The sequence below is a fragment of the Blautia sp. LMAG:36 genome, from assembly GCF_008680535.1.
In the GTDB taxonomy this organism is placed as follows: domain Bacteria; phylum Bacillota; class Clostridia; order Lachnospirales; family Lachnospiraceae; genus Blautia_A; species Blautia_A fusiformis.
The window spans coordinates 115,344-295,000 of record NZ_NALB01000004.1; the positions used below are offsets into that span (position 1 = coordinate 115,344).

Below are 179,657 nucleotides of genomic sequence, written 5' to 3' on the forward strand. Positions count from 1 at the left end.
ATTCAAGGATATCTCTGAACATCTTCCAGGTGCATTCATCATATACAGAGCAGACAAAGAAGATGATGAACTAATTTTTGCAAATGATGAATTTCTTCATATGTCCGGATATAAAGATATAGATGAACTGTTCAGACTTACTGAGAAAAGTTTTCGCAACTTGATTCGTGAAGATGAACAGCAACAGATAGAATCAAGTATCTGGGAACAGATTGACAACGGCAATGAAAATGACTATATTCACTTTCATCTTCGAAAAGCTGACGGAACTTATTTTTCTGTTCTTGATCATGGAAGAATTGTAGAGAGCCCGCAATACGGGAAAGTATTTTATGTATTGTTCATGGATTGGGAAGATATGCATATTCGTTACAATGATAAATTCGCAAGATAAAATATTGCAAAAAACAGAGCGTATGATCTATTTTCATATAATGTTTATGTCGGCAAGCTCTATCAAAAGGAAATCGACTTTGTTGCTCAGAGAAGCAACGAGAAGTTTTATATTCAGATCAGCGACAACATTTCCGGGCAGGAAACATTTGAGAGAGAATGCTTTCCTCGGCTTCAGATTCGAGATGCTTATCCGAAAATGATTATTGCTAGAACCAAACATCCCCAATATAGCTATGAAGGAATCGTAATTCACGATATAGTCGATTGGTTACTACAAGAATAAGCAAGGCGAAATATCTCCAGCATTCTCTTTTGAAATGATGGAGATATTTTTATTATGACGGAGATTGCAGATGAATTCAGACAAAGCATCCTACGAAAAGAGTTTTATATGGATGTACTGAACTGTGATCCGATGTCTTTTGACAAGGAATGCGAACTGACTATTTGGTGGCTCCCCCCCCAAGCCCCTGTAGAATAAATAACGCCAGTACTGGATATCAAAAATCCCGCACCGGCGTTATTTATTAAAATATTTTGTTTTTTAATCTTCAACACTCTCTACTGAAACTTCTTTTTTCTTCCTACTTTTACCAGAAATCATCTTGTGTCCTGTATAAATAGCCATAATCATGCAAAGCAAAGAACTTGCTGCAAAGTACTTATGGCCTTCTTTTGATCCCTTATAACCTGTATAAAAAGTTCCAAGCATTGTAATCAGTGCACCGATAGACCAATATTTATGTGATTTCATTCAGATACCTCCTGCCGTTTTTCTTAATCATATACCTTTTAAAAGATATATACAGTCGAGTAGACTAAGACCTCTCAATCTTAGCCCCTCACAGATCCGTACGTGCGGCTTTCCCGCATACGGCTCCTCATAGTAACATTTGCTTCAATATAAACAATAGTACGTTTTAGGTTTTGCTAACGGGTAGTACTTGAGCATTTCCACAAATCCATTCCATGTGTATGCCCGTCTACAACCTCTCCGATTCATGGCTTTGAATAGAAACTGTTGTACTCTATGCAGGAATGTTGTTATCTTCCGAAAATTCCATGTAACACCATAATACCGATAGTGTCCAATTAGTTTTACGTTCAACTCTTTAATTATTTCTCGCATTGGTCGATTTCGATTATCGTAAATCCAGTTCTTGTATGCTCTAACCTTTTGCTCAAACTTCTTTCTTGAAGTCTGTACCTTTGGCACGAAACCTCCCTTTCGAGTTTTGCTACAGTAGAAGGTAAACCCTAGAAAATCAAATGTTTCAGGCTTACATTCTCCTCTTGCTCTACGATTCTGCTCTGCAAATCTCCCAAATTCAATCAGTCTGCTTTTACTACTTTCCAGCTCCAGTCCAAACTTTTCCATTCGTTCCTTTAACTCTTTATAGTATCTTTCAGCTTCTGACTTATATTGAAATCCTGCAACAAAATCATCCGCAAAGTTGACGAGAAAACACTCTCCCTGCATTTCCCTTTGCACCACCAGCTTAAACCACAGCGTCAGCACATGATGCATGTATATATTTGCAAGCATCGGACTCATTACTGAGCCTTGTGCCGAACCTTCCTCTGTTGGCTCGAATTTTCCTTGCTCCATTATTCCTGCTTTAAGGTATTTACGTATTAGCCACAATAAGTTCTTATCCTGTATATTCCATTCAAGGAACTTCATCATCCAATCATGGTCGATATGGTCAAAGAAACCTTTGATATCGGCATCTACGATATAGCTGATTTTTCCATAGCTTATCCGTTGGTATACTTCTTTTATTGCTTCGTGACACCCCCTATTCGGTCTGAATCCATACATGCAGTTTAGGAATCTCGGTTCATAAATAGCTCCCAGTATTTTCTTCACTGCCATTTGTACAATCTTATCTTCATAGGAAGCAATCCCTAATGGTCGTTTCTTTCCATTTCCTTTAGGTATATATACCCTCAGTGACGGAAGTGGCTTAAAGGATTTGTTTTTCAACCTCTGTACCAGTTCCTTGATATTTCTATCAAGGTTCTTCCCATACTCATCCTTAGTTACCTTGTCAATTCCGACTGCTTTGTTCCCATCTAATTCCTTATGGCATTGCTTTAGCATATCTTCATTTATCAAGTGGTACACTGATGTAAATATAGGATGTTTTGATGTTGCCGATATCTCAGCTATTCTCACTAATTTCGTTTCCATTATTTCCTCCGTCCCTGAGTACGGATAATGTGTCCTCAGTAAGACCTTTACTATGCAATCCCCTTCCCTCCATCGGCATTGCCCGATTTCCACAGTACTATGGGATTGTCCGACCACCTACCATTCATTTGAAATCCTCCGTTTTCAGTTGCAACTTCATACTCTTCTTCGAGAAATGGCAGGTTCTCCCCAGTTGATGTGTATTCATAATGTAAAACATGATTGGTTCTCTGACTCCGCAGTGCCACATAACACTCGCCATATCGCATTATATGATATTGTCTTCCGCACCAGTTAAGACGTCGACCGACTGAAGTTAACGTTTCGAAGCTCAATCACTATTCAACCCTGCTTTCTTGCTGTCTACGCTTGTCAGATGCCGTTACCGGCATCGTCCCAAGACTCGCTATTATCTGGTTGGCTAAACCTTGGATAAACCGGAATCCCACCGGCTTGACTACACACCCTTAGCTGGGCGCACAACTGGAAGTTAGCGATTTCTTTTTCCGGTATTCTCTGTCCCACGGATTTCCTCATGATAGAAATAATCTACGATCACCGGATGTCCCTGCGGGACTCTGCCATAAGGCATTTCATTATCCACAAAGGCACAATCATACTTCTTAGCCATTTTCTCAGCTTTTACTTCAAGTGCTTCAAAGTAGCTGCGGTTATGCTTGTTATAAATCTCGTCGTAAAGTGGTACAAGATCAGGATATTTTCCGGCGATATAATCCATAATTGTCTTTTTGAAACCGCCTCGAAGATTGAGATTTTCAAGCCAGAACAGATCGCACTGATCCTTTACCCGCTCAAAGATTGCTTCAAAATCCGTGATACCGGGGAATACCGGGGATACGAAACAGACTGTACGGATACCTGCCTCATATACCTGCTTCATAGCAGCGATACGGTGCTCAATGCTCGAAGCAGAATCCATATCGTTCTTGAAATTTTCATCTAGTGTGTTGATCGACCATGAAACGGTTACACGTCCAAACTTCTTCAACAGATCAATATCCCGTACCACAAGATCCGACTTTGTGCAGATCAGAATATCTGCGTCACTGCCGATCAGCTGCTCCAGAAGTTTTCTGGTATTCCCGAATTGCTCCTCCTGTGGATTGTAGCCATCTGTCACAGAACCGATGACCAACCTCTGTCCGGCATATTTCTTCGGATTTTTTATTTCCGGCCAATGCTTCACATCAAGGAAAGTTCCCCATTCCTCCTTGTGCCCGGTAAAGCGCTTCATAAAAGAAGCATAGCAATACTTGCAGGCATGTGTACAGCCCACATAGGGATTGACCGAGTAACCGCCTACCGGCAGACTGGACTTGGTCATGATGTTCTTTGTTTCCACCTCACGAATGAGGATTCCATTTATTACTTCTTCCATGATTTCTGTACCTCTAACACTTTATTAAATTCTTCCGGCATTTCCTGAATCATATTTTCATCCCCTATGATAGGGACAAGGTCTTCCTTCATAAACACCGGAATGCCGAGCTTATGTGCCTGGTCCGTCAGAGACCATGCCCATTCCGGCTCCGTATGAATCTTCCTGCTCTGAGCTCCGGTCATGGTGCCGACAACGATCCAATTGATTCCGGAAAGGTCAACTGTGCAGGGATCATCGAATAACGGCTCAAAGGTAACATGGTAATGTTTTGCTCTGACGTTTTTCCGAAGGGCGTCGATACGCCACAGTTCTGCTTTCCTCGTCACCGTAACGCCAAACCATGCGTTTTCCAGATCGGTATCAAAATCCAGCAAATCAGGTCGCTTGGTAAGGAACAGGAACTGATGCTGTGGATTTTCATGGATCTTTGCAAATACCTCGTCTCTCCATTCCGGCTTCCATCCGGAGAGATCGCTCATGCCGGTAAGAAGAAAGTTCTGCGGACGTTTCTTTTCCATCATCTTGAGCTTACCCGGAAAGAATTCAGGGTTAGCGAAGTCATCAATCATATGCCAGCGTTTCACGTTGTTGCGGGCATAGCAATATGCACACCCCACTGTGCAGCCAATGACGATATTCATGTTCTGAATCTGATCTTTGATACAAATACTCATGACTTCTGCCACTCCTCAAGATTCTTTCTGATGCGGTCGAGGCATTCCTCAAACCGGGTAATTTCTTCCTCAGAAAAACCTTTGTAATAAATACTGCCCATCTCATCAGATACAGAATCGTACTCGCCCTTTAAGGCATGTGCTTTCTCAGTCAGAAACAGGAGCGTTTTCCTTTTGTCCGTTTCAGACTGAACACGGCTTATCAGCCCTTGATTTTCCATTCTTTCCAGCATCGTAGTAAGAGATGTTATCGCTAATCCGCATTTAGTCGAAAGTGACCTGATTGAGATACCATCCTCCTGCCACAGCACATAAAGAATACGTCCCTGGGCTCCATTAAACGCATCAATATTCTTTTCACTGAGAATCTTCTCAAAAATCCGGTCTCCAAGCTGTTTTATTTTTGTGACAAGAAATCCTCCATTCATTTCCATGCAAAAGCTCCTATATAGTAGTTTATTAAAAACATACTATATAGGAGCTTTATTGTCAAGAGTTTATATGTCTTAATAGGTAAATTCCATTTTTTCAATTCTCCAAACTGGAATTTGACTTGCGGATTTTGATGATAATATAGTAAGAACAGAAGTATTTTATTTGCCAGAACGTCAATAACAAATATGGGAAAGAGATGGTACTACATGGGAATAATTAAATATTTTAGAAAAAAGTACTGGGAAGCAGCCATTTTCAGAGGTGGGCGACGTATACCATTTACCTGTGATGGATTAACAACTGTTCCTGATAGCGCCTATGCATTGTTTACTGAAAAAGAGTTAGAAAAAAGTTTACGAAGAAAGAGATATTTTTCATGAGCGGCTAATGCATATGATTGATTCTTTTTAATCACATGTACATCAGAGTTTTATATATTACTTATGATATTGTGCCGGCTTTGTCGCTTTGTATCAGCCGAATGAATACAAGAAAAGGAGCTGTCGGGAAATAGACAGCTCCTTCAAAGAAAATCTGCAGGATACCTTTCTTCTTTCCTTCTGTAAGTTCATTCCACCCACACTTTTCTCTGGATCTTTTCACCTGTTCACTTGTAAGCCCAGATTTCTTGCCATTCACCCTTTCAAGAACCTCTTCTACCGTCTGCTGATAAATTTCCTTCATCACTTCCGCCTCATCGTTTCTAAGTATTTACTACCTGAATTTCTTATGCAATGAAAGACCTCTTTGAAAAAAATATAAAAAAAAGACCTTCATTGCATAATAAAAAATGCAATAAAAGTCTCACCATTTCCTTATGATACCGGATGCTTCCACCGTACTGACAACATCACAAACGCAATTTGTTAAGCGCAGGTTACTCCCCTTTATTGGATCAAATCATATACCCAAAGTAACATGATTGTCAAGATACTTTATCATTACTTTTTCATTTTATGTTATACTTTTTACATCGTTAACACTATTAAAATAAATTCTCCGGAGGTGAATCAAATGGATCATACGAATAATTCCTGTTGTTGTGGTGAAGCGGAACATTTTTCCGGATGTCTGATTTGTGGTGCTTCTATTACGTATCGTGCTGAAAGCTCTATTCAGACGTGCAGCATCTGCCATAAAGAGCAATTAACCAATGCGGTCTGTGAAAATGGTCACTTTATCTGTGATGCCTGTCACAGCTATGGCACATATGCTCCGGTAATCACAACACTCAGAGACAGTACAGAAAAAGATGCTTTGCTTCTTCTGGAAAAAATTATGGATCTTCCATCTGTACATATGCATGGACCGGAGCATCATGCAATTGTCCCATGTGTTCTTCTGACAGCGTTTCGCAATAATGGAGAACATATGGATTACGATGCTGCACTATCTGAAATCTGTAAAAGAGCGAAGCAGGTTCCGGGCGGTACCTGTGGTTACTGGGGTGTCTGTGGAGCTGCTGCCGGAGCCGGTATTTTCATGTCCGTTATGACTGGATCCAGTCCACTTCACAAAGATGCATGGCCGTTTCCTCAAAAACTTGTTTCCATTATTTTATCCAGACTGGCAGATGTTGGTGGACCTCGCTGCTGCAAACGTACCAGCAGAATTGCCATTGAAGAAGCCGTTCATTTTTACAGTCAGTTTTGTTCTGTAAACATTCCGTTGTCTTCTATAACGTGTAAATACTGCGAAGATAATCGCGAATGTATCCAGGAAGATTGTCCATACTATCCTGAATAACAGGCAAGGCAGTGATTCCATGATACCACGAAATCACTGCCTTGTAACTCGTTTGCCAGGATACAGCGCCCCATCTTCCCACTTTGCTTTTTTGCAGTTCCATGAACGAATATCCTTCTCTTCCAAAACACTCCTGATTCGTTCTTCTCCATTGTCCGATGTAAAAAGCGCTGTAATTTCCTTTTTTCCATCTACAATTTTCACACAATAATCTACCAGTTCCGGAATCTCAAACAGTAATTCATCCATCTCTCTGATACTTCCCAATGGATCCATCCGCTTTACAAAGTCCAGGCGTTTTATTTCACTTCCACAGAGGCATCTTCCTGGAATGATCCTTGACCAGTCACCGGTTCGATATCGAATCAACGGCTGTGCTTCCATTCCAATGGTTGTAATCACCAGTTCTCCCCATTTACCGTCCGGCAGCACATTTCCGTTCTCATCTATAATCTCTGTAATACAATGGTTTTCCCGCATATGCATGCCCTCATGCGCCGTGCAGCAAATGGCACCTCCAAGCCCCATCTCTCTGGAACCATAGTGCGGCCAAAGTCGTGTTTGCAGAATTTCTTCGATTGCTTTCATGACAGTTTTCGGACAGGCATCTCCGGATACCAGTGCTCTTTTTATACTGCCTTTTCCGCACATTCGAAGCATGGACAGCAATGCCGTCGGCATTCCCACATACGTATCCGGCTGCTCCTCTTCCAGAATCCTGTTCAGTTCGCCATAAGTTCTTCCTGTCCCGGTTGAAAGAGGTTTTGCTCCCAGACGTCTGATTGCCTCCGCGATCAGTTCTCCTAATCCAAAAGGACCTGAAAATGGCATAGCCACCATCGTTATACTTCCAGGATAAATAAATTCACCCAGACCTGCCATAAAAAGTTCTATGGTGTGTTCACAGTCTCCCTCTGTATAGAATACACGTTTACCGGCACCGGTAGTTCCGCTTGTCTGTTCTGATATCACTTTCTGTACTTCCCCCTGGGAGCAAAGCAGCATCCTGCCTCCATCTCGTGCCAGATCTGTTTCTGTCGTAAAAGGAAGGCTTCTCAAATCTATCAGGCTTTCCAGTCTTTCCGGCAAATCTCGGTAAAAACCCTCTCGTTCTTTCTCTCTCTTCAGTACAATATTTAATTTCTCCAGCTGTATTCTGTGTATTTCATCTCTTGTAATCTCTGTAATACCTTCCTGCTTACAGATCATTGCATCTATATTCGATCGTTTCACTTTCTGTATAAATATATTCCTTTCGAATTCGTCAGATTATATGCACAAAACGGCACCATTCCATAATCAGAATCCACCTCGCAGATATAACATCTTTTCAGACGTTCAAGATCCAGATTCCATGCATCCTGAAAAATCATCCCTGATACTGCAAAAGTTTCATTATGAACCCGGATCAGGAATTCATCCAGCGCATCTGTCTGTGTCATTTCTCCATCATCAAATTTTTTTGTGCTATAGCTCCACTGATTTTCCACATACTGTCTGGAATTATCGCTGGTAGTACAACAACATCCTCTGCCTGATTTCTTTTCCAAAAGTTTCAGTTCCCTCTCACCTTTTTTCAGATAACTTGCATGAAAAGAACAGTATGGATTCTCTGCTCCACCACCGGCGAAATCCTTGCTTTTCATAAGCCCGTCAGTCTGTTCCTCGATCAGCTTCAACATCTTTGGTATGGTAATCGGAGCTTGTGGACGCTGCTGAGAACATCTGCCAAAATAGCTGATCGGCTGGAAATGTACTCCTCTTACAAATGGCATATAATCCATCGCAAACTTCAGAATATCTCCAACCTGCATGTCATTTACTCCTGGCGCAATGACAGGTACCAGGGCAATTCCCAGTTCCGCTTCCGAACAGTTTAACACAGCCTTTTCTTTCAGTTCTATCATAGAGCGTCCGCGCAATGTCTGATACACATCATCTGTGACACCGTCAAACTGAAGAAATACTGTATTCAGTCCTGCTTTTTTTAGTTTTCTGGCATATCCTGCTTCCTGCGCAAGACGGATTCCATTGGTATTCAATTGAAAAAATGTAAACCCTTTTTCTCTACCCATATGTATGATCTCCGGAAGATCCTCCCGCATGGTTGGTTCTCCACCTGAGAGCTGAATATTGAATGGTCCTCCATGATCCATCAGAAAATCATATTGCTTTTCTATTTCATCAATTGAAAGATCACCGTTTTCCAGACATTCTCCTGCCGAAGCAAAGCAGACCGGGCAGTGCATATTGCAGCGCTTTGTCACTTCCAGTATCATACAACAGCCTTTTCGTTCGTGCTCCTCACAGAGTCCACAATTATCCGGGCAGGATTTCTCTTTGATTTTGGGATTTACCGGAGTCTCCGCAGACAGGTTTTCTCTTCCCCAGGAAAGATACTCTGCTGCCGTTCCTTCCCAGATCAGTGTCTGAAACTTTCCGTGGATATCACATTCTTTCACCAGATAAATGCCATCTTCACCAATACATTTTTTTGCCGTAAGTACTTTCATACATATCGGGCATACACTTTTTGTTTTACCCAGCGTAATCATAGTTCCAATATTCCCCGTTCTGTCAGTATTTCTATCACTTTCGTATAAGTATCTGCAATCAGCGCAGGACATTGCTCCATAATCACTCCCCAATCCAAATTAGAAGTGATATCCTTACAATAAAAAGCACCAAATTCTTCTTCGGTCTTCTTATGGAACCACTGATATAATTCCTGCACAGCCGGTTTCATCTGTATATCTTCTTTCTCCTGCGGAGCCAGATTGCCAAGGAACAAACCTATCGCACAGGCTCCTCCTGTCAGGCAGCCACAGGTATCTCCACAGTAACCGATCCCACCGCCAAGACCTCCCAGAGCCTTTACAAGCTGTGGATTTTCCTCACCTATGGCTTCCAGTGTCATAATCATAACCATTTGTGAGCAATGATAACCCATACTGCTAAGTTCTATGATTCTTTCATAAAGATCCATGTGCTACTCCTTTCTGCCAACCAACATGGTATAGCGCAGCTTCTTTCCTTTATATTCTTTCTGCAGAATCGTATACTCTTCGCAACAGAACGAATCATTCCAGATTGCTTCCAGATAATATTCCCGCCAAAGTAACGTCTGATCCTCCTGCCGGAGAATGGTAAATCCTGTCTGTTCTGCCATTTCTGAAAGATTTCCAGTATCCAGATCTGACAATAATAGAAAACCTCCCTTTTTCAAAACACGCCAACATTCAGATAGTGCATTTTTCTGATCTCTGCTGACAAAAAATGCACACTGGCTGATGCAAAGATCTATACTGTCTGATGAATACTGCAAATGCAGAAAATCGCCAATTTCCACATCACTGCCCCGTGGGAAAAGATCCACGCCATGTGCTTCCAGCCCAAATGATTTCAGGATTCGAACCGTGTCTCCTTCTCCTGCTCCAAGATCCAGTGCTTTCATTTCTTTTTTCCATTCTATGTTCTCCAGAAGATGAAGCGTCTGCGCTTCCCCTCCCGGATGCCTGTTCATCTATTTATCCTCCAGTGCACGCTCCACCGCAAGCACTTTTCCAAGTGCGAGTTCTTCCGGAACATACACAAACCCACACTTTGGACAGACAGGCATTTCCACAGGAAACCCATTTTCCAGATACATAAATTTTGCTTTTCCTTTTACAAGAGGAACCTTACATTTCATGCAGGTCAGCTTTCCTTCCGGATCAATCGTATAATATGTTCTTTCTACTGCCATTACTGTCCCACCCTTTTCATAATATTCATTCGATGACTGTATGCTCTGTGTACCAGATATCCGTCTTCTGTTTCCACAAACCGCACCCAGAATGTGACATTTCCCAGTCTGCTTCTTGTCACCAGTTCTTTTGTTTCTTCATCCAGGATTGCTTCCCGATTTTCTCTGTAATCTGATAACACACGTTCCACATCACTTTTCAGTATCATGCGCTCATCCATCATATGGATTGCCTCTTCTGTATAGGCAACAGTATAGTCTTTTTTCTCCATGATCGGTTCCTCATTCCAGATGTTTTTTAAAAGTGTCTGTTTCAATATGAGCCTGTTGTAGCGTTTCTCACTGATATCAGGCATGTTGCTGGCATTTGCACCATACAGAAGTTCCATGATATGTCTGGATTCTCTTCCCTCTCTGGCAAATCGGTCTCTGCATGCCATGCAGTATGTAATATATGGTGCATCGGAACGTTCCAGACACTTTTCTGTCATTTTCGCTGCCATATCTTTATTGGCATATGCCGTCAGACCTCCATATCCACAACATGGAGACAAATCTCTGGAATATTCTGTATCTTCAACGATACATCCCATATCCGACAAAAGTTGTCGTATCGTATCTTGTGTCTGTGCATCCCCTCTGGCACCACAGGCATCATGTATGGCAACCGGTATCTCCAGTCCTTTTGCCTGCTGTGGAAGTCCGATTTCTTTCAAAATTTCCCAGATTCCTATAACATGCGCTCCAATACTTTCTTTTAGCTGCTTCATACAGGTTGGACAACCTGCTATGATGATCGGATCACCAAGCTTGGCTAGTTCCTGTTTCAGCTGCTCATTTACTTTTTCTGTCATTTCATAGCGGCCCGCCCATTCGCTGATTGCACCACAGCATCCCAGCATCAGAGCAACACCTCTATCTACCCGATTACTTAAATCTTCGTATGCCTGCATAACCACATCCGGCGCTATCGCCCCTGCCTGACAGCCCGGGAAAAATACATATCTGCAAGTTTCATATCCCGGCTGGGGTCTGCTTAAAAAAGCCTCTGAATTTGAAAATAACATGTCCATCAGTGCAAATTCATGTGGCGCCAGCGGCATCTTATCTGTAGATACCATATTTTCTCTTGCTGACTTACACACCTGACTCATATCAAATCCATTCGGACAGATCACCGTACACTGTCCACAGAGGGCACAGGCATTCATCGGTTTGTTCATCGGATGATCTCCCATGATAATCTGCGTATTATTATAGATCTCACGGGCTAATAAACCCGGATGTTTTTGATATTCACTTAAATACACACAGCCTTTCATGCATTCGTCACAATGACACTGAATACATCGTTTTGCTTCTTCTACAGCTTCTTCTTTTGAATACCCATCCTGACCACAGAAAATCTTATTCGATTCATGGATTCCTTCCATGTTCGTATAAAGCTTGGTAGTCACTGCTCCTTCACTGCCTCTGTTGCTGTGCGGCGATAAATTCTGTACCAGAAGATCCACTGTCAAAGCTGCCCGCTTTGCGGCAAAAGCCGCATCCATCACAGATTCCGCAGGTCCGCTGACAATCTTTGCCTGTTCTCTTAACATAATCTCGACATCTGCTGCTTCTTCCGGAGCTAACATTTTTGCCACTTCTTCTGATGCGCATACCACATCTGCCAGTTCCATTTTTTCTCTGATAAACGAAAGATTCAAACTGCATCCAAATTCAAAAGAAAGATCCATAGATTTCAGACGTTTCGCTTCATTGCTGCGGTCTGATTCCAAAAGATGTCCGGCTGCCGCTGCAATATAGCTTTCATAATCTTCTTCCTTACAATAAATTGTCGTAGGATACATTTTCTTTTCCAGTTCCCCTGCAAGAAACAGTGGAAATAATCCAGAACCAAAGATTGCTGCCCTTTTCTTCTTTCTCATGCGAAATACACTGCTTCGTCTTCCCGGTTCTCCATACCGGACAATCGCACGTTCTACTTCTCGTATGGAGACACCATCACCAAGTTCACAAAGCTTGCAATTATCTTCGCAAGGTGCCGTACATCCATCACAGAGAATCATTGGAAATGGTGTAATTTTCTCATAAATTGCCAACGCTTTCTTAAAATTTCCTTTTGCAGCATAATACAGCATCTCTTTTGTATCCATTTTGAAAGGACAGGCTGCAACACAATAGGCCGGCTGTTCATGGACGCAGAGACTGATCATATGATCCATCTCTTCTTTTGACATTCGATTTACATGATAAACGTGAGTAGAACCCCTCTCCTGTATGTATGTCATAACCTGATACTCCTTTCGTCTGTAAAGGGGAGGCAGTTTCCCGTCTCCCCTGATTATATCACAGTTGGCAGCTTTTACTCCAACCACATTATGAATTAAGCTTATTTCTCAAGTTCTTTTAATGCTGCAAGAACCCTTTCCGGACGGGCAGGGATACGTGTAATACGTGCACCTGTCGCATTAAAGATTGCATTCAGGATTGCAGGATGTGGAGCATCCAGTGGAGCCTCACCACAACCAGCCGCACCGTAAGGACCACTTGGACGATATGTTTCATTGAAGTGAAGTTCAATATCATCCGGAGCATCCTTTGGATATGGAATACCACAATTCTTCAAAGTGGTGTCATGGTTCAAATCTTCAAAATCTTCCGAAAGAGCAAGACCGATACCCTGTACAAGACCACCATAGAAATTACCTTCTACAAGAAGTCTGTTCATGATCGTACCTACGTCAGCTACGCAAGTAAATTTCTCAACGGTAACTTTACCTGTTTCTGTATTAACAGCAACTTCCGGCAGGAAGATAGTATACATATAAGTTGCAAATGGATCGCCCTGTGCGGTATCCTGATCGATCGGATGATCTGCACAGAATGTAGTTACCCAGTTACCTTCATATTTTGTTGCAAGCCCTTCTGCTACCATCTCATCATAAGTACGGAATGTTCCGTCTTCTTTCTTCATTGCTGCTACAAGATTTTCTGCAGCCAGACGACATGCATTACCTGACATAACCTGTGAGCGTGATCCTCCTGCAGGTCCTGCATTCGGACATGTCTTCGTATCATTCATAACCAGTTTAATCTGTTCCGGTCTGATTCCTGCCTGACGCAGTGTTTCATGAGATGATACAAGAACACCCATATCAGCCCCCTGTCCATGATCTTCCCATGCAGCATACATCGTAACGGTTCCATCCGGATTTAATTCTGCAAATGCATTTGATGTATCAACACCATCAAGACCACAACCGTATACTCCAAGAGATACACCGATACCATATTTCATCTTTCCGTCAGAAGCTGCATTCTTTTCGGCAACACGTTTTTTCGCCGCTTCATACAATGGACGTGCTTTCTTAAACAAATCTTCCTCACAATATACCTCCGGTGGATAACCTGTCGGGATGGTAGTGCCCTCTGATTCTTTATAGCAGTTCATTTCACGGATATCAAACGGATCGATTCCCATCTTAGCTGCCAGCACGTCAATCGCAATCTCAGATCCCATATAAGACTGTGGTGAACCATAAGCACGGAATGCGGAGCCCCATGCATGGTTTGTAAATACGGTTGTTGATTTATTACGAATAGAATTAATTCCATAACCTGCGCCTGTAAACTGAGAAAGTCTCATGGTAAGCAGATCGCCAAATTCTGAATATGGACCGTGATCTACATAGTTGTTACCCCAAAGTGCTAAGAGTTTACCATTTTCATCTGCTGCAAGCTTAATATTCATAAATGCAGGAGATCTCTTTCCTGTATAAGTAATGTTCTGGAACTGATTAAATACCAGCGATACCGGACGTTCCAGAATCTTAACAGCTGCACCAATCAGAGCCTCATTTGTCGGTGAGAACTTGTAACCAAATGTTCCGCCTGCATGGTTCTGAACAAGTCTTAAGTTTTCCATTGGTACACCGATACCATCTGCGATCATAGGCATATGAAGATGTATACCGATAGATTTGGAATGCACTGTTATCATACCGTCTTCATCAATATATCCATAACCACAGTCCGGCTCAAGGTGAAGATGAGGCTGGCGTGAACAGTAGGACTCGATCTCAACCTGCTGTGAATCCGGAATGCTGTCCCAGTCAAAGTCCGGTCCCTTGATACAGTTTGTCTCAAAAAATGCGTTTGGAGTACCAGGATGGATCTCTGCTGCATCCGGTGCGATTGCATCCATTGCGTTCATATATGCAGGAAGTTCTTCGATCTCCACCTTAACTGCATCTGCTGCTGCACGTGCATGCTCTTCTGTGTCGGCAGCTACGATCGCAATCGCATCACCAAACTGAAAGATCTTTTCGTCGCAGAGTACAGGACGCTCAAATCCGTCTGTCTTATTGTGTTTCGGAAGCATTACAAGACCATTGATCTTGTTGGTTCCGCCTGCTGCCTTAATGTCCTTCGCTGTAATAACACGAACAACTCCCGGCATACTCTCTGCTTCTGTTGTATCGATACTGAGAATATTTGCGTGAGAAACCTTGGCCTGTGTAAGTGCAAGACGAAGAGTTCCCTCCGGCATCTTTAATGCATCATCTGCACCGAAATCCCAGGTACCTGTTACTTTCTGTGCTGCTGATGGACGGATATAGTTTGTACCGACGATAGAATCACCTGTCTGCTTGAATACGAGGTCTTCTTTAGTCATCTCGCCACGCATAACTGCTGCTGCCGCCATGGTCGCATCGATAAGCGGCTTGTAACCTGTACAACGACAGAGATTACGCTGCTTGTTAAACCAGTCCCTCACTTCTTCACGGGTAGGGCTCGGATTATTATCGAGAAGAACCTTTGCTGAAATAATAAAACCTGGTGAACAGAAACCACACTGTGCACATCCATATGCCATCCATGCAACCTGTATCGGATGCATATCAGAAATTGTTCCCACACCCTCGATTGTTGTGATCTCTGCATTGTCCGGAACACGGCTCATCTTGTAAATACAGGATCTTGTAACTTTTCCGTTCATAATAACATTACATGCTCCGCAATGACCTTCTCCACAACCGATCTTACATCCTGTAAGAAGAAGATGCTCACGAAGTACCTGAGCCAGTGTCTCATCCTTATCAAGAATAAGGATTCGCTCCACACCATTGATCTTCAATGTCTTTTTAATCATGTTTCATTCCTCCTTTAAAAAATACACGTTCCGATGTTACAAATCTTCTGACTTATGTGTTCCACATGGATCATGATCGGCTCCCTTACCCGTCAGATCTTTAAGTCTTTCCATTCCTCTGACAGAATAGAAAACAATGGAAGAACTGCTTCCGTCCAGATTCTCACCGCTGAGTTTTAAAACATTCGCATTCTCATAATAATCAATCGGAAGTGTCCGACTGTATTGCTCTCCTGTGCGCTCATCTTTTACCTGTATCGTAACTTCTTTTGCGGTAATTTCAAAAATCTTATCCATGGAAACGTTCTCCTGTTTACATTATTTTGTATAATTTCATGTTATCATAATTTTGTACAGTTTTACAAATTGTAAATAATTATTAGTTGGCTATTTTTTGTTCTTTTTTATATTGTTTTATTACTTTGTCGAAAAATTTTACTATTTATTCCCACTTTTCATGCTATAATAATATCAAATTTGTACAATGTTATTTTTAGGAGGTATCTATGATGCAGACAGGTGCTCTCATCGTAGCTGCAGGGAAATCGTCACGAATGGGAGACTTCAAGCCCATGCTTCAGCTTGGATCCATTTCCATCGCGCAGCGTGTGATTAATAACTTCCGGCAGGCCGGAATCTCTAAAATAGTGGTGGTAACCGGATACAATGCGGATGCTCTGGAACGCCACCTTGCTTCCAATCATGTTATTTTTCTTCGAAATGAGGACTATGAAACTACTCATATGTTTGATTCTGTCAGGATTGGACTGGAATATTTAAAAGACAAAGTGGATACGGTACTCTTTACACCTGTAGATGTTCCACTATTCACAGCACATACCGTTACACAAATGCTTTCTCTTGGACAGCCTCTTGTCACTCCGGTCTGTAACGGAACTCCAGGTCATCCGATCCTGATTCGTTCCTCATTAATTGAGTCCATTTTAAGCAATGATGGAAACACTGGTCTGAAGGGTGCTGTAGAACATTGTGGAACTCCCATGTATTGTTTAAATGTAGAAGATCCTGGAATCATTCATGATGCGGATACACCAGAGGATTATGTAGAACTTCTTCGTGCACACAATCAAAGTCTGATCCGTTCAGAGATTCAGATTCAGCTGGCACGGGAAAAGGTCTTCTTTGATGAACAGCTTTATTCGCTGCTTACACTGATTCATGAAACAGGATCTGTTCGTGATGCCTGCGAACGCATGCACATTTCCTACTCCACCAGCTGGAATCTGATCCATACATTAGAATCTCAGCTTCATGAACCGCTGATTATTCGAAGTCAGGGCGGTGTAAAGGGCAGTCACAGTGAGCTGACACCATACGGAGAAGAATTTTTGAAGCGATATGCCCGTTTTTCAGAGGAAACACGTACCTGTTCCGAAGCAATATTTGAAAAGTGTTTCAGAGGATTTTTCAATGCGTAATCTTTATCTTATTCGACACGGAAAACCACAATATCCAGATGAACATTCTTACTGTATCGGTCAGACTGATTTTTCTTTATCTATGCTTGGACATCTGCAGTCAGTCCTTCTTCACGGAGAACTGGATGATAAAATAACTGCTGTTTACTGCAGTCCTTTGTCAAGAGCTATGGAAACGGCTGCACATATCACACCTGATCTTCCACATATCACTATCTCAGATTTAACAGAACGAAATCTGGGAGAATGGGATGGTCTTTCATTTGATGAGATACGCAAAAGATGGCCGGACATATATGAAGCACGTGGAATGAATCCTGATTACCCGATTCCAGGAGCAGAAACTCCTTTCGCATCTGGCATGCGTTTTTCGCAGGCAATTTATGAGATTCTTCGTTCTTCTGAGGGTGATATTGCGATTGTTGCTCATACAGATGTAATTTCTTCTTATCTGTATTTGCTTGATTCAAAACAGCATGCCAGACAGTATTTTCGTCTTCCATGTGGTTCCTATTATCATCTGAACGCAGACGATAACGATCATGTTGCCTTATCTGATTCGACTTACCTGCTGCCTCATCCTGACTTGCATGACGAACTATGCCGGATGCTTCGCGATTCGGTGTCTCTTCCTCATCATGTACAAGCGCACAGTGATGCAGTGACTGAATTGGCTTGCCATTTCTGCGATCTGCTGGAATCTCATGGTTACTTTTTTAATAAAAAACTGATTCGCTCCGGAGCACTCCTTCACGATATTGCCAGACTTCAAAAACATCACACCAAAACAGGTGGTGATCTTTTCTTACAATTAGGCTATACTGAAATCAGTCAGATTATTTCACAACATCATGGTTTACAGAAGACACTTCTGAATGAAGCGGCTATCGTCTTTTTATCAGATAAACTGATTCAGGAAACCGAACGTGTAACCATCGAAAAACGATTTGCGGACAGTCTGTGTAAGTGTAACAGTCCCGAAGCTTTGAAATCTCATGAACGACAGCTTAAACAGGCTCTTGATCTGCAAAATATGATACAGACCATCTGTCACATGACGATATGACTTATAGAAAATTACAGGAGGTGTTTTATATATGAGAACTTTATTTCAGATCATACAACAAGAATTTCAAAAAGGAAACGACCTTGTGCTTGCATCCATCGTTGCTTCCTCAGGATCAACGCCAAGAGGTGCCGGTTCCCGTATGTTGGTTGGAAAAAAAGGCCGAGTTGCCGGAACCATAGGCGGAGGTTCTGTCGAATATCGTGCAGAGCTTATGGCACTTGATATTCTTGAAAAGAAAGAATCCTGTGAACATGAATTCCGGTTGAATCGCAAAGATGTTGAGAATATCGGTATGATTTGTGGTGGTGATGTTACCGTATTTTTCCAGTATCTGGACCATAATGACCCTATTATTATGGAACTTGCAGTAACTGCTGAAACATTATATAAAGAACGAAAAGATTTCTGGCTGATCTGTGATCTTCATGCTACATCCGGTATGAGTCTTTACAGTGCATCCTATGGATTGACTGGAAATGCTGATGTTCCTTCTTCCATCTTATCTTCCTTATCTGCAAGACCATGCCGTCATCGCAATGAAACCTGTGACCTGTTTACAGAACAAATCGGTACATCCGGAACTGTCTATGTATTTGGAGGCGGGCATGTTTCACAAAAGCTGGTACCAATACTTGCAAGTGTTGACTTTCACTGCATCGTTCTGGATGACCGTCCGGAATTTACAGATCCTGCTCTTTTCCCGGATGCAGCGGAGACAATCCTTTGCGATTTTGATCATCTGGATCAGAGCATTTCTATCACAGATGCTGATTATTGCTGTGTCATGACACGAGGTCATGCCTATGATACGATTGTGCAGGCACAACTTCTTGCCACACCTGCATGCTATATCGGCGTCATTGGAAGTCTCGCCAAAAGAGCTGGTGTATTTCATCGTCTCGTAGAAGAGTATGGAATCGATGAGCGAGAATTAGACCGTATTATCACGCCTGTGGGACTTAATATTAAAGCAGAAACACCTGCTGAAATCGCAATATCTATCACAGGACAAATGATTCAGGTTCGAGCTGAAAGAAAGGCTGCTATGAAATGATGACAAAACATGTCTACAAAACTATTATATTCGGTGCCGGACAGATTGGGCAGATGACTGCCCGACTTCTTGGAAATGCCTATCAGATCATGTGCTTTGCCGATAATGATCCGCGCAAACATGGACAATTTATTGGTAATATCCCAATCTGTTCTCCATCAAAGGCCGCTGCTCTTCTTCCTGATCTGATTATTCTTGGTGTATTGGATGAAGAGCGGCGTGGTTCTATGATGCAGCAGATGGAGCACTTGGGCTATCACGGTTCATTTTGTGATCCTTCTGCACTTCGCATGTTCGATGCACGGGTTGCGGTTATGCGCCTTTTAGCCGAACAGATGCATCAACAAAATATCCCTGGAGATGTGGCAGAACTTGGTGTTTTCCAGGGTGATTTTTCTTGCCTGATCAGTACAGCCTTTCCAGATCGAAAAATACATCTTTTTGATACTTTTGAAGGCTTTTCAGAAAAAGATATTGCCGTAGAAACCTCCAGGCATCTGTCTCGCGCTAAAACAGGTGACTTTTCTTCTACAGATGTAGATTCTGTTCTTCGCATCATGCCTGATCCATCACATGTGATCATCCATAAAGGATGGTTTCCGGATACTTTTTCCGATATTACCGATGAAACTTTCTGTTTCGTATCATTAGATGCAGATCTCTATGCTCCAACTGCTGCTGCATTACCTCTGTTTTATGAACGTCTGTCTATCGGCGGAGTTCTCCTGATCCATGACGTATACAGTACCCAGTTTTCCGGATGTAACAAAGCTGTAGACGAATTCTGCCTGAAACACCACCTGTTTGCAGATCCTGTATGCGATCTGCATGGAAGTGCTATTATCCGAAAAATCATTTAAAACCTAATCGAAAGCCTTTCATAATCCTATACGCCTTCTGTATTATGCTATTTTACGAGATACCCTTCAGTCTTTAAATATGTATCAGAATCGTTAATATTCTGAAAATATCCCTCATTGGATTTCCGTATAACAAACAAAAATTCCTACAGTATTTAAAAATCTATAGTTTAACGGATTCCTTTGTGAAAATATCAGCAATTTCGCATTCCGTGCAGACTTTCTTATAGATTTCCGGATCATTGATATTCTGAAAATAGTTTTCCGGTGCACTGGTATGGTATAGGGAATATCCCACTGTATTTAAAAAACGATACACCGATGATTTTCCTGATTCCAGAAAATCTGTGATCTCTTTATAAAGTCTGGCATCATATACCGCTATCAGCGATTCTTCTTTTCCATTATGACACAGCATAGTCACCGGTTGGTCGGCTTTTTCCATTGCGAACTTCAACAGATTTTGAAGTTCTTCCACAGGTACCAGCGGCGTATCTACCCCCAGCACCAGGCATTTTTCTGTCTTTGCCCTTCGAAAACAGCTCTCCAGACCGCCAAGTGGACCCTGACCGGAAATTCGATCCGGCACAATCTCTTCCCCACACTGTGTTCCACGATATCCAGAAATTAAGATCTGTTTTGCTCCCAACTGACATCCTTTTCCGATCTGTATCTCCAAAAATGTCTGTCCATCTAAAAGCAGATCTGACTTCTCCCTTCCCATATGGCTGCTGGCACCACCTGCCAGGACTACCAGCGTAAAATCTGATGGCAATTGCTGTTCTGCCAACTGACCGTTTTCTAATTCAGATATATCAGTCTGCATTTTCCGATTATTTTCTGGCACAGTTCGTTGCCTCCCCGGTCAGGATCTGTAATCCATGTTCCAGCGCTGGAATAATATATTCCAGACTTTCTCTGACTGCTTTCGGGCTTCCCGGCAGATTCACGATCAGTGTTCCTTTTCGAATACCTGCTGCTGCACGACTGAGCATAGCTCTTGGTGTAATCGTCATACTATATGCTCTCATTGCTTCCGGAATCCCCGGCACTTCACGTTCTATAATATCCTTTGTTGCCTCCGGCATACAGTCTCTCGGCGAAAATCCGGTTCCACCCGTAGTTACAATCAGCTCTGCTATTCCCTCATCTGCTATACGAGCCATCTCATCTGCCAGCATCTTTCTGTCATCCGGCAAAAGAATGGTATGCACCACTTCGTAATCGTTCGCTTCCAAAATTTCCTGGATTACCGAACCACTTTTATCTTCTCTCTCTCCTGCATATCCGGAATCACTGGATGTGATAATCGCAGCTTTCATAATTCCTTATCCTCCTATCTGGGACATTAATTTACATTCATCTGTCTCAATCTCTTCCGATGTAAAATGATGACTGACCGGTTTTTCCCATATTACTTTCTGTATTGCCTCTGTCAGTTCATCATCTGTGCATCCTGAACGCATCAAATTCTTCAAATCCGTTCCAGTCTGATATTGCAGACAGGCTTTTAAAAATCCTTCTGCTGTCATACGCACACGATTACACTGGTCGCAAAACTTATGCGTCATCGCACTGATAAATCCTATTTTACCCTGAAATTCTTCTATTTTATAATAATGACACGGTCCATTCCCATATCGTTCTTTTATTGGAGTCATTCTTCCATATGCTTTCTCTAATATTTCGCATATTTCACTTTCTCCCCGAAACTGAAAATCCTTTCCATATCCAATCGGCATCATTTCAATGAAACGAACATGAATCGGATATTGCTTTGCAAGTCTCGCTATCGATACCAGATTTTCCTGCTCTTCCACTACCGGCACACAATTAATCTTCAATCCAATCTGCGGATACTGTAATGCCGCCTGGATTCCCTCCAGCACCCGATCCAGACTTTCTCTCCTGGTTACCTTTGCAAACTCTGCTGCATTTAAAGTATCCAGACTGATATTTATATCATCAAGCCCCGCTTCTGCCAGATCTGCTATCTGTTCTTCGAGCAATACACCATTGGTCGTTAATGTCACTTTTTCGATGCCAGGAAGTTCTTTTAACATTCGAACCAGTGTGGCACAATTCTTTCTAATTAACGGTTCTCCTCCGGTCAGTTTGATCTTACGTATACCTAAACCAGTCATACATCTGCTGATTCTGGTAATCTCATCATAAGTCAGAATTTCTTCATGCGGGATCTGCACAACTCCATTTTCCGGCATACAATAGACGCACCTGAGATTACATCGATCTGTAATGGATATCCGCAGATAGTCAATCTCTCTTCCAAATCTATCCTTCATACTATTCTTTCGGGTTTCGATATAACCCGCTTTTTCCTCCGCTTTTTTCTACCAGATGAATGTCCGTCAGCTCCATGGACTTGTCAATTGCCTTACACATGTCATAAATTGTCAAAAGTGCCACATTCACACCAGTAAGCGCCTCCATCTCCACACCGGTCTGACCTTCCATTTTGGCTGTACAGATTGCCGTAATTTCAAGATTTTCTTCATCCAGTTCAAAATCTACCGAACACTTCTAAATCATCAGCGGATGACACATCGGAATCAGATGAGATGTCTGTTTTACCGCCATAATGCCAGCCACTCTTGCTACTCCAAGTACATCTCCTATTTTCACAGTCCCCTGTTTCACTGCATCCATCACAGCCTGACAGACACAAATCTTGCCTTTTGCTACTGCTGTTCTGGATGTCGGTATCTTTCCGGACACATCCACCATAACAGCGTTACCCTTCTGATCAAAATGATTCAGCTTATTCTCCATCTGCCTCACCTGCTGCCTTCTCTATCACAATTTCATCGCCTTCTGTCAATACGCCACCATGAAGTACTCTGGTAAAGATACCTTCTCTTGGCATAATACAGTCACCCATAATTTTATAAATCTCACATCCACTATGACATTTTTTCCCGATCTGTGTCACTTCTAATAATACCTCTCCGCTGCGAAGTCTGGTGCCAACCGGCAATGCCTTCAGATCGTATCCACTTACAATCAGGTTTTCTCCAAATGCTCCGTCTTCGATCGGTGCTCCCTTTGCCTTGAATTCTTCTATTTTTTCATAAGAAAGAAGACTCACCTGGCGATGCCACTTGCCGGCATGGGCGTCCTTCTCGATTCCAAATTCTTCCATCAGTCTGGCACTATGTACATTCTTTTTCTGTGTACCTTTCTTCTCACTGATATTTACCGCCATAATCTTTCCCATTTTATTTCCTCCTTCATCCCTCAATTCACTCTTTCGAAATAAAGAGATGTCCGTTATACTAGATCTAGTATACCACATAGTAAACATGATAAAAGAATTGTTTTTTCAATTGGAGAAATTATGTATATTAACGAACAATAACAAAATCTGTCTCTGCTAGAGACAAAAACATATCAATATATCGGAAGAAATGGAGAATCCCGTACGGAACAAGAAGAAATATTGAACGAACATATGATGGATGTCTATATAAATGATCATCTGACTATGAAACTTGTTTGCCTGCCCCAGCATCTGACTGAACTGGTTCTTGGAAGATTGCTGACAGAACAAATCATCACGTCTTCCGAAGATGTAGATCATATCTATATCTGTGAATATGGAAAACGTGCAAAAGTCTATTTAAAAAATTCGGCACGCAGCACACAATCCTCATCGGATGCCTTTGTAGAAGTAACTCCTACCTGCTGTACCGGCAATCATATTTTAAATGATTACTTTGTTACATCCAAAGAGCCGCAGTCACTTACACCGATTTTCTGGAAACCAGAATGGATCTTTCATATGGCGGATGCCTTTGCGGATGGTTCTCCTCTCCATGGCATTACCTTTGCCACACATAGCTGCATTCTCGCTCAAAAAGATCACATTCTGTTTTCCTGCGAAGATATCGGACGGCACAATGCTTTGGATAAAGTGATCGGCTACGCTCTGCGGCACAATATTGACCTGCATCAATGTATGGTATATTCCAGCGGCAGAATACCTACTGATATGACTTTAAAGGTCATCCATGCAGGGATTCCAATTCTCTCCAGCAAGGCTTCTCCTACTTCTGAAGCAATTGATCTTGCAAAAAAATATCACCTGACCCTGATCTGTGCAGCCAGAAGGGATCGAATGAAAGTATTTACGAAATAATGTTTGACAACCGCATATTAAACCACCGGAACTGGATATTGAAAGCTTTTTCGCATTTTTCACGAAAGAATCACCGTATCATAGATTACCTCAACCTTGATACGGTGATTCTTTCATTTATTTTAATAACATCACATCTTTTTCATCTATCCCAATCCATATCTTATTTCCAGAAATATGCTTTTGGTACTGCTGCCATTGTTCTTTCGTCACATCTACGCGAATCCTGGCTTCTTCTTTCGTAGATACGATCAAGATATACGAAAACACGTCCTCAATCACTCTTTCCACTTTACATGGAAATACGTTTTTCGTTGTGCCATCTGCTTCCGGTAGTACCGGATGTATAAAGTGACTTCGCACTCCTACACTGCTGGCGTCTTCTTTTCCTGTGGTATCACACTGCAATGTAATTCCCCAGTCCAGAGCCATGACTTCGCCTGCTGCTGTCATAGCCTGCGGGCGATCCTCTATGGCTGCCACTTCCACCAGTTCTGCACCAAATTCTTTCATGCGAACCGCCAGAAGTCCCTGATTACAATCATAAATCTTCCCCGGAATCAATCTTTTTCCGGGTGCCATTACTTCATCTCCGATAGTCAGAACAGCTGCTCTTACCCGACGATAAACCTTCACTTTTATGACTCCCATACTGGCCAGTATACCTGCTTCAATAAATCCGATTTTGTCACCCTTTTTCAAAAGAACCGTTCCATTTTTAAAATTCTCTCCCTGATAACAGTAATTCTGCCACTGTCCGGTCGGACGGAAGATTCTGACAGTCTCTTCTCCATAATCTGTATCCTCCTGACGGACACAGCAGTCACAGCCTTTCGGAATAGCTGCGCCTGTCATAATCCGAACCGCCTGCCCCCTTTTCCACTGTGACTCTGGAATACTGCCCCGCATCAATCTCTTCCAATACCGTCAACTGTACCGGATGACTTTCTGATGCATCCGTTATATCCTCCGCTTTGCAGGCATAACCATCCACAGGTGATCTGTCAAACGGCGGGTTATCAAATCCTGCAATCATATCCTTTGCCAACACTCTTCCACATGCCTGCAAAAGTGGTACAGTTTCCGTTTCCTCTATTACTTTTGTATGTTCCAGCAGTGCTTCCAGTGCCTACTCTACCGTAAGCTTTTCCATGCTTATTCCTCCTGTCCTGCTCTTATACGCCCTTTCCAAAGCTGCAGTTCGGATAATGACATTCTTTGCAGCCAAGACAGAATCCGCCATTTCCCATATGTGCCAGATCTTTTTTTGTCACTTCTATACCTGCGATAATACGTGGCAGAACAAGATCAAATACGGTGGCTTTTGCATACATCACACATCCCGGCAGTCCCATTACCGGTGTGCCATCTTCCAGATAGGATAACAGGAACATCGCTCCCGGAAGTACCGGAGCACCATAAGATACGATTCTCGCTCCTGTATTTTTGATCGCGCCCGGTGTCTTATCATCTGGATCCACGCTCATACCACCGGTACAGACAATCAGATCTGCCCCTTCTTCTTTTAATTTCATAATAGCGGCAGTGATTTTTTCCATATCATCATTGCACAGAATATGTCCGTGAATTTCAGCACCGTAAGATTTCATTTTTTCGATGATTACCGGTGTGAAAGTATCCTTAATTCTTCCATAAAATACTTCATTTCCGGTGGTTACAATTCCTACCTTCCGTTTCTTATAAGGTGCCAGCGATACCAGCGGTTTTTCTCCTGCTGTTTTCTTCACCAAATCCATTTTTTCTTTTGCAATCACCAGCGGAATCACACGGGTTCCTAAAAGACGGTCACCTTTTTTTACCGGGAAATTTGTATGACGGGTGGCAATCATAATCTCATCGATCTCATTAATAGCATCCAGCCTCGGCACATCCACCTGAAATACTCCGTCACAATCTGCAATCAACTCAATTTTTCCTTCTTTTACATCCGTTGGATGCATATTCTCATTGATGCACACATCACACAGAATCTGCGCTGCTTCATTTTCATGCAAAGTATTTTCATCCTTCTCCCACACATAAAGATGGTCTTTTCCCAGAGATAGCAAAACCGGAATATCTTCTTCCTGTACAATATGTCCTTTACGAAAGGCTGTATCTTTTACCACATCCTTCACAATTCTGGTAATATCATGGCACAGTACATGTCCTACCGCGTCCGTTGTTTTAATACACTTCATGACGTTCCCCTTTTACTTTCTGTCTAGAAAAGTTATAAATTTATATGGAGTAATTGTAACATATTGCCAAGAAAAACACAACTTTCATAAACACGGGAGTTTGACACATTGAAATCCGAAAAAATACCGCAAAGCCTTGAACACGGGATGTAATTATTCTTCTACAGCGAATAAATATGGTTGCTCCTACGGACAAGTTTATGCATAGGTTAGAAAATATAAAGATAAAGGAATCGAAGGATTATATGATCGACGAGGTAAGAACAAAGCGATTTCTCAATTATCAGATATTGAGAAGTTGAAAGCTGAAAACCGACTACTAAAAGCTCAAACACAGCAGCAACAAATGGAGATTGATTTCTTAAAAAACTCGACGAAATAGAGAGGAGGTGAACCTGACCAAGACACGCAATACAACAAAATACCTTGCAATCAAAGAATTATAGATTATTTCTGGCTTTCCATACTGGCAGTCATAATTGTTATCTCCATAATCATCGCATATATCATAGTATGAACAGGATCTTTTTATAATGATTTATTTTCTATGTGAACTACTCGGCAACTGAGTTACCAGAGCATCTGAATTAAGGCGGGATACCGCCTTTTCAGGGTGCGTCCATGACACCACTACTGTTTGCTCTTTAGAGCTATACAGCTACTTTTATTATTTCTGGCGTTTTTAGTCCGGTTACGGACAGTTCCTTTTTCTCTCCGGATACGGAGAGATATTTTCTCAGGATGTTATATGCACCTACAGCATCTGCGTTATACTTCCGGTTTCTGTCCCTGTACAGTCCCCTTTGTTTTCGGTTGCATGGCTGTGCATATCTTTTTTCCACCTCTGGTGACAGCGGACTGCACTGGCTGGTATAGCTTTCTTCCTGTCTTACAAAACGGATCCCGTACATCTTAAGCTTATATTCCATCATGCTATAGAGCCTGTTATACGGCAGATTGTGGAACTTCTGGTTTGTTCTGTGTCCCAGGTCTTTTCCTTTCCGGATATTCCGGATATCCCCTGCCACAACACAGGTAATTCCCTGTTCACGGCAGTATTTTGCAAAGTATCTTGTGATCTTGTGCAGATAATCCGTTACCGAGTTCTGCTTTTTCTGATATAATCTGCGAATATGTTTTGATGTGACTGGATGTTTTATTTCCTTCACAGACTGCTGTCCATACCATTGTGCCTGCACCCTTGCAATCTCTTTATGAAAATATCTTTCCAATGCAAGATATCTTCTGCCCAGGATAAATGTATTCCCATTCCCGGAATCATAGCATGTCATAAGATTATGAAGTCCCAGATCAACTGACAGATAGTGTCCATTCTGCGAAAGTTCTTCCCTCTCTGAAATCTCATAAACAACAATAACTTTACATTCACCTTTTTCCGGTGGGTAGATCCGCAACTGTTTGATCTGATCCATGCCCCTGAAAATCTTATTTTCAAGATAAAGAAAGTTCTCATGGATCTGATACGTTTCTTCCATATATCTTTTTAATGCTTTTGGAAGGGACAGACGGACTTTTTCTGTGTCCCATTCATGTACAATTCCCATCTGCATATAGGTAATGGGGATACTTTCCTGTTTAAACCGCGGTGGTCTGGGATTCTCAATCCCTCCGGATCTTTTCAAGGCGTAAAAAGATTTCCATGCTTTATCCAGCAGCTTGCAGACTTCCTGGGCTGTCTGAGATGGAAGCTGTTTATACCACAGATCCTCTCTATGGGATTTTTTCTGATAATACCAGTCCGGGTATTTCTCCATTCCCATTTCTTTGTAATGCTGACGTTCGTAATTACAGACATTCCAGAGCTTGGATGCCGCATAACACATATGTCCGATGACGTTTGCATATTCCTGACTGACCTTTATGGATGTTTTCTTTGACAGCAGCATTTCCCACCTCTATGATCTCAATAAACTTTACTCTGATGCTCAATATATCTGCGGATGTTTTCTTCCGACACAGACCCGACCGTTTCCACATAATAGGAATGGTTCCACAGCTCTCCTTTCCAAAGCTGTTCTCTTATTTCCGGAAAACGTTCGAATAATTTCCTGCCGGTGATCCCTTTCAGATATTTCACGATCGCAGTTATGGATAATTTGGGAGGAGCAGACACAAAACAGTGCACATGGTCTCCTTCCCCGCATTCAAACAAATGGACGGTAAAACCTTTATCCGCTGCGATCTCCTGCACCAGCTCCTGAAGATATGCTTCAATCTCCGCATTCAATATCTTCCGCCAGTATTTCACTGACCATACCATATGGTAATTAATATTGCACACACAAGTGCGGTAATGTATAAGATTCTCCTTCATACATATAGTATAGCATAGTATTAAGAATATCACAATAAAATGCCGAACATATTTTCTTTTTTAATAAAGCTGGATACAGCATTTTTTAGTAAAAAAATAAATATATTTTACTTATAATGTGCAGATATGCACAGTTTACGCTTTCATCTCGGCAATTGAATTACCGAGGATTCCCGCTTATCTTCCTAAATATTTTTCTAGTCATTGTAATATAAAATTGCTTATACAGTCTCTTCCTTAAGAGTCCTGGTATTCTGGATAATATACAGAGCGACCGATATGACCATCATTATAGCGCACAAACCAATCAACAGATCTGATACCATCGGTGTAATGTGGAACCATATAATATGCACCGCTGCAGTTCCATATAATAAAAAGGTTACTATCTTTCCATGCCAGTCTGCACCATGTACTTTTCCTGTCTTTCGTATCACAAGACATCCACTGACTACCATATACAGCTCCTTACCTGCCATTATTACGATTAAAAGAAGCACATGCGGAAAACGAGTAAACAGACAGATTAACATCGCTGCCTGTGTCAGCTTATCAGCCACCGGATCAAGTATTTTTCCTAAATTACTAATCCTATGGAATCTTCTTGCGATATATCCATCAGCAAGATCCGTAAGACCAGACAGCAATAAGATTTCACCAGCTAACAGAGGATTTTTCTTTACACAATAACTCCATATAATTACCGGAATCAGACAAAGCCGAAAAAAAGAAAGAAGATTAGGAACCGTAATAATTCTATTCAAATTTTCTTCCTGATTCACTTCACTCTGCATGTACGGTCATCTCACTTTCCTTTTTTTTAGACATAAACCAATAAAATATAACACAAAATGCTAAAGCAAACACAACACCAAAAACATTTTGAATCACTCTAAGACTAACCGCTCCTTGTAGTCCATAAGTCTCTGCAGCAATGGCTAAAGCACCAAATGTGTTAAATACTGCCTGCCAGCCATATTGTGCTGAAAATCCTACACCGATTCCACCAAGAATTCCTATATATGCATAGATTGACGAAGGAAGCAGAAAATATAATACTGTAAAACATATAACACCTGCAATATTTCCGACAATCCTTTTACGGACTCTGTAGTGCATATCTTCCATAAACGGCAAAATCGCGGACATGGCCGCAATACCAGCCCACATTGCACGTGGCATATTACAAAGTTCTGCAATGCAAAGGACAATCGGTACGCATAAAATCTGACATATCTGCCATTTTGTTCTGGAAGAAGTGATATCAAATTCTTGTATCAGATCTTTCAGATTTCTTTTATAAGTTCTGTTTTTATGATTTCGATAAAATACGAAGCAGGTAAGTGCTGCACCTAAAGCCATTCCGACTAATCGCATCTGATAGCTTTTTCCCGTAACATCATAACCATATAGCAGCAGATACCCAAGAACCAATGTAGATTGATTAAACATGAATGGATTATGGCATCCGAACAGAATCAACACAGCCAGTGCCGCAATATTTAACAGCATTCCCAATACCGGTGAAAACTGATTTGCTAAATGCGGACATACAGTCATAATTACAAAGAACAAAGCCAAAAGCATCGTAGATTGTCCGGTGTGGATCCCCAGATCCGCATTTCTAAACACCATGAGACATAATAAGACTACTACACCTACAATGCTGTTCTCATTTCCAAATAGGATGCGGAAAATACTAACAAAGAAAAAACAAAATGCCATTGTAACAGCTATCTTCACCAGATATACCCACATATGATATAATTTTTCTTTTAGTGTTTCACTCTTTTTCAACAGGTTTTTAGAACCTGCCTGATTTAACTGCAACTCCTGATAAAATGTCATATAAATCCTCCCATCTTCTAATTTATCTTAAAACTATATAATCTCATCTTTCTGCTTTGGCAGCTCTATAACAAATCTGCATCCACCATATTCACGGTTTTCTGCTTTGATTGTTCCTCCGGCACTATCTACAATCCGTTTTACAAGTGCAAGACCTAGGCCATTTCCTTCTGCTTTATGAGATCCATCTACCTGATAGAACTTGTCAAATATTCTGGATTTTACATCATCCTCTATTCCGGGTCCTTCATCTTCCAGAATGAACTTAACAGAATCCTGTTCTTGTTTCAGAAACATCGTAATTGTCCCCTTTGAAGGGCTGAACTTAATCGCATTATCCAAAAGATTTATCCAGATATGCATAAAAAGTCCTTCATTCCCAGTATATTTAACTTCCTCCAATTCTACCTGAAAACCAATTTCTTTTTCTGTCCATTTTGTTTCCAATGAAAGAAATGCCTGGCGGATCTGTTCATCCAGACGATATTCTGTTTTTTTCATTGGTATATTCTGATTCTCTAACTTGGATAACAGCAAAATATTACCAACCAATCCGGAAAGTCTTTGGGTGTTAAATAAGATTTTTTCTACATATTCCTCTTGATCCGGAGACAGTTCTTCTCCCTGAAGTAGCATTGTATATCCTTCAATGGCATTAATCGGGGTCTTAAACTCATGAGAAACATTAGATACAAAATCCATCTGCAGCACCTCTGTTGCACGAAGTTCTTTTGTCATAACGTTAAAACTTTGATAAGATTCTCCAACTTCTGCTATACGGCTGTTCGTTTCCAAATGCTGTTCAAAATCTCCCTGAGAAACTTCCTTCATTGCTTTACTAAGTCTGGTAATTGGTTCCAGTAACTTTGCATTGATAAAGGAAGTGATCAGCCCTGCAATCAATGTATTGAAAATCAAAAGCCAGCCAAGCACAGGTATGCTGCCCGGCAGATTAAAAAAATGATTCAAAAAAGCAAATAATAAAGCAGATATGACTGTTGAAAATACAAGTGCCAGCCAGATTGCACCAGTCAGACAGGATCGGATCCGCAATCCTTTTTCTTTCTTTTGTTCCATTATTTTTTCACCACCTTGTATCCAATTCCACGCATTGTTACGATTTCAAAATCAGGGTTATCTTTAAAACGCTCTCTGATTCTTCCTATATGTACCTCTATCGTATGTGGGTCTGCCTCCGTCTCGTATCCCCATACTTCATCCATCAACTGTTGTTTTGTAAATGTTCTGCCTGGCGAAGCTGCAAGCTTATATAAAAGCAGGAATTCTTTTTTAGGCAAAACAAAACTTTCCTTATCAGTTGTAACCGTCATTGCATCATAATCAAACTCTGTTGAACCGATCACAATTTTGTGTTCATTCAGTATCTGTGCACGGCGAAGCAGTGCTACGACTCTTAAAACCATTTCATTCACATTTACCGGTTTTACCATATAATCGTCACTTCCCGAAAGAAATCCCTGGCGCATATCATCAAAGGAACCTTTCGCAGTGATCATAAGCACTGGTATCTGATATCCTGCTGAACGAAGTTCTGACACCAGTTCATAGCCATCCATAACCGGCATCATAATATCAGAAATGATCAGATCAATATATTCCTTATCCAATACTTCTAATGCCTGTGCTCCATCCGATGCACTTTTGACTTGATATCCATTCTTCTCAAGCACTTTTTGGAATAGCTGGCTTAATTCTTTATCATCTTCTACAATCAATATTTGAAACACGTTTTCCTTCCTCCTTATTAAAACAGATACCTTGCCCATCCAAGCAGATGCTGTACCAAAAATATTTTTCTCTGACGTTTCTTTGTTAATTCGATTGGCTCTACATGATATGGATCATTATAAGTTCCGCCTTCTAATATCTGGCGGGACACTTTTTCATATTCCATCATGCCCTCTTCCAACTGTTTATTAATATCTTTACTGCGAATTACAAGCATCAGTTCCGTATCCAGATATGCACTTCTCATGTCCATATTAAAGGAACCGATTACAGACAGATCATCGTCAATCAGAATACTTTTTCCGTGGTATGAATAACCGCCTTCATATTCCCAGATATTAATTCCTGTACTTAAGATTCTATTTCTGTTTTTCGCATAATCGGCAGCCCCAAATGGATTCCCATTATTCGCAACTGAATTTGTCATGATAGAAAAATCTGAAACGTTCTCTGCAATCTCCTCCCATGTATTATACATCATATCATTACAGATAATATATGGCGTGTGGATCTTCACACGATTTTTTGCATTTTTCATCAATTCTCCCAACTGATACCACACTACTGGTTCTTTGGAACCTGTGTGAATAGGATTTGACACTAATGTAATCTTTTCTGTCTCAAAAGTTTCGTCCGTATAATTGGTCTCGCAGATTCTTTCCTTATTCTCTTCAAAATATTTCTGATAGTTGTTCTGCAGCTCTAAAACTGCGTTCTTTACAGATTTTCTATTTGCCAGTTTTTTATTGTTATGAAAATAACCACTGTCTTCCTGATTCCATATGGTTTCAAAATACTCTGACAACTGGTTAACTGAATTTTCTTTCTCAGGTTCATCGCAAACCACTAACACGTCTCTGTCATAGTTCTTATGTCCCGGAAAATCACCCAGGAAATAATTGTATGTATTTCTTCCCCCAAGAATATATCTCTTTCCATCTGCAATCAAATATTTATCATGCATTCTACCCATCATTTTCCACGGTTTCAACGGATTGGCCTTATTATACAGTTTAATTTCAACATTCTCATGGGAAGATAATCCATAGAAATACGGATTTCCTTCCATATCAATCCAGCTCTCCATTCCATCTACTAACAGACGAATATGTACACCTCTGTCTGCCGCATCATGCAGTGCTCCTAAAATCAATTTTCCACTTTCATCGGATTGAAATGCAAAAGTAGAAAGAATAATTTCCTTTTTTGCATTCTTGATCAAACGCACTCTTTGTAAAAGTGCTTCTGGATTCTTTTCTATGATTACTGCCCGTTCTGTATTTTCACTGCATTCGTTCCATGACCCATTTTTTGTTTCTTTTTTGGTTGTATTGGACACTTCCGGCTGCTTTTTATATGCAACGCAGATTCCGAGCAATTCATAAAAAGCCACACATAAAAAAATTGCCAGTATAACAAGAAGGATTTTACATATTTTATGCTTTTTCATTGTACATCACCTGATTCCTTTTTATTTCATACTTATACAATACAAAGTCAATCTCAATTTAACCTCAACAAGGTTTGTTTTTTTCATCCATGCAAAATCTTCTTTGTACAACAGACTGTTAGATATAGCAAAAACGGCCTTTCAAAAACAGTTAACTTCTAAATCAACTGTTTTTTGAAAGGTCGTTTCATCAGATTCTTATAGCAATCCAGCAAATAATCTCATAAATAATTGTCCCAGTCGCAAATATGCACTTCGTCCGGTTTGATATTGGTCTGTCACATCACGACATTCTCCCATCGTTCTTATCAGATCATTTTTTATTTCCACAACTGCCTGACAATCTGCCATAAAACAGCCGTTTTCAAAATGGTGATATAAACTTCGATAATCCAGATTAATTGTTCCACAAGTTGCCATACAGTCATCTGCCACACTCATTTTTGCATGACAGAAACCAGGAGTCCACTCATAAACACGAACACCATGTTTAACTAATCCATGATAAAAAGAACGAGTTATATTATAAATGAATTTTTTATCAGGGATACCAGGTGTGATAATTCTTACGTCTACCCCTCGCTTAGCAGCCAGACATAACGCATGCGTCATTTCATCTGTTATGATTAGATATGGAGTCATAAACCAACAATATTTTTCAGCTTTATTTATCATACTGATATAAACTTCTTCTCCTACTTGTTCATTATCCATAGGGCTGTCTGCATAAGGTTGAACAAACCCAGTTTGCTGTGCCGCATAATCATAGTGGAAAAGGTATTTACTAAAATCAGAATCATTAGCAGCCTTATCACTTACTGCATTCCACATTTCCAAAAATGTCACCGTAAGCGACTGAACAGCATCTCCTTCTAAACGAATACCTGTATCTTTCCACTGTCCATACGGGTGTGTGTAATTAAAATATTCGTTTGCTAGATTATATCCACCTGTAAATCCGACTTTTCCATCAATAACTGTTATTTTTCTATGATCACGATTGTTCAAAAACAGATTTAAACCTGGCACAAACGGATTGAATACACGGCAATGAATTCCTATTGCCTCCATCTTTTTCACAAAATCTGTGTTAATAAAGCCTATAGAACCCATATCATCGTAGAATACTCTAACTTCCACACCTGCTTTTACTCGCTCTTCCAGAACATCTTGAATCTTATGCCATGCTTCAGCGTCTTCTATCGCATGATATTCCATAAAGATAAACTTCTGTGCTTTCTCCAAATCCTTAAGCTGTGCCTCTAATCCTTTCACTGCTTCATCAAAATACACAATATCCGTATTCTGATAGATTGGATACTGCGAATTTCTTTGTATGTAACTTGCTATATTTCCTGCTTTCGGAATTGTTTCTTTTATTTTGCTCAAACACTCCTGACTGTCCGGAAGCATTGGTAACAATTTGCTATCAATTTCTGCATATCGCTCACGCATTTTATGTGTGCCACCATTCAAACCAATCAACAAATACAGGCCTACACCCATAATTGGGAAAATTAGAATTAAGATGACCCAAGGCATTTTCATAGAGGATGTCTTATTTGATGCGTACAATCCCAAAACCAAGATCCCACTCAAAATCCTTGTAAATAAATTTATGATTTCTGCATATTCATTCAAGCGTGTTACGATAGTAATAATAAAAATCACTTCCAGAAGAATGCAGATTATAGAAAAACACAGTCGTTTTACCCCATTTTTTGTTTTTGCTTTGCCCTCTAAAGTATCTTGTTTCATATATATTCCACCTTCCTACTTGCTCAGTTTTCTCCCTAAATTTCGTGGAACATACCAATTTTGTCTTTTATTCTCTGCATTTCATTATCTGCTTCAATGATAGCTCTTGCAGAATGAAGTAATTCTTCACTTATCTCATCATAGCCAGGCATTTCTTCAATTCCTTTTTTATAGCGAAGTTGATGTTCCAATGTTGCCCAGAAATCCATACCATTGGTTCGAATCTGTAATTCTACACGCATAGGTGTTTTACCCTTAGCAAAAAATACTGGTATTTCGACAATCATATGATAGCTTCGATAACCATTCGATTTTGGATTTTTTATATAATCTTTTATTTCAATAACTTTAATATCATCCTGTTGGGTAATCAAATCTGATATCATATAAATATCGTCAATAAACGCACAAACTATTCGAACGCCTGCTACATCATTGAGATATGTCTGTATATTTTCTGTTGTAAATTCATATCCCATCTTCTGCAGTTTATCGTAAATACTATTGGGCTTCTTAATTCTTGTTTTTATAAAAGAAATAGGATTTCGATTGTTCTCAACTGAAAATTCATCATCCAAAACCTCAAGTTTAGTTTGTATCTCCCGAATAGCACAACGATACATCATCATTAAATTATAAAATTTTGTAGCATTATTTAAAAACTGTAGTGATTCCGGACTGTTCATCCTGAGTTTTTTTACTTCATCTTTTGTCATGGAATTTTCCTTTCTACCTCATCCCTGATTTCAAAACATTATTTATTTTGATAGTTGATTCGTTCTCCTTGAATTACTGGATAACAAATCATTTTATCACTATCCAGATTTTCTACATGCATATCTACTGCACTGATCTGATGGTTTTCATAAGTATTGTAATAATAAATACCTTTTGTAACATTACAACACGACGTATACAATGTGATTTCATATTTTCCATCCGCTACTTCGCAACATCCTCGTTGCTGATCCACAGATCCGAGAATGTGGAAGAATTGGCTAACGCTTTCTTCCTCTGATTCACCTGAAATTGCATTTACCTTTGTAAAAGCTACACGTACAAAGCGTGAGGAAGATGAGAGATCTCCCGGAAGACCTAATCCTCCCATACCTCTACTATATGCATCAAGAGCCAAATTTTCGCAGAAAGTATTTCTGGGCTGTTTAGGAGATAAATACATATAATTATTTAGTTGAAACATCTGCTGTGGAAATGGCGGATTATTCGTAAGCACTCCTACTGGATTGTCATAAATATGCAAACCATCTGACATAGATTCTACCGTAATTGACTCATTCTCATCAGAAATGATCCAGTGTAATTGTGCTAATGGTAATTGCTCGCTGAAAGGAGTATTAACAATATTAATTCGTTCAAGAAGCTCGCGAACTTCAACTAAAGAAGAACACTGACTTAAAATCCACGGAATAAATTCAAACTGTGCAATATTTTCCACATCTGGCTTAATCGCGTCATAAACAGCATTTCCGACAAAATTCAGTCCTGCCATTGCCACTCCTTTTTCATTCATAGCATCATAATACAAAGGATAATCCTCTGCAACATGAGCCATTCCAATAATTGCATAATGATTTTTCATATCGCCAACATGGCGAAAATTAAACGCATAATTACGTGGTGTAATTACTATCTGATCACCATAAGAGAATTCATAATCGAGGGTTCGTCCAAAGTAAAAATCTTTTGTTTTATAAGTTGCTGCTGTACACATGATCATTTATCCTCCTAAATAGATTGAAATATGTCAATGAGTTTTTTTCTTGAACAATAGTATAGCACAATTCTTTTATTTTGTTCCAACTTCATACATGATCATAACATGTAGACTTTAAACTATTTTCCTAGATTATTTCTCCATCAGTTTTTCAAACCAGGTATCCATAGCTAGGATGAATTGACCTACGTCTGGCAATTCTTGCAGCATTTCGTTTAGGGTTTTGTGCTTCACATATTTCTGCACATACACCCAACAGGCAACGCTACTGGCTTCTGATACAATGTCAGCTATGGTTTGGCGCATAAGCTCTTCAAATTCAGCAATTTCTTCTTTCGGAACAACATCATACAGTGTTGGTGCCTGATGACTTATTTTTACTCCATTTTCATTTGCATCTTTAAGCAGATTCTTAACTTTTTCTCTTGAATCCTCCGGTACTTTCATGTATTCCCACATAAATGCTACCACATCGGCTGGTGTGTCTTTTTTAAGTGGTGGTAGCTGAATATAATCATTGTTTTCGCTCATTTTCATATCCTCCTCACGATATAATAAAATCAATAATACATTCTCTTGTCATGTCCAGTACAGTATCTACGAACACTCCTGCAAACAGGATCAGATACAGAATAACACTCAGCGCAAACAGGAATGCAACCTGTACCCAGTCATGGTAACAGTATGCAGTTGCTATAATCAACAAAGTGAATATAAATCCAAGGATTCCTCTGACAACCGCATAAGTCTGTACTGTCATCTTCACTGCCAGGCCGATCACAAAAAGGATCAGCCATACCGGCAGTAATAATATCTTTCCAGCAAGTTTTAAAATAAACATGTGCACCTCCTATCTTACCAGTCCTGGCATATCATGGTTCACCTCTGCCTGATAATACCCGTTCATCGTTGACGGTGCATTAAACAGGGCTGCTAATAAATATTTCTTGATGTTCTTCACCTTTGTGGTGTTACCACTCATACAGTGTAAGACATACTCGATATGTGAATAGGTCAGCATCAGAAATTTTTTCTTCACCAGTGATGCCGGATACCAGTTGCTGGCAATCAAGATCTTGTCATTTTTACACATCACAGTCTCTACGATCAGGTTCACGATTTCATCTACCTGTCGCATATCGTCATGATGGGTTACTTCCAGTGATTCATAATCAACAGTCTCTTTGACCAGTTTTTCATAAGCCTGATATTCCTCAGTAGAATTATCGCCATCGGATCGATTCTCATCTGCAGATACGATTTGATTAGATTTATTATCATTCATTTCAGTATCACTAAGATTAGTATTATTAGGGTTTGAAATGTAAACTTCTTGAAGTTTGTTTTCGGGACTTCTAGAAGTTTGATTTTGGGACTTCATGAAGTTTGAAATGTAAACTTCTGTAGATTCCTCATTTTCCACAGAAGTTTGTTTTCTAAACTTCTTTAATTCCTCTTCAAATTTTTTCTTATCTGTTTTCTCAGGCATAAAGGTTTTCACGTAGATAACGTTCACCTTTCCAAATCCCTGTCTGCGTTTCTCAATCAGACCAATTCCTGTTTCGTCATCCAGTTCTCTGACATTTCTTTGTCCTCTTTTCTTTGAATTATGAAAGAAAGATTATCCCTTCATATAACGAAACGCTCAGAGCCTGTTTTACAGTGGTCAAAAGCAAATTTTTTTACTTTTTTTCTTACGAGTTTTCTTGCGAGTTTTTTTAATGCCACTCGTAAGAAACTCGTAACATTAGATTTCTGCATTTTCTTGAAATTAAGTAAAAGAAAAAGAGCATATGGAATTGAATCCATACACTCTATGATTACTGAAACTTTATTTCATTTTTAATTCAACAGTCGAGTAGACTAAGACCTCTCAATCTTAGCCCCTCACAGATCCGTACGTGCGGCTTTCCCGCATACGGCTCCTCATAGTAACATTTGCTTCAATATAAACAATAGTACGTTTTAGGTTTTGCTAACGGGTAATACTTGAGCATTTCCACAAATCCATTCCATGTGTATGCCCGTCTACAACCTCTCCGATTCATGGCTTTGAATAGAAACTGTTGTACTCTATGCAGGAATGTTGTTATCTTCCGAAAATTCCATGTAACACCATAATACCGATAGTGTCCAATTAGTTTTACGTTCAACTCTTTAATTATTTCTCGCATTGGTCGATTTCGATTATCGTAAATCCAGTTCTTGTATGCTCTAACCTTTTGCTCAAACTTCTTTCTTGAAGTCTGTACCTTTGGCACGAAACCTCCCTTTCGAGTTTTGCTACAGTAGAAGGTAAACCCTAGAAAATCAAATGTTTCAGGCTTACATTCTCCTCTTGCTCTACGATTCTGCTCTGCAAATCTCCCAAATTCAATCAGTCTGCTTTTACTACTTTCCAGCTCCAGTCCAAACTTTTCCATTCGTTCCTTTAACTCTTTATAGTATCTTTCAGCTTCTGACTTATATTGAAATCCTGCAACAAAATCATCCGCAAAGTTGACGAGAAAACACTCTCCCTGCATTTCCCTTTGCACCACCAGCTTAAACCACAGCGTCAGCACATGATGCATGTATATATTTGCAAGCATCGGACTCATTACTGAGCCTTGTGCCGAACCTTCCTCTGTTGGCTCGAATTTTCCTTGCTCCATTATTCCTGCTTTAAGGTATTTACGTATTAGCCACAATAAGTTCTTATCCTGTATATTCCATTCAAGGAACTTCATCATCCAATCATGGTCGATATGGTCAAAGAAACCTTTGATATCGGCATCTACGATATAGCTGATTTTTCCATAGCTTATCCGTTGGTATACTTCTTTTATTGCTTCGTGACACCCCCTATTCGGTCTGAATCCATACATGCAGTTTAGGAATCTCGGTTCATAAATAGCTCCCAGTATTTTCTTCACTGCCATTTGTACAATCTTATCTTCATAGGAAGCAATCCCTAATGGTCGTTTCTTTCCATTTCCTTTAGGTATATATACCCTCAGTGACGGAAGTGGCTTAAAGGATTTGTTTTTCAACCTCTGTACCAGTTCCTTGATATTTCTATCAAGGTTCTTCCCATACTCATCCTTAGTTACCTTGTCAATTCCGACTGCTTTGTTCCCATCTAATTCCTTATGGCATTGCTTTAGCATATCTTCATTTATCAAGTGGTACACTGATGTAAATATAGGATGTTTTGATGTTGCCGATATCTCAGCTATTCTCACTAATTTCGTTTCCATTATTTCCTCCGTCCCTGAGTACGGATAATGTGTCCTCAGTAAGACCTTTACTATGCAATCCCCTTCCCTCCATCGGCATTGCCCGATTTCCACAGTACTATGGGATTGTCCGACCACCTACCATTCATTTGAAATCCTCCGTTTTCAGTTGCAACTTCATACTCTTCTTCGAGAAATGGCAGGTTCTCCCCAGTTGATGTGTATTCATAATGTAAAACATGATTGGTTCTCTGACTCCGCAGTGCCACATAACACTCGCCATATCGCATTATATGATATTGTCTTCCGCACCAGTTAAGACGTCGACCGACTGAAGTTAACGTTTCGAAGCTCAATCACTATTCAACCCTGCTTTCTTGCTGTCTACGCTTGTCAGATGCCGTTACCGGCATCGTCCCAAGACTCGCTATTATCTGGTTGGCTAAACCTTGGATAAACCGGAATCCCACCGGCTTGACTACACACCCTTAGCTGGGCGCACAACTGGAAGTTGACTATCAACTGATAATCAAAAATATCATTCCTAAAATTGCAAATCCTTCACAGATCGCAATTATCTAAAATCTGTCGAGCTCTTCGTATAGAAAAACAGTAATTTCATTCTTTCGAAATTTTTAATTCTACCTCTCCGTTACTCAGCAATTCTACAACCTCACGCTCTGGCATATTCATTTTTCCCAGTCTTACCTCTTGTTTATCATCGTTCACGGAATCCTTGTTAGAACTACCACATGCAACCAGACAGGCTGTGAGGATAATTTCCAGAATAACTGATAAATATTTCTTCATATGGCTACACCTAGTTCTTTATTATTTCTTTTCATCAAGCAAAATAACACCTTGTGCCGGATTTTTATCAATTGCACCAACTATCTCATGTGGAACATATGGCTCTTCAAGATATGCAAGGTCTTCGGCAGTTAATTTAATGTCAAATGCTCCGGCTGAATCATCCAGATACTGCGTTTTGGTTGCCCCAATAATAGGCGATAGAATTCCCTTTGCCCACTGCCATGCAATGGCTATCTGGGACATTTTGCAGTTATACTTTTCGGCAAGCTCCGCTACACGTTTAACTATCTGCATGTCTTCCGCTTCAGTCTTATCATATTTTCCCATGGCAACCCTATCCGTGGTTCCACGAAGAGACTCTGATTTCCACTGTGGTCTTGCCAGATGTCCGGCTGCAAGAGGGCTATACGGCATTAACGAAACTTTCATTTGCTTACAAATTGGTAGCAATTCTCTCTCATCCTCTCTGTAAAGCAAATTATAATGATTCTCCATCGCAGAAAATGGTGTCCATCCATTGTCTCTTGCGGCTAACTGCATATTATAAAACTGATATCCATACATGGCAGATGCACCAAGTGCCCTGACCTTTCCTGCTTTTACCAGATCGTGCAGTGCCTCCATAGTTTCTTCAATTGGTGTATCATAGTCAAATCTATGGATGATATATAAATCAAGATAGTCGGTTCCAAGACGTGACAGAGTTCCATCTATTTCCCTCATGATTGCCTGTCTTGATAAACAACCTTCATTAAAATATACCTTGGATGCAATCACAACCTGATTTCTCGCTACATTTTTCTTCAATACTTTACCTAAATATTCCTCACTTGTTCCTGCTGAATATCCATTTGCTGTATCAAAAAAGTTATATCCCAAATCAAGTGCATGCTTGATAACATTCTCACTTTCAGCTTCATCCAACGTCCAGTCATGCATGGTTCCAGCTTTCCCAAAACTCATGCAGCCCACACATAATTTTGACACTTCTATATCTGTATTTCCGAGTTTACCGTATTCCATAGTGCTCTCCTTATCTTAATCCAGCGTACTCTTTCTCCGATACCGCCTCACACCACTCATTGGAACAATCCACTCCCGGCACCTCAATTGCCAGATGGGAAAACCATTCATCCGGAGCGGCCCCATGCCAGTGCTTTACATCTACCGGAATGTTAATACAGTCACCCGGTTTCATTTCTACCGCATCCCTGCCTTCTTCCTGATAAAACCCTCGGCCGGCTACACATACTAAGATCTGCCCGCCACCGCTTTTTGCATGATGAATATGCCAATTATTCCTGCATCCGGGTTCAAATGTCACGTTGAAAATGCCAACCTGAGAAGTGGAAATCGGTGCAAGAAAACTTCTGCCAGAAAAATACTGTGCAAAGCCATCATTTGGTGCACCAATTGGAAATACCATCTCTTTTGCATGCGCCCGCATTGCTTCCTCTTCGTATGGTAAATCTCCTTCACCTGCCTCCCACACTTCCTTTGCAAGATTGAAAACAGCCCATGCTTTTGGCCATCCTGCATAAAATGCGACATGTGTGATTACTGCGGCAATCTCTTTTTGTGTTACACCATGATTTTTTGCATTTTGAAGATGATATTTTAAAGAAGAATCTGTAATTCCGGAAGCCATCAGAGCAACCACTGTGATGATACTTCTTGTTTTTACGTCGATGTCCTGGTTATTCCAGTTTTCGCCGAAAAGTACATCATCGTTAAAATGTGCAAATTCCGGTGCGAATTCACCAAGTGTATTTCTTCCTGCTGTCTGTACTATTTTTCCCATTTTCTGTATACCTCCATAGCACTGTTATTTATAAAGATTTTACCCACTCACTGATTTCCTGTTTTGTTCCACGGTTTAACAGGCTGCCTTCTGTGATAACCGCATCCGGTGCAGATGGCTGTAATTCCTTTACAGTATTACCGAATCCACTTCCACCGGATGTTGCAAAGAGCACAATCTTTTTGCCACTGAAATCATAGGCTTCCAAAAATGTATTGACAATTGTCGGAGCTACATACCACCAGATTGGGAATCCCAGAAGGATCTCATCATAAGAACTCATATCCATCTTTTTCTTCATAATCTCCGGTCTGTATTTCTTATCACTCATTTCCACACTGCTGCGGGATTTTTTATTCATCCAGTCAAGATCAGCCTTTGTATATGGAACTTTTGGCTCAATCTCAAATAAATCCGCTTTTGCTTCCTCTGCAATCATTTCTGCTACTTTTTTTGTTGTCCCGCTTGCACTGAAAAATGCGACTAAATTTTTACTCATAATAAAAATCCCCTTTCTTTGCGAATTTTTCGTATAAAAATAGATGTATAAGATTTGAATTTCTCTTATACATCTATTTTATACCTGATATTTTTATTATGTCTAATGCTTATATTGAATTCCATTCTATGCCTGAAAAGCATTTATTTCTTCTATCATTTTACTGACCGCCAGAGAATATGGAATGTTTCGTCTCCAGGCAATCACAGTACTTGTTGTGATTTCAGGAGAAATTCTTCGCTGTACAAGAATATCCTCCCGCCAATACTTTGCAGCACCTTCGATGGATACCGGATAGCCCAGTCCATTTGCTGCCATAACTCCGGCATTCGTTCCAAGATTACTTGTAAAAGCAATCTGCAGTTTCGAAAAGTCTTTTCCAAACCAATTGGCAAGTTCACTTTGAACATTTACTCTTTCCGGCAGGATCAATGGTTTTCCAATAAGATCTTCTTTTCTTATAAACTCTTTTTCTGCCAGCGGATCATCCGGCCGCATTCCAACACACCAGTGATCGCAATCTGTGATCCGGATATAATCCAGCCCTTCGGTGTCCACCGGCTCCATGAATAATGCAATATCTACAAGTCCTTTGTTCATCATCTCATACACTGCATCTGCTGTTGCAGTATGCAATACAATCTGAACCAGCGGGTATTTTTCTTTATATGTTTTACATATCTCCGCCAATGTCTCCACCGCTGCAAATTCACCGCATCCAATGGTTATATTTCCCTCTACAACATCTTCTTTTCCTTTCAGTTCCTCAAGTGTTTTTTCCTCAAGATTAAGGATCTCCAGGGCACGCCTTTTTAATAAAATCCCCTCTTCAGTAAGCGAAATTTTCTTCCCGCTTCGAATAAATAATGTTACTCCAAGCTCCTCTTCAAATGCCGCCATTTGTCTGGATAGCGTTGGCTGGGTAATATGCAATTGTTCTGCTGCTTTTGTAAAGCTCTGTTCTTTTGCCACCGTCAGAAAATAGCGCAATAGTCTTAATTCCATATTTTTTATTCCCACAACTTCCGATTTCTATTTTTGTTTCCATAGCATAGTGTACTCTTTTTCACCAGTATCTTCATCCAAACCTTCACATTGAATAATGAACCCTTCTCTTTGGTAAAAAGAAATTGCTCTGGCATTCTTCTGATATACATTTAATCGTAAGCTGACTTTTTTATCCTTAATATAATCCAATAAAAGCTTACCTATGCCACATGACTGCATTTCATCAGAGACAAAAATACCTTCGATATATTCATCATTTAGTCCTACAAATCCTTGTATCATTTTATCTGCTTCAAACACATAAACTTCGGATTGTGACAGCATTTCTTTCACTAATTCATAATTACTTTTCCAGTATTGATTGGAAATAAAATAATGTGCTTTCAGATTTGTCTTTAACCATATGTCAGCGACTCTATCGATATCTCTGTTCAGCAACTTTCTAATCATAACAAATATTCTCCACAACAACATCCTTTATGCTTTTCTCTTTTATCTATTCTATCACAAGCTCACCATTAATCATCATTTTTTTGATATTTTTTCTTTTCCCCTACTGCAAAACAGCATCTGAGCGTTTCGTTATATAGAGGGGTACACATACAGAGCAAAACTAAAATGTTAGCTGGAAATTGATCCTTTTGAATGGAATTTTGTGTCACGAACGTGTTTAGAAAATAACAAAAGCGTTCGTTGTCAGCTAATCCAGCTAACATTTTCGAACGCTTTGAAGCCCGTCGCCAAGAGGATTTGAACCTCCGACCCCTCGCTTAGGAGAGCTCCAACCTATTGTCACTCTCTGTCAATCTGAGGTAAGGTAAACCCATATGGGACACTATTAAAAACTGTTTCCGATTCAATTTGAGTTATTCTGAATACCCCCTCTGTCAAGCTCTGTAAAGCTCTGAAAGTTAGCTGATTGTTTGCTCCAGCTAATAATTGGGGAATGCCTTGATATTACCATCGACATCTGTTATATGACCACCATGCTTCGTACGTTCGATCATGGTAAACAGTATTCAATTAAACTTCCTATCGAAAGCACAAGATATTTTCTTGTCTATAAATAATATAACGCATACGAGACGGTTTGTCCATGCGTTTTTGACTGGCAAATTTTATATTTTATTACGATATTTTTTCAAAATCTTTTTCGCATTTGTCTTTGAAAAATCACTTAACCGATAAGATCGGACTCTTGTCTTTACAATGATTGGAATTAACAAACCATTATTTACCAGCTTTGCACATCGATTAATAATCGTTTTGTTGGTTACACCTAGCATTTTGCTGACTTCAATTGGTGTAAACTCATATAATCGCTTTTTTAACAGAAATGCTAAGAATTCTTTTTCTTTTGCATTTAAATAAGATAGACTTCCATCTAACTCGTCGTTTTCGGATGTTTTTGATAATTCATATACCTTTTTAGAATACAATTCCATCATCCGCAAAAAATAATTGATCCAAATTTCCGGATGAGGAGGGTTTTCTCTTCCTGAATAATATAACGCCGGTAACCCCATTTGCAGTGATGCATAATACTCATCTGGATCATAGGCAAAATATTCTTCCAGAGAACCTATTCCATTAAAACCATATCCATAATAATCAAGAATATAGCCTGACATTAATCTGGCGGTTCTTCCATTTCCATCTTCAAAAGGATGAATGGTAACCAATTGATAATGAACTACAGCAGCAATAATCAGCGGATGATCATCTGTAGTATTTACATATTCAACAAGTTCATCCAACAAGTCTGGAATATCAATATACTCTGGTGGAATATATTCCGCTGCGCCTGTTTCGGAATCATATACTGCGAATAACATTCCAGGTGGCATAGGGCCTCTTAAGCCTATCTTTTCTTTTGACGCACCTTTTTCAACCATTGCCTGCACTTCTAAAATCATTTCTTTTGAAAAAGCTTCTTTCCTTTTCAGTTTTTCTTCTAAAAAATTTAAAGCCAAAAAGTAATTACGAACTTCCTGTTCTGGCTTTAAAAAATGTTTGTGAGGATCACTATCAATAGCCTCATTTGCCTGTTTTTCAGTTAATGGATTTCCTTCAATCTTATTAGAAGCATAGGAACTTTTTTTCTTAGAGTTTTTTCTAAGTCTGTTTTTTATAACAGGTGGCATTTCTATCGTACTAAGAGAAAAACGCTTTTCGTCTATTTCCGATATTTTTTTTAAAATTTCATTTGTTAACGTAACCTTAATCACATGATCCACCTCCATTTCATCCATATATTATATCGTTTTATGAATTGTTTTTCCACTAAAATTACACTATTTTTTCACTATTTTTCATTACTTCATTGTCTTCGCCAGCGAATTGAATAATGCCCGCATCTCTGGATTTGCCAACACTTTTGCCAAAAGTTCAGGATCGACTTCATCAGCAACAGTTGCATTATTATTTTCCTGCTGTACATGCATCTGTGGATCCAGATTCTTTTTCTCATAAAATGCTTCTTCAAAAAGCTCTGCATTTTTCCTTCTGTCATCATCCAGAATATGAGAGTACACATCTGTAACCATATTGACCTGAGCATGGCCAGAATCACCCTGTACCGCCTTGATGTCTCCACCATTCAGTTTCAGCTTATAAGTAACACTGCTATGACGAAAACTGTGAAATACAACCGGTGGGAGATTATAGTCCTCGATCAATTTCTTTAAAGGGCCACGGATTGCTCCATCACCAAGAGGAAGACCAAAGGTACTTGCCATAACCAGGTTATAGTCCATATATTCGTCACCCAGGATTTCTTTCATTTCATCCTGCTCAGCTTTCCAGTCTACAAGCATATTAGCAACGCTCTTCGGTAAGAATATCTTACGTACACTGCTTTCTGTCTTCGGTGTTTTCAGAATACGGACCGTAGAATTCTTCTTATGATTTGTCGGGAATACCAGCAACACATCTTTTCCATCCAGTGCGTTCAAAGATTCTTTTCTTATACGCTGTGATTCTTTATTGATGAAGACATATGCGCGATTTTCTTCAATTGCCTCAGGAGAGATATCTACACAATCCCAGGTAAGACCAAGCAGCTCACCAAGTCGTAAGGAACATGAAAAAGATAGATTAATTGCGAGTTTTAATCGCTCATCTTCACAGACACTGAGAGCATACATCAATGTATCCGCTGTCCAGATATCTCTTTTTTGGGATTTATGTTTTGGTACAGTCGCATGAATACAGGGATTCTTCTCCATCAGTTCCCATTTCACTGCCTGTTCAAAACAGTTTCTAAGCAGCTTGTTAACATCCCTGACCGTACTGGACGATACAAATTCATTTCGACTGGTTTTATTTAATGGATTGATAACTGCACGTCTCTTCAAAAGACTCTGATAATATCTTTCGATAAATCTGGTATTGATCTCTGACAGCTTTGCATCACCAATAACCGGAAGAATATAGTTATTGATAAGAGAGACATTTCCTTCATATGTAGAAAGTGCCCAGTTTTCTTTTCCATACAATGCAACATATTCTGTAATAAGCTCATCCAGTGTTTTGCATTTACGAACGACAAATGATCCCATCTCTTTTTTATATTCAATTTCTTTTTTTCTTCTCTTTGCTTCGGCTTTTGTTTCATAGGTTTCCCACTTCTGTTTCCTCTCGCCTTTTTCATTCGTATAGGAATAGATTACATTGAATTTTCCGTTTCGTTCTCTTATTGATGCCATATTATTGCATGCTCCTTTCCAAATCTCTTTGTTCCATCCAGTCCTCAAATTCATCCCGAAGGATCCTAACTCGACTGCCAACTTTTATTACTGTGAACTTCCCTTTATCCGCCCACTTGTTGATCATGCTTCTGCTGACCTTTGCCAAATAGGAAGCTTCATCAAAAGTAAGATACTTTATATTTCCATTGCTTCCTCGTATTCCGGTCTGTGATAATTTCTTCCGCCGGTAATTAGCCAGGGCAATATTTTGTTCCTGTGCAAGTTCTTCATAATCATTCGATGGATCCAGCTTATACCGATCCTGACCTTCCAGGAATTTTTGAAAACTCTCTTTTGTGATCCTTTTCTTTTCTGCAATCACAATGAATTCAAAAAAATGACTATACTTCGGATTATCAAGAATTGTATATACTGAGCTTCTGGTTGTTCCTAGCAGCTGTGCCATCTCTGGCATCGTAATAGTTGCATCTTCCAGAAGAGCGTCCTTTTCTCTGTCTTCCTTTGTCCGATACCGGGACTGGCTTTTATACCAGTTCTGAAAAGATTCTTTTGGTATTCGTTTCCAGTAATCGACAATAACAGCTTCCATTTGATTTTTCTTGAGTAAATCATAAACAAGATACTCATCAACACCCAACAGGTCCGCAACTTCCTTAACGGAATAGGACCAGAATTTCAATTCTTTCCCTGGTTCTTCTCCGGTAACTTTATGGTATTTAATCTGATTGGCGTACCATTTTTCAAAGCTGGTAATATTGATTCGTATCTTTCCGGCAATCTCTTTTGATTCAAAAACATTTTTATGCACCAGCCAGTATCGATCTGTCTTTTTTAATCCCAGTAGCTTTCCCATTTCCGGCACGGTCATCCAGGTCCTCTTTTGTGTTGGACGCCGTTTATAAGGACTTTCTTCTGATATCTTCGAAATGATTTCTTCAACATCGTCCGTTTCCGGAACTTCTTTTTGTTTCATAATTGCTGTTGCCATTTATTCTTCACTTCCTGTCTTTTTAGTGTTAGTGTTTTTTCTTATATCATATCTCAAATCCAGATAAAAATTTAGGATGTCGATTGCAGACAAAATCTGCCTGATCAACACCCTGTTTTTTACTGTTCCAAGTTATCGAGCCAGTCATCGAAACTCTTCTTAGAGATGCGATACTTTCCGCCATCCAACTGGATCCACCGGAATTCCTTTTTCTTCAAAAGGTTATAAATAGTAGGTCTGCTGACTCCTAAGATTTCCTGTAACTCCTAAACTGTATAACATCTTTTCTCTGACATTTCTTTATCCTCTTTTCTTTGAAATATGAAAGAAAAATTATCCCTTCATATAACGAAACGCTCAGAGCATGTTTTACAGTGGTCAAAAGCAAGTTTTTTGAAATTTTTAAATTTTTTTCTGAAATTCAGTAAAGAATCGGTTTGCCTTTACACAATTTCTACTTTCGAAAAATGAAAAAATTTTAATTTTTGAAAGTGGGTGGCTAAATGAAAACAATCACGAGAGCAGAATATCTTGATAGAATCATTGAACTGAATGGCACTCCTAATATCAAGATCATTACGGGGATTCGTCGATCTGGAAAGTCCAAACTGATGCAGGCGTATATTTTTATTATGACGGAGATTGTAGAACATCGTAACATTAGATTTCTGTGCTTTTTCCTGAAATTAAGTAAAGATAAAGAGCATATGGAATTGAATCCATACACTCTATGATTTCCCAAACTTAAATACATTTTTGACTCAACAATAAGCTTACTCAACCTGTCTTTCATACATTGTATGATTCGCTGTTAAGCCATGTGTAAATACTAATGCTCCCTTAGAATTATTATTTGGTCTTGAAATCCAATAATGTACTTTTCCACCTATTCCATTTATTGTCATCTGTTTCATTTTTATCATTTCTCTATCATCATCAATATTTTCCATAAGTTCGCCTCCACCGGCATACATTCCATTCTTCCAAGACCGCATAGCATCCTTTATAACATTGTTTATTTTTCAAGAGTTTGCGGATCAAGGAGGAAGTCATAAATGTTTACAGTCAAGATACCATAGTCATCATAATAGGGCTGTACAATATCTTTTGTGATAACAATCTTTTTGAAGGAATCATCAATTTTCCTGAATGGTCTGATTTCCTGAGTGCGTTTCGTTTCATCTGGCAGCGAGTATGCCGACTGGATATAGTATCTGGATGAACCAAGATTGCATACAAAATCAACTTCAAGCTGTTTACGGATAACCTTACCTTCCTGATTTCTTTCTGCAATCGGTATTACTCCCACATCCACACTGTAACCACGCATACGAAGTTCATTATAAATTACATTCTCCATAGAATGAGTCTGCTCAAACTGACGGAAATTGATTCTGGCATTGCGAAGACCAAGATCGGAAAAATAATATTTCTTAGGTGTTTCAATATATGCTTTTCCTTTAATGTCATATCTTTGTGCTGATTCAATCAGGAAAGAATCCTCAAAATAATCCAGATATTTCTTAATGGTAGCGGAAGTGATTCTGGATTTCTTTACCGTCTTGAAAGTATTTTTCAGTTTTTCCGGATTGGTCAGCGAACCAATGGCAGAGGAAAGAATATTCAGAAGATCTTCCAATTCTCCGATATTCCTCACTCGGTTACGTTTGGTAATATCTCGAAGATAAATCTCATTGAACAGATTCTGCAATGCAACTGCCTTATCGTTTGCTCCCTCACGAAGAACAACAAGAGGAATACCGCCATACAGCATATATTCAGATAATCCCATGTACTTATCACCGCTGTAAATGGTCATAAACTCGGCAAAACTCAGGGGATACATATGAACCTCGTCACCACGACCGGCGAACTCGGTGGCTATATCTTTAGACAAAAGTTTTGCATTACTTCCTGTCACAAATACATCCATATTATCTTTGCGAAGATAGCCATTCAAAACAGCTTCAAAACAATTCAACATCTGAATTTCATCAAGCAGCAAATAATACATTTCTTCACCTACAACTTTGGAACGGATATAAGCCATAAACTTTTCAGGATCAACTCCACGCTTTTCCTTTTCCATCTGAATCAGGCTTTCGCCAATCAGATAAAGATCATCAGCTGAATCAAAAGCAAAGCGAATGATGTGGTCAGTATCAACTCCGCTTTCCAATAAATGATGATAAAACAGATTATTCAGTAAATAGGATTTTCCACATCGACGAATACCAGTAATTACCTTAATCAATCCATTATTCTTTCTTTTTATCAATTTATCCAAATAAAAATCTCTGCGAATCTCCATCTTAAAACCTCACTGTAAAAGATTTTTGCAACATATTGCATTTTTCTATTCTAGTATATCCATATAGGCTTCAAAAATCAATATATCAGCCGGACATTGAAATAGATTTTTGTAACTTGTTGCATATTTCCATTCTATAATCATATTATATTCTTTAGAAGCAGTGTTTATCCCGCATTTTAATTGTGAACTTCCAGTTTTTTTCCGCCTTAATCGAATATCGCTATATCTGCGACTCAAAATAATTCTATTTTTCCGTCTTTTCTCCATCTGATCCTGCATTCAAAAAGTTCATGATTTCCTCATATGACCGCCCACTTTTTACAACCGCTGACAGGATTTCTTCTTTTCTTATGGCATCCCGCTTGTCTAACAGTTCTTTCAGATTTGCTGTTGCCTGGTCATACTTTTTCTTCGCTGCGACCACATCAGCCTCTGCTTTTTCAATCTTTTCTTCCAATGCTTCCGTAAACTCCATATTCATAGATATTGTTCACCCGCTTATTTTCGAATGTCCCTTTATTTCCCAGGATCAATACATTCACAAGGGCAGACATCCCTTTCACCATGATAACAAAACTATACCCACATTTATCCATTCCTTTGATGCATGTATAATAAGAGCCGGCTCAATCGAGCCGGCCCATACAAGTCTTATTAATTTCTTCTCTGTTTTGTTCGTGTCTAACTTGAATTTGAAAACCACGATTTTATTTACATTTCATCCCAGATTTTGTGCAAAGCACGAATTCTGCCGTGTTTTTAATCAAGATTGCGAACGAGCATCGCGAGTTTCACAATTACCTGATTTATCTTTAAAATCAGAAGAAATCGACATTAACTGATTTCCCCCTTACCCAGTTTATACTTGGAGAAATTCAAGAATTTCTTGTTTTGTCCAATGATTAAATCCTATCTTCTCCAACGTACGTCCTGTTTTACGATAGTCTACATCGTTATAGAGATTCGCTAAAGTAATTAATGCTTCAGCAGCTGGAACTTGAACACCGCAGATTTTAGCCAATTCACAGAAAGGAACAAATAAATATGGAATATCTTCTGTAATATAACGATTTTTTGAATTAGCAGGAGCATTTTTGATTTTTCCATGTGCACTTGAGCCTCTGTTAAATTCATAAATAGAAGAGCAATCACTTGCATAAAGAGCATTCATTGCCTCTAATTCGGTACGTAGATGCAAATGCAAGCTTTCTCCAACAGTTAATCGTTCCCGATCCAAAGCATCCTCCACTTTTGCAATGGATGGTGAACAGCAGTCACGATAGAAGTTGTATCCACCTTCAAAATTCTCCAATAATCCCATATTTAAAATCGTAAAAAGCGGATGTGCACCAAAATTAATATTTTCTAAAGCTGCTACTACCGGATTCTCCAAAATTTCAACAGGAATCGGGAAAATTTCCCTCACAAATTTTATCATATCCTCTGTTTGCTTCGCCTTTGGGAAAATACTCAATGGCATAAATTCTTTTACACCCATAATAGAAATCGTTCCGGCATCAACAGCACGAGTAGCCCATGGCAAACTGATTGTATCGATAAAAGTAATATCTGTTCCACGCTTGTCAGAATTTTGTAGCATCTTATTCAATACAAGACCACCATAATTTCCAGGGATAATAAAAATTTTCATTCCATCTTTTACATATGGAAGCATGGCTGAAAACATAATTTCCTGTGCAAAAGACGGACAAACCATCATAAACGTGTCTGAAAATCCCATTGCTTTTTCAATGTCTGTTGTAGCCAAAGCAATTTTTTCGACTCCCGGGAACAGCATTTTCATGCCATTATCCTCTGATAACGCTGTAATGCCACCTTTTTCTTCAACTGCATTTACTTGTGCCGGGAATTTTGGAGAGTCATAAATACAAACCTCATTTCCATTCTTCGCCAAAACATACGCTGCAGTAAGACCACCATTTCCAGCTCCAATTACAGTAACTTTCATCATTCATTTCCTCCATTTCTTTCTTAAATATGCATCCTTAAAAAAATATACATCCAACAGTAAGCACGCTACAGGTAATCGCAATAATACCAAAGAAAAACGGTAATATATGCTTCAACCATCTTTCGTATGGAACATTTGCAAGTGTCAGTGCTCCAATTAACACAGCCTGCGTAGGCGAAATAAAGTTCATCGTTTCACTTCCCGCCTGACATGCCATTACAATAAATTCACGTCCTACATTCAAAAAATCTCCTAGCGGTGCTAAAATAGGGATTGTTGCAGTATGTAAGCCAGAAGAAGACGGAATTAACAATGACATTGGAATATACAAAATATATGCAATGGCAGGAAAAATCACACCTGAAATGTTAGACAGTAGCATTTCTCCATAATGCAGAACAGTATCTATGATTAATCCATCTGTCATAATCACTGACAATCCTTTTGCAACTCCCAAAATCAATGCAACGCTCAAAATATCTTTCGCCCCATAAATAAAAAGATCTACTATTTTCTTTTCATTAAATCCATATACAATTCCTATTAAAACAGCACCTGCTAAAAATAGCATGGTCATTTCTGTAAAGAACCAATCTCCTAAAGGAACGATGTGACCTAAAATACTTCCCAAAATAGGAATACCTGTCAAAAATTCATGAAAATCTTCAAAAATGTGAACTCCAAATTTACTTCCCCATGGAATAATGGCAATAATCATCAGCAAAAACATACATCCAAAAATTGTAATAACTTTCTTTCGCTTTGGAGTAAATTCTATAATCTCGTTCGTATTGTTTTTTTCAAATGGTGCATTTGTAATATCTCGAATATCATAAACAATAGATTTTGTAGGATCCTTTCGAACCTTCTCCGCATAATGCATAACAAAAAAAACTGCAAATATAAAACAAGCTATAAATAACACCAATCTCGTAAGAATACCATCTCCCAGAGAAATACCTGCTATGTTTGAACCAATTCCCACTGAAAAAGGATTAGAAATACCTCCTACAATTCCTACTCCGGCACCCAAAAGCACTACCATAATACCTGTTACAACATCGTATCCTGCCGTTAAGAGAACAGGTATTAGTATGGGATAAAATGCAATAGTTTCTTCTGCCATGCCATAAGTGGTCCCACCAATTGCACAAATTCCCATTACTATTGGTATTAACATTTTTTCTCTTCCTTTTGATTTTTCAACCACCTTAGAAAGAGCCGCATCAATAGCCTTTGTCTCAAATAGAACACCAAGACAACCGCCCAAAACCAAAACAAACAGAATGATATCTATAGCACCTCTGAAACCTTCTATGGGAGCTTTTAAGATATCCCATAATCCCTGTGGATTCGATGTGACAACCTGATAAGTTCCTGCTACTGGCATTCCTTCTTTATATTCATACTGTCCTGCTGGAATGATAAATGTCAAAACAGCAACTGCAATGGTCAGTATGATAATGGTTGTAAATGAAGTGGGCATTTTAAATTTTTTACACTTTTTCCTTTCCTGCATATCTCTAACCTCCTTACAGTGTAATTGTATTTAAGAATTTTGTGAAAAACGTGCATATTTCCTATAAAATTGTATTGAATTGTGTTAAAATGTATAATTAAGGAATTAGCACAATAACACAAGGTGGTTTTATATATGAAATGGATATGTATCGTAGAAGATGAACCGGATTTAAACCGTTTAATGCAATTTTATCTTGAAAAGGAAGGTTATTCCGTGATATCTTGTAGTAGCTTTGCTGAAGCACGACAGCAATTAAATTCTGATATTTCTGTTTGGGTTGTGGATATTATGCTTCCAGACGGAAGTGGACTTGATATTTTAAAATTATTAAAGGCACAGAATTCCAATGTCTCCGTAATTATTATCTCAGCGAAAGGAGACCGTTTTGATCGCGTCTCTGGATTTGAACTAGGATGTGATGATTATATTGCGAAACCGTTTCTTCCCGCAGAGCTTATTTTTCGCATAAAGAAACTTTTACAGCAAAAGCAAAGCACAGAAAAGCAGAATGACAATATTATCTCTCTTGGATGCTACGAAATATATTTATCTCGTCGGATTGTGTTAAATTCTGGTGAAAAAGTAGACATTACCAGCCGTGAATTTGATATTATCCTTTTTTTTCTCCGCCACAAAGGACAGGCCATTTCACGGGAACAGCTTCTTCAGGATGTCTGGTCAGATGAATACTTTGGAAGTGACAGAATTGTCGATAATTACATAAAAAATATTAGGCGCAAGCTACCGAAACTGCAAATTGAAACTATTTACGGCTATGGATACCGTTATAACTAATGAAAAAATTACAAGGATTTCGAAAACGGATGCTCATTAGCTCCGCATTTTTCATACTTATTGTTACACTTTTATGTCTTGGAGTTGTATATTATTGGTCATTTTTTCACTTTAGTCATTTATTTGAAGATCGTGTTATTGATCAACTTACCTTCCAAAAAAATCAGGATATGGGAATCAAAAACGAATGGATTTTAGGTGTTACCACTGACAGTATTGATGTGGTAGAGGGGATTCATGGCGCAAAAGTAGCTCAACAAATTCAAGAGCATGCTCATGAACAAGAAGAAGTCAAAGAGTTATATCGAGAAACAATTGATGAAAAACATCTTTTGTATACTATAGAATTAAATACCAAAAATGGAGAAACACTATACAAATACTCTATTATCAAAGATATTTATACAGAGACTTTTCCTCAAATAGTTGCCTTCCTGTTTGTATTTGCAATTATTATTGTTGGAATATCGTTCATATATTCCAATAGTTTAAGTCGTGACTTTTATAAAGGAATTTCCCGATTACGTAGTTATTCAAAAGAAATTGCTCAAGGGAAGCATATAGCACCTATTGATATTGAAACCTGCGATCAGGAATTTCGAGCACTTGCAGAAGATTTAGAAATTATGAGGTGTTCTTTAGAAAAAAATGATGAAAATCGACAGCAAGTTCTCCAATATATTTCTCATGAATTAAAAACACCGCTTATGATTATTGAGGGATATGTAAGCTCTGCTTTAGACGGATACTATCCAAAAGGGACTCTTGAGGAGTCTTTAAACACCATTCTTATGCAATCTGATAGAATAAAGGAACGTGTTCAAGATCTTCTTATGATTGTCCACTTAACCTCATTAGATGCATCTGAAGATTTGCAGGAAATTGCAATTCTTCCTTGTATTCAAGAAATAGTTGCACTTTTGGGTAACGATTCTCATATTAAACACTGGAATATCGATATAAAACCAGATCTGACTGTATATGGAAGCTGCGAGCACATCAGGATTCTGTTTGAGAATCTTATTTCTAACCAAGTAAAATACGGAGATTCTGTTTCTGTAATTTCTCAATCAGAAACCAAGACTCATCATATTATTAAATTTTACAATGATGGTTCACAGATACCAGAAAAAATCCAGCAGGAGCTTTTTAAACCCTTTGTTAAGGGAAGTTCACAAGGCAGTGGTTTGGGTCTTCCTATTTGCCAACGGATTATGGAACAGTTGCATGGTAACATCCGGTTAGAACCTTCTTCAGAAGGAACTGTTTTTATTTTAGAATTTCCTAAAACAGTTCTTCGATAACTTCTATAAAATTATTATACGGAATAGAATATCTGGAATTTCTGAAGATTTGAGTTTGCTGACTGCGGCACACAATCTCAAAGAAATAATATCCCAGGTACCGAAGTGCTGCCTACATGCAATTTTATAACTGTTATATATAAAGCAAGGGCGAAAAGCTGATTTTATTCAAGCCTTTCGCCCATTCTTATCATTATAGAAGATCTTCTTTACAGACTTTTCTTCATAGTCTCTGTTAATCCGTCTCAAACCTCAAAATATCATGAGTTGTATCAGCTCTGACATTTAATAATCTTACCGCAAATGATTCAATCTTTCTTTGGTCTCTAATCTTTTTTCCCACATTTCCTGTTCAGTCTGATATCCGCGCGCTCCCTCCTGATCCTTTGTATATTTTTGACCAAAAAGCAAATCCAGGATATGTACAGCATCTTTTCCAGCCGCCTGCATGGTTCCTCTGCAGGATCCGCAATACGTTACAATATTGTGCTGATCAAAGTCATTCGCTCTTCTTGTATAAACACGCTCATATAATTCCGGATTTGAACTGCATACCATACCGCCAACACCACAACATCTGGTGTTTTTGCCGTTTCGTTCTATTTCTGTCCAGTTATAACCCAGTTCATCCAAAACCCATCTCACACTCTCGTGATGAGATGTCTCATCTCGAGTTACACAGGAATCATGAATGTTGAAAACTACGTCAGAGCCTTTTCCGATTCCTCTTGCTGTTTCCGGAATACCGATCAGATTCTTCATCAGATCCCAATATGCGATCACTTTCTGATTTTTAGCAGTTTCTTTAAATACTTTGTAACAGGAAGGACATACTGTTATGATCACTTCTGCTCCCATATCATCTAAAATATCAATAGCTTTTTTATTTCGTTCCTCAAACTTTTCTGTTTCGCCAATAAAGCGGGTGACTTTTCCACAACATTGTAATAATGCGCCTACATTTTCATGTCCCAGACATTCTTTAAGGTGTTTCACAATGTTTTCTACTCCCTTTGGAGAGTATGCAGACACGGTACATCCAGGAACAAAAACATATTTTGTTTTCTGCTTCTTATGTACTTCTTTTTTCTGCAAACTGCCATCTACTCTGGTACAGTATTCGTCTCCACACTCCTTTTCCTGCGTACGATCACTCTCTTTTAAGATTTCCAACGGGACAAGACCGTTATTTTTCTCTGCATAATCTTCTTTTAGCGCCGTGAATATTCCCTTCATGTTAAATTCTTTCGGGCACTTCAGTGTACATTGACTGCACTCATTACAGGAATATGCAATCATATGATCCAGATTTTCATATCCCTCCTCCAGATACTTTTTAAATAAAGATTTCGGGCACTCTGTGTAATCATTCAGCATGATACATTCTTTCATACAGAGCTTACACTCGCACTGTCTGCACCTGGCGGCTTCTCTTTCTGCTTCTTCTTTTGTATATCCCAGAGCCACCTCATCAAAAGAATGAATTCTCTTCTTTGGATCCAGCTCCTGCATATCTTCTCTTTGACCGGTAATCGCATCCCAGTCAACCGGCATTTGCAATTTTGTTTCATATGTCCAGGTGTCTTTTAATTCTCTTCCGGACCGCAGGTCTTCTCCTCTCAAAAATCGAATTACAGATTGAGCAGCTCTTCTTCCGGTTGCAAGAGCCTGAATAGCAATCACAGATTCACCGGAAGCATCTCCTGCAACAAAAATCTTTTCGTTCTTTGTTGACTGCAATGTATCCTTGTCACAGGCGAAGGTAGAATTAGGACGCTGTTCCAAAATCTCCCCTGCAAATTCAGCTTCCACTCCCTGTCCAATGGCAAAGACAATGGTATCCACCTTCAGTTCCCTTGTATCCTCTTCATCATATGTAGGAGCAAACCTTCCGTTTTCGTCAAACATAGATAAACATTTTTTAAGTGTAACACCAGATACCCTGCCATTTTCGTCTGTATGAATTCTCTGGATAGCCTGAGCATGATTAAATTTTACTCCCTCTGCCAGTGCCCCTTTTATTTCGTGATTTGAAGAAGCCATGGTATCATAACTGTCCTCAAGACAGACAGAGTAAACTTTTTCTGCTGCGTTAAGACGCCGTGCAGTTCTCGCGCAGTCCATGGCCACATCTCCGCCTCCTACAACAAGAACAACTTTTCCGGACTCTTTCACATCTTGAGACATGGCAGCTTCCTTCAGAAATCCCGCAGCGCTGAAAATTCCTTTTGCATCCCAGTGGTCCAGGCTTCTGTCAACACGCCCCTGCTGTTTTCCCACTGCAACAATGACACTGTCAAAATTTTCCAGAATTTCACTAAACGGTTTATTCTTTCCGATTTCACAATTTAATTCAAATTTTACTCCCAGACGATCCAGGTAGCTGATCTCTCGTTCCAGAATTGTTCTTGGAAGACGATATGCCGGAATGCCGATTCGAAGCATTCCTCCTCTTACAGGCATTTTTTCAAATACGGTCACCTGACAGCCTTCTTTCCTCAGTTCCAATGCTGCCTGCAATCCGGATGGTCCGGCACCGATCACTGCTACTTTTTTCCCATTTTCGTCCTTACAGGAAAGATTCCAGTCTTCTTCCCGGTCAAAATGATCTGCTGCATATCTTTTTAAGGACGCAATCGCCATAGGGCTCTTCCCTTCGTTCCATTTGCATTTTCCTTCGCAAGGGTGCGCACAGATTCTTCCCAGAGTTCCCGGTAAAAACAGCTGATCTCGGATAACTTTTATTGCCTCTTCTCCTTTTCCTTCCCGGATTAATCGAACATATTCTTTTACATTTGTGTGCATAGGACACGTTGCAACACATGCAGCTGTTTCTTCTCCCATACAGTGTTCTGCAATTTCTTTCATATTATCAATTACGCTCTGCTTTAACATAATATACCTCCTCGTTTCTTACTTCTGCTTCTTATTTGATATATTTTTCTTCCATGTTTTCGGATCAATCGCAAAAACAAACACACCTGCAACGATAACCACGCCCCATATTGCAAGCCACAATGAGATTTTACTCCCAAATAATACTGCACTGAATATAATTGTCCAAAGAGCGGCCGTGCTGTTTAATGCGGTTCCCATAGCACACCCCACTAAGTCCACTGCTTTATACCAGGATAAATATGTAATCGCTCCTAAAATTGCAATCATTGCATATCTCACTACCAGACCTGATGTCACAATTTCCTTTGCCATCGGATATCCCTGAATTGCCGGAAGAACTACCAGTGCATAAGCAATCATCGAAATAAAATATCTTAGGCAAAGACATTGCTGTGGTGTTGCTTCCACATGATCCTCTCCCTTGCTGTATTTCATAACAAATCCTATGATAACTCCCTCGGAAGCCCATCCGAATACTGCAATAACTGCAAATAGAATTCCTTTCAGAAAAGTATCTGGAATATCTCCCGTCGGACGGAAACCCAGCATAAATGAGCCTGTCAGGCTGATCGCTATTCCTGTAACTGCCCTAAGGGATAAACGTTCTTTCAGAATCAGATAAGACAATATCGCACCAACGCCCGGATAAACTACAGAAATACTGGAAGCATATGGTGCAGTTGCATACTTGATAGCCAGCAGATATGCACTCATTCCGATCGGAGAACCAACCAGCGCCGCAATTGCTGTTGCCTTCCCTTTTTTTGTTGTAAACAGCAACTGAAATACCTGTTTTAATTGTTTGTGATACAGCAGGACCACTGCAACCCATAGAAAGCAGAAGCTTTCATGAAAAAAAGCTGTCACTAACGGAGAATAAAGAAAACTTTTTTCTGAAATCCCCTTAGAAAATGCATAGGCAGAATCCGTAAAAATCGAATTCAGTCCGAGTCTCCCCATTAATACACCGTCCAGTCCCCATGCAATTCCTACCAGAATACCTAACAATAATCCTTTCCTTAATTTCTTTTCTGTGTCCATTTTACCTTCTCCTTTTTTATTTTTGCACGAAAATACACACCCTGTTTATTTGGACATAAGGTGTGTATTTCTTGGTTTGTTATTATTTTAACTTATTATTCTTATTTGTGAAGAAGGCACTTTTTAGTATGAAACGCACTTTTTGGTAGGATATGAGACAAAAAAATTATTCATCATCTTTATTTTTATGATATTCCTTCACATATTGCTTTCCCCAGTGATCCATGGCTTCCATGATGGGAATCAGTTCTTTACCTATTTCTGTCAGTGAATATTCCACCATTGGCGGTACAGTAGGATAAGTTTTTCTGGAAATAATTCCATACTTCTCCAATTCTCTTAACTGCTGTGTTAACATTTTTTGAGTGATCGAGGGAATCTGCTTTCTGAATTCATTGTACCGGATGGTCCCCTTTTGATGAAGATTCCATATAAGAAGCGCCTTCCACTTTCCGCTCAGTATTTCCACAGTCAGTTCGATCTCACACTGATAATTAGAACAGCTGATCTTGTTTCCTCTAGCATCTGGCATTTTTTTACCTCCAAAAGATTTTCTATATCCTATTATACTATCTTGTCTTTGAGATTACATCATGAAATTATTTATATCCATACTATACTCAGAAACCGCACGTTCACCTGAACCTGCAAAAATTTTATAAAGTACTCCATAGAACTCTTTCAGATTGGAAAATAACACAAAAAGGATGCACTATGGTAACTTCTCCATTACCCTGGTGCATCCTTCGTATTATTATTTTTGTTATTCTTCTTAATGACAGCTGTGGCTTCCGCATCCATGCTCGCCACGTGTATCATCATTTTTTGATATTTCTTCTTTTCCCCCACTGTAAAACAGCCTCTGAGCGTTTCGTTATATAGAGGGGTACACATACAGAGCAAGATCCACCCATGTTTAACAGTATTGCCATTTGGCATCCTGTCATCCTATGGGATTTATCTTGATGGGGATCTCCCCATACCCTCTCAATAACAGACGCTTCACTTGTCTGTTGGTTCCACCTAAAGGTGTTCACAGCACTATTTCTAATATCGGAAGGGACAGCCGATATTGAAATACGTGGACTCCCGGCGGGAGGAATAGTCTCAGCGGAAGGAGGAGTATGAGAACAAAAAACGAAGATAAAGAACTGAATCACAGACATTTTATAGGATTACGTCTTACAGATGTCGAACTGGATTTATTAGACCAAGGCGCTGCTTGTTTATCTATTAGCCGATCAGAATATCTGAGAAAACTCCTGCTTGAAAAGCAAATAAATCACCAGATTGAAGTTGTTGCAGACATGAACGATCTCAGAAAACTGGTCAGTGAATATGGAAAAATTGGATCGAATCTCAATCAGATTGCCAAGTATTTTAACAGTGGCGGCAGTCAGTCACGTGCTATAGAAAATCAAATCCATCAGTGCATCACGGACTTATTCCTATTGAGAAAAGAGGTACTGAAACTGGCAGGTGGTATGAATGGCAATCGTAAAACACATTAAAAGCAGAAATGCTAATTACTCGGCTGCTATCAATTACCTTCTGTTTGAACATGATGAAAAAACCGGGAAAAAGATTGTAGATGAATCCGGTCGAAGCATCTTGCGAAAAGAGTTTTATATGGATGGACTGAACTGTGATCCGATGTCTTTTGACAAAGAATGCGAACTGACAAATGCTCATTTTCATAAGAATAAGAAACGTGAAGACATCAAAAGTCATCACTACATTATCAGCTACGATCCAGCCGATGTTACAGAAAACGGTCTTACCGGAAAGAGAGCACAGGCAATCAGTTTGGAACTTGCAAAGCAAATGTTTCCTGGATATCAGGCACTGGTGGTTACTCATACCGATGGTCACAATGAATCCGGAAATATCCATACCCATATCGTAATAAACAGTGTGAGAAAATCTGCAGTGGAAAGGCAGCCTTATATGGATAAACCACATGAAGAAGCCGCCGGATACAAGCATCGTTCCACAGATAAATTCATGAACACTTTTAAGAAAACTGTCATGGATCGGTGCCAACAGGAAGGACTTCACCAGATAGATCTTCTTGCTCCGACTGAAAGAAAAATCACTCAGAAAGAGTATATGGCACAGAAACATGGTCAGCAAAAATTAGATGAGATCAATCAGAAAATCATCGAAGATAGTCTCAAACCAACATCCTCCGTGTTCCTTACACAGAAGGAATATTTGCGACAAGCGATTGATGAATGTGCTGTCACTTCCAGTAATTTTGATGAATTCCAATCTAAACTTCTGGAACTATTTCAGATCTCTGTGATTGAGCATCGTGGCAGATACAGCTATCTTCATCCTAATCGACAGAAGCGGATTACTGAACGTGCACTTGGAACACGATATGGAAAAGAGCACCTGGAACAGACCTTCTTACGCAAGGATCCATTGGCCATTCTCTACGTCAGATCTCACCTACGCCTGGTTGTAAATCTCCAGACAAATGTGAAAGCAATGCAGAGCCCGGCTTATGCTCATCGGGTAAAACTTTCTAACCTGCAACAAATGGCAAATACTATTATCTATGTGCAGGAACATGGATTTGATACGCAGTCAGATTTGAAAAACACACTGCTTGCATCAAAGCAGGAACTGAAAGAAATGCAGACACAGTTTGCTCAGCATCGGTCCAATCTAAGGACTCTCAACGATCAGATCCGCTACACCGGACAGTACTATGCAAACAAGGAAGTTTATTCCCAATTTTCAAATGCAAAGTACAAAGGAAAGTACCGGAAAGAACATGCGAAAGAAATTCAGAAATATGAAGAAGCCAGAGATTGGCTGAGATCCTTTTATCAGGATGGAAAGATGACAAGCCTAAAAACCCTGACTTTACAAAAAGAAAAACTGCAACAGCAGATAGCTTCCGAAGAAGAAGCAATAAGCAGCTTGAAAGAAAAATTAAAAGATCTGGACACTGCCGATCAGAATGTTGATGCCATTCTTCAGATGCAGATTCCAGAACCAGTGAAATCAAAAACCAAAGATCTCGAACGATAACTATTACAAAACAAAGGAGGAACTATCACATGACACAAGAAGAATTTAATGTTGTATTTGAACTTCAGATGAGAAAGTGTGCCGATATTCTGGCACATAAAAAGAAAGAATATACCGGTGATAATATTGACCGCCTCAGTGCATTCAAGATTGCTACCGCTTTACAGAACTGTGATCCAAAAGCAGCACTGGCCGGCATGATGTCGAAACATGTCGTATCCCTTTACGATATGTGTTATTCCACTCTGTTACATTTTGACATGGAACAGTGGGATGAAAAAATCACAGACTGCATCAATTATCTGATCCTTTTAAAAGCTCTGGTAAAGGAGGAACAGGCCTATGGATCACATTGAAACAGCTATCTTAAACTGCTATGGAATCCGGGAAGCAGAACAAAATATGGTCTTTGCTGCCAGGCTCACACAACACGGTCATACGATTCAGAGCATGGCAGATCTGATGGACCTTTACCATCAATCCTACAGTCAGAAGACCGTAGAAAACATTGCGGGGCTTCCACATCCAACCGTACAGAAATTCATGGTCATTACCGTGGCTGTTGTTGGTGCAAGCAGACGCTTCCTGGCACAGATCACAAGGCATCAGAACTAAGTAAAGTACATGAGTGCATCTCTGCAGTACAGCAATTATTCCGGTCACGCTGCATTTGCTATTCCATATGGGATCATGAAAGCAGATAAAGAAATCCAGGATATTTACAAGAAAAGCTGTCAATCAGATCTGGATCATTATGCAGAACTTTGTGCATTAGGCATTGATCATGATTCAGCCGGATATTCTACACCTCAGGGACTTCGAAACGTACTGATTATCAGTGCAACACCATACCAGTGAAAGCATATGATTGGCCAGAGAACCTGCAGAAGAAATACAGACGAAACCAGGATTGTAATGCTCCAGGATTCAGGAAATAAAAAATGCCTGCCTGGAACTTTTGTTGTAGGTAAAGTTCCAAACAGACATTGCTGTTTGACCATTAGCTGTAGCTAATAGAATTGTATACTGTTTCAGCTAATTAATGTTTGCAGGTTTCGGAGAGATTGTTTCTTTTCCCGCCTTTTCTCTGATTTACATCCCCAAATAAGGGGTGACAACAGAGTGGAACCCAAATGTTAGCTGGACTCTTGAAAAACCATGTTTGCAAACCGGTGATTTTGATTAGCTGTCAGCTAACAAAAATCGGATTGTGTTAGCTGGAAATGGATCATTTTGAATGGAATTTCATGTCACGAACGTGATTAGAAAATAAGAAAAGCGTTCGCTGTCAGCTAATCCAGCTAACATTTTCGAACGCTTTGAAGCCCGTCCATAAGAGGATTTGAACCTCCGACCCCTCGCTTAGGAGGCGAGTGCTCTATCCAGCTGAGCTATATGGACATATATGGTTGTGAAACATTTCGAACACTTCCAAAAGTTTCACAACCATTATTTTACTATATTTATTTTGAAATTACAAGAATTAATTCTAAATTTGAAAACTTAATAGTGCAGCTGACCCTGCAGCCAGATTGTTCCTTTGAAGCGGCGTCCAACTGCCGGTTCACCGAGAAGATCTTTGCTGTTGATGCAGATATCAAACTGTATATCATTGCTCTCTATAGTCATCTGGCAGATTTCTTCACCTGTCAGGATATTCTTAAATTTCATGATATCCAGAATCTCACCAAGAACATTATACTGATCACATTCAATTCCATAAGGCATGAAATAAGAGTCCACGATCGTGAGAACATCATCTGTAACAATTCTCTGGGAAATCATGGAGTAAGTATCCATATCCTCCATTGTAAGGCTCTCCATAGCTTCCTCATCACCATTACGCGCTGCTGCGATCAGATTAGTCCTGTTTTTGGAAAGCTCTCTCTCCACCTTTACCGCTTCCTTATCCTTCTGCAGCGGAAACAGGATCTTTCCCTCAGAAGCCAGACCGGAAACCGTCACCGGACGGTCCCCCGGGTCTTTCAGGCCTTTGTATTTCTCCTGCATATATTCTGCCAGATTCTGCAGATAAAAGATCATAGTCACGCCAATACGCAAATCATCACATGCTCCTGCATAAGATTCCTTATCTGTATGACGTTCAACAGTCACTTTTTCCCTGGATGTGATTCCTGTTCCCCTGAAAAATGGGAAATAATATTCCACGTGAAACTCACCGTTCTCATCGTACTGACCACAAACGCTGATTCCACAGTCACAGCCATAATTCTTGGAAAACTGTACAAATACGCCTTCCGGATGATTTTCCACGCAAACCTTTTCATCGTAGCTTGCGATCACATCACGGATGATCTCTTTTATTTCACTTCTTCTGGTAATCTGTGAAAAACCAACGGTCTTTAAATAACTGTGCACAAGAACACCTCCCTGAAAAAGCCTGCGTTTCTCTTACGCGCGTGTCTTTTTCTCAATCTTTGTCATACCGCCCATATATGGCTGCAGAGCTTTTGGAATGTTTACAGATCCATCTGCATTCAGGTTATTCTCCAGGAAAGCAATGAGCATTCTCGGAGGTGCTACTACTGTATTGTTTAATGTATGAGCAAGGTATTTCTTGCCATCTTTGCCGTTTACACGGATTTTCAGACGACGTGCCTGTGCATCTCCAAGGTTGGAGCAGCTTCCTACCTCAAAGTATTTCTTCTGACGTGGAGACCATGCCTCAACATCGAGGGATTTTACCTTAAGATCAGCAAGGTCACCGGAGCAGCACTCAAGCGTACGAACCGGAATATCAAGAGAACGGAACAGATCTACTGTATTCTGCCACAGTTTGTCGAACCACATCTTACTCTCCTCTGGCTTGCAGACAACGATCATCTCCTGTTTCTCGAACTGATGGATACGGTAAACACCTCTCTCCTCAAGTCCATGAGCACCTTTCTCTTTACGGAAGCACGGAGAATAGCTTGTAAGTGTCTTCGGAAGCTCTTCCTCCGGGATGATCTGGTCAATGAATTTACCAATCATGGAATGCTCACTTGTTCCGATCAGGTAAAGATCCTCACCTTCGATCTTGTACATCATAGCATCCATCTCCGCAAAGCTCATAACGCCTGTAACAACGTTGCTTCTGATCATGAAAGGCGGTACGCAGTAAGTAAATCCCCGGTTGATCATGAAATCTCTTGCATAGGAAATTACTGCGGAATGAAGGCGTGCGATATCACCCATCAGATAATAGAATCCGTTACCGGCAACACGTCTTGCGCTGTCAAGATCGATTCCATCAAAATTCTCCATGATATCTGTATGATACGGAACTTCAAAATCCGGAACAACCGGCTCACCAAATTTCTCAATCTCTACGTTCTGGCTGTCGTCTTTACCGATCGGTACAGAAGGATCGATGATGTTCGGGATCACCATCATATCTTTCAGAAGCTCTTCCTCAACCTCTTTCTCTCTCTGAGAAAGTTCCTCAATACGAGTTCCGGATGCAGCAACCTGTTTTTTAACCTCTTCTGCCTCTTCTCTTTTTCCCTGGCCCATAAGAGCACCGATCTGTTTGGAGATCTTGTTTCTCTCAGCACGGAGAGCCTCAACCTCCTGCTTGATCTCTCTGTTTTCTTTATCAAGTTCGAGAACCTTGTCAACCAGCTCCAGTTTGCTGTCCTGGAACTTATTGCGGATATTCTGCTTTACAACCTCCGGATTCTCTCTCACAAACTTAATGTCTAACATGATATTCCTCCTGTATTAAAAATATTCTTACTCTTTGCAGTTTTTTATTCCTTCTCAATCTCACCAAGTCCAAAGTTTACTGCTTTTCTCAAAGCTTCCACTTCTTCCTGACTAAGTACAACATAGGACTCACCTTTTACGATCTCCTTTAAATAAAGGAAACAGTTATCGCGGCTGTGAACCGCATTCAAGATCAGACCCGTATTGTTTTTATCAAGAAGCGCCAGTGCAAAGCTGAGTTTTCCACCTACATCATCAAATGCATCATACTTTTCAACACCATATTTGCTGAACATTACATTCATATTTTTTTTGATAAAGCTGATGTCATGATCATGATCTTCCTTTGCTTCATACAGCCGGTCGATCTGTGCAAATTTTCTTACAAAAACTTTTTCCAGTGACTGTGCATCTCCGCCTCTCATAAACATCTTGTACTTCCGTTCCAAACGGCTGAGACGCATATTGCTACTCACCACATTGATCAGAAGAATGATGGTAAGGATCAGCAAAACAATGATCACAATCCCGGAATCAATTCCCATGCTTTCAAAAATCCCGCTCATTCTGCCTCCTATCTGATAGATTCGAACAGATCAATGATCCTCTCCAGTTCATCTCTGGAATAATATTCAATTTCAATTTTACCTTTGTTGTTTTTCTTTCGCTGAATGGATACCTTTGTTCCCATGATACCTTTCATTTTTTCTTCCAGGCTCTCATAAATGGCATCTTCTGCTGTGTTTCTCTCTGTTTTTACTTTTTTCGCAGGAGAAACCAGATTCTTTACAAGTTTTTCCGTCTCACGAACACTGAGTTTTTCATCAAAAACCTTCATGGCTGTTGTTTCCTGAAGAGCTTCATCAGAAATTCCCAGAAGTGCTCTCGCATGACCAGCTGAGATCATATCTGCAATTACCATTTCCTGAACTTTTGAAGAAAGCTTCAGAAGACGCATGGAATTAGTTACTGCAGTTCTGCTTTTGGCAACTCTGTCTGCGATTTCATCCTGTTTCAGGTGAAACTCTTCCATCAGACGTTTGTATGCCATCGCTTCCTCTATAGGATTCAGGTCTTCCCGCTGAATGTTCTCGATCAGGGAAATTTCTACGATTTCCTGGTCTGTAAACTCTTTTACAACAACAGGAACTTCCTTGAGCCCTGCCATCTTGGCAGCTCTCCAGCGGCGTTCGCCTGCAATGATCTCAAAATAATCCTTCTTATCGGATACCAACAACGGCTGAAGAACACCGTACTGTTTAATGGATTCCGAAAGTTCCAACAGCGCATCCTCATCAAAATGTCTTCTGGGCTGATTCAGATTTGGTTCTACGCTGGAAATTTTCACAAGTCGTTCTGCGGCCGGATTATCTTTTTCAGTTGGTTTGTCTTTTTTTACAACTGCAGATCTTGTCTTTTTTGCAGGTTCCTTTGACGGACCGCCTGCTTTGTTCGGGATCAGTGCGTCAAGACCCTTTCCAAGGCCTCCTGTTCTTCTTCCAGCCATCACTCGCCCTCCCTGCCTATAACTTCTTCTGCCAGGAGGCGATAACTCTCTGCTCCTGTAGATCGTGAATCGTACAGATTGATCGGTTTTCCATAGCTTGGTGCCTCTGCAAGTCGTACATTTCTCGGTATGATCGTTTTGTATATATTCTGGTCCAGGTTTTCTTTTACATTTTCTACAACCTGAAGTGACAGATTTGTTCTGGCATCATACATAGTAAAGACCACGCCTTCGATCTTCAATCTCTTATTCAATCGGTCTCTTACCAGTTCGATGGTATGTATCAACTGTGACAAACCTTCCAATGCATAATACTCACACTGAATCGGCACCAGAACGGAGGTTGCGGCTGTCAAAGCATTAATTGTAAGCATACTCAGTGACGGCGGACAATCCATGATTATGTAATCATATTTCCGACGAAGTTTATCCGTGATCTTTTTCAGAATAAATTCTTTATCCTCAAGATCAACCAGTTCAATTTCTGCACCGGAAAGATTCATATTCGATGGTATCAGGTCAACATTATCTACAACGTTCTTTATAATGGTATCCTTGGTCTCTGCTTCTCCAAGCAGCAGCTCATAAAGGGTGTTTTCTACTGCATTCTTGTCTGCGCCAAGTCCACTGGTCGTATTTCCCTGCGGATCAATGTCGATGGCAAGAACCTTTTTCCCTTTTTCAGCAAGGCAGGCCGATAGATTGATGGCTGTCGTTGATTTTCCAACCCCGCCTTTCTGATTGGCAACTGCAATGATTCGTCCCATTGTACCCCTCCTTTTTATTTTTTTAAGGGATTTTTACTCATTGGATATCATTATAACACTTTTATTTTTAAACTGCCACATAATGTTTCACGTGAAACAATAGAAAATAGGTTTTGAATTATTTTATTTATTGTGTAGTATACCCAAACTCATTCCGGACTAAACAGAAGTTTGACAGTAACAGTACATCGATTATAAAGTCCATCAACTCCGCATAAACTTCCAGTTTTATTTGTTACCAATCAGACTATATATTTTACGCCATAAAAACGTACCAGAAATGAAGTTCCCATTTATAGATATTTTGCTGAAATTGTTCTGATTTATCGTAATCTCGAAAATAATTCGATTTTCTCGGTATAGATATATTATCTTTTATGGAACCTTGCACACTGCTACATAGGCATCGAAATCCCTTTCTTTTACAGCATTTATAGCATTTTCAAATTTTATCTGAACACTAAAAACATTACTATTATTATCAAGCGAATAAAAGCATCTGTAAACACATTCGCAGTTCTACACTGAATAACTGCTTCGCGATTTACCAAAAGGACTACAAGCTACTCTTCCCTGATAAGAAGCAGTTCTTCAACCACTGCTTATCGTTTCTTGCAATTGAAGCCAAAAACAGTGGGACCTCCTGATTCGAGTCATACAAACAAAAGCATCCGCAGTTGCTACGCAGCTTTACACCGAATAACTGCTCCGCAGTTTATTAAAACTTGCTTGTACTCTTCCTGATACAAGCAAGTCACCAACCGCTGCTTATTGCTTCTTACACTTGAAGCAGGGGACCTCCTGACTCGATTAAAAACTATATCACGCTACCGTAAAGCGCATATGAGTTGTCGTTGTTGCGAAACATTTTTTAAGTCAAGCGGATAAAAACATTCTCTTCACTACTGCTCATAGCTTAATAAATGCTTCGCAGTTTATCAGAAGGAGACTGTACTTCTCCTGATACAAGCAAGTCCCCAACCACTGCTTATTGTAGTTCACAATTGAAGCAGGTGAATTACTTGATTCGATTAAACTCTATATTAAACCTACCATAAAACACATAAGCACGAACTACAGCTGTTTTTTATTTCTGCAATTGTCAAAGATGGGGTTATGACTCTTTATTCTTAATCTGTCTTAGGATGTTTCACGTGAAACATCCTAAGACAGATTATCAAACCAATATTTATAATTGAAGCAAGTGACTTCCTCGATCCGGTTAAAAATGCCATCAACGAAATCGATCAAGGACACGGTTTGACTTGTAACTGCAAAGGTACTGAACAGTTACGAACACATTATAAAATCAATGAGAAATGTCAAAAAAATACTCCGATATATTCTCTCTGGCATTATCTGTATCACGAAAGCATGTAAAAAGTACAAGAAACTCCATCCACAAAATAATGTGGCTGTTATCTTTATATTCCCCTAAAGCATCTATATATAGTAAATGGAAACTTCTTTTCCCGGAGTGTTTTTATAGTGTGAAATACATGTATCTTTCGTGAAAAAATATAATATTATGAAACTGGAAATTTTGATTTTTGTTTGTTTTATTATGTTTACGAAAGATTTGCGTATTTATTTCATTTTTCTTCCAATCCTGTTATATATTCGTTATGTACCTGTTAACTAAAGACTTTTTCAAGCATAGTTTCATTTTGTAATATCCAATATAAAATGTATCTGAATAAGGTTCCGGCATAGAACTGGCATAAAATAAATTTCACTTAATAGGCTTTTTTCTTCTAAATCAAGCCGTAAAAGACTTCCCTGTCTTCCCTTTATCCCAGTCATGCGGACAAAAATTTTTGCATTCGATCATAGTTTTACACAAAATAGCTGTTTTACAGTTTATCAGGAAGAGTACAAGTATTTTCCCACCCACAGCTTATTGTTTTTTTATAATCGAAGCAGCTGCTTTCTTTTATTCGATCAATCAAAATTTTACATGTTTAAAGTATGAACGGCTCTATATTTTATCTTTTTGTCGCATGTGTGCAGGTGCACATTTTATATTTTAAGGCTTTTTTATATGTGCTCGCGTGTAAAGTACGTTTTATCGTACTTTTTTATTTAAAGTACTATAATTTGTACTTTAATACTTTTTTATTCGTAAATATCCTATTATTTCTCTTTATTTGCCAGCATTTTCTTTTATAAAGTCCTTTTTATCGTACTCAACGTTTGTGTTATTATCATTATCATAGTGCTCTCTTCGCAGAAATAATCTCTTATTTCTCTTTATTTCATCCTTACTCTTATATCGTTTTTCTATAAAATCCCCCATATTTTCCGCCTTACCCTCTATTTTTTCATATAACTACACATTTTTACTACATTCACTTAACTTGTTAATTCCCCATCCAGTTCACAAAAGCATCTGACCGAAATCCTGGAGAATACTGATGACAGTATCTGGCAACTCACCTTCAAGTGTGCAAACATATCTATCCAATTTGGGTTCAAACGAATAAAAATACCCGTATTCGCTACGCAGTTCTACACCCAATAGCTACTTTGCAATTTATCAGGACCGGCTTACAATGTATCCATAACAGTGGCCACATGAATTAGTGCAGTACCTTGTTTTTAGACATGCCCACTATTCCTTTCCCTGCTTCTAAACGCCGTTGCATTCTTCCTAATACACGCCGCCCACTGCTTATTACTTATTACTTTTTCGTAATTGAAGCAGGGGACTTATTTGATTCAGTAAAAAACACTTCTTCTCTTGCCTCATTTTCCCCTGAAATGCTATAATCCATAAAGAAAGCATTCGCAAACTCCTTGCAGTTTGCGGCTAATACATTGTTTCGTAAATAACTATACCAATCGCGTGGGATGTGGATTCGAGTGTGCAGGTATAAAACTGCAAGCATAGCTGGCTATGCTGAGGCTTTTAGATCTGTGCAGTCGGATTCACCAACAAGTAATTGGTATAGTTATTTCGAAAACAATGTACTAGTCATTTATCATCTGATCGAAAGGAATATTTTATACATGAACACCACAAATAATCGCAACGATTTCTATAAAGAACAATTAGACAAGACTTTAAATGGCAATAAAAAGATCGAAACTGCCATTGCAGCACTCCAAAAAGAAGCAACCGAAGAAATGCTTGCTCATACTCTCACCGTGATCCGTCACAGAATGCAGGAGCAGGCACAGCTAATCATTGCTGTAGAACCTCCAAAAGGTGATGGAAAAATTTCTCTTCATGCGATCAAAACCAACGATGGAAAGCAATGGTGGGCTGCATTTACCAGCTTTGACGAAGAGTTAAAAGGCAGTGATAAGATCATGTCCACATTTACCGCAGATATTGATAAGATTTTTTCTTCTGCATTGCAAGAGCCGTCTGTTGAGGGAGTAATTCTCAATCCATGGAACCGCACACTGATGCTGAACAAAACCCTTATCAACATCATCCTCGGCAATCCTGTATAGCATCAGCTCTGTCGGATAACAAGTCCAATGTTTCACGTGAAACACTTGGTATTTTACTGAAGTATAAAAGCATTCCAGCGGATAAAAGCATCCTCTTCGCTACTTGCTCATAACAAAATAACTGCTTCGCAGTTTATCAGAAGGTGCTTTTCCTCCTCCTGATACAATCAAGTAAATCCTCTGCTTATTGCTCTTCGCAATTAAAGCAGGGGATTTACTTGATTCGGTTCGAAATCTGATTTCTATGTATCATGAAGCATATTGGCGATGCTACTGTTCACTGATAATATTCCGTAAGTTTTTTTATAAACGAAGGTCGCAGAAAGCCCGAGACCATACTGCACCAATTTATGCGATCAACATAAATTCTTTGCATTGCGAAGCGCGTTACTGAAAGCAGAACAAACAGCGACTTAGCGATCATCACCAAGAACAGAATGGACAGTATCGTCAACATACAATAACAAGGTTAGGGTTCCCACAAAAGCATTGTAAATTTTTCGTTCCTGTCGTATAATAAAGCAAAGAAATATTCAGAAAAAATCAGATCAGATACCTGAATTACGTTACATCTGTCCTGATTATTTTTACGAATTCCAGGAGGCTTTTTAATGAAGAAAAATGGACACAGACTACTTACTCTTGCAGCTTTAGTCGGAACTGCCGCAGGTGTTATTCATATTGCTAACCGTTTCATAGATGCCACATCTCAGCTTAAAGATATGCTGGAACAGCCACACAGTAAAACCTATGACTGGCGTTTTGGAAAGATTTTTTATACAAAACAGGGACATGGCACCCCTATTCTTCTTATTCATGATATCATGCCAGGCGCTTCCGGTTATGAATGGAATGCCATAGAGAAGCAGCTCGCAACCGAACATACAGTTTACACCATTGATCTTCTTGGATGTGGACGTTCCGAAAAACCGGATATTACTTATACCAATTTTGTATTTGCTCAGTTACTTTGTGATTTTGCCAAGAATGTGATTCGTGAGGAAACCGATGTTATTGCCAGTGGTTTCTCAGGTTCTTTTGCGATCATGGCTTACCGTAACAATTCCGACCATTTCCGCAAGATCATGCTGGTCAATCCACCAAGCTTCAGTTCCCTGAAGCAGGCACCTTGTAAAGACAACAAGCTCTTTAAGTATTTTATCGAGCTTCCGATTTTCGGAACTCTGATCTATCATATGGTAGCTTCCCGCGAATCCATCAGCAGTCTGTTTATGGAAAAGCTGTTCTACAATCCCTTCCATGTAACAGATACGCTGGTAGACACCTATTATGAATCCGCTCACAAGGGCGGTTCCAACGCTAAATATCTGTATTCCAGCTACATTGGCAAATACCTGAATATCAGCATTAATAATGCCGTAGAATCTTCCGATGCATGCATCTATATTATTTCCGGAGAAAAAGAAGCTTCCGCTTCTCTTATCGCAGAGGAATATCAGAAGCTGAATTCTTCCATTGAAACCGCTGTGATCCCGGAAACCAGACATCTTCCTCATCTGGAAGATCCGGAACATTTCCTGGAACAGGTAGCTATTTTCCTGTAAAAACAACTTATGATCCGGCATCAAAATTTATCTATAGTAATTTTGGAAATCAACGCATCAAAAGTACATTGTTCATATTCGGAGCCGTTGAGCTCCATACAGTAATTTGTGGAAATGCTATAAACCAACAAAAAGCCAATAAAAAAAGAGTACTGTTTCACGTGAAACATGAGTTTTCCCTCAAACAAACGTGAAACAATACTCTTTATTTTTTACCAGACTCACAGCATGCATCCGGACATTTCTCTTATCTAAGTGCCTGCTCCAGATACATGTGTGTTGTATTATCGATCAACTTATGTGTCAGCTCTGCCATATGCTGTGTACTCTCCTGATTCTCAGAAGACAGCCATGTCTTGATCATTCCCACGCATCCATTCAGACAAAACGCATACGCATACTCAATATCACGGTTGTCTTTCGGCAGACGAATTGACAAGCGATGCAGTACTGTATCTGCGATCAGTTTTTCTATACGATTCACAAAAGCCATATCTCCATTCTTTCCAAGAAGTGCGATACAAATATCCTTATTATGATCCAGGATCGTAAATATCTGCTCAATAAAAGGATACGAGCTCTCCTTATTATTAAGAGGATCCAGAGGATAGTCTGCCACCAGATGCGTGATTTCCTCCATCAATTCAGCCTCTATGGATTCCAGCATCTGATAGATATCTGTATAGTGAAGATAAAATGTGGAGCGGTTGATATCAACTTCTTCCACCAGTTCCTTTACCGTAATTTCCTTAATACTCTTCTTCTGCATAAGACGGGCAAGCCCCGCTCGCAACTGTGCCTTGGTCTTACGTACTCTTCTGTCAACTTTTTCCGCCATCTTAATTCCCCCTGCAATTCAAAAAAGCAAGCACGTTTCCTCCGCCTCAATCACCTATTACTTACGATACTCTGCAACTGTCATACAATGCATAATGCATCCTTCAAACGAATAAAAGCCTTCGCTTTCTCTACGCCGATCTGCATGATGCCAGATATCTGCTGTTGTTAAGAATTGACAAGATCAAAATTGTTAACGACGCCGACCTACACGATACCAGATATCTGTTGCATATTTGTGTTGAAACAGAGGAATCCTGTCTGCATTTAATATTACCAACTGCACATAAATTCAAAGTAAATAACGTACTTTTTGTCTATTATGTAGTTTTTTATTTGTAATAGACACTTCCATTATTTCCGTCTATTAATATACATTCAGTAAATATTTAATGGTTGTATCTGTGGTATGTGTTTAGTATAATACATCACGTAAAGAAAATCAACACTTTGTTTGATAATGGAGTATTAAGCTATTAATAGATTTTAATATGATTAATAGATCTCGTCACCATTACTGGAATAAAGTTTGATTAATCAACTATGTTTGATAATACAATTTAATAAGAAAGGGATAGGTAATATGATCAAAAACGAATGGAAAAGCTTACTTCGTAACAAGCTCATGCTTATCGTCGTAATCGCCATTATCGTAATCCCGATCATCTATGCAGGTCTGTTTCTGAAATCCATGTGGGATCCTTACGGAAACGTAGACAGCCTGCCAGTGGCCGTGGTAAACGAAGACAAACCTGTCGAGTATAATGGCAAGACCTTAAGCATAGGTAAGGACATGACGGATGAGCTGAAAGACAACGACTCAATGGCATTTAACATTGTAGACAGCAAGACAGCAGAGGACGGTCTGGCCAATGGAACCTATTACATGGTTATCAAAATTCCGGAAAATTTCTCCGCAAACGCAGCCACTGTAATGGACAACGATCCAAAGCAAATGGAGCTATCCTATGAGACAAACCCTGGAACCAACTATATCGCCTCCAAGCTCAGTGAAACAGCAATGCTGAAGCTTCGTGATAACATTGCTTCCAAGGTTACGGAAACCTATACAGAAACCGTTTTTGATTCTATCTCAGAAGCAGGTGACGGAATGCAGGAAGCTGCAGACGGATCCGGAAAGATCGAAGACGGACTGAATACAGCAGCTGATGGTAACAAAACAATTACTAAAAACCTTAAGAAGCTTTCCACCAGTACTCTTACTTTCGTAAGCGGTGCTGACAGTCTCACCGAAGGTCTTAAAACCTACACCGATGGTGTTGCAAAGGTTAACGATGGTGCAAAGAGCCTGGACGATGGTGCAGATCAGCTGAACAGCGGCGTTGCAACCCTCACAGAAAAGGTTCCTGAGCTGACAACCGGTGTGGATACTCTGGATAAAGGTGTTCAGCAGTACACCGCTGGTGTGGATGAGCTTAATAAAAATTCTGATGCACTGAAATCCGGCGCAAGCAGCCTGGAATCCGGTGCAAACCAGCTGAACAGCGGCGTTGCAGCTCTGACAGAAAAGGTTCCTGAGCTGACAACCGGCGTGGATACTCTGGATAAAGGTGTTCAGCAGTACACCGCTGGTGTGGATGAACTTAATAAAAATTCTGATACACTGAAATCCGGCGCAAGCAGCCTGGAATCCGGTGCAAATGCATTAAGTGCAGGTATTGATACTCTTTCCGACGGAGCAACACAGTATGTAGCTGGTGCTGACACTCTTGCAGATGGAACTACCACCTATGTGGCTGGTGCTGGCAAACTCGCAGCCGGTGCCAAAGAGCTTGCAAAACTTGAAGACGGACTCACAACAGTTTCCAATGGTATCTCTCAGCTGAATACCGGTGTTACCAAAGGAACCGATGACTCACAGTCACTGATATCCGGAACACAGCAGCTGGAAAACGGACTGAAAGCCCTGAACGATAAGGTTTCTGCTCTGAAAGAGGGAACAACACAGGAATCCATCAACAAGCTTGCAGACGGCCTTACGTCCGCAAAGAATGGTATGGACACAGCCGCAGCTGGTATGAACAGTGCTGCAGCTGGTATGAACAATGCCGCAGACGGAATCAACAACGCAGCCGGATATATCACTCAGGCCGCAGGCATCACAAGTCAGACCAGCAGCAGTATCACAGACAGTCTGATCCCTGCTCTCCAGAATGCAGGCACACAGTTCTCACAGGTAGGTGATCAGGTCAGCAGCATCCTTACAGGATACGGACAGCAGACAACGGAAGCACTTACTGATGCAAATACCAAGATCGGTACTGCCGGACAGACAATGACCGATTTAGCAGCACAGCTTCAGGCGATTCAGGCAACCGCTTCTGAGGACGGAACCATTTCCGCAGCAGCTCTGAATGATGTGATCAACGCTTTAAACAGCGTAGCCGGTGGAATGACTGGCGTGGACGGTTCTTACATGAGCAGCTATTCTGATCAGGTTTCACAGCTTGCAGCTGGTGTATCCGGTCAGCTCTCTTCTACTCAGGAAAACCTGAATACTGTTGCTTCCAAGCTTAACGAAGCAGCTTCCGGACTGACTCAGATCTCCGGAGGACTGACTCAGGGTGCCGGCACACTTTCTGAGGGTGCAACAACCATGACAGATGGTGCAAACCAGATGAGTGCAGGTGCAACAACCATGAGCGCAGGTGCAGAGCAGTTATCTGCAGCTACAAGTCAGCTTCCTACAAATCTGATCGCTCAGCTTTCTGCAGGTGTTACCCAGCTGTATCAGGGTGCACAGGCTGTAAACACAGGAACCAAGAACGTTTCCGCAGGACTTCAGTCTCTGGAAGACGGCACAGTCGAAGCCTTCCCGGCTGCAGCAGCAGGAATCAAAGCTCTGAACGATGGATTTGACCAACTGACATCTTATGATAAGCAGCTCAACGACGGTGCAAAGAATCTGAAAACAGCCGGCAAACAGATCACTGACGCACTTCCGGATATCAAATCCGGTGCAGGTCAGCTGGCAGATGGTTCTAAGGCACTGACAGATGGAATCACAACTTACACCGATGGTATTGCAAAGCTTTCCGAAAACAGTGCTGCTCTTACAGACGGCACCAAGAAACTGGCAACAGGAGCCAATGCTCTTTCCAGCGGTGCTGCTACTCTTGCAGATGGAACAAAAGCATTAGCCGATGGTTCCGGAACACTGACAGATGGAATCACAACCTACACCGATGGTGTTGCTAAGCTTTCCGAAAACAGCTCCGCTCTTACAGACGGTACCAAAAAGCTCTCAACAGGAGCCAAGACCCTTTCCAGCGGTGCTACTACTCTTGCAAACGGAACTAAAACATTAGCAAACGGTACCTCAACACTTCTCAGCGGTACCGAGAAACTTGTAAGCAACAACAGCACACTTAACAATGGTGCAAAACAGCTTGCAGATGGCGCTGCCCAGATCCAGAGCGGTTCCTCTCAGCTGTATGATGGCTCCAAGAAGCTTGGAAGCGGTATGAAAGAACTGAAAGACGGTTCCAAGACACTGACCACAAGCCTCAGCGATGGAGCTACCACTGTAAAAGACAATTCAGCAAGTGATGAAACGATCAAAATGTTCGCAACTCCTGTTGTAAACGATGAAACAAAACTTACCGATGTCCCGAATAACGGACACGCAATGGCACCTTACATGATGTCTGTAGGCCTCTGGGTCGGCGCACTGGCATTCTGCCTGATGTATCCTCTGGCTCAGTATAAGGGCAAACTGAAATCCGGTTTCGCATGGTGGGCAAGCAAGGCTTCCGTCCTTTATCCGGTAGCGATCCTTCAGGGAATCTGCCTGATCCTGCTGTTACGTGCATTTAACGGATTCACACCTGCAGAGATGGGCAAAACCGTACTCTTCGCCTGCCTGACATCAATGACCTTTACCTCTATCATGTACTTCTTCAACATTACTCTTGGTAAAGTAGGAAGCTTCCTGATGCTGGTATTCATGGTCGTTCAGCTTGCAGGATCTGCCGGAACTTATCCGGTTGAGGTTTCACCTTCATTCGTTGCAAAGATCCATGCATACGTTCCGTTTACTTATACGGTCAACGCATTCCGTGCAACGATCAGCGGTGGCCGGAGCATTACCACTTCCATTATTGTAATGGTTGCACTGTTAGTGATCTTCACGATCCTGACGATCCTTCAGTTCAATCACATGACCAAGAGAAAGAAAGCAGAAAAAGTTGTTCTCTTCGACTGGCTGGAAGAAAGAGGTCTTGCATAATACTTAGTTACTGACAGAAGCTCCCCCGAACCTTCTGTTAGATATAGAAAAATTAAAACTGTACAGTTGCTCAGATGAGCTTCTGTACAGTTTTTTTATATTGTCCTCGTCAATTCTCCACGCTATAATTATAGCAGTTATAGAAAATCAAGCTCGCCAGTACACCGTGCCTGATCTATGCAGCAGATTTCAGTTCAGAAACACTCCTGTCAGATTCAGAAGAAGCGGCAATATGACTTCTCAGATCTACTCACAAACCGGAGCTCTTTCTGACTGCAAGCCTGCGATTTTCAATGGAAAAGCAACCTGGTATGCATCTAATCCACTGACCGCAAAAACAGACGGAATCATCACCTATGCTACACCATTTACCGTCTTCATGGTAAAACCTGGAAAGCTATCGGCAATACAAAAAATACAACCTACACCGATAAAAAGCCAGGCACCGCAACCAAATACTGTATCCGTGCATACCGCATCATAAACGGTAAAAAAATATACGGACCTTATTCATCTGTAAGGACCGTAAAATAATAGCAACATAAAAACACCCCGGAAAATCCTAATCTGTGTGGTGTCTCCGAATATCTGATCATCAAGCGGATATTCGGAGATCACCTTATTATTTACGGATCTCCGAGGTGTTTTTATTTATTTTCTTAATATTTTATTTTTCCGCCTCAGCTGTTGGTGTTGCTATGGCTTCTGTCTCTGTTTCACCGTTTACCATGGTTTCATATGCATTGAACATTTCTTTTACTGTCATTTTGTTTACAAGAAATACCTTGTCTCCAACGACAGCTGCATAATAGTTTGTGTCATATGTGTAGAAGGTAACGGTTGTCTGGTTCTTGTCAGAGTCTGTGAATACAGCGGTCATCTCCGGATCTGCAGCCGGTGTATAAGCGTCTGTCAGTCTCTTCTGTCCTGCCATGTTTATCAGCTTGTTGTAGAAGGTGGTAAAGGTTGTACTTTCTATTTCCTTACCATCCAGCTGATAGGTTGTTGTTTCTTTTTCGTTTCCGTCATCATCTGTGGATGTTTCACGTGAAACATTTACAGTACTTGTTGTTTCACCGTAAGTAACCTGGAGCTGATCCAGATTTTTTACAGACAGATAATTGACGATCAGTGACCAGAGATCTGACGGCGTCTTGTCAATAACTGCACTCAGTGTATCCGTTGACATTGTATAGATCTGTTTGTTATCTACCGTTACATATCTGCTGCCATCTCCTGCCTCATCACCAACATAAATGACAAGCTGTTTATCTACTGTGGTTGTCTTGCTGTCTGCATCTTCTGAGCTGCTGTCCGTGTCAGCGCTGTCGCCGCTCTCAGAATCGCTCTCAGAGGCCGTAGAATCGTTTTCTCCGGATTCTGTACTGTCTGTGCTGTCATCCTTCACCTCTTCCTGATAATCCACTGTAATCGTCGCATAGGGCTTATCAAGGCCATACTGGGAAAGATCCTCTGCATTGTAGTTTACAAACTGGTCAAATGCAAAGCTTCCAAGTCCGGAGGTTACGTTTCCTGCTGCCGTTGTATCGGCAGACTCTTTATCGCTGCTTCCGTCACCGGAAACATTCCAGGTAGCTCCGTCGGAATTTTCTTCCAGGACATAGGAATCTTTATTCTCACTGACCTGGACCTTTTTCACTGTGGAAGAATCAATTGTCGGGAAATCTTCTCCCTGTGCATAATCGTAAAGGGAATTCATAAACGGAGACACAGTGTCCGCTGCCACTACATATACCGTGCTGTCATCATCATCCTTGGAAATGTAATACTGATTCGTAGACGTATTCTCATCTCCGATGTTGAGCTTCGTTGTCCCATCAGCGGTATCAACGGTTACTGTGTTAGATGGAGAATCCAGCCCGTATTCCGTAAGATCCTCCACATCCTCCAGGACTCTATCCGCTTCCACCTTTTTGATGGCGGAAGCTGCGGAATCCAGAGTTGTCTGATTTACAGGAAAAGCAGTCTCATCCTTTTTCACCCAGGAATCATCTTTTTTCTCAAAGGTCACTTCCTTCTTGTCTACGATAAATTCCAGGGATTTAATGTCATCCGTTTTCACGGAAAACACTTCTGTTTTGCTTTCCTCTTCGCTGCTCTCTGTCTTTTCTTCTTTGGATACGTAGGTGTTCAGTCCCACATAAACGCCGCCGAGAACTGCCAGAACAACAACTGCTGAAACAAGTTTGGTTGATTTTTTCATTATGCTTTTCTCCTCTTAAGCCAGATCAGAAATCCTGCAACAAGGAACACTCCCGGGATCAGACCAATGGTACAGATCTTCCAGAAGGCTGCAGCATAATCGGTTACTGTCAGGCTTGTGGACTCAAGGCTCTTGGATGGAATAGAAACGGAATTACTGTCGTCTGTGCTGGTCATCCAGTTTAAGGACTCCAGAAGGAGCTTTTCATTTCCGCCGGATACCATCTGGTTTATCTGGCTCTCCATCAGATTTGCTGTGGAGTAGTAAACGATCTGTGTTTCCTTATCATCATCCAGTTTCTCAGTGATGGCAACACCAAGATCAAACGGTCCGTCTACATCTCCGTCTTCCTTTTCGATATTGCTGCTCTGCATATTTGTTTTGGAGTAAGCCTTGTCAGAGGTTGTCAGGATACTGTCGATGGTTACGGTATCTCTTACATCATCTGTTTTCTGAATGCCCTGCGCATACGGTGCCAGTACATAGGAGCCTGCAGAAGCTGCCTCAGAGCTTGCATCTGTGCTGTTGACTGTTGGTACAAGATAATATGGCATCTGCATTCCATAATGCTGATTATCACCCTCAAATACGATTCCCTCTGCACACTTTACACCATAGTTTTCAAGAACCGCATCAAAGTTCGGCAGATCATCCTGTGTATAATCCGAGAAGATCATAGCTTTTCCGCCTGCCTCCAGATAATCCAGGAGCTCTGTTTTTTCTTCCTCGGAAATATCGCTGGTCGGAGATACGATCATCAGGCAGTCTGCATCATCCGGAACCTTTCCCTCTGTGAGAAGGTTCAGCTCCTTAATATCAATGTTTGCTTTCTGGATATCTTCTTTAAAGCTGGAATCCAGATCTTTTTCTCCGTGTCCGGATAAGGTGTACATGATCGGAAGATCCTCGGATGTTACATAACCGATCGCACTTGTGATCTGTCCTTCTCCATCAAATCCGGTAGTAGTCTGCTGCCAGGTATTATAGTCTACTGAAGAGGAATACATATCGTTGTAATTGATAACCTTGTTTCTGTCGCCGCAGACTACGATCAGGCTGTTTGACGCAAGATCATCGGTTGTATATTCCGATGCAAATTTCGGATTTACAACAGGGTCTTTTACCTCAACTTTAATATGCTTGGACTCATCTTTATAACGTGAAAGCAGATTGGAGATCGTGTCGTCCTCAGAACCGCTTGCCGCGATCTGATAAATGGTAACATCCTTATCCAGTGCCTTCAGTACCTTCTTTGTTTCATCACCGATGGTGTAAAGCTTGGATGAGCTTACATCCAGCTGTGAATATTTGGATGGGATCGCACCGACGATCATATTGATCACAACCACGATCACGATAAAGACTGCTGCCATAGCCATGCTGTAGGAACCATTTTTGATATGTTTTTTGCTAATGGTGCCTACCAGCTTTTTCGGATCCGGTTTATGTTTCTTTTTGCCGGAGTCCTGTGCGGTCTCCGGTACGGCTGCCTCGCCTTTATTTTTCTTAAATTTCTCACTGAATTTCATTTCCATTCACCCCCTAGTTCCAGCGTCTCTTCTGAATGGACTGCATGGTAAGGAACAGGCAGATCGCAATAACAGAAATAAAATAAACGATTCCTGTCACGTCAAACACGCCTTTTGTAAAATTATCATAATGTCCGCTCAGGTTAAATACGTTCAGTACCTTCTGGATACCACCCTGGAAAATACTGGATTTTACAACGTATACGATCACAAGGGCAATCTCTCCCACAGCTCCGATCACTACAGAGATCAGGACATTTTTGATCATAGTATAAATGATGATCGCGATCGCCACGATCAGAAGTCCGAATGCCACTGCAGTTGACATGGAGGTCTGTGAAAAGAATGAGGAAATTCCGTTCATCATATAGAAGGCGAACAGGAATACAAACGTAAGTACTGCTGCAATTACCTGGCTTTCTGTAAGCGCTGACATAAATACACCGATCGCCAGATTCGCGCATCCCAGAAGGAAAAATCCCAGGATTCCGGTGTATGCGGAAGCATAGGAAATCGTTCCGAACTTACTCATGATCAGAGGATAAACGCACATGATCACGACCGGAATGGCAAACACAGCTACCAGTGCAAGATATTTTCCAAATACGATATCCCATACAGATACCGGTGCGGTCAGAAGAAGCTGATCCGTTTTCTGCTTGCGCTCTTCTGCAAGTACGCGCATGGAAAGGATCGGCACACCGATCAGGAACACAAAGGTCAGTGCACTTAAGGTAGTTTCAAATTTTGAATAGCCGCCTGAAAGCTGATATGCGGAAAAATAAATTCCGGTCAGCACCAGGACAAAAAATATGAAGAGATATCCAACCATGGAGGTCAGATAGCTTTTCAGTTCTCTTTTAAAAATCGCTGTCATGACTGATCCCCCTCTTTCTCATCAGAAGCCTTCTCTGGTTCCCCGTTTTTTTCTTCCTGAGTTTTTTCTTCTTCCGATGATCTGTCTTCTACCGGTTTCCACTGTGAGCTTTCCGGTTTTCCGGCGGATTTTTTCTCTCCTTCGGTAAGCTCAAGGAATACATCCTCAAGGGAAACTCTCTTAACCTGCATCTCGTAGATTGGACAGTTCGCTTTTGCCATAGCGTAGAAGACTTTTTCACGGATGTCCACATTTTCCTGAATGGAAAGTTTTGTTTTCCACAATTTTTCATCGCTGTCATAGGACATTTCCACTCCGGTTACGCCTTCGATCGTTTCCAGAGCTTTTCGAATCGTGTCTTTCTCGCCTTTTACCTTCATAAGGAGGCTGTTGGAGCCTGCTGCCAGACGTTCCAGATTATCCGGTGTATCGCTGGCTACCAGCTTTCCATGGGAAATGATCAGAACATAATCACACACTGCTCTTACCTCGGAAAGGATATGGGAGCTTAGGATAACCGTGTGCTTCTGCTTCAGGCCTTTGATCAGGTCACGGATCTCGATGATCTGCTTCGGGTCAAGTCCTACTGTCGGCTCATCCAGGATGATCACTTCAGGATATCCTAGGATTGCCTGTGCAAGACCCACTCTCTGGCGATAACCTTTGGAAAGGTTTTTGATCAGACGGTCTTTCATGTCTGTGATCTTTACCATATCCATGACTTCTTTTATCTGCTTGTCTTTTTGGTTTCTTGGGATTTTTTTCAGATCAGCCGCAAATTTCATGTACTCAAGAACAGTCATGTCAAAATAGAGCGGCGGCATTTCCGGCAGATAGCCGATACATTTCTTGGCTGCCTCCGGTTCCTCCAGAATATCATGACCATCGATCATCACTTTTCCTTCTGTGGAAGCAATGTATCCTGTGATCATGTTCATAGTTGTTGATTTTCCTGCACCGTTGGGGCCCAGGAATCCGTAAATTTTCCCCTTTTCGATCTGAAAGGAAAGATGGTCAACTGCAGTATGATCACCATACTTTTTGACCAGATTACTTACTTCGATCACTTTACTCTCCTCCTTTTATTCTCAGGGAAATACTTTTTTTAATTATCGATTTCCCATTTTATAAGATGCCAGAGGCAAAAGGTCCTGAAACTGAAGCCCTTGACTCTGGCGTCTTTTCAATACCAATAGAAAATGCCCCTGGATGAAACAGAGAATGGGGGAAATCCAGGGGCATCTCTATCGGATTATAGTGTAAAAGTAATTTGTGATAAAAGTAGGATAAATTTGTGATAATTTTGTGAAACTCCCGGACAAAAAAATCTCCTGTCGGACAGATTTTGCCTTTGTTCGACAGGAGGTAACTTATGCCAGTGGCTCTCTGAGCGGTGTTCCGGCTTTTCTCGGATATTTGCCTGGGGTGTTCTTTACCTTCTCGATAATGACCAGGGAGCGGCCGATCTCGGAGCCTGGAAGGTCAAAGTACTGAATATCCCTGATCTTTCCACCAAGGATCTTTACTGCTTTCTCTGCTGCTTCTGCTTCTTCCTTTACAGAACCGGATTTATAGGAGACAAAAAGCCCTCCGACTTTTACATACGGGAGACAGTATTCAGACAGGGTTGCAAGTCCGGATACTGCTCTGGATACGCAGAGATCATATTTTTCTCTGTAGGCTTTGTTTTTTGCATATTCTTCAGCTCTTCCGTGAATGGCGGAAATCCCCTCCAGGCCCAGGAGCGCAAAGGTTTCTTCCAGGAATTTTACTCTTTTATTGAGGGAGTCCAAAAGGCAGGCTTCCACCTCCGGGAAGGCAATCTTCAGGGGAACACCCGGGAATCCGGCGCCGGTTCCGATGTCCATAACGGTTTTTATCTTACCCATATCTACAGCCTTGACGCAGCAGAGGCTGTCCAGGAAATGTTTCACGAGAACCTCGTCAAATTCTGTGATACCGGTGAGGTTCATGACTTTGTTTTTTTCTACAAGATATTCGTAGAATCGGATAAACTGGTTTTTCTGCGTGTCACTGAGTGTGATCCCAAGCTCCTCGCAGCCTTTTTCCAGGATTTCTAAATTGTACATGCAGCTTCCTCTCTTATTTTCTGTGTTTTATTGTTATTCTTTGTATTATCCGTGTTTATGTCCGGATCTGCTTTCCAGATATACAAGAAGCACGGAAATGTCAGCCGGGGATACACCGGAGATACGGGACGCCTGGCCGATGGACACCGGTCTGTAGGCTTCCAGCTTCTGGCGTGCCTCAATGCGGAGGCTTCCTACATCTTCGTAATCAATGTCTTCCGGAAGCTTTTTCTGCTCCAGTTTCTTAAACTGCTCTACCTGCTTCATCTGGCGGCGGATGTAACCGTCATATTTGATGTTGATCTCTACCTGCTCACATACATCTTCCGGAAGCTCCGGTCTTTCTTTATCGATGGGTGCAAGCACCTTATAGTTAAGCTCCGGCCGACGGATCAGCTCTGCAATGGTGGTTCCGGATTTCAGAAGGGTACTGTTCAGAGATTCCAGAAGGCTCTGTACCTCTGCAGAACCACCTACGGTTGCATGTTCCACTCTCTCGATCTCTTCCTGGATCCGGCGCTCTTTTTCCTGTAATTTATGGTATGTCTCATCATCGATCAGGCCGACCTCCCAGCCTTTTTTGCGAAGACGAAGATCTGCGTTGTCCTGGCGGAGGAGCAGACGGTACTCAGCACGGCTTGTCATCATTCGGTACGGCTCATGGTTCTCCTTTGTTACCAGATCATCGATGAGAACGCCAATATATGCCTCTGAGCGGTCCAAAATCAACTGTTCCCGGCCTTTTACCTCCATAGCTGCATTAATTCCCGCTATGAGGCCCTGGGCGGCTGCTTCCTCATATCCGGAGCTTCCGTTAAACTGTCCGCCGCTGAAAAGGCCCTTGATCTTTTTGAATTCCAGTGTGGGATAAAGCTGACGCGGATTGATGCAGTCATACTCAATAGCGTAAGCATTTTTTACAATCCTGGCGTTCTCCAGACCCGGTACGGAATGGTACATCTCGTACTGAACATCCTCCGGCAGGGAGCTGGACATTCCGCCGATGTACATTTCATTTGTGTAAAGACCTTCCGGTTCGATAAATACCTGATGGCGTTTTTTGTCTGCAAAACGAACTACTTTATCCTCAATGGACGGACAGTAACGTGGTCCGGTTCCTTCGATCATTCCGGAATAAAGGGGGGATCTGTCCAGATTTGCACGGATGATCTCGTGTGTTTTTTCGTTTGTATAGGTCAGCCAGCAGGATTTCTGCTCGATCTGTACAGCTTCCGGGTCTGTGGAAAAAGAGAACGGTACGACTCTTTCATCTCCGAACTGCTCTTCCATCTTAGAATAATCAATGGTGTTTCCGGCGATTCTGGCCGGAGTTCCTGTTTTGAAGCGGAACATTTCGATTCCCAGCTTTTTCAGGGAATCCGTAAGGTAATTGGCTGCCTGAAGGCCATTCGGTCCTGTATAGTTGCTGACGTCGCCGTAAATGCAGCGGGCCTTGAGGTAGGTTCCGGTACAGAGGACTACAGCTTTTGCATGGTAGGTGGCTCCTGAGAAGGTTTTTACACCGGTGATGTGCCCGTCTTCTACCAGAAGCTCGGTCACTTCACCCTGGCGGATGGTTAAGTTCTCTGTATTTTCCAGTGTCTTTCTCATTTCTGTGCTGTAGGCCTGTTTATCGGCCTGTGCACGAAGGGAATGGACTGCAGGGCCTTTGGACTGGTTGAGCATTTTGGACTGGATGAAGGTTTTGTCTATATTTTTACCCATTTCTCCACCGAGAGCATCCAGCTCGCGGACGAGATGCCCTTTGGAGCTGCCGCCTACGTTGGGATTGCAGGGCATAAGGGCGATGCTGTCTACGCTGACTGTGAACATGACTGTGTTGAGTCCTAAGCGGGCGCATGCCAGTGATGCTTCGCAGCCTGCGTGGCCGGCGCCTACTACTATGATGTCGAAAAACTGTTCCAGATTTTTCATGCTTTTTCTCCTTTATTTTTTTCTTATTTTTTTTCTTTGTTTATTGTGTGATTGGGTTTTGGTTTTGTTTTTGCTTTCTTGGCAGAGGGCCTGGTTTTTTTGCTTTGGGAAGCTGTGGAAAACCGCAAAGGGGCCGTAAAGCCACGGCCCCTCTGCACACCCCTCGGGCTTTTTTTTAGGAGTTCTTGGGTTGTGGTGCGGGGTACGGTGTTGACTTTTGTCTGTATGCTTCGGTATTGGATGCGGAACGTTGTGCCGAGGTTGTGATGGAACTGTAACGAGGTTCTCGACGTGTGGTGCACGTCTGCGGGGTTATTCCTGCTTCCGTCTGCCATATTTCGGCTCAGTGTCGAATTGCCGATACAGAAGCATACAGGCACAAGTTAGTATCTTTCAGCTTTCCACAATCGCTGCACTATATAAAAAAAGGCCCAGGGGTGTGCAGAGGGGCGCGGCCTTGTGCCCCTTTGCGGTTTTCTCACATTCCAATGTGATCTACCCTCTGCGGGCTTCCACAGTCTATGTGCCATACAGCCGGAGTTCCGCAATCTATGCGGTATATACGGCCGGGTCTCCGCAATCTATATTATGCAACAATATATCCTACAGAAATATACAAAGTTCCGTTTGATACATTTCGGCTCAGTGTTGAATTACCGATACAGAAGCATACAGGCACAAGTTAGTTTCTTTCAGCATTCCACAATCGCTGCACTATATAAAAAAGGCCTAGGGGTGTGCAGAGGGGCGCGGCCTTGTGCCCCTTTGCGGTTTTCTCACATTCCAATGTGATCTACCCTCTGCGGGCTTCCGCAGTCCATGTGGCATACAACAGGTAGCCGCAATCTATACGGTTATACGACCGGAGTTCCGCAATCCATGCGGCATATACGGCCGGGATTCCGCAATCCATGCGGCCATTCGGCCGGGGCCTCCGCAGCACATGCGGTTATTATTTCCCCATACAAAATTTAGAAAATATCTCATTAACAAGGTCTTCCCCAAGTGATTCTCCCAGAATCCGTCCCAGACTTTCGTATGCATCTGTCAGGTCTATGGAATAAAAATCCTCCGGCATTCCGCTTTCTATGCTATTTTCTACCAGAGAAAGACTTTCCCGTGCTTTTAAAAGCTCCTGTCTGTGGCGTTCATTGGTGATGTAGACTTCATCATTGAAATCAATCTCCCCACTGAAGAACATTTCCCGGATTTTTTCTTCCAGGTCTGTGATCCCGGTTTCTTCTTTTGCGGAGATTGGGATCACCGGCTGGTTTATTCTGCTCTTTAAATCCTCTATATCTATAGCAGATTCAAGGTCTGTCTTGCTGTAGAGGACAATTGTCTTTTTCTCTTGCAAAATTTTTATGATCTCTTCGTCGTTTTCATCTAACGGTACGGAGGAATCTACGACATAGAGGATCAGGTCTGCGTCTGCTGCCATTTCTTTGGCTTTGGATACACCGATTTTCTCTACGATGTCTTCTGTCTGGCGGATTCCGGCTGTGTCAGCGATCTTTAATGTGATCCCATGCAGGTTGATATACTCTTCCAGTACGTCTCTGGTGGTTCCTGCGATATCGGTCACGATGGCTCTGTCCTCTCCCAGAAGCAGGTTCAGCAGAGAAGATTTCCCTGCGTTCGGCTTACCCAGGATCACGGTCCGGATACCTTCCTGTATGATCTTTCCGTCTCCGGCTGTTTTTAACAGGTTCTGTATCTTTTCTTTTTCTTCTGCTACGATCTGCTCTAATTCTTCCGAATATCCTGTCAGATCATAGTGCTCTGGGTCGTCTAATGCCGATTCAATGTACGCTATATGGTACAGTAGTTTCTCTCTGATCTGCTGTACATTTTTTCGGACTGAGCCTTTTAATTGTCCTACAGAGTTCTTTAATGAGTACTCATTTTTGGACTGTATCACATCCATAACGGCCTCCGCCTGGGAAAGATCGATCCTTCCATTGAGAAATGCACGCTTGGTAAATTCTCCCGGCTCGGCAATAATGGCTCCGTTTTTCAGCACAGTTTCAAGTACCTTTTTCATGGCTAAAACGCCGCCGTGGCAGTCGATTTCTATGGTATCTTCTCCTGTGTATGTCCGTGGTCCGCGCATGGCCATGACCAGCACTTCGTCTACCATTTCTTCGTTATCATAAATATATCCATAATGAATGGTGTGGCTTGGGACGTTTTTCAGAGATTTTTTTCCACCCTTGGAACGGTATACTCCGGATGCGATCTCAAAAGCCTCCGGGCCACTGATCCTGACGATCCCGATTCCCGATGCGCTCATGGCTGTGGAAATCGCAGCAATCGTTGTCTCTTCCATTTTTCACTCTCCTTTGTCAAACGGATAAAAGCATCCGCTATATCACACTGCAGCTGATCGCTGCCATGCCGTTTATCCTGGTCCAGCGGATAAAAGCATCCGGTTAAACGCAAAAATGTTACTCCGGAAAAGCTTTTTACACGCAAAAAACACGTGTTATTCACGCTTTCACCTAGAATAACATCTTCTGTCAGTTTCCATATTTATAATGCTAGAGCGTGTTTGAAAAAGGCTTTCTGCAAGATGTGCGTCACACTTTGTGGGAGATTTTGTCCGGATGAAGGCGCCGTAGCGGGCTACGGCAACTGAATTCGGGCAAAATATACCGCAAAGTGGGGCGTGCAGATTGCGGGAATGATTTTTCAAATACGCTCTAATCTCTGCATTCCGGATGTCCGCTGCAGAAATATCTTTTGTTATTTGCTCTTCAATGATTATAAAGAATTGTTGCGGAGATTGCAATGATAATTTTTAATTTTCAGTTCCATACAAAAAAGCCGTATCCACGGAGCTTACGCTCCGGGATACGGCTTATAGCTTTACCGGTGGATCATCAATTATTGCGTTTCAGTTTTACTACTACATGTCTGTAAGGTTCTTCTCCCTCACTGACTGTCTCTACATAGCGGTTACCCTGCAGAGATGCATGGATGATCCTTCTTTCGTACGGATTCATCGGTTCCAGAACTACCGGTTTTCTGGTTTTCTTTACCTTGAAGGCGATTCCTCTTGCAAGGTTCTCCAGAGTTTCCTTACGACGGTGTCTGTAGTCCTCGGTATCGAGTTTTACACGAATGTAGGTAGACTCGCCTTTGTTTACCACAAGGCTTGTCAGATACTGAAGAGAATCCAGTGTCTGGCCTCTTTTTCCGATGAGGATACCCATATCCTCACCTTCAAAATCCACATCCAGAGAACCGTCTGCAGTGTTGTATTTCGATGTGATCTCCACTTCTCCAAGATCCATGGAGCCGAATACGTCACGAAGAAATACGACTGCTCTCTCCTCAACCTCTCTGATCTTCTCCGGATCGCTGAGGATCTCTATCGGTCTGCCCTGCTTCGGTGCTCTCTCACGTGTTTCCTTCGGCTGACGCTCCTTTGGAGCTCTTGGCTGTTTCTCACGTGCAGGCTTTGCTTTGCCCTGGAAATCCCTTGCAGGTCTTTCCTTTGGCGCTGCTGCCTTTGCAGGTGCTTCTTCGGATGCCTTCTCCACCTGTACAGCTTCTTTCTTCACCGGCTTCTTCTCCTCTGCAGGAGCTGCTTTCGGTGCAGATTCTTTCTTTACATCCGGAGTAAAAGGCTTTTCTAATTTCTTCTCTTCTTTGATAGCGTCCAGTTTCACGGACTCTACCAGTTCATCGATTTCCTGCATATCAGAAACTGGCTCGATTCTGCGAACTTTGATCACGGCAGGTTTGCTGCCGATTCCGAAGAATCCGGAGCTGCCTTCACTGATAACCTGAATATCAAGCTGGTCACTGGAAGTTCCAAGCTCAAGACACGCTTTTGTGATAGCTTCATTCTTTGTTTTTGCTGAAAACTGAATGTAATCCTCCATTACGAACCCCTCCGTTCCTGATTATTTCTTCTTATTTCTCTCATCAAAGTCTCTTACGAGATTTGCTTTGGCTGTGATGCTGCCCGGTTTTGCACTTCTTGCCTTCTCATAAGCAGTATCAACCTTCTGTGCTCTGTCTGAAGCACCATTGTTTCCGCTGTTGCCCTTATTGATCACAGGTTTATTGATATTCTTGGCGGACTGATGAGCCTGATTGGTGATCTTCTGCGGCGGAAGTCCTTCCTTCGCACGCTTCGCTTCGATCTTCTTCATATTCTCATTAACCAGATCATCAATGTTCATCTTATCAAGATGACGATTGATCGCAAACTGCTGGGCACTTCGAACGACAGCACTGGCGATCCAGTAGATACCAAGACCAACCGGGAATGTGAAACAGAAGAATGCAGACATCAGAGGCATGACCATGTTCATGGTTTTCATGGAGTTGGCCATTGCACTGGCCTGATCATTTCCGTCTGCCGGCTGTGTTGCAGCCTGTGGCATAAGCTTCAGGTTCAGCATCTGAGTTGCCCATGCAAGAACCGGGATCAGAAGTGCTACGATCGCAAGTAACAGAGAACCATGATTTTTGAAGAATTCCATGATATAGTACAGCGGCTGGTCTGCGATATTCAGTCCACAGAAGCCCTGCATCTTGGAAATATTGCCGGATGCTTTTGTGATCGCATCAGAAAATCCTGAAAACTGATTCATCTGTGCCAGCTCTTTCCACTGGGAAGGAGAAAGTGCATACAGAAAATCAACAATAGAGTTACTTGTAGCATTTCCGGCACTGTCCATAACGAGACGCACTCGTGTCATGGAATGGTCTGTGATAAACTGCTGCAGGATATCTGTGTATCCGTTTACAGCTAGCAGGTTGTCAACTACACCAGTAAAAATGTTCTTTACACTTCCAACGTAAGCAGGAATCCGGTAGATAACCTGATACAGAGCAAACAGAATAGGCATCTGAATGGCTAACTGTACACAGCTACCGGTTGGAGAAACACCATATTTCTGATAAACAGCCTGGGTTTCTTCGTTCATTTTCATCATGGAAGCCTGATCCTTTTTACCCTGATATTTCTTCTGGATCTTCTGGATCTCAGGCTGCATGATCGCGCTTAACTTGGAGAATTTCTGCTGCTTGATCTGCAGCGGTGTCATAAAGGCAAAGATAAGAATACTGAAGATAATGATACAAAGACCAATGTTCTGGATTCCGAACAGGCCGTCAAGCATCTTATATATGCCATCCATGATCCATCCCATCACAGACGCGATCTGTCCGATAATAGGAGTTCCGGTTTTTGTTGCTAAAAACAGTTCCAAATTCATTTCCTCCTAGACTTCTTATTCAATTGTAAAAGTCCGGTAACTATTCATTCGTCCACTAACTGCGGAGGTACTGAACAGTTACAAATTCCGATAACTGCTCTGCCCGGGAAAAGGCTGAACAGACACAAAATAATTCATGGCACAGGGTCATAGCCTCCGTGGGAAAAAGGATTGCATCGCAATATCCTCCATGCCGCAAGAAGACTGCCCTTAAATGCGCCATATTTTTCGATTGCTTCCAAACCATATTGAGAACATGTGGGAATATAAGGACATTTCGTTCTCTTCATCGGCGATATATATTTTTGATAGAGCCTTATCATCTTAATCAGAAATTTCTTTATCATGTTCATTCCCTGTTATATGATGCTTTCTTGCAAGATGCAGAAAAGCACTCTCGATCTCGTGAAAGCTCTTGCCCTTGGCTGCGGCTCTCGCTACTACTACAATATCAAGGTTACTGTCAAAATCTGTTTCGTTGAGACGATAGCTTTCTCTGATCAATCTGGTGAGTCTGTGGCGAACCACACTGTTCCCTACTTTTTTGCTTACTGATATTCCCAGACGATTCTTCATGTGCTGATTCTTCAGCACGTACATCACCAGAAGCCGATTTGCGTACGATGTTCCGTTCTGATATACAACTTTAAAATCTTGATTTTTCTTTAAGGACTCTGATCTGATCAAACGAATCCTCCTTAATTAGATTCCGCCTGCGCGGATATTTCTCCGGATAGAAGAAAAGACCACATAAATGCGGTCTTGCAGCTTATGCTGATAACTGTTTTCTTCCTTTTAATCTTCTTGCAGCTAATACTTTACGTCCGCCCTTTGTGCTCATGCGAGCTCTGAAGCCGTGAACTTTAGCTCTGGATCTCTTTTTTGGCTGAAATGTCATCTTCATAGGTAAAGCACCTCCTTTATCTATTTTTAATTGTTATGAAATAACTTATCATTCAGAACATCGTTTCAATTATATAAATAAACCTCCTTTTCGTCAAGTAAAAATTGCAAAAAACCCGATAAAATCAAGGGTTCTATAAAATACCCCCACCTTACGGTATTTATTTTTTTCTCTTATGTGGAAAGCGCTTATGGTTTACGTAACATTATCCACATTTTGTGGATAACTTGTGGATAACTTGTGGATTGACCGGAAATCTATCCACTTTTTCGGAGAGTTTGTTCACATCGTTTTCAAAAAAACCCTTTATTTGCGGTATTTTTAAGGTGGATTTTTTTATACACATAATTCTTCCACATTTTCCACCAATTCTCGACTTATGGAAACCTCCAGGACTCTTATCCACAATAATCCACCCTAATCCACAGTAATTTCCCCACATTATCCACATTCTTTTCCCCAAAATCTCAAGGATTTTCCATTGCGAAAACCCCATTTTCATTGTAATATATAAAAGGATATCTATCTCCAGTCGCAGACTGGGGTTATTATAATACTCATGGGAGGAAAAAATGGACGCTGTTATTGAAAAATGGGAGGAGATCCTGCAAACTGTCAAATCTGAATATGAGGTGACTGATGTCCCTTTTAATACCTGGCTCAAGCCGCTGAAAGTTTATGAGGTTGACGGAAAGCTGATAACAGTGGTTGTTCCCTCTGAACAGGCAGCGATCGGAGTCAATTACATCAGTAAACGCTACAAAATACCCCTCCAGGTTACTATCTGTGTACTGACAGGCATGGAAGAATGCGAGGTTCGCTTCGTTCTGGAAAAAGATCTCCCCAAAAAAACAGAAAAAAACACTTCTTATGATAAACAGGTTCAGGATACACGTTACGAAGAGGCGCATTTAAATCCAAAATACACCTTCGACACCTTCGTTGTAGGAAGTAATAACAAATTCGCCCAGGCCGCAGCTCTTGCAGTTGCCGAATCACCGGGAGATACCTACAATCCACTGTTTATCTATGGCGGAGCCGGTCTTGGTAAGACGCATCTTATGCATTCCATCGCTCATTTCATTCTGGAACACGATGAAAACAGCCGTGTTTTGTATGTAACCAGTGAGGAATTTACCAACGAGCTGATCGAAACCATCCGAAACGGAAATAACACGGCAATGAGCAAATTCCGTGAAAAATACAGAAATATCGACGTTCTTCTTGTCGATGATATTCAGTTTATTATAGGAAAAGAATCCACACAGGAGGAATTTTTCCATACATTTAACAGTCTTCACAGTGCCAAAAAGCAGATCATCATATCCTCTGATAAACCACCGAAGGATATGGAGATCCTGGAAGAGCGCTTCCGTTCCCGGTTCGAGTGGGGTCTGATCGCAGATATCACACTGCCTGATTACGAAACCCGAATGGCGATCCTTCATAAAAATGAAGAAATGAACGGCTACAACATCAGTGAAGATGTTATCAAATATATCGCTACCAATATCAAATCCAATATCCGTGAGCTGGAAGGTGCCTTCAACAAGGTCATGGCCGGAGCCAAGCTTGAAAAAAAGGAAGTAACTCTGGAACTGGCAGAGCAGGCACTGAAGGATATTATTTCTCCGGATGAGAAAAAAGTGATCACACCGGAATACATCATCTCCGTTGTTGCAGAGCATTACGGAGTCACACCTGCGGACTTAAGCGGAAATAAACGAAACTCCAAGATCGTCATGCCCCGCCAGGTTTCCATGTATCTCTGCCGTGAGATCATATCCACACCTTTGAAAAATATCGGAAAAGCGCTCGGAAACCGTGACCATACCACCGTTATGCACGGTATCGAAAAGATCGAAAACGAATTGCAGAACGACGATAACTTAAAAAATACCATTGATATATTGAAAAAGAAGATTAATCCACAAGGTTAGGGAAGTTTTCCACATTACTGGTGTATAACGTGTTGATTGTATGTGGAGAGATGTGTACAACTTTTTTGCCAAAACGCGGCGGTAATTTTATCCCCGGGTTATTCACATGCGAAAATACCACTTTTACACAAAGTTATCCCAACGGAAAACCCCTGAAAACATCAGGCCTGCGGGAGTTTTTCACAAAATCTGACCCCCTACGGCGGTTACTGCGGATTTTTTCTATAAATATATTTATAAAAACCACAAATTGTTCAGAAAGGGAGTTATACACACTATGAAAATCATCTGCTCCAAATCAAGTCTGTTAAAAAGTGTAAGTATCGCACTCAAAGCAGTTCCATCAAAAACCACAATGCCAATCCTGGAATGTATTCTCATGGATGCAACCACAAACCAGATCAAATTTACCACCAACGATATGGAGCTGGGAATTGAAACCATCGTTGAGGGTACTATTGAAGAAAAAGGTAAAGTTGCTCTTGATGCAAAAATCTTCTATGAAATCATCAGACGACTTCCGGATAATGATGTTACCATTAAGACCGATGATAAATATGCAGCAACCATTACCTGTGAAAAAGCAAAATTCAATATCCCTGGAAAATCAGGAGAAGATTTTGCTTATTTACCGATGATCGAGAAGGATGAACCGCTGACGATCTCTCAGTACACACTGAAAGAAATGATCCGCCAGACTATTTTTTCGATTGCTGTAAATGAAAACAATAAGCTTATGACCGGTGAACTTTTTGAGATCAAAAATAACTGTCTGAAGGTAGTTTCTCTGGACGGACATCGTATCTCTATCCGAAAAATGCCCCTTAAGAAAGATTATTCTGACCGTAAGGTGGTAGTTCCGGGCAAAACTTTAAGCGAGGTCAGCAAGATCCTTTCCGGAGAAGTGGATGATCAGGTCAGCATTTACTTTACAAAAAACCATATTTTATTTGAATTTGATCAGACTATGGTAGTTTCCAGACTGATCGAGGGAGAATATTTCAGAATTGACCAGATGCTTTCCAGTGATTATGAGACAAAACTGAAGATCAACAAAAAAGAGTTCCTGGATTGTATCGACCGTGCCACACTTCTGGTACGTGAGGTTGATAAAAAACCGATCATCATCAACATCACAGACGATGATATGGAGCTGCGCATTGATTCTGCAATGGGTTCCATGAATGAAGAGATCGATATTGAAAAAGAGGGTAAGGATATCATGATCGGCTTCAACCCGAAATTCCTGATCGATGCGCTTCGTGTTATTGATGATGAAACCGTGACGATCTATCTTGTAAATCCGAAGGCCCCGTGCTTTATCCGTGACGATGAGGAGAACTATACTTACCTGATCCTTCCTGTAAACATCAACCAGAATCAGGCCAGATAAAACCTGGGAAATATAAGGAATAAGGGACAAGAGATGTACGCAGCAGCTTCGGGAATGTGAGTGTACGTGTGAGACGCACATGCTTGAAGCTGTGAACAGAATTGAGCTCGGCAGTCAGGATATGTAAGTGTCCGTAGGGCACGTACAGCCTGACGGCAGATATCAGGATTGATATAAACGGATACACTAAAAATGTGTGACCGCTTTTGACCGATTGTGCATGGGAATGCGATCGTGTTCTGAGAATTGTTTCATGCGTAAACTGCTGGAAGGGGGTATTTAAATTACCGCCTTCCGGTGAAATTTGTATTTTGGGGGATTTTAAATACCGCCAGAAGATCAGAAAAGATCGATCTGACGGAGAAAATACCCCGGAGATAAGAGGAGAAAAAATTGGAGATCAGAATTAAAGACGAATTTATCAAGCTTGGTCAGGCGCTGAAGCTGGCCGGTGTTGTGGAGGACGGCGTTGAGGCGAAATATGCCATCAATGATGGTCTGGTACTGGTGAACGGCGAGGTGGAGAACCGCCGTGGCCGCAAGATCCATCCTGGAGATACCATTTCCTACGATGGAAAAGATATTTATGTGATCGGGTGAAGGAATGTACATTGAATCCATCAGACTGAATAATTTCAGGAATTATGAGTCGCTGGAGATGAATTTTGATCAGGGCACCAATATTCTCTACGGTGACAATGCCCAGGGAAAGACCAATATCCTGGAGGCGGTTTATCTGGCAGGTACCAGCAAATCCCACAAGGGAAGCAAGGACCGGGAGATGATCCGCTTTGAGAATGAGGAATCCCATATCCGAATGATGGTGAAGAAGGGCGATCTTTCATACAAAATAGACATGCACCTCCGGAAAAACAAAGCAAAGGGAGTTGCCATCAACGGGCTGCCGATCCGCAAGGCAAGGGAGCTGCTGGGGGTGGTGAATCTGGTGTTTTTTTCTCCGGAGGATCTTAATATTATCAAGAATGGACCGGGAGAGAGAAGACGTTTTCTGGATTCGGAGCTTTGTCAGCTGGATGGTGTTTATATCACGGAGCTGGCCGGCTACAATCACATCGTGAACCAGAGAAACCGTCTTCTCAAAGACTGTTATATGAACCCCGGGCTGAAAGGTACCCTGGATGTCTGGGATATGCAGATGGTCGATTACGGAAAGAAGATCATCGGGAAGCGGGAAGCCTTTGTGGATGAGCTTAACGAGATCGCAAGGGGGCTTCATAAAGGCCTTACCGGCGGGATCGAGGAGCTGGAGATCCTGTACGAGCCAAGTGTGACGGCGGCCGAGTTTGAGGATAAGCTTTCCAGGAACCGGGAGCGGGATCTTCGGATGAAGCTGACCTCTGTGGGACCGCACAGAGATGATTTCTGCGTAAAGGTCAACGGGATCGACATCCGGAGGTATGGTTCCCAGGGGCAGCAGAGGACTGCAGCTCTTTCCCTGAAGCTTTCGGAGATCTATCTGGTGAAGAAAAAGATCCGGGATACACCGGTGCTTCTGCTGGATGATGTTCTTTCGGAGCTGGATAGCAGCAGGCAGACATATCTGCTGGAAAGCATCCACGATATACAGACTCTGATCACCTGTACAGGACTGGATGATTTTGTCAGCCATCAGTTCAAGATCAACAGGGTTTTTCAGGTGGTAAAGGGGCATGTTTATATGCCTAAAGGGTTTTGACAAGCCCGTATGCATATGGTAAACTGATTCTGATTATGGAAAGTTGGTGAATATTTTGGATAAAGAGGAGTTTCGCGTTAAGCTGGGACAGATCAATAAGCTGGTCGAGACCCAGGATTACAAAGGCGCCATGCAGATTGTTGACAGTATTGACTGGCGTCGTGTGAAAAACGTCCGTACCCTTTGTGTAGTGGGCGAGATCTACGCGGCCAACAAGCGTTATGAAGAGAGCAAGGAAATTTTTCTTCTTGCCTACCACAGAGCGCCGATCGGCAAGAACATACTTTACCGTCTGATTGAGGTTTCCCTGAAAATGGGACAGATCAGTGAAGCCACAGAATTCTTTGATGAATACAGAGAAGTGGCAGGTAATGATAACAGCCAGTATATACTGAAATATAAGATCGCCAGAGCGAAGAATGCATCTCTGAATGAGCAGATCCGTATTCTTGAGGAATATAAGGAGAAGGAATTTACGGAGCGCTGGTCCTATGAGCTGGCCAAGCTCTATTACAAGGCAGGAGACAAGCAGAAGTGCCTGGATCTCTGCAATGAGATGATCCTTTGGTTCAATGACGGAACTTATGTGATAAAGGCCCTTGACCTGAAACAGCGGATGGGTGTTCTCACTGGCGAAGAGAAAGAGAAATACGAGCAGCGTTTTATCCCGAAGCTGATCCCGCCGGAAAAGGCGCAGGAGATCAGGGAGAGCAAGGAAGCATCCGGCGAGTATGAGGAGGCAAAACCGGTCACAGATACCATCCAGGTAGATGATGAGCGGGATCTGAACAGTGCGGAGACATTCCAGGAGAAGCTTTCCAAGGGATTCCGTGATATCTTTGGCGGACATAAGAAATCCGCGGAAGAGGATATGGAGGAAAAAGAAGCTGCGCAGGATGAAGAGCAGGAAGAGGTTTCCACAGGCTCTGAGGATGTGACGGAACAGGCTGAAGTGCCGGAGGCTGAGACTGCTGCGGCAGCAGAACCGTCAGAGGAGTTTACAGATTCTGAGGAGATCGAAGCAGCAGAAGGAAGTGATGAGCCTTCGGAAGAGCAGGAAGAGTTTTCCGGACAGGAAGTGGATGAGATTCCCCTGGCATCAGGTGTTGAGAACCTGTCATCCGGAAGTATGAAGCTGCAGGCTCAGGAACAGCAGGATAAAGAGGAAGAAGAGGCTTATCAGGAAGCGGAAGAAGCTGAGGCTGAGAAAGCTACAGAGATGTCTTTGTCCCAGAGTGTTGCAGAGATCATGAAGGAGAAGGCTGCCGGAAATGAGGAAAGTGAGGAGAAGTCTGCAGGGGTTCCGCTCAATGAGGAAGGAAAGCCTGATTTTTCCGCAACGATCCGTATGCCGGAGCTGAAGATCCCGAAGTCCATGATCAATGTGGACCCGGAGAATGCAAGCAGTTCCGCAGAGATCCCGGACGCGTCCGGAATTTTCGGAAGTATCGAGGAGATTGCGGCATCTGTAGGTGACAGGTCCGGGAAGGATAAAGATAAGGACTTTAACCTGGAGGATACTATTCTGGCAGCAGCTACACAGCAGGGAATCGATATCCCGGAGGAAGAAAAATCTCCGGATGTCCAGCAGTCCGACGTAACGGAAGAGCCGGCAGGTATTGAGGATCTGGATATTGCGGCTGATGAATTTGTTCCGGAGGAGCCGGATGCGGCAGATATCGAGGATATCATGGCGCAGATCTCCGCTCAGCAGGAGGAAGAGGTAACGGAGACTTCCGATACCAGACTTCCGGATATCGTATTTGATGAGGATGAGGAGCCGGTTACTGAGGAGGATCTTCAGGCTGCAGAAGCAGAGTTTCTGAATGGTCCGTCAGGAGTACAGAAGTCGGTGGAAGAAGAGGATGTGCTTCCGGAGATTCCTTCACTGGAATCTGAGGAGCAGGTGCAGAAGGCGGCAGCAGAGCCTTCTGCGAAGCTTCATCATGAGGAACCGGTGGCTGCAGCGGAAGAGGAAAATCTTCTTGATGAGGAAGAAGAATACAGTGATGACGCCTTTGAATTCCAGGAAGAGGATGACGAGGATGAGGATGACTTTATCAGCAGTCTCATCGGTGATGATTCTGATGAAGCCATGGAAGAGGACGATGAGGAAGAGGAGCTCAGCGAGGAAGAGCAGCTTGAGAAATTTATCGCTACGATCCATCCAGAAAAGGATCCTACAAAGATCGTTTCCAGAAAGAAAGAGCTCACAGATGAAGAGAAACAGCTTTTCACCTATTTTGTTACAGTTCCCGGAATGAAGGAACAGCTGCTTGATGTACTCTGCGATGTGCAGATGGGCGCAGCAGACAAGACCTCCCAGACCGGAAATGTGATCGTTATGGGCGGCAGAGAAACAGGTAAGACGAGACTGATCTCAAGTCTGATCCCGGCAATCTGTAAAGAGCTGAATATCGAGGCTTCCAAGGTTGCCTATATATTTGCGGATGATCTCAACGGAAAGGATATTCCGGAGATCGTATCCAAGCTTGCCGGCGGTTTCCTTGTTATCGAGGATGCAAACCAGCTTTCCCAGGAAACAGCAGATGAGCTTGAGGAAGCTATGACCGGAAACACAAAGGGAATGATCGTGATCCTGGAGGATGAAAAGATTGGTATGCGTAAGCTGATCGCAAGATATCCGAAGCTTGCGAAGAAGTTTACATCCATGATCAACATTCCTGTATTTACAAACGATGAACTTGTTAATTTCGCCAAGGTCTATACCATGGAGAATGGATTCCGTATCGACCAGATGGGCATGCTTGCTCTGTATAATCTGATCGGGATCAACCAGAAGGAGGATCAGCCGATGTGCATCGGTACTGTGAAGACCATGCTGGATAAGGCTATGGAGAGAGCTCAGAGCGGATTGTTCAAGCGTTCCAAGAAGCGTGTGGACCGTGATGGCTACACGGTACTTTTTGAAAAGGATTTCAGCTGAAAATAAGAAAAAGCAGAGGTAAAAAATATGGCCAGACCTTATCTTGGTAACCCGAAATATACCATTGAAGTCCTTCAAAAGTATCATTTTGTTTTCCAGAAAAGGTTTGGTCAGAATTTTCTGATCGATGAGCATGTTCTGGAAAAGATCATTGAGTCTTCGGGTATCACGAAGGATGATTTTATACTGGAGATCGGTCCGGGTATCGGAACTATGACCCAGTATCTTGCGGAGGCTGCCAGAGAGGTGGCTGCTGTGGAGATCGACAGTTCGCTGATCCCGATCCTTAAGGATACGTTGAAGGATTGGGATAATGTTTCCGTGATCAATAACGATATCCTGAAAACGGATATCAAAAAGATCGCAGATGAGAAAAACGGCGGTAAGCCTGTGAAGGTGGTTGCGAATCTGCCGTATTACATTACGACTCCGATCATCATGGGGCTTTTTGAGAAGAATGTTCCTGTGGATTCGATCACTGTCATGGTGCAGAAGGAGGTTGCAGACCGTATGCAGGTTGGTCCCGGTACCAAGGATTACGGTGCGCTTTCCCTGGCTGTGCAGTATTATGCGAAGCCGGAGATCGTTGCGAATGTACCGCCGAACTGTTTTATGCCGCGGCCGAAGGTTGGAAGTGCGGTGATCAAGCTGACGCGTTATGAGAAGCCGCCGGTGGATGTGAAGGATGAGGGGCTTATGTTCCGTCTGATCCGTGCATCTTTTAACCAGAGGAGAAAGACGCTTGTGAACGGTATCAGAAATTCCGGAGATTTTTCCCTGAGTAAGGATGAGATCGAGGATGTGTTCAACAGGTGTGACCTTCCGCTGAATATCAGGGGTGAGGCGCTGACACTGGAGCAGTTTGCGATGCTTGCCAACTGTATTTATGATGAGAAAAATTAATATATGATAAACGCAAAAAGAGCCCGGGCAGCTGTTCCGTCCGGGTTCTTTTTGCGTTTCCGGACGGGAATGTTGGAGAGGTTTCCTGTCCGGATCTATATATCGTCATAGAAAGGAGGTTATGTCTGAGGTGTCAGACATAAGTAAGTAATGAAAAATTTACATTTTCTATTTTACTGATGAGATGTTAGGAAAGTTTGTTTAAAATATGAAAATATTGTGAATATATTTTTGGCGATATACATAAAGTCTGAATGGTGTGGGTGGGAATGGGGAAAATTGAGGTTTACAGAGGGGTGGGGGTGTGTGGTATACTGAGGGGCGTCGAAAAGGTAATGATGAGGTAATAAAAAGGCAGTAAAAGATAGTTAAAAATAGTAAAAGGCAATTTTTGATAAGGGCTGGTGCCCGTATGGAGGTTGAATATTATGAGAAGATTGAACAAGGTTACAGCTTTGGTTATTGCGGGTGTTATTTCATGTACATCTCCGATGATGGTTATGGCGTCTGATTCTGGTTCTGTTATGAGTCAGGCGGAGGAGATCCTGAAGGATAATGAGGTTGGGTCTCTTGCTTCTGATCCGGATAAGGTTGGGGATATCATTGTTTATGTGAAGGGGCTTTTTGATTCTAACCAGATCACGGATGATGAGATTTCTCAGGGGATCGATGAGGCTGCGGATCATTTTGGGGTGAGTCTTAATGAGGATGATAAGAGTTCGCTGGTTAATATTATCAGTAAGTTCCGTGGAATCGAGATGAGTGATGATCAGATCAAGGGGTATGTGAGTGATGCTTATAGTACTTTGAAGGATATGGGTGTTACGAAGTCTGATGTGAAGAATATTTTTGAGAAGGCGATTGAGTTTATTAAGGGGATGCTTTCACGGCGGTGATGGTTTGTGATGGCTGGTGTTTTTGATGATGTTTTAGATGGAGTTTGAGTTAGAGGGTGAGGGTTGTGGCTCTTTTGTTGGGGTTGTTGTTGGTTTGTTTGGCTGAGATGTACAATATGTACAATGTTTAGGGCTTTGGTTTTGTTTGTGAATGTGGTGTTTTTATAAATTGGGGGAGGGTGTTTTGAAAAAAATTGTGCAAATGCGCTAATTGTTTACGAGATGTTCATTGTTTGTTCATATTTGTTTGGTAGTATAGGGATAGTTCGAAAGAACGTTACGAAAGACGCTGTAATGGTGTGTATCTGTATCATTACACATACAATTTTTTTCATAATAATCGCCCCGGTAAGCCACTACCGGGGCACTCCTCGTTTTTGGGCCTTTTTGGGGCTCTTTTTTTGTGGGTGGGGATGGAGGGAGGGAGGGACGGACGGACTGCCGGAGGGGCGGCTGCATGGTCGTGCCTGGTGCGGTCGTTTCGCCGGGTTATACTAAGCGTCTGAGTCTTCTGCCGTGCAGGGCGCCCCATAACTCGCCATGTACGCTGATGCGTACCTGGCTCAGACAGATGGGGCTTACTCTGCGGCTTGTGGCCGCAGAGTACCTTCCCGTCAGAAGCCTCAGGCGCTAAGTATGACCAGCGGCTTACTCCGACGCACCGGGTCCCGACCATGTAGCCGCCCCTCCGGCAGTCCGTCCTGTGCGTTGGTTGTGGGAGTGATAAGTTTGTGTGGTGATTGGGTGGGTAATTTATGTTGGATGTATAAACTGTATCCTTTGTTAGGGATATTTGTAGTATTGAGGGGAGTATTTTCTGCTGAGGGGGTGTTTTGAGTGAGGGATTTTTTTGGATGTGTGGGGATTGAGTGGTCTGACGGGAGGTGGTGGGCCATCAGCGCTGCGCTGGATGGCTGCAAGGGCTGAGTTTCCTTGTGGTCTGACGGGGGGATGTGTGGCATCGGCGCTGCGCTGGATGCCTGTGAGGTGTGCTGGAGGTGAGTGATGTATGTGTGGCATCGGCGCGTGCTGGATGCCTGTGAGGTCTGGGGCTTGTGGAAAAAAATATAGCGCGGGTGGGGTGTGCATGCTATAATGATTAGGATTATAGTGCTGTCGGCTGTTTTGGGGGCGGCGGTGGTTTGTTTTTTGTTTGAATGGGAGGTCTGGATATGGCGGAGTCTATGAAGGATTTTGAGAGGGAGCTGGAGGCTTCTTTTAAGAGGATCGATGAGGGTGATATTATCTCAGGGACTGTTGTGAGTGTGGATGAGTCGGGGGTTGTTCTTGACCTTAAGTTTTATGCTGAGGGTTTTATTCCGGTGGAGGAGTTTTCCCGGGTGCCGGGGTTTAATATTAAAGAGGCTGTTCAGCCGGGGGATGAGGTTCAGGCGATGGTTCTTCGCAGGGATGATGGTCAGGGGAATATTCTTCTTTCCAGAGCGGATGCTGCGGATGTGCTTGCCTGGGACAGGCTGAAGGAGCTTCAGGATTCGGGTGAGGTGCTGGATGTTGTTGTGAAGGGGATCGTTAACGGGGGTGCCATTGCTTATGTTGAGGGTGTCCGTGGTTTTATTCCGGCATCCAGGCTTGCTTTGGAGTTTGTTGAGGATACTGAGGTGTTTCTGAATAAGCCGATCCAGGTGCGTGTTATCGAGGCTGATAAGGCGAAGAAGAGGCTGGTGCTTTCGGCCAGGGAGATTCTTCGTGAGAGGGCTGAGGTGGAGAGACGGAGTAAGATTTCCAATATCCAGGTTGGTTTTGTGACTGAGGGTACGGTTGAGAGTTTGCAGCCGTATGGTGCTTTTGTAGAGCTTGGGAACGGGGTTTCCGGGCTGGTGCATATTTCTCAGATCTGTGAGAAGAGGATACGGAAGCCTTCTGAGGTTTTGAGTGTTGGGGATAAGGTTAAGGTGAAGGTTATCGCGATCAAGGATGGTAAGCTGAGCTTGAGTATTAAAGAGGCATCGGATCTGATGGCTAAGGAGGTTGAGGAGGAGTCTTTTGAGCTTCCGGAGTCGGGGGAGGAGGCTACTACTTCCCTGGGTGCTTTGTTTGCAAATATTAAATTATGATTATTTTGGATGAAAAAGGATGGATGTGTATGAAAAAACCGGAGAGAATATTTGTAATCGGACATAAGAATCCGGATACGGATTCCATCTGTTCGGCTATTGCTTATGCGGATATTAAAAACAGAACTACGCAGAATAAAAAATATATCCCGAAGAGAGCGGGGCAGATCAATGAGGAGACCAGGTATGTGCTGAACCGTTTTGGCGTACAGCCGCCGGCTTATCTGGGAAATATCGGTACGCAGGTCAAGGATATGGATATCCGGACCAGTCCGCAGGCGGATAAGAATATGTCGCTGAAGAATACCTGGGATCTGATGCAGGAGAACGGGATCGTTTCTCTTCCGATCCGGGATAAGGATGGGTGTCTGGAGGGGCTTGTGACGATTGGTGATATCGCAAAGACCTATATGGATACTACAGATAGTTATCTTCTTTCCAACGCGAGGACGCAGTATCGGAGAATTGCCGAGACTGTTGGCGGTGAAGTGGTGGAAGGTAACGGGCACGGATATTTTGTGAAGGGGCGTGTGCTTGTCGGTACTGCCAACCCGAAGATGCTGGAGGGCTACGTTGAGGAGAATGATATGATCATCATGGGTGACCGTGAGGAGGATCATCTTCAGGCAATCAGCCAGAATGTCAGCTGTATCATCGTGGGGCTGAATATCGTGGTTTCCGAGAAGGTTGTAAAGCTTGCTCATGAGAAGAATATCGTGATCATCCGGTCTCCGTATGATACGTTTAATATTGCGCGTCTGATCAATCAGAGTATCCCGGTCAGCTTTGTTATGAAGCGGGATAACATGGTTACGTTTAATACCGAGGATTTTACGGATGATATCCAGGATGTTATGATCAAAAACCGTCACAGGGCGTTTCCGGTGATCAATCCTCATGGTAAGTGTATCGGTACGATCTCCAGACGTAATTTTCTGGATATGCATAAAAAGAAAGTGGTTCTTGTGGATCATAATGAGGTGGATCAGGCTGTTGATAATATCGAGAAGGCGGAGATCCTTGAGATCATCGATCATCATAAGCTGGGTACCTTGCAGACCATGACGCCGGTTGCTTTTCGTAATGAGCCGGTGGGATGTACGGGCACGATCCTTTATGAGATCTACGGAGAGCAGAGACTGGAGATCCCGGAAAAGATCGCGGGGCTTCTCTGTGCGGCTATTATTTCGGATACATTGATGTTCCGTTCACCGACCTGTACGCAGACGGATAAGATCGCTGCCAGTGCTCTTGCGCTAATCGCGGGAATCAAGATCGAGGAGTTTGCCCGAGAGATGTTTTCTGCGGGAAGTAATCTGAAGGATAAGTCTCCGGAGGAGATTTTTTATCAGGATTACAAGAAGTTTATCGGTGAGGGTAATGTTTCCTTTGGTGTGGGTCAGATCAGTTCCATGGACAGCGAGGAGCTTAAGGAGATCAAGGAGAAGCTGATGCCGTTTATGGTGAGTGAGTGTGGCCGTCATGATATCACGAGAGTTTATTTTATGCTGACGAATATCCTGGAGGAGTCTACAGAGCTTCTGTTTTACGGAGAGGGCAGCCAGCAGATGGCGGAGATCGCTTTTGAGCGGAAACCGGATGGAGATACCTTCAGTCTGCCGGGTGTGGTTTCCAGAAAGAAGCAGCTGATCCCGGCTATGATGGAGGCTGCTCAGCTGATGAACAGCGATTATGCATAAGAGGTGACGGAAAATGGCGAAACAGTTATGGAAGCCGGGGAACATGATCTATCCGCTGCCGGCTGTAATGGTGAGTGTTACCGATGGTGAGGGAAACGATAATATCATAACGGTTGCATGGACGGGTACGGTGTGTACCAATCCGGCGATGGCTTATATTTCTGTCCGACCTTCCCGTTATTCCTATGATATGATCCGGAAAACGGGTGAATTTGTGATCAATCTGACAACGGAGAAGCTGGCGTATGCAACGGATTTCTGCGGGGTCCGTTCGGGACGTGATGTGGACAAGTTTCGGAAGCTGAACCTTACGAAAGAGAAAGCGCAGTTTGTTTCTGCACCGATGATCGGGGAGGCTCCGGTTTCGATCGAGTGCAGGGTGCGTGAGGTGAAGGAGCTGGGGTCTCATGACATGTTTCTTGCGGATGTGCTTGCGGTCCATGCGGATGAAGCTTATATGGATAAAAATAACAGGTTTTGTCTCAATGATGCAGGTCTTCTGGTCTATTCCCATGGGGAGTATCTGGCGGGTGGCCGGAAAGTGGGAACCTTTGGCTATAGCGTAAAGAAGAAGCAGCAGAAATCGGAGAAGGCAGAGATGGCGGGAAAGTCAGGTATGCCAGGGAAGTTAAAGACGTCGGGAAAGCCAGGGATGTCAGGAAAGTTAAAGACGTCGGGAAAGCCAGGGACGTCAGGGAAGTTAAAGACGTCGGGAAAGCCAGGGATGTCAGGAAAGTTAAAGACGTCGGGAAAGCCAGGGACGTCAGGGAAGTTAAAGACGTCGGGAAAGCCAGGGATGTCAGGGAAGTTAAAGACGTCGGGAAAGCCAGGGATGTCAGGGAAGTTAAAGACGTCGGGAAAGCCAGGGATGTCAGGGAAGTTGAAGATGTCAGGAAAGCCAGGGATGTCAGGGAAATTAAAGACGTCGGGAAAGGCAGGGAGAGAGAAACGGTAGGTTCTGCGGAGCCGTAACGTTTGTTGAGGTTTGGCAGCTGTTATGCTAATATGAAAGGATACAGTATGAATAATATTACACTGATAGGGATGCCTGGTGCGGGGAAGAGCAGCATCGGTGTCGTACTTGCGAAGGTACTTGGTTACCAGTTTATTGACTCAGATCTTCTGATCCAGAAGGAGGAGAAAAGGACTCTGAGTGAGATCATTGCGGATGAGGGTACAGAGGGCTTCAAGGCGATCGAGAATCGTGTGAATGCTTCGATCCAGGTGGAGAATACGGTGATCGCTACCGGTGGAAGTGTGGTTTACTGCGATGAGGCTATGCAGCATCTGAAGTCTGAGGGTGTTGTGGTGTATCTTAAGATCTCGCTGGAGCTTCTTTCCAGGCGTCTTGGTAATCTTAAGGGGCGTGGTGTTGTGCTCAAGGAGGGGCAGACGCTGGCGAGTCTTTATGATGAGCGTGTTCCTTTGTATGAGAAATATGCGGACATTGTGGTGGATGAAGAGGATAAGGATCTGGAGGGGAGTCTCCAGGTTGTGCTTGAGGCACTGAAGAACAGGGGAGATAAGGCGTAACTGTTGGCTTGTGGAAACGGTTTGCTGGAGTGTTTCGGGTCATGGGTTGTGACAGGTTTTCGTCATAAATTGTTTACAAATCTGAAATATGTGTTATAATATACAACTGACCTAAAAAACGGTATTGCGGAACGTTTGTTCCTGCAGTAAATTCAGAGAAAGTTTCTGCTCATAGAGGAGTAAATAATAGAGGTGTGTTATGGAACAGTATGTGATTAAAGGCGGCAATCCTCTGGTTGGAGAAGTGGATATTGCGGGTGCGAAGAATGCGGCGCTTGCGATATTGTCAGCAGCCATTATGACTGATGAAACTATATTGATCGAGAATCTGCCAGATGTTAGGGACATCAATGTTCTGCTTGAGGCGATCTCCGAGATCGGGGCTCAGGTTGAGCGTATTGATAAGTCTACTGTAAAGATCAACGGTTCTACTATCGGCAATCTCAGCGTGGATTATGAGTTTATCAAGAAGATCCGTGCTTCTTATTATCTTCTGGGTGCTTTGCTTGGTAAGTATAAGCATGCGGAGGTTCCGCTTCCGGGTGGATGTAATATCGGCAGCAGGCCGATCGACCAGCATCTGAAGGGTTTCCGTGCTCTTGGTGCGGATGTTGATATCTGTCATGGTGCTATTGTTGCCAAGGCGGAGAATCTGCATGGCAGCCATATTTTCCTGGATGTGGTTTCTGTTGGTGCTACTATTAATATTATGATGGCTGCTTCTATGGCGACTGGTCGTACGATCATTGAGAATGCTGCGAGGGAGCCGCATGTTGTTGATGTGGCGAATTTCCTGAACAGTATGGGGGCGAATATCAAGGGTGCTGGTACGGATGTGATCCGTATCCGTGGTGTTGAGACGCTTCATCGTACGGAGTATTCGATCATTCCGGACCAGATCGAGGCTGGTACGTTTATGTTTGCTGCTGCGGCTACTCGTGGTGATGTTACTGTTCGTAATGTTATTCCTAAGCATCTTGAGGCTACTACGGCTAAGCTTGAGGAGATCGGGTGTGAGGTTGAGGAGTTTGATGATGCAGTTCGTGTCCGTGCGCCGCATGTGCTTCATCGTACGCATGTGAAGACGTTGCCTTATCCTGGTTATCCTACGGATATGCAGCCGCAGATCGCGGTTACTTTGGCTTTGGCTGAGGGTACGAGTATTGTTACTGAGAGTATTTTTGAGAACCGGTTTAAGTATGCGGATGAGCTTTCCCGGATGGGTGCCAATATTAAGGTGGAGGGGAACTCTGCTATTATTGATGGTGTGAGGAAGCTTACGGGGGCGCGTGTGAGTGCGCCGGATCTTCGTGCGGGGGCTGCGCTTGTTATTGCGGGGCTGGCTGCTGAGGGTGTTACGGTTGTTGATGATATTGTTTATATCCAGCGTGGGTATGAGAATTTTGAGGAGAAGCTCAGGAGTCTTGGGGCTGAGATTGAGAGGGTTTCCAGTGAGAAGGAGATTCAGAAGTTTCGGCTGCGCGTTGGGTGATGGTTGGTGACAACTGGTAACGATTGATGATAATTGGATATTTGAGTTTTGCGTTTTTGGGAGAGTTCCCGGGTGTTTGGCCTGGGGGCTCTTTTTTTGTGTGGGTGGGAGGGATGAATGGAGGGAGGGACGAACGGACAGTCTGCCAGCGGGGCGGCTGCATGGTCGTGCCTGGTGCGGTCGTTTCGCCGGGTCATACTAAGCGTCTGAGTCTTCTGCCGTGCAGGGCGCCCCATAACTCGCCATGTACGCTGATGCGTACCTGGCTCAGACAGATGGGGCTTACTCTGCGGCTTGTGGCCGCAGAGTACCTTCCCGTCAGAAGCCCCAGGCGCCAAGTATGACCAGCGGCTTACTCCGACGCACCGGGTCCCGACCATGCAGCCGTCCCGCTGGCAGTCTGTCCGTTCTGTTTTTTTGGGGGTGTGAGGGGTGGTGGTTTGCCGGAAGGGGATGAGCCATCAGCGCTGCGCTGGATGGCTGCAAAGGCTGAGTTTCCTTGTGGTTTGCCGGGAGGTGGTGTGGCATCGGCGCTGCGCTGGATGCGTTGTGGGGTGAGTTGACATCGGCGCTGTGGTGGATGCTGTGGGATGTGGTATTGGTGGTGTGGGGATGGCGGTTTTTGTCGAAGGGTTTTTGTTGACTTTTGCTGGTGGGATGGTTATACTGAAGGTACATATCTGGGAACATTCTGGGCCGTTCGGCTATCTGATCCCCATATGGTTGGTTGTATAAATATGGCGGGGAGGAGCCGGTTGGTTGTGTGAGGCTTTTTCTTTTGCCATCATAGTGAAAGGAGGAGTCTTATGCAGAGGAAGCGGCTTGAGGATATGAATCTTCTGGATGATTTTTTGTTTAATGCGGTGATGACGTTTCCTGGTATTGGTGAGAGGTTATTAACAGTTAAATATAAATTATAAAATCATATAAGTACATGTTGAGTTTTATAAGATATTAGAGTGGAATATTATGGAAAGGAGCTGATGCTTTGAGGAAATATTATTCTATACATGAATTTTCAAAAATTATAGGCGTATCCGCCCAGACATTATGAAATTGGGATGCCAATGGAAAACTTCATCCGCATCATACTACAGTAAGCGGCTATAGATATTATTCTGACGAGCAACTCAACCAGGTAATAAATGTAAAGCCTAAAAATCGCATTACAATTGGATATTGTCGCGTTTCCAGCCATAAACAGAAAGATGATCTGGAACGACAGATTGATAATACTGAAAAATCCGAACAGCAGGAACTTGTTGAAGATCTGGTTCAGATAATCACAGTATTCAGTTGCAAATTACAAGGAAAACGAGCGAATAAAGCTAAGAAACTTATCCGGGAACTGATACAGGAGGAAGTAGATGGTAAAAGCCATAAAAGCAATGTTGATACCAAACAATGTACAGAAAACTAAGATGTTTCAGTACGCAGGTGCTTCAAGATTTGCTTATAACTGGGCTTTGGCAAGGGAAAAAGAAAACTATGAAAAAGACGGAAAATTCATTTCAGATGCAGAACTCAGAAAAGAATTTACAAAGCTTAGACATTCTGATGAATACGCATGGTTATTGAGTATTTCAAATAATGTAACCAAACAGGCAATCAAAGATGCCTGCACTGCTTATAAGAACTTTTTCAAAGGTTTGCAGAAATTCCCAAGATTCAAGTCAAAAAAGAGATCAATGCCGAAGTTCTATCAGGATAATATTAAGATACAATTCAGCAATACTCATGTTAAGTTTGAAGGATTTTCTTCGAGCAGGAAAAGAAATAAACAAAAACTAAATTGGGTAAGACTTGCAGAGCATGGTCGTATTCCTACAGATGCTAAATACATGAATCCGAGAATATCTTTTGATGGGTTGAACTGGTGGATCAGCGTATGTGTGGAATTTCCTGATTGCATAGAAAAACTTAATGATGATGGAATTGGTATAGATCTAGGAATCAAAGATCTGGCTATTTGCTCTGATGGAGCTAAGTATAAGAACATCAATAAAAGTCAGAAAGTAAAGAAACTAGAAAAACAGAAACGCAGATTACAGCGTAGTATCTCTCGTTCTTACGAGAAAAATAAGAAAGGAGAAAGTTACTGCAAAACAAATAATGTAATCAAAAAGGAAAAACTTTTATTAAAACGAAATCACAGATTAACAAATATCCGTAAGAACTATTTGAATCAGACTACATCTGAAATTGTAAGTCGAAAACCAAGATTTATTTGTATTGAAGATTTGAATGTTAGTGGAATGATGAAAAATAGACATTTATCAAAAGCAGTTCAGAATCAGGGGTTTTTTGAGTTTAGAAAGCAGCTTGAACACAAGTGCAGGGATAAAGGGATCCAGCTTATTGTGGCTGATCGGTTTTATCCATCATCAAAGCTTTGCAGTTGCTGTGGAAACATTAAAAAAGACTTGAAATTATCTGACAGAATTTATAAATGTGATTGTGGAAATGTCATTGATAGAGATTTTCAGGCATCTATAAATCTCAAGGCTTATGGAGAAAGAGTTGCAAGCTAACACTAAAACGTTAGTGCAAATATGTACGGGTACGTTAATCCGGAATTTACGCCTATGGAGAGTACAAGAACTTGTGAGTAGATAGATATTTATATCATCAAAAGCATACTCGTTGAAGTAGGAATGAAACATAGAAGTTTATAACTTTTTATAAGTTTTCAGTAACGGATACCAGGGAGGTGAATGCGGTAAATGATGTTTTGAGGGAGTTGCTGGAGATGGTCAGGGTTGTTAAAGAGGATGGAAAGGTTACGGTGGCGTATATGAAGAGTTTTGAGATTGAGCAGATGTGGATTAATAAGGGGATCGAACAGGGGATTAGTCAAGGAATCGCCCAAGGGATTGAACAGGGAATTAGCCAAGGAATCAGCCAGGGAATCACTCAAGGGATTGAACAGGGGCGGAGTGAAGAGAGGGTGAATACGTTGAGGGAGAAGGCGCGTGCGGATCGGCTGGAGAGGGAGCTGAGGAAGCTGCGGAGGAGATGATGTTGTTTGGTTTTGGGAGAGTTCCTGGGTGTTTGGGCCTGGGGGCTCTTTTTTTGTGGGATGAATGGAGGGACGAACGGACAGTCTGCCAGCGGGGCGGCTGCATGGTCGTGCCTGGTGCGGTCGTTTCGCCGGGTCATACTAGGCGTCTGAGGCGCCTGTCGTGCAGGGCGCCCCATAACTCGCCATGTACGCTGATGCGTACCTGGCTCAGACAGATGGGGCTTACTCTGCGGCTTGTGGCCGCAGAGTACCTTCCCGCCAGGTGCCTCAGGTGCCAAGTATGACCAGCGGCTTACTCCGACGCACCGGGTCCCGACCATGCAGCCGCCCTGCTGGCAGTCTGTCCGTTCTGGTTTTGGGGTGTGAGGGAGTGGTGGTTTGCCGGGAGGGGGTGGGCTATCAGCGCTGCGCTGGATGGCTGCAGGGGCTGAGTTTCCTTGTGGTGTGTTGGGAAATGGTGTGGCATCGGCGCTGCGCTGGATGTGGGTGGGGTGAGTTTTTTGGGTTTTGTCGTGAGGGGATTGGGGATAGAGGCTGTTTTGGATAGGGTGTGGTGTTTTTGTGTAATATTTAAATTTATTTTTGGAGTATTTTGGATTATAATTATGGAAAAAGATGGTTGGCCTGATTGACTGGTTGATTGATATCCGGAGTTTTGGTGACTGTTTTGTGGGACTTGAGAGAAGAGCTTCGGATGTGTGATGATGAGGGTTGTGTGATGAGCTTCGGATGTGTGCTGATGTGACTTGAGAGAAGAGCTTCGGATGTGTGCTGATGTGACTTGAGAGATGAGCTTCGGATGTGTGTTGATGAGGGGTGTGTGATGGGCTTCGGATGTGTGTTGATGTGGCTTGTGTGAGGGCTTCGGAGGTTTGTTGGTTTGGTTTTGAGGGTGGTCTTTTGGGGGCTGCCTGGGTTTTGGAGGGGAGTGGAGTGTATGTGTGATTATGTGGTTTTGCCGCTTTTGAATTCGTCTTTTGAGCCTGGGAGGGCTCGGGAGGTTGTTGAGGGGTTTGTGGATGTGGATTTGAGGAATATTGCGCGGGCTGAGCTTTTTTATTTTACGGGGCAGGCGGAGGAGTGTTGTGAGATCACGAGGGGGTATCTGTCCAGCAGGGTTATTGAGCTGAAGCTTTCGGCGTGTATTTTGTATGGGTATTCTAATCTGTCGCTGGGGAATGTGACGGCGGCTAAGCGGGGGATGGAGGGGATCCAGTCCTGTGTGAAGATTGCTATGAAGAAGAAGGTTCCTAAGGATGTTTATGCGTCCTGTCTTCTGGCGGGGTATGTGGGGGCGGTTTTGCTTCATCTGCCTACGGATGGGATGCCTGCTTTTGGGGAGTACAGCAGGATGCTTCCTGAGGGGCTGAGGCTTTTTGCCACGTATGTGATGGCGCACCATACTTATCTTAACGGGGAGATATGGAGTGCTTATGGGATGGGGAAGGCTGCTTTGTTTATGGCGGAGAGGCCGTATCCGATCAGTATGACGTATATCCACTGTATGATGGCGGTGTGTGCGATAAACCGAAAGCATAAGCAGGAGGCGCAGGAGGAGATGCTCCGGAGCTGGGAGCTGGCGAAGATGGATGGGTTTCTGGAGCCTTTTATTGAGCATCATGGGCTTTTGCGGGGGCTGGTCGAGGCTTGTATCCGGAATCGGGATCCGGAGGCGTATCACGAAAGGGGTGATTTCTTTCAGCAGGGGCTGGATGGCGCTTCATAATCCGGAAAACCGGAGAAAGGTTACGGGAGAGCTGTCGACGATGGAGTTTTCTATTGCCATGCTGGCAAGTGGGGGATGGAGCAATAAGGAGATAGGAGAGCATTTGGGGATTTCCATTAATACTGTCAAGCATTACCTTACGGATATCTTTTGCAAGCTGAATGTCAAGAAGCGGGATGAGCTGAAGAAATTCATGTTAAAATAGTGACAGAGGCACTTTTTTATGAAAAAAAGTGCCTTACAAAACAACTATTAGTGTTGTATAATAAATACCACGAATAGTCAGATTTTATTGAAAAATCAGGCGAAAAGAACCAGTGAACGAGTAAGTTAAGAAGGAGGAGTTGAAGGCTGATTTTCGATAGCATCTGATAATGTCAGTATCCTTACCAAAAATGTCTGGTATATTGACACTACAATCACATAAGGGTAAAATATTGTAAAGGTGTAACCTGTTTACTCACCGGCTAAAAACATGAAGCTTTTTTAAGAGAAAGGAATATAAACAGAAGTAAAGTAATAAGAAATACAGTACACGTTAATGCACACACAGGAAAGCGGGAAAGGTATGAAAAAATTAAGGAATAATAAGATCAGAAAACTCCTGGCATTTATGGTGGCTTTGGCGTTGATGGTATCCTGTATGCCGAGTGCATATACGATCTCCGCGAGTGAGGCGTTCGGAGATGGAACGGAGGATATATTTACAGATGGCGAATTTACATCTGAACCAGCGGCCGAAGAATCGACACCGGATGTAAGCAGCGCTGACCAGGAGAAAACGGAACAGGCGCAGCAATCGACGCTTACATATGAAAATGATTCTGTTAAAGTAACAGCAGAGGCACTGGAGGACGGAGCTCTTCCGCAGAATACAGCATTGAAGGCTGACAGCGTAAACGAGAATTCATCCGTATCTTATGATACAGTTTCTCAGAAGCTTTCAGCAGCAGCTACAGACAAGGGCAGCAGCCTGAGAGGTTTTTTTGCGTATGATGTGTATTTTGCTGATGGCGACGGAAACAGAGTCGAGCCGAATGGCAGAGTCAGAGTAACTTTTGAGTACAAGACACCGGCAGCACCGGAGCTTACCGATGCAGCCAGCACGAGTGTAACCGTTGAGAAGCTTCATTATAACAGCAGTACCGGTGATACTGATGTTAACACCTTACAGGCCAACGAGGATCTGAAGGTTCTGAATGTCAACGAGGGCAAACAGATCCAGACACTTCAGGTTGAGACTGGCAACGCAGCTGTTTTTGCCGTTATGTGGGATTCTCCTGAGACAGCAGATGTCGAGGCGGAAGCTGTTTCCGGTAATGGGGACGAGGTGTCTATCGCATCAGAGGAGCTTACGGACGGAGTGGATATTTCGGACGAGCCTGAGCAGGATGCAGCTGAGACACCGGCAGCAGAGAATCCGGAGGTAACTCCTGAGGCAGAGCCTTCTGAGGCTCCGGCGGAGAATCCGGATGCTGAACCTACCGAAGCGCCGACAGAGGATCCGGATGTGGTGGAAGAACCGGCAGAGGATATTGAGAGCCCGGAGGATGTTCCGGCAGCAGATGAGAATGGTGAGACAAGCCTGATCGAGGTTCTGGGAGACGATACGAATCTTCGTATCAGTCCATCTGTCGAGGCAGAGGTTCTGGCAACTGTAAACGCAGGAACACAGCTCACACTTCTGGATACCGTAACAGCAGAGGACGGAGCAACCTGGTACAAGGTTTCCTGGGAAGGAACCGAGGCTTACATAAGAAGTGATATGGCACAGGTTGTTGACAGCAGTGATGAGGCAGAAGAAGTCGAGGATGTGCAGGAAGAAGAAATTCAGCCTGAGATCACCAGATATGATTACACGAGTGACGAAGTCAATGTAAAAGTCACCCTTACCGATCCGGCAGACCTTCCGGACAATGCAGAGCTTTCCGTAACACCGGTAGAGCTCAGCCAGGAAGCCGAAGACCAGATCACCGAAGAAGCGATTAAAGAAAAGAAAGCCATCGAGAAAATCCACGCCTACGATATCAAATTCCTGGTGGACGGCGAAGAGGTTCAGCCAGGTGCTACAGTGAAGGTATCTGTATCTCTGAATGATGAGAAGAAGATCAAGGATGCAGATGTATATCACGTAGACGAGAATGATAACGTTGAAAATATGGATGGCAGCGTTGCCAAGAATGGTGATGTTGAGTTCGAGACGACGCATTTTTCTACTTATGTAATTGTAAATAACAGTCCTAGTAGAAAAGTTAAGGTTACATTACAGCATTATTGCAATAATATTAAAATTTATGCGGATACAGTACGCCATATAGAAGTTGGAGGAAAGATTCCTGATTACAGAGCAACAGAGAATTATAATATAGACAAGGTTGTAGTTGTAAAAGATAATGGAGAAGAAACTCCAGTACATGATATCCATGAAGTACAAGTTGCAAGTGATACAGTTGTAAAAATTTATTATATTCCAAAGCCATCAACTGAAGAAAGTGGAGATGTGGTTTTTTATGATTATCAGGTAAAGCCTAAAAATAATAATAATAAGGGCATTAATGATCTTTCACATTATCAAAAGCGTGATAAAAGTAACATGATGATTATGGGAACTCAAAAACAGACCGGTTTAGGAGATTATAATGCATACGGAGATAATGGTAAAAATGCCAATATCTATGTTGAAAATGATAATAGGGTTACGACCGGTTTAGTAACAGGGCTATCTAATGACTATAAGGAAGTTGTATGGAAAGTTGATCAACCCGGATTTTTTACAGATGATAACTTAGGTGAAGATGAAGGTAAAGAAAAATATACAAGCTACAAGCTGTTGTTTAGCAAGACAGGAAATAATTACAAACTGACCGGAGTAAAGCAGCCAGGAGGTGGTTACTTTAAATGTAATGATAATGGTTCTTACTTCTATCCTTTAAAGGATCCTATAGATGATGGGACAGAAAGAGGACAAGACTATTTCGGAATGAGATATGATATAGAATTCAAGCTTGGAGATTATGTAGGGCCATTGAATTATAAATTTACTGGTGATGATGATTTATGGGTTTTACTGGATGGAAAAAAAGTAGTAATTGATGTTGGTGGTATTCATAAGTCAATTGAAAGTTCTGCTGATTTATGGAAATACCTTGGATTCAAGGAAGGAATAGGAGCATCAACAGATGAAGAAAAAAATAAAACCCATAGGATTACCGTACTTTATATGGAACGAGGTGCTTATGAATCCAATTGTAAGATGGATTTCACAATTCCAGATGCAAGATTTGTAAATGTAGAAAATGTTCCTCTTGCAGATCTTACACTTACAAAGGTTGACTCTAAAGGCAATGGTATTTCCGGTGCGAAGTTCAAACTGGTAAATGATAATGGAGGCGAAACATACCCGATTACAACATCCGATGCTAAAGGTAATGTTACATTTAATAATCTGAAAGAGGGAACTTATACATTAACAGAGGCAGTAGCACCTGATGGATATGTAGCATCTAAAGAAGCTTATAAGGTGGAAGTAACAGTCAGTGGAGATAAGGCAACTGCTAAACTTTATAAGGCGGATGAAAGAACTGAGGTTGCGAATAACCAAATTGTCAACTACACTGAGAAAGAAGAAGCTATAAAAAATTTAACAAGCAGCAAGAAAGTTAAAGTTGATAATTATGGCGAAAGAACTTATCAGGTTGATCTGAACGCGGAGTTGACAGGACGAGAATCCGGAGTTGAAGCAAAGGGTGCCAGTGTTGTAATGGTATTGGATGCCAGTGATTCTATGACGAAGAGTATAAGTAAGACGGATCAAACTAAAAAGTATGAGGCTTTAAAAACTGCAGCAGAGACATTTGTGGATACTTTAAGTAAGAAATCGAAAGAAAGTCGAATTTCAATTATCTGGTATAGCGGTACTGAAGGAAGTAATCCCACCATAGAGACATTGGACTTCCAGAGCTTGGATGAAAATGGAGTAGCAGCTTTAAAAAACAATATTGATGCTAAAAAGGAGAAGGATTTTGATGGTGGAACACCAATGGGATCTGCATTGGAAGCTGCGAAGAATCAGTTGGCAAAAGTAAAGGATCAGTCAAATAAATATGTTGTGTTTATGACAGATGGTATGCCGGGATATTGGACTAAATATAACAACAAGAATTGTATGACGGCAAATAAAGCAGTTAATAATGCAAAAGAGATAAAACCGAATGCGATTCTGTATACGGTTGGTGTAGGACTTAGCGAAACGGAGAAATTTAAATGGAAAGTAGGGCATTCTGATAAATCTCCAGATTTTGGTCATCTTTCAAAGCATGATTTACTTACTACAGGATCGGATTTTCTGAGCAATTATATAGCAACTGAAGCTAAAGGCACCAATAAGTATGCATATGATACAAGTGATGTTACAGGTCTTGTAAATACATTTGACGTTATTGCAGGAAAAATCGGTGATCTGTTTACAATTCAGCCACAGAAGATAGTAGATACTATTGATCCACGATTTGAACTCACAGAAACAGGTTTAACTCAGTTGGCTAATAATTGTCATCTTGGAAAAGGAACTATTGAAACCAAAGATGGTTCGACAGAAATCATTTGGAAAGATAGTAAAACAAAAGAAGAATTAGGTAAAGTAACAATTATTAAAAATTCAAATGGTTCAACTACAATTACTTGGACCGGCGGCGCAGCGAAGATTGGAAACAAGGAAGCTACAGAAGCGAAAGATCAGGGCTGGAAAGCAAGCTTCCAAATCAAAGCAAAGGATGATTTCATTGGCGGAAATATGGTACCGACCAATGGCGCAGATTCCGGTATTTATCTGGATAATGAGTCTACCAGATTTTTTGATCAGCCATCTGTAAATGTTAAATTACTGAGTCTTTCTATTGGCAATGATGAAACAACTGTTTTCAAGGGAGAAAGCATTGATCCGTCAGGATATGCAAATGAACTTGCTAAAACATTAAAAGTTGTAGAACTGGATGGAAAGACTACTACGATTACAGGTATGAATCCTGTGACAGGTGAAGGCGATTCCAAAACACCGACATTCCCGACACTGATGGGTGATCAGAAGAAGGAATTAACTGAAAAAGGTACGATCACACTTGACACAAATAAAGATGGTTCTCATCAATATGAGTACACTTATCCAGGGACAAATGAGCCGGTAGGATATTTCACTTATACGTATAAGTTATCCGATAATCCAGGCGGAAACATGGGAGTTCATGAAGCTTCAACGGTTGGAAAAGCAGTAGAGAAGTATGAGCTTGAGGTAACATACTATCCGTATTCCAAAGACACCAGAAAAGGCATGGATGCGCTTAACAATGTAAAAGAACCTGCTACAAGTGATGGTGGCACAGAGGTTGCTGATAAGGATATCGAAGCGGTTACCGGTACTTATACAGTAAATGTAATCGCCGGACAGATTAAGATTACCAAGAAGCTTCCAGATGGTGAGATAGCTCAGCAGGATGCTGAATTTACATTTGAAATCTATAAAGTAACAACAGGTGAAAACGGAGAGAAAGTTGAAACGAAACTTAAAACCGAACCGACACCAATAAAAGCAACGATAAACAAAGGTCAGAATGTAGCGAAATTTAGTAATAACGAGAGTATTACAATTGCAAATTTGGCCAAAGGCGAATATGTTGTAAGAGAGGTATCTAACAGCGGTTATACATTGGAAACAGCTGTATATGACGACACAGAAGCAACGAATTGTAAGGCTGTTAATAATGAGACAACTGTTAATAATGAGACAACTAAAGATGTTACTTTTACAATTGGTACCGACAGAAAGGGCAAAAATGCATTAGAGGCAAAAGAGCTGAAAGCCCAAAATGTTGATTATGCATCTTATGCTGGTCCAGGATGCGTTGGAAAAGCTGATTTTACCAACAAAGAAATTGTATCTGATGTAAATTTCGTAAAGATCGATGCGGTAAAAGATCTGCAGGTTAATACAATTACTATAAGCGGTGCAGAGTTTAAGCTTTGTAAAGCAGATGCTGACTGGAAGCAGGGTGATGTAGTAAAAGATAATGTGGAATCTGGTGCGAATGGAGCATTTGGATTTGAAAAACTGGTTCCAGGTAACTATCTGTTGATAGAAACAAAAGCCGCTACAGGTTATTCTTTACCGCAGAATCCATGGAAGATCACAGTTGCTACGGATGGAACAGTTACAGTAACTAAGAATAATGGAACAGTAATCACACCAATAACGAGTGGTGATAAGAATGTCTACCAGATCGAAAACACTAAGGTATATTCCTTACCAGAATCCGGTGGACCGGGAACCTATGGATTTACAATCAGTGGTGTAGCGATTCTTGCAACTGCACTCCTGTTGTTTATAAATAATAAACGAAGGGAGGAAGAAGCAAAGAGATCGTAACACATTAATTGTAAATGGCCGATGAAGGGCGAAAAAGAAAAATGCAGAGAAAGAAAGGAGCAAACCTTATGAAAAATTTATTTAAAAAGATTGGTGCATTATTAGTGGCAGCGGTTATGGTACTGTCTATGTGCACAGCGGTTTTTGCAGATGATCGTGCGACTATCACATTAACAAATTTTGCAGATGCGGATTCATTAAAGTATATGCAGATTATTGAACCGGATCAGACTCAGCCAACAGGTTGGAAATTTAGTAATGAAGTAGCTGAAAATGCATTTAAAGCAGCAACAAAAAAAGATGCTCAGACTACATTATGGATGCTTATTCTTAAAGCTAATCCAGATGCAACGTCAAATCGCGAATTGAATATTCCAGAAGGCACAACTGCTATTAGCAATGCAGATATTGATAAAGCTTTAAGTACTATTAAATCTAATAAAGCTGCTCAGTGGACTACATTAGAAAATAAAGAGAGTCTGGATGTAAGCGTAGCAGGTGTGTATGCATTCGATGCTAAAAAGGATAAATATACTTACAAAATAGCAACAGCATATGTAGGATTTGGTGCTTATGATAAAGAAAAAGTACCAACACTTCAGAATACAAGCGTGGAGGCAAAAAGATCACATCTGGATATTGAAAAAACTGTTGGTGATGAGGATCATGCAGTTGCAATTGGTGATGTAGTTGAATATACAATCAAAACATACGTTCCTTACATTGACGCAAACAATACAGGAAGTAGAACATTTAGAATTACAGATGAAATTAAAGGTGCTGACTATGTGTTAGGTGAAGACGGAAATGTAGCTGGAACAGTTGTATTAGGCGATGGGAAAAATGCTATTTCAGTTGGGACTACTATTGTTCCAACTGAAAATGACAAACATTCCTTTGAGATTAATTTAGACAGCTTAGTTGCAAATGCAGACAATCCCAATGCAGGTGTGTTAGTTACTGTTAAATATAATGCAAAGATTACTAGCGTAACTGTAGAGAACACTGCTAAGGGCCACAAGAGTGATGAAACATATGGTGGTACTAATGATAATGTTAAGCTTTACACCGGTACTATTGTATTAACAAAGATTGATGCTAAGTCGGAAACAACGAAACTTGCAAATGCTGAATTTACAGTGCATGAAGTAACAACAAAAGATAACCAAGAAGTTGTAGGAGAGGCATTAACGTTTGATTATGATCAGAAAACAGGTGTTTACACATATAATCCTGATTCCCGTAGAACAACCGTGGTTACAAATGCAAATGGTGAGGTAACAGTTAAAGGTTTAGATAAAGGCAAGTATCACTTTAAAGAGACAAAAGCACCAAATGGTTATTCAATTAATGAAGCTGGTGCGGATATTAATCTTACCTTTGAGGGAAATGTAGCAAAAGCTGAATTTAAAAATACTAGTGGTAAATTGAAAGATTCAAGACTTTCATCCCTTCCATCCACAGGTGGCATGGGAACATACCTCTTCACTATCATCGGTGTTGTAGTTATGGCTGGCGCAGCTGGTGCTTTCTTCATCAGCCGCAGAAAAGGATCTGAGGAGTAATCGTTTGATTGCCGGATCGATTCAATTCAAAAATTATTTATAAGCAACGACAAAGCAAGTATTAAAACAAAGTAGTAAATCTTTTACCGCCCGGCCCTTTCGGGGGCCGGGAGTGGTAAATACAACAGTATGGAGAAACCTATGAGAAAGAATAAGAAGAAAAAATATATTGGACTTGGTTTGCTGTTTCTGATAGGGTTGTCCATACTGCTGTATCCAATGGTCAGTGATGCCTGGAACCGGTACAGGGACAGCCTGCTGATCAGTAATTATAGCAGCAGTGTTTCTTCGGATGATAATTCGGAGAAGATTGACAGCATGTGGAAGGCAGCGCAGGAGTATAACGAACAGATCAAGCAGGAAAGTGTGCCGGATGCCTTTTCCGTGAGGGATGGCCAGACGGACAGTACATATGAGTCTCTTCTGAACCTGAATGGTGATGGAATGATGGGGTATGTGGAGATTCCTGTGATCGATGTGAGCATTCCAATCTATCATTACACGACAGATGAGTCTCTGGAGAAGGGTGCCGGTCATTTGTTCGGCAGCAGTCTTCCGGTTGGCGGCAAGAGTACCCATTGTATTTTGTCGGCACACAGAGGACTTCCAAGTGCGAAACTTTTTACAGATCTGAATCTTGTGGAAGAGGGAGATGTTTTTTACCTGCATGTGCTGGGTAAAACGCTTGCTTACGAGGTGGATCAGATTCTTACCGTTCTTCCGGAGCAGACAGAGTCTCTGGGTATCACGGATGGGGATGATTATGTAACGCTGGTTACGTGTACGCCTTATGCGGTGAATACGCACAGACTTCTGGTGAGGGGACACAGAGTTCCGATGAAGGCTGCGAAGGCGGTTCAGAAAACAGAGAAGAAGGTTACCGGAATCACCAATCCGACGCTTCCGATGCTTGCTCTCTGTGTTGTGATCGGAATTGTGATCGCGGTGATCCTAGTTGCCGGTATCAATTCTGTTCAGAACAAAAAACGACGCAGGAAATGATTTATGGCTAAAAAGAAAAAAAAGAAAAAGAGTAATGTTGTCCTGAACATTTTTATCGCCCTGGTGTTTCTGGCGGGGGCGGGGGTGTTCCTTTATCCTACGATCAGTGATATGTGGAACCAGTACCGTAACGCCCAACTGGTCAGTAAGTACGAGGAAGCGGTAACGGAGCTTTCGGACAATGACTATGACAGGCTGTGGAAAGAGGCGAAGGAGTATAATGCCGAGCATCCGGTGAATGCCATTGTAGATGCTTTTGAGGAAGAGGATACTTATGAGCTGAGTCATCCTTATGACAGGGTTCTGGATCCGAACGGTGATGGTCTGATGGGGAGTATCGAGATCCCGAAGATCAAAGCGAAGCTGGCTATCTATCACGGACTGAGCAAGACCGTGCTGGAAAAGGGTGTGGGCCACGTGGAGGGCACCAGTCTTCCTATCGGAGGCAAGAGCACCCATGCGGTTCTGGCGGCGCATCGAGGTCTTCCTAACGCAAAGCTTTTTACAGATCTGGATCAGATGGAAAAGGGAGATATTTTTATCCTGCATATTCTTGGCAAGAATCTGGCCTACAAGGTGGATCAGATCAAGACGGTGCTTCCGGATGAGACCAGTGACCTGGATATTGTTGAGGGTGAGGATCATGTGACACTGGTTACGTGTACGCCTTATGCGGTGAATACTCACAGACTTCTTGTTCGTGGTATTCGGACGAAGTATGTGGAGGAAGAAGTTACTAAGAATGACGAAACGATTCCGCAGAAGCTTGCGGTTGTGGATCCGAAGAGGGTTCTTGCCGGCGGTGCGGCAGCGCTTGTTATTCTGATTCTGCTGATTTACCTGATTGTCCGCCGCAAGGATAAAAAACGCAGAATGAAACAGCTTTCAGAAAGGAAAGAGGAGGCAGAGAGCGATGAAAAATAGAAGAAAGCAAGGAAAAATATTCCGGAGCCTTCTGGCTGTTCTGATGCTGACGGCTATGCTGGTCACGAGTGTTTTGCAGCCGGTTTTCGCCGGGGATTATGTAGCTGGAACAATGGGTAATCTGACGTTGACAGTTCAGCAGGCGGATGAGGAAGGAAATCAGACTCCGCTGCCGGGTGTAGGGCTGACGATCTACAGGGTTGGCAGTGTGAATTTTGATGGCAATGTGCATTTCGTGCTGGATGAGGCACTGGCTGCCGCTGCAATCGATTTTGATTCCATCACGACGGCTGACGGCTGGTATGAAGCAGCAGGGCAGCTGGCAGATATGATCAGCAGCGGAAGCGTGGATGTGTGGGGTCTGTCCAGAACCTCTGATGCAGAGGGTAATATTACTGTTACCGATCTGGCTGAGGGCATGTATCTGGTGGTGCAGACAGATGCGAACAGCAGTGTTATGGTTTCACCGATGCTGATCTCCGTTCCTTTTGCAGATCAGGAGCAGGGCTGGATGTATGATGTGCAGGCATATCCGAAGACTTCAACGAAACAGCATACACAGATCCAGGTTACGAAGAGAATCTATAATGTTGATGAGAATGACAATGTGATTCCTCTGGAAACGAAAGAGGATGTAACTTATAAGGTTGGCGTTTTTTCGGATCAGGAAGGTACGATCCCGTTCCGTGATGATTATTTAAAGGATATCCATATCCAGAATGCTTCCAGTGGTACAGCTACATGGACGGATGTTCCGGATGGCACCTATTATGTATTTGAGCTGGATGAGGATGGAAATCTTCTTCAGCAGAATACGAAGATCGAGGTGGATGAGGAGAATCTTTACTACTACAATGTAACGAAGCTGAATGGCGAGAGTGAAGAGAAGTCCAATCAGGTTGTGATCGGTGGAGATAGTGGTGCTGCTGAGGCAGTGGCTTATGTAAATAACTATTATACAAAGATTTCCGATATATTCAGCCGTAACGGATTTATCAACATTAAGAAGAATGTGATGATCGATGGTGTTGCTTCTACTGTGGATGATACGTTCTATGCAGGTGTGTTCTCCACTGAGAGTAACGGTGAGCTGACGCTTGAGAAGGTAGTGACTCTGAAACAGAATGATAGTGTTCAGGTAATGTTGGATCTTCCAAAGGATCAGGAGATCAACAGTGTTACTTATACTGTTCTGGAGACGGATAAGGATGGAAATCCGGTTGATGATGATACCTTTAAGTATACAGTTACCGGTCAGGGTGAGGTTACACTGAATAATGATAACCGATATACTGTAACAAAGGAGATCACCAACAGTCTTTCTTCCGAGCCGACACCGATTCCGACTGTTACACCTGGTGGAAATCATGGTGGAAATGATCGGATCACTCCGATCCCGAATAACGGCACAGCGGGCGGAACTGCTCCGAACGATACCAGCGGTACAGCAAGACGTTCTGTAAAGACCGGCGATGATACACCGATCGGCGTATGGGTTGGAATCCTTGCAGCAGCGATCATTGTTGGCGGTGGTGCAGCTTATGGAGTTAAGAGAAAGAAGAAAAAATAAATAACGGATCGTTCTGAAGGATGATCGATGGAAGAACCGGGCGATGTGGACGCCCGGTTCTTTTTTGAAATATTTACGTATTGGGGATGAAAAAGCAGCGGGTGATATTTTTTCTCGAAAATTGCTCTTGACATTTTGGTATGATAAGTATATTGTATGTGTTGCAGCAAATTTCATAAAAGATAGCCTTTTATTCAGAGTGGTGGAGATACAAAGGATCTGTGAAGCCACGGCAACCCCGGATAACCCAGGAAGGTGCCAACCTGAGCGAGCAATCGAACAATAAGAGGATTGTTTACAGAATTTAAACAGTCCGGATTGTACGGGCTGTTTTTTATGTATATAACCATTGTTTTATTACAAAAGGAGAAGATCATGGAGAAAATTTTATTTACATCTGAATCTGTAACTGAGGGTCATCCTGACAAGGTCTGCGACTCTATTTCCGATGCGATCCTTGATGCTATGATGGCACAGGATCCGATGAGCCGTGTTGCTTGCGAGACTGCTACTACAACAGGTCTTGTACTTGTTATGGGTGAGATCACAACCAAGGCTAATGTTGATATCCAGAAGATCGTTCGTGATACGATCCGTGAGATCGGATATGACAATGCGGATTATGGCTTTGACGCAGATACCTGTGCGGTTATCACATCACTTGACAAGCAGTCCACAGATATCGCTATGGGTGTTGACAAGGCTCTTGAGCAGAAAGAGGATGATATGAATGAGGACGAGCTGGATTCCATCGGTGCCGGTGACCAGGGTCTTCAGTTTGGTTATGCTTCCAATGAGACTGAGGAGTATATGCCATATGCCATCAACATGGCTCACAAGCTTGCTCAGCAGCTGACAAAGGTTCGTAAGGACGGCACTCTGAAATATTTAAGACCGGATGGAAAGACTCAGGTTACTGTAGAGTATGATGAGGCCGGCAAGCCGAAGAGAATCGATGCTGTTGTATGCTCTACACAGCATGATCCGGATGTTACTCAGGAGCAGATCCATGAGGATATTAAGAAGTATGTTTTTGATGCGATCATTCCGGCTGATATGGTTGATGCGGATACGAAGTATTTCATCAATCCGACAGGTCGTTTTGTTATTGGCGGACCTCACGGTGACAGTGGTCTGACAGGTCGTAAGATCATCGTTGATACCTACGGCGGAACAGGACGTCACGGCGGCGGTGCTTTTTCCGGTAAGGATTGCACAAAGGTTGACCGTTCTGCTGCTTATGCTGCACGTTATGTTGCAAAGAACATTGTTGCAGCCGGTCTTGCTGACAAGTGTGAGATCCAGCTTTCCTATGCGATCGGTGTTGCGCATCCGACTTCTGTCAGTGTGAATACCTTCGGAACAGGTAAGCTTTCTGAGCCCAAGCTTGTTGAGATCGTTCGTGAGAATTTTGATCTTCGTCCGGCTGGTATCATCAAGATGCTTGACCTTCGTCGTCCGATCTACAAGCAGACTGCTGCTTATGGTCATTTCGGCCGTACAGATGTTGATCTTCCATGGGAGCATCTGGACAAGGTTGAGACTCTGAAGAAGTATCTTTGCAACAGCTACGAATAATCGTTTCAGAAGAATAAAGAGTGAAGCCCCCCGGTAGTATCAGTACCGGGGGCTTTTTTATAGAAAATTTAGAGATAGGGAATATAGTTTATGTTATAATACGTGTATGTGAATGTGTGAATTTATAAAGGACGGAGATACAGATGAAGTTAAAAACACGTATTATTGTGGGCTTCGTTGCGATCATCTTGCTGCCGTTGCTTCTTTTTTCCGCAAGTCTGTACGGGTTCAGCCAGACGCAGGCGAGGCATGTGCAGGAGAGCAGCAGCCAGGCTTCGGACTCCAGCCAGATGGTCTATGATATTTCTCTGGCGCAGTCTTCCAGTAACCAGGTGAAGCTGATGGCCAAGGATATGATCCTGACCGCAACGATCATCCTTGTTTTTACTGCTTTGTCAGTGGGGCTGTGGATCTACAGGAGTATTGCGGTTCCGCTGGTGAAGCTTAAGAAGGCTACCAAGAACATCAAGGAGGGGAATCTGGATTTTGTGCTGGAGGTTGAGGGGAATGATGAATTTTCCCAGCTTTGCCAGGATTTTGAGGAGATGCGTAAGCGTCTGAAGGAGTCCACGGAAGAGAAGATCCTGATGGATAAAGAGAACAAAGAACTGATCAGTAATATTTCCCATGACCTGAAGACTCCGATTACTGCAGTGAAGGGCTATGTGGAAGGCATTATGGATGGTGTGGCGGATACGCCGGAGAAGATGGACCGGTATGTGCGTACCATTTATAATAAGACCAATGAGATGGATCACCTGATCAATGAGCTGACCTTTTATTCCAAGATCGATACCAACCGTATTCCGTATACGTTCAGCAAGCTGAATGTGGAGGATTATTTTTCGGATTGTGCGGAGGAGCTTGGGCTTGAGATGGAGACCAGGGGAATCGAGCTTGTGTATGCCAATTATGTGGAGAAGGGTGTGCAGGTTATTGCGGATGGTGAGCAGATCCGCCGTGTGATCCATAATATTGTGAGTAATGCCATTAAGTATATGGAGAAGCCAAGGGGGATCATCCAGCTTCGGGTGAAGGATGTGGGTGATTTTATCCAGGTGGAGATCGAGGATAACGGCAAGGGGATTGCCGCCAAGGATCTGCCGTATATTTTTGACCGTTTTTACCGTACCGATGTTTCCAGGAATTCTTCCAAGGGAGGAAGCGGTATCGGACTTTCCATCGTAAAGAAGATCATGGAGGATCATGGTGGAAAGGTCTGGGCCACAAGCCGGCTGGGGATCGGAACGATCATGTATTTTGTTCTCAGAAAATATCAGGAGGTACCGATGAATGAGTAGGATTTTGATCATAGAGGATGAGGAAGCGATCGCGGATCTGGAGAAGGATTATCTGGAGCTTTCGGGTTTTGAGGTGGAGATCGAGAACCGTGGTGATACGGGGCTTGTACGTGCCATGAAGGAGGAGTTTGATCTGATCATCCTGGATCTGATGCTTCCGGAGGTGGATGGCTTTGATATCTGCAGGCAGGTCCGTGAGGAGAAGAATACGCCGATCATTATGGTTTCTGCCAAGAAGGATGATATCGATAAGATCCGCGGACTGGGTCTTGGTGCGGATGATTATATGACCAAGCCGTTCAGCCCAAGTGAGCTGGTTGCACGTGTGAAGGCGCATATGGAGCGTTATAACCGGCTGGTTGGTTCCAATGTGCGTAAGAATGATGTGATCGAGATCCGTGGTATTAAGATCGATAAGACGGCCAGGCGTGTGTGGGTCAATGGTGAGGAGACGACGTTTACTACCAAGGAGTTTGATCTTTTGACTTTTCTGGCTGAGAATCCGAACAGGGTTTTTACAAAGGAGGAGCTTTTCCGGGAGATCTGGGATATGGAGTCTGTGGGTGATATCGCTACGGTTACGGTGCATATCAAGAAGATCCGTGAAAAGATCGAGTTTAATACGGCCAAGCCTCAGTATATTGAGACGATCTGGGGTGTGGGGTACCGGTTTAAGGTGTGAGTCTGTGGGGAAGGCTTCGGATGGAGCTGCTGCAGGTGTATGAGTGCAGATCGGAATGATGGTGTATGATCTGCCGGGTGCTTTTGAGAGGAGTGGAGATATGCCGCTGTTGAGGGAAAGAATTTATACGATAGAGGATATTTATGCTTTGCCGGAGGGTGAAAGAGCGGAACTGATCGATGGACATATTTATTATATGGCGCCGCCGAATACGATGCATCAGAGGATTTCAAGTATTTTGTCCAGAAAGATAGGTAACTATATAGATTCTAACAAGGGCAAATGTGAGGTGTTTGCCGCACCGTTTGCGGTGTATCTGGATGAGAAGACGAATACTTATGTGGAACCGGATGTTTCTGTTATCTGTGATCCGGATAAGCTGGATGACAGGGGATGTAAGGGGGCTCCGGACTGGATCATCGAGATCGTTTCTCCGGCGAGCAGGCGTATGGATTATTATACCAAGCTGTTTAAATACAGGACTGCCGGTGTGAGAGAGTACTGGATCGTGGATCCTGTGAAGAAGCTGGTAATGGTGTATGATTTTGAAAATGAGGATACGGAGCAGTATACATTTCAGGATTCGATCAAGGTGGGAATCTATGAGGAGCTGAGGATCGATTTTGCTGAGATGTGATAAAAATGGAGGGGAATATCGTCTGGTGATAGCCCCTCCTTGTTTTTTGGCAAAAAAATAGAACGCCGTCGCAACGCCGTCCTTACAAAAACACAAAGTGTTTTTTGATTCTGAAATTATTATATGTGCGAGATGATATTTTGTCAACCTGTTTACTGCGAAAATTTACCACGGTATACATCCGACTTAGATGCAAAAATCTGAAATATGGATAATCGTCAGTGACAGAAAAATTCGTTTCAGGTATAATGAAACTAACTATGATATTGATATGGGGAAAGTAACAGAGGTGGATTTTTTGAAAGGACGAACTATGGAAGACAGATTATACAAGAAATTGGAAGCGTACGGTAAGAGTGATTTTTATCCGTTTCATATGCCGGGGCATAAGAGGAATCCGCTGGCTGTGGAGGGGGATTTTCCGGTGGAGATGGATATTACGGAGATTGACGGGTTTGATAACCTGCATCATGCTGAGGATATTTTGAAAAGGGCGCAGGAGGATGTTGCACGGCTTTATGGTGTGCCGGAGAGTTTTTACAGTATTAATGGAAGCTCCGGGGCGATCCTGGCGGCGGTGTCTGCGGCTGTGGATAAGGGGGGACAGATCCTGGTGGCAAGGAACTGCCATAAGGCGGTTTACCATGCGATTTATCTGCGGGAGCTGAGTGCCACGTATATTTATCCACAAGAGGATCCGAAATTGGGGATAAACGGAGGGATTTCACCCGGCCGTGTGGAAATGTATCTGGCGGAAAATCCGGAGATCCAGGCGGTGCTGATCACTTCACCGACTTATGACGGGATCGTGTCGGATGTGGCTAGGATCGCGGAGATCGCGCATCACTATGGTGTGCCGCTGATCGTGGATGAGGCTCACGGGGCGCATTTTCGGTTTTCGGATTATTTTCCGGTGTCTGCGGCGCAGCTTGGTGCGGATGTGGTGATCAACAGTGTGCATAAGACGCTGCCCTGTCTGACCCAGACGGGGGTGATCCACCTGTGCAGTGATCGTGTGAGCCGGGAAAAACTGAAGCGTTTTCTGGGAATCTATCAGAGCAGCAGTCCTTCTTATATTCTTATGAGCAGCATTGATGCGTGCATGGATAAGCTGGAGCGTGAGGGGGATGAGATGTTCCGTGTGTTTACGGAGAATCTGGAAAAAGCACGCAGGCGTCTTTCCGAGTGTAAGTATATCCGGCTGGTAACGCCGCAGGCCTGTGAGTGCCAGAGAGTTTTTGATTTTGACAGATCCAAGATATTGCTTTCTACTGTGGATAGTTCGCTGAACGGCCGGGAGCTGCATCAGATCCTCCGGAGGGAGTTTCATCTGGAAATGGAGATGGAGGCGGAGAATTATGTGCTGGCGCTGGCAGCTGTGGGTGATACGGCGGAGGGTTTTGAGCGGCTTTGTGATGCTATTGAAGAGATCGACCGCCGTGAATCGTTAAAATATAGAGAAGAGGCTGTGGAGAAGGAGCCTTTGAAAAACGGAAAAATGAAGCAGATCATGCGGATCTCCCAGGCTATGGATGCGGAGAGTGAGCGGTGTCCTCTGGATGAGTGTATCGGACGGACGTCCGGAGAGTTTGCGTATCTTTATCCGCCGGGGATCCCGCTGATCGTTCCGGGGGAACAGATTTCTGGACATTTCGTAAAAAATGTGAGAAGATACCTGGAACAGGGCTTTGAGGTCCAGGGCCTGAGCGACCAGACCAGTGAGACGGTGTGTGTTGTGAGAAATGAGATGTAACAGAGGAGACATATGGGAAAGATTTTTTACATTATGGGAAAAAGCTCTTCCGGTAAGGACAGTATTTACAGACAGCTGGAGAAGGATCAGGAGCTGGGGCTTAAGCGGCTTGTGATCTATACTACCCGTCCGATCCGGGATGGAGAGATGAATGGAAGAGAATATTTTTTTGCGGATGAGAATAAACTGAAGGAGTTCCGAAGAAACGGGAAGCTGATCGAGGCGCGTACTTATCAGACGGTTTACGGGCCGTGGACATATTTTACTGCGGATGACGGGCAGGTGTCTGTGGGAAATGACAGCTATCTGGGGATCGGTACACTGGAGTCTTTTGTGAGGCTCCGGGAGTATTACGGCAATGAAGTGATGTGGCCGGTTTATATAGAGGTGGAAGACGGAGAACGTCTGGAGCGTGCGCTTGCCAGGGAGAAGACCCAGGAGGTGCCGAAGTACGAGGAGATGTGCAGGCGTTTTCTGGCAGATCAGAATGATTTTTCCGAGGAAAATATTCTTAAAGCAGGTATATGGAAGCGTTTTGAGAATCATAATCTGGATGAATGTGTGAAGGAGATCGTAAATTATATAAAATCTGTACAATAAGGAAAAATAGTTTTTTTTATACAGAAGATTATGTTATAATTAGTTGAAAGATGTCCGCCGGGTATAACGGAGGGCACAAAAGGCAGAAAGAGGTGATTCTTATGGCAGGATTTCATGACATCATCGGCCATGACGATATAATCAGGCATTTGAAGAATGCAATAGAGACAGGAAAGGTATCCCATTCTTATATTTTTACAGGGGAACCGGGATCCGGCAAGAAGCTTCTTGCGGGGACTTTTGCGGCAGCGCTGCAGTGTGAATCGGGAGAGTCTGAACCGTGTATGACTTGTGATTCCTGTAAGAAGGTGATCGGCAAGAATCATCCGGATATCATTACAGTAACTCATGAGAAGCCTGGAAGCATCAGCATTGACGAGGTGCGTGACCAGGTTGTGCGTGATGTGGATATCAAGCCGTACTGCAGTCCGTATAAGATCTATATCATTCCAGATGCGGAGATGATGACGGTGCAGGCGCAGAATGCCATTTTGAAAACTATCGAGGAACCGCCGGAATATGCGGTGATCATGCTGCTGACAAGCAATATCGACAGTCTTCTTCCTACGATCCGTTCCAGATGTGTGCGTCTGGATCTGAAGGTGGTGGATGACAGTCTTGTGAAGGAATATCTGATGGAGCATCTTCAGGTGCCGGATTATCAGGCTGAGATCGATGCGTCTTATGCGCAGGGCAGTATCGGCAAGGCGAAGGAGGCTGCGACTTCTCAGGAGTTTGCGGATATGACTGCCAATGCCCTGAAGATTTTGAAATATGCCAATTCCATGGAGGTTTATGAGCTGACAGAGGCAATCAAGACTTTGACTGCTGATAAGAATAATATCAATGATTATCTGGATATTTTCCAGTTCTGGTTCCGCGATGTTCTGATGTTTAAGGCAACAAGGGAAATTGACAACCTGGTTTTTAAACAGGAGATTAATTTTATCAGAGAGCAGGCCAGCGAGCGTTCTTATGAGAATATCGAAAAAATCCTTGAGGCACTGGAGAAGACGAAGGTGCGTCTCCGTGCCAATGTTAATCTCGAACTTGCCCTGGAGCTCCTGTTCCTGACAATTAGGGAGAAATAGAATGGAAAAGGTAGTTGGAGTCAGATTTCGTAACGTTGGTAAGATTTATTATTTTAATCCTAAGAATTATAAGGTGAAGGTCGGCGATCATGTGATCGTGGAGACTGCCCGTGGTGTGGAGTATGGCCGTGTTGTCCTGGAGCCGCGCAGCGTGAAGGAGGACGAGGTGGTCCATCCGCTGAAGGAGGTTCTCCGTGTTGCAACGAAGGAGGACGAGGACCATGAGGCTGAGAACCGTCAGAAGGAGAAAGAGGCTTTTAAGATCTGCAAGAAGAAGATCCGTGAGCATGGGCTTGAGATGAAGTTGATCGATGCGGAGTATACCTTTGATAATAACAAGGTGCTGTTTTATTTTACAGCGGATGGCCGTATTGATTTCCGGCAGCTGGTTAAGGATCTGGCGTCTGTGTTTAAGACCAGGATCGAGCTTCGTCAGATCGGTGTCCGTGATGAGACGAAGATCCTTGGCGGTATTGGTATCTGTGGAAGGACGCTTTGCTGTCATACGTATCTTTCGGAGTTTGCGCCGGTTTCCATCAAGATGGCGAAGGAGCAGAATCTTTCTCTGAACCAGACGAAGATTTCAGGTGTTTGTGGTCGTCTGATGTGCTGTCTGAAGAATGAGCAGGAGACTTATGAGGAGCTGAACCGGAATCTTCCGGGTATCGGTGATATTGTGACGACGCCGCAGGGTGTTTCAGGTACGGTCCAGAGTGTGAATGTTCTCCGGCAGATGGTTAAGATCGTGGTTGAGGTGAATGACGAGAAGGAGATCCAGGAGTTTCCGGTCCGTGATCTGAGGTTCCGCCCTAAGAGAAAAAAGGGTAAGGGTGGTGCCGGTTCTGCTGACCATGAGGAGAAAGAGGTTAAAAAGGGAGATTCGAAGCCGAATGAGAAGTGATCTGGTTTATTGCGGTGAGCGTGTGGATGATCTTCAGAATGGGTTGTTTGTGATCCAGGATCCGAAGAAGTTTTGCTTTGGGATGGATGCGGTTCTGTTGTCTGGTTTTGCCCGGGTGAAGAGGGGTGAGGTTGCGCTGGATATGGGGACCGGTACGGGGATCATTCCGATCTTGCTTTCTGATCGTACGGATGGGGAGCATTTCACGGGGCTGGAGATCCAGCATGAGTGTGCGGAGATGGCTGACCGTAGTGTGAGGTATAATGGTCTTGAGGACAGGGTTCGGATCGTTGAGGGTGATATCAGGGAGGCTGCCGGGATTTTTGGGGCGGCTTCTTTTGATGTGGTGACGTGTAATCCGCCGTATATGATCGGGCAGCATGGGTTGACGAATCCGCATCTTCCGAAGGCGATCGCGAGGCATGAGATTTTGTGTTCGTTTGATGATGTGGCTTGTCAGGCTGCCCGGGTCCTGAAGGATAGGGGGCGGTTTTTTCTGGTGCACAGGCCGTTCCGGCTTGTGGAGCTGATGGCGACTTTGACGAAGTATAAGCTGGAGCCTAAGAGGATGCAGCTGGTGTATCCTTTTATTGATAAGGAGCCGAATATGGTGTTGATCGAGGCTTGTAAGGGCGGGAATTCCAGGATTCGGGTTGAGCGGCCGCTGGTGGTTTATGAGCGGCCGGGGGTTTATACGGAGGATGTTTTGGAGTTGTATCGGATGGTGTGAATGTTGTGATGTTGTGGCTTAGGGTGGCTGCCTGGTTGGTTGTTTGGTTGGTTGTTTGGTTGGTTGTGAGAGATTGGGTGGCTGTGGTACTTCGGTTGGTGAAGGGACGGCGAGGGGAGGCAGGCTGCTGGTGGTGACACGCTGCGCCCCCTGCTCGGCTGCGGCGCCGGTTTGCTGCCATTCGCGCAAACTCGCTTCGCTCAAACAGTGCGCTCGGTGGCAGCAGCTATCCTCACCTCGCTGACGGGGGCTCCGCTAACGTCACCACCAGCAGCCTGCCTCCCCTCACCTGAGATTCAAAGCGAGAGATCGCAGCGCGTAGTGCGCTGAGTATCGAAGAATACAGACACCTTGCCGGAAGTGAATCATAGAGAAAGTGAAGAAATGAAATAATATCGGCATAGAGTAGCGCGCTGAGTATCGAAGAATACAGAGACCTTGCCAGAAGTGAATCACGGAGAAAGTGAAGAAATGAAATAATATCGGCATAGAGCAGCGCGCTGAGTATCGAAGAATACAGACACCTTGCCAGAAGTGAATCACTGAGAAAGTGAAGAAATAAAATAATATCGGCATAGCGTAGTGCGCTGAATACCGAAGAATACAGACACCTTGCCAGAAGTGAATCACGGAGAAAGTGAGGAAATAAAACAACATCGGCACAGCGTAGCGCGCTGAATACCGAAGCATACAGACACAAGTCAACAAATAAGAACAACGAATCCCTTGCACTACTAAAAAAAAGCCCAAGGGGTGTGCAGAGGGGGCGCGGCTTTGCGGCCCCTTTGCGGTTTTCAAAGCTTCCAAACTTAAACAAATCCCCGCGGTCAAGCGGAAACCCCCACGGCCAAGTGGAAAACAACTCCCCGCGGTCAAGCGAGAAAAGAGGCAAATTATGAAACAAAACGGAAAACTATACTTATGTGCCACCCCCATAGGAAACCTCGAAGACATCACCCTTCGAGTACTAAGAACCCTTCGGGAAGTGGACTTAATCGCCGCGGAAGATACCCGCAACAGCATAAAACTGCTGAATCATTTTGATATAAAAACCCCCATGACCAGCTACCACGAATACAATAAGATCGATAAGGGCCATGTCCTCGTGGAAAAGCTGCTGGCGGGTACAAACATTGCGTTGATCACAGATGCAGGTACTCCGGGTATCTCAGATCCCGGGGAGGAGCTTGCCGCCATGTGCTATGAAGCCGGAATTGAAGTGACTTCACTTCCGGGTCCTGCTGCCTGTATCACTGCTCTGACTTTGTCAGGCCTGCATACCAGGCGTTTTGCTTTCGAGGCTTTTCTTCCGGCGGATAAGAAAGAACGAAAAACGATCCTGGAGGAGCTTTCCTGTGAAACCAGGACTATTATCCTGTATGAGGCACCTCACAGGCTTGTACGGACTCTTGGTGAGCTCAGAGAGGCGCTTGGCAACCGCCGGATGACTCTTTGCAGAGAGCTGACCAAGAAGCATGAGACGGCATTCCGGACTACGATCGATGATCTGATGGATTTTTATAAAGATGAGAAGCCGCTGGGTGAGTGTGTTCTTGTGATCGAAGGCAGGAGCCGCAGTGAGATGGAGGCGGAGAAGCGTGCTTCCTGGGAGGAGATTTCCATTGCGGAGCATGTGGCGATGTATGAGCAGCAGGGGAATTCCAGGAAGGATGCCATGAAGCTTGCTGCCAAGGATCGTGGTATTTCCAAGCGGGATATTTATAAGGCGCTTCTGGATGGAGAAGGTTCTGCTGAATGATCAGGTGTAATTGTGGTACGGATCGTAGGTAACGTGATCGTGGATGATTGAATAAGCTGCATACTGTGACCAAGGATTTTTGGGAACGTATGTGGCTTTTTTTATTGTGGTAATAAAAAGTACTGTGCGGATTTTGTCGAAATGATTTGCTTGCAGTATAGACCATATTGTGGTAAGCTGATCTTATCAAAAATAAAAAGCAGTTCCGGGATTCTATGGAAATGCTGTAAAAGCATATTTTCTAAAAATAATCTTATTTTTCTATTACATTTCATATATCAGGCAGATTGCCTGTCATCTCAGAAAATTCATGCTTTTTTCCATTTTTCAGCAGGAGTTTTCAGATGAGGCTCCTTGAGATCAAAATAGAGGAGTCGTGTATGATCGTAAATAAAAACAGAACAAACAGCTCTAACCTGCGGCAGTGGCATCCTGCATTTTTTGCTGATATCCAGATAGAACTGGAGGCAGAAAGGGAGAATCTGATTTTTGAGAATGAGCATCAGCTTGGGACGAAACCAATGGAGATCGATGCGCTTGTGATCAAAAAGAAATCAGATATCCCCATTAATAAAAACATAGGAAGGATCTTCCGAAAATATAATATCATTGAGTATAAGAGTCCGACGGATTATATAAGCATCAATGATTTTTATAAGGTGTGTGGATATGCATTTTTTTATAAAGCGGATACGGTAACTGAGGATGAAATCCCAATTGAGGAGATTACGATCTCTTTGGTAAGCAGGGCATATCCCCGGAAGATGCTCCGTCATTTGAGGGAGTTTTGGAAATGCCGGGTAAAAAAGATGGAAGAAGGAATTTATTACGTAACAGGATCTAAGATCCCAATCCAGGTCATTGTAACAGAGCAGTTGTCGAAGAAGAAAAATCTGTGGCTGAGAAGTCTGACTGATAGAATAAAAGATAAGGAAGATATGAAACGACTTCTCAATGAATACAGAGAAAAGCAGAAAAATCCTTTGTACGAATCAGTTATGCAGATGATCGTAAGGGCTAATGAAGAAAAATTCAGGGAGGCGGATTGTATGTGTGAAGCATTAAATCGGATCATACAGGATCAGATCGAGGAAAAGATAAGAAAAAGTTTACAGGCTGGCTATGATGAAGGGTATGGAATTGGAATGCAGGATGGAATAAAGGATGGAATGCAGCAGGGAATGCAGCAGGGAATGCAACAGGGGATGCAGCAGGGAATACAGCAGGGAATGCAACAGGGAGAACATAGTATTAACAGTTTGATCCTCTGCCTTGCTGAACTGGGCAGGACGTCTGATATTATAAAATCGGCATCAGATCCGGAATACCAGAAGAAATTGTTAAAAGAATTTGGGCTTTTACTGGAGTAGCTGAATATTCCATATATTTTAAGCGCATATTGTGCTATGTAATTTGAAATTGCATTTAATAAGATACTTTTTTGCCTGTATTTCCTATGATTTTGCGTGGAAATACAGGCTTTTTTGTGCTATAATAAACTCTGTATTCGTATGTAAAAAATATTTATTTTACAGGTATAAATGACACTTCCGGAGCGGGTTTGAGAATTGCTTTCTGCAAAATGAAAATACAGTATTTCCTGAAATTAAAAGATCAGTTTATCTTGTTCAGGATTTGATGTAATGATTTCTGAAGCTGCTATGGTTCTGCAGAAATGAATTTTCAAACACGTCCGGACGACAAGAACAGGAGGAATGACATGGGCGCAGAGAATACAGAATACGGCGCGGATCAGATCCAGATCCTGGAAGGACTGGAAGCCGTACGTAAGAGGCCTGGAATGTATATCGGAAGTACCTCCAGCCGTGGACTTCATCATCTCGTATATGAGATCGTGGATAACGCAGTCGATGAAGCACTGGCTGGTTTTTGTACGGAGATCCATGTAGATATCAATCCGGATAATTCCATTACAGTTACAGATAATGGTCGTGGTATTCCGGTTGGTATCAATCATAAGGCAGGTATTCCGGCAGTTGAGGTTGTATTTACCATTCTTCACGCAGGCGGTAAGTTCGGCGGTGGAGGATATAAGGTTTCCGGTGGTCTTCACGGTGTTGGTGCATCTGTTGTAAATGCACTTTCCGAATGGCTGGAGGTTACCATCTACCGAGAGGGTAAGGAATACAAACAGAGATATGAGCGTGGCAAGACTATGTACCCGCTGAAGGTGGTAGGTGACTGTGATCCGGGGCTTTCCGGTACGAAGGTTTATTTCCTTCCGGACAAGGAGATCTTTGAGGAGACTGTTTATGATTATGATATCCTGAAACAGAGACTTCGTGAGATGGCTTTCCTGACTAAGGGTCTTCGTATCGTTCTGGAGGATAAGAGAGAGGGACAGGAGCGCGAGAAGGTATTCCACTATGAGGGTGGTATCCGTGAGTTTGTAAGCTACTTGAACAGAAGCAAGGAGGCTCTTTACCCGGAGATCATTTACTGTGAGGGTGAGAAGGACGGCGTGTCTGTAGAGGTTGCGCTGCAGCATAATGATTCCTATACAGAGAACACCTATGGCTTTGTAAACAATATCAATACACCGGAGGGCGGTACACACATTACCGGTTTCCGTAATGCGATCACCAATACATTTAATGATTATGCACGTAAGAACAAGCTTCTCAAGGACAGTGAGCCGAACTTAAGCGGTGATGATATCCGTGAGGGCCTGACTGCGATCGTCAGTGTTAAGATCGAGAATCCGCAGTTTGAGGGTCAGACCAAGCAGAAGCTTGGAAACAGTGAGGCCAGAGGTGCGGTAGACAGTGTTGTAAGTAAACAGCTGGAGATTTTCCTGGAGCAGAATCCTGCAGTTGCCAAGGCTACCGTTGAGAAATCCGTTCTTGCACAGAGAGCCAGAGAGGCAGCCAGAAAGGCACGTGACCTTACAAGAAGAAAATCCGCACTGGACAGCATGTCGCTTCCGGGAAAGCTTGCAGACTGTTCTGACAAGAATCCGGAGAACTGTGAGATCTATATCGTAGAGGGAGATTCCGCGGGCGGTTCTGCCAAGACAGCGAGAAACCGTGCCACACAGGCAATCCTTCCGCTGCGTGGTAAGATCCTGAATGTTGAAAAGGCACGTCTGGATAAGATTTACGGAAACAAAGAGATCAAGGCAATGATCACTGCCTTCGGAACCGGAATCCATGAGGATTTTGATATTTCCAAGCTTCGTTATCACAAGATCATCATTATGACCGATGCCGATGTTGACGGTGCACATATCGCAACACTGCTTCTGACCTTCCTGTATCGTTTCATGCCGGAGCTGATCAAGCAGGGATATGTATACCTGGCGCAGCCTCCTCTCTATAAAGTGGAGAAGAACAAAAAGGTATGGTATGCATATGACGATGATGAGCTGAACAATATCCTTACCGAGATCGGACGTGACGGAAACAATAAGATCCAGCGTTATAAAGGTCTGGGTGAGATGGATGCCGAGCAGCTCTGGGAGACTACTATGGACCCTGAGAAGAGAATCCTTCTCCGTGTGACCATGGACGAAGCTGCCACATCTGAGATCGATCTGACATTTACCACTCTTATGGGAGACAAGGTAGAGCCAAGACGTGAATTTATCGAAGAAAATGCAAGATTCGTTAAGAATCTTGATATCTAGGAGAATAAAGAAGAATGGAAGATAATATTTTTGACAAAGTCCACGAAGTGGATCTGGAAAAAACGATGAAGGAATCTTACATCGACTATGCCATGAGTGTTATCGCCTCACGAGCTTTGCCTGATGTAAGAGACGGTCTGAAGCCGGTACAGCGCCGAGTTCTGTACTCTATGATCGAGCTGAATAATGGTCCTGACAAGCCACACAGAAAATGTGCGCGTATTGTCGGTGATACCATGGGTAAATATCATCCGCACGGTGACAGCTCCATCTATGGTGCGCTGGTCAATATGGCTCAGGAATGGTCCACAAGATATCCGCTGGTTGACGGACATGGAAACTTTGGTTCCGTGGATGGTGACGGTGCGGCTGCCATGCGATATACAGAGGCACGTCTCAGCAAGATATCCATGGAGATGCTTGCTGACATCAACAAGGATACGGTTGATTTTCAGCCGAACTTTGATGAAACAGAGCGTGAGCCGGTTGTGCTTCCGGCACGTTTTCCGAACCTTTTAGTAAACGGTACTACAGGTATTGCGGTAGGTATGGCAACCAATATTCCGCCGCATAACCTTCGTGAAACTATCAATGCAGTTGTTAAGATCATTGACAACATTGTAGAAGAAGACAGAGAAACAGCTATGGAGGAGCTTCTTGAGATCGTAAAGGGACCGGACTTCCCTACAGGAGCGACCATCCTCGGAACGAGAGGTATCGAGGAAGCTTACCGTACCGGACGTGGCAAGATCCGTGTCCGTGCGGTGACGAATATCGAGACTTTGCCAAACGGTAAATCCCGTATCGTGGTTACCGAGCTCCCGTACCTTGTAAACAAGGCACGTCTGATCGAGAAGATCGCAGAGCTTGTCCGTGACAAAAAGATCGACGGGATCACAGACCTGAACGACCATTCCAGCCGTGAGGGTATGCGAATCTGTATTGATCTTCGTAAGGATGCCAATGCCAACGTGATCCTGAATCTGCTTTACAAGCATACACAGCTGCAGGATACTTTTGGTGTGATCATGCTTTCTCTTGTTCCAAATCATGGAAGCATGGAACCGAAGGTTCTGAACCTGAAAGAGATGCTGGAGTACTATCTGGAGCATCAGGAGAATGTAGTTCGCAGAAGAACACAGTATGATCTTAATAAGGCACAGGAGAGAGCCCATATTTTGGAGGGTCTTCTGAAGGCACTTGATAATATTGACGAAGTGATCCGCATCATCCGTGGTTCCCGCAACGTACAGATCGCCAAGCAGGAGCTGATCGACCGTTTTGAGCTGACAGATGTGCAGGCACAGGCGATCGTGGATATGCGTCTCCGTGCATTGACAGGTCTGGAAAGAGAGAAGCTGGAGGCTGAGTATGCAGAGCTTATGGAGAAGATCCGCAAGTTCCAGGCAATCCTTGCTGACCGCAAGCTCCTTCTCCGGGTGATCCGTGAGGAGATTCTTGCCATTGCAGAGAAATACGGCGATGACAGAAAGACTTCCATCGGATACGATGTATATGATATCTCTACAGAGGATCTGATCCCGAGAGAAAATACAGTGATCGCAATGACAAAGCTTGGTTATATCAAGCGTATGACCGTTGACAACTTCCGCAGCCAGAACCGTGGTGGCAGAGGAATCAAGGGTATGCAGACGATTGAGGATGACTATATCGAAGAACTTTTGATGACGACAACGCACCATTATCTCATGTTCTTTACCAATACAGGACGTGTATACAGACTGAAGGTATATGAGATCCCGGAGGCCGGTCGTACAGCTAGAGGAACTGCGATCATCAATCTTCTGCAGCTTGCACCGGGAGAAAAGATCACAGCTGTGATCCCGCTTCGTAAATATGAAGAGGGTCGTTATCTGATGATGGCCACCAAGAAAGGCCTTGTGAAGAAAACTCCGATCAAGGATTACGAGAATGTCCGTAAGACAGGTCTTACAGCAATCGTTCTTCGTGATGATGACGAGCTGATCGAGGTTAAGTCTACTGATAATAACAAAGATATTATTCTTGTGACCAGGGACGGACAGTGTATCCGCTTTAAGGAAACAGATGTCCGCAGCACAGGCCGTGCGTCCATGGGAGTAAGAGGTATGAATCTTACTGACGGTGATGAAGTTGTTGCCATGCAGCTGAACACTCAGGGAGATTATCTGCTTGTAGTTTCCGAGAACGGAATGGGCAAACGTACAGCTATGAGTGAGTTCGTTGTCCAGAACCGTGGCGGTAAGGGTGTGAAGTGCTACAAGATCACCGAGAAGACCGGAAATGTTGTCGGCGCCAAGGCTGTCAACGAAGAGAACGAGATCATGATGATCACTACAGAGGGTATCATTATCCGTCTGCAGTGTGCGGATATCTCTGTTCTTGGAAGGATCACCTCCGGTGTGAAGATGATCAATCTTACAGAGGGTGTAACTGTTGCAAGTATCGCCAAGGTAAGAGATAAAGATCCGGAAGCAGATACAACTACCGAAAAAGCTGACGGAAAAACCGGCGATAACGAAGAAGGCTCTGCAGAGGAAGCTGTCACAGGCAGTGAAGAGGAATAAGGTCGAGGATAAGTCATGACGACGACAAAGAAAAAACGCAGAAAAAAATCAGTAAAGAAGCTGAAATACTCTAATAAAAAACTGAATTTTGTCCACATTGCGACACTGGCGGGGATCATTCTGATCCTGCTGGTGATCGTTCTGGCGGCCAGAGGCTGCGGAAAGATCAGCCACAGAACTCCGGAGGGGGTTGTGGAAGGCTACATCAAAGCGGCAGCAGCAGGCAAGAATAAAAAGATGCAGAGCTGTTACAGTGCGGATAAGTTATCGGATGAGGCGAAAACAGAGATTTCCTCCACGATAAAATATTTTCAGGCCCATGGAGTAAAGGATGTAAATATCGACAGCTGTGGCTCCATTTCTGAAAACAAAAATTATTCGTATGTTTATATCCGCTATAATCTTGTTCTGGAGAACGAGCAGGAATATCCATGTATCAGTACCTATCTTGTAAAGGTCCAGGACAAAAAGTATTATCTGTATGCGCCTTCTGAGATTTCAGATAAGATCAGCCAGCAGGCTGCTAAGGATTATCAGAAATTTATGACTACGAAAACCTATACAGATTATACAAAGGCTTATGAGGTTTTTCTGAAAAAGAATCCGGGATACGAGGATAAGATTGCAGGGAAACTGAACGGATAAAGCAGAGGCGGGAGGATGTAAGAATGAAGCGGATTTTGCTGATGGTGCTCAGAAATATAGTCTTTGTTCCTTACTGGTGGATCAAGCTTTGCTGGTATGCAGCGCATACAGATGATTATCCGGAAGAGAAGAAATACGCATTCCTGAGACTGGTAGATGAGCATGCCATTGAAGGCGGAAATATCCATATTGATGTGCATGGAGCTGAAAATATCCCAAAAGAAAAGGGATTTATGTTTTTTCCGAATCACCAGGGACTGTTTGATGTGCTGGCGATCATCCGGGCATGCCCGGTTCCTTTTTCGGTAGTTGCCAAGAAGGAAGTTGGAGAGATTCCTTTTCTGAAGCAGGTTTTTGCCTGTATGAAGGCCTTTATCATTGACAGGGAAGACCTGAAGCAGTCCATGCAGGTCATTGTCAATGTAATACGGGAAGTGAAGGCTGGTCGTAATTATCTGATCTTTCCGGAGGGAACCAGAAGTAAAAACGGAAATCATCCGGGGCCGTTCAAGGGCGGCAGCTTCAAGACTGCCACCAAGACAAAATGCCCGATCGTTCCGGTTGCACTGATCGATTCCTTTAAGGCTTTTGATACCGGTTCTACAGAGAGGCTCACCGTACAGGTGCATATCCTTCCTCCGATGTATTATGAGGAATACAAAGATATGCATACCACAGAGCTCGCAGAAGAAGTGAAGAGACGGATCGAAAAGGTGATCGAAGAGAATATTATGTAAAAAAGAAAAGACTTTGATGAAGTTGGAACAAAAACATCATCAAGGTCTTTTTTTGTTGTATGTTATGTATAAAAACGAAACGTTTTATTTGTGAATTGTTGGGCATATACAACCAAAAGGTTTGATGATAACATAGAGACATCCATACAATATAAATAAAAGATGTAAAGAGGACGAACAGATGAAAAAAGAAGAATACCTTTCTCTGATCGATGAGGTGATCGCACAGGGACCATACACGGATACCTGGGATTCTCTCTGTGAGCATCCTACGCCGAAGTGGTATGCAAGAGATAAATTCGGAATTTTTATCCACTGGGGTGTTTACAGTGTTCCGGCTTTCGGAAATGAATGGTATCCCAGAAATATGTATGTGAAAGGCTCTAAGGAGAACCTGCATCATACAGAGAAATACGGAACTCTGGATAAATTCGGCTACAAGGATTTTATTCCTCAGTTTAAGGCTGAGAAGTTTGATCCGAAGGAATGGGCGGCCTTATTTAAAGAGGCGGGGGCGAAATTCGTAGTTCCGGTAGCGGAGCATCACGATGGATTTCAGATGTATGCCAGTGACCTTTGTCGCTGGAACGCTGCTGAGATGGGACCGAAAAGAGATATTCTCGGAGAGCTGAAGATAGAGGTTGAGAAAGAGGGAATGGTTCTCGGTGCTTCTTCTCACAGAGCAGAGCATTACTGGTTCTTTAATGGAGGTCGTCAGATCCCGGAGGCTGATGTCAATGATCCGGAATATGCGGATCTTTATGGGCCGGCAGCAGGAATCACCAGAGATATGAGTGATATTTATGACAATCCTCCGACAGAGGAGCATATGCAGGACTGGCTTGTCCGCACCTGCGAGATCGTGGATAAATATCAGCCATCCATTGTGTATTTTGACTGGTGGATCCAGCAATATGCATGGAAACCGTATCTTCGTAAATTTGCAGCATATTATTACAACCGTTCTGCACAGTGGGGAAAAGAAACAGCCATTGATGCCAAATTTGACGCATATGTTTACGGCAGCGCAGTCAATGATCTGGAAAGAGGTCAGTTAGACCATATCACACCGGATCTGTGGCAGAATGATACGTCTGTAGCTAAGAATTCCTGGGGCTATACCATTGGAAATGATTATAAGAAGCCTTCCGATGTAGTGCTGGATCTGATCGATGTAGTCAGCAAAAATGGTGCACTTCTTCTTAATATCGGACCGAAGCCGGATGGAACAATTCCGGAAGAGGATGCACATATCCTGAGAGAAATGGGAAAATGGCTGAAGGTAAACGGAGAGGCGATATACGGAACCAGATACTGGAAGATATTCGGAGAGGGACCGACGGTGGTTCCGGAGGGACATTTCACGGATACCTATGATAAGCACTTTACTTCTGAGGATATCCGTTTTACAAGTAAGAGCAATCATATTTATGCGACTGTTCTGCACTGGCCGGAGGATGGAGAGATCCATATCAAAGCTCTTGGCAATGATATGAAGCTTTTGAAATCCACGATCCGGGATATTGAGATTCTCGGAACAGATCTGCATCCGGCATTTGCGAGAAATAAAGAACTGGATATTTCCTGCGGAAGAGGGGTTATTGAGGCGGGAGATATGCCGGTGGTATTGAAGATCACAGTAGAATAGCTGTTGGGGGAAGCAAGTAAATTATAATGTCTTTTTGAAAGGACAGAAAGGATAAGGTATTTTAATTATGGGAGATGTAAGATTCACAGGAAACTGGAACTCTGTAAATGCACACACAGTTCCAAAATGGTATGAGGATTGTAAATTTGGAATTTTTATCCATTGGGGAATTTATTCTGTGCCGGCATTTGCACCGCATACATGGGAGCTGGGAGAGGTTGATTCCAAGGAATGGTTTGCGGATAATCCGTATGCAGAATGGTATTACAATTCTCTGAACATTGGAAAAGGCCCTACATATAAGCATCATATAGAAAAATACGGAAAAGATTTCAAATACGAAGATTTTATTCCTATGTGGAAAGCTGAAAACTGGGATCCGAAGCAGTGGGCAGAGATCTTCAAAGAAGCAGGTGCGGAGTATGTTGTTCTGACAACCAAGCATCATGACGGATTCTGCCTGTTCCCAAGTAAATATACACATTTCAATTCCGTAGAAATGGGACCGAAGAGAAATATCACCGGTGAGCTGACAGAAGCTGTCCGTGACGCAGGAATCCGCATGGGCCTGTATTATTCCGGACTGATCGACTGGCAGTATGCAAACGATCCTATTTTTGAGGATGATGATCTGTTTGGAACAGCCAGTCCGACATTTGCATATGCAGATTATTCCTATAATCAGATGAAAGAGCTTGTAGATGATTATGCACCGAGTGTGTTCTGGAATGATATCGGATGGCCGACACAGAGTGAAGAGATGATGCCGTATTTCTTTGCACATTATTACAATAAGGTTCCGGAGGGTGTGGTAAATGACCGTTTCAACGGACGTTATCATGATTTCCTTACTAAGGAATATAAAGCCGGTTCTGTAAACAGAAATGAGAAATGGGAGATGTGCCGTGGAATGGGCTTATCCTTCGGTTATAATGCCAACGAAGGCGATGACAAGCTGATCTCTGTTCCGGATCTGATCTCACTTCTTGTCGGAACAGTGGCAAATAACGGAAATCTTCTCCTGAACATCGGCCCGAAGGCAGACGGAACTATCCCGGAGGAGCAGGTAAGAAGACTGAAGATCCTGGGTGCATGGCTGAAGGTAAACCATGACGGTATTTACGGAACACGCTGCAGTGACCGTGAATCTGAGCTGCTTGAGAGTGGAATCGAGCTCCATTATACACAGAAAGACGGAAATCTGAATGTGTTTGCAGATCATCTGAAGGAAGGTGCCAATGAATTCCTGATCAAGGGCTATCACGGACAGCTGAGACCATTTGATCCGGCAGTGAAGGTAGAAACTGAAGATACTGCAGAAGGACTTCTTGTGAAGATCCCGGAATATAAAGAAGATATGTATGTGGTTGGATTAACCAACAGATTCTAAATGATGAACAGGAGGACCGGATGTATGTCGGTCCTTTTGTTGCTGCATGGGAGAAGATCGTGGATATCCGATCGATTCTCAGGGAGGGAGCTTTTATGTTTGGGAAAAAAATCGCAATACTGTTATCAACGGCAATGATCCTGACAGGGTCCTGTGTATCTTCTGTGGCTGTACATGCACAGACTGGTTATGCGGCTGAATATGCGCAGGAAGCATCGGCAGCAGGTGTGCAGAGCACTGCAAAGCTTGTTGCGAAGGGCTCCTGTGGAAGCAAAGCTGTTTACCGATTGTACTCCAATGGAAACCTGCAGATACAGGGAAAAGGGGAGGTTAAGGTTACCGATGATTTTTCATACAGATCAGCAATGATAAAAACAGTAACCGTTGCATCTGGGATCACGGGAATCGGTGACAGAACCTTTTCAGACTGCAGAAATATGAAGAGGATTTCGTTGCCGGGAACTCTGCGGAGTATTGGAGTAAGAGCATTTGGAGATACTGCGATCACCAGGATCAAGCTTCCTGATGGACTGAAAAGCATTGGTGCATATGCTTTTTACCAGAGTAAGCTTATGAGCCTAGATGTACCGAAAACTGTAACAAAAATTGATGAATATGCTTTCAGTTACTGTAACAGTCTGGAATCTGTCATCATTCCGGGAAGTGTGAAAATATTACCGGAATCGTTATTTGAGGCGGATATGAAGCTGAAAAAGGTTACGCTTGGACAGGGCGTTTCCAGGATAGAAAGAGCGGCCTTTCGGCATTGCGGTTTGACAGGAGTAAGCTTTCCGGACAGTGTTACGGTTATTGGTGAAGGTGCGTTTTCTTTTTGTACAGATCTCAGAAAGGTGTCGTTGCCGAAGAAGCTTACAGAGATCGGGAACGGTGTATTCAGTAATTGTCGAAAACTGGGGAATATTACAGTACCTGCCAGTGTGAAAAAGATCAGAAGCCATGCTTTTTATGATTGCCTGGCAATGAAAAAGATTACGATCCTCAACAGTAAAACAGTGATAGAAAAAGAAGCGATCGGCTATAATTTCAATAATGGAAAAAATAAAACTTTTGTCATTGCCGGAAAAAAGGGTTCTACTGCGCAGACTTACGCAAAGAAAAATGGGTTCCGTTTTTTGAACAATACTGCCGCAGTAAGGACCGCAAAGATGACCGGCGTGCCCAAAACAAAAACCATACTTCGTGGAAAAACATATACGATCCAGGCAGTGACCGTGCCGTATTACAGCGACGAAAAGATTCTTTTCCGTTCCTCGGATCGCAGGATCGCTACGGTAAATTCCAAAGGTGTTGTAAAGGGAATCCGAAAAGGGACGGCCGTGATCACCGTGCAGAGCGGAGCGAAAAAACTGAACTGTAAGATAACGGTGAAGTAACAATGAAGCAGGCGTACGTAAAATCGCCATAACAGTGAAAGAATACAAAAGAAAATAAAAACAGAAGCCCGGCAGATGAAACATGGAGAGTTTTCCATGTGCAGCTGCCGGGTTTTTTATAAATATAGAAAACCCTTAAAATAAGGAATAAAATAGCTTGTTATACCCTTAAAATAAGGGTATATTAATAAAAAAGGGGGAATCTAAAATGACAGGATATGCTGTGAAACATTCGATACGGGCAGAAGATATACGAATTTTAAGGAAGAAATTGAAGCTTACACAAAAAGATTTTGCAAAGTTAGTAAATGTATCTCAGAAAACAATAGAAAGATGGGAAAGTGAAAATCGGGATATTACAGGACCGGTTACGACATTAGTTCATATTTTAAACGAGTATCCTCAGATAGAGGAAAACCTCCGCGTGCCGGAAAAAGAATATCCGATACGCTTATGGTACATGTTTAAGAGTGAAATATGTACGATTATTGATGTGGATGAGAGAGGCAGAAAAGTAAAAATATATAATTATACAAACAATTTTATTAAAAAAGCATTTGGCCGAAATGAAAAACCAACCTTTGAAGAATACGAGGAATTTCTGGAATCTCGTTGTTTCCCGAGACAACGAGACAAAATAAAATTGGTATTAGAAGATTTGAATCTGCCATTTTATGATCCGTTTATGATCATAGAAAAGACCGAAGGAAGAATGGCAGAGGATGATTTCTGGATCAGGATTGAGAGGTAAAGATGGTACAGCTTTTTGAACAGGATATCAAAACAAATGACAGACAATCGTCAAAAGGAAACCAATTGAAATGGTGCAGGAACAATGTATGGTATAAAGCTGATTATATGGGATATGAGGGATTGGTGGAATATGTTGTTTCACGTTTGTTGGAAAAATCTTCACTGAAACAGGAAGAGTATGTTTTATATAAAACAGAAGAGATTAGTTATAAGAGAAGAAAATATCTGGGATGTAAAAGTGAAAATTTTTTGCCTGAGGGATGGCAGCTTATTACATTAGAAAGACTTTTTTATGGATTTTATAATGAAAGTCTTTATAAAAAATTATTCACGATTCCAGAACATTCGGAAAGACTGGAATTTATAGTAGATCAGACGGAACGCATTACGGGAATTAGCGATTTTGGAAAGTATATGAGTAAGATCCTGGCAATTGATACATTTTTTATGAATGAAGATCGGCATATGCATAATATTGGAGTCTTAATGGATGCAGAAGAAAAATATCATTTATGTCCAATATTTGATAATGGTGCAGGACTGCTATCAGATATACAGATGGATTATCCGATGGAAGAAAACATAAATAATCTGATGGAGGAGGCACGATCAAAAACTCTGTGTGAAGATTTTGATGAGCAGATTGAGATTGCGGAAGAATTGTATGGTCAGCAGATAAGTCTGGAATTTACTGAAAAAGACGTAAAAGAAATATTGAATATGGAAAGTTATTATCCGCAGGAATATAAAAAAAGAGTATTTGAGATTATTATGAGCAGGAGGAGAAAGTACAGATATTTATTTTGAACAACTGCACGTCGTATTTTTGGTATTTTGGTAATAAAGCAGGTACAAAAGTTTTCACATGTGCAGCTGTCGGTTTTTTATAGTAGAAAAAATGTTAAAAAATGTCTGTAAACAGACAAAATATGACAAAAATATTCTAAACAAAGTTTGATTAAATGTGATGGGAAATTTATAATTTTAGTATAAATGTGAATTGGAAAATGGGGGAACGGTCACATCCAAAGGTGTTGTAAAAGGCATCAAAAAAGGAACTGCAACCATTACCGTTCAGAGTGGTTCCAAAAAACTGACCTGTAAGGTAACGGTTAAATAATTCAAAGGATATTAGTAATCAGCATTTGTTATTTACTCATAGTTATATCTTATATGTTTGAGTACGCAAAACAGACTGGAGCTTGATAAGAATATATATCAGGTTCTCAGTCTGTTTTTATATATTGCAGGCAAAAAAAGAACACGTTTTCACAAAATAAGATTGACTTTTTTCAAAACTCTTATTATCATATAAAACATATTTAATTACTATGAAATAAGGAATGATAAAAAGTTCTGTTACACTGATGATGCTGAGTTACATAGATGACGTTGAGCAGCTTACAGGACTGGCAGCGGGCAGACCTTTTTTCAGAGGGAGGGGACGGGTACATGTCCATCAAGAAGATCGCAGAAAAGGCAGGGGTTTCACCGGCGACGGTTTCCAGAGTTTTGAATAATCCCAATTATAAATGTTCTGTTTCCGGCCTCCGGGACAAGATATGGAAAACAGCTATCGAGATGAATTATGTGCCCAACGAGGCGGCCCGGAATCTGAAAAAAGGCGTTTCCGCAAAGCAGGAGAAAACCTGGTACATCAATATCCTGATGACAAGAACCGATTCTTCCACGACCGATCCGTTTTTTGCGGAGCTCCTTCGGGTGATCGAAAGTGAGATCCATGATAAAAACTGCATTCTTTCCAAAGTATGGTATATGTCTGTGTTTTCCGATGACCGGAAGTGCCGAAGGGAGAATCTGGACCGGCTGATCGACGGAATGTATGACGAGGTGGACGGGAAAAGGGATGGCCTGATCATCATCGGCAGATGTAATAAAGAGGCTTTGAAGAAGCTGAATAAGAAGTATAAGAGTGTAGTATCGGTGAACCGGAATTCTACCAATTATGAAGTGGATGAGGTCCTTTGTGATGGGAAAAAGATCGCAGCAGCGGCAGTGGAATATCTGATTTCCCTGGGACACAAAAATATCGGTTATATTGGCCAGTGTCACAGCGAGGACCGGTATAACGGGTATCTGGAAACACTGAAGAAGCATGATCTGGATGTGATACCGGAGTATGTTATCGAAACAAAGCAGACTGAGGCCGAGGGCTACGAGGCCATGGAAAAGTTCTTTCAGTCGGACGACATGCCAACCGGAATTTACTGTGCCAATGATATTTCAGCGATCGGAATGCTGAAGTGCCTGAATAAATTTCGGAACAGGTATTATATGCCTTCGATCATATCCAGCGATGATATACAGGAGGCACAGTTTACCAGACCGATGCTGACAACGGTGAGTCTGCCCAAGGAGGATATGGGAAAATTTGCATTATACCTGCTGCTGGACCGGCTGAAGGGCGGGCATTCCGGTATTGTGCGAATGGAGCTGGAAGGCAGACTGATGATACGGAACAGCTGCAGCAGTGTGGAGGACAGTATGTGGAGCGATTATTGTATCTGAGGATTGCGGATACGCAGATATAATGACAGACAGGATGCGGTTGCGCTATGGCCAGAATATTTTCTATGAAAACGTTTTCAAATATTCCTATTTAATTAATGGGAATAATATGGTTTAATGTATTCAATTCAAAAAAAATTACAGAACCACAGTAAACGGAAAGAACAGGTATGATTTGACAGCGAAATGAAGCATTTACATTGTTGGGAAAAAGATTTCCAAATAAAAATGTGGTTGTAAAGGAGTACACAGATCATGAAAAGAAAACGCATCGCAGGTGTCTGCATCACACTGGCAGCAGTGGTACTGGCAGGAACTTTTGCAGTGTCGGGAAACAATACAAAGGATAAAAATCACGTGGAAATCACCAATGTATCCTATGATCCGACCAGAGAATTTTATGAAGCATATAATAAGAATTTTTCAAAATATTGGAAAGAGAAAACGGGTCAGAGTGTGGATGTGATCCAGTCTCATGGCGGTTCTGGAAAGCAGGCTCTTGAGATTTCCAATGGACTTCCTGCGGATGTGGCGACACTTGCACTGGAATATGATATCGATGCGATCCGGAATGCCGGTCTGATCGACAAGGGATGGATCGATGAATATCCGGATGACAGTGCTCCTTATACTTCCACCATTGTATTTCTTGTTCGGAAGGGAAATTCGAAGAATATCCACGACTGGGATGATCTGACAAAGGATGGTGTGGGAGTGATCACTCCCAATCCGAAAATATCCGGTGGCGCCCGCTGGAATTACATGGCAGCATGGGCTTATGCCAATGAGAAATATAACGGCAACGAGACAGAGATGAAAGCCTTTATCAAGAAGCTTTACAAAAATGTCCTGGTTCTGGATTCCGGTGCAAGAGGTGCCACAACCTCTTTCGTGGAAAACGGGCAGGGGGATGTGCTGATCGCCTGGGAAAATGAAGCGTTTCTTTCTGTAAGGGATAATCCGGATGATTGCGAGATCGTAACGCCGGGCATCAGTATCCTGGCACAGCCATCCGTTGCTGTTGTAGATGAAAATGTGAAAAAGCATGATAATGCAGAAGCTGCGAAAGCATATCTGAAATATCTGTATTCCGATGAAGCTCAGGAGCTGATCGCTGAGAATTACTACAGACCGGTTGATCAGACGATCCTGAAAAAGCATGCAGATACTTTTAACCTGGAGGTGAAGCTGACAACGATCAAAGATTTCGGCGGCTGGGATGCAGTTCAGAAAAAGCATTTCGCAGACGGCGGAGTGTTTGATGAGATCTATGAAGAGTAGAAGAGCCTGAGATTTTGTAACAGCTCAGAAACTTAGAATAGAAAAGAGGGGAGACAGAAATGAAGAAACAACAGAGTAAACGTGTGATACCAGGCTTTGGACTGACAATGGGAGTGACTTTGGCGATGCTGAGTATCGTAGTTCTGATCCCTCTTGCGTCTCTGGCAGTATACTCGGCGCGGCTGGGGCTTCGGGAATTTATTGAGGTGATCACACGGCCGAGGGTTTTGTCCGGATTCTATGTAAGCTTTATTACCGCATTTGCGGCCACAGTGATCAATGCCATTATGGGACTGGTCCTTGCGTGGGTGCTGGTAAGATATGATTTTCCGGGAAAAAGGATCATGGATGGAATGATCGAGCTGCCTTTCGCACTGCCGACTGCAGTTGCCGGTATCTCACTGACATCCCTGACATCCGATAAAGGTCTGGTGGGAAGCTTTTTTGCAAATTTCGGTATTAAGATCGCATATACCAGGATCGGTATCACGGTGGCATTGATCTTTGTGGGAATCCCTTTTGTAGTCAGGGCCATTCAGCCGGTGCTGGAGAAGCTGGACGGTTCTTATGAGGAGGCGGCTCGTGTCATGGGTGCAAAGCCATTCACCGTTTTTCGCAGAGTTATTCTTCCGGAGCTTCTGCCGGCAATGCTTTCCGGGGCGGGACTTGCCTTCGGACGCTGCCTGGGAGAATACGGAAGCGTTGTTTTTATCGCAGGAAACAAGCCTTATTATACAGAGATCACGCCGCTGATCATCATGTCAAAGCTTCAGGAGTTTGACTATGAAAGCGCAACAGCTATCGCACTGGTTACACTGGCAGTATCATTCCTGATCCTGTTTGGTGTGAATGTGGTGCAGGCAAGAAATACGAAACGTATCAGAGGGAGGGATGCATAATGGATGGAAAAAAGAAGCAGGCTTCCGGGCCGGTGAAATGGATCCTTATCGGGATTTCCGTGATCTTTCTTTTTGTGATGCTGGTACTGCCTCTGGTGGTTGTTGTAACCCAGGCACTGAGCAAGGGCTGGCAGTGCTATGTGCAGGCGGTGACAGATGAGTACACGCTGAAAGCGCTGAAGCTGACCATTGGGGCGACGGCTGCGGCTGTTGTATGCAACACGATCTTTGGTCTGTGTGCGGCATGGGCAATGACCAGATTTCATTTTCGGGGAAAAAAGCTCCTTACCACTTTGATCGATGTTCCGGTTACAGTATCACCGGTTATCGCAGGTCTTATCTATATCCTGGTTTTTGGAAAGCAGAGTCCTCTTTATTCTGTTCTTGAAAGTGCAGGGATACAGATCGTGTTTGCAGTTCCTGGAATTGTCCTGGCAACGATCTTTGTCACATTTCCATTTGTGTCCAGAGAGATCATACCGGTTCTGGAATCCATAGGGTCCGATGAGGAAGAGGCGGCAGCACTGATGGGAGCAAAAGGCTGGACGATTTTTACCAAGGTGACATTTCCGCATATCAAGTGGGCATTTCTCTATGGTGTTGTGCTGTGTACAGCCAGAGCCATGGGAGAGTTTGGAGCTGTGTCCGTACTGTCCGGACATCTCCGTGGAAAAACAAATACACTTCCGCTTCATGTGGAAATTCTTTATAACGAATTCCAGTATGTTCCGGCATTTGCGGTTTCTTCGATCCTGGTGATCCTGGCGGTGATCCTTCTGATCGCAAGAAATGTTCTGGAGCATAAAGGAAAGGGGGAAAAAGGCGATGTACGTTGAGTTAAAAAATATCAATAAAACATATGGGGATTACAAGGCATCTGATAACGTAAGCTTTGGTATCGAAAAGGGGAAGCTGATCGGTCTTCTGGGGCCCAGCGGAAGTGGAAAAACTACGATTCTCCGTATGATCGCCGGTCTGGAGCAGCCAGACAGCGGGGAGATCATCATCGACGGAAGAGTGGTCAATGATGTGCCTGCCAGCGAGCGAGGCATTGGATTTGTGTTCCAGAATTATGCTCTTTTCCGGTATATGACGGTGTATGATAATATTGCATTTGGCTTGAAGGTGCAGAAGGCGGACAAGAAGTATATTAAGCAGAGGGTTATGGAACTGGTAGAGCTGATCGGGCTGAAGGGCCTGGAGAAAAGATATCCGAGTCAGCTGTCCGGTGGTCAAAGACAGCGAGTTGCTTTTGCCCGGGCTCTGGCTCCGAATCCGCAGCTTCTCCTTCTGGATGAGCCTTTTGCGGCGATCGATGCAAAGATCCGTACGGAGCTTCGAAGCTGGCTGAAGGATATGATCGAGAAGCTGGGGATCACCAGTATTTTTGTTACCCATGACCAGGATGAGGCTATTGAGGTGGCGGATGAAATTATTATTACCAACCGTGGACGGATCGAGCAGAAGGGAACTCCACTGGAGGTTTATCAGAATCCGGATACTGCGTTTACGGCGGGATTTTTCGGGCAGACTTCTGTGATCGATGATTACCAGGTGTTCAATCACTTCGAGGAAGTTCCGGGAGGCGAAAAAGCCATTGTCCGTCCGGAGTTTGTAAAAGTGACTAAGAAGAACGAGGAACAGAAATATAAAAGCTCTGCAACAGAGGGCGTCGTAGAACGAGTCGCATTCCGCGGCAGCAGCCTGGAACTGAAAGTCCGTGTAGGAAACACCACACTCAGCGCCAGAAGAAGCCTTGACGAAGAACCCGTCCGGGAAGGCGAAGTTGTGGATGTGTTTGTGCAGAGGATTTTTGTAACGAAGGGAAATGAGGCAGTACTGCTACATAATACAGCTATGGTTGAGGATTGGTTAGTGATATAAAAAAATGCCGCGGGAGCGGCATTTTTTTATGAGCAAGTAGCGTTAGCGGATTGCGAATATCATATGATGTGGCCGCGGAGTGGCATTTTTTTATGAGCAAGTAGCGTTAGCGGATTGCGAATATCATATGATATGGCCGCGGGAGCGGCATTTTTTTATATATGTGAAATTTTCACACCGTAATATTCTGCAAGAGAATCCACCAGGTCATCACGGATTTTTTTGTGGTCATTTCCATCCAGGGACATGACACAGGATACCATCTGACGTTTTTTGTCAACGACGCAGTATTGGCCGTAATTGCCGGACAGGATCAGTGTATCTTCCATAGGTCCCATATATATGAAATATCCATAACCATAGCTCTGGTAATCCGGATGCTCCGTCAGTGGATTGTAAGAATCGATATGTTTCTGACAGGCATCAATCACGAATTTTTTTGGGACGATCTGTTTTCCGTTCAGGGAACCCTCATGCAGAAGCAGATGTCCAAAACGAGCCAATTCATCAATCGTCAGATACAGTCCGTTAGCTGCCATACAATGTCCCTGAGGGCAGAGGGTCCAGTCCGGATTCGGAATGCCAACCGGTTCAAAGAAACGATATCGCAGATAATTCAGCAGACCCGTTCCGGATTTCTCTTCCAGAAGAACAGATAAAATATAGGAACAAAAATTGCTGTACACAAAATGAGTACCGGGTGTATATGGAAAAGAATCATTCTGAAAGAAATATCTCACCCAGTCCTTTTCTCTGTATCGCTCTGGTCCATCGCAGAAAAAGAGCGGATCTTTCTGACCGGATGACATGGTAAGAAGATCACGGATCTTTATCTTGTACAGATTTTCAGAAGGGTCGGAAGGGAAATATTTTTCAAACCAGGGATAAATGTATTCATCAAGAGTGATCAGTCCTTCACGTTCTGCGATACCTGCGGCCATTGCAACAAAAGGCTTGCTTATAGACCATATATTTAAACGGGTTTTGACCGGAAAAAGTCTGAATTCTTCTTTTAGAAGATCATTTTTATATATCTGTGCGTAGACGATATTGGAATGATGTTGCTTTGATTTCTCAAGAAAAATATCTAAAATTTCCTGCATGATAATCCCCCCCCCTGAAATTATTATTCGTAAAAAAGATCAAAGTCTGAATAAAGTTCTTCTAGGTCATGAAGTCGTGTACTGATGGATTTGCACCTGGTTTTGCGGATTTTTGCAACAATACTGTCAAACAGACAATAGAGGCATGAGAAGGAGTTAAATCCCATTTCATTGAGATTGATCTCTGTAATGATAGCGTGGTCTGCCAGCGCCCATGCCGGTGATGAAATGCTGTCTGTGATGGCGAGTATCTTTGCACCATGATTTTTGGCAATCTGTGCATATTTCAGAGACCATTTGGTATAGCGGGCAAAAGAGATCAGAAGAACAACTGTATCCTCGGATGCTTCTGTGAGATATTCGAAATTGGAATCGTAAAATTCGTGAACCACCTTGGTATTTCCAAGAAGCTGATTCAACAGAGTTCCCATCCAGAGAGCGGCACTGTAGGAAGAGCGTGCACCAACAATGAGGCGTTTTTTGGCATTGCTCAGATGGGTAACAATCTGATCCATATCTTCCTGATTCAGATGAGATGCCCAGCTTTCCATGGAGTGGAGTTCGTTGGCAATGATGTTTTGATAAAAATTTCCGCTATCCAGCCGTGAATCGTCTGTTATAACCGTAGGAACGGAAAGAATATCATTCTGTACAGTACGCTGCATTTCAGAAAAACTTTCAAATCCCAGGGAATAGGCAAGGCGTATGATAGTGGTTTCGCTTACGGAAATTTCCTTGCTGAGTTTCGCAAGGGTGGAATAACTGAATGAATCAAGGTGTTGTAATATATATTCGGCGACTTTCTTCTGACCGGCAGAAAGGAAAGATACTTTTTCACGGATCAACTGTTCTATTTTCATGAAAACCTCCTGTATTGTACGATTAGTATAATAAATTATAACAGGTGTAAAGTTTGATTACAATATAATGGAGTAAAAAATTCTTCTTAATATAAAAAAGATGTAAATAATGCACAAATTAAAGTGTGTATTTTTAATAATATTGTCAATAGAAATCTTGAAACCTAGATGCTAATATAGCATTAAATAATTCACATGACGTCAGAAAAAGAATTAATTACACTATTAATGTTAAAGTCAATAAAAAAGGGGGGCTTTTATGTCGTCAACAGTAAAGGAAATAAAAGAAAAAACAGGTTACCTGAAACGAAGTGATCTTTATACAATCGGTGTAGGACAGGCGATTGGATCGGGTGTTCTGACACTGATCGGACCGGCAATTCTTTTGACTGGTCAGTCAGCATGGTTGGCATATGTAGCTGCATGTATCTGGGGATTTATGATGATTGCACCAATTCCATGGATCACATCTACACTGAAACTTGGAGGAGGATTTTATTCTCTGGTAGGAGATATGGCCGGCAAACGAGTTGCCGGTATGTATGCAGTAGGATTTTTGCCACAGACGATCAATCTGGCGACTTATGGTGTGGCAATTGGTATGTATGCAAATTCCCTGTGGCCGCAGATTAATGCGAAATGGTTTGGAATTGCAGCCCTGAGTGTGTTCTTTGCCATCAATCTGTGTGGTGTGGATGTAATGGCGAAGGTACAGAAAATTCTGGTTATCCTGCTGTTTGTTGCACTTGGTCTGTTTATTGTTCTGGGATGCCTCCAGCTGAAAAATCCGGTGTTTGAGTTTACAGCACCAGACTTTTTCTCCAATGGTCCATCCGGATTCTTTTCCGCAATCATGCTGTATGTATATTCAACAAACGGATATTCCTGCATTATGAATTATGGTAAACAGGCAAAAGAAGCGCATAAAGATATTCCAAAGGCACTTCTGTACTGTATTCCGACACTGATGGTTGTATATGGCGGTGTTGCAATTGTAGCAAGTGGTGTGCTTCCTCTGGATCAGGTAGCCGGACAGCCGCTTACCCTGGTTGCAAAAAATATTTTAAATCCGGCACTTTTCACAGTATTTATGATTGGTGGTCCGGTACTTGCACTGTCTTCATCCATTAATTCAACAATTTCCAATAACTGTATTCCGGTTGCACAGTCCTGTAAAGATGGATGGCTTCCGAAATCATGGGCAGCTCAGAACAGAAGAGGGGCTTACTGGAAACTGATGACATTTACTTATCTTATGGGAATATTACCTGTGTTACTGGACTTTTCTATCAGTGATGTTGTAAATAATATTATGCTTCTGGCATCAGCATTGGCATTTCTGCAGATTTATGCGTATTTCCAGCTTCCGAAAAAACATGCAGAAGCATGGGAAAAATCACCAATGCATATTTCTAACGGAAAATATTATTTCCTCTGCTGTTTGAGCCTGTTTGCATATATCTGCATTTTTATCAATTCTTGCAGAAGCCTGAAACTTCCGGTAGTAATCATCAGTCTGATAGCCATTGTAGTATGCATGGCTTACGGATGGTTTAGAAGTGTAAGTCCTGATGTAAAGATGGAAACAAGTGTGTGGGAGGATTAATGTTTATGAATAAAGACCAGAACCTGATCAATGAATTTGCTATCAAAACTTTAAAAGAAAATCTCAATGTTATGTATGCGCAGATATGGCGTGAAGGACAGTTAACGGCAGAATATAAAAGAATGCCGGTCAAGACACGCCTTAACACCTGGTCTGCCTGCAAGGGTGTTGTGTCCTGTGCGGCAGGAATCGCACTTGATGAAGGGCTGATTCGACTTGATGAGAAGATTGTGGATATTTTTCCAGAGTATGCACCGGAGAATCCGGAAGGATATCTGGGGGATGTAACGCTGGAAAATATGCTGACAATGACTACAGGTTTGGAAAGCTCTCTGTTTTTCTGTGACTGGCCGGAGCGTTACACAACTCCGGACTGGATCCGATATTTCTTCGAGAATGCGAAAGTGATAAAAAAACCGGGAACAGAATGGCTGTACAGTAATTTTAATACTTATATGATCAGCTGTGCGATTGAAAAACGTGCGGGAGTTAATCTTCTGGAATATTTGAGAAATCGCTTTTTTGAGCCGCTTGGAATTGGAAATCCAGACTGGACTTTGTGTCCGAAAGGGCATGTGCATGCGGCTAATGGACTTTATGTGAATATTGATGAGTTTACCCGGTATGGACAGATGATTCTTCACAAGGGAAATTATAATGGAAAACAGCTGGTGCCAGAGTCGTACATGAAGATGGCAACGTCCAATCTGGTGGATAATTCAGTGGCAGGAAGTCCGGGAAATCTATATTCCGGTTTTGGATATGGATATCAGTTTGTAATGAATCCGGAAGCCGGTTCCTATCGATCCGATGGAAATTATGGTCAGTTCTGCCTGGCATTTCCGGATAAAGATGTAGTAGTAACTGTGATGTCACTGGAGGGGGATTTCCAGAAAATAGGAAATCATCTATGGACGACAGTGATTCCTGAATTATAAGAATTCTGTCTTGCAAATCAGACAGTGAAAGGTGAAAGGTAGCTTAAATCTTTCCGACTTGACATTGATTAGAAATCGTTTTATACTAACTCATGTAAATAACAGGGGAGCTTGTGATGGCAGGCTGAGAGGAAGTCTTCAACTTCGACCCTTATACCTGATTTGGATAATGCCAACGTAGGAACGTATAAGATGGATTTACGGGAGATACTTTGGTGTATCTCCTTTTTTATTGGATGCAGATGTTTTTATCCGATTGAATACGTAAGATCAGGATTTACAGGGAAGGGATCAAGAGCGAATGCTTTTAACCCCGGTATCGACAATTGAATATTGGGAAATTTGAGAGTGAACTGAGTTCATGAAGGGGTGCACCACCGCGGGTGTATTTCTTTGTGAACTCTTTTTTATTGACGAATAGCTTTTGAAGTTTCCGGAAAGGAGAGATCATGATCACAGTAAATGGTGAAAGCAGAACATTGGAAAAGCCGGTGACAGTAACAGAATATCTGGAAGCATGTAACTATGTTCCGGTGCAGGTTGTAGTAGAGCTGAATGAAGAGATCATTAAGAGAGACACTTATGATACAACAGTACTGAAAGATGGCGATGTTGTGGAGATTCTGCAGTTTATGGGCGGCGGAAGCTGCTGATGTCGCTATAGAGATAAAATTAGGTATATATACCACGGCAGTAACTGACAGATAAGTTACTGAAAAAATGCAGATGAAGAATGATCTGGCAGAAGAAGGCGCTGGTTATAAATCGGTGGAAATATTTTCTGCAAACAGACATAAAGAAAGGTGGACATAAAAAATGACAACAGCAAACACAAATGAAGACAAACTGATCTTGGGAGGCCATGAGTTTACTTCCCGTTTTATCCTTGGTTCCGGAAAATTTTCCCTGGAGCTTGTAAAAGCATGTATTGAAAAAGCAGGAACTCAGATCGTAACACTTGCCCTGCGTCGTGCAAATGAGGGTGGGCTTGCCAATATTCTTGACTATGTGCCGAAGGATGTTACTCTTCTTCCGAATACATCAGGAGCCAGAAATGCAGAGGAAGCAGTCCGTATTGCAAGACTTTCCCGCGAGCTTGGCTGTGGAGATTTTGTAAAGATCGAAGTTATCCATGATTCCAAATATCTTCTTCCGGATAACTATGAGACCATCAAGGCAACAGAGATCCTTGCAAAAGAGGGCTTTGTAGTTATGCCATACATGTATCCGGATCTGAATGCAGCTAGAGATCTGGTGAATGCAGGAGCTGCCTGTGTAATGCCGCTTGGCTCTCCAATCGGTTCCAACAAAGGAATCTGTACAAAAGAATTCATTCAGATCCTTATCGACGAGATCGACCTTCCGATCATCGTGGACGCAGGAATCGGCCGCCCGTCACAGGCATGTGAGGCTATGGAAATGGGTGCTGCAGCAGTTATGGCAAATACAGCCATTGCAACTGCAGGAGACGTCCGTGTTATGGCGGAAGCCTTTAAGAAAGCTATTGAGGCAGGAAGAAGTGCATATCTTTCCGGTATGGGAAGAACTCTGGAGAGAGGTGCAAGTGCATCCTCACCACTGACCGGATTTTTGCATGAGTAAAATAATGACAGTATATTGAAAGACTCGGAAATATACGGTTATTAAGGGGAAATCTGTGTAGCGAAAGCGGATTGCGAATATTCACTTGATGCAGATCAACCAGAGCAGAAAAGAAAACGAATGGCTAAAAACAGATACTGAAATATTACAAATTTGAAAATAATAAAAGTACGAGAGGAGCGACACAACAACAATGGCAGAAACAGTACAGGCCAGTCAGCAGGACGGCCATTTTAATGAAAGTATCGTAAATGAAGAAATTCTGGAAGATATGAAAAAGAACCGTATCGATCACATGAAGTACCTTCCGGATATGGAACAGCTGGAAGAATCTGATGTAATGGATCAGGTTATTTCCGCAATGAACGCATATGATTATGATAAGTACACAGAAGCGGATGTACGGAGAGCGCTTGCTCATGACAACCGCACACCGGAGGATTTTAAAGCACTGCTTTCACCGGCAGCGCTGCCTCTTCTGGAAGAAATCGCACAGGCTGCACGGATCGAAACAAGGAAACATTTTGGGAACAGTATCTGCATGTTTACACCGATCTACATTGCAAACTACTGTGAGAACTACTGTATTTACTGTGGATTTAACTGCCACAACAAGATCCGCCGCGCACAGCTGAATGCAGATGAGATCGAGAAAGAGATGGCAGCTATTGCAGAAACCGGACTCCAGGAGATTTTGATCCTTACCGGAGAGAGCAAAACGAAATCTAATGTGGAATATATCGGAAAGGCCTGTGAGATCGCCCGGAAATATTTCAAGGTAGTCGGTCTTGAGGTGTATCCGATGAACTCTGATGAGTACGCATATCTTCACAAATGTGGCGCAGATTATGTGACAGTTTTCCAGGAGACATATAATTCTGATAAATACGAAACTCTGCATCTGGCAGGCCACAAGAGGATTTTTCCATACAGGTTAAATACACAGGAGCGTGCGTTAAAAGGCGGCATGCGAGGTGTTGGTTTTGCGGCACTTCTGGGACTGGATGATTTCCGCAAGGATGCTTTTGCAACGGGATATCATGCATATCTTCTGCAGAGAAAATATCCACACGCAGAGATCGCTTTTTCCTGCCCGAGACTTCGTCCGATCATCAACAACGACAGGATCAACCCGAAGGATGTACACGAACCGCAGCTTTTGCAGGTAGTCTGTGCATATCGTCTGTTTATGCCGTTTGCAAGTATTACTGTATCCACCAGAGAGTGTGAGCGTGTCCGTGACAATCTGGTGAATATCGCAGCAACCAAGATCTCTGCAGGTGTCAGCACCGGAATCGGAAGCCATGTGGATGATATTGAGGATAAAGGTGATGATCAGTTTGAGATTTCCGACGGAAGGTCTGTGGACGAAGTTTTCAACGCCCTGAAAGACCACGGCCTGCAGCCGGTGATGAATGATTATATTTATCTGTGAGATGAAGGCGGCGAAAGAGGATCACACAGACTACCGAGGATAACTTCTGTGGAATATGTGGAAAACCATTCGCCCGAAAGAGCGATTTTTCAGGGTGAGTGTGGATAACTGTTTCGGAAGAATGAATGCAGAAAGATTTTTAGCAAACAGAGGACAGTGCTGGAAGAATTTGTCGTCAGAACAAGAGTGATTTTTCAGTCCGGGTCTGATAAAATGGATATAACCCGGTTTATCTTAAAGAGAAAAATGCAGATGAGGTTTTTGTCAGAATGAAAGAAAAGCAGCTGCATGGAGAAGAACTGACCAAAGAAGATCTCAAACGTGCTGTCAAAGATGAAGCTTACCGCAAAAAACTCCTGGAAGAGCTGAATTCACAAGGTTGATTGCGTTTTCACAAAATCTTTCAACGGTGATGAAGAATATGCAAAAAAGAGTGCGAAATCTATGGATAACAGCTAAAAATTAGACATAAAAACCTGTAAAATCCGCCAAAATATCCCTGATTTTGAAAACTCCTGAAAACGGTTTCCAATCTAATAGTTTTCATATGTACTTACTCATGTTTATAATAGCCCCAACAACAAAACACGAGGCAAAACACAGGAGGTAAGTATTATGAAAAGAAGATGGAAATCAGCAGTAGCAGCTTTTGCAGCAATAGCAACAATTGGAAGCCTTACAGGCGTAACCACCTATGCGGCGGACAGTGTCAGCATCACCAATGTATCTTATGATCCGACCAGAGAGCTTTACGAGCAGTACAACAAGAGCTTCCAGGAACACTGGAAGGAAAAAACCGGCCAGGATGTGGAGATCACACAGTCCCATGGTGGTTCCGGCAAGCAGGCACTTGAGGTTGCCAACGGACTGGAAGCAGATGTGGTAACACTGGCACTGGAGTATGATGTAGATGCGATCCAGGATGCAGGACTCATCGATGACGGATGGGTGGACGAATTTCCGGAGGACAGCGCTCCCTATACTTCGACTATTGTATTTCTTGTGAGAAAAGGAAATCCGAAGAACATCAAAGACTGGGACGATCTGGTAAAGAAAGACGTAGGTGTGATCACACCAAACCCGAAAACCTCCGGCGGAGCAAGATGGAACTATCTGGCAGCCTGGGCCTATGCAAAAGATAAATATAACGGAGACGAGGACAAAATTAAAGAATTCATCGGAGACCTTTACAAAAACGTACTTGTCCTGGACACCGGAGCCAGAGGCGCAACGACCTCTTTCGTGGAAAACGGACAGGGTGATGTACTGATCGCCTGGGAAAATGAAGCCTATCTTTCCGTAAAGGATTATCCGGACGACTACGAGATCGTAACACCAAGCATCAGCATCCTTGCACAGCCATCTGTAGCAGTAGTCGATAAAGTCGTAGACAAAAGAGGCACCAGAGATGTGGCAGAGGAATATCTGAATTATCTCTATTCCGATGAAGCACAGCGGATCGCCGGTGATAATTATTACCGTCCGTCAAACCAGGATATTCTGAAGGAATACTCCGATGTGTTTGACCTGGACATCAATCTTGTCACCATTGATGATTTCGGCGGATGGAAAAAGGCACAGGAAACACATTTCTCAGATGGAGGGATTTTTGATCAGATTTACGAAGGATAGACAGCAGAAGATATAGTTGGACACAATAACACAAAGAAGCTGCAGAACAGTGAAAAAACAGAGTCTGCAGCTTCTTTTATGTAAATATTGTGAATCACAAGGGATCAGGCATGGCTTCCTTCGGTCAGGGAACAGCCGTCCATTATACGGATCCCGTTTATGACATCCAGATAAGTGTCATACATTTCCTTCCATTCATCAGAGGCGTCCTTGGAGTACTGGCTGATGGTGGACAGAAGATCGTATTTTTTGCCGTCGACGGTTTCGATACGGCCGAGATAGCCCTGCCATACACTGTCCAGAGGCTGGTCTTCTCCATCGTAATATCTGGCTTCCAGAGTCAGTACAGGAACATCCTCATTGTAATAAGTCAGTTTATATCCACCATTTTCGGTTTCGGTTGTTTCATAACGGCAGAGATATTTCCAGCGCTCCGGAGTGAGGACCTGGAAGTAATCCGTCATGGCCATATCCACACGCTCTGCGTAAACGAAATCTATGGATTTGATCAGCTCTGTGGCTTCCTTTTCGGCGGCCTTATCATAGGTGTCTGACGGAGTCAGGACAAAAAGTCCGAATGTATAATCGTCAGTCTGGCATACAAGAGCATCTACATTTTTTTCTTCTTCGTTGACTTCGGTTAAGTATTGATATTTCGTGGCAGGATAAGATTCAAAGGTAAGATCCTTTTTGGTGATGATCTCACCCTTTACCGGATAGTATTCTGCCAGAAAACCCTTCAGGGAAGAATCCTCCAGAGAGGAATTCGGTACTTTTAAAACAAAGGCAGTGCTTTTTCCGCCATTTACGGAACGCTGCTCGAAATAACCTTCTTTTTCGGGCATGGATTCTCTGATCGTATCATCGGCAGGGAATCCAACCCGCATATGAAGCTCGCCGCGCTTTTCCGATTCGGAGGAATCTTCCGTGTTTGTATCGGAAGAGGAATTTGGGTATGAAGAATCGGAATCCTGCGAGGAGGAGTTTCCACTGGTATCGGAGGATTCTTCTGAAGAATCTCCGGAGGAGGAATCAGTTTCAGAATCGGAATATTCCTGAAGATTGCCGTAGTCATCAATATAATATTTATCTCTGGAGCCAATATATGTGGTTCCGGTGGCATCTTCCAGCCACACACTGCCGTCCTCATAATAATAATGAGGCTCAAAATAACCGTCCTGTTCGGTCCAGCCGGCATCGTTGCCTTCCATCAGTTCACCGGAATCCGGGTCAGGGGTATAATTACCTTCCCCGATATATTCATCCTCGGAACCATTGCGGTACCAGTAATCTCCGTTTTCATCCTGCCAGATGTACTGACCGTCATCGGTTGGAGGGTCAGAAGCGAGGACCGGGACTGCAGATATGGAAAGAGCAATCGCGCCTGTTAAAAGAACTAAGATTTTTTTATGCATAGGCACCTCCTGATAAATTGCGCAGCAGTTAGCTGCTTACTATTCTTTGATCATAAATTTTTACAAATAAAAAAGATCTGTCTGTTAAGTACATTGTAACAGACAGATCCCGATATCCGGAAATGTGAAGAAAAAGAGACATTTACGGAAAGCTGCGTACAGGTCTGGAAATATGCTATCCGATCGTGAAAAGACCGGCTTACCGGCAGGTAAAAAGATATCCCTTCCCATAAACCGAGACAATGTCATACTCATCGGTATCTTCGGCACCGATCTTGGTCCGGAGGTTAAAGATATGCCGTCGTACCGTGCTGGTATCTGTTCCTGCACAGCTGCCCCATACCGCTTCGTAGAGCTCCTTTGCAGAAAAAATCTTCTCCTGGTTTTCTGCAAGGAGACGCAGCAGAGAGAATTCGGTCCGGGTAAGGCCTATGTCGGCATTATTGAGATATGCATGGCCGTCCGAAAGATCCAGCCGCAGGCTGCCGATGGTGATCTGACGGGAGGACTGAAATTTTTCTTTTATTTTTTCTTCCATTCGTTTCTGGCGTTCCAGAAGCATCTGGATCACGGCCAGAAATTCATCGAAATTATAAGGTTTGGTGAGATAATAGTCGCCTCCCTGCTGAAGTCCTTCTACCCGATCCCGGATATCACTTTTTCCGGTGAGAAAAAGAACCGGATTCATGGTTTTTTCGCGGAAGCGGCGGCAGATATCCAGACCGTTTCCGTCTGGAAGCATAATGTCCAGGATAAGAAGATCCGGCAGCTGTTTTTCAAGCTGATGACAGGCTTCGGCGGCTGTCTGTGCAGTGTGGACATCGTAGCCACGGCGCCGCAGCATCCGGCAGTTGGTATTCAGCACCTGTTCTTCATCCTCGACCATAAGGATAAGTGATTTCTTTTCATTCATTTATGATTCCTCCTCCGGAAGTGAGAAGAACACCTGAGTTCCCTCGCCTTCTTTACTTTTCAGCCATATTTTGCCGCCATGGGCAGTGATGATCTGATGACAGACATAGAGGCCTATGCCGTGCCGCCAGTAATCCTTATCAGCGGAAACATAACCCTTGAGTGCGTTTTTTCGCATTTCTTCTGACATGCCGGTTCCGGTGTCGGAGACGCAGATGGTCTGCCAGCCCGGTTCGCCGGTAAGCGAAATGGTGATGGTTCCGTTTTGGGTGTGACGCTCTGCATTGGAGATCAGATTGGTGACAACCTGGATCAGCCGTTCCGGATCAGCAGAGATTTCCGGGAGTCCGGATTGTGTCGTAAGGACCAGCTGATTGTTCTTTGAGCTTGGATGACTGCAGTAGTCTTTTTTTACAGAATACAAAAGACCGGACAGATCTGATGAGACAAGGGAAAGGGCAAGCCGTCCCTGCTCAATGGAAACCGTATCCATCAGATCCAGCACGATCCGGTCGATCCGCATTACCGACTGTTCAATGGTGCGGAGATTTTCCTGCATAAGAGAGAAATCCAGAGGCTCTTCCTCAAGGAGCTCGGAGGTGTCCCGCGCGTGGAGGGAAATGGAACTCAGAGGATTTTTAATCTCATGGGCAACGGTGGTCAGGAAGGTGGATTTGGCATTATCAAGGGAGCGCAGTCGCAGATTCTGTTCCTCCAGAAGGAGCTGCTGCTGGTTATATTCCTTCAGATGAAAATAGAGAACACTGCCGCAGACAATACTTACAGAGACAAACGCCAGAAGGATATCTGCCAGCCGGTCTGCTTCCGTGGCAAAAGGAGTTACAGTGTCCGGGAAATGGTATGCAACCAGACACAGTCCCATATAAAGGAGGATCTCCAGCAGGGAAACGATCAGAGCGCGTCTTTTTTCCAGCATCAGCACGGTAAAAATAATAGCAAACACAAAGAATGCCGGCATGCCGCCACGATAACCGCCGCTGGTAAAAAACATCACCGGAAAAACGAGCAGAAAGATCACGACAATGGTGATCAGGTAGCAGCGCTGATATTTTCCACTGTAATAGGAATAAAGAAAAAGCCCTCCGGAGATTGCAACCAGCGCAAAATTGATCAGTACATTTCCCCAGGAACCGGTCCCGAGACTGAGAAAGGCCATGATCAGGCTAATCACAGTACCTCCCAAGGCGAGGATGTTGAACAGCCGGACGCGGAAATCAAGGGTGGGACTGAATAAAGAGTGAAAAATATTCCGGAGCTTCGGGTTTATATTGATAGGGATCACCTCCTGTTCTTAATGTAGGTTTGTATGCCTGCGGGAATCTTTCTTTTGGTGCTGTAATTATCGTAACTGTTATAATTGTATCATGCTGTCGTATAGTTGTGTACACAAAAAAATACATTTAATCCCGTTTTCCTATTGACATACTATGAATAGTAGGTTAATATAAGTGTCAACAAAAGAAAGGGAAGAGGCTATGAACGAATACGGCTTTAATACAGGGCTGCTCCACGGCACCAACGAGAAATATCCACAGGGTGCAACACAGGTTCCAATCTATCAGAGCAGCGCATTCCGACATGACAGCGCGGAAGACCTGGAGAAAATTTTTGACAATAAAAAAATGGGCTTCTCCTATACAAGGATCAACAATCCTACGGTAGAGTCCTTTGAGAAGCGAGTGACCATGCTGGAGGATGGGATCGGCAGTGTGGCCTGTGCATCCGGAATGGCAGCGCTGACCAATGCGTTTCTGAACATTCTTCAGGCGGGAGACGAGATCGTGGCAGCCTGCGGACTGTACGGCGGAACCGTGGAACTGTTCGATGATCTGAAGCCTTTCGGGATTTCCGTAAAATATGTGAAAGAGAATAAGCCGGAAGCTTTTGAGGCAGAGATCACAGAGAAGACGCGACTTGTTTTTGCGGAGACCATTGGCAACCCCAAGCTGGATGTTACCGATATCCAGGCAGTTGCGGAAGTGGCACATAAGCATGACGTACCGCTGATCGTAGACAACACGGTGGCAACCCCGTATCTGATCCAGCCACTGAAGCTTGGAGCTGACATAGTGGTTCATTCCTCTTCCAAATATATCAATGGAAGCAGCGATGCCATCAGCGGTATTCTTGTCTGTGGTAAGGGTCTGAAATGGGACCCTGACCGATATCCGGGACTTGCTCCATACCGGAAATTCGGACCATTTGCATATATCGCCAAGCTTAGAAACGGACTTTTCCGGAACACTGGCGCGTGTCTTGCTCCGCAGAATGCTTTCCTTAATAACCTGGGACTGGAAACCCTGGGACTTCGAATGCAGAGACAGTGTGATAATGCACTGGAGCTTGCGAGATTTTTACAGGGCCTGGGTGGTGACATTGAAGTAAATTATCCGGGACTGGAAGAAAGCCCTTATCACGAAATTGCGGAAAAGCAGTTCAGGAATGGCTACGGAGCTATCGTAACCGTAAGAACCGGAAGCAAGGAGAAGGCTTTTTCCATTATTAATTCATTGAAGATCCCGCTGATCATCTCCAATATCGGAGATACGAAGACCCTGGTGATCCATCCGGAATCCACCATCGCGGCACACATCTCCGACGAAGAGAAGCTGCAGTCCGGAGTATTCGAGGATCTGATCCGTATCAGTGTGGGAATTGAAGATATTGAAGATTTAAAAGAAGATTTCAAACAAGCGATAGAAAATAACCGATAAAATCTAAGAGCTGCACCAGCAGAGAAATGGAGAGTTCGTTATGGCAAAAGTAGATTACGCTACATTAAAAAAAGGTGGTTTCATGAGACAGAAGCAGAAAAATAATTTTTCTCTTCGTCTTGCCTGTGTAGGCGGTACATTTACCGCAGAAAACCTTAAGAAGATCGCAGAGGTAGCTGAGAAATACGGTGACGGATATGTACATCTTACTTCCAGACAGGGAGTTGAGATCCCGTTCATTAAATTAGATGATATTGATGATGTAAAGGATGATCTTGCAAAAGGCGGATGCAAGCCTGGTGTCTGCGGACCGAGAGTCCGTACAGTTACAGCCTGCCAGGGCAACGCTGTCTGTCCAAGCGGAAATATCAACAGCTATGACATTGCAGTGAAATTAAATGAAAGATATTTCGGAAGAGAGCTTCCTCATAAATTTAAATTCGGTGTTACCGGATGCCAGAACAACTGTCTGAAGGCAGAGGAGAATGATGTAGGGATCAAGGGAGCGGCTGAGGTCAGCTGGAAAGAGGATGCATGTATCCACTGTGGTGTCTGCGAAAAAGCCTGCAGAGAAAACGCCATCTCCTTTAAAGATGACAAGCTGGTGATCGACACAGAGAAATGTAACTACTGCGGCAGATGTGCAAAATCCTGTCCGGTAGATGCATGGGATGTAAACGAAGCATATATCGTTTCCTTTGGCGGAACGTTTGGAAATCACATCAGCAAGGGACAGGAATTCCTTCCGCTGATCACCTCTGAGGAGCAGCTTTTCAGAGTGACCGATGCAGCGATCCAGTTCTTTGATGATCATGCAAATCCGGGAGAGCGTTTTAAATTTACCATCGACCGGGTAGGCGCTGAAAAACTTCAGGAAGTTTTGAAAGGAGCATACAATGGCTGATATTAAGATTGATGATACCGTAGATATTACCGATGTGGTCTGCCCGGTAACCTTTGTAAAAGCAAAGGTAGCACTTGAGGAGCTGGATGACGGACAGATCCTGGCGATCAAAATGAACGATGGCGAGCCGGTACAGAATGTGCCGAGAAGCGTGAAGGAAGAAGGACATCAGATCCTGAAGCTCGAGGACAACGAAGACGGAACTTATACACTGATCGTAAGAAAAGTTGAGGAATAGGAGAACAGAGAAATGACAATCACAGTTGCAGGAAATAAAAAAGAGTACGAAGACGGACTGAAGCTTACAGAGCTTATTGAAAAAGAGGATATTGAAAGTCCTGAGTATGTAACCGTAACTATCAACGATGAATTCATCAGCAAGGCAGACGTTCCGGAAACAGAGGTAAAGGACGGCGACGTTGTTGAGTTCCTGTACTACATGGGAGGAGGCGCAAGATAATGGCTTTTACAAATGAGCAGCTTGAGCGGTACTCCCGCCATATCATCCTGAAAGAGGTTGGAGTAAAAGGTCAGAAAAAGCTTCTGAATGCCAAGGTTCTGATCATCGGAGCCGGCGGACTTGGAGCACCGGCAGCCCTTTACCTTGCAGCAGCAGGTGTGGGAACCATCGGGATCGCGGATGCAGATGAGGTAGATCTTTCCAATCTTCAGCGACAGGTCATCCACACAACTGCAGATGTCGGTAAACTGAAGGTAGAGTCTGCGGCTGAGACCATGAAAGCAATCAACCCGGACGTTACTGTAAATACATATCATACCTTTGTAGATTCCACCAACATCATGGATCTGATCAAAGATTACGATTTCATTCTTGACGGAACAGACAATTTTCCTGCAAAATTCCTGATCAACGATGCCTGTGTAATGGCTGAGAAACCGTTTTCACATGCAGGGATCATCCGTTTCCAGGGACAGCTGATGACCTACGTCCCGGGACAGGGACCATGCTACAGATGTGCATTCCAGAGCCCGCCACCAAAGGACGCCGTACCGACCTGTAAGCAGGCTGGCGTGATCGGAGCCATGGGCGGCGTGATCGGAAGCCTTCAGGCAATGGAAGCGATCAAGTATATCATCGGACAGGGTGATCTTCTTACAGGAAGACTTCTTACCTACGATGCGCTGAAGATGACATTCCGTACCGTGAAGCTTCCGAAGAATCATCATTGCCCGGTATGCGGCGATGATCCGACGATCACAGAACTGATCGATTATGAGCAGGCTGTGTGTGAACTGAAGCATTAATAAACACTGATCACAGAAACGAAAAGGTGTCTGCTGGTGCAGATACTGTAAATAAGTATAGAAACCCATTGGAGGCTGCGAAGAAATGCTGAAATTAAAAAAAGAAGATTACGAGAAAATATTAGACCACTGCAGAAAAGGACTTCCCAATGAGTCCTGCGGCCTTCTGGGCGGGACCATTGAGGGCGATGTAAAAACCATCGAGAAAGTGTATCTGCTGACAAATATCGATGAAAGCAACGAACACTTTTCCATGGACCCGAAGGAACAGCTGAGCGCGATCAAGGATATCCGTCAGAACGGATATCAGATGATCGGAAACTTTCATTCTCATCCGGAGTCTCCGTCAAGGCCTTCCGAAGAAGATAAACGACTTGCATTTGACCCGAACATAGAATATCTGATCCTCTCCCTTATGGATGCAGAAAATCCGGTGTTGAAGGCTTTTGGCGTAGATAAAGAGAAAAATGTAACTGTACATGAGCTTCAGATAACAGAGTGATGAGTATGAAAAACAGATTAAACACAAAGGAAATTACAACAGATGTGCTGATCATAGGCGGAGGTACCGCAGGCTGCTATGCGGCGCTGGTTCTCTCAGAACAGAAAGCCGGCAGGGTACTGATCGCAGAAAAAGCAAATATCAGACGAAGCGGCTGTCTGGCAGCAGGTGTTAATGCAATCAATGCCTACATTGTAAAAGGCCGCAAGCCGCAGGATTATGTAGATTATGCAACAAAGGATGCCGCCGGGATCGTAAGGCAGGACCTTCTTCTTACAGCAGCGGAGAATTTCAACGAAGTTACTGCAAAGATGGAAAAGCTTGGGCTTGTGATCCTGAAGGATGAAAATGGTGATTATGTAGCCAGAGGAAACCGTAACATCAAGATCAACGGTGAAAATTTTAAACCACTTCTTGCTGATGCAGTTCATAAAGCTGAGAACGTAGACGTTCTGAATTATGTAAATATCACAGACCTTCTTGTAAAAGATGGACAGGTTTACGGAGCGGTTGGCTTCTCTATTATGGAAGAAACAGCATACATTATCCGGGCAAAAGCAGTTCTTGCTGCAACAGGCGGAGCGGCCGGACTTTATAAGCCGAACAATCCGGGATTTTCCAGACATAAGATGTGGTATCCGCCGTTTAACACAGGTGCCGGATATGCAATGGGAATCCTGGCAGGTGCGGAGATGACGTCCTTTGAGATGCGTTTTATCGCACTTCGCTGCAAGGATACCATTGCTCCTACGGGAACCATCGCACAGGGTGTCAGCGCAAAACAGATCAATGCAGCTGGCGAGATCTATGAGACAAAATACGGACTGACCACAAGCGAGAGAGTTTACGGAACAGTTCGGGAAAATCAGCTTGGCCACGGCCCGTGTTACCTGAAGACTACAGGGATCACGAAGGAACAGGATGAAGATCTTCTGAAGGCTTATCTCAACATGGCACCGAGCCAGACTCTGAAATGGATTGAAAGCGGAAAGAGCCCCAGCGAGCAGGATGTGGAGATCCAGGGAACAGAGCCGTATATCGTAGGCGGTCATACAGCCAGCGGCTACTGGGTAAATACAGGCCGTGAAACCACGGTAAAGGGGCTATATGCAGCTGGTGATGTTGCAGGTGGATGTCCGCAGAAATATGTAACAGGAGCTCTTGCAGAAGGAAAGCTTGCAGCATTGGATATGGTGAAACAGTTTAAGGCCGGAACTCTGAAGGAAGCAGATATTCAGACTGAGACAGAGATTAAGGTTCAGGAAGGGGAAATTCTTTCTCAGTACGAAAAGTTCCGAAATGAAGACGCACCGGCATTTTCCGTGGAAGAGCTGGAAGAAGCCATGCAGAAAGTCATGGATGAATATGCGGGAGGAATTGCTTCTAATTATCAGTTTAATGAGAAGCAGCTTGCTCTTGCAGATGAAAAAATCATTCAGCTTCAGGCTCTTGCCGAAAAAACAGCGGCAGCAGATATGCATGAGCTGATGTTTGCATACGAACTTCGTGAGCGTCTCATTGTGTGCCGTTCACTGATCGCTCATCTGAAAAACCGCAAAGAGACCAGATGGCATTCTTTTAACGAAAATCTGGATCATCCGGAAACAGATGAGAAATTTTATAAATATGTAAATTCGAAACTGGAAAACGGCGAGATCAGGATGATTTTTCGCGACATTGTAAAGGAGGACACATATGAGCATACGAATTGATCAGAAAAAATGTGTTGGCTGCAGAAAATGCAGTGAAGTATGTCCGGGAACCCTGATCGTCATGGAAGATAAAAAAGCCGTGATGAAATATCCGAAAAACTGCTGGGGCTGCGTTTCCTGTGTAAAGGAATGTAAAGCCGGTGCCATCGACTTTTTCCTTGGTGCGGATATCGGCGGGAACGGAAGTATCATGAATGTAAAAAGCGAAGGGGATATTCTTCATTGGATCATTACAAAAACGGACGGTTCTACATCCGTGATCGATGTGGATCGACGGAATTCGAATAAATATTAGACCAGAAGATAAGTGCTGCCGGTTCTGGCGGCCGGAACAGGAGGATGAGATCAGATATGAGTGGATTATCACATTTGGATGAGCTGGAAGCAGAGGCAATTTATATCATCCGTGAAGTTGCAGCAGAGTGCGAGAAGCCGGTAATGCTTTATTCTATAGGAAAAGACAGTTCTGTAATGCTTCATCTTGCAATGAAGGCTTTTTATCCGGAGAAACCGCCATTTCCGTTTCTTCACGTAAATACAACATGGAAATTTAAAGAGATGATAGAGTTTCGTGACAAAACCGCGAAGGATCTGGGAATCGAAATGCTTGAGTACATTAATCAGGATGGTGTGAAGCAGGGTATCAATCCTTTTGACAGCGGCTCCGCATATACAGATATCATGAAAACGCAAGCACTGAAGCAGGCTCTTAAGAAATATGGTTTCACAGCTGCTTTTGGCGGCGGTCGTCGTGACGAGGAGAAAAGCCGTGCAAAAGAGCGTATCTTCTCCTTCCGTAATGCAGAGCAGGCCTGGGATCCGAAGAACCAGCGTCCGGAGATGTGGAAGCTTTATAATACGGAGATCAATAAAGGCGAAAGCATCCGTGTTTTCCCGATTTCCAACTGGACTGAGACGGATATCTGGCAGTACATTAAGAGAGAAAATATCCCGATCGTTCCTCTTTATTTTGCAAAAGAGCGTCCGGTTGTATACAGAGACGGCAACATTATCATGGTGGATGACGACAGAATGCGCCTGAACCCGGGTGAGGAGCCGCAGATGAAAAAGGTCCGTTTCCGTACTCTCGGATGCTATCCTCTGACAGGTGGTATCGAGTCTGACGCGGAGACACTGGACGAGATCATTGACGAGACCTTAAGCTCTGTGGAATCTGAGAGAACCACACGTGTTATTGATTCCGACGGCGGAGCTGCAAGTATGGAAAAAAGAAAGAGAGAGGGGTACTTCTAGGATGAGCGGATTACTGAAATTTATCACTTGCGGAAGTGTAGATGATGGAAAATCTACACTTATCGGTCATATTCTTTATGATTCCAAGCTTTTATATGCGGACCAGGAAAAAGCCCTTCTTCTGGACAGCAAGGTAGGTTCCAGAGGTGGTGCCATTGATTATTCTCTTCTTCTGGATGGCCTGATGGCAGAACGTGAGCAGGGAATCACCATTGATGTTGCGTATCGTTATTTTACAACCGATAAAAGAAGCTTTATTGTTGCGGATACTCCCGGACATGAGGAGTATACAAGGAACATGGCGGTTGGAGCTTCCTTTGCTCAGCTTTCCATTATTCTTGTGGATGCGAAGCAGGGGGTTCTGGTCCAGACAAGGCGTCATGCACGTATCTGCGCTCTGATGGGTATCCATCATTTTGTATTTGCTGTTAACAAAATGGATCTTGTTGATTACAGTGAGAGTCGTTTTAATGAGATCGTAAAGGATATCAATGAGCTTTCTGAGACTCTGGGTCTTCAGGATGTTGTGATCATTCCTGTCAGTGCTACAGAGGGTGATAACGTAACGAAGAAGTCTCCGAATATGCCGTGGTATACGGGCAAAGCTCTTCTGGAGCATCTTGAGACTGTGGATGTTTCCGAGGCTGAGAATGTCAGCGAGTTTTATCTGCCTGTTCAGCGTGTTTCCCGTCCAAACCATGAATTTCGCGGTTTCCAGGGCCAGATCGAGAGTGGCTGGGTTCATGTAGGCGATATCATCACAACGCTCCCAAGCAACGAGACAGCGGCTGTTAAGACGATCCTGGTGGGCAGTGACGATCGTGAAGAGGCTGTTGCCGGTCAGGCTGTTACGATTCAGCTGGATAAAGAAGTGGATGTCAGCCGTGGTTGTGTTCTTACCAATAATAATGAGATTCCGGTGGCTAAAGGTTTCGAGGCTACTCTTCTCTGGATGGATGATTCCAGGCTTGAAGTGGGCAAGGAGTATCTTGTGAAGCTTGGTACCAAGAAGATCGCAGGTGTGGTTAAGAGTATTGAGTTTAAGACGGATGTAAATACCGGGGAGCATCTGCATGCGGATACGATCGAGAAGAATGAGATCGCTCTTTGCAAAATCGGTCTTTCTGATAAGGTTGTGCTGGATGAGTTTAAGAGGAATAAGACTCTTGGTGAGCTGATCCTGATCGACCGTGTGAGTCATATGACTTCTGCATGTGGTGTTGTGGAATCGGTTGATACTGAGGGGGAGAAGCCTTATTTCCAGAAGGATGATGTGAAGGTTGGCGGTTATGTTTTTGAGGAGTTTTATTTTAACCTTGAGAATGCGCTGCTTTCCAAGGCGGATAAAGAGGTTAAGACT

156 protein-coding genes, 1 tRNA gene, 8 pseudogenes and 2 riboswitches (2 of these 167 cut by a window edge) are annotated in these 179,657 nt (G+C 42.8%); of the genes and pseudogenes, 83 read left to right on the plus strand and 82 right to left on the minus strand.

All coding sequences use genetic code 11. From position 1 onward, the window contains the following. Nucleotides 1-394: the 3' end of a diguanylate cyclase domain-containing protein gene (locus CCC17_RS04825; RefSeq protein WP_192925814.1), read on the plus strand. It extends 1,412 nt beyond the left edge of the window; 394 of the gene's 1,806 nt are visible here — the last part of the coding sequence; the start codon falls outside the window, past its left edge; its stop codon occupies nucleotides 392-394. 36 nt (nucleotides 395-430) lie between these two features. Next, nucleotides 431-679: pseudogene (locus CCC17_RS04830) on the plus strand (ATPase); the annotation flags it as partial. A 261-nt stretch (nucleotides 680-940) separates the two neighbouring features. On the opposite strand, the gene CCC17_RS04835 reads toward CCC17_RS04830, so the two are convergent. From CCC17_RS04835 to CCC17_RS04855, 5 genes are all read right to left on the minus strand, one after another. Next, the gene (locus tag CCC17_RS04835; protein ID WP_008392833.1) at nucleotides 941-1,150 is read right to left on the minus strand and encodes a DUF6219 family protein; all 210 of its coding nucleotides are present in this window, start codon (nucleotides 1,148-1,150) and stop codon (nucleotides 941-943) included. Nucleotides 1,151-1,294: 144 nt separating this feature from the next. Beyond that, nucleotides 1,295-2,590, minus strand: a complete 1,296-nt coding sequence (gene ltrA, locus CCC17_RS04840; protein WP_155177828.1) for a group II intron reverse transcriptase/maturase — start codon at nucleotides 2,588-2,590, stop codon at nucleotides 1,295-1,297. A 490-nt stretch (nucleotides 2,591-3,080) separates the two neighbouring features. Then, nucleotides 3,081-3,989, minus strand: coding sequence for a radical SAM mobile pair protein B (locus CCC17_RS04845; protein WP_015526486.1), 909 nt, complete (start codon nucleotides 3,987-3,989; stop codon nucleotides 3,081-3,083). Then, nucleotides 3,977-4,666 (minus strand): radical SAM mobile pair protein A, encoded by a 690-nt coding sequence (locus CCC17_RS04850; RefSeq protein WP_015526487.1) that lies wholly within the window; start codon nucleotides 4,664-4,666, stop codon nucleotides 3,977-3,979. Before CCC17_RS04850 ends, CCC17_RS04845 begins: the two co-directional genes overlap by 13 nt. Then, the gene (locus CCC17_RS04855) at nucleotides 4,663-5,100 is read right to left on the minus strand and encodes a radical SAM mobile pair system MarR family transcriptional regulator (protein WP_004853467.1); all 438 of its coding nucleotides are present in this window, start codon (nucleotides 5,098-5,100) and stop codon (nucleotides 4,663-4,665) included. Before CCC17_RS04855 ends, CCC17_RS04850 begins: the two co-directional genes overlap by 4 nt. Nucleotides 5,101-5,307: 207 nt before the next feature. On the opposite strand from CCC17_RS04855, the gene CCC17_RS04860 reads away from it, so the two are divergent. Continuing rightward, nucleotides 5,308-5,481, plus strand: coding sequence for a hypothetical protein (locus tag CCC17_RS04860; RefSeq protein ID WP_015526488.1), 174 nt, complete (start codon nucleotides 5,308-5,310; stop codon nucleotides 5,479-5,481). 61 nt (nucleotides 5,482-5,542) lie between these two features. Here CCC17_RS04860 and CCC17_RS04865 read toward each other — a convergent pair whose 3' ends face one another. Next, entirely contained in the window at nucleotides 5,543-5,785 is a 243-nt protein-coding gene (locus CCC17_RS04865) for a cation-transporting P-type ATPase (protein ID WP_015526489.1), read from the minus strand. A gap of 330 nt (nucleotides 5,786-6,115) precedes the next feature. On the opposite strand from CCC17_RS04865, the gene CCC17_RS04870 reads away from it, so the two are divergent. Further along, complete coding sequence (locus CCC17_RS04870) at nucleotides 6,116-6,847, plus strand: DUF5714 domain-containing protein (RefSeq protein WP_015526490.1); 732 nt, start codon at nucleotides 6,116-6,118, stop codon at nucleotides 6,845-6,847. Nucleotides 6,848-6,880: 33 nt separating this feature from the next. Here CCC17_RS04870 and CCC17_RS04875 read toward each other — a convergent pair whose 3' ends face one another. The 8 genes from CCC17_RS04875 to CCC17_RS04910 form a co-directional block, all read right to left on the minus strand. Next, a complete protein-coding gene (locus CCC17_RS04875; RefSeq protein ID WP_015526491.1) occupies nucleotides 6,881-8,056 on the minus strand; it encodes a DVU_1553 family AMP-dependent CoA ligase in 1,176 nt (391 codons plus the stop codon). Between the two features lie 20 nt (nucleotides 8,057-8,076). Then, nucleotides 8,077-9,402, minus strand: a complete 1,326-nt coding sequence (gene trsS, locus CCC17_RS04880; RefSeq protein ID WP_015526492.1) for a radical SAM (seleno)protein TrsS — start codon at nucleotides 9,400-9,402, stop codon at nucleotides 8,077-8,079. Further along, nucleotides 9,399-9,833: a DVU_1555 family C-GCAxxG-C-C protein gene (locus CCC17_RS04885; RefSeq protein ID WP_021650124.1), complete on the minus strand. Its 435-nt coding sequence runs from the start codon at nucleotides 9,831-9,833 to the stop codon at nucleotides 9,399-9,401. Before CCC17_RS04885 ends, trsS begins: the two co-directional genes overlap by 4 nt. A 3-nt stretch (nucleotides 9,834-9,836) precedes the next feature. Continuing rightward, the gene (locus CCC17_RS04890; protein WP_015526494.1) at nucleotides 9,837-10,370 is read right to left on the minus strand and encodes a class I SAM-dependent methyltransferase; all 534 of its coding nucleotides are present in this window, start codon (nucleotides 10,368-10,370) and stop codon (nucleotides 9,837-9,839) included. Continuing rightward, the gene (locus CCC17_RS04895) at nucleotides 10,371-10,592 is read right to left on the minus strand and encodes a DVU_1557 family redox protein (RefSeq protein ID WP_005427475.1); all 222 of its coding nucleotides are present in this window, start codon (nucleotides 10,590-10,592) and stop codon (nucleotides 10,371-10,373) included. Beyond that, the gene (locus tag CCC17_RS04900; protein ID WP_015526495.1) at nucleotides 10,592-12,886 is read right to left on the minus strand and encodes a pyridine nucleotide-disulfide oxidoreductase/dicluster-binding protein; all 2,295 of its coding nucleotides are present in this window, start codon (nucleotides 12,884-12,886) and stop codon (nucleotides 10,592-10,594) included. The genes CCC17_RS04895 and CCC17_RS04900 overlap by 1 nt, the downstream gene beginning before the upstream one ends. A 101-nt stretch (nucleotides 12,887-12,987) precedes the next feature. Beyond that, nucleotides 12,988-15,750, minus strand: coding sequence for a molybdopterin-dependent aldehyde oxidoreductase (locus tag CCC17_RS04905; RefSeq protein WP_015526496.1), 2,763 nt, complete (start codon nucleotides 15,748-15,750; stop codon nucleotides 12,988-12,990). 36 nt (nucleotides 15,751-15,786) lie between these two features. After that, nucleotides 15,787-16,047, minus strand: a complete 261-nt coding sequence (locus tag CCC17_RS04910; RefSeq protein WP_015526497.1) for a hypothetical protein — start codon at nucleotides 16,045-16,047, stop codon at nucleotides 15,787-15,789. Nucleotides 16,048-16,256: 209 nt separating this feature from the next. Here CCC17_RS04910 and CCC17_RS04915 point away from each other — a divergent pair, with 209 nt between their 5' ends. Genes CCC17_RS04915 through CCC17_RS04930 form a run of 4 tightly spaced genes read left to right on the plus strand, consistent with a single transcriptional unit; the run spans nucleotide 16,257 to nucleotide 20,172 of the window. Further along, entirely contained in the window at nucleotides 16,257-17,189 is a 933-nt protein-coding gene (locus tag CCC17_RS04915; protein ID WP_021650129.1) for an NTP transferase domain-containing protein, read from the plus strand. Next, on the plus strand, nucleotides 17,182-18,255 hold the full coding sequence (locus tag CCC17_RS04920; RefSeq protein WP_161209219.1) for a histidine phosphatase family protein: 1,074 nt from the start codon (nucleotides 17,182-17,184) through the stop codon (nucleotides 18,253-18,255). The genes CCC17_RS04915 and CCC17_RS04920 overlap by 8 nt, the downstream gene beginning before the upstream one ends. A gap of 31 nt (nucleotides 18,256-18,286) precedes the next feature. Further along, on the plus strand, nucleotides 18,287-19,312 hold the full coding sequence (locus tag CCC17_RS04925; RefSeq protein ID WP_015526500.1) for an XdhC family protein: 1,026 nt from the start codon (nucleotides 18,287-18,289) through the stop codon (nucleotides 19,310-19,312). Continuing rightward, complete coding sequence (locus CCC17_RS04930) at nucleotides 19,309-20,172, plus strand: TylF/MycF/NovP-related O-methyltransferase (protein WP_015526501.1); 864 nt, start codon at nucleotides 19,309-19,311, stop codon at nucleotides 20,170-20,172. The genes CCC17_RS04925 and CCC17_RS04930 overlap by 4 nt, the downstream gene beginning before the upstream one ends. 163 nt (nucleotides 20,173-20,335) lie before the next feature. Here CCC17_RS04930 and mobA read toward each other — a convergent pair whose 3' ends face one another. The 5 genes and pseudogenes from mobA to CCC17_RS04955 form a co-directional block, all read right to left on the minus strand. Further along, nucleotides 20,336-21,019 (minus strand): molybdenum cofactor guanylyltransferase, encoded by a 684-nt coding sequence (mobA, locus tag CCC17_RS04935; protein ID WP_114002737.1) that lies wholly within the window; start codon nucleotides 21,017-21,019, stop codon nucleotides 20,336-20,338. Beyond that, entirely contained in the window at nucleotides 21,006-21,494 is a 489-nt protein-coding gene (locus CCC17_RS04940) for a MogA/MoaB family molybdenum cofactor biosynthesis protein (protein ID WP_021976150.1), read from the minus strand. Before CCC17_RS04940 ends, mobA begins: the two co-directional genes overlap by 14 nt. Before the next feature lie 6 nt (nucleotides 21,495-21,500). Continuing rightward, complete coding sequence (moaA, locus tag CCC17_RS04945; RefSeq protein WP_044960389.1) at nucleotides 21,501-22,475, minus strand: GTP 3',8-cyclase MoaA; 975 nt, start codon at nucleotides 22,473-22,475, stop codon at nucleotides 21,501-21,503. A gap of 1 nt (nucleotide 22,476) precedes the next feature. Beyond that, nucleotides 22,477-22,962 (minus strand): annotated as a pseudogene (gene moaC, locus CCC17_RS04950) (cyclic pyranopterin monophosphate synthase MoaC). Beyond that, the gene (locus tag CCC17_RS04955) at nucleotides 22,952-23,407 is read right to left on the minus strand and encodes an MOSC domain-containing protein (protein ID WP_015526506.1); all 456 of its coding nucleotides are present in this window, start codon (nucleotides 23,405-23,407) and stop codon (nucleotides 22,952-22,954) included. Before CCC17_RS04955 ends, moaC begins: the two are co-directional and overlap by 11 nt. A 222-nt stretch (nucleotides 23,408-23,629) precedes the next feature. Here CCC17_RS04955 and fdhD point away from each other — a divergent pair, with 222 nt between their 5' ends. Next, nucleotides 23,630-24,328, plus strand: coding sequence for a formate dehydrogenase accessory sulfurtransferase FdhD (fdhD, locus tag CCC17_RS04960; protein WP_244091944.1), 699 nt, complete (start codon nucleotides 23,630-23,632; stop codon nucleotides 24,326-24,328). 117 nt (nucleotides 24,329-24,445) lie between these two features. On the opposite strand, the gene CCC17_RS04965 is transcribed toward fdhD, so the two are convergent. The 32 genes and pseudogenes from CCC17_RS04965 to CCC17_RS05125 all read right to left on the minus strand — a co-directional run bounded on the left by CCC17_RS04965 (nucleotide 24,446) and on the right by CCC17_RS05125 (nucleotide 55,246). Further along, nucleotides 24,446-25,183, minus strand: coding sequence for a molybdopterin-binding protein (locus CCC17_RS04965; RefSeq protein ID WP_015526508.1), 738 nt, complete (start codon nucleotides 25,181-25,183; stop codon nucleotides 24,446-24,448). Then, nucleotides 25,152-25,454 (minus strand): hypothetical protein, encoded by a 303-nt coding sequence (locus CCC17_RS04970; protein ID WP_084449111.1) that lies wholly within the window; start codon nucleotides 25,452-25,454, stop codon nucleotides 25,152-25,154. Before CCC17_RS04970 ends, CCC17_RS04965 begins: the two co-directional genes overlap by 32 nt. A gap of 49 nt (nucleotides 25,455-25,503) precedes the next feature. Further along, nucleotides 25,504-26,529, minus strand: coding sequence for a molybdopterin-binding protein (locus CCC17_RS04975; RefSeq protein WP_021650138.1), 1,026 nt, complete (start codon nucleotides 26,527-26,529; stop codon nucleotides 25,504-25,506). 650 nt (nucleotides 26,530-27,179) lie between these two features. Then, a complete protein-coding gene (locus CCC17_RS04980) occupies nucleotides 27,180-28,436 on the minus strand; it encodes an RNA-guided endonuclease InsQ/TnpB family protein (RefSeq protein ID WP_015526510.1) in 1,257 nt (418 codons plus the stop codon). Nucleotides 28,437-28,453: 17 nt separating this feature from the next. Then, nucleotides 28,454-28,864, minus strand: a complete 411-nt coding sequence (gene tnpA / locus CCC17_RS04985; protein WP_180211310.1) for an IS200/IS605 family transposase — start codon at nucleotides 28,862-28,864, stop codon at nucleotides 28,454-28,456. 221 nt (nucleotides 28,865-29,085) lie between these two features. Beyond that, a complete protein-coding gene (locus tag CCC17_RS04990) occupies nucleotides 29,086-29,658 on the minus strand; it encodes a CDP-alcohol phosphatidyltransferase family protein (RefSeq protein WP_055057096.1) in 573 nt (190 codons plus the stop codon). Beyond that, on the minus strand, nucleotides 29,648-30,712 hold the full coding sequence (locus CCC17_RS04995; RefSeq protein WP_287082621.1) for an FUSC family protein: 1,065 nt from the start codon (nucleotides 30,710-30,712) through the stop codon (nucleotides 29,648-29,650). Before CCC17_RS04995 ends, CCC17_RS04990 begins: the two co-directional genes overlap by 11 nt. A 33-nt stretch (nucleotides 30,713-30,745) precedes the next feature. Then, nucleotides 30,746-31,789 (minus strand): HAMP domain-containing sensor histidine kinase, encoded by a 1,044-nt coding sequence (locus CCC17_RS05000; protein ID WP_005347239.1) that lies wholly within the window; start codon nucleotides 31,787-31,789, stop codon nucleotides 30,746-30,748. Then, complete coding sequence (locus CCC17_RS05005) at nucleotides 31,789-32,499, minus strand: response regulator transcription factor (protein ID WP_059086533.1); 711 nt, start codon at nucleotides 32,497-32,499, stop codon at nucleotides 31,789-31,791. The genes CCC17_RS05000 and CCC17_RS05005 overlap by 1 nt, the downstream gene beginning before the upstream one ends. Next, nucleotides 32,478-33,911, minus strand: coding sequence for a phospholipase D family protein (locus CCC17_RS05010; RefSeq protein WP_287082622.1), 1,434 nt, complete (start codon nucleotides 33,909-33,911; stop codon nucleotides 32,478-32,480). The genes CCC17_RS05005 and CCC17_RS05010 overlap by 22 nt, the downstream gene beginning before the upstream one ends. A gap of 198 nt (nucleotides 33,912-34,109) precedes the next feature. Further along, on the minus strand, nucleotides 34,110-35,669 hold the full coding sequence (gene cls, locus CCC17_RS05015; RefSeq protein ID WP_287082623.1) for a cardiolipin synthase: 1,560 nt from the start codon (nucleotides 35,667-35,669) through the stop codon (nucleotides 34,110-34,112). A 35-nt stretch (nucleotides 35,670-35,704) separates the two neighbouring features. Further along, complete coding sequence (locus tag CCC17_RS05020) at nucleotides 35,705-36,385, minus strand: GTP pyrophosphokinase (protein WP_005347231.1); 681 nt, start codon at nucleotides 36,383-36,385, stop codon at nucleotides 35,705-35,707. A 38-nt stretch (nucleotides 36,386-36,423) separates the two neighbouring features. After that, nucleotides 36,424-37,401, minus strand: coding sequence for a choloylglycine hydrolase (gene bsh / locus CCC17_RS05025; protein ID WP_287082625.1), 978 nt, complete (start codon nucleotides 37,399-37,401; stop codon nucleotides 36,424-36,426). A 135-nt stretch (nucleotides 37,402-37,536) separates the two neighbouring features. Beyond that, nucleotides 37,537-37,941, minus strand: coding sequence for a hypothetical protein (locus CCC17_RS05030; RefSeq protein WP_072522478.1), 405 nt, complete (start codon nucleotides 37,939-37,941; stop codon nucleotides 37,537-37,539). Nucleotides 37,942-37,948: 7 nt separating this feature from the next. Further along, on the minus strand, nucleotides 37,949-38,245 hold the full coding sequence (locus tag CCC17_RS05035; protein WP_119240213.1) for a hypothetical protein: 297 nt from the start codon (nucleotides 38,243-38,245) through the stop codon (nucleotides 37,949-37,951). A 9-nt stretch (nucleotides 38,246-38,254) separates the two neighbouring features. Next, nucleotides 38,255-38,986, minus strand: a pseudogene (locus CCC17_RS15005) (DUF6017 domain-containing protein); the annotation flags it as partial. 361 nt (nucleotides 38,987-39,347) lie between these two features. Next, a complete protein-coding gene (gene ltrA, locus CCC17_RS05045) occupies nucleotides 39,348-40,643 on the minus strand; it encodes a group II intron reverse transcriptase/maturase (protein WP_155177828.1) in 1,296 nt (431 codons plus the stop codon). 597 nt (nucleotides 40,644-41,240) lie between these two features. Next, entirely contained in the window at nucleotides 41,241-41,432 is a 192-nt protein-coding gene (locus CCC17_RS05050; protein ID WP_287082626.1) for a hypothetical protein, read from the minus strand. A gap of 21 nt (nucleotides 41,433-41,453) precedes the next feature. Beyond that, the gene (locus CCC17_RS05055; protein ID WP_287082627.1) at nucleotides 41,454-42,458 is read right to left on the minus strand and encodes an aldo/keto reductase; all 1,005 of its coding nucleotides are present in this window, start codon (nucleotides 42,456-42,458) and stop codon (nucleotides 41,454-41,456) included. Between the two features lie 10 nt (nucleotides 42,459-42,468). Beyond that, entirely contained in the window at nucleotides 42,469-43,236 is a 768-nt protein-coding gene (locus tag CCC17_RS05060; protein ID WP_015526521.1) for a carboxymuconolactone decarboxylase family protein, read from the minus strand. Between the two features lie 28 nt (nucleotides 43,237-43,264). Next, nucleotides 43,265-43,735 (minus strand): flavodoxin, encoded by a 471-nt coding sequence (locus tag CCC17_RS05065; protein WP_005426704.1) that lies wholly within the window; start codon nucleotides 43,733-43,735, stop codon nucleotides 43,265-43,267. Nucleotides 43,736-43,861: 126 nt separating this feature from the next. Continuing rightward, complete coding sequence (locus CCC17_RS05070; RefSeq protein WP_021650153.1) at nucleotides 43,862-44,740, minus strand: LysR family transcriptional regulator; 879 nt, start codon at nucleotides 44,738-44,740, stop codon at nucleotides 43,862-43,864. A 27-nt stretch (nucleotides 44,741-44,767) separates the two neighbouring features. Continuing rightward, nucleotides 44,768-45,193 (minus strand): GNAT family N-acetyltransferase, encoded by a 426-nt coding sequence (locus CCC17_RS05075; RefSeq protein ID WP_129976200.1) that lies wholly within the window; start codon nucleotides 45,191-45,193, stop codon nucleotides 44,768-44,770. Nucleotides 45,194-45,861: 668 nt separating this feature from the next. Continuing rightward, nucleotides 45,862-46,971, minus strand: a complete 1,110-nt coding sequence (locus tag CCC17_RS05080) for a Fic family protein (RefSeq protein ID WP_287082628.1) — start codon at nucleotides 46,969-46,971, stop codon at nucleotides 45,862-45,864. Between the two features lie 87 nt (nucleotides 46,972-47,058). Next, entirely contained in the window at nucleotides 47,059-48,450 is a 1,392-nt protein-coding gene (locus CCC17_RS05085) for a tyrosine-type recombinase/integrase (RefSeq protein ID WP_287082630.1), read from the minus strand. Between the two features lies 1 nt (nucleotide 48,451). Beyond that, a complete protein-coding gene (locus CCC17_RS05090; protein WP_287082632.1) occupies nucleotides 48,452-49,441 on the minus strand; it encodes a helix-turn-helix domain-containing protein in 990 nt (329 codons plus the stop codon). A 119-nt stretch (nucleotides 49,442-49,560) separates the two neighbouring features. Beyond that, complete coding sequence (locus CCC17_RS05095) at nucleotides 49,561-49,695, minus strand: helix-turn-helix domain-containing protein (RefSeq protein ID WP_117836368.1); 135 nt, start codon at nucleotides 49,693-49,695, stop codon at nucleotides 49,561-49,563. A 519-nt stretch (nucleotides 49,696-50,214) separates the two neighbouring features. Then, nucleotides 50,215-50,391, minus strand: a complete 177-nt coding sequence (locus tag CCC17_RS05105) for a hypothetical protein (protein WP_270390983.1) — start codon at nucleotides 50,389-50,391, stop codon at nucleotides 50,215-50,217. Between the two features lie 65 nt (nucleotides 50,392-50,456). Then, the gene (locus CCC17_RS05110; RefSeq protein ID WP_287082634.1) at nucleotides 50,457-51,752 is read right to left on the minus strand and encodes an ATP-binding protein; all 1,296 of its coding nucleotides are present in this window, start codon (nucleotides 51,750-51,752) and stop codon (nucleotides 50,457-50,459) included. Nucleotides 51,753-51,999: 247 nt separating this feature from the next. Further along, complete coding sequence (locus tag CCC17_RS05115; RefSeq protein WP_287082635.1) at nucleotides 52,000-52,236, minus strand: hypothetical protein; 237 nt, start codon at nucleotides 52,234-52,236, stop codon at nucleotides 52,000-52,002. Nucleotides 52,237-52,614: 378 nt separating this feature from the next. Continuing rightward, on the minus strand, nucleotides 52,615-53,727 hold the full coding sequence (locus CCC17_RS05120) for an NAD/NADP-dependent octopine/nopaline dehydrogenase family protein (RefSeq protein ID WP_287082636.1): 1,113 nt from the start codon (nucleotides 53,725-53,727) through the stop codon (nucleotides 52,615-52,617). A gap of 34 nt (nucleotides 53,728-53,761) precedes the next feature. Beyond that, nucleotides 53,762-55,246 (minus strand): YfcC family protein, encoded by a 1,485-nt coding sequence (locus CCC17_RS05125; RefSeq protein ID WP_287082638.1) that lies wholly within the window; start codon nucleotides 55,244-55,246, stop codon nucleotides 53,762-53,764. A 135-nt stretch (nucleotides 55,247-55,381) separates the two neighbouring features. Here CCC17_RS05125 and CCC17_RS05130 point away from each other — a divergent pair, with 135 nt between their 5' ends. Together CCC17_RS05130 and CCC17_RS05135 are read left to right on the plus strand one after the other, a co-directional pair. Continuing rightward, nucleotides 55,382-56,044 carry a response regulator transcription factor gene (locus tag CCC17_RS05130; RefSeq protein ID WP_119247151.1) on the plus strand — a complete coding sequence of 221 codons (663 nt, stop codon included), beginning with the start codon at nucleotides 55,382-55,384 and terminating at the stop codon, nucleotides 56,042-56,044. Continuing rightward, entirely contained in the window at nucleotides 56,044-57,348 is a 1,305-nt protein-coding gene (locus CCC17_RS05135; RefSeq protein ID WP_119247150.1) for a sensor histidine kinase, read from the plus strand. Before CCC17_RS05130 ends, CCC17_RS05135 begins: the two co-directional genes overlap by 1 nt. A 294-nt stretch (nucleotides 57,349-57,642) precedes the next feature. On the opposite strand, the gene CCC17_RS05140 is transcribed toward CCC17_RS05135, so the two are convergent. The 3 genes from CCC17_RS05140 to CCC17_RS05150 all read right to left on the minus strand — a co-directional run bounded on the left by CCC17_RS05140 (nucleotide 57,643) and on the right by CCC17_RS05150 (nucleotide 61,819). Next, complete coding sequence (locus tag CCC17_RS05140) at nucleotides 57,643-60,243, minus strand: FAD-dependent oxidoreductase (RefSeq protein WP_287082639.1); 2,601 nt, start codon at nucleotides 60,241-60,243, stop codon at nucleotides 57,643-57,645. Between the two features lie 18 nt (nucleotides 60,244-60,261). Continuing rightward, entirely contained in the window at nucleotides 60,262-61,287 is a 1,026-nt protein-coding gene (locus tag CCC17_RS05145; RefSeq protein ID WP_287082640.1) for a DMT family transporter, read from the minus strand. A gap of 166 nt (nucleotides 61,288-61,453) precedes the next feature. Further along, nucleotides 61,454-61,819, minus strand: coding sequence for a winged helix-turn-helix transcriptional regulator (locus CCC17_RS05150; protein WP_287082642.1), 366 nt, complete (start codon nucleotides 61,817-61,819; stop codon nucleotides 61,454-61,456). Between the two features lie 592 nt (nucleotides 61,820-62,411). Between CCC17_RS05150 and CCC17_RS05155 the strand changes: the two genes are divergently transcribed. The 4 genes and pseudogenes from CCC17_RS05155 to CCC17_RS05170 all read left to right on the plus strand — a co-directional run. Next, nucleotides 62,412-62,798: a plasmid mobilization protein gene (locus CCC17_RS05155; protein ID WP_287082644.1), complete on the plus strand. Its 387-nt coding sequence runs from the start codon at nucleotides 62,412-62,414 to the stop codon at nucleotides 62,796-62,798. Beyond that, on the plus strand, nucleotides 62,776-64,329 hold the full coding sequence (locus CCC17_RS05160) for a relaxase/mobilization nuclease domain-containing protein (RefSeq protein ID WP_287082645.1): 1,554 nt from the start codon (nucleotides 62,776-62,778) through the stop codon (nucleotides 64,327-64,329). The genes CCC17_RS05155 and CCC17_RS05160 overlap by 23 nt, the downstream gene beginning before the upstream one ends. Before the next feature lie 29 nt (nucleotides 64,330-64,358). Continuing rightward, complete coding sequence (locus CCC17_RS05165; protein ID WP_287082647.1) at nucleotides 64,359-64,685, plus strand: hypothetical protein; 327 nt, start codon at nucleotides 64,359-64,361, stop codon at nucleotides 64,683-64,685. Next, nucleotides 64,672-65,253: pseudogene (locus CCC17_RS05170) on the plus strand (FAD-dependent thymidylate synthase); the annotation flags it as partial. The gene CCC17_RS05165 and the pseudogene CCC17_RS05170, both read left to right, overlap by 14 nt. A gap of 403 nt (nucleotides 65,254-65,656) precedes the next feature. On the opposite strand, the gene CCC17_RS05175 reads toward CCC17_RS05170, so the two are convergent. The 7 genes from CCC17_RS05175 to CCC17_RS05205 all read right to left on the minus strand — a co-directional run bounded on the left by CCC17_RS05175 (nucleotide 65,657) and on the right by CCC17_RS05205 (nucleotide 72,607). Then, nucleotides 65,657-65,730, minus strand: a tRNA-Arg gene (locus CCC17_RS05175). Between the two features lie 102 nt (nucleotides 65,731-65,832). Next, on the minus strand, nucleotides 65,833-66,708 hold the full coding sequence (locus CCC17_RS05180; RefSeq protein WP_059086529.1) for a DUF3881 family protein: 876 nt from the start codon (nucleotides 66,706-66,708) through the stop codon (nucleotides 65,833-65,835). Nucleotides 66,709-66,741: 33 nt separating this feature from the next. Then, nucleotides 66,742-68,037, minus strand: a complete 1,296-nt coding sequence (gene serS / locus CCC17_RS05185; RefSeq protein ID WP_015526534.1) for a serine--tRNA ligase — start codon at nucleotides 68,035-68,037, stop codon at nucleotides 66,742-66,744. 44 nt (nucleotides 68,038-68,081) lie between these two features. Beyond that, nucleotides 68,082-68,603, minus strand: coding sequence for a DUF4446 family protein (locus tag CCC17_RS05190; RefSeq protein ID WP_015526535.1), 522 nt, complete (start codon nucleotides 68,601-68,603; stop codon nucleotides 68,082-68,084). 8 nt (nucleotides 68,604-68,611) lie between these two features. After that, nucleotides 68,612-69,544, minus strand: coding sequence for a ParB/RepB/Spo0J family partition protein (locus CCC17_RS05195; protein WP_022426830.1), 933 nt, complete (start codon nucleotides 69,542-69,544; stop codon nucleotides 68,612-68,614). Continuing rightward, on the minus strand, nucleotides 69,544-70,311 hold the full coding sequence (locus CCC17_RS05200) for a ParA family protein (RefSeq protein WP_092072358.1): 768 nt from the start codon (nucleotides 70,309-70,311) through the stop codon (nucleotides 69,544-69,546). The genes CCC17_RS05195 and CCC17_RS05200 overlap by 1 nt, the downstream gene beginning before the upstream one ends. 2,143 nt (nucleotides 70,312-72,454) lie before the next feature. Then, nucleotides 72,455-72,607, minus strand: a complete 153-nt coding sequence (locus CCC17_RS05205; RefSeq protein ID WP_287082648.1) for a hypothetical protein — start codon at nucleotides 72,605-72,607, stop codon at nucleotides 72,455-72,457. Nucleotides 72,608-73,320: 713 nt separating this feature from the next. On the opposite strand from CCC17_RS05205, the gene CCC17_RS05210 reads away from it, so the two are divergent. Then, nucleotides 73,321-73,770: an SseB family protein gene (locus CCC17_RS05210; protein ID WP_287082650.1), complete on the plus strand. Its 450-nt coding sequence runs from the start codon at nucleotides 73,321-73,323 to the stop codon at nucleotides 73,768-73,770. 611 nt (nucleotides 73,771-74,381) lie between these two features. Then, complete coding sequence (locus CCC17_RS05215; RefSeq protein ID WP_114001992.1) at nucleotides 74,382-75,335, plus strand: alpha/beta fold hydrolase; 954 nt, start codon at nucleotides 74,382-74,384, stop codon at nucleotides 75,333-75,335. Between the two features lie 247 nt (nucleotides 75,336-75,582). On the opposite strand, the gene CCC17_RS05220 is transcribed toward CCC17_RS05215, so the two are convergent. Next, on the minus strand, nucleotides 75,583-76,173 hold the full coding sequence (locus CCC17_RS05220) for a TetR-like C-terminal domain-containing protein (protein ID WP_015526541.1): 591 nt from the start codon (nucleotides 76,171-76,173) through the stop codon (nucleotides 75,583-75,585). Between the two features lie 582 nt (nucleotides 76,174-76,755). On the opposite strand from CCC17_RS05220, the gene CCC17_RS05225 reads away from it, so the two are divergent. Both CCC17_RS05225 and CCC17_RS05230 read left to right on the plus strand, forming a co-directional pair. Continuing rightward, nucleotides 76,756-80,421, plus strand: coding sequence for a YhgE/Pip domain-containing protein (locus CCC17_RS05225; protein ID WP_287082651.1), 3,666 nt, complete (start codon nucleotides 76,756-76,758; stop codon nucleotides 80,419-80,421). 232 nt (nucleotides 80,422-80,653) lie between these two features. After that, nucleotides 80,654-80,905, plus strand: a complete 252-nt coding sequence (locus CCC17_RS05230; RefSeq protein ID WP_015526542.1) for a hypothetical protein — start codon at nucleotides 80,654-80,656, stop codon at nucleotides 80,903-80,905. 183 nt (nucleotides 80,906-81,088) lie between these two features. On the opposite strand, the gene CCC17_RS05235 is transcribed toward CCC17_RS05230, so the two are convergent. The 8 genes and pseudogenes from CCC17_RS05235 to CCC17_RS15010 form a co-directional block, all read right to left on the minus strand. After that, nucleotides 81,089-82,645: a DUF4340 domain-containing protein gene (locus CCC17_RS05235; RefSeq protein ID WP_015526543.1), complete on the minus strand. Its 1,557-nt coding sequence runs from the start codon at nucleotides 82,643-82,645 to the stop codon at nucleotides 81,089-81,091. Then, a complete protein-coding gene (locus CCC17_RS05240) occupies nucleotides 82,645-84,174 on the minus strand; it encodes a GldG family protein (RefSeq protein WP_015526544.1) in 1,530 nt (509 codons plus the stop codon). The genes CCC17_RS05235 and CCC17_RS05240 overlap by 1 nt, the downstream gene beginning before the upstream one ends. 13 nt (nucleotides 84,175-84,187) lie before the next feature. After that, nucleotides 84,188-85,051, minus strand: a complete 864-nt coding sequence (locus tag CCC17_RS05245; RefSeq protein ID WP_015526545.1) for an ABC transporter permease — start codon at nucleotides 85,049-85,051, stop codon at nucleotides 84,188-84,190. Next, entirely contained in the window at nucleotides 85,048-86,118 is a 1,071-nt protein-coding gene (locus CCC17_RS05250) for an ABC transporter ATP-binding protein (RefSeq protein ID WP_021651032.1), read from the minus strand. The genes CCC17_RS05245 and CCC17_RS05250 overlap by 4 nt, the downstream gene beginning before the upstream one ends. 303 nt (nucleotides 86,119-86,421) lie before the next feature. Continuing rightward, nucleotides 86,422-87,141: a 16S rRNA (guanine(527)-N(7))-methyltransferase RsmG gene (gene rsmG / locus CCC17_RS05255; protein WP_059086520.1), complete on the minus strand. Its 720-nt coding sequence runs from the start codon at nucleotides 87,139-87,141 to the stop codon at nucleotides 86,422-86,424. Nucleotides 87,142-87,186: 45 nt separating this feature from the next. Next, nucleotides 87,187-89,076, minus strand: coding sequence for a tRNA uridine-5-carboxymethylaminomethyl(34) synthesis enzyme MnmG (gene mnmG / locus CCC17_RS05260; RefSeq protein ID WP_173734298.1), 1,890 nt, complete (start codon nucleotides 89,074-89,076; stop codon nucleotides 87,187-87,189). Between the two features lie 952 nt (nucleotides 89,077-90,028). Further along, nucleotides 90,029-91,405, minus strand: coding sequence for a tRNA uridine-5-carboxymethylaminomethyl(34) synthesis GTPase MnmE (gene mnmE, locus CCC17_RS05265; RefSeq protein WP_147602759.1), 1,377 nt, complete (start codon nucleotides 91,403-91,405; stop codon nucleotides 90,029-90,031). A gap of 168 nt (nucleotides 91,406-91,573) precedes the next feature. Beyond that, a pseudogene (locus CCC17_RS15010) lies at nucleotides 91,574-91,711 on the minus strand (DUF6783 domain-containing protein); the annotation flags it as partial. Between CCC17_RS15010 and CCC17_RS15015 the strand changes: the two are divergent. Beyond that, nucleotides 91,649-91,870, plus strand: a pseudogene (locus CCC17_RS15015) (DUF6783 domain-containing protein). The pseudogenes CCC17_RS15010 and CCC17_RS15015 overlap by 63 nt on opposite strands. Nucleotides 91,871-91,958: 88 nt before the next feature. Here the strand turns inward: CCC17_RS15015 and jag are convergent. The 6 genes from jag to CCC17_RS05295 form a co-directional block, all read right to left on the minus strand. Beyond that, complete coding sequence (gene jag, locus CCC17_RS05270) at nucleotides 91,959-92,966, minus strand: RNA-binding cell elongation regulator Jag/EloR (RefSeq protein ID WP_173723526.1); 1,008 nt, start codon at nucleotides 92,964-92,966, stop codon at nucleotides 91,959-91,961. 21 nt (nucleotides 92,967-92,987) lie between these two features. Then, complete coding sequence (gene yidC, locus CCC17_RS05275; RefSeq protein WP_015526552.1) at nucleotides 92,988-94,310, minus strand: membrane protein insertase YidC; 1,323 nt, start codon at nucleotides 94,308-94,310, stop codon at nucleotides 92,988-92,990. A 134-nt stretch (nucleotides 94,311-94,444) separates the two neighbouring features. Beyond that, nucleotides 94,445-94,657: a membrane protein insertion efficiency factor YidD gene (gene yidD / locus CCC17_RS05280; protein ID WP_015526553.1), complete on the minus strand. Its 213-nt coding sequence runs from the start codon at nucleotides 94,655-94,657 to the stop codon at nucleotides 94,445-94,447. Next, nucleotides 94,635-94,997: a ribonuclease P protein component gene (rnpA, locus tag CCC17_RS05285; RefSeq protein WP_021650160.1), complete on the minus strand. Its 363-nt coding sequence runs from the start codon at nucleotides 94,995-94,997 to the stop codon at nucleotides 94,635-94,637. The genes yidD and rnpA overlap by 23 nt, the downstream gene beginning before the upstream one ends. An 82-nt stretch (nucleotides 94,998-95,079) precedes the next feature. Further along, a complete protein-coding gene (gene rpmH, locus CCC17_RS05290) occupies nucleotides 95,080-95,214 on the minus strand; it encodes a 50S ribosomal protein L34 (RefSeq protein ID WP_005423866.1) in 135 nt (44 codons plus the stop codon). Nucleotides 95,215-95,419: 205 nt separating this feature from the next. Then, entirely contained in the window at nucleotides 95,420-95,665 is a 246-nt protein-coding gene (locus CCC17_RS05295) for a hypothetical protein (RefSeq protein WP_147602760.1), read from the minus strand. Nucleotides 95,666-95,786: 121 nt separating this feature from the next. On the opposite strand from CCC17_RS05295, the gene dnaA reads away from it, so the two are divergent. The 10 genes and pseudogenes from dnaA to CCC17_RS15020 form a co-directional block, all read left to right on the plus strand. Next, entirely contained in the window at nucleotides 95,787-97,154 is a 1,368-nt protein-coding gene (dnaA, locus tag CCC17_RS05300; protein WP_015526555.1) for a chromosomal replication initiator protein DnaA, read from the plus strand. A 277-nt stretch (nucleotides 97,155-97,431) separates the two neighbouring features. Then, a complete protein-coding gene (gene dnaN / locus CCC17_RS05305) occupies nucleotides 97,432-98,547 on the plus strand; it encodes a DNA polymerase III subunit beta (protein WP_092072383.1) in 1,116 nt (371 codons plus the stop codon). A 393-nt stretch (nucleotides 98,548-98,940) separates the two neighbouring features. Beyond that, nucleotides 98,941-99,147, plus strand: coding sequence for an RNA-binding S4 domain-containing protein (locus CCC17_RS05310; protein WP_021650164.1), 207 nt, complete (start codon nucleotides 98,941-98,943; stop codon nucleotides 99,145-99,147). Between the two features lie 4 nt (nucleotides 99,148-99,151). After that, the gene (recF, locus tag CCC17_RS05315; RefSeq protein WP_173775604.1) at nucleotides 99,152-100,243 is read left to right on the plus strand and encodes a DNA replication/repair protein RecF; all 1,092 of its coding nucleotides are present in this window, start codon (nucleotides 99,152-99,154) and stop codon (nucleotides 100,241-100,243) included. A 55-nt stretch (nucleotides 100,244-100,298) separates the two neighbouring features. After that, nucleotides 100,299-103,190: a hypothetical protein gene (locus CCC17_RS05320; protein WP_287082653.1), complete on the plus strand. Its 2,892-nt coding sequence runs from the start codon at nucleotides 100,299-100,301 to the stop codon at nucleotides 103,188-103,190. A 27-nt stretch (nucleotides 103,191-103,217) separates the two neighbouring features. Beyond that, entirely contained in the window at nucleotides 103,218-104,093 is an 876-nt protein-coding gene (rsmA, locus tag CCC17_RS05325) for a 16S rRNA (adenine(1518)-N(6)/adenine(1519)-N(6))-dimethyltransferase RsmA (RefSeq protein ID WP_118516177.1), read from the plus strand. A gap of 428 nt (nucleotides 104,094-104,521) precedes the next feature. Continuing rightward, the gene (locus CCC17_RS05330) at nucleotides 104,522-104,989 is read left to right on the plus strand and encodes a DUF1002 domain-containing protein (protein WP_015526559.1); all 468 of its coding nucleotides are present in this window, start codon (nucleotides 104,522-104,524) and stop codon (nucleotides 104,987-104,989) included. Between the two features lie 1,172 nt (nucleotides 104,990-106,161). Further along, the gene (locus tag CCC17_RS05335; RefSeq protein ID WP_287082654.1) at nucleotides 106,162-107,064 is read left to right on the plus strand and encodes a 30S ribosomal protein S1; all 903 of its coding nucleotides are present in this window, start codon (nucleotides 106,162-106,164) and stop codon (nucleotides 107,062-107,064) included. A 29-nt stretch (nucleotides 107,065-107,093) separates the two neighbouring features. Beyond that, nucleotides 107,094-108,764, plus strand: a complete 1,671-nt coding sequence (locus CCC17_RS05340; protein ID WP_287082655.1) for a putative manganese-dependent inorganic diphosphatase — start codon at nucleotides 107,094-107,096, stop codon at nucleotides 108,762-108,764. A 13-nt stretch (nucleotides 108,765-108,777) separates the two neighbouring features. Further along, a pseudogene (locus CCC17_RS15020) lies at nucleotides 108,778-109,362 on the plus strand (flavin reductase family protein); the annotation flags it as partial. Here the strand turns inward: CCC17_RS15020 and CCC17_RS15180 are convergent. After that, nucleotides 109,247-109,756 carry a leucine-rich repeat protein gene (locus CCC17_RS15180; protein WP_442859768.1) on the minus strand — a complete coding sequence of 170 codons (510 nt, stop codon included), beginning with the start codon at nucleotides 109,754-109,756 and terminating at the stop codon, nucleotides 109,247-109,249. The pseudogene CCC17_RS15020 and the gene CCC17_RS15180 sit on opposite strands and share 116 nt — an antisense overlap. A 28-nt stretch (nucleotides 109,757-109,784) precedes the next feature. Between CCC17_RS15180 and CCC17_RS05350 the strand changes: the two genes are divergently transcribed. The 37 genes and pseudogenes from CCC17_RS05350 to CCC17_RS05530 all read left to right on the plus strand — a co-directional run bounded on the left by CCC17_RS05350 (nucleotide 109,785) and on the right by CCC17_RS05530 (nucleotide 158,421). Beyond that, complete coding sequence (locus CCC17_RS05350) at nucleotides 109,785-110,297, plus strand: shikimate kinase (RefSeq protein ID WP_147602767.1); 513 nt, start codon at nucleotides 109,785-109,787, stop codon at nucleotides 110,295-110,297. 199 nt (nucleotides 110,298-110,496) lie between these two features. After that, entirely contained in the window at nucleotides 110,497-111,789 is a 1,293-nt protein-coding gene (locus CCC17_RS05355; protein WP_092073580.1) for a UDP-N-acetylglucosamine 1-carboxyvinyltransferase, read from the plus strand. Nucleotides 111,790-112,777: 988 nt separating this feature from the next. After that, nucleotides 112,778-113,209 (plus strand): annotated as a pseudogene (locus CCC17_RS05360) (MerR family transcriptional regulator). Continuing rightward, nucleotides 113,157-114,320: an RNA-guided endonuclease InsQ/TnpB family protein gene (locus CCC17_RS05365; RefSeq protein WP_287082656.1), complete on the plus strand. Its 1,164-nt coding sequence runs from the start codon at nucleotides 113,157-113,159 to the stop codon at nucleotides 114,318-114,320. The pseudogene CCC17_RS05360 and the gene CCC17_RS05365 overlap by 53 nt, the downstream one beginning before the upstream one ends. Nucleotides 114,321-114,499: 179 nt before the next feature. Beyond that, nucleotides 114,500-114,808 (plus strand): hypothetical protein, encoded by a 309-nt coding sequence (locus tag CCC17_RS05370; RefSeq protein ID WP_129976296.1) that lies wholly within the window; start codon nucleotides 114,500-114,502, stop codon nucleotides 114,806-114,808. A gap of 940 nt (nucleotides 114,809-115,748) precedes the next feature. Continuing rightward, a complete protein-coding gene (locus tag CCC17_RS05375; protein ID WP_287082658.1) occupies nucleotides 115,749-116,537 on the plus strand; it encodes a helix-turn-helix transcriptional regulator in 789 nt (262 codons plus the stop codon). Further along, a complete protein-coding gene (locus CCC17_RS05380) occupies nucleotides 116,524-116,742 on the plus strand; it encodes a helix-turn-helix transcriptional regulator (RefSeq protein ID WP_270855996.1) in 219 nt (72 codons plus the stop codon). The genes CCC17_RS05375 and CCC17_RS05380 overlap by 14 nt, the downstream gene beginning before the upstream one ends. 363 nt (nucleotides 116,743-117,105) lie before the next feature. Continuing rightward, on the plus strand, nucleotides 117,106-122,955 hold the full coding sequence (locus CCC17_RS05385) for a SpaA isopeptide-forming pilin-related protein (RefSeq protein ID WP_287082659.1): 5,850 nt from the start codon (nucleotides 117,106-117,108) through the stop codon (nucleotides 122,953-122,955). Nucleotides 122,956-123,023: 68 nt separating this feature from the next. After that, a complete protein-coding gene (locus CCC17_RS05390) occupies nucleotides 123,024-124,520 on the plus strand; it encodes a SpaH/EbpB family LPXTG-anchored major pilin (protein WP_287082661.1) in 1,497 nt (498 codons plus the stop codon). Between the two features lie 141 nt (nucleotides 124,521-124,661). Further along, on the plus strand, nucleotides 124,662-125,522 hold the full coding sequence (locus CCC17_RS05395; RefSeq protein ID WP_287082662.1) for a class C sortase: 861 nt from the start codon (nucleotides 124,662-124,664) through the stop codon (nucleotides 125,520-125,522). 3 nt (nucleotides 125,523-125,525) lie between these two features. Continuing rightward, nucleotides 125,526-126,446 (plus strand): class C sortase, encoded by a 921-nt coding sequence (locus CCC17_RS05400; protein ID WP_173754322.1) that lies wholly within the window; start codon nucleotides 125,526-125,528, stop codon nucleotides 126,444-126,446. Then, on the plus strand, nucleotides 126,436-128,016 hold the full coding sequence (locus tag CCC17_RS05405) for a pilin N-terminal domain-containing protein (protein WP_287082664.1): 1,581 nt from the start codon (nucleotides 126,436-126,438) through the stop codon (nucleotides 128,014-128,016). Before CCC17_RS05400 ends, CCC17_RS05405 begins: the two co-directional genes overlap by 11 nt. 187 nt (nucleotides 128,017-128,203) lie before the next feature. Continuing rightward, nucleotides 128,204-128,305: riboswitch (SAM riboswitch) on the plus strand. An 86-nt stretch (nucleotides 128,306-128,391) separates the two neighbouring features. Further along, complete coding sequence (metK, locus tag CCC17_RS05410; protein WP_044960865.1) at nucleotides 128,392-129,594, plus strand: methionine adenosyltransferase; 1,203 nt, start codon at nucleotides 128,392-128,394, stop codon at nucleotides 129,592-129,594. Between the two features lie 143 nt (nucleotides 129,595-129,737). Next, nucleotides 129,738-130,895 carry a sensor histidine kinase gene (locus CCC17_RS05415; RefSeq protein WP_118625737.1) on the plus strand — a complete coding sequence of 386 codons (1,158 nt, stop codon included), beginning with the start codon at nucleotides 129,738-129,740 and terminating at the stop codon, nucleotides 130,893-130,895. Beyond that, nucleotides 130,888-131,577 carry a response regulator transcription factor gene (locus CCC17_RS05420; protein WP_287082666.1) on the plus strand — a complete coding sequence of 230 codons (690 nt, stop codon included), beginning with the start codon at nucleotides 130,888-130,890 and terminating at the stop codon, nucleotides 131,575-131,577. Before CCC17_RS05415 ends, CCC17_RS05420 begins: the two co-directional genes overlap by 8 nt. Nucleotides 131,578-131,677: 100 nt before the next feature. After that, complete coding sequence (locus CCC17_RS05425; RefSeq protein WP_022426158.1) at nucleotides 131,678-132,214, plus strand: Uma2 family endonuclease; 537 nt, start codon at nucleotides 131,678-131,680, stop codon at nucleotides 132,212-132,214. Between the two features lie 313 nt (nucleotides 132,215-132,527). Beyond that, nucleotides 132,528-133,967 carry an aminotransferase class I/II-fold pyridoxal phosphate-dependent enzyme gene (locus tag CCC17_RS05430; RefSeq protein ID WP_287082667.1) on the plus strand — a complete coding sequence of 480 codons (1,440 nt, stop codon included), beginning with the start codon at nucleotides 132,528-132,530 and terminating at the stop codon, nucleotides 133,965-133,967. Between the two features lie 12 nt (nucleotides 133,968-133,979). Next, nucleotides 133,980-134,567, plus strand: a complete 588-nt coding sequence (locus tag CCC17_RS05435; protein WP_287082668.1) for a guanylate kinase — start codon at nucleotides 133,980-133,982, stop codon at nucleotides 134,565-134,567. Between the two features lie 101 nt (nucleotides 134,568-134,668). Then, entirely contained in the window at nucleotides 134,669-135,658 is a 990-nt protein-coding gene (gene holB / locus CCC17_RS05440) for a DNA polymerase III subunit delta' (RefSeq protein ID WP_015526578.1), read from the plus strand. A 1-nt stretch (nucleotide 135,659) separates the two neighbouring features. Then, on the plus strand, nucleotides 135,660-136,559 hold the full coding sequence (locus tag CCC17_RS05445) for a PSP1 domain-containing protein (protein WP_287082670.1): 900 nt from the start codon (nucleotides 135,660-135,662) through the stop codon (nucleotides 136,557-136,559). Next, complete coding sequence (locus CCC17_RS05450) at nucleotides 136,549-137,289, plus strand: tRNA1(Val) (adenine(37)-N6)-methyltransferase (RefSeq protein ID WP_059086497.1); 741 nt, start codon at nucleotides 136,549-136,551, stop codon at nucleotides 137,287-137,289. The genes CCC17_RS05445 and CCC17_RS05450 overlap by 11 nt, the downstream gene beginning before the upstream one ends. Before the next feature lie 895 nt (nucleotides 137,290-138,184). Then, nucleotides 138,185-139,048 carry a 16S rRNA (cytidine(1402)-2'-O)-methyltransferase gene (gene rsmI / locus CCC17_RS05455; protein ID WP_278655354.1) on the plus strand — a complete coding sequence of 288 codons (864 nt, stop codon included), beginning with the start codon at nucleotides 138,185-138,187 and terminating at the stop codon, nucleotides 139,046-139,048. Nucleotides 139,049-139,428: 380 nt separating this feature from the next. Then, complete coding sequence (locus CCC17_RS05460; protein ID WP_287082671.1) at nucleotides 139,429-140,418, plus strand: 3-isopropylmalate dehydrogenase; 990 nt, start codon at nucleotides 139,429-139,431, stop codon at nucleotides 140,416-140,418. Nucleotides 140,419-140,768: 350 nt separating this feature from the next. Next, nucleotides 140,769-142,694 (plus strand): DNA topoisomerase (ATP-hydrolyzing) subunit B, encoded by a 1,926-nt coding sequence (gene gyrB, locus CCC17_RS05465; protein WP_015526581.1) that lies wholly within the window; start codon nucleotides 140,769-140,771, stop codon nucleotides 142,692-142,694. A gap of 14 nt (nucleotides 142,695-142,708) precedes the next feature. After that, nucleotides 142,709-145,261 carry a DNA gyrase subunit A gene (gene gyrA, locus CCC17_RS05470; RefSeq protein ID WP_270486668.1) on the plus strand — a complete coding sequence of 851 codons (2,553 nt, stop codon included), beginning with the start codon at nucleotides 142,709-142,711 and terminating at the stop codon, nucleotides 145,259-145,261. 15 nt (nucleotides 145,262-145,276) lie between these two features. Next, entirely contained in the window at nucleotides 145,277-145,906 is a 630-nt protein-coding gene (locus CCC17_RS05475; protein WP_021651690.1) for a hypothetical protein, read from the plus strand. 23 nt (nucleotides 145,907-145,929) lie between these two features. After that, nucleotides 145,930-146,643, plus strand: coding sequence for a lysophospholipid acyltransferase family protein (locus CCC17_RS05480; RefSeq protein ID WP_270486672.1), 714 nt, complete (start codon nucleotides 145,930-145,932; stop codon nucleotides 146,641-146,643). A 181-nt stretch (nucleotides 146,644-146,824) separates the two neighbouring features. Further along, entirely contained in the window at nucleotides 146,825-148,291 is a 1,467-nt protein-coding gene (locus CCC17_RS05485) for an alpha-L-fucosidase (RefSeq protein ID WP_161209732.1), read from the plus strand. Nucleotides 148,292-148,358: 67 nt separating this feature from the next. Continuing rightward, nucleotides 148,359-149,681: an alpha-L-fucosidase gene (locus CCC17_RS05490; protein WP_118608775.1), complete on the plus strand. Its 1,323-nt coding sequence runs from the start codon at nucleotides 148,359-148,361 to the stop codon at nucleotides 149,679-149,681. A gap of 95 nt (nucleotides 149,682-149,776) precedes the next feature. Then, nucleotides 149,777-151,075: a leucine-rich repeat protein gene (locus tag CCC17_RS05495; protein ID WP_287082672.1), complete on the plus strand. Its 1,299-nt coding sequence runs from the start codon at nucleotides 149,777-149,779 to the stop codon at nucleotides 151,073-151,075. Between the two features lie 208 nt (nucleotides 151,076-151,283). Next, nucleotides 151,284-151,826, plus strand: coding sequence for a helix-turn-helix domain-containing protein (locus CCC17_RS05500; RefSeq protein ID WP_015526587.1), 543 nt, complete (start codon nucleotides 151,284-151,286; stop codon nucleotides 151,824-151,826). A gap of 2 nt (nucleotides 151,827-151,828) precedes the next feature. Further along, nucleotides 151,829-152,635 carry a hypothetical protein gene (locus tag CCC17_RS05505; protein WP_178818380.1) on the plus strand — a complete coding sequence of 269 codons (807 nt, stop codon included), beginning with the start codon at nucleotides 151,829-151,831 and terminating at the stop codon, nucleotides 152,633-152,635. A 645-nt stretch (nucleotides 152,636-153,280) separates the two neighbouring features. Then, nucleotides 153,281-154,357: a LacI family DNA-binding transcriptional regulator gene (locus tag CCC17_RS05510; protein ID WP_287082673.1), complete on the plus strand. Its 1,077-nt coding sequence runs from the start codon at nucleotides 153,281-153,283 to the stop codon at nucleotides 154,355-154,357. 255 nt (nucleotides 154,358-154,612) lie between these two features. Then, the gene (locus CCC17_RS05515; protein ID WP_287082674.1) at nucleotides 154,613-155,638 is read left to right on the plus strand and encodes a sulfate ABC transporter substrate-binding protein; all 1,026 of its coding nucleotides are present in this window, start codon (nucleotides 154,613-154,615) and stop codon (nucleotides 155,636-155,638) included. Between the two features lie 59 nt (nucleotides 155,639-155,697). Further along, complete coding sequence (cysT, locus tag CCC17_RS05520; RefSeq protein ID WP_287082676.1) at nucleotides 155,698-156,537, plus strand: sulfate ABC transporter permease subunit CysT; 840 nt, start codon at nucleotides 155,698-155,700, stop codon at nucleotides 156,535-156,537. Beyond that, a complete protein-coding gene (gene cysW, locus CCC17_RS05525; protein ID WP_287082678.1) occupies nucleotides 156,537-157,373 on the plus strand; it encodes a sulfate ABC transporter permease subunit CysW in 837 nt (278 codons plus the stop codon). Before cysT ends, cysW begins: the two co-directional genes overlap by 1 nt. Further along, nucleotides 157,363-158,421, plus strand: a complete 1,059-nt coding sequence (locus CCC17_RS05530; RefSeq protein ID WP_092072438.1) for a sulfate/molybdate ABC transporter ATP-binding protein — start codon at nucleotides 157,363-157,365, stop codon at nucleotides 158,419-158,421. The genes cysW and CCC17_RS05530 overlap by 11 nt, the downstream gene beginning before the upstream one ends. A gap of 155 nt (nucleotides 158,422-158,576) precedes the next feature. On the opposite strand, the gene CCC17_RS05535 is transcribed toward CCC17_RS05530, so the two are convergent. Together CCC17_RS05535 and CCC17_RS05540 are read right to left on the minus strand one after the other, a co-directional pair. Beyond that, a complete protein-coding gene (locus CCC17_RS05535; protein WP_287082679.1) occupies nucleotides 158,577-159,524 on the minus strand; it encodes a serine hydrolase domain-containing protein in 948 nt (315 codons plus the stop codon). A 23-nt stretch (nucleotides 159,525-159,547) separates the two neighbouring features. Beyond that, complete coding sequence (locus CCC17_RS05540) at nucleotides 159,548-160,384, minus strand: MurR/RpiR family transcriptional regulator (protein ID WP_092072444.1); 837 nt, start codon at nucleotides 160,382-160,384, stop codon at nucleotides 159,548-159,550. Between the two features lie 259 nt (nucleotides 160,385-160,643). On the opposite strand from CCC17_RS05540, the gene CCC17_RS05545 reads away from it, so the two are divergent. From CCC17_RS05545 to CCC17_RS05570, 6 genes are all read left to right on the plus strand, one after another. Then, nucleotides 160,644-161,990, plus strand: coding sequence for an APC family permease (locus CCC17_RS05545; protein ID WP_021653084.1), 1,347 nt, complete (start codon nucleotides 160,644-160,646; stop codon nucleotides 161,988-161,990). Between the two features lie 5 nt (nucleotides 161,991-161,995). Beyond that, nucleotides 161,996-162,928: a serine hydrolase domain-containing protein gene (locus CCC17_RS05550; protein ID WP_015526600.1), complete on the plus strand. Its 933-nt coding sequence runs from the start codon at nucleotides 161,996-161,998 to the stop codon at nucleotides 162,926-162,928. A gap of 93 nt (nucleotides 162,929-163,021) precedes the next feature. After that, a riboswitch (TPP riboswitch) is annotated at nucleotides 163,022-163,129 on the plus strand. A 248-nt stretch (nucleotides 163,130-163,377) separates the two neighbouring features. After that, nucleotides 163,378-163,581 (plus strand): sulfur carrier protein ThiS, encoded by a 204-nt coding sequence (thiS, locus tag CCC17_RS05555; RefSeq protein WP_015526603.1) that lies wholly within the window; start codon nucleotides 163,378-163,380, stop codon nucleotides 163,579-163,581. A 163-nt stretch (nucleotides 163,582-163,744) separates the two neighbouring features. After that, nucleotides 163,745-164,530: a thiazole synthase gene (locus CCC17_RS05560; protein ID WP_015526604.1), complete on the plus strand. Its 786-nt coding sequence runs from the start codon at nucleotides 163,745-163,747 to the stop codon at nucleotides 164,528-164,530. A 193-nt stretch (nucleotides 164,531-164,723) separates the two neighbouring features. Continuing rightward, entirely contained in the window at nucleotides 164,724-165,965 is a 1,242-nt protein-coding gene (thiH, locus tag CCC17_RS05565) for a 2-iminoacetate synthase ThiH (RefSeq protein ID WP_118515990.1), read from the plus strand. Nucleotides 165,966-166,580: 615 nt separating this feature from the next. Then, entirely contained in the window at nucleotides 166,581-167,597 is a 1,017-nt protein-coding gene (locus CCC17_RS05570) for a sulfate ABC transporter substrate-binding protein (protein ID WP_173759528.1), read from the plus strand. A 104-nt stretch (nucleotides 167,598-167,701) separates the two neighbouring features. Here CCC17_RS05570 and CCC17_RS05575 read toward each other — a convergent pair whose 3' ends face one another. The 3 genes from CCC17_RS05575 to CCC17_RS05585 all read right to left on the minus strand — a co-directional run bounded on the left by CCC17_RS05575 (nucleotide 167,702) and on the right by CCC17_RS05585 (nucleotide 171,116). Further along, entirely contained in the window at nucleotides 167,702-169,012 is a 1,311-nt protein-coding gene (locus CCC17_RS05575; RefSeq protein ID WP_287082680.1) for a hypothetical protein, read from the minus strand. 199 nt (nucleotides 169,013-169,211) lie between these two features. Continuing rightward, entirely contained in the window at nucleotides 169,212-169,925 is a 714-nt protein-coding gene (locus CCC17_RS05580) for a response regulator transcription factor (protein ID WP_287082681.1), read from the minus strand. Further along, nucleotides 169,926-171,116, minus strand: a complete 1,191-nt coding sequence (locus tag CCC17_RS05585; RefSeq protein WP_227574303.1) for a sensor histidine kinase — start codon at nucleotides 171,114-171,116, stop codon at nucleotides 169,926-169,928. Nucleotides 171,117-171,420: 304 nt separating this feature from the next. Here CCC17_RS05585 and CCC17_RS05590 point away from each other — a divergent pair, with 304 nt between their 5' ends. The 10 genes from CCC17_RS05590 to CCC17_RS05635 form a co-directional block, all read left to right on the plus strand. After that, nucleotides 171,421-172,659, plus strand: coding sequence for an O-acetylhomoserine aminocarboxypropyltransferase/cysteine synthase family protein (locus tag CCC17_RS05590; RefSeq protein WP_022426722.1), 1,239 nt, complete (start codon nucleotides 171,421-171,423; stop codon nucleotides 172,657-172,659). A 40-nt stretch (nucleotides 172,660-172,699) separates the two neighbouring features. Beyond that, complete coding sequence (locus tag CCC17_RS05595; protein ID WP_287082682.1) at nucleotides 172,700-173,563, plus strand: 4Fe-4S binding protein; 864 nt, start codon at nucleotides 172,700-172,702, stop codon at nucleotides 173,561-173,563. Next, a complete protein-coding gene (locus CCC17_RS05600) occupies nucleotides 173,556-173,801 on the plus strand; it encodes a sulfurtransferase TusA family protein (RefSeq protein WP_015526613.1) in 246 nt (81 codons plus the stop codon). The genes CCC17_RS05595 and CCC17_RS05600 overlap by 8 nt, the downstream gene beginning before the upstream one ends. Before the next feature lie 12 nt (nucleotides 173,802-173,813). Beyond that, a complete protein-coding gene (thiS, locus tag CCC17_RS05605) occupies nucleotides 173,814-174,023 on the plus strand; it encodes a sulfur carrier protein ThiS (RefSeq protein WP_021650460.1) in 210 nt (69 codons plus the stop codon). Further along, nucleotides 174,023-174,829, plus strand: coding sequence for a thiazole biosynthesis adenylyltransferase ThiF (thiF, locus tag CCC17_RS05610; RefSeq protein ID WP_287082684.1), 807 nt, complete (start codon nucleotides 174,023-174,025; stop codon nucleotides 174,827-174,829). The genes thiS (CCC17_RS05605) and thiF overlap by 1 nt, the downstream gene beginning before the upstream one ends. Before the next feature lie 85 nt (nucleotides 174,830-174,914). Further along, complete coding sequence (locus CCC17_RS05615) at nucleotides 174,915-175,331, plus strand: M67 family metallopeptidase (RefSeq protein WP_022426720.1); 417 nt, start codon at nucleotides 174,915-174,917, stop codon at nucleotides 175,329-175,331. Between the two features lie 5 nt (nucleotides 175,332-175,336). Continuing rightward, entirely contained in the window at nucleotides 175,337-177,043 is a 1,707-nt protein-coding gene (locus CCC17_RS05620) for an adenylyl-sulfate reductase subunit alpha (RefSeq protein WP_330383056.1), read from the plus strand. Beyond that, entirely contained in the window at nucleotides 177,027-177,338 is a 312-nt protein-coding gene (locus tag CCC17_RS05625) for a 4Fe-4S dicluster domain-containing protein (RefSeq protein WP_015526617.1), read from the plus strand. Before CCC17_RS05620 ends, CCC17_RS05625 begins: the two co-directional genes overlap by 17 nt. A 56-nt stretch (nucleotides 177,339-177,394) precedes the next feature. After that, nucleotides 177,395-178,297, plus strand: a complete 903-nt coding sequence (gene cysD, locus CCC17_RS05630; protein WP_015526618.1) for a sulfate adenylyltransferase subunit CysD — start codon at nucleotides 177,395-177,397, stop codon at nucleotides 178,295-178,297. 1 nt (nucleotide 178,298) lies between these two features. Further along, nucleotides 178,299-179,657, plus strand: the 5' portion of a protein-coding gene (locus CCC17_RS05635) for a sulfate adenylyltransferase subunit 1 (RefSeq protein WP_287082686.1). Its footprint extends 327 nt past the window's final position; only the first 1,359 of its 1,686 coding nucleotides appear in the window; the start codon lies at nucleotides 178,299-178,301; its stop codon lies off the right edge, out of view.

Excerpts from the sequence above, each read along its gene's own strand:
- cls (WP_287082623.1), bottom strand. The coding sequence starts at position 35,669 with ATGAAACAAGATACTTTAGAGGGCAAAGCAAAAACAAAAAATGGGGTA.
- CCC17_RS05365 (WP_287082656.1), top strand. The coding sequence starts at position 113,157 with ATGGTAAAAGCCATAAAAGCAATGTTGATACCAAACAATGTACAGAAA.
- CCC17_RS05475 (WP_021651690.1), top strand. The coding sequence starts at position 145,277 with ATGACGACGACAAAGAAAAAACGCAGAAAAAAATCAGTAAAGAAGCTG.
- CCC17_RS05335 (WP_287082654.1), top strand. The coding sequence starts at position 106,162 with ATGGCGGAGTCTATGAAGGATTTTGAGAGGGAGCTGGAGGCTTCTTTT.
- CCC17_RS05075 (WP_129976200.1), bottom strand. The coding sequence starts at position 45,193 with ATGATTAGAAAGTTGCTGAACAGAGATATCGATAGAGTCGCTGACATA.
- CCC17_RS05010 (WP_287082622.1), bottom strand. The coding sequence starts at position 33,911 with ATGAAAAAGCATAAAATATGTAAAATCCTTCTTGTTATACTGGCAATT.
- CCC17_RS05575 (WP_287082680.1), bottom strand. The coding sequence starts at position 169,012 with ATGCATAAAAAAATCTTAGTTCTTTTAACAGGCGCGATTGCTCTTTCC.
- yidC (WP_015526552.1), bottom strand. The coding sequence starts at position 94,310 with ATGAATTTGGAACTGTTTTTAGCAACAAAAACCGGAACTCCTATTATC.
- CCC17_RS04980 (WP_015526510.1), bottom strand. The coding sequence starts at position 28,436 with ATGCTGCTGTCAAAGAAAACATCCATAAAGGTCAGTCAGGAATATGCA.
- CCC17_RS05490 (WP_118608775.1), top strand. The coding sequence starts at position 148,359 with ATGGGAGATGTAAGATTCACAGGAAACTGGAACTCTGTAAATGCACAC.
- CCC17_RS04900 (WP_015526495.1), bottom strand. The coding sequence starts at position 12,886 with ATGACATACATACAGGAGAGGGGTTCTACTCACGTTTATCATGTAAAT.
- CCC17_RS05510 (WP_287082673.1), top strand. The coding sequence starts at position 153,281 with ATGTCCATCAAGAAGATCGCAGAAAAGGCAGGGGTTTCACCGGCGACG.
- CCC17_RS05140 (WP_287082639.1), bottom strand. The coding sequence starts at position 60,243 with ATGTTAAAGCAGAGCGTAATTGATAATATGAAAGAAATTGCAGAACAC.
- CCC17_RS05620 (WP_330383056.1), top strand. The coding sequence starts at position 175,337 with ATGAAAAACAGATTAAACACAAAGGAAATTACAACAGATGTGCTGATC.
- CCC17_RS04865 (WP_015526489.1), bottom strand. The coding sequence starts at position 5,785 with ATGAAGGAAATTTATCAGCAGACGGTAGAAGAGGTTCTTGAAAGGGTG.
- CCC17_RS05225 (WP_287082651.1), top strand. The coding sequence starts at position 76,756 with ATGATCAAAAACGAATGGAAAAGCTTACTTCGTAACAAGCTCATGCTT.
- mnmE (WP_147602759.1), bottom strand. The coding sequence starts at position 91,405 with ATGGAAGAGACAACGATTGCTGCGATTTCCACAGCCATGAGCGCATCG.
- CCC17_RS04940 (WP_021976150.1), bottom strand. The coding sequence starts at position 21,494 with ATGAAAGCTGCGATTATCACATCCAGTGATTCCGGATATGCAGGAGAG.
- thiH (WP_118515990.1), top strand. The coding sequence starts at position 164,724 with ATGGCAGAAACAGTACAGGCCAGTCAGCAGGACGGCCATTTTAATGAA.
- CCC17_RS05560 (WP_015526604.1), top strand. The coding sequence starts at position 163,745 with ATGACAACAGCAAACACAAATGAAGACAAACTGATCTTGGGAGGCCAT.
- CCC17_RS05540 (WP_092072444.1), bottom strand. The coding sequence starts at position 160,384 with ATGAAAATAGAACAGTTGATCCGTGAAAAAGTATCTTTCCTTTCTGCC.
- dnaA (WP_015526555.1), top strand. The coding sequence starts at position 95,787 with ATGGACGCTGTTATTGAAAAATGGGAGGAGATCCTGCAAACTGTCAAA.
- rpmH (WP_005423866.1), bottom strand. The coding sequence starts at position 95,214 with ATGAAGATGACATTTCAGCCAAAAAAGAGATCCAGAGCTAAAGTTCAC.
- CCC17_RS05595 (WP_287082682.1), top strand. The coding sequence starts at position 172,700 with ATGGCAAAAGTAGATTACGCTACATTAAAAAAAGGTGGTTTCATGAGA.
- CCC17_RS05240 (WP_015526544.1), bottom strand. The coding sequence starts at position 84,174 with ATGAAATTCAGTGAGAAATTTAAGAAAAATAAAGGCGAGGCAGCCGTA.
- CCC17_RS05000 (WP_005347239.1), bottom strand. The coding sequence starts at position 31,789 with ATGGAACAAAAGAAAGAAAAAGGATTGCGGATCCGATCCTGTCTGACT.
- CCC17_RS04990 (WP_055057096.1), bottom strand. The coding sequence starts at position 29,658 with ATGCAGAGTGAAGTGAATCAGGAAGAAAATTTGAATAGAATTATTACG.
- CCC17_RS05615 (WP_022426720.1), top strand. The coding sequence starts at position 174,915 with ATGCTGAAATTAAAAAAAGAAGATTACGAGAAAATATTAGACCACTGC.
- recF (WP_173775604.1), top strand. The coding sequence starts at position 99,152 with ATGTACATTGAATCCATCAGACTGAATAATTTCAGGAATTATGAGTCG.
- CCC17_RS05150 (WP_287082642.1), bottom strand. The coding sequence starts at position 61,819 with ATGCCAGATGCTAGAGGAAACAAGATCAGCTGTTCTAATTATCAGTGT.
- ltrA (WP_155177828.1), bottom strand. The coding sequence starts at position 2,590 with ATGGAAACGAAATTAGTGAGAATAGCTGAGATATCGGCAACATCAAAA.
- CCC17_RS05545 (WP_021653084.1), top strand. The coding sequence starts at position 160,644 with ATGTCGTCAACAGTAAAGGAAATAAAAGAAAAAACAGGTTACCTGAAA.
- rsmG (WP_059086520.1), bottom strand. The coding sequence starts at position 87,141 with ATGTACAATTTAGAAATCCTGGAAAAAGGCTGCGAGGAGCTTGGGATC.
- CCC17_RS05115 (WP_287082635.1), bottom strand. The coding sequence starts at position 52,236 with ATGAATATGGAGTTTACGGAAGCATTGGAAGAAAAGATTGAAAAAGCA.
- metK (WP_044960865.1), top strand. The coding sequence starts at position 128,392 with ATGGAGAAAATTTTATTTACATCTGAATCTGTAACTGAGGGTCATCCT.
- CCC17_RS05195 (WP_022426830.1), bottom strand. The coding sequence starts at position 69,544 with ATGGCTGGAAGAAGAACAGGAGGCCTTGGAAAGGGTCTTGACGCACTG.
- CCC17_RS05460 (WP_287082671.1), top strand. The coding sequence starts at position 139,429 with ATGATCGTAAATAAAAACAGAACAAACAGCTCTAACCTGCGGCAGTGG.
- CCC17_RS05390 (WP_287082661.1), top strand. The coding sequence starts at position 123,024 with ATGAAAAATTTATTTAAAAAGATTGGTGCATTATTAGTGGCAGCGGTT.
- CCC17_RS05035 (WP_119240213.1), bottom strand. The coding sequence starts at position 38,245 with ATGTTTATTTTAAAACTTGCTGGAAAGATATTATTACTGCCGGTATGG.
- CCC17_RS05085 (WP_287082630.1), bottom strand. The coding sequence starts at position 48,450 with ATGGCATCAATAAGAGAACGAAACGGAAAATTCAATGTAATCTATTCC.
- CCC17_RS05190 (WP_015526535.1), bottom strand. The coding sequence starts at position 68,603 with ATGAGCGGGATTTTTGAAAGCATGGGAATTGATTCCGGGATTGTGATC.
- CCC17_RS05395 (WP_287082662.1), top strand. The coding sequence starts at position 124,662 with ATGAGAAAGAATAAGAAGAAAAAATATATTGGACTTGGTTTGCTGTTT.
- CCC17_RS05420 (WP_287082666.1), top strand. The coding sequence starts at position 130,888 with ATGAGTAGGATTTTGATCATAGAGGATGAGGAAGCGATCGCGGATCTG.
- CCC17_RS04910 (WP_015526497.1), bottom strand. The coding sequence starts at position 16,047 with ATGGATAAGATTTTTGAAATTACCGCAAAAGAAGTTACGATACAGGTA.
- CCC17_RS04860 (WP_015526488.1), top strand. The coding sequence starts at position 5,308 with ATGGGAATAATTAAATATTTTAGAAAAAAGTACTGGGAAGCAGCCATT.
- CCC17_RS05130 (WP_119247151.1), top strand. The coding sequence starts at position 55,382 with ATGAAATGGATATGTATCGTAGAAGATGAACCGGATTTAAACCGTTTA.
- CCC17_RS05220 (WP_015526541.1), bottom strand. The coding sequence starts at position 76,173 with ATGGCGGAAAAAGTTGACAGAAGAGTACGTAAGACCAAGGCACAGTTG.
- CCC17_RS05005 (WP_059086533.1), bottom strand. The coding sequence starts at position 32,499 with ATGGGCAAGGTATCTGTTTTAATAAGGAGGAAGGAAAACGTGTTTCAA.
- CCC17_RS05405 (WP_287082664.1), top strand. The coding sequence starts at position 126,436 with ATGAAAAATAGAAGAAAGCAAGGAAAAATATTCCGGAGCCTTCTGGCT.
- trsS (WP_015526492.1), bottom strand. The coding sequence starts at position 9,402 with ATGATTACGCTGGGTAAAACAAAAAGTGTATGCCCGATATGTATGAAA.
- CCC17_RS04895 (WP_005427475.1), bottom strand. The coding sequence starts at position 10,592 with ATGGCAGTAGAAAGAACATATTATACGATTGATCCGGAAGGAAAGCTG.
- CCC17_RS05415 (WP_118625737.1), top strand. The coding sequence starts at position 129,738 with ATGAAGTTAAAAACACGTATTATTGTGGGCTTCGTTGCGATCATCTTG.
- CCC17_RS05295 (WP_147602760.1), bottom strand. The coding sequence starts at position 95,665 with ATGTGGATAATGTGGGGAAATTACTGTGGATTAGGGTGGATTATTGTG.
- ltrA (WP_155177828.1), bottom strand. The coding sequence starts at position 40,643 with ATGGAAACGAAATTAGTGAGAATAGCTGAGATATCGGCAACATCAAAA.
- holB (WP_015526578.1), top strand. The coding sequence starts at position 134,669 with ATGGCAGGATTTCATGACATCATCGGCCATGACGATATAATCAGGCAT.
- CCC17_RS05340 (WP_287082655.1), top strand. The coding sequence starts at position 107,094 with ATGAAAAAACCGGAGAGAATATTTGTAATCGGACATAAGAATCCGGAT.
- serS (WP_015526534.1), bottom strand. The coding sequence starts at position 68,037 with ATGTTAGACATTAAGTTTGTGAGAGAGAATCCGGAGGTTGTAAAGCAG.
- CCC17_RS05060 (WP_015526521.1), bottom strand. The coding sequence starts at position 43,236 with ATGGGAAAAATAGTACAGACAGCAGGAAGAAATACACTTGGTGAATTC.
- CCC17_RS05570 (WP_173759528.1), top strand. The coding sequence starts at position 166,581 with ATGAAAAGAAGATGGAAATCAGCAGTAGCAGCTTTTGCAGCAATAGCA.
- CCC17_RS05215 (WP_114001992.1), top strand. The coding sequence starts at position 74,382 with ATGAAGAAAAATGGACACAGACTACTTACTCTTGCAGCTTTAGTCGGA.
- CCC17_RS05330 (WP_015526559.1), top strand. The coding sequence starts at position 104,522 with ATGAGAAGATTGAACAAGGTTACAGCTTTGGTTATTGCGGGTGTTATT.
- CCC17_RS05485 (WP_161209732.1), top strand. The coding sequence starts at position 146,825 with ATGAAAAAAGAAGAATACCTTTCTCTGATCGATGAGGTGATCGCACAG.
- CCC17_RS05125 (WP_287082638.1), bottom strand. The coding sequence starts at position 55,246 with ATGCAGGAAAGGAAAAAGTGTAAAAAATTTAAAATGCCCACTTCATTT.
- CCC17_RS05065 (WP_005426704.1), bottom strand. The coding sequence starts at position 43,735 with ATGAGTAAAAATTTAGTCGCATTTTTCAGTGCAAGCGGGACAACAAAA.
- CCC17_RS04905 (WP_015526496.1), bottom strand. The coding sequence starts at position 15,750 with ATGATTAAAAAGACATTGAAGATCAATGGTGTGGAGCGAATCCTTATT.
- CCC17_RS05050 (WP_287082626.1), bottom strand. The coding sequence starts at position 41,432 with ATGAAGAAATATTTATCAGTTATTCTGGAAATTATCCTCACAGCCTGT.
- CCC17_RS05245 (WP_015526545.1), bottom strand. The coding sequence starts at position 85,051 with ATGACAGCGATTTTTAAAAGAGAACTGAAAAGCTATCTGACCTCCATG.
- yidD (WP_015526553.1), bottom strand. The coding sequence starts at position 94,657 with ATGATAAAGAAATTTCTGATTAAGATGATAAGGCTCTATCAAAAATAT.
- CCC17_RS05110 (WP_287082634.1), bottom strand. The coding sequence starts at position 51,752 with ATGGAGATTCGCAGAGATTTTTATTTGGATAAATTGATAAAAAGAAAG.
- thiF (WP_287082684.1), top strand. The coding sequence starts at position 174,023 with ATGGCTTTTACAAATGAGCAGCTTGAGCGGTACTCCCGCCATATCATC.
- CCC17_RS05380 (WP_270855996.1), top strand. The coding sequence starts at position 116,524 with ATGGCGCTTCATAATCCGGAAAACCGGAGAAAGGTTACGGGAGAGCTG.
- CCC17_RS05430 (WP_287082667.1), top strand. The coding sequence starts at position 132,528 with ATGGAAGACAGATTATACAAGAAATTGGAAGCGTACGGTAAGAGTGAT.
- CCC17_RS05145 (WP_287082640.1), bottom strand. The coding sequence starts at position 61,287 with ATGGACACAGAAAAGAAATTAAGGAAAGGATTATTGTTAGGTATTCTG.
- CCC17_RS04845 (WP_015526486.1), bottom strand. The coding sequence starts at position 3,989 with ATGGAAGAAGTAATAAATGGAATCCTCATTCGTGAGGTGGAAACAAAG.
- mnmG (WP_173734298.1), bottom strand. The coding sequence starts at position 89,076 with ATGAAAAATCTGGAACAGTTTTTCGACATCATAGTAGTAGGCGCCGGC.
- rsmI (WP_278655354.1), top strand. The coding sequence starts at position 138,185 with ATGAAACAAAACGGAAAACTATACTTATGTGCCACCCCCATAGGAAAC.
- CCC17_RS05210 (WP_287082650.1), top strand. The coding sequence starts at position 73,321 with ATGAACACCACAAATAATCGCAACGATTTCTATAAAGAACAATTAGAC.
- CCC17_RS05155 (WP_287082644.1), top strand. The coding sequence starts at position 62,412 with ATGAGAACAAAAAACGAAGATAAAGAACTGAATCACAGACATTTTATA.
- CCC17_RS04870 (WP_015526490.1), top strand. The coding sequence starts at position 6,116 with ATGGATCATACGAATAATTCCTGTTGTTGTGGTGAAGCGGAACATTTT.
- CCC17_RS05135 (WP_119247150.1), top strand. The coding sequence starts at position 56,044 with ATGAAAAAATTACAAGGATTTCGAAAACGGATGCTCATTAGCTCCGCA.
- CCC17_RS05495 (WP_287082672.1), top strand. The coding sequence starts at position 149,777 with ATGTTTGGGAAAAAAATCGCAATACTGTTATCAACGGCAATGATCCTG.
- CCC17_RS05020 (WP_005347231.1), bottom strand. The coding sequence starts at position 36,385 with ATGACAAAAGATGAAGTAAAAAAACTCAGGATGAACAGTCCGGAATCA.
- CCC17_RS05120 (WP_287082636.1), bottom strand. The coding sequence starts at position 53,727 with ATGATGAAAGTTACTGTAATTGGAGCTGGAAATGGTGGTCTTACTGCA.
- CCC17_RS05165 (WP_287082647.1), top strand. The coding sequence starts at position 64,359 with ATGACACAAGAAGAATTTAATGTTGTATTTGAACTTCAGATGAGAAAG.
- CCC17_RS05515 (WP_287082674.1), top strand. The coding sequence starts at position 154,613 with ATGAAAAGAAAACGCATCGCAGGTGTCTGCATCACACTGGCAGCAGTG.
- CCC17_RS05375 (WP_287082658.1), top strand. The coding sequence starts at position 115,749 with ATGTGTGATTATGTGGTTTTGCCGCTTTTGAATTCGTCTTTTGAGCCT.
- rsmA (WP_118516177.1), top strand. The coding sequence starts at position 103,218 with ATGGCCAGACCTTATCTTGGTAACCCGAAATATACCATTGAAGTCCTT.
- CCC17_RS04835 (WP_008392833.1), bottom strand. The coding sequence starts at position 1,150 with ATGAAATCACATAAATATTGGTCTATCGGTGCACTGATTACAATGCTT.
- CCC17_RS05580 (WP_287082681.1), bottom strand. The coding sequence starts at position 169,925 with ATGAATGAAAAGAAATCACTTATCCTTATGGTCGAGGATGAAGAACAG.
- dnaN (WP_092072383.1), top strand. The coding sequence starts at position 97,432 with ATGAAAATCATCTGCTCCAAATCAAGTCTGTTAAAAAGTGTAAGTATC.
- CCC17_RS05600 (WP_015526613.1), top strand. The coding sequence starts at position 173,556 with ATGGCTGATATTAAGATTGATGATACCGTAGATATTACCGATGTGGTC.
- CCC17_RS05450 (WP_059086497.1), top strand. The coding sequence starts at position 136,549 with ATGAGAAGTGATCTGGTTTATTGCGGTGAGCGTGTGGATGATCTTCAG.
- CCC17_RS05090 (WP_287082632.1), bottom strand. The coding sequence starts at position 49,441 with ATGGCAACAGCAATTATGAAACAAAAAGAAGTTCCGGAAACGGACGAT.
- tnpA (WP_180211310.1), bottom strand. The coding sequence starts at position 28,864 with ATGAAGGAGAATCTTATACATTACCGCACTTGTGTGTGCAATATTAAT.
- CCC17_RS05205 (WP_287082648.1), bottom strand. The coding sequence starts at position 72,607 with ATGGGGGATTTTATAGAAAAACGATATAAGAGTAAGGATGAAATAAAG.
- bsh (WP_287082625.1), bottom strand. The coding sequence starts at position 37,401 with ATGTGTACAGCAGCAACTTATAAAACAAAAGATTTTTACTTTGGACGA.
- CCC17_RS04875 (WP_015526491.1), bottom strand. The coding sequence starts at position 8,056 with ATGATCTGTAAGCAGGAAGGTATTACAGAGATTACAAGAGATGAAATA.
- moaA (WP_044960389.1), bottom strand. The coding sequence starts at position 22,475 with ATGAAGGATAGATTTGGAAGAGAGATTGACTATCTGCGGATATCCATT.
- CCC17_RS05550 (WP_015526600.1), top strand. The coding sequence starts at position 161,996 with ATGAATAAAGACCAGAACCTGATCAATGAATTTGCTATCAAAACTTTA.
- CCC17_RS05505 (WP_178818380.1), top strand. The coding sequence starts at position 151,829 with ATGGTACAGCTTTTTGAACAGGATATCAAAACAAATGACAGACAATCG.
- CCC17_RS05435 (WP_287082668.1), top strand. The coding sequence starts at position 133,980 with ATGGGAAAGATTTTTTACATTATGGGAAAAAGCTCTTCCGGTAAGGAC.
- CCC17_RS04995 (WP_287082621.1), bottom strand. The coding sequence starts at position 30,712 with ATGACATTTTATCAGGAGTTGCAGTTAAATCAGGCAGGTTCTAAAAAC.
- CCC17_RS05235 (WP_015526543.1), bottom strand. The coding sequence starts at position 82,645 with ATGAAAAAATCAACCAAACTTGTTTCAGCAGTTGTTGTTCTGGCAGTT.
- CCC17_RS04965 (WP_015526508.1), bottom strand. The coding sequence starts at position 25,183 with ATGACAGGCGCAGCTATTCCGAAAGGCTGTGACTGCTGTGTCCGTCAG.
- cysT (WP_287082676.1), top strand. The coding sequence starts at position 155,698 with ATGAAGAAACAACAGAGTAAACGTGTGATACCAGGCTTTGGACTGACA.
- CCC17_RS04890 (WP_015526494.1), bottom strand. The coding sequence starts at position 10,370 with ATGAACAGGCATCCGGGAGGGGAAGCGCAGACGCTTCATCTTCTGGAG.
- CCC17_RS05105 (WP_270390983.1), bottom strand. The coding sequence starts at position 50,391 with ATGGAAAATATTGATGATGATAGAGAAATGATAAAAATGAAACAGATG.
- CCC17_RS04955 (WP_015526506.1), bottom strand. The coding sequence starts at position 23,407 with ATGGGAAAGATTATGGCGGTAAATATCAGTGAGAAGAAAGGTACACAG.
- CCC17_RS04885 (WP_021650124.1), bottom strand. The coding sequence starts at position 9,833 with ATGGATCTTTATGAAAGAATCATAGAACTTAGCAGTATGGGTTATCAT.
- CCC17_RS05500 (WP_015526587.1), top strand. The coding sequence starts at position 151,284 with ATGACAGGATATGCTGTGAAACATTCGATACGGGCAGAAGATATACGA.
- cysD (WP_015526618.1), top strand. The coding sequence starts at position 177,395 with ATGAGTGGATTATCACATTTGGATGAGCTGGAAGCAGAGGCAATTTAT.
- CCC17_RS04975 (WP_021650138.1), bottom strand. The coding sequence starts at position 26,529 with ATGAAGTGTATTAAAACAACGGACGCGGTAGGACATGTACTGTGCCAT.
- CCC17_RS05055 (WP_287082627.1), bottom strand. The coding sequence starts at position 42,458 with ATGGAATACGGTAAACTCGGAAATACAGATATAGAAGTGTCAAAATTA.
- CCC17_RS05400 (WP_173754322.1), top strand. The coding sequence starts at position 125,526 with ATGGCTAAAAAGAAAAAAAAGAAAAAGAGTAATGTTGTCCTGAACATT.
- CCC17_RS05160 (WP_287082645.1), top strand. The coding sequence starts at position 62,776 with ATGGCAATCGTAAAACACATTAAAAGCAGAAATGCTAATTACTCGGCT.
- CCC17_RS05200 (WP_092072358.1), bottom strand. The coding sequence starts at position 70,311 with ATGGGACGAATCATTGCAGTTGCCAATCAGAAAGGCGGGGTTGGAAAA.
- CCC17_RS05030 (WP_072522478.1), bottom strand. The coding sequence starts at position 37,941 with ATGAAAATGAGCGAAAACAATGATTATATTCAGCTACCACCACTTAAA.
- thiS (WP_015526603.1), top strand. The coding sequence starts at position 163,378 with ATGATCACAGTAAATGGTGAAAGCAGAACATTGGAAAAGCCGGTGACA.
- CCC17_RS05350 (WP_147602767.1), top strand. The coding sequence starts at position 109,785 with ATGAATAATATTACACTGATAGGGATGCCTGGTGCGGGGAAGAGCAGC.
- CCC17_RS05530 (WP_092072438.1), top strand. The coding sequence starts at position 157,363 with ATGTACGTTGAGTTAAAAAATATCAATAAAACATATGGGGATTACAAG.
- CCC17_RS05590 (WP_022426722.1), top strand. The coding sequence starts at position 171,421 with ATGAACGAATACGGCTTTAATACAGGGCTGCTCCACGGCACCAACGAG.
- CCC17_RS04920 (WP_161209219.1), top strand. The coding sequence starts at position 17,182 with ATGCGTAATCTTTATCTTATTCGACACGGAAAACCACAATATCCAGAT.
- CCC17_RS05535 (WP_287082679.1), bottom strand. The coding sequence starts at position 159,524 with ATGCAGGAAATTTTAGATATTTTTCTTGAGAAATCAAAGCAACATCAT.
- gyrB (WP_015526581.1), top strand. The coding sequence starts at position 140,769 with ATGGGCGCAGAGAATACAGAATACGGCGCGGATCAGATCCAGATCCTG.
- CCC17_RS05355 (WP_092073580.1), top strand. The coding sequence starts at position 110,497 with ATGGAACAGTATGTGATTAAAGGCGGCAATCCTCTGGTTGGAGAAGTG.
- CCC17_RS04930 (WP_015526501.1), top strand. The coding sequence starts at position 19,309 with ATGATGACAAAACATGTCTACAAAACTATTATATTCGGTGCCGGACAG.
- CCC17_RS05070 (WP_021650153.1), bottom strand. The coding sequence starts at position 44,740 with ATGGAATTAAGACTATTGCGCTATTTTCTGACGGTGGCAAAAGAACAG.
- thiS (WP_021650460.1), top strand. The coding sequence starts at position 173,814 with ATGACAATCACAGTTGCAGGAAATAAAAAAGAGTACGAAGACGGACTG.
- CCC17_RS05385 (WP_287082659.1), top strand. The coding sequence starts at position 117,106 with ATGAAAAAATTAAGGAATAATAAGATCAGAAAACTCCTGGCATTTATG.
- CCC17_RS05480 (WP_270486672.1), top strand. The coding sequence starts at position 145,930 with ATGAAGCGGATTTTGCTGATGGTGCTCAGAAATATAGTCTTTGTTCCT.
- CCC17_RS05445 (WP_287082670.1), top strand. The coding sequence starts at position 135,660 with ATGGAAAAGGTAGTTGGAGTCAGATTTCGTAACGTTGGTAAGATTTAT.
- CCC17_RS05425 (WP_022426158.1), top strand. The coding sequence starts at position 131,678 with ATGCCGCTGTTGAGGGAAAGAATTTATACGATAGAGGATATTTATGCT.
- gyrA (WP_270486668.1), top strand. The coding sequence starts at position 142,709 with ATGGAAGATAATATTTTTGACAAAGTCCACGAAGTGGATCTGGAAAAA.
- jag (WP_173723526.1), bottom strand. The coding sequence starts at position 92,966 with ATGGAGGATTACATTCAGTTTTCAGCAAAAACAAAGAATGAAGCTATC.
- cysW (WP_287082678.1), top strand. The coding sequence starts at position 156,537 with ATGGATGGAAAAAAGAAGCAGGCTTCCGGGCCGGTGAAATGGATCCTT.
- CCC17_RS04925 (WP_015526500.1), top strand. The coding sequence starts at position 18,287 with ATGAGAACTTTATTTCAGATCATACAACAAGAATTTCAAAAAGGAAAC.
- CCC17_RS04855 (WP_004853467.1), bottom strand. The coding sequence starts at position 5,100 with ATGGAAATGAATGGAGGATTTCTTGTCACAAAAATAAAACAGCTTGGA.
- CCC17_RS05230 (WP_015526542.1), top strand. The coding sequence starts at position 80,654 with ATGACTTCTCAGATCTACTCACAAACCGGAGCTCTTTCTGACTGCAAG.
- CCC17_RS04915 (WP_021650129.1), top strand. The coding sequence starts at position 16,257 with ATGATGCAGACAGGTGCTCTCATCGTAGCTGCAGGGAAATCGTCACGA.
- CCC17_RS05625 (WP_015526617.1), top strand. The coding sequence starts at position 177,027 with ATGAGCATACGAATTGATCAGAAAAAATGTGTTGGCTGCAGAAAATGC.
- CCC17_RS04850 (WP_015526487.1), bottom strand. The coding sequence starts at position 4,666 with ATGAGTATTTGTATCAAAGATCAGATTCAGAACATGAATATCGTCATT.